Below are 230,686 nucleotides of genomic sequence, written 5' to 3'. Positions count from 1 at the left end.
CGATGATCGCTTTTTGGTTTTACATAGAAAGTTTGCAATACTTATCACCAAAAGAGTCGAGCTTAATTGGAAGTGTTGAGCCCCTTGCAGCAGTCGTCACGACTGTTTTCTGGTTAAAAGAGCCATTCGGACTTTTCCAATGGATAGGGACAGCTTGTATTGTCTATATGATTTTATTCTTGGCATTGTATCAGCCGAAAAAATGAGCGGGGTGGGCGATGAACAATAGAAGGAATGATAAGAAGAATTGACTGAATGAAATATAAACAAAGTGAACTATTAGTTCATGATAACTACCTATTTATCAAAATGGGTAGTTTCTCAAATGATATTTTTTTATATATGCAGTCCACCATATGCGCGTATATGTGATGCATACAGGATAAATTATTTTGTATGAATAGAATAAGCGCAATAAAAACAACCATTAAAGTCAGTTTCATTCGTCATTTGTTTGGCTTCATCCATGGCGCTTTCGCCATTCATGTGCAGGCCAATCAACGTACGGCTTGCAGCATCGCCTAAAAATGCACAATCTTCTGTATGTACAACAAACTGTCCCTGTTCATTTTTAGTATGAATAAAATAGTAACTTTTTAGCATTTCTTTCACCTCCAACCTGACTATCCTACTATAAAACGTTTAAAGATGTAAAGGAATTTAATTGTGAAAAACAAGAAAAAATGGATCAATAAAGCAAGCCTTCAAGCAGATTCTCTCAACAGAGGAAATGCATGAAGGACGTTTCATCCATGAAAAAAGGACTTTCCTGAAAAGAAAGTCCTTTTTGCTATTTACTTATTGAACTCCCTGCCCCTTTAGTTCACGCTGCACGTCTAAGTCGTCAGCTTCTCTGCTGAACTTTGGCAGTGTAATGAAGTAAAAAAGGAAGACAAGTAAAATAATAAAGCCCATTCCGTAATAAATATAAGAAACATTTGTGATGAGTTTTGGAAATAATACAGCAATCAGACCTAATGTCATCGATTGAGCAAACATAGTGAGCGGGTCAACCCATCCTGACACACGACCCATCAGTCGAGGATGGACGATTCTAGGCAGCCAGCCTCCAATGACAATGTTGACTGGGCCGATGCATGTACCAATGACAAATGAGGTGACATAAAACAACCATAATGTATGGGTAGAACCAAGGACAAAAATCAAAATACCTGCGACCAAAATTGGAATCGACATGAGATATTGCATCTTTACCTTTTTAGCGAGGACAGAGCCCATTAAGCTTCCAACGAGCAAGCCTGCACCGATCGCAATGGTAAAGAAGGATGTATGCAGTTCAAAATGGTCTGGTGAAAGTCCATATTTCATTGTAAACATCGGCAGAACGGCAAATGCGCCATTGACTAGACCGAAAACAAAAAAGCCAAAAATTAAAGAAGCCAATAATTTATTTTTTAAAATATATAGGATGCCTTCTTTAAAATCTTTCAGAGACGTTTTGATGGTCATGCCTCTCCAGCCAGCTTGTCCATTTGGCTGACGCGCTTCAATTGGAATGTTACATGAACGAATCAGGATGCCTGAAATAATAAAGCTGACCAAATCAATTGTAATGGCACCGTGAAGTCCAATCGTCTTATACATAATGGCACCTAGCCCAACGCCAAATACCATAAATAAACTAAACAGCATTTGATTTAAGCCAGCGGCTTTTGCATATTGATCTTTATTTAAAATCGCCTGAACGAGAGAAGCTTCAGCTGGATAGAAGAACTTCGTAATAGCACTTCGAATAAACAAGATCAAGAAAATAAGTGGCAGTGAATTAAAATAAATAACAATGAATAATACAATCGTCAGCCCAGCTCGTATCCAATCACAGTTCTCTGCGACTTTTTTACGATCAAAACGGTCTGCGACCACACCTACCATAAAAAAGACAAAGATGGTAGGAAGAGAATACATAAGTTCAGCCAATGTGGCGTATGCGGGCTGATGACTAAAATGGTCGAGCAAATAAAAGGCAAACGCCATATTGCCTACTGTTGTCCCCATTTGCGAAGCAAGTGCCGCAAAAAAGAGACGAACAAAATTTCTGTTTTTAAAAATATCCATAAATACGCTCCTTAACCTGAAGATCCCACTTTATATCATATAAAATTTTAACCATTCGTACAATTGATTTCATCTACTGGCTAATGGTCACAGGTGTTCCGTTTGGAACGAGTGAAGCAAGCTCGATGACATTCTGATTATACATGCGAATGCATCCTCTAGAAACAGCTTTACCAATTGAAGACGGGTTATTCGTACCGTGAATGCCGTAATGAATTTTTGAAAGGCTCAGCCAATAAGCGCCAAAGGGACCTCCTGGGTTTGGCTGTCTGTTGACAATATAATAAGAACCTGTCGGTGTCATATTTAAAATTTTCCCTGTTGCAATCGGATACGAACGAATAAGCTGTGATCCAGAAAACAAAACGAGACGTTTCGTTGAAATCGAAACAAAGATGCGGTATGGGATCGTATTAGGATCTGGCAAACCAGGTATGATGATGACCTCATTTTGTTCAGGCTCGCGAGCTTGAAGTGACGGATTTGCAGTCTTTAAGGCATCTGTTGTTGTTCGAAAATCAAGCGCTATAGAAGCAAGAGTTTCTCCTCTTTTCACCGTATATCGCAGCACCAAAGTACACTCCTTTTACTCAAATAAAAGAAGCCATGATGCCGTCACTTGACATACTATATGGACGGAATCAGGCCCAGTAAGGTTTCTCCTAACATTTGTCATGAGAAAGAACTTTGATTATACATATGCAGGAGAGGGCGGTTTGGCTTCTATTTATACACGAGATGTAAAGGTAAAAAAGGTTAACTCCGGCTTGGCTAAAAACCGAAGCGGGAGACGTGTTGTCCCAAGTCCACGGTTGACATAGATGCGTTGCTGATCGCTTTCGTATAAACCTTCTACATATGTACGGCCGTAAGGTGCTGTGAGAATCGGTCCATAGAAAGGCAGCTGCACTTGACCGCCATGCGTATGCCCGGAAAGCTGCAAGTTAATAGGTGTTGTTTTCAGCTCTAATGCTGCATCAGGCTCATGGACGAGCAGCAACGTAAATAAATCAGATGTTACTTCCCGTTTGATCAAATCGTAATCAGGCACGCTCATCATAAGATCATCCAGTGCAGCAATCTGAATATGTGCATGATCTTTTTCTAATAGAAACACATCATTTTTACATAATGTAAATCCACAAGCCTCCATTGTTTTCTCATAAAGCTCCACGCCAAATGGTCCGTAGTCATGATTTCCGTAGATGGCGAGTTTACCGAACGGAGCATGAAGCTTATTCAAATAAGCCTTCGCTTTTTCATGCTCTTGGGTGGATGCTTGAAAATCAACGAGATCACCTGTGAACACAATGAGATCTGGAGATGCAGCATTGATTCTCTGAACGATGGCTTCTAGGTCCTTCGCAGGAAATGTATCACTCAAATGAACGTCACTAAATTGGGCTATTTTAAACTGGTCAAATGAAGCTGGAAGCTGAGCATCTTGAATGATTAGTGACACGGTATCGATCATGCGCGGCTCAATGTACCTGGCATATCCATATCCACAACTTGTAGCCAAAAAACCGAGAATACTCGCACCAGCTGCTCCTTTTAAAAATTGTCTGCGGGAAAGCTGCTTCATATAAGACTCCTTTATAAATAAAATTAAGTATAGCATCAAATTTGGATAATCTCCCATATGGTGCACCGAGGGTCAATCATGATATGATAGACAATAATGAATGAATAGTCATTCAAATCATACAAAGGGGGAGAACAAATGACGAAGCAAACAGTGATTGTCACAGGGGGATCAAGCGGTATGGGGAAGGCAATGGCTGCCCATTTGGCAGCTGAAGGCTGGAATGTTGTGATTACTGGTAGAACGGAAGAGACGCTGGAAAAGACGGCAAAAGAAATGAAGCGGAAGGGCGGAGCAGTCGCTTACTTCCAAATGGATGTGCGAAACCCAGAGGATGCTGACCAAATGGTCAAGTTTGCGGTGGATACATTTGGTGATGTCGATGCCCTCATTAACAACGCAGCAGGAAATTTTTTAGTGCCAGCAGAAAAGCTGTCTCCTAACGGCTGGAAAGCTGTAATTGATATTGTGTTAAATGGTACATTCTTTTGCAGCCATGCAGTGGGCAATTACTGGATTCGGCAAAAGAAAAGGGGAAGTATCCTTAACATGGTGGCCACCTATGCATGGGGTGCTGGTGTAGGCGTGGCGCATTCGGCGGCAGCAAAGGCTGGCGTGTTGTCCCTGACTCGAACGCTTGCTGTTGAATGGGGGAGGCAATATCGAATTCGCGTCAATGCCATCGCACCAGGCCCAATCGAGAGAACAGGCGGAGCAGATAAACTATGGGAATCTGAAGAAGCAGCGCAAAGAACATTAGATAGCGTTCCTCTTGGCAGACTGGGCACACCTGAGGAAATTGCAGCGCTTGCGAGCTTTTTATTATCGGAGCATGCGTCTTATATAAATGGAGATTGTATTACGATGGATGGGGGACAATGGCTCAACCAATCACCATTTTGATTGACGATGTAAGACCTGCTTTTGATGTGGTATAATCACACAAAGAGAGAAGCAGGTGATGAAAATGGTCGATCCATTGGATATTTTAACGAATATTGAAGATGTTTTCCCGCACTATCAAGCAATATTCAGTGCGGAAGAGCAAAAAGTGATAGGCTATGAGATTCTAGGAAGAATGAAGCTTGAGTCAGAAACGGTCAGCCTAGGCTCCTTCTTTACGGATTCATCTATTCCTGACGAATATAAATTGGAAGTAGATCACAAAGTACTGACTCAAGCACTTGATCTCTTCACAACAGCAGATGACGATTTGCTCATTTTTATTAATCATGATGCCAATATCCTCATGCTAGATCATGGGGAAAGCTTTTTAGAACTCTTAAAGGAATATGAAGCAAGGGGCATTCAGCTTAACCGGTTTGTTATTGAGTTTGCAGAGCATACGTTTAGCGGCGACATTGAACAGCTTTACCATACGTTAACGTATTATCGTACATATGGGATTAAAATCGCCGTCTCAAATATAGGAAAAGAAAGCAGTAATCTGGACCGGATTGCCTTGCTTTCACCTGATTTATTAAAAATAGATTTACAGGCATTAAAGGCATCGGCTCCATCTCCTTCCTATGAATATGTCTTGTACAGCATTTCATTGCTTGCAAGAAAAATAGGAGCTGCTCTAATTTATGAAGACATTGAAGCAAATTTCCAGCTTCAGTATGCTTGGAGAAATGGCGGGAGATATTTTCAAGGGTTCTATCTTCATGAGCCTGCAGGAGAATTAATCGATCGAAGCCACCGAAAAGATCAGCTTAGAGAAGAATTCCAGCAATTCATTGCCCATGAGAAAAAGAAGCTGCAAGCTGTCTACGAACATTCTGAAACATTTTATAAACGAATTCATCAAGCTGTTACGACTTTAAAGAAATCGTGCAGCACAAATGATGAGCTCATTCAAAAACTGGCACTTGAACTAACAGATTGCAGCTTTCGGATTTATATGTGTAATGAAGAAGGTTTTCAAATCACTGGAAATGTGTTCAAAAAAGAGGAAGAATGGTTGTTTCAGCCGGAGTATATAGAAAAAAACTGGAGCTGGCGTCCTTATTTCCTAGCAAATATTCTTCAAATGAGAATTAGCGGAAAAGGATTTTTCAGCGATATTTATAGTGATTTAGAAACCGGTGAGAGGATACGTACGTTTTCTTATCCTTTAGAGGGAGATATGTATTTGTTTATAGACCTTCCGTATGCCTATTTATATGAGCAAGATGGATTAATTTGAAGACGCGGCTTGAAGACTAATCCTCGCATTCTTTGTCAGTCCTGCGTGGCAGTGCTCCCGAATGTACAATTCGCTCCGGTACTCGTCCTTTCTAGACTTCAAAGGCTTTCTATCACACTGAAATATAAATAAAAGGAATTTTAGCCTTTTGTCATCAATCTGAGCAGCCTCGTAGGCTGCTTTTTTTGATAGAAAAAAGAAAATTAAAAAATGGTTGACAATGAAACTGATAATCATTATCATTTAGTTATAGAGAGAAGCTACTCTCTGTTCCCCAACCCCTCTATCAGATCAAGATCCAAAAAACTTGGCGCTACCCCCGCCAAGTTTTTTTTGTGCTTCAATCTTTCCCTTCATGCATAGGACAGCCCAAACCCTCCATACATCTTAAGTGATGATAGTTAGACAGTAGGAGGGAAACATCATGATCAAACGTGACACGCGGCTGCTCATTGATTTGCCAAGACCAGATCACCCAGATGCAAATGGTGCCGCTGCTGTGCAAGAATTACTCGGCGGAAAATTCGGTGAAATGTCCACATTAAATAATTACATGTTTCAATCCTTTAACTTTAGAGGGAAACGAAAACTCAAACCGTTTTATGACCTCGTATCCAGTATTACAGCTGAAGAATTCGGTCATGTTGAGCTTGTGACCACAGCCATCAATCTCATGATTACAGGAACCACCCATGGCGGGGACCCAGATACGACGCCGATGAAGGCAGCTGTCGATAAACGAAATACACAGCATTTTATTCAAACAGCCCAAACAGGCTATCCGTTTGATTCAATGGCAAAACCTTGGACAGGAGAGAATGTGTTCTCAAGCGGCAACCTGATTCTTGACCTCCTTCATAATTTCTTCCTTGAATGCGGAGCACGTACGCACAAAATGCGTGTATATGAAATGACGGACCACCCTACAGCAAGAGAGATGATCGGTTATTTACTTGTCAGGGGCGGCGTGCATATTGTGGCATATGCAAAGGCACTAGAAGTCGCTACAGGAGTAGATGTAGGGAAGATGCTGCCAATCCCAAATCTTGATAACAAATACTTTGATTCAGCGAGAAAATTTGAAGATCAGAATGTTCATACAAAGCTGTATACATTTAGTGATACGGACTACAAGGATATCAATAAAATTTGGAAAGGCAGCCACCCGATTGATGGAAAACCGCTCACAGTCATTGAAGGCACCCCGCAAGGTGCACCTGTGCCAGATTATAGAGAATTACCGGAAGAGTTTGCTCCAGGCATATCAAAAGAGGATTTTGATGAAATTGCGAAACGACTGATGAGATCTGCTGGTTTATAAAAATCATGGTGCATGAGATTAGAAAAAAGACTCAAACTAAAAAAACAGATTCTTTTTCTTTTTTTGAATTCAAGAGGAAAAATATCATCTGAGAACACTTTATGGTATGATGCTTTGTAGGACTTGTGTATAATCAATACGGGTTCATCTTGAGTTGTTTTTTTGAAAGGAGTCTTTTTTTAGAATGTCACAATTAATGGGTATCATTACAAGGCTGCAAAGTCTTCAAGAGACAGCAGAAGCTGCAAACGAGCCGGCACAGCGTTATTTCGAAGTGAACGGTGAGAAAATCTGTAGTGTTAAGTATTTCGAAAAGAATCAAACGTTTGAATTGACTGTTTTTCAACAAGGGGATAAGCCAAACACTTTCCCATTTGACAACATTGATATGATTTCGATTGAGATTTTTGAGCTTCTACAATCCTAAGCTGAATCGTATGAAATGTTTTTTCTGAGGATTCCTTCGTTTATTGCGGCAGCATACATGGATCATCATAGATGATATGTACAAATGGAAGATGATCAATCAGCGCATTTTTCGGATAAGAGACCATTAAAAAGGAGTTCCTTTCTGTGAGTGATTCTTTTTTCTACAATCTTTCTGAAGATCGTTTAGCGTTTTCTGATGTCGTCATGAGAATGAAAGACTTTATTCGAAAAGACCCTAGATCCGCCTATGTGTTATCAATTGGTACGGACTCTCAGGTCAATCAAAATGTCACAACATTTATGACTGCAATTCATCTCCACCGGATTGGCAAAGGAGCTTGGGGCTGCCTCACACAACAAGTGATTGAAAGACCCGTGCAAAGTCTTAGAGAAAAAATTTCATTAGAGACAGCGTTTAGCCAAAAGGTATGTGCAGACATCCTTGAGGGGCCTTTAACAGAACTGATGGATTTGCTTCTTCCGTTTGCTGAGGAAGGGGCAGACCTTCGTTTTGAAGCCCATCTGGATATTGGCAAAAAAGGAAGTACAAAAGAGCTGATCCAGGAAATGACCGGAATGATCACAGCTATGGGAATTGAAGCAAAAATAAAACCCGACTCATATGCAGCATTTTGCTATGCCAATCGATACACAAAATAAATTCCGTCATTTTTCTCCAAACCTTGTCGAAACGTGCGGTTGACGATTCGATTCTAGTTCCTTATTCTAGCTGTATAGAGAGGAAGCAGACATTCAAAAGCCTGCTAATCAATATAAAAGCATATATGAAACAGGGGGCCTGATGTTGAATGAGCGTCATCGAAAATCGTTTTAATGAAGAAGAGAAAAAGCTATTATTAAACGTATTGCTGAATCAGGAATATGCTGTCGAATTACTAAGCAGTGAGATCAATGATATAGAATGTGGAACAAAAAATGTCGACGACAATACGTATAAGCAATTGATCACATTGTATGACAGAGTAAGGTTTGAGAATTAATATTGGTTTAACATTCTATTAGATACTCGGGGGCTGAGTATCTTTTTTATGCAGAAAAAATCTTTCGACAAAATTCGTTTTAGTTTATGCTTAATCGTAATGGGGAATGTATGATTGATGATTGAGAGAAAAGGGGTCGAAGAAACATGATAGAGATAGAGCCGACTCAATTGCTTGAGTCCACAGTAGCCGAGCATATGATTGATGCAGATAAAGTCGCACATGTTCAAATTGGCAATAACCTTGAGCATGCCCTATTGGTTCTAACCAAAACAGGATATACAGCTATTCCGGTATTAGACGCTTCTTATCATTTACACGGGTTAATTGGAACGAATATGATTATGGATAAAATCTTCGGTTTAGAACGAATCGAATTCGAGAAGCTCGACCAGTTGAAGGTCGAAGAGGTTATGCTGAAGGATATTCCGAGACTCAAAACGACAGATCCTGTACTAAAAGGCGTTCACGCTGTGACAAATAATGGATTTGTTTGTGTAGTAAATGAGGAGCAAGTCTTTGAAGGTATTTTTACTCGACGAGTTGTATTAAAGCGCTTAAATGAGGTCATTCATTCCGCGAAAAAATGAGCTGCAGCCCAGCTTATTTTTTTTTGCCTTCATAAGTTAAAATTTATATAATGAGCATATGAAATAAGAAAAACTTATAGAGAGAAAGGGGACGCCCATGCAGCTTCAGGAGTTACATATGCTTGTTGTGCTAAGTGAAGAATTGAATATGAGAAAGGCTTCGGAACGGCTCTTTGTCTCTCAGCCTGCATTATCGCAAAGATTGCAGACGATCGAAAAGGAATGGGGAACGAAAATCTTTTTTCGTTCACAAAAGGGGCTGACCGTGACTTCAGCAGGTGAACAGATTATCCAATTTGCAAAAGAAGTAACGGTTGAACAGGATCGAGTGAGAGAACGAATTGATGAACTTGAGGGTGACATTCACGGTACACTCAAGCTTGCGGTGGCGTCGATTATTGGACAGCACTGGCTGCCAAAGGTGTTAAAACGGTATGTCGAAAAATATCCAAATGCCAAGGTGTCACTCGTTACCGGCTGGAGCAGTGAAATGCTCAAAAGCTTGTATGAAGACCATGTGCACATAGGAATCATTCGCGGAAACCCTGATTGGAAGGGGACAAAGGAATACTTGATGACAGATCATTTATACTTAGTCGATTCCGTGATCAAGGACGTAGATGAATTAATCAAGACTGAGCGGCCATTTATCCAATTTAAAAGCGACAGCACGTATTATCAGGAAATCCAGCACTGGTGGCATCAAAAATTTAAAGTATCTCCAAAGCAGACGATTTTAGTAGACCAAATTGAAACATGTAAACAAATGGCCTACCACGGCATCGGCTACGCCATTTTGCCTTCTGTTACTCTATATGACCACGAAAAAAGTGTTTATAAAACACCGCTTGTTGATGTAAACGGAGAGCAAATCGGCCGTGACACATGGCTGCTAGGCTATGAAGCGTCTTTTCAGTTAAAACAGGTGCAAGCATTTGTTGGTGTGGTTAAAGAAATGCTTGAAAATGATGCCGTGTAAGTACCTTCTTGGAATAGGGAGGTACTTTTTTTTATGAAATCATTTGACAATGAAAATCATTATCATTTAAAGTGTACATATAATAATTGAAAATGATTATCATTTAGATGAGGTGACCGATAGATGAAAGCACTAATTGCATTTGCGAGTATGTCTGGAAATACGGAAGATATGGCAGCGATCTTAAAGCAAACTCTTGAAGGAAAAGGCATAGATACAGAGATGATGGAATTTGATGATACGAACGCAGAGGACCTTTCCTCATACGATTACGTATTCATTGGTTCTTATACTTGGGGTGATGGAGATTTGCCATATGAAGCAGAGGATTTTTATGAAGAGGTCTCTACTCTTGAACTTAGTCACATAAAAGCAGCTGTCTTTGGATCGGGTGATTACAGCTATCCAAAGTTTTGCGAGGCTGTCCATACATTCCATGACATGCTGAAATCAACGGGTGCATCTGTTTTTCCTGAAACATTAAAAATGGAGCTTGCACCGGATACAGATGAAGATGTGGCGTGCTGTCAGGAATTTGCTGTGAGCTTTTTAACGTGGGCCGCTTTGTCTGAGAAACGAGTTGAAAATCATGTTTCATAAAGGAGCAACAGCCGTTGCAGCATCTAAAAGTGGTGGATACTTTGTTGCTGTAAAACGTGAAGGTATTTTTCACTATAGTGTGGAGAGCGGATGGCAGCAGCTATTTAAGCTCAAGCATAAAATTCATGCGATCAGCTATATTGGCCCTTATTTATTCGGTGTTGGTGAAAATGGCACAGTGATTAGATCAGGAGATGAAGGCAATACATGGGCGTTATCTTCATTTCCAACAAACGCAGTCGTCTGGTCTATTACAGGACGTAAAGATGGGTTTGTATGTGCGCATGGAAAACATAGTATCTATGTGTCAAATGATTTCGGAATTTCCTGGGAAATTATGAAGCCATTTGCTCATGTGAATCATCCGCCGGTCATTCGTTCTTTATGTGCTGCAGGTGACCACCTTTATATTGGAACACAGATTCATGAGGTTCACGGAGGAATATGGGTGTATGACTTGCAGAGTGAACAGATTTTTCTTTTAAACAGAGAGGAGCACCGAATGACAGCTTCTATGCTGCTCTGTCATGAACATCTTCTTGTTTGTGCATTAGGTTCAAAAAAAGGCAAAAAAGGATCTGTTCAAATTTTAGATTTACATACAAATATTCTGCATGATATTCAATCACAGGCCTTTGCTAGAGAAGAATCATTTTTGGATGTATCAGAGGATAATGGCATTGTGTATGTGACCACCTCACAAGACGAACACGGATTTTCTAAAGTGTATCAGCTTGATATTGAGCAAAAAGAGCTCAAATGGTTTGATACGATCAAAGGACACGGTTTTCGTGTAGCCAATCAAAACGAAAACTTTTTCTGTGCGGGTTTATATGAAAGTAAGTTTGTCAGGCCGTATGAGGAGCCTGCATTGATTCATTGATAAGGAGGAAGAAAAAGTGACAGAAAAGGTTTTATTGGTGTATGCCACGATGTCTGGAAATACAGAAGCGATGGCAGATTTAATTGAAAAAGGTATTACGGAAGCAGGAGCCAGCGTGGACCGGCATGAAGCGATGGATATTGATGCGGAGCTGCTTAATGATTACTCGCACATTATGTTAGGTGCGTATACATGGGGAGATGGCGATCTTCCGGATGATTTTATTGATTTATATGAAGAAATGGAAGAGCTTGATTTAACGGGAAAAGCATTTGCAGTATTCGGTTCTGGCGATACATCTTACGAACATTTTTGCGGAGCTGTTGACCTAATCGAAGAAAAAGTGAAGGAGCTTGGCGGTGACATTGTCCTCCCATCAGTTAAAATTGAGCTGAATCCAGAAGGAGAGGAAGAAGACGAATTAATTTCTTTTGGTAAACAATTTGTTCAGCTTCACCAGCAAGAAGCGGGATAATCGGTCCCGCTTGTTTTATTTTCCATTGCGGAGATGACTCTTTCACTTGTCATTAAAACACTCCTTTGGTACAGTAATGAAGTATAAATTAAGAGGAGGACATACATACATGAAACAAATGGACGCTAATGAAATTATTTCATTTATTCAAAATAGTACAAAATCAACACCTGTCAAAGTCTATATTAAAGGTGACTTAGAAGGTATTGAGTTTGGTAAACATGCAAAAACATTCATCACAGGAAACACTGGAGTTGTTTTCGGTGAGTGGAGCGAAATTCAAGAAGTGCTAGCATCAAACAAAGACAAAATTGAAGATGTTGTCGTGGAAAATGACCGCCGCAACTCTGCAATTCCGATGTTAGATTTGAAAAACATTAAAGCCCGTATCGAGCCAGGGGCAATCATTCGTGACCAAGTTGAAATCGGTGATAATGCAGTCATTATGATGGGTGCTTCTATTAATATCGGTTCTGTAATCGGCGAAGGTACGATGATTGATATGAACGTGGTGCTTGGCGGCCGTGCGACAGTAGGTAAGAACTGTCATATCGGTGCTGGATCTGTTCTTGCAGGTGTTATTGAGCCACCGTCTGCTAAACCAGTTGTGGTAGAAGATGACGTTGTCATCGGTGCGAACGCTGTTGTTCTAGAAGGCGTGACAATTGGTAAAGGTGCAGTAGTAGCTGCTGGTGCGATCGTTGTGAACGATGTAGAGCCTTACACAGTTGTAGCAGGTACACCTGCTAAGAAAATCAAAGACATCGATGAAAAAACAAAAGGTAAGACTGAAATCAAACAAGAACTGCGTCAGCTTTAATTCATATAATTCGCAGCTGAAGACAAAGACGTGGATGAGATATCCACGTCTTATTCGTATAGAAGAAAGGAAGCGAGTTCACTTGTTAAATCGTGAGCAATTAATATCCATTCGAAGAGATTTACACCAAATCCCTGAGCTTGGTTTCCAAGAATTTAAAACACAAGCGTATCTCATTCAGCATTTGGACACCTATTCAAAAGATCGAGTTGAGATTGAAACGTGGCGAACTGGGCTTTTTGTAAAAGTGAAAGGGACAAATCCAACGCGCGTATTTGCTTATCGTGCAGATATGGACGGCCTGTCTATACCCGAGGAAACAGGGTATTCATTTGAATCTGTGCATGAAGGGAAGATGCATGCATGTGGACATGACCTTCATATGACCATTGCGCTTGGTATCATCGATCATTTCGTTCATGAACCGATCAAAGAAGACGTATTATTTATCTTCCAGCCGGCAGAAGAAGGTCCAGGCGGTGCCGAACCAATGCTTACAAGTGATGTTCTCAAAAAATGGACGCCAGACTTTATTACAGCGCTGCATATCGCACCTGAATATCCTGTTGGGACAATTGCTACAAAGCCGGGTTTGTTATTTGCCAATACGAGTGAGCTTGTGATTGAGCTTGAAGGAAAAGGCGGACATGCTGCATATCCTCATTTAGCAAATGATATGGTTGTTGCTGCAAGTGCTCTTGTAGGTCAGCTGCAATCGGTTATTTCACGTAATGTTGATCCCCTTGATAGTGCGGTCATTACAGTGGGCACGATTACCGGCGGAACGGCTCAAAATATTATTGCGCAGCATGCAAAGCTTGACGGTACCATTCGCACACTTTCGCCAGAGTCTATGGACAAGGTGAGAAAGCGAATTGAAGCATTGGCAAAAGGAATTGAAATTGGCTACGAATGCAAAGCAACCGTTCGTTATCCTTCGTCTTATTACGAAGTGGACAATTCAAAGGATTTGACAGAGGAATTTATGTCATATGTAGCCCAAGAAGGACTTGCGAATGTGATTGAATGCAGAGAAGCCATGACAGGAGAAGATTTTGGCTACATGCTGAAAAAATATCCCGGCTTCATGTTTTGGTTAGGTGTCGATTCAGAATACGGCCTGCATCATGCAAAGCTCCAGCCGGATGAAAACGCGATTGAAACAGCTGTGAATGTCATGACGGCTTATTTTAAAAAGCAAGCTGGTGAATGAATAATCGAGCTGCCTCCTGTACACCTTATGAACAGGAGGTGTTCTTGATTATGACAAGAATTGGTGTAGAACAATCTTTATCCGATGTAGAAGAACTATTGAAGCAAAAAGGGTATGATGTCGTACGTATTCAAAATGAACAGCAAATGGATCAGTGTGACTGTTATGTCGTCACAGGATTAGATTCAAATGTTCTTGGCATTTCAGACACAACAACAAAGGCATCTGTTATTACAGCATCAGGTATGACGGCTGATGAAATTTGCCAAGAAGTAGAACAGCGTGTTCAATAAAACAAGAAAAAGAACCGGTAGATTATGATCCCGGTTCTTTTTGCTCTTTTTCTATATCGAGTACTTCTTTCATTTTTTTGCGCAAGATTCGTTCTACCCGCCATTGCTCCATTGTTTCAGTTTTCGCTATGATGCGCAGCACAAGAGAGGAAGAACCGAACGCCTCCACGCCGACAACTTGAGGACCTTCGATAATTTGAGGAGTTTCCTCCCGCACCTCATCACAGGCAGCTTGAAGGGCTGTGATCATCTGATCCACATTTTCATCCGGAGACAGCTCAATATCAACGAGTGCCTGCATCGTTCCTCTTGAATGATTGCTTACATTCAGTATGCTGCGATTTGGGATGAAATGAAGGGTGCCGTCAAAGCTTCGAAGCTGCGTGGTTCTTAGTCCAATTTGTTCGACAATCCCATCAAATCCAGCGACCGTTATATATTCTCCTACATCAAATTGTTTTTCCAATAGTATAAAGAATCCGGTCACAATATCACTCACTAACCCTTGAGCGCCAAAACCGATCGCAAGTCCTACAACGCCTGCACCTGCCAGCAAAGCAGTCGGGTTATAATGAAATAAGTCGAGGATCATCACAACTAGAATAAAAATCAATAAGTAGGCGAAAATATTTAACGTTAGACTTTGCAGCGTCTGAGCTCTTGATAAAGAGACTTCATGCTTTTCAGCGAATGTGGAATAGGCTCGCTTAATCATCTTGTTTCCTATGGCTCTGATGATAAAGTAAATGGCAAAAATGGCGACTAGTTTTAGCAAAATCATACTGCTATTGAGGATAATGGAAACCCAATCTACTTGTTGAAATGCTTTCATGATCTTCAAAACCTTTCTATGTATGCTCTAAAAGAGAAGCTAATCATTTGTTCCCTTATGCAAGTCATGTTAAACTTTTGATAGGTGAAGCAGGAATTGTGACAAATCGTTAATTAAATTTATTATTAATTAATATTGACTAAAAATCGCATAAGTATTATAATTGTAATTGTGAAGTTATTAACTAAATGAGAATTTTAAGTTTCGATTCTCATTTTATATACAGCTAAGAAGACTGTATAAAGATATTATTTTTTGGAGGGATTTACATATGGCAGAGCGTTTCGTAGGAAAACAAGCTCCACGTTTTGAAATGGAAGCAGTACTTGCTAACAAGGAATTTGGTAAAGTAAGTTTAGAGGAAAACATGAAGAATGACAAATGGACAGTTCTTTTCTTCTATCCAATGGATTTCACATTTGTTTGCCCAACTGAAATTACAGCAATGAGCGATCGTTATGACGAGTTCGAAGATTTAGATGCAGAAATCATCGGTGTATCTACTGATACAATCCACACGCATCTTGCTTGGATCAATACAGACCGTAAAGACAATGGTCTAGGTGAATTAAAATACCCGTTAGCTGCTGATACTAACCACACAGTGTCTAGAGAATACGGCGTTTTAATTGAAGAAGAAGGAATTGCTCTTCGCGGTTTATTCATCATTAACCCAGAAGGCGAACTTCAATACCAAACAGTATTCCACAACAATATCGGTCGTGATGTAGATGAGACATTACGTGTTCTTCAAGCATTACAAACTGGTGGACTTTGCCCAGCGAACTGGAAACCTGGTCAAAAAACACTTTAATTGATAACTGAAGAAACAGGAGGGTCTAACTGATGTTAGACCTTTTTGTTTCGACACATACAATGGATGGAGGCGCTTCATAATGAAATTACGTCAACCAATGCCAGAACTAACTGGTGCAAAAGAGTGGTTAAATGGAGAAGTAAAAAAAGAAGATTTGATTGGTGACAAACCAACATTGATTCATTTCTGGTCAGTCAGCTGTCATCTTTGTAAAGAGGCAATGCCTCAAGTCAATCAATTCCGTGATGAGTACAAGGATCAACTAAACGTTGTAGCAGTTCATATGCCTCGTTCAGAAGATGACCTAGATCTAGAAAAAATCAAAGAAGTTGCGAAAGAGCATGAAATCACGCAGCCAATCTTTGTGGACAGTGATCATCACCTAACAGAAGCCTTTGAAAACGAATATGTACCTGCATATTATGTATTTGATAAAACAGGTGCTTTGCGTCACTTTCAAGCCGGTGGAAGCGGAATGAAAATGCTTGAAAAACGTGTCAATCGAGTGCTTTCTGAGTCTGAAAAGGCTGCAGAATAGGCTTTCCCCCATAAATGGGGGTTTTTTCATGGGCAAAAACAGGCGGCGTATTGCACTGGACGAGTTTATTATTCCTAAGAAAAGAGAAAATGAGGGAGTTTATTAAAAAATATCCCTGAAACAAAAAGGTATAACGACCTATTTACATTTTTATTTTGAAATGAAATTGTAAAGATTTTAACTTTTTACTATTCAGAACGTTTTTGCACAAAAGAAATTTCAGTTAGGTAAATAACTATATAAATCAAGTAGTATAAGCGTTTATTCAATTTTTTTACAATATTTTAAGGTTTGTCAAAAGCCTATGGTGTCAATGAAATGGGTGCCGATTTTTCCTCCTTGGCAAAATTTTAGTTGAAAATACCTATCTGTTAGCAAACTGTAAAATGATAAAAAAATAGTTGATAAAATTAGTTTTCTAATCTAATATTTACTATAGAATATTTTTTATATGATGAGGGGGAAATCCATTGTTTAATGAGAGGGAAGCGTTACGTTTACGATTGGAACAATTAAACGAGGCAGAAGTAAAGGTCATCCGTGAATATCAAATTGAGCGCGATGCGATTTATGCAAAATTAAGAGAATTAGACCGTCAAGGAACAGGTCTAGTGTCAGATACAAAAAAAGAAGTACGTACAGAAAGAAAGACAGATTCACTGCCTGTATTAGCTGAGCTTGCTGCGCAAGAAATGAGAAGCTACCAGCAGCCGGCACAACCACAATCATCATCTTTAGGAACAGGACAGCTAAACGGTGCACCTGTAGGTATTCCTGAAGGATCGACAAGACGCAGAAGAGGCACAGCTCGTCCTGGCTCAAAGGCAGCGAAGCTTCGTGAAGCTGCGATTAAAACGTTAAAACGTCATAATGCAGCGATTAAAAGCTCAGAGCTTCAAAAAGAGATTGAAAAAGAGAGCGGTCTTGAAATCCCAAATATGACAACGTTTATGCAAAGCTTAATTAAAATGTATCCTGAAGTGAAGAAGCCTTATCGCGGACAGTATATTTTAGAAGGCGACATTCAAACAGAAGACGAATAAATAAAAAAACTGCTGGGCGTCAAGCCAGCAGTTTTTTTATTCGAGAATTACTTCTTTTGATCAACTGTATAGACAATTTTGCGTTCCTTAGGCAGGTGATCACGCTGTTTTTTAAAGCCGTCAATTTTGACTGTCATGACTTCTCCATTACGCTGCACAGCATCGACTTGTTCCTGAAGTGTTTGAACTTGTTCGTTGAGTTTCTTCAAAATCGGTTCGATTTCTTCTGTCGTTTGCAGGATGCGGTCTTGTGAGAATGGCTGTGAATTTGTTTGGGCTGACTGGTCAATATCTGCAAAATGAGATGCGATCCATTCTTCGCTTTCTGCTAACTGCTTTTGATAGCTTGTGAGCGTTTCATAAAAAATCGCTTCTTTTGCTTTTTCAATTTGCAGTAATTTCTCCTGCGTTTCATAAAAACGCTCTTGAAGGTGTCTGACGCCTTCCTGTAATACATGGAGCTCTGCGTTTTTATCGCCTAATGTTTGCTGTAGCTTTTCAATCACTGCGGATAAAGTATTTCCTTTTTTCTCCTCTTTTGCAAGTCGTTTATCTTGATCTTCTATCCGTTCATTTAATTGTTGCGAGATTTCCTTATATTTGACAACTTTCAAATGCAGCCTGTGTTTTTCTTCGGTTTCTTTTCTTCTATGATAGGTTTCCTTTTGCAGCATCTCATGGAGAAGGACCATTTTATGTAACAATTCTGATTTGCTGTAGGAGAGATCCTGTATTTTTGAGGCAGCATCATGTTGATCATTGGTTATTTCATCCAGTTGTTGTTTTAATTGCGTGTAATCCTTTTTCATCTCATGATATTCTTGAGTTAGCTTCTTATTTTTAGAATACGTATATGAGGACTGTAAATCAGAGATCACTTGTTGATATTTGGCAGTTTCAGCTTTTAAGTATAAATTTTCTTGAGATAGATCATGGAATAGGGGAGAAGCATGGCGCCTGTTCATCGATAGACCCTCCTTATTCATGTTACCAATAAAGTATGCGAAAGGAGTGCGATTAGAACAACCATATCAAAGGAGGATGAGAGGATGCACGTAGTGAATGTGATTTTAGCTGGAGGAGCTTCCAGACGTTTTGGAGAGCCAAAGGCAAGCCATATGTTTCAGGGGAAACCATTATATGAGCATGTGAAAGAGCAGCTTTTAGACGGGCAGACTGTCATCATCAGTCATCCATCGCTTCTTCCTTTTTTCAAAGCAAGAGGTGAACAAAGTGTGTGTTTAGATGATGAAGAGGTGCGCGGATGCGGACCGCTTGCTGGCATATATACAGCGATGCAAAAGCAAGAAGCAGAATGGTATTTAGTGACGGCGTGTGACATGCCTTTCATACGGAAGAAAACGGCGGAAGTATTATCGTCCTATTGCAATGAGCGCGCAGATGCCATTATCCCGCTTGTTCAGGGCAGATTACAGCCTTTATTTGCACTTTATCACCGCCGCTCTCTGCCGTTTATTCGCGCGTGCTTAAAAGAGAATCAATTAACCATTAAAGATTTGCTTCAAAAGCTTCAGGTGCGCATCGTTTCAGAGGAAGAACTGAACGTGACATCAAATGAATTTCGTAATATCAATAAAAGAAGCGATTTACCTGAAAACGGTATGATATGATACATAAAAAAACGGTGAGGAGAGAACAGCATTGAATGACCGATATTCAAGACAAATCTTGTTCCCTCCGGTTGGGGAAAAAGGGCAGCATGCGCTGGCTGAAAGTCATGTTCTGATCGTTGGAGCCGGTGCACTTGGTACCGCTTCTGCGGAAGGGCTTGTCCGGTCTGGCATCGGTACGCTGACGATTGTCGATCGTGATTATGTGGAATTTTCAAATTTACAGCGGCAGCAGCTCTACACGGAACATGATGCAAAGGCACATGTACCAAAAGCAGCTGCGGCAAAAAAACGTCTCGAGCAGATCAATCATGAAGTGACCATACACGCTCTGATTGAAGATGCAGGGGCGGAGCTGTTAAGGCCGTTATTCCAGAGAGCAGATATCGTCATTGATGCAACAGATAATTTTGAGACAAGAATGGTGATGAATGACTTATCACTAGAAACGAAGACGCCGTGGATATATGGCGCTTGTGTGAGCAGTCAGGGGATGTATATGACCATATTGCCGGATAAAACGCCATGTTTATCATGTGTGTTCACGGCAATGCCTGTTGGCGGCTTGACGTGTGATACAGCGGGGATTATTTCACCTGCTGTTCAAATGGTTTCTGCTTATCAGCAAACAGAGGCACTAAAATATTTAACAGGGCATGAAGATCAAATCGAGCGGAAATTTGTCACGTTTGATCTTTGGCAGTCCACATCATTTAAAATGGATTTATCTCTAACTAAAGAGAAGAACTGTCCAACTTGCGGCATCGCAAGAACCTATCCTTATTTACATGATCAGCGTAAAAAATCGACGGTCCTTTGCGGACGTGACACCGTTCAAATTGTTTCAAAGGATTTAGCAGAACTCTCATTTCAGCATATGAAAGAGCGGCTCTCATCTATTTGTGAGGTGGAAGTAAACGACTTCTTAATCCATGTACGCTACGAAAATTACCGGATGGTCTGTTTCAAAGGAGGACGTGCATTAATCCATGGAACAAATGATGAAAAAGAAGCCAATTCATTACTAGCAAGACTGCTAGGGATATAGGAGTGAAGTGTGATGGAAAGACGGCAGCCAATACCAGTAGAAGAGGCCATAAAGAAAGTTCACCAATACGAAAAACATGGAGAAATAGAATGGGTCCCTTTAAAGGATAGCCTTGGAAGGTTTATTGCAGAAGATATTTTAGCAGACCATGATGTTCCGGCATTTGATCGTTCTCCGTATGATGGATTTGCGCTTCGGGCAGAAGATACAAAAGAAGCGTCAAGTGCGCATCCAGTTGAATTCGAGGTCATTGATCATATTGGTGCAGGAATGGTCTCAGCAAAAACCATCGGTCCCTTTCAGGCCATCCGTATTATGACAGGGGCAAAAATTCCAAATGGAGCAAATGTCGTCATCATGATCGAGCTGACGAAGACTTTCGAAAAAGACGGCAAATCATTCATGTCACTGAAAAGACCGCTGAAAAAGGGAGACAATATTTCTAGTCAAGGAGAAGAGGTTCTCAAAGGAAACGTGATGGTCAAAAAAGGAACAGCTGTCACTTCTGGCGTCACGGCTCTTTTGGCGACATTTGGATATGCGGTAGTGCCAGTTGTCAAAAAACCGGTGATTGGCATTATTTCAACGGGCACAGAGCTTCTTCAAGTAAGTGATGCCATGGTAGACGGCAAGATTAGAAATAGTAATCTGAGTATGGTCTATGCGCAGGTACTTGAGGCCGGAGCTGATCCGCTAGATTTAGGCGGAGTCTCCGATGATTTTGACAAAAGTTATCATGCAGTAAAAGCAGCCATGAGCAAGGTAGACATTCTGATCACAACAGGCGGCGTGTCAGTGGGTGATTTTGACTTTCTGCCTGCCATTTATGAAAAGCTGGGAGCCAAGGTACTGTTTAATAAAGTAGCCATGAGACCTGGAAGTGTGACGACTGTGGCTGCAATGCCGAATGGTCAATTGCTGTTTGGGCTGTCTGGAAACCCTGCTGCCTGTTTTGTGGGCTTTGAATTATTTGTGAAACCGATCATTTATAAATGGTATATGAAAGAAAATCCGTTTCCCGCTTTTGCTGAGGCGAAACTCACACATGATTTTCCAAAAGCCAATCCGTTTACTCGTTTTGTCAGGGCGGCTCTTCAATTCACTGGGAGTCAGATCAGTGTGACTCCGACAGGTCTTGATAAATCAAGTGCAGTGACCTCTATTGCAGAGGCTGACTGTTTCATCATGCTGCCTGGGGGAACAAGAGGTTTTCAAGCAGGTGATCAAGTTGATGTTCTGCTGTTTCAGCACAAAGGCGGTGGGTCTCCATGCTGGATGACAAATTAAGCATATTACAGGTGGTCGGTTTTCAAAATAGCGGCAAGACCACATTGATTGAAAAGCTCTGTCAGCTGGCCGAACGTGAAGGACTGAAGCTGGGTTGCTTTAAACACCATGGACATGGCGGGACACCAGATCGTCTTTTCAAAGAAAAAGATACTGATCGATATATTCAGGCAGGTGCCTATGCCGCAGGTGTGGAAGGAGAAGGTGAGTTTCACTTTTCGATGCAGGACTTCACGTTAGAACAGCTGCTCAACATGTGTCAGCATCTTCCGTTAGACGCTGTTCTCATAGAGGGGTACAAACAGGCGCCTTATCGCAAAATCGTTTGTGTAAAGAATGAAGAGGAGCTTATTGACCTTTCCGCTCTTTCCAATATACAAGCAGCTATTTATTTTTCTCAAGAAGATCAATTAACCGAAAATTACCCGTTTCCTGTGTTTTCAGCTTTTGATAAGCGCGGGATGACATTTGCTTTTCACTTATTGAAGGGAGGCGGCACGTTTTGAGCGAACTTTTTAAAATAACAAAAACGCCGATTGAGGTAAACGAATTGATTCAGCATGTGACAAGACGAAAGGCAGGGGCGATTACGACGTTTATTGGGACGGTCAGAGAATGGACAAACGGCAAGAAAACATTGCGTTTAACCTACGAAGCATACATACCAATGGCGGAAAGCATGCTAATGCAGATTGGACAAGAAATCAAGAATCGATGGCCTGACACTGAAGCAGCGATTGTGCACCGGATTGGAACACTTGAGATAACGGATATTGCTGTTGCGATCGCCGTTTCGTCTCCTCATAGGAAGGCTGCCTATGAAGCCAATGAATATGCCATTGAACGAATTAAGGAAATCGTTCCCATTTGGAAAAAAGAATATTGGGAAGACGGAGAGGCCTGGATAGGTGATCAGCTTGAAACGGTTTCATATCCAGAAGGTAAACCTAGCAATCTTCAACTTGCAGAGAAAGAAGGTGATCAGCATGATTAATGTATTATTGTTCGCCGGCCTTGCTGAGAAGGCCGGTAAACAACAAATCATCATTCAAAAAGATCAAACAACGGTTGATGAGATTAAAATAGAATTACAGGAGGTATATGGTGTTGATGCTGCAGAAAACGTAATGGTTGCAGTCAACGAAATATATACGAGGGAAAATGCTGAAGTGCGTAGCGGGGACACTGTTGCACTCATTCCTCCTGTAAGTGGTGGATAATAGATATTAGAGGATTTGGTTATGGCCACCCGGCTGTAACCAATTTTTTATGTGTGAAAAGTTTGTAGAGGTACTTGGGTGTGATCTTCGTAAATAAAACATCCCCTTCTTGCTTTAGAAATGTGAGGATCGAGCTGCTGAATGAGATCATACAATTCGCTGATTCGTCTCACATTGAAATCTGTTTGGGCTTGAAGCTGTTCTTTTAATTCTTTTGTGCTCACAATGCTTCCCTTTTTCTCTTTGATAATATCTACACATCTTGCAGCGTAGTATATTTTGTCATTAGAAGGTCTGCTTTCTTTCATATCAAGTAATTTGAGCTCATGATAAATCGATTCTCTTTCCTTTCGAAAGTATTGCCATGCTTCTTGTTCCTTTTCATACAGTAAAATCAATTGCATTTTCAATTTTTCTCTTAACATTCACTTGACTCCATTTCCACTATCATTTAACCTACCTCTATTTTACATTATATGAAAAAATAACTTTTGATCAAGTAAAATCCCTTTATTTTTAATTTTTTAATATGAAAGTATTGATACTAAAGACTTATTTGTTCTGTAAAAGAAACCAATCATAGTCCTATAAAGCCGGGATTTGTCGAAATTACTAGGATTATTTTAACAAAAAATTGTTGTGTCTATCTAAGACCATGCGAATCCAAAAGAAAAGGATATTTATTCCGAAAGACATATTGTTTACTTAATAAAATGTTTTTAGGTCAGTAAAAGCACGATTCTTGGTATGAATATGGTCGGATCATGAGGTCATTTGAAGGGTTTCTTTCGTGAAAATAGAATAATAGATAAAATTTTTTCTCAATGAAAATAAGAAAATCAAATGTTCGATCACTTATTGGCAATCTTTTGATAAAATAGAAAGAAAAAGAGCGTTATTGTGCGTCTGCATACTTGCTTGACATAGAGAGGATGACATTTGATGAAAGAAAACATGGAAAAACCTACGATCATTGGAGTGAGTACAAGACCATCAGAGCACCTGAAAAGAGTATGGGAAAATCCAGTTGTTTGGTGGCCTTTATCTTGTGCGCTTATTTTAACAGTCGTTGTGACTTATTTGTCTGAGCTCGTAAATAAGGGAATGTGGGCAGATTTAAGTTTGCCGATACCTATTGTTTATGTGGTGACACTCATTGGTCTCGTATTTGGGATTGTCATCAATGCGGCTATATATAAGCTCATCGTATTTTTAGCGAAAGGTGATGCATCATTTCGGCAGCTTTTTTCAGCGGTCCTGTTCATTACACCCGTTACGATCATTGGGACAATTATTTCTCATTTGGCAGTCATCCTTTTTCATGTTCCAAAAGACATCACGGTTACCTCGTTAAACGCGCTCATTCGAATTTCTGGTCCATGGCAGGCGGTGTTAGCCAATATCGATCTATTTGTGATCTGGAATCTTGTTTTAACTGGCTTTTTATTCATCCAAGTTGGGCGTATATCACCGAGAATTTCTTGGGTGATTATAGGCGTTTTTTATATCTTATCGTTAATTTTTCAATATGTAGGAACAGCAATTAACATATCAGTAAGCTGGGGGTAGAAGGTTTTTATGAGAAAGAAAATCATCATTGGATCTATTTTAATTATTGTGATTGGACTATTTATTGGATTTAATATTGCGAAAAACCAAGCAAAGCCTGCTTCTACAGCAGCGATTAAAACAGTCAAACTCACGCCAAAAGAAATCACCTCTACCGTGATGACACCGGGGACACTTTCATTCTTTGAAGAGCAGTTCATCTATGAAGAAGAGGAAAAGGGGAAATTGAAGGAAATTGCTGTGAAAGAAGGGGAAAAGGTAAAGGCTGGAACGCCGCTTCTTACATATGAAAATAAGGAACTGGAGCTTGAAGAGCAGCAGCAAGCACTAGCCGTTGAATCAAGTACATTAAAACTGGAACAATTGCAAAATCGGCTGAGTGAATTAGAGGAGAAAAAAGCAGGCGCTAATATCAAAAGCGAGCGAGATCAGCTTCAATTAGAACTGAAAGCGGCTGAATTAGAACAAAAGCAAGCAGAGATCAGCCAAGAAAAAGTAAAGGCTCAAATAGAAGATTTAACCGTACATAGTAAAATTGATGGAACAGTGATTTCCATTGAGCAAGAGGCAGGGGCAGGGGGGGCGGAAGAAAGGCAGCCGATCATTCATATTGGTCATGATAAAAAAATGATCGTGCGGGGTTTGATCTCAGAGTATGATGCCATAAAAATCAAAAAGAAACAAAAAGTGAAGGTAACGTCTGATGTCATTCGCGGGAAGAGCTGGCAAGGAGTCGTGAAAAAAGTAGGCACTGTTCCTGTCCAGACAGCAGTCGAAACAACTTCGAGCGACCAAACGGTTCAATATCCTGTTGAGGTAGAAATAAAGGGAAAGAAACCTGAGGCGAAGCCTGGTTTTAAAATGATCATGGAAATTCAAACAGATAAGCGCCAAGCGCAAACAATTCCTGAAACAGCGGTAAAAAAAGAGACTGATGGACAATACGTTTATGTTGTTGAAAAAAATGAATTGAAAAAAGTAAAAGTGGTCATAGGGGAAACGTCAGGTCATGATCTTGAAGTAACAAAAGGTGTCAAGGCAGAGGATCAAATCATTGCTCATCCAACAGATGACATGTATGACGGAATGGAAGTGAATGCTGAATGATTCAGCTTTCCAACGTGACAAAAAGCTATGAGGTCGCACACGAAACATTTGATGTATTAAGTGATATGAATCTTGTCATTGAAAAAGGCGAGTATATGTCCATTATGGGCCCGTCCGGCTCTGGAAAATCAACATTAATGAATATTATTGGCTGTTTAGACCGCCCAACGACAGGACAATATCATTTTCAAGGTACAGAGCTGTCAGCAGCAAAGGACCAGGAGCTTGCGGTCATTCGAAATCAATCCATTGGATTTGTTTTTCAGCAATTTCATCTGCTGCCAAGGTTAAATGCGAGGCGCAATGTGGAACTGCCGATGATTTACGCTGGGATCAGTCAAAAGGAAAGAAAAGAACGTGCGGAATTGGCACTGGAAAAGGTTGGTTTGGCAGATCGAATGAAACATATGCCAAGTGAGTTGTCAGGAGGACAAAAGCAAAGGGTGGCAATTGCACGTGCGATTGTCAATAAGCCTCAGCTGATTTTAGCAGATGAACCGACTGGTGCTCTCGACTCAAAAACAAGCATCTCAATTATGGAACAGTTTACACAGCTGAATGAGGAAGGGACAACGATTGTGCTTGTCACCCATGAAGAAGAAATAGCTGCGTATACAAATCGGACTGTCGTTGTGAGAGATGGACGGCTTGTTGAAGATAGATGGATACAAGGGGACGCTATGAATGAAACTCTTTGAAAATATCAAAATAGCGCTGAATTCGGTTTTAGCTCATAAATTACGTTCTATTTTAACGATGCTTGGGATTATTATTGGTGTTGGATCAGTCATTGCAGTCGTGGCGATCGGTCAAGGCGGTGAGCAAATGTTAAAAGGATCGATTTCAGGTCCAAACAATACCATTGATATGACATATACGCCTTCTGACGAAGAATTAAATGCAAATCCAAATGCCTTATTCGAAGCATCATTTACTGAGGAAGACATAAAAAGCATTAGGACAATCAACGGGGTGGAGCAGGTCGCCTCCTCGACTGCACAAGGAATGCAGCTGAGGTTTCAAGATACGACAGTTGATGCGACAGTTAACGGTATAAATGAAGGGTATACAAATGTACATTCATTACAAATCGCAGAAGGACAGGATTTAAGAGATATTGATTTTAGAAGCGGCAGAAGAGCTGCTCTTATCTCAGATGGCTTACAAAAAGAACTATTCAACGGACAAAAGGCATTAGGCGAACTGATTTGGATGAACGGACAGCCAGTTGAAGTCATCGGTGTGTTAGCAAAACAGAAAGGGATGTTTTCATTTGATATGAATGAAATCTATGTCCCATTTGCGATGCTCACCTCCACACTTGGTATGAGTGAATATGATAAGTTGTCTATTCAAGTCGCACATGCTGATCAAATGAAGGAAGTAGGAAAGAGCGCGGCTGCCATATTAAATGAAAATCATCATACAGAAGATGCTTACGAAATGATCAATATGGAAGAAATCGCAGAAGGGATTGGTCAAATAACATCCGTTATGACAACGATCATTGGCTCAATAGCCGGGATCTCTTTACTTGTTGGCGGAATCGGTGTGATGAATATTATGCTCGTTTCTGTGACAGAGAGGACAAGAGAAATCGGTATTCGAAAGGCGATGGGCGCAACAAGGGCTCAAATTCTCGTTCAGTTTTTAATTGAGTCTGTCGTTTTAACACTCATCGGCGGGTTGATGGGGATTGCACTTGGCTTAGGTGGTGCTTCGTTAGTATCACTATTTGCCGGCTGGCCGTCTCTTGTATCTTGGCAAGTAGTATGTGGAGGCGTACTGTTTAGTATGCTCATTGGTATTGTTTTTGGGTTAATTCCTGCGAATAAAGCAGCGAGACTAGACCCTATTGAATCGCTCAGGTATGAATAATTCGGAGAGGAAAGAAGCATACAATCGGTTTACATTCGCCTTCATTACCCATCAAAAGCTTTTATGCAAATTGCATAAAAGCTTTTTTTAGTTCCATTGAATGAAATAAAAAATGATAGAAATGCTAATATCATGACTTTCATCTTATTGTCACATATTTTTCAGTTTACAAATGGTACATATAAAGGTAAGATGACCATGGTGAAAGATTTTGATAGTTATTGAATGTATTTGATTGTTTTGTATTGATAATGTTGAAAAAAGCGATTACAATAAAGGTGCGCGCAAAATGAATACGTTTTCAAAAGGGGTGTTCGCATGTTAACACCGGAAAGACATCAGCTCATTATCGACAGCTTGGAAGAAAATGATGTCATTAAAATACAGGACTTAACGATGATGACGGATGCGTCTGAATCTACAATTAGAAGAGATTTATCAGCCCTTGAAGAAAAAGGATTTCTTAAAAGGGTTCATGGAGGAGCAGCCAAGATTTCGAGTATTCGCCTTGAACCAGATGTATTTGAGAAATCTGCCAAAAACCTTCAAGAAAAGTCATTGGTAGCAGAGGCAGCGGCATCTCTTTTAAAACAGGGCGACTGTATTTATTTAGATGCTGGTACAACCACACAGCAAATGATTGAATATATCGATCCAGATCAAGATATTGTCGTGGTGACAAACGGTGTGATGCACATTGAAGCCCTCATGAGAAAAGGTATTACCTTTTACTTGATAGGCGGATCAGTGAAACATCGAACAGGAGCCATGGTTGGAGCCGCAGCTTTGACAGCGATGGAGAATTATCGTTTTGACAAAAGCTTTGTTGGGACAAATGGCATTCATCCCGAGGCGGGTTTTACAACACCTGATCCAGAGGAAGCACTCATGAAAAAAAGAGCTATGAAACAGGCGAAAAAAACCTATATCTTATCAGATGCCTCAAAGTTTGGCGAAATATCGTTTTCAACCTTTGCTAGTTTACAGGAAGCCACCATTATCACAAACGACGCAAAAGAAGATTCATTCGATAATTACCATGAAAAAACGGTTATAAAGGTAGTGAAAACATGATTTATACAGTTACTTTAAACCCATCAGTTGATTACATCGTACACGTGGAGGATTTTGCAGTCGGCGGTTTAAATCGTTCAACCTATGATCAAAAATATCCAGGTGGTAAAGGAATCAATGTCTCAAGGCTATTAAAACGTCATGGTGTTGAATCGAAAGCACTTGGATTCATTGGTGGATTTACAGGCAAATATATTCAAGATTTTTTACAGAACGAACAATTACAAACAGCCTTTCACGAGGTGTCAGAAGATACAAGGATCAATGTGAAACTAAAAACAGGTGAAGAGACAGAAATCAACGGACTCGGCCCATCTATTACTGAAGCGCAATTTGAGTCGTTTCTATCTCAATTTTCTTCATTGACTGAAGGAGATGTCGTTGTTTTAGCTGGCAGCATTCCTTCATCATTACCTCATAACACATATGAGCGTATTGCTGAAGTTTGCCGAGAGCAAGGTGTAAGAGTTGTTCTTGATATTTCTGGCGAAGCGTTAAAAAAAGCAGCAGACATGAAACCGTTCTTAATGAAGCCAAATCATCATGAACTGGGTGAAATGTTTGAGACGAGTATTTCATCAGCAGCAGAAGCCATTCCTTATGGGAAAAAGCTGTTAGAACAAGGTGCTGAGCATGTCATCGTCTCCATGGCTGGTGATGGCGCCCTCTTATTCTGTAAAGAAGGAATCTATCAGTCCAATGTTCCAAAAGGAACGCTCGTTAATTCAGTTGGAGCAGGGGATTCAGTCGTTGCAGGGTTTTTAGCCGGCGTTTCAAAAGGCCTTTCAATTGAAGAGTCATTTAAGCTTGGTGTCACTTCAGGAAGCGCTACAGCCTTTTCTGAGGAGCTTGGCACAAAAGAGCTTGTCGACACACTATTACCACAAGTAAAAGTCACACGCATTTAAAGGAGGAGTCATCATGAAAATTACAGAACTACTCACGAAGCATACCATTAAGCTTCAATTAGACAGCCAGCAGAAAGAAGCAGTCATTGAAGAGCTAGTCACTGTTTTAGATACAGCAGGCAAGTTAAATGATAAAGAGGGCTATAAAGAAGCTGTGATCAATCGTGAAAAACAGAGCTCTACTGGTATTGGTGAAGGAATTGCCATCCCGCACGCTAAAACAGCAAGTGTAAAAGAGCCTGCCATTGCATTTGGCCGCTCAACTGCTGGTGTAGATTATGAATCACTAGACGCTCAGCCGAGTCATCTTGTCTTTATGATTGCCGCAACTGAAGGTGCAAACAACACGCACTTAGAGGCACTTTCTCGTTTATCCACACTTCTTATGCGTGAAGAAATTCGAAAGCAGCTCCTTGAAGCGGCGACTGAAGATGAAATCATTGAGATCATCAATACACATGATCAAGATGATGAAGAAGAAGAGGAAGTGCAAGAAGAGCCGGCTGCAGAAGGAAAACCTGCTAAAATTTTAGCGGTAACAGCTTGCCCGACCGGCATTGCACATACATTTATGGCAGCAGATGCTTTGAAAGAAAAAGCAAAAGAAATGGGCGTTGACATTAAAGTTGAAACAAACGGCTCTGGCGGTATTAAACATGCCCTTACAGCAAAAGAAATTGAAGAAGCACCAGCCATCATTGTGGCAGCGGACAAGCAAGTTGAAATGGAACGCTTTAAAGGCAAACATGTCATTGAAGTCCCTGTAACAGCTGGTATTCGCCGTCCGCAGGAGTTAATTGAAAAAGCCATCAATCAAGATGCGCCGATTTATAAAGGTTCAGGCGGCAGTTCTTCTAAAGACGAAAATGAATCATCTGGCAAAGGAAGAAGCGGATTTTACAAGCACTTAATGAGTGGTGTAAGTAACATGCTTCCATTTGTTGTCGGAGGCGGTATCTTAGTTGCGATTTCATTCTTCTGGGGTATTAACTCAGCAGATCCTAAGGATCCTTCATTTAATTCATTTGCAGCTGTCTTAAAAGGAATTGGCGGCGATAATGCGCTTGCCTTGATCGTTGCGGTATTAGCTGGATTTATTGCCATGAGTATTGCAGATCGTCCAGGTTTTGCGCCAGGTATGGTCGGTGGATTTATGGCGTCAGCAGCAGGTGCAGGGTTCTTAGGTGGACTGATTGCTGGTTTCCTAGCAGGTTACATTGTTGTACTGCTCAAAAAAGTATTCACATTCGTACCGCAGACACTCGACGGGATTAAACCGGTTCTGCTGTATCCATTGTTCGGTATTTTCTTTACAGGCATTATCATGCATTATATTGTCAACACACCAGTGAAAATGGTGATGGACGGATTAACACATTGGCTTGAATCATTAGGTACTGGAAACCTTGTTTTAATGGGTATTATTTTAGCTGGTATGATGGCAATTGATATGGGTGGCCCAATTAACAAAGCGGCTTACACATTTGGTCTTGCAATGATTGCTGCTGGCAACTATGCACCGCATGCTGCAATTATGGCAGGCGGAATGGTTCCACCACTAGGTATTGCACTTGCAACAACGATCTTTAGAAATAAGTTCTCAAAACGTGACCGTGAAGCAGGGATTACATGCTACTTCATGGGAGCAGCCTTCATCACTGAAGGGGCGATCCCATTTGCGGCGGCAGATCCTCTTCGTGTGATTCCTTCAGCTGTTATTGGTGCAGCAGTTGCTGGTGGATTAACGGAATTCTTTAGAGTGACGCTTCCTGCACCGCATGGCGGACTATTTGTTTTCTGGGTAACAAATCATCCAGTTCTTTACATCATCAGCATCTTAATCGGTGCTGTTGTGACAGCGATTTTACTGGGTATTTTGAAAAAACCGGTTCAACAAGAAGCGTAATGCAGAAGAGAAGCATCGTGAAAAACGGTGCTTCTTTTTGTTTAATCATCAGTGAATTAGGAAAAAATATCTAATTAGATGGTTGTCTTGTGAATTTTTAAATGACATATGATAAAGTAAAGTTATTCAATTCACGTTTCAAGTCTTTTAGCAGAAAGTCTTAGGAGGAAGCAGTATTTTGAACGAAGAAAACAAACAAAACGAAAATGAAATTCAATCTGATGCGAAGCAAGCCAAAACAGAGAAGAAAAGTTCACTGTTTGAATGGATCAAAGCCATTTTAATTGCACTTGCGCTCGTCTTGCTCATCCGTACATTTATATTTGAACCTTATGTGGTGGAAGGAGAGTCAATGGAACCGACACTTCATGACGGGGAAAAGCTGTTTGTTAACAAAACCATTAACTATCTCGGTGGTGTCAAACGCGGTGACATCGTGATTATTAATGGAAAAGATGGTCAGAAGATTCATTATGTCAAACGATTGATCGGCCTTCCAGGTGATACGATTGAAATGAAGGATGATACGCTTTACATTAATGGTAAAAAAGTAGATGAGCCTTATTTAAAAGAGAACAAGGCGCATGCGAAAGAGTATGAAGTGCATTTAACTGGAGATTTTGGTCCAGTGAAAGTACCGAAAAACGATTACTTTGTGATGGGGGACAATAGACTCAATTCCATGGACAGCAGAAATGGACTTGGCCTCATTGAAAAGGATCGGGTTGTCGGGACATCAGAATTTGTTTTCTTCCCGTTTGGCGACATTCGACAGACAAAATAAAAGCACCTTCTCAGAGGCAAGAGAAAGGTGCTTGAACGAGCGACCCTTACAGAAGGGTCGTTTTTAATTTGGCGTGAGCACTGTAACAATGATCACAATGGCTAGTACCGAAGCGAACACAGATCCGGTAATGGCTAATACGGATCGAAACAATCCGATTTTTTGGTTTTCTTTTCCCCGCTTTTGTAAAAAGCGTTTGGAAAAGATGTGGACCAGTGTGTAAATGAGGACAAGCCCAATATAAAGGCCAAAGTCCTTCGCATTAAAGCCTGTTGCAGATAAATAAATGCCCATAAAGAAAATCAATAAACAGTATTCCATCAGTGTGAGTAATCTCAAATCGCCCGAACTCCTTCAATCAATCATTCCCGTTTATTATACCATAATGGACAAAAAGCCTTCGTTCTTAGCGAGAGACGTTTCTATCAAACGTTATTCATGTTATACTTCATAATGATGAATGAGTGATGGAGGATTAATAAATGATTGCAGTAAATAATGTTAGTTTGCGCTTTGCTGATCGTAAACTATTTGAAGAAGTAAATATTAAATTCACTCCTGGCAACTGCTACGGATTAATTGGTGCCAATGGAGCTGGTAAATCAACGTTCCTAAAGATTCTTTCTGGAGAAATTGAGGCTCAAACGGGTGATGTTCATATGAGCCCTGGTGAGCGTTTAGCGATTTTAAAACAGAACCACTTTGAATACGAAGAGTTTGAAGTGCTGAAAGTCGTCATCATGGGTCACAAACGTTTATATGACGTGATGCAGGAGAAAGATGCGATCTATATGAAACCTGATTTCTCAGATGAAGACGGGATTCGTGCAGCCGAGCTTGAAGGTGAGTTTGCTGAATTAAACGGATGGGAAGCTGAAAGTGAAGCAGCGATTCTACTAAAGGGTCTTGGCATTCCAGAAAGCCTTCAATCGAAGAAAATGTCTGAGCTTGGCGGTTCTGAAAAGGTAAAAGTACTTTTAGCTCAAGCTTTATTTGGCAAGCCTGACGTTCTTCTTCTCGATGAGCCAACGAACCACTTGGACTTACAAGCGATCCAGTGGCTCGAAGAGTTCCTCATTAACTTTGAAAATACCGTCATCGTCGTTTCGCATGATCGTCATTTCTTAAACAAAGTATGTACACATATTGCGGACCTTGATTTCGGAAAAATCCAAGTATACGTCGGTAACTATGACTTTTGGTATGAGTCCAGCCAGTTAGCGCTGAAACTAAGCCAAGAAGCAAATAAGAAAAAAGAAGAACAAATTAAGCAGCTTCAAGAATTCGTTGCCCGGTTTAGTGCGAACGCTTCTAAATCGAAGCAAGCGACATCAAGAAAGAAATTGCTTGATAAAATCTCTTTAGACGATATTAAGCCGTCTTCACGTAAATATCCATATGTTCATTTTGCGCCAGAGCGCGAAATCGGAAATGATGTCCTTCAAGTAGAAGGTCTATCAAAAACAATTGACGGTGTGAAAGTACTTGATAATGTCAGCTTTATTATGAACCGTGAAGATAAAATTGCGTTCTTAAGTCGTAATGAGCTTGCTGTGTCCACTTTATTTAAGATCCTTGCTGGTGAAATGGAGCCAGACAGCGGATCATTTAAATGGGGTGTCACAACGTCACAAGCCTTTTTCCCGAAAGACAATAGTGAATATTTTGAAGGAAACGATGTTGATCTCGTTGATTGGCTTCGTCAATTTTCTCCGAACGATCAAAGTGAGAGCTTCCTGCGTGGTTTCTTAGGACGTATGCTTTTCTCTGGGGAAGAAGTGAAGAAAAAAGCAAGTGTCTTATCAGGAGGAGAAAAGGTTCGTTGTATGTTATCAAAAATGATGCTGTCTGGAGCGAATATTTTGCTGCTGGATGAGCCAACGAACCACTTAGACCTAGAATCCATTACAGCGCTGAATAACGGCCTCATGAGCTTTAAAGGAGCAATGCTCTTCTCATCTCATGACCATCAGTTTGTTGAAACAGTCGCAAACCGAATTATCGAAGTGACGCCAAATGGCATCGTCGATAAACAAACAACATATGATGAGTTCTTATCAGATCAAGACATCCAAAAAAGACTTGAAGAGCTTTACGCATAACAAAGAAAAGACATCCATAGGATGTCTTTTTTTGATTAAATCGCCCAGTTTCCATTTCGGAAGATCGGTTCGCGTTTCCCGTCTTTTGTAATCCCGTCAATATTCATTTCCTTTGAACCAATCATGAAATCAACGTGTGTAATACTGCTGTTCACACCCGCTGCATCCAATTCTTCTCGTTTCATTTCTTTTCCGCCTTCGATATTAAACGCATATCCGCTGCCGATCGCAAGGTGATTTGATGCATTTTCATCGTAAAGTGTATTGTAATAAAGAATATTGGAGTTAGAAATTGGTGAATCATCTGGTACGAGGGCAACCTCACCTAGATAATGAGAGCCTTCATCTGTTTCAACGAGAGATTTTAAAATATCTTCGCCTTCTTTTGCTTTCACATCCACAATCCGGCCATTTTCAAAGGTTAATGAAAATTCATCAATGATGTTTCCGGCATAGCTGAGCGGCTTAGTGCTTGAGACGGTCCCATTTACACCGTCTTTTTTCGGTACGGTAAAGACTTCTTCTGTCGGCATGTTGGCCATGAACGAGACGCCGCGTTCACTTACGCTGCCAGCACCTACCCAAATATGCTGCACTGGAAGCTCAATCGTTAAGTCTGTGCCCGGTGCTTCATAATGAAGCTTATGGTAGTGACGTTCATTGAGTATTTTGACCTTTTCATTTAATGACGCATCATGCTTTTTCCAAGCCTCAACAGGATCTGCTTGATCAGCGCGTGCGACTTTAAAGATTTGATCCCACAATAAAGTGACAGCTTCTTCATCTGTATGATCAGGGAAAATCTTTTTCGCCCATTCTTTTGATGCAGCACCTACGACCGTCCAAGCGACTTTGTCAGATTGAACGTATTGACGATATGTATGTAGTGCTGAACCAGCAGCTTTTTGCTGTGCAGCGATTTTTTTCGAATCAATGCCTCGCAGAAGGTCAGGGCTTTCTGACAGGATGGTAATAAAAGCACCGCCGCGTTTTGCGATGGTTTCCATCATCTGTGCTTCCCATTCTGGGAATTGCTCAAAGACATCCTGTGGCGCATGTTCAAATTTTAAACGGGTGAGAACACCATCACTCCAGCGGATATGTACGTTTTTCGCCCCGCGCTCATACGCGTGTTTCGCGACAAGACGAACAAGGTGTGCAGATTCAGTAAATGCGGATACAACCACTTCCTGCCCCTTTTGTACATTCACACCGACTTCAACGATGGTCTTGGCATATTGATCAAGTTGTTTTTCAAATGAACTCATAAAAAACCCTCCTTTAGTCATGTTCATCATATCAGATTTATGACCGAAAAGGAAAATGGGGAGCACGCTTAAAGCCAAAATAAAAAAGCCGCTTTCGTGCGGCTTTTTTAGCGGTTCAGTTGTTTCACAGGCTGTGCATTAGAAGGCGGCATATGTGAAAACGACAGGCTCATTCCTCCTAAAATAATACCCGTTAAAATGACTGTGACAACGACCCGTTTACCTAAATCAAGCAACATGTTCTTCCTCCTTCACGTTTATCCATTTCTCACGATATGATCGAAATGACGAAAAAAGAAGTAGAACATGAAGATTATTTTAATGTTTTTTGCAATTTGTCGATGACTTCTAATGAACGACCTGTTCCAATGGCAACAGACTCAAGTGGATTAGCTGCAATATGAACTGGAACAACAATCTCTTGAGAGAGCCATTCTTGAATTCCATTTAACAGAGCGCCTCCGCCAGTTAAAATGACGCCGCGGTCTACAATATCTCCGCTTAGCTCTGGAGGGCTGTCCTCTAATGTGGCACGAATCGCTTCTAAAATATGAAGAAGTGATTCTCGCATAGCGCCTTGAATTTCATGAGAGACAAGTGTGATGGTTTTTGGCAGACCTGTCACAAGGTCGCGCCCGCGCACTTCTAATGATTCAGGCTCATGCTCAATAAGACCATACCCAATTTCCATTTTCACCTGCTCGGCAGTCCGTTCGCCGATTAATAGGTTATATTTCTTTCTGACAAACGTAATGATATCTTCATCCAGCTGATCGCCGCCAATTCGGATCGAATGACAAGAGACAACACCGCCAAATGAAATAATCGCAACTTCTGTTGTTCCGCCGCCAATATCGACTACGACGTTCGCAACAGGCTCGTCTACCGGAAGATCAGCACCGATTGCAGCTGCAACAGGTTCTTCAATTAAATGCACATGTTTTGCTCCACAGTTTTTCACAGCATCGCTGATGGCGCGGCGCTCAACAGCTGTTGATCCAGAAGGTGTACATACAACGACAGTTGGTTTTCTAAAGGTAAACCCGATATTTTTTCCTGCTTTTTTCATGATCTGTTTAAGTAAATCTGTTGTCATATCATAATCAGCGATAACACCGTCTTTCATCGGACGGATCGCAACAATTTTCCCAGGTGTTTTCCCGATCATTTCTTTTGCTTCTGATCCGACGGCAAGTACAGTCTTTGTTTCTGTATCGACTGCCACGACGGACGGTTCATTTAAAATAATTCCCTTATTTTTACTATAAACCAATATGTTAGCTGTTCCTAAATCAATTCCAATTTCGGCATTTTGAAACATGTTTTCACCCAATCTCTATTTTTGCTGTTTTAAACAATTTTACATTTAAAAGTTCAGAGGGTTGATGTCATTTGTGGGGGTTTGTGATCACCTTGAAATGAATCTGTAAAATTCAAGTATCATTTTGACAATCACAATAAATTTTCCCTTTGTTTTTTCTTTTATGAAAAAAATTTTTATAGAGGAGAAACCTTTTAAGAATCTCTTACGTCTACGATATATCAATTGGTGAAAAACAGATTGATCTTGAGCTAATGAAAGAAAGAGGGAACGAAATTGAAATCTATCGGAGTCGTAAGAAAAGTAGACGAACTAGGGCGTATTGTCATGCCAATCGAATTGAGAAGAGCACTTGATATCGCTATTAAAGACAGTATGGAATTTTTTATAGATGGAGATAAAATCGTCTTGAAAAAATATCAACCAGAGGGCGTTTGTCTCATGACTGGTGAGATTACATCAGAGAACCATGAATACGGAAATGGTCAAATTACATTAAGCGCTGAAGGCGCAGAACTGCTGTTAAAAGAGCTGCAAGAAGCTCTTCAGCAGTAATCGAAATAGCCTGATCTCTTCCTTTGTGCTGAGAACAGGCTATTTTTCTTTAAAAAAAAGTTCCTTAAAAATGCCCCATCTCCCTCAAAAAATAAGTGGAAAATGGTACAATTGACAAAGAATCTCAGGGCGGCAGGTGGAATCATTTGAACAAAACATATCAAGTGCGGATCGTGTTATCTGTTCTTGCATTTATCTTAATCATAAGCTGGGATTTCTTTTATTATCTAGGCGGCTATCAAATTAATTGGCCGCTCGATTTAGCCTTTACAGTCGTTGTGTTAGCAGGGATCTGGGTTGTCTCAGGGTATGTAGACCGCTTGAATTTATTTGTGTCAGATCTAAATAAGAGAGAAAAAGAAGCACACGAACTAACAGAGCGGCTGAATCGAATTACAGATAACTTGCAGGAAATCGTCTTTGAAACAGATGAAAAAGGGAAAATCATTTTCTTAAATCAAGCATGGAAACAAATGACCGGCTATGACATAGATGAATGTCTAGGTACGATGTACAATCAGTACTTTGATCAAGAAGAAAGAGTTATTCAGCATTTGTCATCTGTCATCAAAGAGCATAAAGATTCAGGACGGATCGAGCTCCAGCTTCTTCATAAAGAGGGGAAGAAAGTATGGGGAGACGTACATTATAAGCTCTACTTTGATGAAGAGCATCAGTTTACTGGAGGTATTGGAACAGTTGCAGATATTACAAAACAAAAGCTGGCAAAGCTTGAGCTTGAAAGGTCAAATCAACAATTGCAAATGCAGGCGCAAAAGCTGGCCGTTGCAGGACAAATCGCCGCTGGAATCGCCCATGAAGTCAGAAATCCGCTGACCTCAGTAAACGGCTTTTTGCAGCTGATGAAAACTCAATATCCTGAAAGAACCGATTATTTTGACATTATCTTTTCCGAAATTAAACGGATTGATTTTGTTTTAAGTGAACTGCTTGTGCTGGCAAAGCCGCAGTCGGTCCATTTTCAAGAAGTTCAGCTTCATGGACTGTTAGAGCAGGTCATTACATTGCTAAAAACCAATGCAGTCCTTTCGAATATTGATCTCAAACAGCCATTTAAAAAGCAGGATGCCGGCGCTATTTTAGCAGACGCTAATCAAATGAAGCAGCTGTTCATTAATTTAATCAAAAATGCCATTGAGGCAATGCCTGAAGGCGGCAGCATATACATATCAACAGAAAAAGTGATGAACGAATGGAAAATTACCATTCAAGATGAAGGAAAAGGGATGTCTGAAGAGGATATTCAGAAAATATATGATCCTTTCTTCTCCACGAAAACAGAAGGGACGGGTCTTGGCCTCACCATCTGTGCAACGATTTTAAAAGATCATCACGGTAGGATGGATGTGGTCAGTGAGCTGGGAAAAGGTACAACTTTTCATATCTATTTACCTGTGTGTCAAAAAAGCAGACAGCAGCAAGGCGAGAGGACGTGATTTCATGAAGGCGAAAGCTTTATTTGTATATGGGACGCTTCTGCAGCATGAAGAACACCACGAGACTTATATGAAAGAAAGCAGACCATTAGCTAAATCAGCTTGGATCAGCGGCAAAATCTATGATACAGGTCAAGGATACCCTGCGTGCGTTCCAGAAGAAAAAAGCAAAGTATATGGAGAATTGTACGAGGTAACCGCAAGCACGCTGAATAAGATAGATTTACTTGAGGAAGGGTATGACAAGCAGGTGGTCGATGTCATGACAGACCGGGGGCTGGTGGCGGCTATTACATACACTTTACCAAAACAGAAGGCATCAGCGCTGAAGGAAATCGAGAGTGGCTGCTGGAAGGAATATAAACTATGGCAGCAGAAGCCGGCATCCTTCTATTATTTTGCCTATGGCTCTTGTATGGATGATGCAAGATTTAAACTGGCAGAAGTCGATCATTATTTTAAACAAATCATCGGCGGCGGTGCTCTGAACGGCTTTACAACTAGATTTACATTGGTGAGGCCTGATGGGTCAAGAGCCGATATGGTAGAAGACGGCGGAGAAACAGAGGGCGTTTTATATGAGGTTCCTTTTGAGGCCATTCGATATTTGTACAAACGAGAAGGCGTATATGAGGGCACATATCGTCCAGCTTTTGTCGATGTCAAAATAGGTGATCAAATATATGAGGACTGTTTAACCTTTCTTGTTCTTCAAAAGAGCGAAGAAATTGCTCCACCAGGTCATTACCGCAGTGAAATTGAAAAAGGAGCAGACCTCTACTTAAGTGAAGCGTTCCGTAAAAAAATTCGCTCGCATATGGATTCATTAATCAAACCGTAGTAAAATGCATGGTAAGTGAGATAAAAGGAGTCTGAACATGAAAAAGGAATATGCAGTCATTGGTCTTGGACGCTTTGGCGGAAGTATTTGCAAAGCGCTGAGCGAAGAAGGACTTGAAGTCATGGCCATGGATATGAATGAAGATCGAGTGAACGAATACGCGAAAATTGCTTCACATGCGGTCATTGGCGATTCGACAGACGAATCGGTTTTAAAAAATCTCGGTATTCGTAATTTTGATCATGTCATCGTTGCGATTGGTGAAAACATTCAGGCCAGTATTTTGACGACGATTATGCTGAAAGAGCTTGGCGTCAAAATGGTCACAGTAAAGGCGCAAAACGACTATCACGAAAAGGTACTAAATAAAATTGGGGCTGATCGCATCGTTCATCCAGAGCGAGACATGGGCAGACGAATTGCACATAAAATCATCTCCAACAACGTATTAGATTATCTTGAGCTGTCAGATGAGTACAGCCTCATTGAAATCGTTGCCAACAGCAGGCTTGCAGGGCATTCTCTTTTAGATCTCGATATTAGAGCGAGATATGGCATTAATATTGTGGCGATAAAGCGTGGGAAAGAAGTGATTGTTTCACCACTCGCAGATGAAATGATTCAAAAAGAAGATATTCTCATTGTCATCGGGGCAGTAGCCGATATTGGACGCTTTGAAAAACGAGAAATGCAGAACGATTATTAAACACTCCGGAGCGGGGTGTTTTTTTATATTGTTGTGTACACACAGGACGGACAGTGAGGAGAGAAGAAGACACTAAAAAAGGGCTATTTTGTTCTGCATTAACAGCAAAAGCCAATCATCATATTTTTCGTGCAATTATCACTATTCAGAAATAAAAATCAGCCTTTTTATCTGGATGATTTTCTCTAAATGTCATTGACTGGGCAAACAGATTCGTTTACGATAAGAAACATTATATTGTTTACTTGGAGGAGGCAGTGTCGTTGGATAAGGAGCTTTTCAGACATCAAATTGAAGTAGCTGCAAAGAGAAAAAAAGCAGCCCTAGTGATTAAACATGCGAAGGTTATGGACGTGTTTAACCAGGAATGGATAGACGCTGATGTCGCTGTTGAAAATGGACAAATAGTAGGGATTGGAGAGTACGAGGGAGAACAGGAGCTGGATGCAGCAGGTCAAATGCTTGTACCCGGTTTTATTGATGGCCACGTTCATATCGAGTCCTCTATGGTGACCCCTGCTGAATTCTCCAAAGCTGTCGTCCCGCACGGTGTGACAACTGTCGTAACAGACCCGCATGAAATTGCCAATGTGTCAGGGATCTCAGGCATCCGTTTTATGCTGGAAGAAGCGAGAAAAGCTGCCTTAAATATTTATTTCATGCTGCCATCCTGCGTACCGGCAGTCAGTTTTGAACGATCAGGTGCTGTCTTAAAAGCGAAAGATTTAAAGCCTTTGTATCAAGAGAAAGATGTTCTTGGTCTTGCTGAGGTGATGGATTACGTCGGTGTAGAGCAGGCAGAAGAAGATATGCTTCAAAAGCTGCTTGATGCACAAAACGAACATAAACTGATTGATGGCCATCTAGCAGGCTTAACAGACCGATTAATAAACGTTTACCGCACAGCGAGTGTCCAAACAGATCATGAGGTAACAACAGCCAGCGAAGCCCTTGAACGTGTAAAACGAGGCATGTATGTCATGCTAAGAGAAGGCTCTGTTGCCAAAAACGTGAAAAACGTTTTACCAGCTGTGAATGAAAAGAATGCGAGACGCTTTTTCTTTTGTACCGATGATAAACATTTAGATGATTTAATGTCGGAGGGAAGTATTGACGAACAAGTACGTATGTCTATAAAAGAAGGGTTAGACCCATTTTTAGCGTATCAAATGGGAAGTTTAAACGCAGCAGAGTGTTTTGGCCTCAAAACAAAGGGAGCCATTGCGCCAGGCTTTGATGCTGATTTTATGCTCGTCTCTGATCTTCATCAAGTCGACATCACCAGCGTATTTATTGCAGGACAATTGGTGGCGCAGCATGGAGAGTACAAGCCAAGTGTCGAAAAAATTGCACCGAGTCCAGCATTATTACAATCTGTTCATACTATAGACGTTCAAGAGCAAGATCTGGCACTGCCTATCACAGCTCATCAAAAAATGAATGTGATCCGCATTATTCCGAATCAGCTAGAAACAAAATTAGAACAAGTCTCTCCTTCAGAAACGAACGGACAATTCACTAGTGATACAGAAAGAGATGTATTAAAAATGGTGCTTGTCGAACGCCATCAAGGCTTATCTGAAATGGGGATAGGGGTTGTCAGCGGCTTTGGATTAGAAAAGGGCGCAATTGCAACAACGGTTGCGCATGATTCTCACAATTTAATTGCGGTCGGCACAAATGATGCTGATATCGTAAAAGCCATTGACGTGTTAAAAGAAGCAGGCGGCGGTTTGACTGTTGTCAAAAATGGCGAGTCTCTTCATACGCTGCCATTACCGATATCTGGTTTACTTTCAGATCAGCCGGCACATCTTGTAAATGAAAGCCTTCATGCGCTCCATGAAGCGTTAAAAGAAACAGGCTTTAATTTAGACTTTAATCCATTTTTGACGCTGTCCTTCTTGGCACTCCCAGTCATTCCTGATGTGAAAATGACGACAAAGGGTTTGTTTGATGTCAGAAACTTTCAGCATCTCCCAATTCAATCATAAAAAAGAGAAACCGCATATGTATATATGCGGTTTTTTTAATGAATGGTGAAAAAAAGAGACACAGCCAAGCGGCTTGTGTCTCTTTTTTGTGATTACACTTCCATAATAATCGGTAAGATCATTGGGCGGCGTCTTGTTTTTTCATAAAGGAAAGGTGCAAGAGTGTCAGTAATTTCGTTCTTGATTTCAGACCACTGAGTTGTCTTACGTTCCATTACTTTTTCAAGATGCTTTGAAATTAAATCCTGTGCATCGTTGATAAGGTCTCCAGATTCTCTCATGTAGACAAAACCTCTTGAGATCAAATCAGGTCCAGCAGAGATTTTGAATTCTTTCATGTCCATGCTGACGACTACAATGACAAGACCCTCTTCAGAAAGAATGCGGCGGTCTCTTAAAACGATGTTTCCGATATCGCCAATACCGCTTCCATCGATATACACGTTGCCTGATGGAATTTTGCCAGCGACACTTGCTTCGTCACCTTTCAGTGCAAGAACTTCACCGTTATCCATGATAAAGCAGTTTTCCTCAGGGATGCCGCAGTCATTCGCAAGCTTGATATGCGTTTTTTGCATGCGGTATTCACCGTGAATCGGCATAAAGAATTTTGGTTTAATTAAACGGAGCATCAGTTTTTGTTCTTCTTGTCCGCCGTGACCAGATGTATGAATATTATTAAGCGAGCCATGAATGACCTCAGCGCCTGCACGATAAAGCTGGTTAATGGTGCGGCTTACGCTAATATTGTTACCTGGGATTGGTGAAGATGAGAAGACAACAGTGTCTCCAGGGTTAATCGAAATCTGGCGGTGAGTACCGTTCGCAATACGAGAAAGAGCTGCCATCGGTTCACCCTGGCTACCAGTACAAAGAATGGTTACTTTGTTTGCTGGAAGGCGGTTGATTTCATTATGTTCGATAAACGTGTTTTTTGGACATTTAATATAGCCAAGATCTTGTCCAATATCAATAGCAGACTCCATACTGCGTCCAAATACAGCGACTTTTCTGCCGTTGGCAACAGCAGACTCAATCACTTGCTGAAGTCTGTGAATGTTTGAAGCAAACGTGGCAAAGATGATTCGTCCGTCGACTTTTCTAAAGATGTCATCAATGCTTTCACCTACGCGTCTTTCAGACATCGTAAATTCTGGGATTTCACTGTTTGTACTATCAGATAAAAGACAAAGTACGCCTTCTTTTCCGATCTCAGCCATTTTGGTTAAATTGGCAGGCTCACCAACAGGAGTAAAGTCAAACTTGAAATCACCTGTATGTACGATGTTACCAGGAGGTGTCTTGACGACAATTCCATAAGAATCTGGAATGCTGTGTGTCGTTCTAAAGAAAGACACAGCTGTTTTTCTAAATTTAATGGTATCTTCTTCTTCAAAAATGTGAAGTTTTGTTTGTCTCAAGAGACCATGCTCTTCCAATTTATTACGAAGTAGGCCGATTGCGAGTTTGCCGCCGTAAACTGGAATATTCACTTGCTTGAGAAGGTAAGGGATACCGCCGATGTGGTCTTCATGTCCGTGAGTGATGAAAAGACCTTTGATTTTATCTTCGTTTTTAACTAAGTACGTATAGTCAGGGATGACGTAGTCAATTCCAAGAAGCTCATCTTCAGGAAACTTAATACCAGCATCAATTAAAATGATTTCATCTTGAAATTGAACGCCATACGTGTTTTTACCGATCTCGCCTAAACCGCCGAGTGCAAAAACTGCCGCCTGATCGTTTTTAACAAATTTCATTCCTCTCATAGCTCCAATACTTTAAAATTTTCACTTTCTCGTTCATAGTCTAAAAAAGCACCGTCTACAGGCTGAATGAATTCAATGTTGTAGTTATGTTTTTTCAACTTATCGCGTACGTCTCTTTCAGAAACCGCTTCAACGTATAGTGAATCTGTGTGTTCTCTTACAGGTACCTCAGTAGTACTTGCCTGAAAAAATACCTTATATATCATCCAAATCTCTCCTTAAATACCGTATGTTACACTCGCTTATTCTATTATATTAAAAAAACGCGCATAAGAAAAGTCTCTGAGAAAAAAGGACCTTCGGCAAATGTGCGAAAGATCCCTTTAAGCAATCGATTTTTTACGAAGCATGTCCTTCCATTGTCTTCGAATTTTCTTGCGCAGACGACGAAGCATCACAGGCCGCCTCCTTTCGGTTTAAAGTAAGCTTAAACAGCGTATTCCGCTCTCTCTATATACTTGTATTATATGATGTTTCCAATGAATGTTACATGGATATATGTGGGAAAATAGGCGTTTTCAAAAGGATTTGGTTTCGAAAGCGGAAATCTTTCTGTATGATGAAAGGGAGTGTGTATACATAACAAAGGACAGGAGGGCGAGATATGAATAAAAAAGTCATCTTCTTTGATATCGACGGTACTTTATATGACCATGATAAAAATATACCTGAGTCAACGAAGCGAGCGGTTCATTTATTAAAAGAAAAAGGTCATCATCTCTTTATTGCATCTGGGCGTTCTCCTTTTCTGATTCAGCCCATTTTAGAAGAATTAGGGCTTGACTCATTCATTGCTTATAACGGTCAGTATGTCATGTATGAGGGAGATGTTATTTACGGTAATCCGCTGAATCAGGAGCTGATGGAGCGGATTTATGAGACAGCGGATCGTCATGATCATCCGCTTGTTTTTATGGGAGAAGAAACGATGAAGGCGTCTGTGCCGAACCATCCGTTTATCCATGAAGGAATCGGTACTTTAAAAACAGAGCATCCTGAGCACGATTTGTCTTTCTTTAAAGAAAACGACATTTTTCAAATGCTGTTATTTTGTAAGGCAGAAGAGGAAGAGCAATATAAGGCATTCTACAATGAGATTGACCTTGTCAGATGGCATGAGCTGTCAACAGATGTTCTGCCAAAAGGCGGATCAAAAGCTGAAGGAATCAAACGAGTCATCGAAAGACTTCCTTACGATCAAAAGGATACCATTGCCTTTGGAGACGGACTGAACGATAGAGAAATGATTTCGTTTGCTGGAACAGGCGTTGCGATGGGAAATGCTGTGAGTGAACTGAAAGCATTGGCTGATTTTGTGACAAAGCCAGTAGATGAGGACGGCATATTCCATGCAGTGACCCATCTTGGCCTTATGGAAGAATAAAAAAGAAGACCCTTAGATGTGGGGTCTTCTTTTTATGTTATGATCTGCCGATCGCAACAGAGTTTTCTGGCTCAGCGAATGGCTGATCCTTTTGAATATGATCATAAAACATAATGCCATTTAAATGGTCAATTTCATGCTGAAAGACAATAGCAGGGAATCCTTTTAGACGAATATCAATGTCCTCTCCTTCAAGCGTTGTGGCCTTGACCCTGATTTTTTGATATCGAGGAACAAATCCAGGGATGGCTTCATCAACTGATAAGCAGCCTTCACCAGTAGCTAAATAAGCTCTTTTAACTGAATGACTGACAATGCGCGGGTTGAACAGAGCATAGCTGTATTCTTCTCCGTCTTCATCCTCACAGTGAACTGCGATCATCCGTTTACTAATATTGATCTGCGGAGCAGCTAATCCAACGCCGGGTCTTAGTCCGTATTTTTCAGCAATATCAGCATCCTGACTGTTTTTGACGAATTCGATCATGTCAGCTAATTGCTGTTTTTCCTCCTCTGTCGGCGGGAGCTCGACCGCTTCAGCTGTTTGTCTTAAGACGGGATGTCCGTCCCTTACGATATCATCCATGGTAATCACAAAACTTCACTCCTATTTCCTTTGTATGTAAAGTATATAAAATGATACACAACATATGCAATGAAATAAAGAAGACCGGTCCTTTGAGACCGGTCAGAGGCTTAAACAGCCTTAGCAGCAGCCACCGCCGCCTAAGAATGCTGCGCCAACGATGATTAATAGGATGAAAAGCACAACGATTAAAGCGAATGTACGTCCGCCGCCGTATCCGCATCCGTATCCACCGCCATAACTTGGGTAACAACAGCCGCCGCCGTATCCATACCCGTAACCGCCGTATCCACCATACATACTTCCATGACTATAATTAGACATACTTTTGACCTCCTTTGGAAATACACTCGGCCTTTCATAAGTGAAGGCGAAGCGTGTAATATAAACTATGTATGAATGCACTATTTGTATAGTCATGAGCCTATTGCTTGAAAAAATCTTCTCCGTCTCATCAGATTTATCTCTTTCCTTGTCACAAACGCCTATAAAAATTATAGTGGTATGTGGAGATGTAAAGGGGGACCTTGTGATGAGACAGATGAAAAGAAGCATGAAAGCAGGTGCTGCTTTAGCGGGGATATGTACCCTTTTGCTGACAGGATGCGGAGGTCAAAATCCATTCAATGACATGCAGGATGCGATGACGAAAATGAGTGAAAAAGAAGCTTCCTTCGAAAAAGAGCAAGGTACACTGCAAAGCTATGAGAAAAAAGAGCAGAAGCTGTATACAAAAATGATTCAAACAACAAAGGACCATACAAAAACAGTGTCAAGCCTTTCTGATCAGGCATTAGCATCGGCAGCGAAACGAGAAGAACATTTAAAAACAGAAAAAGACAGCATGGATGAATCGAAAAAAGAATTGAATACGGTAAAGGAATCTGCCGCACGATTGCAAGATGCCGAGTTAAAAGAGAAAGCAGATCAAACAGTCAAATCGATCGAGAAACGATATGCATCATATGATCAGCTATACAAGGAGTATCAAAAGGCGCTGAAACAAGATCAGCATTTGTATCAATCTTTAAAGAAAAAGGATCTAGGATATGAAGAGCTGAAGTCTAAGCTGAAGACCGTCAATCGTTCATATAGCAAAGTCAGAAAAGAAAGTAAGAAGTTCAATCGATATACAGATCAATTGAATGATCATAAAAAGGCTTTGTATAAAGCAGCAGAACAAGAGTCAAAAAAGAGCTGAAAAACAGCTCTTTTTTTATTTTTCGACAAAAACAAACATTTTCTATTGTAGTACAGTAGTACACTCTATACTAGTACAGATTAGGTTGTTTGTTAAACAGATTGATACAGTTCACCATAAAAAGTAAAGCGAATACATTTATTTAAATAAAGCCGTTAAATCAATTGACGGACTATTTTTCTTGTTGTAAACTATTCCTTGTTAACAGAAGTTGTATTAGTTTTTTGTGAACTATCGTTAATACAGTTAGAAGGACTCAAAAAAGAGTGGTCAACCTATGTTTCGACAACGATCTTAGTGGCTATTATATACAGGAGTCATATGAGTATTTTGGGTTATCCTATATCTGTATGTATAAATGGATTCACGACAAATGGACTGTTAAAAGAAAGGAAGAGGTGACTTTAGAATGGCTGCAAAAACAAAAAAAGCAATTGTTGATAGCAAAAAGCAATTTGATGCCATCAAAAAGCAGTTTGAAACGTTTCAAATTTTAAACGAAAAAGGCGAAGTCGTAAACGAAGCGGCAATGCCGGATCTTTCAGATGACCAATTAAAAGAATTAATGCGCCGTATGGTGTTTACACGTGTATTAGATCAACGTTCAATTTCATTGAACCGTCAAGGACGTCTTGGCTTCTATGCGCCAACAGCTGGACAAGAGGCTTCTCAGCTTGCAACTCACTTTGCACTTGAGAAAGAAGATTTCATTCTTCCAGGATATCGTGATGTACCACAATTAATCTGGCATGGTCTTCCGCTAACAAAAGCATTCTTGTTCTCTCGCGGACACTTTGTTGGTAACCAAATGCCTGATGATGTGAATGCACTTTCACCGCAAATCATTATCGGTGCACAAATCATTCAAGCTGCTGGTGTAGCTCTTGGTTTGAAAAAGCGCGGTAAAAAAGCTGTTGCAATCACTTACACTGGTGACGGTGGAGCTTCACAAGGTGATTTCTACGAAGGTATTAACTTTGCAGGGGCTTACAAAGCGCCAGCGATTTTTGTTGTCCAAAACAACAGATATGCGATCTCTACACCTGTTGAAAAGCAGTCTGCTGCACAAACAATTGCACAAAAAGCAGCTGCAGCTGGTATCGTAGGCGTACAAGTTGACGGTATGGATGCATTAGCTGTTTATGCAGCAACTGCTGAAGCTCGTGAGCGCGCTGTAAATGGTGAAGGTCCAACATTAATCGAAACTCTTACATTCCGTTACGGCCCACATACAATGGCTGGTGACGATCCAACAAGATATCGTACAAAAGAAGATGAAAACGAGTGGGAGCAAAAAGATCCATTGGTACGCTACCGCAAATTCTTGGAAAACAAAGGCCTATGGTCTGAAGAAGAAGAGAATAAAGTGATCGAAGATGCAAAAGAACAAATCAAACAAGCGATCAAAGAAGCTGACGAACAGCCTAAGCAAAAAGTCACTGACTTGATTGAAAACATGTACGATGTGAAACCATTCAACTTAGTTGAACAGCTTGAAATTTATAAACAGAAGGAGTCGAAGTAAGCCATGGCGCAAATGACAATGATTCAAGCGATCACTGATGCGTTACGCACAGAACTGAAAAATGACGAAAACGTTCTCGTTTTCGGAGAAGACGTTGGTAAAAACGGCGGCGTATTCCGTGCGACTGAAGGATTGCAAAAAGAGTTTGGTGAGGATCGTGTATTCGATACTCCACTTGCTGAATCTGGTATTGGCGGTCTTGCAATTGGCCTTGGACTACAAGAATTCCGCCCAGTAATGGAAATTCAATTCTTCGGATTCGTTTACGAAGTATTAGATTCTGTTTCTGGACAAATGGCTCGTATGCGTTACCGTTCTGGCGGACGCTGGCATTCTCCAGTGACAATCCGTTCTCCATTCGGTGGAGGAGTTCACACACCTGAGCTTCACGCTGACAGCTTAGAAGGTCTTATCGCACAACAGCCTGGTATCAAGGTTGTCATTCCTTCAACACCTTATGATGCAAAAGGACTTTTAATTTCTGCAATTCGTGACAACGATCCTGTAGTGTTCCTTGAGCATATGAAACTTTATCGTTCTTTCCGTCAGGAAGTTCCTGAAGAAGAGTACACAATTGAAATCGGTAAAGCTGACGTGAAACGTGAAGGTACTGACCTTTCAATCATCACTTACGGTGCAATGGTTCACGAATCACTAAAAGCTGCTGAAGAGCTAGAAAAAGAAGGCGTTTCTGCTGAAGTTATCGACCTTCGCACAGTAAGCCCGCTTGATATTGAAACAATCATCGCTTCTGTTGAAAAAACAGGCCGTGCGATCGTTGTTCAAGAAGCACAAAAACAAGCTGGTATTGCTGCAAACGTAGTAGCTGAAATCAATGACAGAGCGATCCTTAGCCTGGAAGCACCAGTACTTCGTGTAGCTGCACCTGATACTGTATTTGCTTTCTCTCAAGCTGAGAGCGTATGGCTTCCAAACCATAAAGATGTACTTGAAACAGCGAAAAAAGTTCTTGAATTTTAATTAAATGACAGAGGGGAAAAGAATTTATTTCTCTTCCCCTTTATCAATTACATGACCGTGTAAACATACACAACAAGGGTTCAACAAAATCTAGGAGGCGAAAAACAGTGGCATTTGAATTTAAACTTCCGGACATCGGAGAAGGTATCCACGAAGGTGAGATCGTTAAGTGGTTTGTTAAACCAAACGACGAAATCAATGAAGATGACGTTTTAGCAGAGGTACAAAATGATAAAGCAGTTGTAGAAATTCCTTCACCTGTTAAAGGAAAAGTATTAGAATTAAAAGTTGAAGAGGGAACAGTTGCAACTGTAGGACAAACAATCATTACGTTTGATGCACCTGGTTACGAAAATCTTCAATTTAAAGGCAGCGAAGAAGAAGGCGAAGCAAAAACTGAAGCTCAAGTACAAGGTACTGCTGAAGCTGGTAACGAGCCAGAGAAGAAAGAAGTAGCACAAGAAGAAGCGGCAGCAGCAACTGGTGCAGGCGCACAAGAGCAAGTAGATGCTGATCCAAACAAACGCGTGATCGCTATGCCATCTGTACGTAAATATGCTCGTGAAAAAGGCGTTGAAATTTACAAAGTTGCAGGTTCTGGTAAAAACGGACGTGTGTTAAAAGAAGATATCGACAGCTTCGTTAATGGTGGTTCTGCAGCTCCAGCAGCACCTCAAGCAGCTGAAAGTGCGAAAGAAGAAGCAGCTCCTAAAGCGGCAGCAGCTCCAGTTCTTGAAGGAGAATTCCCAGAAACTCGCGAGAAAATGAGCGGAATCCGCAAAGCAATCGCGAAAGCAATGGTGAACTCTAAGCATACAGCTCCTCACGTAACATTAATGGATGAAGTTGATGTAACAAACCTTGTTGCACATCGTAAACAATTCAAACAAGTTGCAGCTGATCAAGGAATCAAGTTAACTTACTTGCCTTACGTTGTAAAAGCTCTAACTTCTGCTTTGAAAAAGTACCCAGTACTTAACACTTCTATCGATGATAAAACGGATGAAGTTGTGCAAAAGCATTACTACAACATCGGAATTGCAGCTGATACTGAAAAAGGCTTGCTCGTTCCAGTTGTGAAAAATGCAGATCGCAAAGCAATTTTCGAAGTGTCTAACGAAATCAACGAGCTTGCAACAAAAGCACGTGATGGTAAATTGGCTCCAGCTGAAATGAAAGGTGCATCTTGCACAATCACAAACATCGGTTCTGCTGGTGGACAATGGTTTACTCCAGTCATCAACCACCCAGAAGTAGCGATCCTTGGTATTGGCCGTATCGCTGAAAAAGCGGTTGTTCGTGATGGCGAAATCGTTGCAGCTCCAGTCTTAGCTCTTTCCCTAAGCTTTGACCACCGTATGATTGACGGAGCTACTGCGCAAAATGCCCTTAACCACATCAAGCGTTTATTGAATGATCCACAATTAATTTTAATGGAGGCGTAATGTCATGGTAGTAGGAGATTTCCCAATCGAAACAGATACTCTTGTCATCGGTGCAGGTCCTGGTGGATATGTAGCTGCTATTCGTGCTGCACAGCTTGGACAAAAAGTAACAATCGTTGAAAAAGGAACACTTGGCGGTGTATGTCTAAACGTTGGTTGTATTCCTTCAAAAGCATTAATCAATGCTGGCCATCGTTTCGAAAATGCTAAGCATTCTGAAGACATGGGTATCAAAGCTGAAAACGTAACAGTTGATTTCACAAAAGTTCAAGAGTGGAAAGCTTCTGTTGTAAACAAATTAACAGGTGGAGTTCAAGGTCTTCTTAAAGGAAATAAAGTAGACATCGTTAAAGGTGAAGCTTATTTCGTAGACAGCAACTCTGTACGTGTAATGGATGAAAATTCAGCACAGACTTACACTTTCAAAAATGCAATTCTTGCTACTGGATCTCGTCCAATCGAATTGCCTACTTTTAAATACACAGACCGCGTGATCAACTCAACTGGTGCTTTAGCGCTTAAAGAAGTACCTAAAAAGTTAGTTGTCATCGGTGGTGGATACATCGGTACTGAGCTTGGTACTGCTTATGCAAACTTTGGAACAGAAGTTGTGATCCTTGAAGGTGGAGACGAAATTCTTCCAGGTTTCGAAAAGCAAATGAGCTCATTGGTTAAACGTAACCTGAAGAAAAAAGGAAACGTTGAAATCCATACAAACGCTCTTGCAAAAGGCGTTGAAGAAAAATCTGATGGTGTCACTGTTACATTCGAAGTAAAAGGTGAAGAAAAAACAGTTGATGCTGATTACGTACTTGTGACTGTTGGTCGTCGTCCAAACACTGATGAGCTTGGTCTTGAGCAAGTTGGTGTTGAATTGACTGACCGCGGAGTTGTCAAAACAGACAAACAATGCCGTACAAGCGTATCTAACATCTATGCAATCGGTGACATCGTTGATGGACCACCACTTGCACACAAAGCTTCTTACGAAGGTAAAATTGCAGCTGAAGCAATCGCTGGAGAGCCAGCTGAAATTGATTACCTTGGTATTCCTGCTGTTGTATTCTCTGAGCCAGAACTTGCAACTGTTGGATACACTGAAGCAGAAGCAAAAGCAGAAGGAATCGAAATCGTTGCAGCGAAATTCCCATTCGCAGCGAACGGACGTGCACTTTCTCTTGATGCAACTGATGGCTTCATGAAAATGATCACTCGTAAAGAGGATGGTCTAGTTATCGGTGCACAAATCGCAGGTGTTGGCGCTTCTGATATGATTTCAGAGCTTAGCCTTGCAATCGAAGCTGGAGTGACTGCTGAAGACATCGCTATGACAATTCACGCTCACCCAACATTAGGTGAAATTACAATGGAAACGGCTGAAGTAGCAATCGGAAGCCCAATCCACATCGTAAAATAATGAACCTATGAAACCCTCTCCTTGATGGAGAGGGTTTTTTTGCGCCCTGAACACCATATGAAAAACCCCTCATGAGGTGAGGGGTTTTTTCATATGGTTATATATAAGTGCAAGGAAAATATCATTAGTTTGTATTGACGCGGTCTAAAGCATGGCATAAGGGCGATAAGATCTCCTGTTTACTGCGAACATTTCCTTCCACCTTCACGATGACTTTTTCATCATTGACAAGTAAAATAGCCGGCAGTTCATCAACTTCATTTTTCCAGCCTTTACGATCTTCTTTCACAATCATTTTTGACATTTCCTTAGGGTATTCATTCTTTAAATCGAGGACTGCATCATAATAAGGGCTTTCTTTATCAAGGTTTTCTGCATCAGTAAAAAAGAGAATTCTCGGTTTTTGAATATGACTGACTTGGTCGGTCTGAGTCGGTATGATATACGCAAATGAGCATGAACTAAGTACAAAGAGCATGGGGAATATAATGAGAAGTGTCCTCATAAAATTCAATCTATTCACCTCAAAATCATTTGGGGTTGTCCCAACATTTTTAGGAGCTTGTTCCCTGTTAGTCACTCTAGTGTATCATGTCCCTTTTGACAATTTTCGATTGTTACTCAATTGTTACAGAATTGATATGAAGCAAAATACAATTGAAACGTTCCCTCAATATGATGAGAAAAAAGCACATATTTATAAAAAATGATTAAATGTGTCATACAATTAACCGTTGACAACTTAAATGTGACATCATATTATAGAGATAAGAAATAGATCAAACGCTTTCAAACTATGAAATGAAGAAAAGGGGAATGTACGTGGGTACAATTATTTGTCAAGATTGCAATGAAACCATTGATCAATTTGAAAATGAAAAAGTGACAACGCTATACGGAACGTGCGGTCACTGTCATTGCTGTGATGAAGCCTCTGAATAAATAAAAAAAAGCATGCAGCTCCATTTGGGGCTGCATGTTTCTTTTTTATAAAATTGGTTTTTGTTCCTTAATCACACGGATCATTTCAAGCGTTGAATCTTCAGGTCCTTGGACAGGGAGGCCAATTTCAATATTTTTAAAGATATACGATATATTTTCTTCTGTGATAATTTCACCTGGTATAAAAATTGGAATTCCTGGCGGATATACCATCACAAACTCTGCGGTGATGCGGCCGACTGCTTCCTTAAAAGGAACGACTTCTGTTGTGGCATAAAAAGCGTCACGCGGCGTCATAGCAAGCGATGGGATCTCAGGCAGCAGTACCTCTGTTACCGCTTGTTTGCCGCCGTCACGAGTAGACGCTGCGGCAATTTCCTGCATCGCCGTCACGAGCGTATCAATTGTCTCATCTGAATCGCCAGGGGTTACGATACATAAAATATTATAAAGGTCAGAGAGTTCTACTTCAATTCGATAGCTTTCTCTCAGCCATTTTTCGACATCATGTCCGTTTAACCCAAGGTCTTTAATGGAAATAATTAATTTCGTTGGGTCATAATCGTAAGTAGAAGCTGATCCAAGTATTTCCTTGCCAATGCAGCTAATGCCGTCAATTTGATTCAAGCGGTCTCTCGCTGATTCAGCCAAACGAATGGCTTCGTCTGCAAGTGCCTTTCCTTCAGTGGCTAATCGTTTTCGAGCGACATCAAGTGACGCTAAGAGCAAATAAGAAGTGGATGTTGTCGTCAGCATACTCAAAATCGATTGCACACGGTCTTTTGAAACAAGCCCTTCCTTCATATTTAAAATAGAGCTTTGCGTAAGAGAGCCGCCGAGTTTATGGACACTTGTTGCTGCCATGTCGGCACCTGCCTGCATCGCAGAGAGGGGAAGCTCATCATGAAAATGGATGTGCACACCGTGTGCTTCATCGACAAGGACAGGCACATCAAATGAATGGGCAATGTCTACGATTGATTTTAAGTCTGCTGAAATACCAAAATACGTTGGATTAATGACAAGTAAACCTTTCGCATCTGGATGCTTAGTGAGCGCCTTTTTGGCTGATTCAGGTGTAATACCGTGAGAGATGCCAAGCTCTTTGTCTATTTCTGGGTGAATAAAAACAGGAATGGCGCCAGAAAATACAATCGCGGACATAATTGATTTATGAACGTTACGAGGAACGATAATTTTATCTCCAGGTCCGCATACCGTCATCACCATTGTCATGATGGCGCCGCTTGTTCCTTGAATAGAGAAAAACGTATGATCAGCACCGAAGGCTTCAGCAGCAAGCTCCTGTGCTTCTTTTATCATCCCTCGAGGTGAATGTAAATCATCGAGAGGTTCTATATTAATGAGGTCAATGCTTAATGCATTGTCGCCAATGAATGCTCTAAATTCAGGATCCATTCCGGCTCCTTTTTTATGGCCTGGAATATGAAATTGGACTGGATTGGTTGCTGCGTGTTTTTTTAGTCCAGTGTATAAGGGTGTATCATGTTGTGACAATTGCTTTCCCACCTTCATCGAAATACCTGCTATTATTGTGCCAATTACAGCAGATTTCATTGCATAAAACAAAAGAATTATATTATGAACTGATCGGAATGTAAAGCATAAAATCAATCGGTTTCTGAACAAACAGATGCTATAATAAAAGTTCAAATCAGAAATGAGTATTAAAGTGAGGGACAAGTAAATGGAATATCAATATCCAATGGATGTCGACTGGACAACAGAGGAAAAGATTGCGGTCATTTCATTTTTTCAGGCTGTTGAAAAAGCCTATGAAAAAGGAATTGCGAAGCAGGAGTTATTAGACGCATATAAACGATTTAAAGAGGTTGTGCCATCAAAAGCAGAGGAAAAAACGCATTGTGCGGCGTTTGAAAAGGGAAGCGGGTATTCCCCTTATCATGCAGTAAAAACCGCAAGAGAGGCAGAAGAGACTGCTATTATACGTATGTAAAAAACGAGCCTAAAAGGGCTCGTTTTTTCATACAGATTCTTTTTGTGTAAAACGGTATAGATACGTCAGCGTGCGGAAGGCATTTTCAATTTTTGATAGGAATTCTTCATTATTCATTTGAACGACTTCCTCTCTAGGCAGCTGAATGCCGCAAAGAAGCTCGGCTTTCTTGACTGTTTGAACACGTTCAAACAGCGTTTTCAGCTGTTCTGAATCTAGTTCGCTGTGAAGCATGACATCTGGTTTCATATGATCTTTAGACCAAACAAAATCTTGCGGTATTTTCTGCTGGATGGTGTCTAGTTCTTTTTCAAATAGCTGGCCATACTCACCTTTTACTGGAGATTCATAAATGAGTGCAAACCAGACAAAGACATGTGTTTTCCAAAGCCCGATTTGAAAATGAGGAAGTTTTTTATATCCGCGCTTACTGTTTGCAAAAGCAACCCACGTATCATTTGGTGGGTTGACAGATCTTCTAGCATGCTTTGCGACGTGTACAAACATTTCGTCTCCTGTAATAGAAGAAAGAAGTGGTGCAAAATGTTCGCCAATTGCCTCAAGCTTTGGACGGACTCTTTCTTTTAATACAGTCATTCGTTCATCTAAACCATCAACTGTGAATGTTTCAAAATCTTCATCTCTAAAACGCATTTCACTCATGTTATGCCTCCTGTATCTTTTCGCTGATCATATTTTATCATAGCTTGGGTCAAGCTCAAAAAAAGATGCACCGTCAGATCAAAGTTTATGAAGGTCGTGGTGCAGCGTTTAAAATCATCAATTTTGTGGTACATAACAAATAGGTAAAGACACAATTTTCAGAATGTCGTTGCGGTTATGCGATCGCTTCATACGATATAAGCAAGAACCATTTCTCTTATCGATTGAATTTTTTATCAATGAAAACTGACAAGGAATGAATCATTCTCTGGAAGGGGCGTTGACCAATGAAGCAAATCGTGAAGCAGGGGTATAGGCAGGAGAAGAAGAATCGCATCGCTGTGTGGAGATTAGAGGTTGATTATGAGCTTTCTACGCTTCATGAAGCCATCGAGCATAAAGATGACATCCAAATCGAACGCAGCAAACGAAAGCTTGAGCGCCTAAGAAAAGAATGGGAGCAGCTTCAAGGGTAAAACAAGGTGAGGTAAAAACGAACCAATTCATCGGTTCGTTTTTGTATGAAGCTGCTTTTTTCTTGCTTTTACGTACATAATATCAGTATGCTATTACAAATAGGTCCTACATAGAAAAGAGGTTTACAATCTGATGACAAACTGGGTGGAAATTGACCGTCTTGCAAAGCTCTGGGTAAAAGAAGCAGGGAGCCGTATTAAAGCGTCCATGCAGGAAGGTCTATCAATTGAAACAAAATCAAATCCAAATGATCTTGTCACGAATATCGATAAAGAAACAGAGCGTTTTTTTATTGAAAAAATACAGTCGACATTTTCAGACCATCACATTTTAGGAGAAGAGGGACAAGGGGAAGAGGTGACCTCACTCGATGGAATTGTGTGGATCATTGATCCGATCGATGGCACAATGAACTTTGTCCATCAAAAACGCAACTTTGCCATTTCAATCGGGATATTTGAAAATGGTGTTGGGAAAATCGGTCTTATTTATGACGTCATTCATAACGAGCTCTACCATGCCATCAAAGGAGAAGGAGCTTATATGAACGATACCCTCCTCCCTCGATTAAAAGATGTGGAGATTGAAAAAGCCATTGTGGGGATTAATCCGACATGGGCGATCGAAAGCCCTTATTTTGACGCCAAACCATTTGCCCGTCTTGTGCGTGATGTGAGAGGGACACGAACGATTGGATCCGCTGCCCTTGAGCTTGCTTATATTGCAAGCGGCAGAAGTGACGCATATGTCACGTTAAGGCTTGCGCCATGGGATTATGCAGCGGGCTGCGTACTGCTTGATGAAGTAGGGGCTGTTTACTCAAATATTCACGGAGAACGTCTTACGTTCCTAGATAAAAACAGCATAGTCGCCGGAAATCGATCCATTTGTGAAAAAATCTTGCATGATTACATAAAAGGAAGCGGAAATAAAAAATAAACAGAATCACTTCATGAGAATGAAGTGATTTTTTGTTTTTCCTGAAACTTTTTGGTAAGGCGAATGTCTATACGAATGAGGCCTTAATTTTATGTAAAGGATTGTGTATCAATGTTTGATTTGTTTAGTGATTTATCGCTCCATTTTGAAAGGTATTTTATTTTAAATGAGTATAGTATCCGCATCATTCAATGGTGTGTACTTGGACTATTTGTTCTTTTCATGACACTTCCGCTATGGAAAGAAAAGAAGAGTGGTTATGTATTTTATGCTGGAATCGTATTAAGAGTTGTTCTGCTTGGCGGAATGACAGTTGAAATGATCCACCAAGTCCTAGCTAGACAGTATACGATCGAAACATTTGAAGTGCTGACAGATTTCATGCAATTTCTCATTTATGGGTATGTTTTGCTTGCATCACTGTACTATGTGATTACTCTTCCTTATTTAAAAAATAAAGGCATGTTTTTTGCTTTTGATTTATCTGTATTACTTCTGCCTTTATGTCAAACCGTGTTTATTGTGTTTGCTGAAAGCAAAAAGTTCTTTCTTAGCGGTGATATGGGGCTAGTATGGAGAGATCTGATCACCATTTTGGTTATGGCTGGCTTTGCCGCTTTAGTACTGCATCTTTTCTTTCGCTTGTTTTGGCACTGGAAGTGGAAGGGATTGCTGTTGTTCTATGGCCTAATTTTTGCAGCCCTGCTTTATATTTTTTATCCTTCTATTTCGAAGTATGAACTTCAATCTACATTTAAATCGATTGTCATTTTAGCGGCAGCAGCAGGAAGCTTTATGACGATTTATTTGTTATCTGCTTTACTGCGGGACAAAGTGAGATTAAGGCAGTGGGGCGCTGGTTGTATAGCTGTCTTTTTTCTGCTATTACTCAATCCGATTATCAATATCCCTCATACCATGTTCCAATTCACCAAAACGGAACTGGTAGATACTTTCTCGGAAGAATATCGCCCTTTATCAGCAGCAAGTGCAAAAGCATTCGCTTCAAAGTTTGTACCGGAGAATCAATCGCTGTATTTAAATGCTAGTCATCAGCCTATCCCTTATCATTACGTGTTTGCAGATGATCAGTATGAAGTGAATATTTCTCCGTTTACAGGTGAATTAAGCGAATATTCTTATCGAGGTCGTGTAGAGGGAAAGGAACTGACCGATAAAGAATATAGGCAAAAGACCATTGAATTTTTCGAAAGAAGCGGAAGGTCAATAGATCTCAATCGCATTCAATTGACTGTACAAAAAGAGGATGGAGAGACGAACGTTCTTCTTCTGCCAAAAATGTCTCAGAATGAAGAGGACAGTTTAGCGTCTGCCACCTGGGAAAAAGGGACGCTTCGACAAGCGCAATACGTAAACGCCATCTTTCAATTAAAGGATATTGACGGAATCCATTTAACAGAAACGGAGATAAAAAACTGGATCAACAGTATTTATAAACATTTAAACCTCAAGCCGCCAGCTTATCAAATCACAGGCATTGATGAATTTTATTTTGATTGGCAGCATGAAGTGAGGGTCACAACAAAAGATCAATCGGAGTTTCTATTTAATGGCTCATCAAATGAAGTCATCAGCTTCAAGCTGTCAAAAGCGTTTCTTCAACAGAAAAAAGGGAACGTTAGCGATGAAGATTTGTTAAAGATCATAGGGAAAACACCAAAAGACGTAAGGAAAGAAATAGGCACTAGTGAAAGTAAACAATATACATTTAAACGCTCCTCTCATGTCGTCAATCTGTTTAAAGGGGATGATGGAATTGAGTTGAGAGTGCAAGTTGCTTCTTCTATCCCGCACGCAGTATCTAATCAAGATCGTGAGGACGTCTATCAGCAAGTACTTAAAAGGTATAAACCATATACGATCTATAAAAAGCAAATAAAACCTGTGAGAATGATCGACAAAGAAGGGAACATCGACATTTCATGGCTTGTCATCATACAAACCTTCGGATCAAATGAGCATAAAATCTATGAAGTGAATGGACGAACAAAAGAGGTGCATCGTTTTGACAGATAAAGAAAAACAAGCCATCTTTCAAGACTTATATGAACTGTATCAAGAAGGGGATCTGGGAGGCGAGGCAGCTAGCTGGATGAAGGCACACGAACAGCAATTTCAGCATGCGGTCACGGGTAAAAAGCCGTCTTCAGCGCCGATGGAAGGTCAGAAGGACTATGACGAGTTAAAACGTATGAAAGGGTTTATTTACTCGTTATATTTCTTTTTTATCGTTTTATCGATTTGGATGACTGTGTGGTTTTATTTTTGATGTCCAGACCAGCAGACCAAATTGAAAAAATCTATCAAGAATATTTTCAGGAAATCACCAAATATTTATATCGCCGGACGGGAAATATGGAAACGGCCAAGGACCTTGCACAGGACGTATTTATGAAGGCACTGCATGGGTTGTCCTCCTTTAAGGGACATTCAAGTATAAAAACATGGCTTTATACCATTGCGTATCACACATTTGTGAATGATTATCGCCGAAAAGTAAAATGGACTTTTACGAACGTAGAGGAAATGGATTTCTTAGAGCAGCAGTCGTTCACGACACCAGAAGATCACATTGAAAAACAAGCTGATATAGAAAGGCTGTGGCATCATATTTATCAGCTGAAGGATTCCTACCGGGAGGTCCTCATTTTAAGAGATATTCAAGAATTGTCATATGAAGAAGTAGCTGAAATTTTGAATTGGACTTTATCTAAAGTCAAAACAACCCTTCATCGAGCCAGATTAGAGCTGAAGCGAATGCTACATTGTGAGGAGTTCAATAAATGAGCTGTTATTTGATTGAAGAATTGTTACCACTTTATATAGAGGGGGACACAAGTGCAGAAACAAATGAAATTGTTGCAGAGCACTTACAATCCTGCGAGAGCTGCCAACACCTTTATCACGAAATGAAAGAGCCGATTTCCCTTATACAGACTCCTGATCTCATGCCATATATAGATGAAAAGGAAGAAAGAAGAAAATTTGAAAAGCGCTACTATGGCAAGCTGTTATATCGAGCAAGTATCGCGTTTGGTATAGGATACGCCATGATGATCATTCTTTATTGGCTGAAATAAAAAACCCCCATCTGGATAAACCAGATGGGGGTTTTTCTGAGCTTAGCTTAATTTTTCTTTCGCAATTTGAACTGCATCATAAAACGTTTTTAATTGCTCTTGAGGAATTTTCTTAAGCATTTGGTTGAAAACAAGTAATTCAGTAGAGCTGAATCCAAGACCTTTTGCGATTTTTGAATCAATCACAACGTTTCCTTTTTTGTCTAGAACAAGCGCATCACCAGCAAGATCAGCAATTCTGATCACTGATTTGAAAAGCTTTTCGAATTTAGCCGCTTCTTCTTTTGTAAGACCAAGTTCAACAGCTTTTGCTGCATCAAAAACCAATTTCCCTTTTTCGTTTTTAGTGATGCTTTCACTGAAAACGATTGTAAGAACAGCTGCGCGATCTAAGAATTTCTCAGCAGTCGCCGCTTCTTCTTCAGTTAGTCCGAGCTCAACAGCTTTTTTCACATCAAATGTGTAGTTGTTGTCTTCCTCAACAAATGAATTGATGAGAATGTTGATGACTCGCTCGTTTTTCTCCAATAATTCTTTAATGATTTGCTGCTGTTCAAAAGGAATGCCTTTGAAAGTTGCAGCGCTTGCTTGCCCAGGAGCTACTGTTGTGAAAGTAAGAATGATAGCTAAAGCGAAAAATACAACAGAGCTGAGCGATTTGCTCAAAAACTTCTTCATGCTTCTTTTCTCTCCCTTTTCTGTTAAATTTTGTTGCAAGAACAGCATACCATGAGAAACTTTATGGAAGAATAGGAAAATTGTAACTTTATGTTTGTTTTTGGAGAACTATAAAAGTTCTTGTCGAAAAATGGAGGGGTTCTGATTGCTTATTTTTGTCAATCCTTCAATATACGTTTCGTCTGATGAATGGAGCTTTCATAGGTGAATTGTCTTGTTTTTACTCAAAATAAAAAGCCTTCTACATGTAGAATGTAAAAGACTTTTACCTAATTTTATGATTGCACGTTTAATTTTCTTTTTAATGTAAATCCTGTACCCATGAAAATCATGGCGAATACAATGCTTAGACATATGCCCAGTATGTTTTTTTCTGCAAGAGTTACCCCAATAAACGCCATACTGACAACTGCAAGTAATGCACATAATAATAGAAGCCATTTGATTTGTTTCATATGTCCCCATCCCTTTTTTTAGAGTTAATATAAGTTTACAGAAAAACGATCGGCATTTAAAGGGGATTGTGATATAATATGAAAGTTATCTAATTATTTTAGGAGATGAAAATGTGAAACTTCGAAAAGACCTTCGCAACATCGCAATTATTGCCCACGTTGACCATGGTAAAACGACGCTTGTTGACCAATTGCTCCATCAAGCTGGTACTTTCCGTGCGAATGAAAATATCGCTGAGAGAGCCATGGATTCAAATGATTTAGAGCGAGAGCGCGGTATTACGATTTTAGCTAAAAATACTGCGATAAATTATAAAGATACACGCATTAATATTTTAGATACACCAGGACACGCCGATTTCGGTGGTGAAGTTGAGCGTATCATGAAAATGGTAGATGGTGTACTCCTTGTTGTGGATGCTTATGAAGGCTGTATGCCTCAAACACGCTTTGTGCTGAAAAAAGCACTTGAGCAAAACTTAACACCAATCGTTGTCGTCAATAAAATTGACCGCGACTTTGCTCGTCCGGCTGAAGTAGTCGATGAAGTGATTGACTTGTTCATTGAATTGGATGCAACAGAAGAACAGCTTGAGTTCCCAGTTGTCTATGCATCAGCAATCAATGGTACAGCAAGTAACGATGCGAGCAAGCAAGATGAAAACATGGAATCTTTGTTTGAAGCTATTGTGAACCATATTCCTTGCCCGGTTGATAACCATGAAGAGCCGCTTCAATTCCAAGTGGCGCTACTTGATTACAATGATTATGTTGGCAGAATTGGAATTGGCCGTGTATTCAGAGGAACAATGCAAGTAGGACAGCAGGTAGCCTTGATGAAAGTCGACGGCACTGTGAAACAATTCCGTGTAACAAAGATCTTTGGTTTCCAAGGGTTAAAACGAGTGGAAATCAACGAAGCGAAAGCGGGAGATCTTGTCGCTGTATCTGGAATGGAAGACATCAACGTAGGTGAAACGGTTTGTCCGGTAGAACACCAAGAGGCACTTCCAATCCTTCGTATTGATGAGCCGACACTTCAAATGACGTTTGTTGTAAACAACAGCCCATTTGCAGGCCGTGAAGGAAAATACGTGACATCACGTAAAATCGAAGAGCGTTTAGAGCAGCAGCTTCAAACAGACGTCAGTCTTCGTGTGGATCCAACTGATTCACCTGATGCTTGGGTTGTTTCTGGACGCGGAGAGCTTCACTTATCCATTCTCATTGAGAATATGAGACGTGAAGGATTTGAATTACAAGTATCGAAGCCAGAAGTTATTGTAAAAGAAGTTGATGGTGTTCGATGTGAGCCTGTTGAGCGCGTTCAAATTGATGTACCGGAAGAGCATACTGGCTCTGTTATGGAATCAATGGGTGCAAGAAAAGGTGAAATGATTGACATGATCAACAATGGTAACGGTCAAGTTCGCCTGATCTTTACAGTGCCATCACGTGGTTTAATTGGATATACAACTGAATTTCTTTCATTAACTCGTGGTTTTGGTATTTTGAACCATACGTTTGACAGCTACCAGCCAATGCAGTCTGGTCAAGTCGGCGGACGCCGTCAAGGTGTACTTGTTTCAATGGAAACAGGTAAAGCGACTGCTTACGGAATCCAAGGTGTTGAAGAGCGCGGTGTGATCTTCGTTGAGCCAGGTACTGAAGTATACCAAGGGATGATTGTTGGGGAGCATAACCGTGAGAACGACCTTGTTGTAAACGTAAGCCGTATGAAACAACAAACAAACGTACGTTCAGCGACGAAAGATCAAACGGTTAGCATGAAAAAACCTCGTATTATGTCACTTGAGGAATCTCTTGAGTACTTGAATGAAGACGAATACTGTGAGGTTACACCTGAATCCATTCGTCTTAGAAAGAAAATTTTAGACAAAAACGAACGTGAGAAAGCAGCGAAGAAGAAAAAGCTAGCAGGATTATCTTAATTCCATGAAGAATTAAAAAGATAGAACCCTGAAAGATAAGGGGAGGGAATCTTTTTGAATGATCAGGAAGTAAGTGAAAATCTATCCTTTTTCGCGATGCTGTTTCGTGTCGATGAAAATCCGCAAACAGGGATGTGGCTCCTATATGGCACCATCCTTGTTTTAGCGATTATTGTTTTTAAGCTCGGCTTTGCAAGACGTTTACCGATTTTAAAAGCGCTCGTGATTTATTTGTTTTTGATTTTTGGCTGCACGTTTCTCACATTTCTAGGAATCTTCCTGCCAGTAGCGGAAGGCCTTGTTGTGGCAGCTGCCATTTTGATTATTTATAAAATACGGCTGCATCGTGCGAAAAAAGAAGGAACAGTCAATACGTAAAAAAAGACCTGAACATGTGTCAGGTCTTTTTTTATGTCTTTTGTTCTTTCTTTCCTTTTTTCTTCTTTTTCTCTTTTGTAGCAGGATCCTGATAAAGAGAGAATCTGCCGGTTTTGATGCGAGCTTCTGTCTTTATTTTAATGCGTTCTTGGCAGTCATCGCACATATATGTATGAATTGGCCGGTTTCTTAACCGTTTCGCAACGAGTGTATCATCATCAATGGTTTCAAGCTTTTCACATAATGAGCACTTCACTCTCATCATTTTCACCTCACTTTAATGCATTTATTATAGCATGTTTTCCAGCCACTTAAAATCAGCGTAGAAAAAGGCTTATATCACAGGAGATATAAGCCGTTCTCATTATTTCTTCTGATTCATATGATGGTTTGATTGGTCGTTTTGATTTTTTTCTAACTGTTTTTGATCTTGTTCTTTGAGCTGATTATTCGGATCATTTGTCGGATCCTTTTCGTTACGGTCGATCTCATTTTTCGGCATCTCTGGCATCACGCGGCCGACAATGGCAGCTAGTTCATCCATAATACCGCTTACAGGACGGCCTGCTTGAATTTCTTTGCCCATTTCTTTTAAACGGCTGACTGTATCCGGATCAGCAACCACAACAGCATTTGCACCTTCCGGGTCATTTCTCAGCGCTTTTGCAACTGAATATTTAATGGTTTCTACTTTGCTTCTATCTAAATCATCTTTTACATCAATACCAACAACAGCATAGCGGCCGATGACGATTGCTGTTGCATCATTGACATCTGCTACGTGCTCTGTCACATTGACAAGATGCTGCGCAACATCTGTGGATGGGCGGGCTTGATCTGTCTTTTTCTTCGATGAGTCAGACACCCTTACTAAGTGCTGGCGTCCATCTTGCTTGTCCAGTGCTTCTGGCTTTTCCTGCTGCTGGCAAGCGCCTAACAGAATGATCGTTTGAATCATGAATAATGTTAAAAATAGTCGCATCTAAATTCCCTCCTTCACAAACTGCATGATTTATTTTATTGTTGAATTAACCTTCTAACTTTATTCATGAAAACATATATTTTAACAATCGTTTTGGGAAAGACAAGGATGAATGAAACCCCGATCAGGAGGCGAAGGACCTGAGTAAAATTTATGTATTAGACACAAATGTGTTATTACAGGATCCGAATTCAATCTTTTCATTTGAAGACAACGAGGTCGTCATTCCGGCCGTTGTGTTAGAAGAAGTAGACTCGAAAAAGAGATACATGGACGAGGTTGGGCAAAACGCTCGGCGCGTCTCACGTTTAATCGACGGTTTGAGATCGAAAGGGAAACTGCATGAAAAAATTACGCTAGAGTCAAAAGGAACGCTGCGCATCGAGCTGAATCATCGCTCTTTCCATGAACTTCAAGAAATTTTCATTGAAAAAACGAACGATAATCGGATTTTGGCTGTCGCGAAAAATTTGAGCTTAGAGGAAGAAACAAAGCCTCACGGCCGGCCAGTTATTTTGGTCAGTAAAGATGTTTTAGTCCGGGTAAAGGCAGATGCTATAGGCCTCCAAGCTGAAGACTTCTTAAGTGACCGTGTGCTGCAAAACGAAGACATTGATAACGGCTATCATGAGCTCTATATTCCGACGGAGCAATTGAATACATTTTATAAACAAAGCCAATTGCCGATAAAAGAAGTCACGAGTGTACCATTAAACCCTCATCAGTTTGTCATTATGAAGGGGAATGAAGGCGGCTCTGCTTTAGGAATGCTTGATCAAAAAGCAGAGAATGTGAAACGGCTCATTTATGATCAAGAGCATGTTTGGGGAATTCGTCCGAAAAATGTTCAGCAGACGATGGCACTAGAACTGCTATTGCGCCGTGATATTCCCCTCGTGACATTGATCGGAAAAGCGGGAACTGGTAAAACACTCCTTGCACTGGCTGCCGGATTAATGCAGACAGAGGATCTCGGCATGTTTAAAAAACTGATCGTCGCCCGTTCAATTGTTCCTGTCGGCAAGGACTTAGGCTACTTGCCAGGTGAAAAGGAAGAGAAACTCAGACCATGGATGCAGCCGATCTATGACAATCTAGAATTTTTATTTAATACAAAAAAACCTGGTGAACTTGATGCGATTTTGGCGGGAATTGGTTCGATTCAAGTGGAAGCTTTAACGTATATACGCGGAAGAAGTATCCCTGATCAATTTATTATCATTGATGAGGCGCAGAATTTAACGAAACACGAGGTGAAAACATTATTAACGCGAGTCGGAGAGGGAAGTAAAATTGTGCTGATGGGTGACCCAGAGCAGATCGATCATCCTTATTTAGACAGCTTAAATAATGGGCTTACGTATGTCATTGAGCGGTTCAAAGGACAGCAAATATCTGGACATGTCAAGCTTGTCAAAGGAGAACGGTCTGGACTTGCACAGCTTGCAGCTGATTTGCTGTAGTCCAGACCCTCTGTCTTATGTAATGATGAGCTCTTTGACACCTTTTATCGGCTGAGTGAGGTTGGACTGATCCGCGAAATAAACGTGGATTGGTCCTTCTTCAGTCATCGGCTTCCCATTTTGGCTGAAGTGTGCAATGCTTTCCATTGCCTGAGAAAGCGGAACAGCAATTGTCCCTGTTTCTGTGACAAATTCGCATGTATCTGCATGTTCAAGTGGTTCTGCATTTTTCAGCATATCACCTAGCTTCATTCCGAAGCTGCCTGTGACGAGTCTTTCCTTTTCGTACTTCTTCTCTGTTTTTAAAGTGGGTGGAAGTGTTTGTCCTTCTCTGATCACCCGCTCTTGGTCAAGCTCCTGATCCAGCTGACTTTCTTCATTTGCTGCGCTTTTTTCAAAAAATGAATCCATTAAAAATTTGCGGTCATCAAAAATCCATACACTTGGATCAATGGTGATCTTGTACTTTACGTTCCCCTTAATTTGAATGATGCTCATGTTCAAGACAACCCCTTTCCACCATAAATTATAGAAGTTTTCGCCTGCTTTGTCACTTTCATAAACATGCATCTCCTTGTACACACTAATCTTACATGAAAGATAGGGAGGATATTGGGCATGGCATGTCGCGACAATGAAGAGCTTCAGCGATTTGTAGAAGAAGCAAAAAAAGTGGCCAAAGATGGCAAAGTAGCATCCTATATTCCCGCTCTCGCCAAAGCGGATCAGACGGATTTATCTGTGGCTGTGTATCATGTGAGTAATACTTGCCACTCGGCAGGAGATGTAGATAAACGCTTTACTCTGCAAAGTATTTCAAAAGTATTAGCCCTTGCGCTCGTACTCTCAGAAGAAGGGCCAAAAAAAGTTTTTCAATTTGTTGGACAAGAGCCTACAGGTGACCCGTTTAATTCAATGATTAAGCTGGAAACAGCAAGTCCGAATAAGCCGCTGAATCCAATGATTAATGCAGGAGCGCTTGCAGTCACAAGCTTAATAAGAGGCGCGACGCCGCAAGATCAGCTAAACCGCCTGCTTGGCTTTATTAGAGAGCTTGCAAATGATAAAAGCATTACATATTGCAAAGAAACAGCCGCATCCGAATTTGAGACATCAATGATTAATCGGGCTATGTGCTATTATATGAAGCAATATCATATTATTAGAGGGAACGTAGAAGAGGTTATGGACGTGTATACGAAACAATGTGCCATCATGATGAACAGCTTAGATTTGGCGAAAATTGCTTGTGTTTTTTCATTAGATGGCAGACATCCAGAGACGGGGCAGCAAATTCTTTCAAAAGATGTCGCTAGAATTTGTAAAACCTTTATGGTGACGTGCGGCATGTACAATGCAAGCGGGGAATTCGCCATTAATATCGGCATACCCGCTAAAAGCGGTGTTTCAGGCGGGATTATGGGAGCGGCTCCATATGATTTTGGGATCGGAATTTTTGGTCCTGCACTGGATGAAAAAGGGAATAGCATTGCTGGCATTAAGCTGCTTGAGCTCATGAGTGAAAAATATGAGATGAGTATCTTTTAATGATGAATGTCTTCTTTTTATTTTTACAAAGCGAACTGTACAAATCTGCTTGCAATTTTGGGCGTTTCGCTTTATGATAAATAGAAGAATTAGGTACTCGCCTGGGGAACGGAGGGATACTTTTGGCGTCAGAAATTTTAGTCGATCATCGGCAAAAAGCACTGGCTTTATTAAAATTGGATGCAGATAAAATTTTAAAATTGATCCAAGTGCAAATGGACAACTTAACGATGCCGCAATGTCCTCTTTATGAAGAGGTTTTAGATACTCAAATGTTCGGATTATCGAGAGAAATTGATTTCGCTGTCCGGCTTGGATTAGTTGATCAACATGAAGGTAAGAAACTACTCGATAAACTTGAGAGAGAGCTTTCCGCACTTCATGATGCGTTCACAAAAAAATAACGATTGAAAACTCAAACTTCCACAACTAAGTTTGAGTTTTTTTGTCCTCTATTTTCTTTTGATGGATTAACGGCAAACGGACTTGATTCTTTCATGAATGACGAACAATATAAAAGAGGTAAAACGGGATCAAACGGAGAAAATGTAGTAGAATAAGAACAGCTAAGAAGATATCAAGCAGTAGAAACAGACGTTAGGAAGAGGATTATATGTTAAAGAGAATGCTAAAATCGTATGACTACTCATTATTGTTCGCCATTATCTTAATCAGCGCATTCGGTTTGGTTATGGTGTATAGCTCAAGTATGATTACATCTGTTATCAGATACGATGCCGCGCCAGATAATTTCTTTAAGAAACAGCTTTTATTTATGATTGTTGGAGCCGTCATTTTGATCTTTGCAGCACTAGTTCCATATCAGGTGTTTTCAAATAAGAAATTCCAGATTGGCATGCTGGTGCTTGCAGTTTTTTCCCTGATCTATGTGTACTTTTTCGGTCATATTGCAGGGAATGCAAGAAGCTGGATCAAATTAGGCCCGCTTCGTCTTCAGCCAGCCGAATTTGTGAAAATTGTTGTCATTATTTATCTTGCTGCGGTGTATGCAAAAAAGCAGCATTATATTGATCATATTTTAAGAGGTGTCACACCTCCAATCGTGATTGTCTCTATCCTGTGCGGATTTATCATGTTGCAGCCAGACTATGGGACAGCCTTCATTATTGGCATGATTGCCCTTGCGATGATTTTATGCTCAGGTTTCAGCGGCAAAACGCTTGCGAAGTTGCTGGCGCTATTTAGTGTAGTGATGGTTGTTCTGACCCCGTTTATTATTCTTTTTTGGGATAAAATTTTCACGCAAAATCGTCTCGGACGTTTTGAGAGTTTCCAAGATCCATTTAAAGATGCAGGGGCTACTGGACATCAATTAATCAATTCATATTATGCGATTGGATCAGGTGGCTTTTTTGGACTCGGTCTAGGAGAAAGCGTTCAAAAGTACGGGTATCTGCCAGAACCGCACACAGACTTTATCATGGCAATTATCTCGGAAGAGCTTGGTTTTTTCGGCGTGTTTTTCGTTATCGCTCTTCTTGGTTTCATCGTCGTGAAAGGTTTTTATATTGCGAGAAAGTGTGAAGATCCGTTTGGAAGTTTGCTTGCAATAGGAATTTCCTCCATGATTGCGATCCAAACTTGTATCAATTTAGGCGGTGTTTCAGGTCTTATTCCGATCACTGGGGTGACACTTCCGTTTATCAGCTACGGAGGATCGTCCATCATTTTACTTAGCATCTGTATGGGCATGCTGCTGAATATCAGCATGTTTACTGAATATAAAGAGCGTTATAAAAAGAAAAAATCAATGAGCAAACCATCGGTTGAAAAAAATGGATTGCAGAAAACTTTGAATCTTTAGAAAACAAAAGTGTACAGTTTTCATTTCTTCCTTTATTATAGAGTACATATAAAATTTTAAGGGATATGGAGGAGTGAGAATGTCACAGAGAACAATTCAAAAGGTTCTAGTTGCAAACAGAGGGGAAATCGCTATCAGAGTCTTCAGGGCCTGTACGGAGCTCAACTTACGTACAGTGGCCATTTATTCCAAAGAAGACTCTGGCTCTTATCATCGCTATAAAGCAGATGAAGCATATCTAGTTGGAGAAGGAAAGAAACCAATTGATGCCTACCTTGATATCGAGGGGATCATTGAAATTGCAAAACGAAATGACGTGGATGCGATTCATCCAGGCTACGGATTTTTATCCGAAAACATTCATTTTGCAAGACGATGCGAAGAGGAAGGCATTCAATTTATCGGTCCAACTTCTCAGCATTTAGATATGTTTGGAGATAAAGTAAAAGCGAGAGAAGAAGCGAAAAAAGCTGGTATTCCAGTCATTCCAGGAAGTGACGGACCAGTTGATTCGGTCGAAGAAGTCGAAAAATTCGGTGAAGAATACGGTTACCCGTTTATTATTAAAGCTTCACTAGGCGGCGGCGGCCGTGGTATGCGGATTGTCAGATCAAAAGAAGAGCTGAAGGAAGCCTATGACCGTGCGAAGTCAGAGGCAAAAGCTGCTTTTGGAAATGACGAAGTATACGTTGAAAAGCTGATTGAGAATCCAAAACATATTGAAGTGCAGGTGATTGGTGACAATCACGGCAATATCATTCATTTATATGAGCGTGACTGCTCTGTTCAAAGGCGGCATCAAAAGGTCATTGAAGTGGCGCCAAGTGTATCTCTAACAAATCAATTGCGTGAAGATATTTGCGAAGCAGCTGTTCAGCTGGCCCAGAATGTATCGTACATTAATGCTGGGACTGTAGAATTCCTTGTTGCAAATGGAGAGTTTTACTTTATTGAAGTTAATCCAAGGGTGCAGGTAGAACACACGATCACAGAAATGATCACAGGTGTCGATATCGTCCAAACCCAAATTCTTGTTGCAAAGGGGCATAACCTTCACAGCAAAGAAGTTGGTATTCCAAAGCAGGAAGATATCTTTACACACGGCTTTGCCATTCAATCAAGGGTCACAACAGAAGATCCGCTCAATGACTTTATGCCAGACACAGGAAAAATTATGGCCTACCGTTCAGGTGGGGGATTTGGTGTACGTCTTGATACAGGGAACAGTTTCCAAGGTGCGGTCATTACACCTTATTACGATTCACTATTGGTCAAGCTGTCCACATGGGCGCTCACATTTGATCAAGCGGCTGCTAAAATGGTCCGAAATTTACAAGAATTCAGGATTCGCGGGATTAAAACAAACATCCCATTTCTTGAAAACGTAGCTAAGCATGAGAAATTCTTAAAAGGAGAATACGATACATCGTTTATCGACTCGACGCCAGAGCTATTTAATTTCCCTAAGCAAAAAGACCGCGGAACGAAAATGTTAACTTATATTGGTAACGTTACCATTAATGGGTTCCCTGGTATTGCGGAGAAAAAGAAGCCTCATTTTGACAAGCCAGACGTACCGAAGCTTCCTCTCAATCAAGAGATCCCGTCTGGGACAAAACAATTGTTAGATACGCATGGACCTGAAGGACTTGCCAACTGGGTGAAAGAACAAAATAACGTCCTTTTAACTGATACAACCTTTAGAGATGCGCATCAGTCTCTGCTTGCGACACGCTTCAGAACTCATGATTTAAAGAAAGTTGCCCAGCCAACAGCAGGTTTATGGCCAGAGCTGTTTAGTATGGAAATGTGGGGCGGGGCTACATTTGATGTCGCGTACCGTTTCTTAAAAGAAGATCCGTGGGAACGATTGAAAGAGCTTCGTCAAGAAGTGCCAAACACACTGTTCCAAATGCTATTAAGATCATCAAACGCTGTCGGATATACAAACTATCCGGATAATGTGATCAAAGCATTTGTAAAAGAATCTGCCGAGGCAGGCATTGACGTGTTCCGTATTTTCGATAGCTTAAACTGGGTCAAAGGCATGACGCTTGCCATTGATTCTGTTCGGGAATCAGGCAAAGTGGCAGAGGCGGCTATTTGTTATACGGGGGATATCCTTGATCCATCTCGTCCAAAATATGATCTTGGGTACTATGTATCTCTTGCGAAGGAGCTTGAATCTGCCGGCGCACATATTTTAGGTATTAAAGATATGGCGGGATTATTAAAACCGCAGGCAGCCTATGAGCTAGTCTCTGCTTTAAAAGATGAGCTTACAATCCCTATCCATCTTCATACGCATGACACGAGTGGAAATGGACTGTTCACCTATGCAAGAGCGATTGATGCGGGTGTTGATATTGTAGATGTTGCCGTCAGCTCTATGGCAGGACTCACATCGCAGCCAAGTGCAAGCTCACTTTATTATGCTTTAGAAGGACATGAAAGAAAGCCAGACATGAATGTTCAATCTGTCGAACGCCTTTCTCAATACTGGGATTCCGTCAGAAAATACTATCATGAATTCGAAAGCGGCATGAATTCGCCTCATACAGAAATTTATGAGCATGAAATGCCTGGCGGTCAATATAGTAACTTGCAGCAGCAGGCGAAAGGTGTCGGTCTTGGCGAACGCTGGAATGAAGTAAAGGAAATGTACAGACGTGTGAATGACATGTTTGGTGATATTGTAAAGGTAACACCATCCTCTAAAGTAGTTGGAGATATGGCACTTTATATGGTGCAAAATGATCTAACAGAAGAAGATGTCTATGAAAAAGGAGCAACATTAGACTTCCCGGATTCTGTTGTTGAATTATTTAAAGGCTATTTAGGCCAGCCGCATGGCGGATTCCCAGAAAAACTGCAAAAGCTGATTTTAAAAGGGGAAGAGCCTCTTACTGTTAGACCTGGTGAGAAGCTGAAGCCAGTGGACTTTGAAGACATTAAGAAGCAGTTCAAAGAATCTCATGATCTGACGTTAACAGAGCAAGACGCAATTGCGTATGCCCTATATCCAAAAGTCTTTTCTGAATTTGTCCAAACAGCAGAAAGCTATGGTGACATCTCTGTTCTTGATACACCAACGTTCTTCTACGGGATGAGACTTGGAGAAGAGATTGAGGTAGAAATCGAAAAAGGAAAAACCCTTATTGTCAAACTCGTATCAATTGGCGAACCGAATCCAGATGCCACAAGAGTTCTTTACTTTGAGTTAAATGGCCAGCCGCGTGAAGTGGTGATTAAGGATGAAAGCATCAAATCCTCCGTTCAAGAAAAAATGAAGGCGGACCGCTCGAATCCAAATCACATCGCCGCGTCGATGCCAGGCACTGTCATTAAAGTACTCGTGGAAAAAGGACAAAAAATTTCACAAGGCGAGCATTTGATGATCAACGAAGCCATGAAAATGGAAACGACTGTACAAGCCCCATTTTCTGCGGTCGTAGATGAAATACATGTGACAAATGGAGAACCGATTCAAACCGGTGATCTGCTCATTGTATTAAAGCCTGAATAAGAAGTGAGACACATCCACCGTGATGTGTCTTTTTTTTGAGCGCATTAAAATGTGCAGCAGCAAGTGAGAGTGATTACACTATAGAGTGAGGTGAAGAAGGTTGGACAAAACTGTTATGATATGGTTTCGCCGGGATATGCGATTAGATGATCATATCGCCTTATCAAAAGCGATCACATATGCAAAAAAACACGAGTACAAATTATTTGCTCTTTATCATCTAGATCCATTCTTTACTGAAATGGACCTCGATTTAAACAACGAACATTTTTTCCAAAACGTGGCGCATTTCGTCAAGGAAGCAAGAGAATCTCAAATGTATGTTCACCTTCTCTATGGAGATGTCTTGCGTGCCTTTCAGCAAGTTATCGATCTGTATGACATCAAAGCTGTTTTTTTTAATGAAGATCAAGTGGGAATCGGACAAAGGCGTGACCATCACGTAACCGATTTTTTAGAAAAGAAGGGCATTCATGTGTCAAAATGGCAAGATACACACCTTCACGGGGCGCAAGATATTTTAAAAGCGGATGGCACTCATTATCAAGTGTTTACTCCATACTATCAATCATGGCGAAAGCAAGAGAAGCAGCCTGTGATAAAAGTTGACAAATCATTTCTCAGCAGCGCTCATACGATTTGTGATGAGTCACTTTCGCATGAAGGGAATGACAAACTACGCAGCATGATCATGAGATGCTCAAGGAAATTTGATCAAATCGGCTCACACAAAGCGATGAACACGCTGCATGACTTTATCCAAAAAAGATTAACACGTTACCATGAAAAACGAGATATTCCATCTGTTTTTGGAACGAGCAAGCTGTCACGTTTCTTGAAAACAGGGACAATCTCAATCCGAACGATCTTTCATGCGGTTCATGAGGAAGCGCTGTTTGAAGACGAGGGCAGAGAAACCTTTATCAAAGAGCTGGCGTGGCGAGATTTTTACCATATGATTTATGCTCATTATCCAGAGATGAAAGAAAAAGAAATTAATTCGGCGTTTCAAGGGATGAAATGGAATGAAGATGAGACGCTGTTTAACGCATGGTGTAAAGGTGAAACAGGCTTTCCCCTCGTCGATGCAGGGATGCGGCAGTTAAATGAGGAAGGCTGGATGCATAACCGTTTAAGAATGGTCACCGCCTCATTTTTAACAAAGGACTATTTGATTGATTGGAGAAAGGGAGAAGCGTATTTTGCAAAAAAGCTTGTGGATTATGATGAGGCTTCGAATATCGGAGGATTTCAGTGGGCAGCTTCTGTTGGGACAGATGCCGTTCCATACTTCCGTATTTTTAACCCAACGACTCAGTCAAAGCGATTTGATCCGAGCGGGGAATATATTAGAAGATATGTACCAGAGCTTAAGCATGTCGATGAAAAATGGATTCATGAACCAAGTAAAATGCCGATCGATGAACAACTGAAATCGAGCTGTGTACTAGGGGATACATACCCGCTGCCAACAGTTGATCACGGGGAAAGACGCAAAAAAGCCATCTCGCTATTCGAAGAAGCAAAACAACAATAAAAAAATCCCCCTTTCGGCATGATAGGGGGATGTAAATCTTATTTAAATGGCTCTTTGCTTTCATATTTAAACCGGGCAATAAGTAAGCAGAAGTAGCATAGTACCCCAAACAAACAAGAAATAAAGAATGAATGAGCCAACGCGTAACCAAGTGCAAGCTGAGAATAAACAGACATCACACCTGAAATGGCTTGAAGTGTAATCAGAATGGCTGAGATGATCCATCCATAATACAGCTGCTTCTGTTCTTTATAATGTTTCATGGCATGGAACATAGCGACAAATATCCAGACGAATAAAAGAAGTGCTGCTGCTCGGTGAGACATTTGAACCCACTGATTAAAATAAGTTGGAAGCGCACCGTCTTTTGAACAAAACGGGAAGACAGAGCAAGCAAGGCTTGACTTTGTATGTCTCACATAAGCACCCGTATAGACAACGATATACGTATACGTGATCAACCCATAAATATGGAACTGCATCTTTTTGCCGATATGAAGCGGCTTCACAAGTTTTGTTTCAGATCTGGTTGCTTCAAAGACAAGAAGGGCAAGCAGTAATACTGAAGCAAATGAAATGAGTGAAATACCGAAATGCAGTGCCATCACAAGTGCGTTAGAACCAAATACGACGGCAAGAGCTCCTAAAAGCGCTTGAAGCACTAAGAATATAATGGACATGATGACCAAAAATTTGGTTTCACGGAATACTGGACTAATTTTTTTCCAGCATAAGACCGCTAGTGCCAGAACAAGAATGGTGGAAACCCCTGTTGACATGCGGTGACTCCATTCGATGATGGAAGCGGGATTCATTTCAGGAAAGAAACGACCGTGGCAAAGGGGCCAATGTCTACCGCAGCCAAGACCCGAACCGGTTTTCGTAACAAGCGCACCGCCAATCAGTACGATCAGCATCACAAATGTTGTGATCACGCTCAATAGCCTTAAAGCAAATTTCATCAAATTATTTCACCTTCTCTAAAAAACTTCTGATGTAAATGAAAACCTCACATGCTCTCAAGTTTAAGCCAAATGCGTGTTCTGTTGCAATTCATAATGACCAAAGTTCACAAAAAAATGATATGTTAGTTCACAAAGTTTACAGATTTAGAGTGCTTGATCTTTCTTTGACAGTCTGATAGAAATAGAGGAGAGAATATTTCATTTTGCACCGCCTTCTGAAACACACATATATCCTAATAAATTCACGAAAAGTTCACAAATAACTTCAAGTTTGTCGTTTATTATTTAATAGGATGTTTTTTTACAGCTGTTTATCTTGTATGATAGAGTTGTAATGATTTTACGTGTCATTCGTTCGTTTGAAGGTTTGGGCAAGGGAGGTTATACACATTGGCAAATTCCAAAACAGCCGCGGAAGCAGCTATTCATGGACAAATAGAAGAAACAACAGCGTGGAAAGATTTTCTTGCTCTGATTAAAATGGGCATCGTCAATTCCAATTTCATTACGACATTTACTGGAATGTGGCTTGCTTTTTATTTTACAGGTATGAGTTTTCTTGGAAATCTTGATATTGTGCTGTTAACAATGATTGGTTCTTCTCTTATTATTGCCGGTTCATGCGCGATTAATAATGCGTTTGACCGTGATATTGATATATTAATGGAAAGAACAAAAACAAGACCGACGGTTACAGGTAAAATTCAGCCGGGGCAAGCGTATGCATTTGGCATTCTGCTTGTTGTATTAGGACTCATTATGCTTCTGATGACAACCATTACATCAGCAGTGATTGGATTTATTGGAGTCTTTACTTATGCGGTTCTTTACACCATGTGGTCTAAACGCCATTACACCATCAATACAGTTATCGGAAGTGTATCTGGCGCGGTTCCGCCATTAATTGGCTGGACAGCTGTAACAGGTACAATCGACACAACGGCTTGGGTTTTGTTTATGATTCTGTTCATTTGGCAAATCCCGCACTTCCTATCACTTGCGATTAAGAAAACAGAAGATTACCGTAAGGCGGGCATTCCAATGCTGCCAGTTGTTTACGGCTTTGAAGTCACAAAACGCCAAATCATCATTTGGACAGCATGTCTTCTTCCACTTCCATTTTTCTTAGGTGGATTAGGATGGCCGATTGTCGCACTTGGTACACTGCTTAATATTGGATGGCTTGTTATTGGCCTTATGGGCTTTAAAATGAAAGACGTCATGAAGTGGTCAACGCTCATGTTCGTTTATTCATTAAACTACTTAACCATCTTTTTCGTAGCGATGATTATTATTACACTATTCTAGAGTGAAATACACTTTGATCACATCAAAACAATGGCTATATCTTATAACACAACATTTTCTAACAACTATGAAAGCCGCCTGATATTCAGTTCTATTTAGGCGGCTTTCTGTTTATACATAGATGGTATTTTGAGTAAAAACATCATTTTTTTATGAAAAGAGGAAATGTAAGTGCTTTTATAAGAGGCGGGGGTTATAGATGGGTGAGAAGTGATTTTATAAATAAGAGGTAAAAAGCGAAAGGCAAAGGAGATCAAGCAAAAGGGGTTGGGACAAATTATGATAAGAAAATGGCGTGTTTATTCACTGTTTCTCTTACTGACGCTCGTTTTGGCGGGCTGTGGTGAACCATACTTATCAACACTCAAGCCAGTTGGGGAAGTAGCAGATAAACAGTTTTTCCTAACGGTACTGAGTACACTTATTATGGTTCTTGTCGTCATTGTTGTATCGATCATTTTCTTTTACGTCATCATTAAATTCAAACGTTCTAAAGTGGGAGAAGATACGATTCCAAAGCAGGTGGAAGGGAACCGCAACTTGGAAATCACATGGACAGCGATTCCGATTCTTCTACTTATTATTCTCGTTGTACCTGTTGTGGCATACACGCTTGAACTAGGGGATACAAGCGCTATGGATAAGAAAAAACGAGATCCTGAAAAGACACTTGTTGTGAATGTAAGGGCCAGCTTATATTGGTGGGAATTTGAATACCCTGATTATGGGATTGTCACAAGTCAGGAATTGATCGTACCAACAGATCAAAAGGTGTACTTTAAGCTAAAAGCATCCGATGTCAAACACTCATTCTGGGTTCCATCGGCTGGCGGTAAAATTGATACAAACACAGATAATGAGAACAAATTTTATTTAATCTTTGACTCGAAACGAACGAAAGATGCAGGGGAATATTTCTACGGGAAATGTGCGGAGCTTTGCGGACCGTCACATGCTTTAATGGACTTTAAAGTTAAAACGCTTTCTCAAGATGAGTTCTTAGGATGGACGAAAAAAATGGCTGATTACAAGAAGCCTGAATCCACAAAAGATCTCGCTTTAGAGGGTGAAAAGCTATTTAAAGAGAAAAACTGTTTAAGCTGTCACGCAGTAGAGCCTGGTGACGAACGGCCGGAAGCAGCAAGGACAGCACCAAACCTTGCGACCTTCGGAGAACGGACGAAAGTAGCTGGAATCAAAGACATGAACAAAGAAAATGTGAAAGCATGGCTGAAAGATCCAGAAAGCTTTAAACCAGGTAATAAGATGACAGGAACGTACCCTAAATTAAATGACTCAGAAGCAGATGCACTTTACGAGTATTTAAAAGGTCTTAAAGTCGAGTAACAACTAGAGCAAATATGTAAGAGGGTATGTGATCGATGTGAAGTTTTTGTTAAGAGCTCCCGAATATGTCTCTACAACCGAGAAGTCGTCATCTGTCAGACATAGTCTGTTTAAAGGATCGTGAAGAAAGACATCTATATGAAAAGGGGCAAATGGGAGATAAGAGGGGGATTTCATGGTGAGTACAATAGCTAAAAAGCGGGGGTTTGGCGCTGTCTTATGGGATTACTTGACAACGGTTGACCACAAAAAAATTGCCATATTATATTTAGTGGCAGGGGGATTTTTCTTTTTGGTTGGCGGAATCGAAGCGATGTTTATCCGTATTCAGCTAGCCATCCCTGAAAGTGATTTTGTCAGTGCAGGGGTTTACAATGAAATCATGACGATGCATGGAACGACAATGATTTTCCTTGCAGCTATGCCGCTTTTATTTGCATTAATGAATGCGGTTGTACCAATTCAAATTGGTGCGCGTGACGTAGCATTTCCGTTTGTGAATTCACTTGGTTTTTGGTTATTCTTTTTCGGAGGAATTTTCTTAAACCTTGGATGGTTTATGGGCGGAGCACCTGATGCAGGCTGGACTGCATACGCTTCGCTCACGCTGAATTCAGAAGGGCATGGAATGGATTTCTATATTTTAGGTTTGCAGATAGCGGGTATTGGTACGCTGATTGCCGGGATTAACTTTCTTGCAACGATTATTAATATGAGAGCGCCTGGTATGACGTATATGAGAATGCCGCTCTTTACTTGGACGACATTTGTCGCCTCCGCACTTATTTTATTCGCATTCCCGCCGCTGACAGCAGGGCTTGCGATGCTGATGCTTGATAGAATGTTTGACACGAGCTTTTTCAATCCAGAGCTTGGAGGGAATACAATCATCTGGGAGCATTTGTTCTGGATTTTCGGACACCCGGAAGTATATATCTTGATCCTGCCGGCATTTGGAATCTTCTCTGAGATCATTCCTGTGTTTGCAAGAAAAAGACTGTTTGGCTACTCGTCCATGGTGTTCGCTACTGTATTGATTGGTTTCCTTGGATTCATGGTGTGGGCGCATCACATGTTCACAACAGGGCTTGGACCTATCGCCAATGCGATCTTTGCCGTAGCGACCATGGCAATTGCGGTGCCAACAGGAATTAAAGTGTTCAACTGGCTGCTCACGATATGGGGCGGTAATGTGAAGTTTACAACGCCGATGCTTTATTCTGTTGCCTTTATTCCGTCGTTCTTACTTGGCGGGGTAACCGGGGTCATGCTTGCGGCAGCTGCAGCGGATTATCAGTTCCATGATACGTATTTTGTTGTGGCGCATTTCCATTACGTCATTATCGGCGGGGTTGTATTCGGTATTTTAGCAGGTGTGCATTACTGGTGGCCGAAGATGTTTGGAAAGATACTGAATGAGAAACTTGGAAAAATTGGCTTTGTGCTGTTTTTCATCGGTTTCCATTTAACTTTCTTTATCCAGCATTTTCTCGGTCTATGGGGTATGCCGCGCCGGGTCTTTACATTCCTGCCAGGTCAGGGTCTCGAGCTTGGGAACTTGATCAGTACGATTGGGGCACTGTTTATGTTTGTAGCTGTTGTGATCATGCTGATTAACATCATCTGGACAACAGCAAAAGGGGAGCGTGTATCGAGCGATCCTTGGGGAGATGGAAGAACACTTGAATGGGCAGTGTCTTCGCCTCCACCAGAATACAACTTCAAACAGCTTCCGCTTGTGAGAGGACTAGATCCATTATGGATTGAAAAAATGGATGGTAAAAAAGGAATGACAGCATCTGAACCGCTCGATGATATTCACATGCCGAATAACTCCATTTTGCCTGTCATTATCTCATTCGGTCTATTTGTGTCAGCGTTTGGTTTCATGTATCGCCAAGAGCACGACTGGGGGCTTCCAGTGATCTTCATTGGTCTTGGTATTACGTTTGCGACCATGCTCGTTAGGTCTCTGAAAGATGATCATGGATACCATATTCACAAAGAAGATTTGACCGACGACGATGATAAAGGGGTGAAAGCATAATGGAACCACAAAAAATGACGGCGGAAACCTTTCCGGCTTCTCCTGAGAAAGCCACGTTAGAAGGGAAGAATAAGTTTGTCGGGTTCTGGCTGTTTCTTGGAGGAGAAACCGTTCTGTTTGCATCGCTTTTCGCCACGTATTTGGCGCTGAAAAACTCAAATGCAGGCGGAGCAAAAACAACTGATATGTTTGACCTCACACTTGTCTTTATTGCCACAATGCTTCTATTAACGAGCAGTTTAACGAGTGTGTATGCCATGTATCATATGAAAAACTTTGCCTTTAAAAAGATGCAGCTTTGGCTTGGTATCACGGTCCTTTTAGGTGCTGGATTTTTAGGGGTTGAGATTTATGAGTTTTATCACTACGTGCATGCGTATGAATTTACGATTACCAGCTCAGCTCTTGGTTCTTCCTTCTATACACTTGTAGGAACTCACGGAGCTCACGTCGCCTTCGGACTTTGCTGGATTACCGCTCTCATGATTCGAAATATGAGACGCGGACTCGATTTATACAATGCACCGAAATATTATGTGGCAAGTCTCTATTGGCACTTCATTGATGTTGTGTGGGTCTTCATCTTTACCGTTGTATATTTAATGGGAATGGTGGGATAAGAATGGGAAATAAAAACACAAATCAGTCCAAAGTCGACCTTGTATATCGTAAAAAGAAAAATGCCGAAGAAATGAAGCATCAGCTCATTTCTTTCGGCTTGATGATTGGATTAACATTTGTTGCGTTTTTAACGATCGCCTCAGAAGACGTTGGAAATTGGTTCGCAGTACCATTTATTTTACTGCTTGCAGGCATTCAGGTGGCTTTTCAGCTTTATTATTTTATGCACATGAACCAAAAAGGGCATGAAACACCCGCCTTGTTTCTATACTCAGGTGTGTTTGTTGCGTTTATTACCGTATTAGCCTTTTTGACCATTATATGGTGGTAAACCCGCTTTGCCCTTGAAGGAGGCGCAGCAATGGAGAACTTAGAAATATTCGGATTTCGGGCATTATGGAGCCCTTATTATTTGACTTGTATTGTGATAGCAGCTGCTCTTTATCTGCTTCTTGTGACAAAGGGGAAGCACCGTGCGACCGTGAAAGAGAAAACGTTATTTCTGACGGGGCTTGTTCTGTTATATGCTGTGAAAGGGAGCCCAATTGATTTAATGGGGCATATTATGTTTAGTGCACATATGGCGCAAATGGCGGTGCTCTATTTAGTCATCCCGCCTCTCCTTATTACAGGATTGCCTGCAGCCATCTGGGAGCGGATCATTCAAATACCAGGTATTCAAGCCTTTTTCCGTTTGTTTTCCAAGCCTTTAATTGCACTGCTTGGGTTTAACGGCTTGTTTTCGCTGTATCACATTCCACTTGTGTTTGATTTTGTGAAAACAGATCCGTTTTACCATGCATTGATGACGGTTGTTATTTTTATCGCTGCCTTTTTCATGTGGTGGCCGCTTGTCCATAAAGTCCAAAGTCTGCCGCAGATCACAGGCATTTTGAAGCTTGGATATATCATGGCAGACGGGATATTGATGACTCCGGCCTGTGCACTCATCATGTTTAGTGAGGCACCGATCTATGCAACCTATTCTGATGCAGGTGCATGGATACAAGCACTGCATTTATGTGTGCCAAGTGATATGCTTGCAGGCCTTGCTCTCACTGGTCCTGATATGTTCCACACCTTGCCGCTGCTAGAGGATCAGCAGCTAGGTGCCATTTTGATGAAAATTATTCAGGAGATTGTGTACGGCTCTATTCTTGCTGTTGTCTTCTTTGACTGGGCAAGAAAAGAAAGAGCAAAAGATGCCGTACCAGATGCGCTTATTCCGAAATATGAATAAAAAAGCACAGCCGACTGGCTGTGCTTTCATCTTAGAAAAAGGGCTAAAAGATCATTTTAGCCTTGTTTTATGCTTCAGCCGTCATGGCTTCTAGTTTTTCCTTCAGCTGTGCGAGTGTTTTTTTGCTTGATTGGATGAGAGACTTAGGGAATTCTTCGCCTTCGCCATATTCAACGCCATGTGGATAATAATGTTTTCCAAGTAATGGTGTTAGAAGCTGGATGTGTGCCTTTTTGGAACCGACATCTCCTTCAGTGGCGTAGCCGGAAATTCGTAAATAAAAGGTTCCCTCTACCATGCTGTACTTTCTGTCGTACGTCACACGCTCATAATCCCATTGATCGGCTCGTACAAATCCTTCACTTTCCATAATGAAATCTAATTTATTTAAGTCAGCTGATACCTCTTCAATCCCCGTACCTTCAAACTTCACCCAAAACCCCTCCTTATAAAATTTCCCTTTACTGACAATCATAGTATGAAAGCGTTAAACTTTCAACTGTGAAAGGTATGTTCTTTTATAAGCTGGTTACAGTAATAAAGAAAATAACGGATGGAGGAATTAACGTGAAAACGAAAAAAATCAAAGATATTATGACAAAAAAAGTAGTGACATGTCAGCAGGATGACAATACGTATGAAGCAGCAGTCAAAATGAGAGATGCTGACATCGGTGCCATTCCAGTAGTTGACGGAGATCAGCTCGTTGGAATAGTGACAGACCGTGACCTTGTGCTTAGAGGCATTGCAGAAAAAAAGCCAAATTCACAGGAAGTGGGCTCGCTGATGACAAAGGAAGTACTAACAGCTGAAGAAGATGCAACGCTTGAAGAAATTGTCCGACTCATGTCAGAGCATCAGCTCCGCCGCATTCCCGTTGTGAAAAACGGCGCATTAACAGGAATTGTCGCTCTTGGAGATTTATCTGTCGAAGATTTATCAAATGATCGCGCGGGAGATGCACTGACAGAAATCTCTCAACAGGATCAAGATCATGGACAAGGATTTCTTCATTAAGAGGGGCATATTTTAAATTCGTGTTAAATAGGCTGTATTGTCGTTGATAAATGGAGCAAGTTTTGTTTAAATGACAGTAGAAGGTACTTTTTGTACCTTGCCAATTTAACGGAGGTGTTTATTTGAAAACTGTGCTCAAAACACTCCTCATCCTCCTGATTATATCTGGAACGTACGTTCTGTTTATTCAATATGGATCTTCACCAGAAAAAGAAAACAGCAATGAACCGAAGGTGTCTAATGAAGAAACATCTAGCGATAAGCCGATCAATATCCCAAAGAAGGGGCTCATGTCCTTTATGGGGAAATCTTCAAACGAAGTGCTTAAACAGCTGGGAGAACCAGATCGCATTGATCCTTCCGCATATGATTATGACTGGTGGATTTACAACCAATCGAAGAAGCACTATATTCAAGTAGGGGTAAAGGATAGTAAAGTGGTGACCTTGTTTGCAACAGGAGACGGACTGAATGTAGAACCATTTAAAATCGGTCAAGCCACGAGTGAAGTATTTAAGAAAACACAAATTGCACCTTACATTCATGTAGAGGATGAACAAAATTCATACCGCTTTGAATTCTCAGAAGATGATATGAATACAAGACCCACTGTGAAAGTGGGAGATGATGTGTATGTTCAGCTTTACATGGATAAGTTTGAAAGCACCCTTTCAAGTATCAGGGCCTTCAACGCAGATACATTTGTGAAACAAAAGCCGTATGAGGTCGTCTACCGAGGTCAATTGGTAGAACCTGAGCCGATATCGGGCGAAAAGTGGAAAGATATCGAAACATCCAGTCAAAAACAAATTTTTGATATGACCAATATTATCCGCCATAAGTACAACCTGCCGATCTTAAAGTGGGATGATGAAACCTCTGAAGTGGCCTTTATGCATAGTGAGGACATGAAAGAGAATCATTATTTCTCCCATGAATCTAAAAAATACGGTACGCTGAAAGACCGGTTAGAAAGAGGCGAGGTGGGCTTTCAGCTCGCAGGTGAAAACATTGCCTATAACTATGTCGATGGACCTGCAGCGGTAGAGGGCTGGCTCAATAGTGAAGGTCACAGGAAGGCGTTATTAAATAAAGATTACACGCATCTTGGCGTAGGGGTGAAAGAAAAATATTACACCCAGAATTTCATCAAGAAATCATCTTAAACGAAAGCAGCTGCATAAGTCGCAGCTGTTTTTTTGATGTTTAAAAAGAGGCTCACCAAAATAGATGCTGGTGTATATAGTATAGTAGGCATTTGTATGGGGGGTGAGGATATGACAAACAAGCAAAAACAAACATCCATTGATGAATTTAAACAATTCGTCAGACGCCATCCGAAGTTAATTCAAGAAGTGCAAACGCAAGAAAAAAGCTGGCAAAGTGTCTACGAGAATTGGGTCATGTTTGGTGAGGAAGATGAGATGTGGTCACCTTACCGGCAATCGAAATCTGAAGACACTAAAGAAGAAAAAGCCTCTAAGCCAAGTGAAGCAGGAAAAGCAGATTTTATGTCTAAAATGGTTTCTGCTGTGAAAAAAATGGACGCTGATCAAATGAATGAACAGATTAACAAAATGAGCCAGTCTATTTCCTCTTTACAAAGCTTACTCGGCCAATTTTCATCCAATGGTTCAAAGAAAGGTTCATCTGGAGGCAGTCAGCACCCATTCTCCTTCAGGAAAGATTAAGTGAAAGGGGATGCTTCTGGTGCGAAAAGAAGTACAGGAATTTGTCATGGCCGAAGAGGATCGAATCAAATTCATAAGGCAGCGTCCTCTCTGGTACAGACAGCTGACGCGACATCCTGAAAATCTATCGTCCTTTGAATTAGATAAAATGAACTTTTACGAAAAAACCATTCCTCATCGTGTAAGTCAGTTGAGCAATAGCGTCCAAATGGCTGAAATGATGATTCAAATGTTCCAAGCAATGCGCAATCAAAATGGAGCCGGTTGAGGCTTTTTTGAGTTGATTAAGATGTCTATTTCCTGAGCATCCTATAAAAGTAGATGAAAGGAGAATCAGATGATGAAATGGATGCTGTCAATAGGCGCATTGCTTTTTCTTGTTACCGGGTGTCAAAGTCAACATGGAGAAGAGCAAGTGATCAAGCAAGACCCAGCATTACCAGTCATGCAGCAAGCCAAAAGCGAAATGAAGCAGCAAGGCTTTTTGAAATACAAAGTGCAGGGATCGTCGGTCTATATAGAAAGTACACTTCAAGATTTTCATCTTCAGCCAGAGCGTCTAAAAAAGAACGAGAAGGCGGGATATTTCACAGTGTATGTAGACGGGAAACGTGCAGGGAATGAGTATACTGCGGCATTTGTGGTCAAGCACCTTTCAAAAGGAAAGCATAAAATGACCGTTGTGCTGAATTCTCGTCATCCAGAATATAAACAGAAAAGAGAAACATGGGATGTATTTGTCACGTAAAAGCATTTTCTGATCCATAGGTTTCGTGGTAAACTATGAATTGGAGGTGCAACATTTATGTATGCGACAATCGAATCTGTGGAGCTCCAAGAGGAAGCAAATCAATTGGCTGCCATGATTCTTCAGTCGGAGGAGGCTGAACATTACCGCAACTGCTTTAAGCGTCTCCAGCAAGACGAAGAAGCCCAACAAATTATTGCCCATTTTACAAAAGTAAAAGAGCAATATGAGGATGTGCAGCGGTTCGGCAAATACCATCCGGACTATAGAACGATCTCAAAGGAAATGCGTGAGGTCAAAAGAAAGCTAGATCTTCACGATACAGTGGTTGATTTCAAAAAAGCAGAAACAGCGATTCAATCCATCTTAGATGAGATTAGTATTGAAATCGGTCAAGCTGTATCAGCATATATTAAAGTTCCAACAGGGAACCCATATTTTGATGGTCTATCATCATGCGGCGGTGGCTGTGGATCAGGTGGCAGCTGCGGCTGTAAAGTATCTTGACGAGACTTGAATGTCTCGTCTTTTACATAATGAATGAAAAGAATTGAAAAGCGGCAGGTGAAAAGATGGAAACCAAACGTCAAGGGATGGTCGTCTGGCTGCATTCGTTAAAGCAGTCTAAAGCGCTAAGAAAATTCGGGAATGTTCACTATATTTCAAGGAAAATGAAATATGCGGTGATCTATTGTGATATGAATGATCTTGAGCGCCATATGGCTAAGCTCAGCTCGTTACCATTTGTGAAACGTGTTGAGCCTTCATATAAACCTTTTATTAAATTAGAGTACGAATCCAAATTGGACAAAGCAAAAGAGTATGATTATAAGGTGGGCTTTTAAAGACACAAAAAAATCCCCGCGGCATCACCCGCGGGGTCCTTCTATTCTTAATGATTCATTAAGGAGAAGGCAAAGGGAGAGGAGAAACCGGAGGAAGAACTTATGGGGAAACGTAAGTCTTCTCCGCGGTTGGCAACAGCACCACATCAGATGCTGTTATAAGTAGTATGACCCCGGATTTCTTGATCTATACATAGAAAATGAATGAAAATCCGCGCATTGTTCCTTGAGGAGTGATGTGGTAAGATAATGTTGAATTTTTTGTCATCAACAATGACCAATAGAAGCAAGCAGAAAAAGTGGTGGAAAAATGAGAGTCATCTCTGGAACGAGAAAAGGCCGCACACTTAAAGCGGTACCAGGTCAATCAACAAGACCGACGACAGATAAAGTAAAAGAATCGATATTTAATATGATCGGCCCGTATTTCGATGGCGGATGGGCTCTTGATTTATTTGCAGGAAGCGGTGGTTTAGGGATTGAAGCGCTTTCTAGAGGATTCGATCATTGCATATTTGTTGATCGCGATATGAAGGCGATTCAGACGATTAAAGGCAACCTGAATCAATTGTCGCTAATGGATCAAAGTGAAGTGTTTCGAAATGAAGCAAAGCGTGCACTCGCAGCTGTTGTGAAACGAGATGAATCCTTTCAAGCCATCTTCCTTGATCCGCCCTATAAAGATCAACAGCTAAAAGCACTTCTTGAAATGATTGACGAGCACGCCTTGTTAACAGATGACGGCGTGATCGTGTGTGAGCACGACAAAGATGTGAAGCTGCCAGAAGAAGCAGGACAACTTCACATCACAAGACAGGAACTGTACGGATTGACTGGTATTACGATCTATAGAAAGCGGGGAAATTAATATGGGGAACATAGCCGTTTGTCCGGGCAGCTTCGATCCAGTCACATTGGGGCATTTGGATATCATCAAAAGAGGTGCAAAGATTTTTGATGAAGTGTATGTATGTGTATTAAATAATTCATCTAAAAAACCGTTATTTACTGTTGAAGAACGGTGTGAGCTTATTCGCCAAGCGACGAAGGAGCTGCCAAATATCAAAGTTGAATCCTTTCACGGCCTTCTCGTTGATTATGCGAAGCAAAAAGAAGCCAAAGTCATTTTACGCGGACTAAGAGCTGTGACGGACTTTGAGTATGAAATGCAAGGCACCTCAATGAACAAAGTGTTAGACGATGAAATTGAAACGTTTTTTATGATGACCAACAATCAATATTCCTTCTTAAGCTCCAGCATTGTCAAAGAAGTAGCGAAATATCATGGGGCAGTCAAAGATCTTGTACCAAAAGAGGTAGAAGCAGCGCTAAAGGAAAAATTTAATGGATGAGTGCACCTGGCACTCATCCATTTTTTAATTTCCGATAGTAGAGCGCGATATACACAATCAAGCTGCAAAGTGTGATCAAAGGACCAGCTGTCACAAGTTGATTCCAAAGCACGCTGCTGAACATGACGACCTGCTGGCCTGCATTAAAGGCACCCGCTGGGAGAGCGATGTCTGATCGAGAGACATAAAGAGGCTTGAATAATAAAAAGGCAAAAACAGCTGCATAAATCCCGTGAAGCAAACGGGCGAAGAAAAATGGTTTAAAGCGGATATCGGTTGCCGCTAGAATGCCGGCGACTTGAGCTTGAACAGAAAACCCGCTGAATCCTAAAATAAAGCTGACGACAATGGTTTTAGCGAGAAGGGTGACTTCCTGTGACCCCGTCATCTGGCTTCCTAATGTGATTTCAAATAAACCAGCAATCATGGCAAGGTCTAATTCTGGCGGAAGGTGCATCGTTTGCAGCATATATCCGAGCCCTATGGATAAAAGGTCTGTCACATGGACAACTGACAGCATTTTGCTAAACACAGAAAATAAGATAATAAAGCCGCCAATCATAAAGAGTGTTTGGACTGATGACATGACTGCATCACTTAAAATTTGGCCGAGCGGTCTTTTCTCTGCGAGTCTTGCTGTATGAAGAGCATTGAATGCCTCTTTAAACGGCGGGAATAAAAATTTCTTGCGGCTTCTTAAATGCGCATCATGCCTCGCTTTATATCCCCGCATCGTCACACCAACAGCAAGGTTCCCTAAATAATGTGCGCTTGCCAATACAATGCCTAGAGCTGGGTGATGAAAAAAACCAACAGCCACCGCACCGAAAATAAACAATGGATTCGATGAATTTGTAAAGGAAACGAGACGCTCTGCTTCGATCCGCGTCAGCTGCCTTTCCTGCCTCAATCTTGTCGTTAATTTCGCACCGGAAGGAAACCCTGAAGCCATTCCCATTGCTAGGACAAATCCGCCTACACCTGGCACCCGGAAGATGGGGCGCATAAATGGCTCTAATAATACTCCGACAAATCTGACAATCCCGAAACTAATTAATAGCTCGGACAAAATAAAAAAAGGAAGCAATGATGGAAACACAACCTCCCACCACATTGCAAGTCCATTTTTCGACGCTTGCAAAGAGGCTTGTGGGTGTGTAATCACAGTGGCTGTTAAAAAAATAAAAAAAGCAGCGATGAACAGAGTGTTCCATTTTTTCATGGAGATTTCGCCCCTTGCCGTTATGATCTATTGGCGTGCTCGTGATAAGAAATTTGCCGAGCCTGTCTTCTATTACTATACGAGCAGTAGGGGCATGTTTAGACCTATAGATTCGTATATATGCATAGAAAGAGGAGGGTGGATTTTCATGAAGCGACCGATCATCGGGCTTGCATTAGGCTCCGGGGGTGCGAGGGGAATGGCGCATATCGGGGTTTTGTCTAGTCTTGAGAAGCAAGGGATACAGGTAGATATGATCGCAGGAAGCAGTATTGGCGCACTTGTTGGGAGCTTTTATGCGGCAGGACAAGACGTAGAAAAAATGAAAAAACTTGCACTTGTCTTCAGAAGAAAGTATTATGCTGACTATACACTGCCAAAAATCGGTCTTTTAAAAGGAAATCGAATTTTGCAGCTGATTCACACGTTTACATATGGGAAAACATTCGAAGAATTAAGAATGCCCCTTGCGGTGGTCGCCTGTGACCTCGAAACAGGGGAGAAGGTTGTGTTTAAAGAAGGGTCTGTCTCACAAGCAGTCAGAGCAAGCATCAGCATTCCAGGCGTGTTTGTTCCTCACGAAATGGGCGGCAGACAGCTAGTGGATGGAGCGGTTGTTGACCGCATTCCTGTGTCTGTGTTAAAAGAAATGGGCGCAGACCTTATCATCGCCTCTGATGTATCAAGGGTGAAAAAAACAGAAAAGGCGACGAGATTATCGGATGTGATTATGCAAAGTTTGGACATCCTTCAAAATGAATTGGTCCGTCATCAAACCATTCATGCAGATCTCATGATTCGGCCGAGGCTTGAAACATTTAGCTCTAGTTCGTTCACGCAGGTTCAGGAGATGATTGAAGCTGGTGAGCTCGCCGCAGACCAATTAACAGGTAAACTGAAAGATGTCATTGATAAATGGGAGTGTTAATCGAATGAAAAAATTGAATATTCGCTGGCTCAGCTTTTTTATCGTTGTTCTTGTCTTATTTGGCTTAACTTTTGTCAAACTGCCGTATTACGTGACAAAGCCGGGTGATGCAACAGAAATTGCCCCTCACATTCAAGTGGACGGTGGATACGGTGAGAAGGGCAGCTTCTCTCTTATGACAATTAAAGTAGGTCCAGCAAATCCGTATACGTATTTGCTTGCGAAAATGAATAAATATGACGAAATCGTCCCAGAAGAAAATATTAAAGCGGACGGAGAGTCGGATGAAGATTATATGAAAAGACAGCTTCAGCTAATGAAAAGCTCTCAAGAAAATGCCATGATTGCAGCGTATACAAAAGCAGGTAAAAAAGTAGATTATACGTTTAATGGAGTATATGCGAGCTACGTCATGAAAGGCATGCCTGCTTACGGCAAAATTGAAGTGGGTGACCGGATTAAAAGCGTTGATGGCAAGACGTATGACTCTGCTGATAAAATGGTGTCGTATATCAGTCGTCAAAAAGCAGGTACATCTGTCCGTTTTGTCCTTGAACGAAACGGCAAGGATATCACGCAGCAAGTGAAGTTAAAACCTTTTAAAGAAGAGCCGAATCGAGTCGGGATTGGCGTATCATTATTTACAGATCGAAATGTGAAAGTCTCGCCTTCCATTAAGGTCGATATTGAAAATATCGGCGGCCCGTCGGCAGGTTTAATGATGTCACTTGAAATTTATAACCAGCTAACAAAGGAAGACGAAACTCATGGCTATGCGATTGCAGGGACCGGAACGATTGACGCAGATGGCACGGTCGGGCCAATTGGCGGCATTGATCAAAAGGTCGTTGCAGCAGATAAAGCAGGAAAAGATATCTTCTTTGCACCAAACGATAAAGGTGATCCAAACTCAGACTACAAAAATGCAGTGAAAACAGCGAAAGATATTAAAAGTGATATGAAAATCGTTCCTGTGGACACAATGCAGGACGCACTGAACTATTTAAACAAGTTAAAAGAGAAAGCATCTTAACTAAAAAAAGAGCAGCCTTCATCAAAGGCTGCTCTTTTTATCAAGATTGGAAGAGACCAGTCTCTTCATCATAGCGGATCGGTGAGGTTTTAAATTCTGCTTCTGTTAACTTTGTTTGCATTGGTTCGCTGATGGGAAGGCTGAAGACGCGGGAAGCACGAATGTCAAGATCAAGGGCAGGGTGTGAAAAGGAAGACAGCTTGCTGATGAGCGGTACGTCCAATTCTTTTTTGACAAGTGATAAGTATTGCTGTCCTTTCTTTGACATACCAAGTAAACGAATGTATGGCGTGTGTTTCTCGTTTAGCAGCTCATGCATCACAGTTTTCTTTACCCTCATTAAAAGGTGCGTATTCATCCGCTGCAGCCTTGTCCACGTATATCGTTTTGTTTTCAAAAGTGATAGATATTCCTCGTAGGAGGACGCATGTGTGATCGCCTTTTGCATGCGGTGTTCGATGCCTTCTTCAATTTCATAGATGCCTTCTAGTTCTGCTGTATCCATTGTATGAAACACATGTTTTAAGAAGCTGAAATAGTCTTCTTGTGTATGTAAAAGATCATAAGAAGAATAATAGTCATGTAATTGCTTAAGCGAAGCTTCCGGAAGATAAGAGGCGACAGTTTCAAATGACCCATTCTCTTTTAACGCTTTTCGGATGCTTGTTGCGCTTGCGATTTTCTGATGTTTAGGAAGCTCTTGATCATGATAACCTGATGCAATTCTTTGAGAGGTAAAGGGCTCTATGTGAGGAGATCTCTCTAAGATCGCTTTGACATAATGGAAGCCTAAAATGTTATTGGGCTTAGACAGATCCAGTAAGTGTTTAGGATCAATGATCTCTTGAAACGCAGCGGCAGAGGCAGCTGGATAACTAAGCCCTTCTTTGACCTTTGCTTTTGTGAAAAGATCAATTTCTTCTTTTTTCTCATGCCAAGCGTGAGCTGTTCGTTCAAATGCTTTGATATCTCCATCCTCGCTTCCGAAAAAAAGGGAGCGGCATTTTAAAGCGTCTAAAATGGACACAGCGCCGTTTGCAAAGGTTTCTGCCTTTTGCACTGCATATATGTATGGAAGCTCACATACGATGTCTACACCGTTTTGTAATGCCATTTTAGTACGTGCCCATTTAGAGACGATGGCAGGCTCTCCGCGCTGGAGGAAGGAACCGCTCATGACGGCAATGGCTACATCTGAGGAGGTATGTGTTTTCGCCTGACGAACATGATAGGCATGTCCATAATGAAATGGATTGTACTCGACAACAACTCCTGTTGCTTTCAATAGATGTTCCGCCTTTCTTGCTATGGTTAAATGGTCTATGCTACAGTAGCATAAGGGAAAAATGAAGCCCATTTTTTTCAGTGTAGGCATTCCGTGAACTGATGTCAAACAACGCTCTGACATCACAAAGGACTGTAAAGAAAAAATATTGACAAATAGCATGATGAAAGCTATAATCATGTTTGTTGCTCTTAGAGGTGATACAATTGAAATGGACAGTTTATCAGTTACATCAAAAAGCTAAAAACAGCTTCGATTTTCATGAGACGGTTGACTTAAATGAACTTACTAGCCTTCATTCAGATATACGTCGCATTTCACCAGTAGAGGTGAAAGGGACTGGAGTGATCGAATCAAAGCAAGTCGCATTTGATTTAACCATCACAGGTGAAATGACATTGCCTTGTTCAAGAACGCTTGTTGATGTAAATTATCCATTTGCGATTTCAACGAAAGAACTATTTGTACTTCATAAGACAGACGATATAGAAGATGAAGACGTATCTGTTGTAGAAGACGATATCATCGACTTAACGCCTATAGTCAAGGAAGAAATTCTTCTTGAAGTGCCGATGCAAATCTTTTGCGACCAAACAGACGTAAAAGGTGCTGCACCACAGGAAGGGAATGACTGGGCGGTCATTTCGGAAGATGCACATCAAAACCGAATTGATCCGCGTCTGGAAGGCTTGAAGAAGCTCTTAGAAGAAAATAATGAATCTTAACTCTTTAAGGAGGTGGGAATAATGGCTGTACCTTTTAGAAGAACTTCTAAAATGAAAAAAAGATTGCGTCGTACGCATTTCAAACTACAAGTACCTGGTATGGTAGCTTGCCCAGAATGCGGTGAAATGAAAATTTCTCATCGTGTCTGCAAATCTTGCGGAACATACAAAGGCAAAGACGTAAAAAGCAACTAATGCTTGATAAAAAAGCGTAAGGGAATCTTCCCTTGCGTTTTTTTATTTGTCTATTTTTTAGGTTTCTCTCCTGCAAATAGTCTATCTACTCTAGTAAGCGCATATGATGTGGTATTCAGATTCAGGGGGGATGATCAATTGACGATTACAAGGCAGGATGCATGGACACAAGATGAAGATTTACTTTTAGCAGAAGTCGTCTTAAGACACATTCGAGATGGAGGAACGCAGCTTTCCGCATTTGAGGAAGTCGGGAAAGCATTGTCAAGAACAGCTGCAGCATGTGGATTCAGATGGAACTCATACGTTAGAAAACAATATCAGGCAGGCATTGAGCTGGCGAAAAAACAGCGAAAAGAACTGCGTAAAAAGATTGGAATTCATTCCTCAGGTTTACCGCAAAATACGTTAACGATAGAAGAGAAGACATCTTCAGATCAGACTGAATTAACCTTGCGAGAAGTGATTCAGTTTTTAGAGCAGCTTGAAAAAGAACCTGCTGGCTCTGCTTATTTACGCGAAGAACTAGCGGATGCACAGCATCAACTGAAGTCGCTCACGGAAGAAAATGAACATTTGAAGCGGCAATTAAAAATGACAGAAGAAGATTACCGGGCACTCATTGGGATTGTTGAAAGAGTCAAACAGAATATCAACTTAAAAGAATATGCTAAATAAGAAAACGCCCCTCACAGAGAAAGGAGGGGCGTTTTGCCATCAGTATTAAGCAGATTCACCTGTATTCTTTTGAATATGGGCGGGCTCCCAGATGAGTGGATTTTCACCTTTGTCGCGTTCCATATCATATTTCACCGCTTCAAAGCCCATTTTATCCCAAAAACCGGCAGATTTGACGCGTGGATTGGTTCGGATAGGCAACCCGAAAGATTTGGCGAAATCAACAAGTGCCTCGCCGTACCCTTTACGCTGATACCCAGGAAGCACTTCCAGCTTCCACAGCTCTAAATAATCATGATTGTGGTCAAAATACGTTGTCGTCGAGCCGTCCACTTGATAAAGGCTCATACGTGCAACCAGCTTATCTCCAAAATAAATCCCGTAAAATGGAGAGTTGCTGTCATTTTCTATCATATTACTTTCAAGGTCTTCAAGCATGGATAGTTCTTGTATGCCATATTCCTTAAATTGTTTAAATTCCTCTAAAGTTTTGTAATTGATTAGAAGTCGCTTTACTTGTGTCATATGATCTTCCCCCTTACACACATAATGTTGACAGTGATGTCGTTGAAGGCGTTTTCATCCCATCCGCCTCAAAAAGTTTTTACACTTATTATTATAGTTTTTAAATTAAAAAAATTCAATCACGGCGCGCCATCTGCTTTTTGCATCGCGGCATGAAACTGTTAAAATGGTTGATATGATGAAGTAAACAGAAAAAGGGAAGTGCGGCAGTTGAACATTGGAATCATTGGCGGCGGTGCGATTGGTCTGCTTTGTGCTAGTTATTTATCACAGCATCATGACATCACTGTTTTGACAAGAAGAAAAGAACAGGCAGAGGAGATTCAAACATCAGGAATTAAGCGAACGGTAAAAGGAGAGACATTTCGGTCGTCTGCCGAGGCACGGGCAGAGATTACAGGAGGATTTGATCTGCTGATTGTGACGGTGAAATATCATCATTTGCAAGAGGTGCTTGATGACCTATCGACATTACCTCGTCAGCGAATCTTATTTTTACAAAATGGCATGGCCCACTTATTAGATTTAGAAAACTGGAAAACGGCGCATACAATATATATAGGTGTCGTAGAGCACGGGGCGATGAAGGTATCAGATCATGCGGTAAACCATACAGGGATTGGTGTCATCAAGTGGGGTGCTTTTCATCCTGAGGATGCAGCTGATGTGAGAAATGCTTTAAACGAAACGCCGGCTCATTTTCAGATGATTTATACGGATGAATGGAAAAAAGTGCTGGAGGAAAAACTGCTAGTCAATGTATGCATTAACCCGCTCACGGCTTTATTGCATGTGAAAAATGGGGAATTGATTGCAAATCCTTCATATAAATACATGATGAAATGTGCATTTGAAGAAGCATTGTCCATTTTAGGTCTGGCTGAAAAAGAGCAGCTCTGGTCACACGTCGTTTCAATTTGTAAGAAAACGGCCGCCAATCAATCGTCGATGCTTCAAGATATCGTCAAAGGCCGTGAAACCGAAAGAAAAGCCATCGTTGGCTATCTTTTAAAAAAGGCTCAAGCTCAAGAGATTCTGGCGCCACATCTTACTTTCTTCAATCGAAGCTTGGAAGTATTGGAAAAAAAGCAAACAAAATCTTTTGAGTGAGCTCATTTACATGCTATACTTTTTTCGGGAAACTAACTATTTATTGAAGAAAGGAAGTTCTAAACATGCAATTGACTGAACTTTCCATCCGAAGTCAGAATTTATTCATACGTGATTATATAGAAGAAAAAAAAGAGATGACTGCTTTTTTTGATTATGATATACATTCTGAGCACACATGGAAAAAGAGATACGACGATCTCATGGAAATGAGCTTCCCGCGCGAGGCTTTAGCAGATTATATGAGCGCATACCACGCAAAGTTTGAATCGGCAGCGATGCGTCAGAACATTGAAAAGATCCGTGACAAGCGGAGTGTCATGGTGGTTGGAGGGCAGCAGGCAGGCCTACTTTCAGGACCGCTTTATACCATACATAAAATCATATCCATTATTCAGTTCGCAAAAGAAAAAGAATCAGCGCTTGGCGTTCCTGTGATTCCAGTCTTTTGGGTAGCAGGTGAGGATCATGACGTAGATGAAATTAATTTTGTCTACACATCTGGCGACAAAGGTCCAGTCAAGCAAAAGCTGCCATTACATAACGTTAAAAAAACTGCTGCAAAAAGAACACCGCTGCATCAAGAAAAAACAGAGAAATGGCTACGTGACGTGTTTTCAACGTATGAGGAATCTGCATATACAAATGACTTGCTTGATCAGCTTCTTCGATGTTTACGCAAATCACAAACGTTTACTGATTTCTTTGAATGGATTGTATGCGACCTTTTTGAAGAAGATGGACTTCTTCTATTTAATTCAGGAGACTTAGGCGTTAAACCACTTGAGCGTACGTTGTTCAAGCACATTGTCGAGACAAATGATGCGGTCACAGCTCGTTTGAATGAAACGCAGGCTGCCATGAAACGAGCGGGATATCAGCCGATCATTGAAGCTGGTGACAATCAGGCGAACCTGTTTTACGAATATGATGAGGAGCGTTTCCTTATTGAAAAAGAAAACGGCCAGTTTTCTATATCAGAAGTGGGGCTTACATGGACGAAAGAAGAGATTTTGCAGGAAATTGAGGAGCACCCAGAACGGTTCAGCAACAATGTGGTGACGCGCCCCTTAATGCAGGAAACCCTTCTTCCGACACTTGCTTTTATGGCAGGACACGGTGAAGTCAACTATTGGGGGGAGCTGAAAGGAATCTTTGAGCATTTTAAATTGAAGATGGCACCTGTTCTTCCAAGACTGCACGTGACCATTCTTGAAAGGCACATCGATAAGAAGCTGCCGGCTAGAGAACTTTCTGTAGAAGAAGTGCTCACAAGCGGAGTAAAAGAAAAGAAAGAGGCTCACTTTGAGCAAAGCCTTCCAGACAGCTTTGTTCAAGCCGTTGATCATGCGAAACGTGAATTAGCGAAAGTTCACGGTGTATTGAGGCAAGAAGCACTGGAGGTTGAACCAAACTTCGAGCAGCTGCTAGATAAAAATGCCAAATTTATCGAAGACCAGCTTCAATTTGTTTATCAAAAGGTGGCGAAGCGTGTGGAAGAGAAGGAAGGATATATCCTTCGGGATTTTGAACGGATTGAAAACAGCTTAAAACCACTAGATGCCCCGCAAGAAAGAATTTGGAATATCATGTACTTTTTAAACAAATATGGTCCAGAATTCTTCAAAACGTTCAAAAATCTGCCATTTTCATTTCAAAACAAGCAGCAAATTGTCAAACTTTGAAATAAAGTTTTAATGAACCCTGACTAGTTCAGGGTTTTTTTTTATGTAGAAACAGTGTAAAATAAGTTTTGTGGAGAGAAGTGGTGGATAGTGGAGAGTAAGGGTGAGAAAGTGGGGCTCTGATTATCATGTTCATGGGTGAATACCAACATACGATTGATACAAAAGGGCGCATGATCATCCCTGCTAAATTTAGAGACGGTCTCGGAGAACAGTTTGTGCTGACGAGAGGGCTTGATCAATGTTTATTTGGCTACCCTATGAGTGAGTGGAAACTAATTGAAGAGAAACTCAAAGCACTGCCGCTAACGAAAAAAGATGCACGTGCGTTTACCCGGTTCTTCTTCTCCGGCGCAGTTGAATGCGATCTGGACAAGCAGGGGCGCATTAACATCGCATCAAACCTACTCCAATATGCAAAACTCGAAAAAGAATGTGTGGTCATCGGCGTTTCAAATCGAATTGAGTTGTGGAGTAAGTCGATCTGGGAACAATATACAGAAGAGCAAGAAGATTCTTTTGCTGAAATTGCTGAAAACATGATTGGGTTTGATATATAATAATCCCTTGTGCAGCAAGCTTTCTACACATTCATTTCTATTTGAAAAAGGTGGGACCATAACATCATGTTCCAACATGAGACAGTATTATTAAAAGAAACAGTTGACGGTTTAAACGTCAAAGAAGACGGTACATATGTAGACTGCACGCTGGGCGGAGCAGGTCATAGCTCATATTTACTATCTCAACTATCAGAAAAAGGTACATTGATTGGATTTGACCAAGACGATGCTGCACTGGATCACGCACGAGAGAAGCTCGCGGATTCTAAAGCGAACATTCTTTTCATAAAAAGCAACTTCCGATATTTAAAAGAACGTCTGAATGAACAAGGCATTACAAGCGTAGACGGTGTGATTTTTGACCTTGGGGTTTCATCGCCTCAGCTCGACACACCAGAGAGAGGCTTTAGTTATCACCATGATGCACCTCTTGACATGCGAATGGATCAAACAGCCGCATTGTCGGCAAAACAAGTGGTGAATGAATGGCCATTTGAAGATCTAGTTCGGATTTTCTACAAATATGGGGAAGAAAAATTCAGCAAGCAAATCGCACGCAAAATTGAAGAAGCTAGAAAAAAAGCGCCAATTGAAACAACAGGTGAGCTTGTCGACATTATCAAAGAAGGAATTCCCGCACCTGCAAGACGAACAGGCGGACATCCAGCAAAAAGAGTGTTTCAAGCGATCCGAATTGCTGTAAATGATGAATTGAAAGTTTTTGAAGAAGCACTAGAACAAGCAATAGAGTTACTCAATCCGAAGGGGAGAATTTCTGTCATTACATTCCATTCACTTGAAGACCGGATTTGTAAGAGTACATTTAAAGAAATGTCTTCACTTCCAGAACTTCCGCACGGACTACCAGTGATTCCAGAAGGACTTGAACCAAAGCTGAAGCTGATCACGAGAAAACCAATCGTTGCATCAGAACAAGAGCTGGAACATAACAACCGTGCCCGTTCAGCGAAGCTCCGAATTGCAGAAAAAAAGTAAAACGACACCATAGATGATGATAAAAAGGAGGTTTCTTATGAGTAATTTGGCTTACCAAAGAGAAGTAAAGCAATATCAAACAGAGCAGCAAGGCCAATCGGTGGTTATCAAAAGACGAGGTTCTATCACACTTGGTGAAAAAATCTTACTTGTCATGTTTGTCATGGCTCTTATGTGCAGCTCCATTCTCATCATTTCTAAAGCCTTTGCTGTCTATCACGCCAATATTGAGGTGCAGAAATTAGAACAGCAAGTATCTTTAGAATCGAAGAAGATCACTGAGCTTCAAAAGGAAAAAGACTTGCTGAGTGAACCAGAGAGAATCATCGAAGCTGCGAAAAAAGCAGGCTTAAGCATATCGAAAGATGTTAAGAAGGTCGATTAAGATGGCGATGCCTAAAAAGAATAAAATGATGAACAGAGGCGCGGCAATTGCGAGTATTTGCTTCGCCCTGTTTTTCTTTATCATCCTTGCACGTTTTATCTATATTCAGATTACAGGAACAGTCGATGGTCAAGTATTAGCCGCAAAGGCAAATGAACAATATCAATCGAAGAAAACACTTGAAGCGAAAAGAGGGTCTATTTTAGACCGAAATGGGAATGTGATTGCAGAGGATACTTCTGTCTATAAGCTCATTGCAGTCATGAGCAAGAAAATGACGGTCGATCCCAAGCACCCAATGCATGTCGTCGACAAAGAAAAAACAGCAAAAGAGCTGTCAAAAGTAATTGATATGAGCGAAAGCGAAATATTAAAGCGTCTGAATACAAAAGATGCGTTCCAAGTTGAGTTTGGTAAAGCTGGGAAAGATATCAGTTTTTCAACAAAGGAAAAAATTGAAAAGCTAAAGCTTCCAGGAATCGCATTTGAAAAAGACACGAAGCGATATTATCCAAACGGCATGTTTGCTTCGAATCTGATCGGTTATGCAAGATTAGATGAGGCGACGAAGGACATGTCAGGCGCGATGGGACTTGAGAAGGCGCTGAACAAATATTTAAAAGAAAAAGACGGCTATGTCACATATAACAGTGACAGAAGCGGATGGGCTCTTCCAAATAGTAAAGAAGACATTGTCGCTCCGAAAGATGGAAAAAATGTCACGCTGACTATCGATCAAAAAATTCAAGCGTTCCTTGAAGAGAGTATGACGCAGGTTGCCAAAAAATATAAACCGAAGAAAATCATTGCCACAGTCGTTGACCCAAAAACGGGCAAGGTGCTCGCAATGGGACAGCGGCCAAGCTTTAATTTAAATGAATTAGACATTACGAATTATAACAATGATGTCATTTCATATGCGTTTGAACCAGGTTCAACGATGAAAATCTTTACACTTGCTGCGGCAATTCAAGAAGGGGTCTACCAAGGCAATGATAAATATCAATCCGGTACTTATAAAGTAGGCGGCGGCCTTGTAAGAGATCACAACAACGGAAATGGCTGGGGAAAAATTGACTTTCATCAAGGGGTTCTCCGTTCGTCAAACGTAGCTTTTGCAAAGCTGGCAAAAGAAAAACTAGGCTTCACGCGATACGAACAATATTTACAAAAATTCCATTTCTACGACAAAACAGGCATTGACTTGCCGAACGAAGCGTCTAGTAAAATCAATTACAGATACGAATATGACAAAGCATCGACGGCTTATGGCCAAGCGTCTGCTATTACACCGATTCAACAAATTGAAGCAGCGACAGCGATAGCAAACGGTGGAACGATGATGAAGCCATATGTCATTGATCATATTACAGACCCGAACACAAACAAAACGATTTTACAGCACGAACCAACAGTAGCTGGAAAGCCAATTTCCTCAGATACAGCAAAGCAAGTACGTGACATTTTAGGGGAGGTTGTTTCTTCGAAGATTGGAACAGGTCAGCCTTACCAAATCAAAGGCTTTGACGTTGCTGGAAAAACAGGTACAGGACAAATTGGCGGTGCCGGCGGTTACCTTCAGGGAAGAAACGATTACGTCTTTTCATTTATGGGAATGGCGCCAAAAGATGATCCGAAGCTGCTCGTTTATGTCGCTGTACAGCAGCCGCAGCTGTCTGACACAGAAACTGGCTCTGCCCCAGTTGCACAAATCTTTAACCCAGTCATGAAAAATAGTCTGCTATATTTAAATATTGCACCAACAAAAACAGACGATAAAAAATCAGGCGAACAAAAAGTGAAACAAGAAACAATGCCTTCATTCCTAGATTTAGAAGTGAAGCAGGCGGAAACAGAAGCCAAAAATAAAAACTTAACGCCTATTGTCATCGGCGACGGCCTCTCCATTAAACGACAGTGGCCAAGTGCAGGCTCTGAATTCTCTGAAAGCCAGAAAGTCTTCTTGAAAACAGCAGGAAAAACCATGAAGATGCCTGATATGACAGGCTGGTCGAGAAGGGAAGTCCTTCAATATGCCTCCATTTCCGGTGTGCATATCGAAACAAAGGGACAAGGATATGCTGTCAAACAAAGTGTGAAAAGTGGAGCAGAGATTTCAGATAAAGTCATCACTGTGACATTTAAAAGCCCGAATTAATTGCAAAACCTAGCAAACGACTTGCTAGGTTTTTTCTTTTGCTGAGCGGGATAGACGAGACGTTCTACATAAGGACGGGCCTGCATATGATGGAAACAAGCCATATGTATGTAAGGAGTGAACCGGGCGTGCGAGTATCAAGTGTAACAGTGAGAAAACGATTGCTTTTCGTGCTGCTGATTGGGGTGATCATTTTTTTCATCATAGATACTAGATTAGGATATGTACAGTTTATTATGGGCGAGAAGCTCACAAGCTTAGCAAAAGATTCATGGAGCCGGAACCTCCCGTTCGAACCAGAAAGGGGAGATATTTTGGACCGAAATGGGGTAGAACTTGCAACGAATAAAAGTGCCCCATCTATATTGGTCGTCCCCCGGCAAATTAAAGATCCCGCAGAAACAAGCAAGAAACTGGCGGCAGTCCTGAATATGTCTGAGGAGAAAGCGTACAAGCACGTCACAAAGAAAACTTCAATCGAACGAATTTCTCCAGAAGGGAGAAAAGTATCTCATGAAAAAGCAAAAGAAGTCAGAGAGCTTGATTTAGATGGCGTTTATGTTGCGGAAGACAGCATCAGACACTATCCGTTTGGCAGTTTTCTTTCTCATGTGCTTGGTTTCGCCGGAATTGATAATCAAGGGTTACTTGGACTGGAAGCCTATTATGACGATGACCTAAAAGGTGAAAAAGGCTCTGTCAAGTTCTATTCCGATGCAAAAGGGCAAAAAATGCCAGATGAAGCAGATGATTATACACCGCCTAAAGATGGCCTAGATATGAAATTAACTGTTGATGCGAAAGTACAAACCATTATAGAACGTGAATTAGACAATGCGCAGGCAAAATATAACCCAGAAGGCATGATTGCGATTGCGATGAATCCGAAGAACGGTGAAGTACTTGGGATGTCGAGCAGGCCGGATTTTGATCCAGCGGACTATCAATCAGTTGACTCAAAAGTGTTTAACCGAAATCTACCGGTGTGGAGCACATATGAGCCAGGTTCGACATTTAAAATTATTACACTTGCAGCAGCACTAGAAGAGAAAAAAGTCAATTTGAAACGCGATCATTTCTTTGACAGCGGATCTGTGACAGTTGATGGTGCAAGACTTAGGTGCTGGAAAAAAGGCGGACACGGGTCACAGTCATTTTTAGAAGTGGTTCAAAACTCCTGTAACCCTGGCTTTGTTGAGCTAGGCGACCGTCTTGGAAAGGATAAATTATTTTCCTATATTAAAAATTTCGGATTTGGCCAAAAAACAGGAATCGATCTTCAAGGGGAAGGACGAGGCATTTTGTTCCCGCTGGACCGGGTTGGTCCTGTAGAGCAGGCGACAACTGCCTTTGGTCAAGGTGTATCTGTTACGCCGATACAGCAAGTGGCTGCCGTAGCCGCAGCGGTAAATGGCGGAACACTTTACACGCCGTACATTGCAAAAGAATGGATAGACCCAATCACAAAAGAGGTTGTGAAAAAGCAATCACCGATTGCCAAAAAGAAAGTGATTTCAGCAGAAACATCAAAAGAAATTAGATATGCGCTTGAGAGTGTAGTCGCTCAAGGGACTGGCCGAAATGCATTTGTTGAAGGATATCGAGTTGGCGGAAAAACAGGGACAGCACAGAAGGTGAAAGATGGCAAGTACATGGAAAATAACCACATTGTGTCGTTTATCGGGTTTGCGCCTGCTGATGATCCAAGTATCGTTGTATATGTGGCTGTAGATAACCCGAAAGGCACCATTCAATTTGGTGGGACAGTTGCTGCGCCAATTGTGGGTCATATTATGCGGGACAGCCTGCCTGAAATGGGTGTGAAAAAAAGAAAAGGACAAATTGAAAAGAAGTACCAGTGGCTGGACACAAAAACGATTGAAGTACCGAATCTTGTAGGGGGATCTGTTTCAGACCTTGAATCCCTCCTGATTAATCTTAAGATCGATGCTTCTGGAACTGGCAGTAAAGTGGTGAAGCAATCACCTGCTGCTGGGACGAAGGTCAAAGAAGGCTCCACCATCAGATTATACTTAAACGATGAATAATAAAGAATGAACAGAGGGTAGCCGCACTCATTCGGCTGCCTCTTTTTGTTGAAAGAGAAGGTCTGTTTGAAAAAAAGAACCTAAAGTGTGTTTTTTCCAAGAGAAACTTAAGGAATACGCTGGATGTATCCTTTTTTTTACGATAAAATATAGACTGTGTGTTTTTTTCGCAAGACATGCACGTGAACGAATTTGAGAGGTTTGATATGAAATGAAATTACAAGAACTCCTTACATACTTTAAAAGTGAAAACAACGAATTAATAAACGAAAATCCTGATATCACTTCCATCGAAATGGATTCTAGAGAGGTGAAAAAAGGAAGCCTTTTTGTCTGTATAAAAGGCTATACAGTAGATGGACACGATTATGCTGAAAAAGCGGTGAAAAGCGGGGCTGCAGCGATTGTAGCAGAACACCCTCTTAACATAACAGATATACCAGTCATTATTGTGAAACACTCTCAAAGAGCTCTTGCAAGAATAGCTGATGCGTTTTACGAACAGCCAACTCATAAGCTGAATCTCATCGGGATCACTGGAACAAACGGAAAAACTTCCACAACACACATGATTGAACAAATGATGAGAAAAGCCGAAAAGAAAACAGGCTTAATCGGTACGATGTATATGAAGGTGAATGATGACATTCTCGATGTGAAAAACACGACACCTGAAAGTGTCACACTTCAGAAGACCTTTAAACAGATGCTTGATCAAGATGTAGACACAGCCATTATGGAAGTATCATCACACGCACTGCATCTTGGCAGGGTACATGGATGTGATTATGATATTGCCGTTTTCACAAACCTTTCGCAGGACCATCTTGACTACCACAACACAATGGAAGAATATAAACATGCGAAAAGCTTGTTGTTTTCACAGCTAGGCAGTGCCTTTCATCACGATAAGCCAAAGCATGCGATTTTAAATGCGGATGATGATGCTTCGAGTTACTATGAAAAAGTGACAGCTGCTGAAGTTATGACATATGGCTTAGAGCAAAAAGCAGATGTCATGGCAAAGAATATACAAATTAAGCCAAAGGGAACTCAATTTGATTTAATCACTCCAATTGGCACCAAAAATGTGACAGTTGCCCTCATCGGTAAGTTTAATGTGTACAACATCCTAGCAGCTGTATCAGTAGGGATTGTATCTGGCTTAACATTTGAAACGATTGTAAGTGCTATTGAAGAGCTGGAGGGAGTCAAAGGCCGATTTGAACTTGTGAACTGTGATCAAGATTTCCCTGTGATCGTCGATTACGCCCATACACCTGACAGCTTAGAAAATGTCCTGACAACGTGTAGAGAATTAACAGACGGCAAAATTTTCTGTGTGATAGGCTGCGGCGGCGATCGTGATAAAACAAAGCGTCCTCAAATGGCCCAAATCGCTGTGATGTATGCAGATGAGCCTGTATTTACATCAGACAACCCAAGAAGCGAAGATCCTTCAGCTATCTTAAAGGATATGGAAAATGGTGTGCCAGACGCATATTATCATAGCTTTGTGAATCGCAAACAAGCCATCTTTTTTGCAATTGCCAATGCGAAAAAAGGCGATACAGTCTTAATAGCGGGTAAAGGCCATGAGACATATCAAATCGTTGGCGATCAAGTGTACGATTTTGATGATGCAAAGGTTGCAATGGACGCTATTTTAGATCTAAACAAATCTTAAAATGATGAAAAGAGTGTAATGAAATGAAGCATTTTGTACAAAAACAACATACGAAGAACGCGAATGAATACCTTAATAATGAATGCAATTTTCTGATGGAAAACGGCTTTGGAAATTCGGAAGGAGTAAAGAACGATGCTTGAACAGGTGATATTGTTTACAATCATAATGGGATTTTTAATCAGTGTTCTTTTATCCCCGATTTTTATTCCGTTTTTAAGAAGACTTAAATTTGGTCAAAGTATTAGAGAAGAAGGACCACAGTCTCACCAAAAGAAATCAGGTACTCCGACAATGGGCGGAATTATGATTATCTTTTCTATCACAATTACGACGATTGTGATGATCAACAAATTTTCTGAGATTAGTCCAGAAATGTTTTTATTGTTATTTGTCACGCTTGGGTACGGTCTATTAGGATTTTTAGATGATTATATTAAAGTAGCGATGAAACGAAACCTAGGTTTAACATCAAAACAGAAATTAATCGGTCAAATTGTGATCGCAGTGATTTTTTATGCAGTCTTCCATTATTATCAGTTTGCAACGACGATTCGCATTCCAGGAACAGATGTCAGCTTCGATTTAGGATGGGCTTACTTTATCCTTGTCGTTTTCATGCTTGTCGGGGGTTCAAATGCTGTGAACTTAACGGATGGACTGGATGGTCTATTATCTGGTACCGCTGCTATTGCCTTTGGAGCCTTTGCTATACTGGCTTGGAATCAATCACAGTACGATGTAGCGATCTTTTCAGTAGCTGTTGCTGGAGCCGTTCTTGGGTTTCTTGTGTTTAACGCGCATCCTGCAAAAGTATTTATGGGTGATACAGGGTCGCTTGCTTTAGGCGGAGCGATTGTAGCGATTGCCATTTTAACAAAGCTTGAAATTTTACTTGTCATTATTGGAGGAGTATTTGTTGTCGAAACGTTATCCGTTATTCTTCAAGTGATCTCCTTTAAAACAACTGGAAAAAGAATCTTTAAGATGAGTCCGCTTCACCACCACTATGAGTTAGTTGGCTGGTCTGAGTGGAGAGTAGTTGTCACCTTCTGGACAGCTGGTTTATTACTTGCTGTTTTAGGAATTTACATCGAGGTGTGGTTATAATTGAATAAGATGCAAATGTTAAAAAACGAACATGTACTAGTATTAGGTCTTGCAAAAAGCGGATATGCGGCAGCTTCAATTCTTCATGAGCATGGAGTAAATGTCATAGTAAATGACCAAAAGCCGTTTGAAGAAAATGAACCAGCTCAGCTTCTTTCTGAAAAGGGGATTGATGTCATTTGTGGCAGCCATCCTCTTCGTATGTTCGATGATAATGAAATCACGATTTTAATTAAAAATCCAGGAATTCCATATGAAAATGTGATGGTTCAAGAGGCGATTCGCCGCCAAATTCCAGTTTGGACGGAAATTGAATTAGCTTATCATTTAACCTCAGCTCCTTTTATTGGGATTACTGGATCAAATGGAAAAACCACTACCACGACTTTGATTTATGAAATGCTGAAACACGATAGTCAAAAAACTTTAGTGGCAGGTAATATTGGCACAGTTGCCAGCGAAGTCGCTGCAAAGGCAGCTGGCGATGAGTGGATTGTAACTGAGTTGTCTTCTTTCCAGTTAATGGGAACAGTTGATTTTAAACCTAAAATCAGCTTAATATTAAATATTTTTGATGCACATTTAGACTATCACCACACTCGTGATGAATATGAAAAAGCAAAGCAGAAAGTATACGCACATCAACTTGAAGATGACATAGCTGTCATTAACCTTGATGATCCATCAGTCGTAAAACTGGCTGAAGCTTCAAAAGCAAAAAAAGTGTTTTTCTCGGTGAAAGAGCAAGTAGAAAATGGTGCGTATATTAAAAATGGTGCGATTTACTACATGAATGAACATATCATCGATTTAAAGGATGTTGTTCTTCCTGGTGAGCATAACCAAGAAAATATTTTAGCAGCTATTTGTGTTGTGAAAAATACTGGCTGCTCAAATGAAGCAATCGCACACGTTCTCACGACTTTTAGTGGAGTGAAGCATCGTCTCCAGTTTGTAGATACAATTCAAAGAAGAAAATTCTATAACGATAGTAAAGCCACCAATATACTGGCAACAAGTAAAGCATTGTCAGCTTTTAAGCAGCCGACCATTTTACTAGCCGGCGGGCTTGATCGCGGTAATGAATTTGATGAATTGAAGCCTTTTATGAAAAATGTAAAAGGAATCATCACATTTGGTGAGACGGCACCTAAGTTTGTGAAGCTTGGTGAAGAACTGGGAATACATCATGTAAAACATGTCGATAATGTTGAACAAGCAGTACCTGCGGCGTTTAACATTTCTGAAGAAGAAGACGTGATTTTATTATCCCCGGCTTGTGCAAGCTGGGATCAACATAAAACATTTGAAGAACGTGGAGACATGTTTGTAAACGCCGTGCATATGCTTAAATAAGGGCTTGTCTCTCATAATGACTGACAGCCCAAATGAATTATGCTTGGGGTGTCGGTCTCTTGACGAATAAGAAAACTTCTCCGGACTTTTTGCTTGTTGTCATTACGTTACTTTTATTGACGATTGGTTTAATTATGGTGTACAGCGCTAGTGCTGTGTGGGCATCGTATAAATTTGATGATTCGTTTTATTTTGCAAAAAGACAGCTTTTGTTTGCCGGAATCGGAGTTATCGCGATGTTTTTCATTATGCGAGTCGATTATTGGACGTGGCGGACTTGGTCAAAGATATTGATTGCTGTTTGTTTTCTCCTTTTACTGCTTGTACTTATTCCAGGTATCGGTATGGAGAGAAATGGATCAAGAAGCTGGATCGGTGTCGGTGCGTTTAGTATTCAGCCCTCTGAATTTATGAAGCTTGCGATGATTGCGTTTCTTGCAAAATTCTTATCTGAAAAACAAAAAAATATCACATCCTTTCGTAAAGGTTTCGCACCAGCATTAGGCATTGTGTTTTCTGCATTTGCCATCATAATGCTGCAGCCAGATTTGGGAACAGGGACGGTAATGGTTGGAACCTGTATTATTATGATATTTGTTTCAGGTGCGAGAATTGCTCACTTTATATTTCTCGGTCTTTTAGGGCTCAGCGGATTTGCAGCACTCGTCTTATCAGCGCCCTACCGCATAAAACGAATTACATCGTACTTAAATCCTTGGGAAGATCCACTAGGCAGTGGGTTTCAAATTATTCAATCCTTATACGCTGTTGGTCCAGGCGGTCTGTTCGGAATGGGTCTCGGTCAAAGTAGACAGAAATTCTTTTATTTACCTGAGCCTCAAACAGACTTCATCTTTGCGATATTGTCTGAAGAGCTTGGCTTTATAGGAGGATCACTCATTCTGCTGCTCTTTAGTGTTCTATTATGGAGAGGCATACGAATAGCACTTGGAGCCCCAGACTTATACGGAAGTTTCCTAGCAGTTGGCATTATTTCAATGGTTGCCATTCAAGTGATGATAAATATCGCAGTTGTTACTGGACTCATCCCTGTGACAGGTATCACGCTCCCATTCCTAAGTTATGGAGGCTCATCACTGACATTAATGCTGATGGCAATTGGCGTACTTTTGAATGTAAGCAGATACGCTAGATATTAATGTGCTGCTAGTTCATGAAACCATGATGATATTTATTTTGCAAAAGTACAAAAAAATGATTTGAAGAGTGAAAAAGACAGCTTTAGTATTGAAAGCATGTTTTTTGACTCTTCTTTACAGGTTTTAACGGAGCCCTGTTGTTTAAAACAGGGTTTATACTTTGTTCAGAGCAGAAAAAAATTGAGGGGAAATGGTATAATGCGTATAGTAATCAGTGGAGGCGGAACAGGCGGACATATTTATCCGGCCTTAGCTTTTATTAAAGAAGTGAAAAGACTGCATCCTAATGTAGAATTTTTATATATTGGTACTGAAAATGGACTTGAAAAGAAAATTGTAGAAAGAGAAAATATCCCTTTCAAGTCCATAGAAATTTCAGGTTTTAAAAGAAAGCTTTCCTTTGATAACGTAAAAACGGTGATGAGATTTCTAAAGGGAGTTCAAAAAAGTAAATCTTACTTAAAAGAATTCAAGCCAGATGCGGTCATTGGAACAGGTGGTTATGTGTGCGGCCCTGTTGTTTATGCAGCTTCTAAGCTGAAAATCCCGACTATTATTCACGAACAGAACAGTCTGCCTGGAATCACAAATAAGTTTCTGGCGAGATATGTTGATAAGGTAGCCATCTGCTTTGAAGAAGCAAAGGCACATTTTCCTTCTGAAAAGGTTGTATTTACGGGAAACCCTAGAGCCTCTGAAGTCGTCTCTATAAAAGAGGGGAAATCTCTGAAAGAGTTTGGGCTGGATGAAAAGAAAAAAACAGTTCTTATTTTTGGCGGGAGCCGGGGGGCTGCACCGATTAATAGAGCAGTCATTGACATGCAAAATGAATTAAAGGCTAAGAACTATCAGCTTTTATATATCACAGGTGAGGTTCATTATGAAAAAGTGCTGAACGAACTAAAGGAAAAAGATGCAGCGCCTAATATGATCACAAAGCCTTTCTTGCATCAAATGCCGGAGTACTTGAAATCAATTGATGTGATTGTTGCAAGAGCAGGTGCCACAACGATCGCTGAAGTGACGGCCCTTGGAATCCCAACTATTTTTATTCCAAGCCCATACGTCACAGCAAATCACCAGGAAATTAATGCAAGATCATTAGAAAAGCATGACGCTGCAATCGTTTTAAGAGAATCAGAGCTTTCTGGAGAGAGCCTCCTTCATGCCATTGATGAAATTGCTGGTAATGAAGAAAAATTAAACGAAATGAGCCGCTTAACAAAAGAACTGGGAGTACCAGATGCGGCTGGACGTTTATATAATGTATTAAAAGAAATTACGACTACATGATGGAATGATATTAGGTAAGGCGGAGGGTAATATGGAGAACTTGAAGAATGAATTATTAGAAGCGCAAGTCGGTAAAGTGCTTGAAAATGAGCCGCTTGCAAATCATACGACAATGAAAATAGGCGGGCCGGCAGATCTATTGATTGTTCCTAAAGATATCGATGCAGTTAAAACGATCATGGATCAGATAAAAAAACACCACGCGGACTGGACGGTTATTGGGAGAGGATCGAATTTACTCGTACTTGATAAAGGAATACGTGGCGTTGTCCTGAAGTTAGGCGCTGGACTTGATCATTTAACTATAAATGATGAAGAAATTACAGTTGGCGGGGGCTATTCTGTTGTAAGGCTTGCAACGTCTCTTAGTAAGCAGGGTCTTTCAGGGCTGGAGTTTGCAGCTGGTATCCCGGGATCTATTGGCGGCGCTGTTTATATGAACGCAGGTGCGCACGGATCTGATATCAGTAAGATCCTTGTGAAAGCGAGAATCTTATTTGAAGATGGAAGTATCGAGTGGCTAACAAATGAGCAGATGAACTTTAGCTATAGAACATCTGTCCTTCAAAAGGAACGACCAGGCATTGTTCTCGAGGCCGTGTTTAAGCTCAAACAGGATGATCGCGAGAAAATCACAAAGAAAATGCAGCAAAATAAAGACTATCGTAAGGAAACACAGCCTTACAATCGACCATGTGCCGGAAGTATTTTTCGAAATCCGCTGCCTGAATATGCAGGACAGCTTGTAGAAAAAGCGAATTTAAAAGGGTACCAAATTGGCGGAGCAAGAATCTCTGATATGCATGGCAACTTTATTGTGAACGCTGGTGGCGCAACTGCTCAAGACGTGCTGGACTTAATTCAATACATCCAAAAGAAAATTAAAGATGACTACAATGTAGATATGCATACAGAAGTAGAAATTATCGGTGAAGCAAATTAAAAACTAGTTTTTATGAATGATGGCATCACAGGAAAACAAACGGCATGAAAGAATGCCGTTTGTTTTCTCATCAAAATGATGACCCAAAGGTGTGGACAAGCAGCTTTGAATGGGGTGAAGAATATACATGCGGCCTGATCATGAAAATGAAAAGATCGTCAATATAGAAGAACGAATTCCTAAAATTAAAGAACAGAGGAAGCAGAAAGCGAACCGGAGACTAATCTCTTTTATTCTACTGTTTTTTATCATGGTTTTAATCATTATTTATTTGCAGACACCAATCAGTAAAATTTCTTCTTTAACTATTACGGGTAACGAGCATGTCCCTACAAAACAGCTTGTGAAACTTTCCCAAATTAAAGAAGGCGAAACAGAGTTTTGGAATTTAAATAAAGATTTAACAGCAGATCATATAAAACAAAACAAACTGATTAAAAGTGCCAGTATCAAAAAACATTTTCCAAATAAGGTCAGTATTGCTGTCAAAGAATATGCCAATATTGCTTATCTTCAAAAGGGAAATCTATACTATGAGCTTCTTGAAAATGGGACAGCATTACCAGAAGAAGTCACACCAAGTCATGCAGGACCTATTTTTGTGGATTGGGACAATAAAGAGAAGCTGAAGCTAACTGTAAGATCTTTGAATCAGCTGCCAGCCTCAATTCAGGAACTCATCTCTGAAATATATTATGTGCCGACAAGCTCAAACCAATGGCTCGTTAAATTTTATATGAATGACGGAAACACTGTGATTGCATCAATTAAAACATTCGCTGATAAAATGGAAACCTATCCTGCCATTGTAAAAGAACTTTCACCTTCTGAAAAAGGCACAATCCATATGGAAGTCGCGACGTATTTTGAAGCGTTTAAATCTAAGAAAAAGGAAGATGAACGTTGAGAGGCAAAACAGTTATATTCTCAATTGTAATGCTTGTTCTTGGTTTTCTGATTTCTTTTTCATACCAATATACTAAGCAGCATCAGGCAGAGGTCATTCGCACAGAGCAATGGAAAAAAGAATACTCCTTGAAAAGTCAGCTGACAAAGCAAGAAAAGGCGAATCAGAAACTTGAAAAAGAATTATACAGCCTTCAATCACAGGTTCAAGCCACTGAGTCCAATTTGAAAAATGAAAAAGAGCAGTATTTTAATGTATTGGAAGATGTTGAGAAATACAGGATGTTTACAGGAGAGATCGGCGTAAAAGGAAAAGGGGTAAAAGTATCCCTTGAAGATGCATCTTATATCCCGAGTGGACAAAATGTCAATAATTACATTGTTCATGAGAGCCACATTTTTCATGTGATAAACGAACTATTTATATCAGGGGCCTCTGCCGTATCTATTAATGGACAGAGAATTACACACCAATCATACATACATTGTAACGGCCCAGTTGTCACAGTTGACGGTGTACAGCATCCAGCGCCGTTTGTCATTTCTGCTATCGGTGATCCGGCTGTGTTAATACCTGCATTAAATATTGCAGGAGGAGTGGTCGATCAGCTGACAAGTGATCATATTTCGATGACGATTGAAAAAAAGGATATTCGTATGAATCCTCTTTTAAAACACAAAGATTAAAAGTGAAAAGGTGAGTGGTGTTGAGGAAAAAGAAGCCTTTACTTAGTTTGACAGTCTTAATGGTGATATTCGGCATCATGGTCTCCATCCAATTTAACTCATTGCAAAAGCCCAAAGTTCGTGATACTCGCGATGTGTGGGAGCTAAGAGAGGATTTATCTGCATCTAAAAGTAAAGAATTGGATTTACTGAAAGAAATTGATAAATACGATGAAATGCTGAAAAAGTATGGTCATCAAGGTGATCAATCAAAAGAAGCTCAACTAACGAAAACATTAAAAGATTTAAAAGAAAAGGCTGGTTTTACAGAAGTGACAGGAGAGGGAATTGAAGTTGATATCTCTCAGCTCTTCTCAAAGGATCTGACTGGAGAAGAAGTGAAAAATATCCCGCCTGATCTTCTGAAAAAGCTAATCAACGAAGCCAATATGTATGGGGCAAAGCATATTTCCATTAATGACCACCGTGTGATTAATACTAGTGTGATTCGAGATATTAATGGCACGACAAAAATGGATGGCTACAGCTTAGATGGTGATGAAGTGACCATCAAGATGATCAGCGACCAGGCCGACAAATTATACAGCCGTTTAAATGTATCAGATATTGCTGATTTGTTTGCTCAGGAAAATTTCGGCTTGAGTATTAGCCAGCCAAAGCAACAAATTCAACTAAAAGCATATGACGGTGCAATTCAGGTAAACGAGTTGAAGCCTCTTGACGATGTAAAGGAGGGAAAATCTTAATGTGGCTTCCTGTACTTGGCTTAATCATAGGAGTTGCGATCGGTTTCTTAACAAATTTTACGATACCGAATGAGTATTCTAATTATCTTTCCCTCGCTGTACTTGCTGCACTTGATACATTGATTGGTGGAATCAGGGCACATCTGCAAGGGGCATACGATGAACTAGTGTTTGTATCAGGCTTCTTTTTTAATATTATACTTGCAATAAGTTTAGCTTTTCTGGGCGTCCATCTTGGTGTAGACTTGTATTTAGTCGGAATGTTTGCTTTCGGCGTTAGATTGTTTCAAAATATAGCAGTTATTCGAAGAATTCTACTAACTAAATGGACAATTTCTAGAGAAAAAAAGAAAAAAAGTGAGTCATAAAAAAGGATATACATATGATGTAACGAATATTTTCAGTAATCCTAATAAAAAATGTTGATTTTTTAAGTTTTGTTACACACTTGTAAAAACACATTCATTGTATTGTTGTTCAGCAAATAATAGAATAGAAAGTATTGATATGTGAGGAGGTGCCATAGAATGAACAACAATGAAATTTACGTCAGCCTTGACATCGGTACATCCAATATTAAAGTCATCGTCGGAGAAATGGCGGATGATTCGCTTAACATTATAGGTGTTGGAAATGTCCCTTCAGAAGGGTTAAAAAAAGGATCGATTGTTGATATAGATGAGACAGTTCATTCTATTAGACAAGCATTTGAACAGGCTGAAAGAATGGTAGGTTTTCCTTTACAAAAGGCGATTGTCGGAATTAACGGAAACCACATTCATATTCAGAATACGAGCGGCGTGGTCGCAGTATCTAGTGAAAACAAAGAAATACATGCTGAAGATGTGAGACGTGTCTTAGATGCTGCACAGGTAGTATCTATTCCTCAAGAACATCTCGTCGTAGACGTCATCCCGAGGCAATTTATCGTCGACGGAAGAGATGAGATCACTGATCCGAAAAAAATGCTTGGTGTTCGGCTAGAGGTGGATGGATCGTTAATTACAGGTTCTAAAACGATTCTACATAACTGGCTCCGATGTGTAGAGAGAGCTGGAATTGAAATTATGGATATTTGCTTGCAGCCGCTCGCATCGGGCTCAGCAGCATTATCGAAAGATGAAAAAAATCTAGGGGTAGCTCTCGTCGATATTGGCGGCGGATCTACAACGATTTCCGTATTTGAAAACGGGCATCTCTATTCTACTCACAGTATCCCTTTGGGCGGAGAGAACATTACAAAAGATTTGTCTATAGGACTTAGAACTTCTACTGAAGAAGCTGAACGAATCAAAAAACAATTTGGACATGCGTTTTATGATGAGGCATCGTCTGAGGAAACATTTGAAGTTTCTGTCATCGGTACCGATCAGAAACAGACGTATACACAGCTTGAAGCGGCCAATATCATCGAAGCTCGGCTGGAAGAAATCTTGCTCTTTGTGGCAGAGGAATTAAGAAATATGGGTGTCCATGATTTGCCTGGCGGATTCGTTCTAACAGGTGGACAGGCAGCTATACCAGGTATCCTTTCTCTTGCACAAACGGTCTTGCAAAACAATGTTAGAATTGCAAGTCCGAATTATATTGGGGTGAGAGAACCTCAGTATATGACAGGAGTGGGTCTGATCCACTTTGCTTATCGCAATGCAAAGATTCAGGGCAGACAGGTTGGATTCCAAATGCCGGATGAGGCGTTTCATGAGGTAGGCGCATCCATGGAGCCGGTTTCTTCTGCACCACAAGTAAAAGAAGCGCAGCCAAGACCGAAAGTAAAACAAAAAGCACAAGAAGAGACAAATAAAAAACCGGGCAAAATGAAAAAACTATTTAATATGTTCTGGGAATAGAATTAGATTTTCGACGGATTAGGAGGATTCAGCATGTTGGAGTTTGAAACAAATATAGACGGCCTAGCATCAATTAAAGTAATCGGAGTAGGTGGAGGCGGAAATAACGCTGTCAACCGAATGATCGAAAATGACGTACAAGGTGTCGATTTCATTGCAGTCAATACAGATGCACAGGCGTTAAATCTATCAAAAGCAGAAACGAAAATGCAAATCGGTGCTAAGCTGACAAGAGGGCTTGGAGCAGGTGCGAATCCTGAAGTCGGTAAAAAAGCTGCTGAAGAAAGCAAAGAACAGATTGAAGAAGTATTAAAAGGTGCTGATATGGTCTTTGTAACTGCTGGTATGGGCGGTGGAACTGGTACGGGTGCTGCACCTGTCATTGCAAAAATCGCAAAAGATTCTGGTGCATTGACAGTTGGAGTCGTGACTCGTCCTTTCACATTTGAAGGAAGAAAACGTCAGCTTCAAGCAGTAGAAGGAATTGCTTCTATGAAAGAAGCAGTTGACACATTAATTGTGATTCCAAACGATCGCTTGCTTGAAATTGTTGATAAAAACACGCCAATGCTTGAAGCATTCCGTGCAGCAGATAACGTACTACGACAAGGTGTTCAAGGGATCTCAGATCTTATTGCTACACCAGGTTTAATCAACCTTGACTTTGCTGACGTGAAAACGATCATGTCTAATAAAGGTTCTGCTCTTATGGGTATTGGTGTTGCAACAGGTGAAAATCGTGCTGCTGAAGCTGCGAAGAAAGCTATTTCTTCACCGCTTCTAGAAACGGCGATTGACGGTGCACAAGGTGTCATCATGAATATTACTGGTGGTACGAACCTAAGTCTTTATGAGGTACAAGAAGCAGCGGACATTGTGGCTTCTGCATCTGATGAAGATGTAAACATGATTTTCGGTTCTGTCATTAATGATAACTTGAAGGATGAAATTGTGGTAACGGTTATCGCAACTGGCTTTATTGAGCAAGAGCCAGAGGTGTCAAAGCCACAAAGAAATCCATTAGGGCAAGGATTAAAACAAAATCAATCCATTCCTCAAAAGCGTGAAGTGAAACGTGAGGAGCATCAGCAGTCATCATCTCAGCCGAGACAAAATACACAATCAAGCGATGATACGCTGGATATCCCAACGTTCTTGCGCAATCGTAATAAACGCTAGTCAAGTATTACTCATCCCCTTCCACCCGGAAGGGGATTTTTTCATGTCTCATATATAAAGAAACCTGTATCTCTTCTGAATAAAAAGTCTTGAATGTGTCTGGATCACTTCATTCAACATATGTATTTTGACTTAGAGTGATTAAGTAAAAAGAATCATTTTTAAATCCTATTACAAAAAGCGACAAAATGATGAACTTTATTTGACTACATTAAATAGAACACCATGAATCTTGTCATGAACAAAGGAAAGGGAGGAGTGAGACCCGCACTCTGTTTGACCATTTGAGGAGGAGGGATTTGATTGAAAGTGAAGTTTCGCAAAACCGCCGGCTATCGTTTGATGAGTCTTTTGGTGATTGGTACTTTAACGATGACAAGCTTTGGGATGGTTCAAGCAAAATCGACTTCTACCTCATATCAAGAGGAAGCTGTTTCCTCCAAGAAAACAAAAGCAAAGATCTCATCTAGATTAATGAAACAGTTTCAACAAGAAGACAAGTTGACCTTTTTAGTCAAAATGAAGGAACAAACAAATGTCAAAAAAGTGGCGAAGGATGCTGTGTCAAAAGCAAAAAAACAGAAGTTAACAGCTGCTAAAACGCAGTACACAAAAAGATCAGCTGTTGTATCAGAACTAAGAGCAACATCTGAAGAGACGCAGGAAGCGCTACTTGCTTATTTACAAAAGGCACAAAAGAAAAAGCAAGTGAAGGATATTCATTCGTACTATATTGTGAATGGTCTCGCTGTGACGGGAACGAAAGAAGTCATGGAAAAGGTGGCTTCCTTCCCAGAAGTAGATCAAGTGCTGCCAAATGAAATCCGTCAAATTCATCGTCCTGTTGATTTGAAGACTTCAAAGCCGAACAAACAAATCAAAGCAGCAGATGGAATCGAGTGGAATATTTCTCAAGTTCATGCCCCAGAAGCATGGGCTTTAGGCTATGACGGTACTGGTGCCGTTGTGGCAAGTATTGATACAGGTGTGGAATGGGATCATCCTGCATTAAAAGAAAAGTACCGCGGATTTGATCCTGCACGTCCGAATGAACCTTCACATGAATTCAATTGGTACGATGCAACGACAGGCTCTGAAACGCCATACGATGATTTAGAGCATGGTACACATGTGACGGGAACGATGGTTGGCTCTGAGCCAAATGGAGAGAATCAAATTGGCGTCGCACCAGGTGCAAAATGGATTGCGGTGAAAGCTTTCTCAGAAGATGGTGGATCAGATGCTGATCTGCTTGACGCAGGTGAATGGATTTTAGCCCCAAAAGATGAAAACGGAAACCCTCATCCAGAAAAGGCACCAGATGTAGTGAATAATTCTTGGGGCGGCGGGCCTGGTCTTGATGATTGGTATAAAGATGTGGTCAATGCTTGGAGAGCAGCAGACATCTTCCCAGAGTTTTCAGCTGGTAATACGGATTTATTTAACCCTGGCGGTGAGGGATCTATTGCAAATCCTGCGAACTATCCCGAAGCCTTTGCGACGGGTGCAACAGATCAAAACAACAAATTGGGTTCTTTCTCTTTGCAAGGTCCCTCTCCATATGGCGTCATGAAACCAGATATTGCGGCCCCAGGGGTAAACATTCGTTCTTCTATACCTGGAAAAGGGTATGAGGATGGCTGGAATGGAACCTCGATGGCAGGTCCGCATGTTTCAGCTGTTGTGGCTCTTCTTCGCCAAGTACAGTCAGATCTGTCTGTGGAAGAGATCGAAGAAATTCTCATTGATACTGCAAAGCCGCTGACAGATCAGCAATTCCCGGAATCCCCTAACAATGGCTATGGGGCAGGATTAGTTGATGCAAGAGAGGCGATCACAGCATTAACAGATGGAATTGGCAAGATTGAAGGACAGGTAACAAAAGAAGGAGAAGATACAGAACCACCTGTTTTTTCTCATAAAGGACCGAATGAAATTTTTGCCTCTACGCCAACTCCTCTAAGCATCACAGCCGAAGATGAAGTAGCTGTGACAAATGTCTCCTTGAGCTATCAAGTGGATCAAGGGAAAAGGGAGACGCTGCAAGCAAAACGTACGGATGGAAATCATTTAAAGGGGACATATGTTGTCCAGCTGCCAGAACTTGAGGGAGAAAACGTCACGTACCGATGGATTGTGAAAGATTTTGGAGAAAATGAAGCCGCATCAGAACCGTATACGCTTCCGATTAGAACATCCATTACGACTGGCTACTCGCAAGATTTTGAGGCATGGCCTAGTGGATGGTTCAGTGGCGGAACAAAAGATCCTTGGCAGTGGGGAAAGCCGACCACAGGTCCGAAACAAGCCTTTACTGGAGATCATGTCTACGCCACAAACCTAGACAGTCCTTATGAAAATCAAACAGATGCTCATTTATCCATGCCGATGATTGCTGTACCTGAGTCAGGCTCCTCCTTTTTACAATACCAATACTGGCATGACCTTGAAGCAAATTATGACTATGTGCATATTCATGTGCAGCCTGAGGGGGAAGATGCTGTCCAGGTGGCAGCCTATACAGGCAAAACAAGTGCATGGACAAAAGGAGAAGTTGATTTATCTGCCTACAAAGGTCAAAATGTGAGAGTTATTTTTCAGCTCAGAACAGATGGCAGTGTGACAAAAGACGGTTTTTATTTAGATGATGTGAAAATAACAGATGAAGCCTTGCCTCAAAAGGCAAAGAAACAACTTGGCATCATCAAAAAAGAAAAGCCTGCACAGCAGCATAAGAAACCCGTCGATCCGAAAAGGGCAAAGCCTGCTAAAATAAAAGAAAAACATGTCCAGATGAAAAAGGAAAAAAGCTTAGATGCTCCGTCTATCAAAGCTCTTCCGATGAAGGCAGAAATCAGTGTTCTTGAAAGCGGCAAGTCCACGTACACAGATGAAGCGACAGGGAGATATCAGCTTTCTCATGGTGCAGGGGAGTTTACAGTGAAAGCTGAAGCATATGGATTTGAATCACGCACCCGTAAAGTCAATATTCCCTCAAATGACACGGCAGAAGCGAATTTCTCTTTGCAGCCACTTGAGAAACGAACGATCTCCGGGACAATTGTAAACGAAACAACGGGTGAAAAAGTCAAGGATGCCACGGTTTATCTTGTAGAAGATGCGAAAATTGAGCCGGTCAAAACAGATGAATCTGGCGAGTTTTCTCTAGAGGCATTGAGCGGTGTGTATACAGTCAAAGTATTTGCGAAAGGGTTTAAAGGATATTCGTTTACAGCGGATGTGACAGAAAAGCCGCTTGAAAAAGCAATTAAGCTTGAACCATTCATCGGTTTTGCTGGCGAAATTGGCTACGATGACGGAACAGCTGAAAATGCGCGGGCGTTCTATGATCCTGGCAATGGTTGGGCGGTGAAATTTTCATTAGAAAAGGGGAAGAAACAAGCGCAAGTCACAGGTGGGCTTTTCCGTTTCTGGACAACAGAGTGGCCAGCCCCTGGCGGGAATGAATTTGCGGTTGAAGTGTATGATGCATCCGGGAAGGACGGCGCTCCAGGTGAGAAAGTCGCTGGACCTTTCAAAGCGAATGCGCTGCGCAATGGTGAATGGACAAAAGTAGATTTAGAAGATCAAGCCATTACGGTGGAGGGAGATTTCTACCTTGTCTATATTCAAACGAAAAAGAATACGGAATCTCCAGGCCTTGCAACAGATGAAGATGGACCAAATGCTGAAAGAAGCTGGCAGCTGACAAGCGGTGCCTTTTCTCCTTCTCCAAAAGAAGAGGGAAATTATATGATTCGTGCGCTTGTCCAATATGAAGCAGATGTACCAGAAATAACGTCTCCAAAAGCAGGAACGATCACGAACAAAGATGAACTGGAGATTGAAGGAAAGGCCTCTCCAGGGCTTGATGTAGCGATCTATCAAAATGATGAAGAGATTGCCAAAGTAAAAGCAGACCAGTCAGGTGTTTTCAAAGAGAAGGTCACAGTGTCAAGCGGAGAGCATGTATTCACGGCCGCTACTGTTACGGATAAAGGCGCGACGAAAAAATCCAAATCAGTAAAGGTGATCATTGATCAAACAGCCCCAGCGTTAACGATAGATACACCGAAAAAAGGGGAAAAGTCTAACAAAGAATCTCTCACTGTAGAAGGAAAGGTAACGGATGATCATCTTGATCAAGTCACTGTGAATGGAAAAAAGGCAGGAATAAAAGATGGGAAATATTCTGCAAGAATACTGCTTGAAAACGGGAAAAATACGATCAAAGTAACAGCGAAAGATGCAGCAGGAAACAAAACGACTAAAAAAATCGATATCGATGTTCAATACGAAGCACCTGAGATTTCAAAGCTGACACCCGCAGAGAATGTCAATCTATCATCAGGTGAGTCAGTTAAAATTTCATTTCACAGCAGAGAAAAGCTAGACGCAACGTTTGTCATTCATATGCCGCTGACAAACGCTAGATCAAAGCTGCAAAATACAACAGAGCTGCCGCTTCGCGAGGTAGCTAACGGAACATATGAAGGCTACTGGACAGCTACCTCTACTGCCAAAGCAAAAGGTGCAGTCATTGAAGTGATTGTGCGGGATGATTATGGAAATGTCACACGACAAAAGGCTCCAGGCACATTAAATATCAATGAAAAATAATCCTTAAAAAAGGCACGACTCCTAGGAGCGTGTCTTTTTCGTTTCGAACAATTGTTTGAAGGCTTGTCCGGGAGAACACTCTCTTGCTTTGCGCTCTCATTCCTCGACAAAAACAATAACAATCCACCAAAAGTTCTCTATCATCCCCAACAAGAATTGACAGACTTCCATCTCATGGCTGTTTTATACTGGTACAAACAAGTGCAAGTACTGCTTTTGATTCTTTGTTTCAGATGAAAGGAGCAGAAGGTGGTCATTTATTTAGATGTGATTTGGCTGTTAAACTTTTGTTTTGATCTATTGCTTCTCTTACTCACTGCATTTATTCTCAAACGACAAGTAAAAAAAAGGCGATATATGTTAGGAGCTCTGATTGGATCGAGCATTGTTCTCTTGCTCTTTACACCATTTGCAATGTTTGTGTCACACCCTCTAGGCAAACTGCTTTTTTCTGTCTTGATCGTGCTTGCAACTTTTGGATTTCAAAGATTTCGTTCCTTTTTTCAAAACCTGTTTGCATTTTACTTTGTCACATTTTTGATGGGAGGAGGCATGATCGGGGTTCATTCGTTTTTACAAACCAATACTGTTATTCAAAACGGGCTGCTGATTTCACAAAATGATGGATTTGGTGATCCCATTAGCTGGCTTTTCGTTTTAACTGGCTTTCCTGCGATTTGGCTCTTTTCAAAGAAAAGATTAGGAGAGGTCGGTGCGAAAAAAAGACAGTTTGATGAACAAGTACTTGTGGAGATACACATTCACGGAGAGACCATCCGGCTAAAGGGACTCGTCGATTCTGGCAATCAACTGTATGATCCTATGACGAAAACACCTGTGATGATTGTTCAGGCCGATCAGCTCATGTCCATTTGCGGAGAGCCTTTTATAGAGCTTATGAAGCAGTCTCATCCTGTTGAAGTGATGCAAAAGCTCGATGATCGATTTCCGCTTCTTGATCGTTTAAGACTTGTTCCATATCGAGCGGTCGGTCATGATCACGGGTTTCTTCTATGCTTAAAACCAGATACGGTCATCATTTATTCAAAAACACATATGATCCAGCCAGCCAAGTGTTTTGTAGGCATGAGTCTAAGCGGTTTATCAGCAGATCAGGAATTTCAATCCATCATTCATCCAGATATGTTAGACGGAAAAATCATCCAAGGGGTGTCTTAAGTTTTGGTGATGTCTTTTATCTTACGAGGTCAACTTGACATTTAGAAGGGAGAAGAAGATGAAAAAATTAAAATTTAAACTCACTTACTACTGGTATAAACTCCTCATGAAGCTAGGTCTAAAGAGTGATGAGATTTATTATATTGGTGGTAGTGAGGCGCTGCCGCCGCCATTATCAAAGGATGAAGAGCAGGAACTGCTTGTCAAATTACCAAAAGGTGATCAAACAGCAAGGGCCATCCTGATCGAAAGAAATTTGCGGTTGGTGGTCTACATCGCAAGAAAATTTGAAAACACAGGGATTAATATTGAGGATTTAATTAGTATTGGAACCATTGGCCTGATTAAGGCAGTCAATACATTTAACCCAGAAAAAAAGATCAAGCTCGCGACATATGCTTCGAGATGTATTGAAAATGAGATTTTGATGTATTTGCGCCGGAATAATAAAATTCGTTCAGAAGTGTCGTTTGATGAGCCGCTCAACATTGATTGGGACGGAAATGAACTGCTTTTATCAGACGTCCTTGGAACAGATGATGATATTATCACGCGGGATATCGAAGCAAATGTAGATAAAAAACTTTTGAAAAAAGCGCTGGAGCAATTAAATGACCGCGAAAAGCAGATCATGGAGCTCAGGTTCGGTTTGGTCGGCGGTGAAGAAAAAACCCAAAAAGATGTCGCTGACATGCTAGGAATTTCTCAGTCGTATATTTCAAGGCTTGAAAAAAGAATTATTAAACGATTACAAAAAGAATTTAACAAAATGGTCTAAAAAAATTTTTTTGAAAGCTCTGTTCCTTTGCTGCCAAAGGAATCAACTTCTTTTCTCATGATTCTCATCATCACTCGTGCATATTTTTCCATCCCAAGGAGATACTGAACTTTGTACAACAGCTCCTGTAGGGAGGGAAAAAAGTGTCCAGAAATAAAGTGGAAATCTGCGGAGTCGACACCTCCAAACTGCCTGTTCTGAAAAACGAAGAGATGAGAAAATTGTTCAGACAGCTGCAAGATGAAGGTGACGATACAGCAAGAGAAAAGCTAGTCAATGGCAATTTGCGGTTGGTTTTAAGTGTGATTCAGCGTTTTAACAACAGAGGCGAGTATGTGGATGATCTCTTCCAAGTAGGCTGTATCGGATTAATGAAATCAATTGATAATTTTGATTTAAGCCACAATGTCAGATTTTCAACTTATGCGGTCCCTATGATCATAGGAGAAATCCGTCGATACTTGCGTGATAATAACCCGATTCGGGTGTCTCGTTCACTAAGAGATATTGCCTATAAAGCGCTTCAGGTCCGTGAGAGGCTGATTAGTGAGACAAGCAAGGAGCCAACGGCAGAAGACATTGCCAAAGTGCTGGAAGTGCCTCATGAGGAAATTGTCTTTGCCCTAGATGCGATTCAAGATCCTGTTTCTTTGTTTGAACCGATTTATAATGACGGAGGAGATCCGATTTATGTGATGGATCAAATTAGTGATGATCGGAACAAAGACACACAATGGGTAGAGGAATTAGCCTTAAAAGAGGGAATGCGCCGATTGAATGATCGGGAAAAAATGATTCTCCGCAAACGTTTCTTCCAGGGAAAAACGCAAATGGAAGTCGCTGAAGAGATCGGGATTTCTCAAGCACAAGTCTCAAGACTTGAAAAAGCAGCCATCAAACAAATGAATAAAAATATCTTTTAAAGCCGCCGCTTCATGTGCGGCTTTTTTCATTCTTGTGAGAGAGCACGTCTCTAGTATTGACTCTGTTATTTTTTTCATTTAATCTGTTTTTAACAAATGTTATTTTAGATATCATTTGTTAGGGAACACTTAAGCGGAAAGAAGGGTTATTATGACATTCCATGATGAAAGAAGGCTGCTCATAAAGGTTGCGCATATGTATTATGAAGAAGGCGCCACTCAATCTAAAATAGCAGAAGCTGTTGGGGTTAGCCGTTCGCTCATATCGAAATATTTGGCAAAAGCACGTGAAGCAGGAATCGTGGAAATCATTATTCATGATGAAGTGAATCAACAATATGGATCATTAGAAAGAAAAATAGAGCGGAAATATGGGCTGCGAGAAGTCGTCTGTGTGGAAACGCTCAGCCAAGAAACAACCAAAAGCCGAATCGGCGCTGCAGCGGCAGGCTTTTTGTTAAAAGTAATAAAGGATGGACAAGTTATCGGTTTTTCCTCAGGAACCACTTTGCATGAAATGGCGAAAGCGCTTACGTCAGTTCAGCACTTTCCATCCGTGACATTTGTTCCGCTTGTCGGGGGTGTGGGAAACGAAGATGTTGATATCCACGCCAACTATATTATTGCAAGGTGCACAGAAGCACTCAAATCTAAATGTGAGTTTTTACATGTGCCTGTTATGCTTGATACGAAAGAAGCGAAGGACGTACTAATCCGGCAGCCATCAATCAAAAAAGTGATTAAACTAGGAGAATCATCAAATATTGCGGTTGTCGGAATTGGCGGGGTTCCGCAGCATTCAACGATGGTGAAATCTTATATGACAAGCGGTGAGGAGGATATTCTTCAAGCGAAGGATGTGGCGGGTGACATTTGCTATAACTTTATTGATCATCAAGGGGAAGTGTATCCCCACCCGTGGAACGACCGGGTAATGGGCATAAGCCCGCAAAAGCTGAAGGAAATCCCGCTAGTCATTGGTGTCGCTGGAGGCGAAGAGAAAATTGAAGCGATCAGGGCAGCATTAGAAGGTGGATTAATTCATGTATTAATTACGGATGAACGAACAGGAGATGCCTTGTTAAAGTAACTACCTAATCATATTAGGTAGTTTTTTTGAGTCTTTAGACTCAAAAAGATTGAAAATTTTATCGATTTTAGCTTGACACAAAGTTGACACATCATATAAACTAAGTTCATAACAAATGATAAATAAAATAACAAATGTTACAAGAAACAGATTTTTGTTAATTTTTATAACATTTGTTAAAAGTTTCAGATTATTTTTCTAGCAATCTACCCGAGAAGCAAGAAAACCTGAAAGGATGATTTTTATGTCAATCTATCAACAATTGTTAGCTCGAGAACGCAGTGGAGATCCAATCAAAGTAGGAATTATTGGGGCAGGCCAAATGGGCTTTGGACTCATTTCACAAATTTCTAAAATTCCAGGCATGATTGTAGCAGGTGTTTGTGATATTCACCTTAGTGCAGCAGAGAAGGCAGCGAATTTTTACAAGCAGCATGCGAAGCCGCATCAAATGGTCGTCACAAATGATTATAGAGAAGTGATTCAATCAGATTTTGTGGAAGTAGTCGTAGATGCAACAGGTGTTCCAGAGGTCGGAGCAAACATTTCTTTGGAAGCGCTTAATTCAAAAAAACATCTCGTTCTTTTAAATGTAGAAGTTGATATTACCATCGGTTTGGTGATGCATAAATTATTCACAAATGCAGGACTTGTTTACTCTGGATCAGCTGGTGACGAACCGGCAGCAACACTAGAATTATATGAATTTGCGAAAACAATGGGACTTGAGGTGCTCGTTGCTGGGAAAGGCAAGAACAACCCATTCTTCCCAGAAGCAAATCCAGATACGTGTAAAGCAGAAGCAGATAGTAAACATATGAGTGCACATATGCTCGCTGCCTTCCAAGACGGAACAAAAACAATGGCAGAAATGAACTTATTAAGTAACGCGACAGGGCTTTTGCCAGATAAAGTCGGTATGCATGGAGTCGAAGCAAATTTAGAGAATGTAGCAGATAAATTGAATCAAAAACAACAAGGCGGCGTGCTCGATAACTTCGGAGTCGTTGAATATGTAAATGGGCTAGCACCAGGCGTATTCGTTATCGTCAAGAGTGATCTTGAGCCAGTAGATGAAGAGCTTCGTTACTTAAAAGTTGGAAAAGGTCCTCACTACACGCTTTACCGTCCTTTCCACTTAGCGAGTCTTGAAACACCTGTTACCATCGCCAAAGCGGTCTTACAGCATGACTCATCGATCCACCCGATTGGTGTACCAGTGTCAGAAACAGTTGCTGTAGCGAAAAGAGATATTCAAGCAGGAGAATCACTTGACGGAATTGGCGGATACTCCGTAAGAGGTGTACTTGAAACGCATCAAGACATGAAATCGAACGGTCATATTCCAATTGGCTTAATCAGCGGAAAAGTCGTAGCAAAAAAAGACATCAAATTAGGACAGTTCCTCACTCATGATGATGTAGAGCTTGATTCAAACACAACCGTTTGGAAGCTGCGTTCATTACAAGATCACTTATTTCAATCATAAGGACGTGAAGCTATGGAAAAATTAGCAATCGTACTTTGTATCATTCTCATTGTGCAGTATGGATTATCTTTTATTCAGATCAAGTATTACCGCAAAAGCATGGACTCACTAATTGATGACTACAGAGGGAAACAGGGCTATCACTTATTTTCAGGAATGGAACGGCGCAAAGTTGGCCCTGGGGCCATTGCGCTCATCATTGTGGATGAATCGTATATCATTCAAAAATGTCATGTGCTTGGCGGAGTGTCGATCTTATCTAAATTTAAAGAAGTTCCTTCATATGAAGGCAAGCATGTAGGGGCTGTGCTAGACGAGCATCACATGATGAAGAAAACATTGAAAAAACGTAAAAAGGCGCCAGCTGTCATGCAAGCACTATCCATGGCGGCTGAGCAGGCACTTGTCTCGATTTCGAAAAAAAATATAACAAATGTGAACTAAAGAAAGGGGAGATGAAACATGGAATGGATTCAATGGTTTGGAGAGCACTTTATCGGAATGTTTGAAGCCGGCGGAAAGCAATTCATGGGTCTTGTTACAGGTATCGTTCCAACGCTTGTTGTGTTACTTACTTTCACTTATGCTGTCATGAAATTTATTGGAGAAGAGCGAGTGAATAGAGCCATTCAGTTTGCAGCGAAGTATACCATTTTGCGCTACACGTTAATGCCGATCTTATCCGTTCTTATTTTGACAAACCCAATGGCTTATACGTTTGGCCGCTTCTTACCTGAAAAACAAAAACCAGCATTCTATGATTCAGCTGTTTCATTTGTTCATCCGGTGACATCACTTTTCCCGTATGCCAACGCAGGAGAACTATTTGTCTACTTAGGAATTGCGAACGGGATTAAAGAAGCTGGATATTCAATGTCAGAGCTTGCTGTTCGTTACTTCTTAGTCGGGATCGTCGTCATTTTACTACGCGGAATTATTACTGAATGGATTACAAAATATTTAGCAGGAAAAATGAAAGCGAATTCACAATAGGGGAGGGTTAGACATGACAAACCACAAAGTATTTGTTGCAAAAGGTGCTGGCGGATGGGGAGAAGGCTTAGAGCTTGAACCAACTGGTAAAAGAAGAAAGGTTGTTTCCATTACAGGTGGAGGCATTCACCCAGTTGCACGTAAAATTGCAGAAATGACAGGGACAGAAGCATGTGACGGCTTTAAAAACTCCATACCAGAAGATGAAATGATGTGTGTTGTCATTGACTGCGGAGGAACAGCGCGAATCGGACTTTATCCAATGAAACGCATTCCTACTGTAGACGTTTTGGCATCCTCTCCTTCTGGACCGCTTGCTAAACATATTACAGAAGATATCTTCGTATCAGGCGTAACAGAAAAAGATATTTCCTATGCAGAAGCATCTGATGGTGAGGCAAAAGCAGAAGGTCAGGAAAACAGTGAGTCGATTGACAAAGAGAATTTCAAAGAGACGTATGCAAAGCTGAAAGAGGAAAATATCGAGCGGCAGGAAAAAGGCAATTTTCTGATGAGATTCTCGCGTGGAATTGGGAAAGTCACCGGTACGTTCTACCAGGCTGGCCGTGATTCGGTTGATATGCTTTTGAAAAACATTATTCCATTCATGGCATTTGTCAGTATGTTAATTGGAATTATCAATTATACAAAAATTGGTGACCTGATTGCCCATTTTCTATCACCTTTGGCAGGATCTCTTTGGGGGCTCTTACTGCTCGTAGTGGTCTGTACATTGCCGTTCCTATCACCAGTCTTAGGACCTGGAGCAGTCATTGCCCAAGTTATCGGCGTTCTGATTGGTAGTCAAATCGCACTAGGAAACATTCCGCCTCAATTTGCACTTCCTGCACTATTTGCCATCAACGGTCAAGTAGGGTGTGATTTTATTCCAGTGGGGCTGTCACTTGGTGAAGCGAAGCCGGAAACGGTACAATATGGGGTACCAGCTGTTTTGTATAGCCGTCTCATTACAGGGGTTCTATCTGTTGTGATCGCATACGTTGCTAGCTTCGGTATGTATTAAACGTATTAAAGGAGGAATCGAGATACATGGTAACACAATCTGTCGTAAAAGAAATTGGGATCTTAGTCCCGCAATTTAAAGAAGATAAGCTGATTGTATTATTTGGACCCGCAGCGCCGCAGGAATTAAGAGATATGTCTGTCATTCATGAGTTCGAACATCTAGAAGAAGAGCCGCTGAAGCTGGGCGGAACCATTCAAGTGGGCGATCAAACGTACACGATCACAGCCCTCGGCAATAAAGCAAATGACAACTTTAAAGAGCTCGGCCATATTTCGATCTACTTCCAAGAGCCGTTTGATGATGTATTACCAGGAGCTGTATTTGCATCCCCGCACACGTTTCCTGATATAAAAGAAGGCGTACGAATTGAAATTTCGTAACCATAAAAAAAGCTGTTCCTAAAAAGGAGCAGCTTTTTTACATGAGGTTTACCAGAAAGAGCATTTGCGATATGCTGTAAACATTCATTATTTGTATATTCAGAATTTTTACTCAGGAGGAAGTTATCGTGTCACTTGAATTGAAGAATGTTTCATTAAAACGAAATGGGAAATGGCTGCTTGAGTCTATTGACTGGCAGGTGAACAAGCAGGAACACTGGGTACTTTACGGTTTAAATGGTGCGGGGAAAACCGCATTATTAAATATGCTCTGCTCTTATTATTTCCCCACGTCAGGCGAGATGACAGTGCTGGGACATGTCTTTGGCAAGGAGGCTCTTGGTGAAAAGCTCAGGAGGAAAATTGGACTCATCTCAGCAGGACTTGAAAAGAAATTGCACAGAGACGACAATGCTTTTGAAATTGTGCTGAGCGGCGCATTTGCTTCTATCGGGCTTTATGAAACCCCGACAGATGAAATGAGAGAGAAAGCCATTGATCTATTAAAAGCATTTGGTTCATTCAAATATGCCAACAGAACTTATGAAACACTCTCACAGGGAGAGAAGCAAAAAGTCTTGATTGCGAGAGCTTTAATGAATGATCCGCATCTCTTGATTTTAGATGAACCTGTGACTGGTCTTGATTTTCTAGCAAGAGAGCAAGTGCTGGAGACCATCTCATTGATTGCAGCAAAGCCTGATGCGCCTACTTTGCTCTATACGACCCATCATGCAGAGGAGATTCTGCCTGTTTTTCAGCATACCTTATTATTAAAAAATGGATCTGTTTTTGATCAAGGAGAAACAAAAGAGATGATGACAAGCGGCCTGCTTTCTTCTTTTTTTGAATGTCCGGTAGATGTCATGTGGAGAAATGGCCGTCCGCATTTAAGTAAATTGTAGATAAAAGAAACTATTGGTCTGCGTCCCTGCTTTTCCATCATACATATTATAGTAGAAAACGAAAGGCGGGGAAGGACAGATGATCAGCATTTCTGAATTCCAAATCAAGGATGTCGTCGATGTATCCAGCGGGAAAAAACTAGGTACCATTGGGGACATTGATATTAATGTCACAAGCGGCAAAATCCAAGCGATTATTATTGGCGGCACAGGTAAAATGATGGGATTTTTCGGAAAAGAAGAGGAAATGATTGTCCCATGGCGAAATATAGTAAAAATTGGCGAAGATGTGATACTTGTCCGCTTGTCTTCTTAATTCGTATAACTCCTCAATGAATCATTCAATTTTTCCTTAAAATAAACTCTTCATTCTTAGCAAACAATGTCTTTTTCGGGTAAAAAGATTACGTTTTCATATCAATTTGAAAAAAAACCTGCAGAAAGGGCACATTTGAGTGTAATATTTAATGAATCCCACTAACTGTCTATGTATGTCTTGTGGTAAAATAGGAGCGAAATAAAGAGAGATGAATGAAAGGTGGGAGGCAGCTTTGACACACAAATATGACCCCTTTCAGCAGAAATCACCATATGCAATGACCATTCATGATTGGACGAACATGACATGTTCTGGTAAAGAGGTATTGTCCGGGTTTACAACAAAAAATGGCGGCTTCAGCCTTACTCCATATCAATCATTGAACACTGGACTCCATGTAGGAGATGATGCTTCTAGTGTTCAAATGAATCGTCAAGTCATAGCAGATGCTGCTGCTGTGCCGCTCTCTGATTGGGTGTTTGCAGACCAAACACACGAGGATCGCATCCTGAAAGTCACCAAGGAGCAAAGAGGAAGAGGAAGTCTTCATTATGATGAGGCACTGCCAGGTACAGACGGTTTATATACGTCTGAGACGAACATGATGCTCGCTCTTTGTTTCGCTGATTGTGTTCCGCTTTATTTTCTAGCTCCGCAAAACGGATTAATTGGAACGGCTCATGCCGGCTGGAAAGGAACCGTCAAGCAAATTGGTGCAAAGATGGTTGATGTATGGGTCAGCCAAGAAGGTGCCAAGGTCGATCAGATTCAAGTCGTCATTGGACCATCCATTGGCAGCTGCTGCTACATAGTCGATGACGTCGTCATGGATCAAGTGAAACAGCTTCCTTTTTCAACAGAGGATGTGTATTCCGAGATTTCACAAGGACAATATAAAATTGATTTGAAAACACTAAACAAAAACGTATTGCTTCATGCAGGAATAAAAGAAGAAAACATACATGTCAGTTCGATGTGCACAAGCTGCAATGATCAGCTTTTCTTCTCACACCGGCGTGATCAAGGGAAAACAGGACGTATGATGTCTTTTGTCGGGTTTAAGGAGGCATAAGTGCAATTGAATGTACGAGAGAATCTCAGACAAATAAATGAACAAATAAACGAAGCATGTAAAAGAGCCGGTAGACAACCAGCAGATGTATCAGTCGTCGCTGTGACAAAGTATGTCTCGATTGAACGAGCACTAGAAGCCAAGGAAGCAGGGATTGTGCACTTTGGTGAAAATCGAGACCAAGGGTTACTTGAAAAGCAGGCGGCCATAACCGATGAAAACATTAACTGGCACTTTATCGGCAGTTTACAAACACGAAAAGTGAAATCTGTCATTCAGACAATTGACTACTTACATTCGCTCGACAGAATGTCTCTTGCGAATGAAATTGAAAAAAGAGCGGATCACACAGTTCGCTGTTTTGTACAAGTGAACACATCACTTGAGGAGTCAAAACACGGCTTGAAAAGTGAAGACGTCATTCCATTTGTGAAGCAGCTCGCTGATTTCAAACAGATTGAAATTGCAGGACTGATGACGATGGCTCCATTTACAGAGGATCACACTGTGATTCGCAACTGTTTTAAAGCATTAAAAAACCTTCAAGAAGAAGTAAAACATCTTAACCAAGTAAATGCACCTTGTCAGCATTTATCGATGGGCATGTCAAATGATTTTGAAATCGCAATTGAAGAAGGTGCGACATTCGTTCGGATTGGCTCTTCACTTGTTGGAAATGAAACAGGAGGTGCGTGACATGAGCATAAAAAATAAGTTTAAAAGCTTTTTCACTCTCGACGATGAAGAGTATGAGTACGAATATATTGATGAAGAAAGAGAACCCGTTCAAGAAGAAAAAGGAACGAAGGACAAAGCAGCATTTCAAGAGCGCCCGCAGACAGGAAAACAAAATGTTGTCAGCTTGCAAAGCGTGCAGAAATCCTCTAAAGTGGTGTTAAGTGAGCCGCGTGTTTATGCAGAAGCGCAGGAGATTGCAGACCATATTAAAAACAGACGTGCAGTCGTCGTGAATTTGCAGCGCATTCAGCATGATCAAGCAAAGCGAATCATTGACTTCTTAAGCGGAACCGTTTATGCAATCGGTGGAGATATCCAGCGTATTGGCTCGAATATATTCCTCTGCACACCTGATAATGTAGATGTATCTGGCACAATATCAGAGCTATTGACAGAGGAAGAACCTCAGAGGTGGTAAATCATAGTGATTCTAAATTTCATTTTTAATATTTTAGGAACGGTATTAACGATTTACTCATTCGCGATTATTATTTACATCTTTATGTCATGGGTGCCATCTGCAAGAGAAACTGTGTTTGGCCGTTTTCTGACAAATATTTGCGAACCGTATTTAGAACCATTTCGTAAAATTATTCCGCCAATCGGTATGATTGACATCTCGCCGATTGTGGCATTGCTTGTGATTCGTTTTGCATCATCATATGGACTAACTGGTCTTTACAATATGATTGTGCGCTTCATGTAAACAGGCTGCCGGGCTTGGCACTGCCAGGCTCTTTTACATAAGAGGGGAACAAAATGAGCGATATCTATCAGCATTTTAGAAAAGACGAACAGCCATTTGTCGACCAAGTGTTAGGCTGGAAAAAAATCGCACTCGACCAATATCGAATGAAATTAACAGACTTCCTTGATCCGCGTGAGCAATTTATTACCGAGTCCGTCATCCAGCATGCTGAAGAACTTGGGATCATGTTTTTTGGCGGGTATGAGGGAGCGGAGCGCAAAAGAGCTCTCATTTATCCTGATTATTTAGAACCTTCTATTGAAGATGTTGAGCTGTCATATTTTCAGGTGAACTATGCGAAAAAGTTTATTTCCTTAGAACACCCGAAGCTTCTCGGCTCATTGATTGGGACAGGCTTGAAGCGTCAAAAATTCGGAGATCTATTATTTTCAGAGGAAGATGTGCAGTTTATTTGTACAAGTGATGTCGCTGATTTTGTGCGGGCGCAGCTGACACATGTCGGCAGAGCATCCGTTTCATTAGAGGAAATCACGCAGGCAGAAATAAAGCCAGTGATGACGAAGACTGATATCAAAGAAGATACCATTTCTTCACTTCGGCTTGATGCTGTATGTGCTGCTGTCAGCCGTCAGTCTCGGCAAAAAGCACAGCTTTTAGTCAAAAATGGACTTGTCAAAGTCAATTGGAAAGTCACTGAGGACCCTTCCTTTACAATCGGTGAAGGCGATCAGCTCTCTGTAAGGGGATTTGGCCGCTTTAGCCTCAAAACGATTGATGGGAAGACCAAAAAAGATAAATTCAAAGTAACATTTGAGCTTATGACATAACGAACTTGAATCTGGAGGTGGCGAGGTTGCCATTAACACCTAATGATATTCATAATAAAACGTTCACAAAAAGCTTTCGCGGCTATGACGAAGACGAAGTAAACGAGTTTTTAAGCCAAGTACGTAAAGACTACGAGATCGTACTCCGTAAAAAGAACGAGCTTGAAGACAAAGTAAACGAGCTTGACGAAAGACTAGGTCATTTTGCCACAATTGAAGAAACATTAAACAAATCGATTCTTGTGGCGCAGGAAGCAGCAGAAGACGTTAAGCGTCATTCTGATAAAGAAGCAAAATTGATTATTCGTGAAGCAGAGAAAAATGCAGACCGTATTATCAACGAAGCGCTGTCAAAATCAAGAAAGATTGCAATGGAAATCGAAGAACTGAAGAAACAATCGAAGGTCTTTAGAACTCGTTTCCAAATGCTCATCGAAGCGCAGCTTGATCTTCTGAAAAATGACGATTGGGATCATTTACTGGAATATGAAGTGGACGCTGTCTTTGACGAAAAAGAATAAGCGCATCATCTTGACATGACGTGCTCATGTTGCATATAATACCATCATAAATTAACAAGAGATAAACGTTTGAAAGGGACACTCGCAGCTGTCACATGCGTAATTAAGCGAATCAGGGATGGTGGAAGCCTGACATTACGAGACGCTGCAATGAGATCACCCCTTTAGTTCCTTTTCTGAAAAAAACAGTAAGAAAAGGCGTCTGATCACGTTACGATTTTAGAGTGGATAAGCGGCTGCTTAAATAGCGCTTGTCTAAAAGGGTGGTACCGCGAGACAAGCCTTCTCGTCCCTTATGGGATGAGAGGGCTTTTTTTATTGTTTTTTAATCAGAATTTGCATGTGGAGGAATGGGTATGAACTACAAAGACACCTTATTAATGCCGAAAACAGAATTCCCAATGAGAGGGAACTTGCCGAACAAAGAGCCTGAAATCCAAGAGGAGTGGGCAGAGAAAGACATCTATCAAATGGTTTTAGAGCGGACAAAAGGACGCCCAACGTTTATTTTGCATGATGGGCCTCCATATGCGAATGGTGACATTCATATGGGGCATGCACTCAATAAAATCCTAAAAGATTTTATCGTCCGTTTTAAATCAATGAACGGGTACCATGCTCCGTACGTACCAGGCTGGGATACACACGGGCTGCCAATTGAAACAGCTCTTACTAAAAATAAAAAAGTAAAACGCAAAGAAATGTCTACAGCAGAATTCCGCAAACTATGCGAGGAGTATGCTTGGAAGCAAATTGAAGGTCAGCGCAGCCAGTTTAAACGCTTAGGCGTCAGAGCAGACTGGGACAATCCATATGTCACATTAAAGCCTGAATATGAAGCGCAGCAAATTCTTGTCTTTGGTGAAATGGCGAAGAGAGGCTATATCTATAAAGGATTAAAGCCAGTTAACTGGTCTCCTTCAAGTGAATCAGCTCTTGCTGAAGCGGAAATTGAATATAAAGACAAACGTTCACCATCGATTTACGTTTCGTTTAAAGTAAAAGATGGCAAAGGCGTTCTTGAAAACGGCGAACAATTCATTATCTGGACAACAACACCTTGGACGCTTCCGGCAAACCTTGGCATTTGTGTTCATCCAAACTTAGAGTACAGTGTTCTTCAAGTCGGTGCTGAGCGATATGTCGTAGCATCTGAACTGGTTGAACAAGTGGCAAAAACACTCGGCTTTGAAGAGTATGAAGTCGTGAAAACGCTAAAAGGAAAAGAATTAGACAACATCGTTGCAGAGCATCCAATCTATGGTAGAGATTCTCTTGTGATGCTTGGTGATCACGTGACAACGGATGCGGGAACAGGCTGTGTTCACACGGCACCAGGCCACGGGGAAGATGACTTTATTGTCGGTACGAAATACGGTCTTGATGTGCTCTGTCCAGTAGATGAAAAAGGTGTGATGACAGATGAGGCACCTGGTTTTGAAGGACTATTCTACGAGGATGCCAATAAAGCCATCACAGAACAGCTTGAAGCAAAAGGCGCGCTGAAGAAGCTCGACTTTATCACGCACTCCTATCCGCATGACTGGAGAACGAAAAAACCAACGATTTATCGTGCGACAGCTCAGTGGTTTGCATCCATTAAAGATTTTAGAGAAGCGTTATTAGACAATATTAAAGAAACGAAATGGGTTCCAGCATGGGGTGAAACACGCCTGTTCAATATGGTGCGTGACAGAGGTGACTGGTGCATTTCAAGACAGCGTGTATGGGGCGTTCCAATTCCGGTGTTTTATGCAGAAAATGGTGAGCCGATCATCACAGACGAAACCATCCAGCATGTATCTCAATTATTTAGAGAGCATGGCTCGAATATTTGGTTTGAAAAAGAAGCGAAAGAGCTATTGCCAGAAGGCTTTACACATCCAGGCAGCCCGAATGGTGAATTCACTAAAGAGCAGGACATCATGGATGTATGGTTTGATTCCGGTTCTTCTCACCAAGCCGTTTTAGAAGAAAGAGATGACCTAGTCCGTCCGGCAGATCTTTACCTTGAAGGCTCTGACCAATATCGCGGCTGGTTTAACTCCTCTTTATCAACAGCTGTTGCTGTCACTGGAAAAGCACCGTATAAAGGTGTCCTAAGCCACGGCTTTACGCTTGATAAAGAAGGACGTAAGATGAGTAAATCATTAGGCAACACGATTGACCCAACGAAGGTTGCGAAGCAGCTCGGTGCAGAAATTCTTAGACTTTGGGTATCTTCTGTCAACTATCAAGCCGATCATCCAGTGTCTGATGATATTTTGAAACAAGTAGCAGAAGTCTATCGTAAAATCCGTAACACCTTCCGCTTCCTGCATGGAAACCTATTTGACTTTGATCCAGCAGTAAATGCCGTGCCAGTAGAAGAGCTTCGCGAAGTGGATCAATACATCTTGATCAAATTAAACAAATTGATTGATAAAGTGAAAAAAGCTTATGATGATTACGAATTTGCGGTCGTCTATCATGCGATTCACAATTTCTGTACAATTGAGCTCAGCTCTTTCTATCTCGATTTTGCAAAGGATGTCGTCTACATTGAGCATGCAGATCATCCAGACCGCCGCAGCATGCAGACTGTCTTCTACGAAACATTAATGGCATTAGTGAAGCTGACTGCACCAATTCTTCCGCATACAGCAGATGAATTATGGAGCCACTTAAGCTTTGTTGAAGAGCCAAGTGTTCAGTTAACAGATATGCCAGAAGGTGTGGCAGTTCCTCAAGCTGAAGCGACAGAAGCGAAGTTTGACCGCTTTATGGAGGTACGTGACGATGTGCTAAAAGCGCTGGAGATTGCGCGTAATGAGAAAGTCATCGGTCGTTCACTTGAAGCAAGTGTGACGCTTTATGCGACAGACGAAGTGAAAAACCTTCTTGCATCCATTAAAGAAGATGTGAAGCAGCTCTTTATCATCTCTGAATTAACGGTCGAGGATAAGCAGCATGCAGATACATCGGCGCCTGAATATACATCAGGAAGAATTGTGGTTCAAAAAGCAGAAGGAGAACTGTGCGAACGTTCCCGCATTATTTCAAAAGATGTTGGTGCAAATCCGAAATACCCAACATTGTCGCTGAAAAATGCTGAAATCGTGGAGAAATATTACCAAAATTAACAGTGCGATATCACAAGCTGGCGCCCCGTCATATGCGGGGCGTTTTCTTTTTTGAGAAAATGACAGCGTTTAGAACGAAAGGAAAAATCTTATGGCTTTAAAGTAACCAGGCAGGGCAACAATATGATTATCACGACAGGGCAGGAGTTGAAATAGCGACATGAATGGCGATCTAGAGACGATTTACACGGAACTCCTTCAAATCAAAGAAGAGCTGCAATCTAAACTGTTTGAATACGCATCATTTCGTTCACCCGCTGAGCATGTCTCGTTGAATGACGTTAAAACGACCACACTTCTTTATCACATCAAAGAAGAGCTGCAAGATGTGTCTCTCGCTATTGCAAAGATCGAACAAGGGACCTATGGCATATGTGAGGCGACAGGTAATATGATTCCGCTTGAACAAATGAGCATTCTTCCTACCGCCCGCACGGCTGACGACTTTTTATATCATAAGCAATACGAGAAAAAAGCATTCACTCCTTATCCTTCCGAATCAAATGATTCTCATTTTGAAGCCTTCCACATGTAGGGAGGTTTTTGTCTGTCAACTAAAGTTTCTTTACTCCTTCCTGTTTTCTTGATAAAATGCTTAAAGATCAAAGTATGAAGATGGAGGAACGTGTGTGTTCTATTACATAATCGCATTCGTTATCATTTGTTTAGACCAATTAACAAAATGGCTCATTGTCAAAAATATGATGCTCGGAGATTCTGTTCCAGTTATTGATGGATTCTTTTATATCACGTCTCACCGAAATTCAGGAGCCGCATGGGGAATTCTCCAAGGGCAAATGTGGTTTTTCTATGTGATCACACTCGTTGTTATTGCGGGAATTGTTTATTACTTACAAAAACATGGACAAAAGGACAAGCTGCTTGGAGTAGCGCTGGCCTTAATGCTTGGCGGAGCGATCGGAAACTTTATCGACCGTATTTTCCGTCAGGAAGTGGTTGATTTTGCTCATTTCGTATTTGGGGATTATCACTACCCAATCTTTAATATTGCAGATTCTTCTCTCTGTGTAGGGGTTATTCTGCTCTTCATTCAAATGCTGTTAGATGGAAAGAAAAATAAGGAGTCAACTACATGAATCAAGTAAATATTGCCGTTTCAGAAGAACAAACGAGTGAACGGCTAGATAAATTTCTAAGCACAACAGAACCAGAATGGTCAAGAACCCAAGTCCAGCAATGGGTTAAAGATGGGCTGATCGAAGTAAACGGGAAACAAGTAAAGGCCAATTACAAAGTACAAGCTGGGGATCAAATCAAAGTGGAGATTCCAGATCCGGAAGCGCTAGATGTAGAAGCAGAACCAATGGATCTTGATATTTATTATGAGGATGCAGATGTGTTAGTCGTAAATAAGCCTCGAGGAATGGTCGTTCATCCAGCCCCAGGTCATGTGTCAGGTACACTTGTAAATGGTCTGATGGCACATTGTACCGATTTATCAGGGATTAACGGTGTGATGCGTCCTGGAATTGTCCACCGAATTGATAAAGATACGTCTGGGCTGTTAATGGTTGCAAAAAACGATATCGCACATGAGTCACTCGTCAATCAGCTGGTGGCTAAAACTGTCACAAGAAAGTATACGGCTGTTGTCCACGGTATTATCCAGCATGATACAGGCACAATTGATGCACCAATTGGCAGAGACAAAAAAGACCGCCAAAGCATGACGGTCACAAAAGAAAATGCAAAACAGGCCGTCACTCACTTTGATGTGATTGAACGCTTTAAAGACTTCACGGTTGTCGAGTGCCGTCTGGAAACAGGAAGAACACACCAAATTCGTGTTCATATGAAATATATCGGCTACCCTCTTGCAGGAGATCCGAAATATGGGCCGAGAAAAACAGTCGATTTTAATGGACAGCTTCTGCATGCTGGTGTTTTAGGATTTGATCATCCTAGAACAGGAGAATATATCGAATTCACAGCACCAATTCCAGCTGATATGAGGGGCTTTATCGATTCATTAAGAAATAACGATTGACAGGCCGTTCTTTTTTTGAAATAATAAACGAAGAAATTGAGATTCTTTAAAACAGTCCAGAGAGGCTGAGAAGGATAACGGATCAATTTGTGCACGAGTATGCACAAATGAACGCCCCTCTCTGCCCTTTGCAGAAGGGGCTTTTTATTTGTCAAAAAGAGGTGTAAAAGATGGAACAAAAAGCAGTCATTCTTGATGAACAAGCGATCAGACGAGCGCTTACCCGAATTGCACATGAAATGATTGAGCGCAACAAAGGGATGAAGGATGTCATCCTTGCCGGGATCAAGACAAGAGGCATACATCTTGCAAAGCGCCTTGCAGAGCGCATCGAGCAAATTGAAGGAAATCCAGTCACTGTGGGTGAACTTGATATTACGCTATACCGTGATGACCTGACAAAGAAGACAGACAATCAAGACCCGCTTGTAAAGGGAGCAGACATCCCAGCTGACATTAATGACAAAACACTCATTGTCGTTGACGATGTCCTGTTTACAGGCAGAACCGTCAGAGCAGCTATGGATGCCCTTGTGGATGTAGGAAGACCATCTTCCATTCAGCTGGCTGTGCTCGTCGACCGGGGACACCGGGAGCTGCCAATTCGAGCGGATTATATCGGGAAAAACATTCCGACATCAAAAGCAGAGACCGTTATGGTTCAACTGAATGAAGTAGATCAAAACGACCTTGTCGCTATATACGAAAAATAACCTTTTTAAATGCATTCCAGAGAGTTTGCAAAGAGGGCAATAACAGAGACACCGAGCACACGGCTAACATGACGTGTCTGGTTTTTCTAGGCCTCTTTGCGCATACTCGCAAAGAGGCTTTTTTAATGAAAAAGGACACATCTAGGAGGAAAATCATGAGTCAGCAAAAAGCCAATTTAGGCATTCGAGATATCCCAAAACCATTCACATGGCTATCACTTAGCCTGCAGCATTTGTTTGCGATGTTTGGTGCAACCATTCTTGTACCAAAAATCATTGATATGAGTCCAGCCGTCGCGCTCATCTCAAGCGGTGTGGGAACGATTGTTTACTTAATCATCACAAGAGGACAAATTCCGGCGTATCTTGGATCGTCCTTTGCCTTCATCGCCCCCATACTGAATGTGAAAGCAACGGGCGGCCCCGGAGCCGCAATGGTTGGTGCCTTCATGGCGGGTGTCGCTTATGCGCTCATTGCCCTGTTCATTAAATGGCTCGGAACAGGCTGGCTGATGAAGCTTCTGCCGCCGGTCGTCGTAGGACCAGTCATTATGGTCATCGGACTCGGACTCGCTGGAACAGCAGTCAACATGGCGATGTATGTTGATCCGAATGCAACCGAGCTTGTTTACAGCCTCAAGCACTTAATGGTCGCTGGCTTCACACTGGCTGTCACGATTATCAGTATGATTTTCCTAAGAGGATTCCTTAGCTTAATCCCAGTTTTAATCGGCATTATCAGCGGCTATCTCTTTGCCTTAACACAAGGCATTGTGAACTTCCAGCCGGTCATTGACGCAAAATGGTTTGCTGTCCCAGACTTCGTCGTGCCATTTGTCGACTATACACCTGCTGTGACTTTAAGCATTCTCACAGTGATGGTGCCGGTTGCCTTTGTCACAATGTCTGAGCATATTGGCCACCAGGTGGTGTTAAGTAAGGTCGTAGGACAAGATTTTATTAAAAAACCTGGTCTTCACCGCTCCATTTTAGGAGACAGTGCGGCGACCATCTTCGCTTCACTTATTGGTGGACCACCAACAACAACTTATGGAGAGAACATTGGCGTACTTGCCATCACAAGAGTGTTCAGTATCTTCGTCATCGGCGGAGCAGCCGTGTTTGCGATCTGCTTCGGTTTTGTAGGGAAAATTTCAGCATTAATCAGTACAGTGCCGTCCGCGGTGATGGGAGGCGTTTCGTTCCTGCTCTTTGGAATCATTGCCTCAAGCGGCCTGAGAATCCTGATTGATCATAAAGTGAATTTTGAAGAAAAGCGTAATCTCATTATCGCATCAGTCATCCTAGTCATCGGAATTGGAGGGGCATTCATTGAGGTGAAACAAATCAATCTCACTCTATCTGGAATGGCACTTGCTGCGATTACGGGTGTCCTGTTAAACCTGATCCTGCCGCATCAAAAAGCGGAAGATGACGAGTCAAATGAATCAAATACAGAAAACCTTTTAAAAGAAGTCCAGTGAGGCTGACAAGGGTTCTAAATGGAGCAGAATGCACGAAAGTGCCGCTGCTTCTTTTGGAGAACCCTAAGCTGCCGAGGCTTAGGGTTTTTTTGAACCTGAAAGTGATGAAAAACTAGAGGGGGAAGAAAAAATGAATGATTTATCGACAATGAGCAGCTTATCAAAAGAAGAGATTTTACAGCTGATTGAAGAAGCAGCTGCACTCAAAAAGGGGAAACAAGAACATGGATTAGCCGGAGAATTTGTGGCAAACCTCTTCTTTGAACCAAGCACAAGAACACGTTTTAGCTTCGAAGTAGCAGAGAAGAAATTAGGGATGAATGTCCTGAGCTTAGATGCAGCAAGCACCTCCGTTCAAAAGGGCGAAACACTTTACGATACGGTAAAAACACTGGAATCGATCGGAGTAAAGGCATGTGTGATCAGAGACAGCACCGATGAATATTATAACGAGCTGATCGGGAAGGTTGGAATTCCCATCATCAATGCAGGTGATGGCTGCGGACAGCATCCAACCCAATCACTGCTTGACCTCATGACCATTTTTGAAGAGTTTGGCGGCTTTGAAGGCTTAACGATTTCGATTCATGGAGACATCAAACATAGCAGGGTAGCAAGGTCAAATGCTGAGGTTCTCTCAAGGCTGGGAGCGACAGTCCTCTTTTCAGGACCTGCTTCCTTCCAGGATGAACAAAACCCTCACGGAACGTACGTCCAAGTAGATGAAGCCATCGCACTATCTGATGTGGTGATGCTGCTCAGAATCCAGCATGAACGGCACGCTGAAAAAATGGGCAGTGAAGATTACTTATCAACTTATGGATTAACAGTAGACAGAGCAAACAAAATGAAAGAACGCGCGATTATTATGCATCCAGCACCAGTAAACAGAGGTGTTGAAATAGATGATTCTTTAGTAGAGTCCAAGCAGTCAAGGATTTTCAAGCAAATGGAAAATGGTGTTTATATCCGAATGGCCGTATTAAAAAGAGCTTTTCAAAATAGCACACTACATCAAAAAGGGAGAGATTCTGTCTATGTCATATCTCATTAAAAACGGTTTTATCTTAACAAGCACAGGTGAAAGAGTGCAGCAGGATATTAGGGTAAAAGGAAAAGTGATTCAAGCGATTGGTCACCTAGAAAGAGAAGACGGAGAAGAGGTTATTGATGCAGCAGGGCTATTTGTGTCACCAGGCTTGATCGATCTGCATGTGCATTTAAGAGAGCCAGGCGGAGAGAAAAAGGAAACGATTGAAACAGGCTCTAAAGCAGCCGCAAGAGGCGGATATACGACGATTGCAGCGATGCCAAATACAAGACCGGTTCCAGATACAAAAGAGCAAATGGAATGGCTCATGAATCGAATCGAAGAAACTTCATCTGTGAGAGTACTGCCATACGCCTCCATCACAACGAGACAAATTGGGGAAGAGATGACGGATTTTGCAGCACTAAAAGAAGCAGGCGCCTTTGCTTTTACAGATGACGGTGTCGGCATCCAAACAGCAGGCATGATGTACGAAGCGATGAAACAGGCAGCAAGTCTTGATCAAGCGATTGTGGCGCACTGTGAAGATAACTCGCTCATTTACGGCGGGTGCGTTCATGAAGGAGAATTTTCAAAAGCAAATGGGTTAAACGGTATACCGTCCATTTGTGAATCGGTGCATATTGCAAGAGATGTTCTTTTAGCAGAAGCAGCGAACTGTCATTATCATGTATGTCATATCAGTACGAAAGAATCTGTACGGGTCGTACGCGATGCAAAAAAAGCAGGCATCCGTGTGACGGCTGAGGTGTCACCGCATCACCTGCTGTTGTGTGATACGGACATTCCAGGTCTTGATACAAACTATAAAATGAACCCGCCGCTCAGAGGGAAAGAGGATCGCGAGGCATTGATCGAGGGACTGTTAGATGGAACGATTGATTTCATCGCCACAGACCATGCGCCGCATACAGAAGAAGAAAAGAACGAAACCATGCAGCGTGCCCCGTTTGGAATTGTGGGACTTGAAACAGCGTTCCCGCTTCTGTATACACGATTTGTCAAAACAGGCGAATGGACATTAAAAGAACTCGTTGATTATATGACAATCAAACCAGCAGAAGCCTTTTCCCTTCCATACGGAAAGCTTGAAGAAGGACACATAGCTGATATTACACTCATTGATTTAAACAAAGAAATGGCAATCGATAAAACAAGCTTCTTATCAAAAGGACAAAATACACCGTTTGACAAATTGACTGTATCAGGATGGCCGGTCATGACACTTGCATCTGGGAAAGTCGTTTATGAAGAGGGGAGACTAGTAAAATGAAGAGACGCTTAGTGCTAGAAAACGGAACAGTATTCGAAGGAACAGGCTTTGGCAGCTTAGAACCATCAGTCGGAGAAGTCGTCTTTAATACAGGGATGACGGGCTATCAAGAAATTTTATCTGATCCATCATACTGCGGACAAATTGTCACACTCACTTACCCGCTTATCGGCAACTACGGCATTAACCGTGATGATTTTGAATCGATCACACCGTTTGTGAAAGGGCTGATTGTGAAAGAGCTTTGTGAAAAGCCCTCAAACTGGCGCTCTTCATACTCACTCGATGAATATTTAAAAATGAAAAACATTCCGGGGCTGAGCGGAATCGATACACGGAAGCTGACTAGAATGATTCGAAGTGCAGGGACTTTAAGAGGGGCGTTTGCAGGACCTGAAGAACAAGTGGAAGACGTTGTCCGCCGCCTTCAAACATTGCAGCTGCCAACTGATCAGGTGAGCCAAGTATCTGTGAAAAATGCGTACCCAAGCCCAGGCAGAGGGAAAAGAATTGTTCTTGTCGATTTCGGCATGAAGCACGGCATTTTGCGCGAGCTCAATAAACGTGATTGCGACGTTATTGTGGTGCCATACAACATCACTGCAGATGAAGTGCTGCAGCTAAAGCCTGATGGCATCATGCTTTCAAACGGACCTGGAGATCCTGTGGATGTACCAGAAGCCGTTGAGATGATTCAACAATTGATTGGAAAGGTGCCGCTCTTTGGCATTTGCCTCGGACATCAGTTATTTGCTCTAGCGTGCGGTGCAAGCACAGAAAAAATGAAATTTGGTCACAGAGGGTCTAACCATCCAGTAAAAGAACTAGCAACTGGCAAGGTGACACTCACGTCTCAAAACCATGGCTACACGGTTAGCAAGATTAACGAAGACGTGCTCGAAGTCACACATATTGCCTTAAACGACAATACGATTGAAGGATTAAAACATAAAGAAGCACCAGCATTCACTGTTCAGTACCACCCAGAAGCATCACCGGGTCCAGAAGATGCAAACTACTTATTTGACCAGTTCATGGAAATGATTCATACGACTGAGAAAGAAGGGGAAGAAGTATGCCAAAACGCGTAGACATCAAAAAGATTTTAGTAATCGGATCAGGTCCTATCATCATCGGTCAGGCAGCGGAGTTTGACTATGCAGGCACACAGGCTTGCTTAGCACTAAAAGAAGAGGGCTATGAAGTCGTTCTTGTGAACTCTAACCCTGCTACCATCATGACAGATACAGAAATGGCCGACAAGGTATACATCGAACCACTGACACCAGAATTTTTAACACGAATCATTCGAAAAGAACGCCCTGATGCGATCTTGCCAACACTTGGCGGGCAAACTGGATTAAACCTTGCTGTTGAATTGTCAGACCTTGGTGTATTAGCTGAATGCGGCGTTGAAGTACTCGGTACAAAGCTGTCAGCCATCCAAAAAGCAGAGGATAGAGATTTATTCCGTAATTTGATGAATGAACTAAATGAGCCTGTACCAGAAAGTGAAATCATTCATAACCTGGAAGAAGCAATGGCGTTTACGGATCAAATCGGTTTCCCTGTCATCGTCAGACCAGCCTATACATTAGGTGGAACGGGCGGCGGAATTTGTACAAACGAGCAAGAACTGAAGGAAATCGTTGAAAACGGCCTGAAGCTAAGCCCAGTTACACAATGCTTACTTGAAAAAAGCATTGCAGGCTTTAAAGAAATTGAATATGAAGTCATGCGAGACAGCGGTGACCATGCAATCGTTGTTTGTAACATGGAAAACTTTGACCCTGTCGGTATCCATACAGGTGACAGTATTGTTGTAGCGCCAAGCCAAACGTTAAGTGATCGTGAATATCAGCTGCTTCGCAATGTGTCGCTTAAGCTGATCCGCGCACTTGGCATAGAAGGCGGCTGTAACGTTCAGCTGGCACTTGATCCAAACAGTTTTCAATACTATATCATCGAAGTAAACCCGCGTGTGAGCCGTTCCTCTGCACTTGCGTCAAAAGCGACAGGCTATCCAATTGCCAAATTGGCAGCGAAAATTGCAGTCGGCTTAACGCTTGATGAAATGATGAACCCAGTCACAGGTAAAACCTATGCAGCCTTCGAGCCTGCACTTGACTATATCGTTTCAAAAATACCGCGCTGGCCGTTCGATAAATTTGAATCTGCCAACAGACGTCTTGGTACGCAAATGAAGGCAACTGGTGAAGTCATGGCGATCGGCCGCACATTAGAAGAGTCTCTTCTAAAGGCTGTACGTTCACTTGAAGCCGATGTGCATCACATTGAATTAAAAGATGAAGCAGACATCACAAATGAAGTGCTTGAAAAACGGATTATTAAAGCGGGAGACGAACGATTATTTTATATCGCTGAGGCGCTTAGAAGAGGCTATACAGTCGAACAAATACACGAATTCTCAAAAATTGATTACTTCTTCCTTCATAAACTGGAAGGCATCATCGCCTTTGAGAAGACATTAAAAGAAAACAAAGGCAATACAGACGTATTAAAAGAAGCGAAAGAAAAAGGCTTCTCAGATATCTACATTAGCCGCGAGTGGAATATGAACGAAGCGGATGTCTACAAGCTAAGACAAGAAGCAGGCATTGTACCTGTATACAAAATGGTGGATACATGTGCGGCAGAATTTGAATCAGAGACACCTTATTTCTACAGCACGTATGAAGATGAAAATGAATCAGAACGTACAGACAAGAAAAGCGTTATCGTATTAGGTTCAGGTCCCATCCGAATTGGACAAGGGGTTGAATTTGATTATGCGACCGTTCACTCTGTGTGGGCAATTAAACAAGCAGGCTATGAAGCGATCATTATTAACAACAACCCTGAAACGGTCTCAACAGACTTTAGTATTTCAGATAAGCTCTACTTTGAACCACTCACTGTAGAAGACGTGATGCATATCATCGACCTTGAACAGCCTGAAGGAGTTGTCGTTCAGTTCGGCGGGCAAACAGCGATCAACTTAGCAGATGAATTATCAAATAGAGGGGTTAAAATTCTTGGAACTTCTCTAGAAGACCTAGACCGCGCAGAAAACCGGGACAAGTTTGAACAAACGTTAGAAACACTCGGCGTGCCCCAGCCTAAAGGGAAAACAGCAACGTCTGTGCCTGAAGCAGTAGCGATTGCCAATCAAATTGGCTACCCAGTCCTTGTCCGTCCTTCCTATGTATTAGGCGGCCGCGCGATGGAAATTGTGTATCAAGAAGCCGAGCTTCTTCACTACATGGAGAATGCGGTGAAGGTCAATCCGCAACATCCAGTGTTAATTGACAAGTATTTGACAGGAAAAGAAATTGAAGTAGATGCCGTGTCTGATGGCGAAACGGTCGTGATACCAGGCATTATGGAACACATTGAAAGAGCCGGAGTTCACTCTGGTGACTCGATTGCAGTCTATCCGCCGCAAACATTGTCTGAGGACATCAAAGCGAAGATCGCAGAATACACGATCAAGCTTGCAAAAGGACTTAACATTATTGGGCTTTTGAACATCCAATTTGTCCTATCAAAAGGCGAAGTGTATGTACTTGAAGTGAACCCGCGATCAAGCCGGACGGTTCCTTTCTTAAGTAAAATCACAGGCATCCCGATGGCCAACCTTGCGACAAAAGTCATCTTAGGCGACAAGCTCAAAAATTATGGCTACGAAGAAGGGCTTCACACAGAGCAAGAAGGAGTGTACGTTAAAGTCCCAGTCTTCTCTTTTGCTAAATTAAGAAGAGTCGATATTACACTCGGACCTGAAATGAAATCAACAGGTGAAGTCATGGGGAAAGATGTCACGATCGAAAAAGCCCTATATAAAGGATTGATTGCGTCAGGTATTCAAATTCCTAATGACGGAACAGTACTTCTGACAGTGGCTGATAAGGATAAAGAAGAAGGACTTGAGATCGCAAGAAGATTCCATTCAATCGGCTATCATATTTTAGCGACAGAAGGAACGGCGAATTATTTAAAACAAGCCTCCATTCCATCAAGTGTGGTCGGCAAAATTGGAGAGGAAGGCAAAAACCTTCTCGATGTCATTCGAAACGGGGAAGCGCAATTTGTCATCAACACCTTAACAAAAGGAAAACAGCCGGCAAGAGACGGCTTTAGAATTAGACGTGAATCTGTTGAAAACGGAGTGGCCTGCTTAACGTCCTTAGATACAGCAGAAGCCATTTTAAGAGTGCTTGAGAGCATGACATTTAGAGCAGATGAAATGCCAGAAGTGAAAACGAATGCTGAGGTGACAGTAACGATATGAAAAAAGCATACTTGACGGTCGTCTCGAACCGAGAGATCGCTGATCATATTTACGAAATGACATTAAAAGGAGACCTTGTGGACTCCTTTCAAACGGCTGGACAATTCCTTCATCTAAAGGTCAGTGAATCCATGACACCGCTGCTGAGAAGACCGATCAGTATTGCCAACATTCATGCCGAGCAAAAAGAAGCAACCATCATTTACCGCGCAGAGGGAGAGGGCACAAAGCTCCTCTCCCAAAAGCGGGAGGGAGAATCAGTCGATGTATTAGGGCCGCTTGGAAACGGGTATGATCCTTCAGTCGTCCAGCCCGGAGAGACGGCATTACTAGTCGGCGGCGGAATTGGCGTACCGCCTCTATATGAACTGTCCAAGCGTTTAACGAAAAAAGGCGTCATCGTGAAGCATGTGCTCGGCTTTCAATCGAAAAAGGATGTATTTTACGAGGAGAAATTTCAAGCACTAGGCGATACGTTTATTGCAACGGTTGATGACACATACGGTGCTAAAGGCTTTGTAACAGATGTGATAAAAGAGCAAAACCTGAGCTTTGATGTGCTGCTTTCATGCGGTCCAACACCTATGCTAAAAGCGCTGAAAGACACGTATCCTGATAAGCCCGTCTATATTTCGATGGAAGAACGAATGGGCTGCGGAATTGGTGCGTGCTTTGCATGTGTCTGTCATACCGATCAGCTCGACAAACCTTACGTCAAAGTCTGTCTTGATGGACCTGTTTTTAAAGCAGAGGAGGTGGCGTTGTCATGCTAAACATTGAGTTACCGGGATTATCTTTAAAAAATCCAATCATCCCTGCATCAGGCTGCTTCGGGTTCGGGAGAGAATTTGCATCCTTATATGACCTATCATTGCTAGGCGGTATCATGATCAAAGCCACAACCCTTGAACCGAGATTTGGCAATCCCACGCCAAGGGTAGCCGAGACAGGAGCTGGTATGCTTAATGCAATCGGCCTTCAAAATCCGGGTCTAAAAGGCGTGCTTGAAAATGAGCTGCCTTGGCTTGAACAATTTGATACACCTATTATTGCGAATGTTGCTGGCTCACAGGTTGATGATTATGTGGAAGTAGCCAAGCAAATCAGCCAAGCAAAAAATGTTCATGCCCTTGAACTGAATATTTCTTGCCCAAATGTGAAAACAGGCGGGATTGCCTTCGGTACAGATCCAAATATGGCGGCGTCATTGACAAAAGCGGTCAAGGAAGTCTCTTCTGTACCTGTCTATGTCAAGCTGTCACCTAACGTAGCCAATATTGTGGAGATTGCTCAAGCGATTGAAGCTGCTGGAGCGGATGGACTCACCATGATTAACACATTAATCGGTATGCGTTTAGATTTAAAAACGGGGAAACCCATCCTTGCCAATAAAACAGGCGGATTATCAGGACCAGCTGTCAAACCGGTCGCTGTGCGCATGGTACACGAGGTGAGTCAAGCGGTTTCTATTCCGATTATCGGGATGGGCGGAGTGCAAAGTGCTGAAGATGTACTTGAATTTTTACTAGCAGGTGCAAGTGCAGTAGCTGTCGGCACAGCCAATTTTGTGAATCCATTTATTTGCCCGGAAATCATTGAAGAGCTGCCAAATGTGTTAGCAGCATATGGTTATTCATCTGTAGAGGAATGTATCGGAAGGAGCTGGAAACATGAAGCACTTGCCCATCATCGCGCTTGATTTTCCATCAGGGAAGGACGCGCTTGCCTTTTTAGACCCTTTTGAAGGGACACCATTATTTGTGAAGGTAGGCATGGAGCTGTTTTACCAAGAAGGTCCTGCCATCATTGACGCACTAAAAGAAAAAAATTGCCGTATTTTCCTTGATCTGAAGCTTCATGATATTCCAACAACCGTGCAAAAAGCGATGAACCGGCTTGCTGCACTTGGTGTTGATTTGGTCAATGTGCATGCTGCTGGCGGGAAACGAATGATGCAGGCTGCGTTAGAGGGACTTGAAAGCGGGACTCCTGCTGGACAAAACCGCCCGGGCATTATTGCAGTGACCCAGCTGACTAGTACGTCAGAAGACATGATGAGAAATGAATTACTCATTGACCGTCCGCTGCAAGAGACTGTGATCCGGTACGGACAATTAGCATATGAAAGTGGGCTGGACGGGGTTGTTTGTTCTGTTCATGAATCTAAAGCACTTCATGAACATATTTCACCATCCTTTCTCACTGTAACGCCAGGAATTCGCTTACCGAATGATCAAACTGATGACCAACAGCGCGTGGCGACACCGGCCTATGCAAAAGAGCAAGGTGTTTCACAAATCGTTGTTGGAAGATCAATCACAAAAGCTGATAAACCAATAGAAGCCTATCATCAAATTTTGAAAGAGTGGGAGTGACTGCCAGATGAAATCAAAAATCGCGAAACATCTATTACAAATCAAAGCGGTCTCATTAAAACCAGACGAACCGTTTACATGGGCGAGCGGTATAAAATCACCGATCTATTGTGATAACCGCCTGACATTGTCATTTCCAGAAGTGAGACACGACATTGCTGAAGGTCTAAAAGATTTGATTCTCACTCATTTCAAGGGAGCAGAGGTTGTCGCGGGTACTGCAACAGCAGGCATTCCTCATGCGGCATTAGCAGCAGACCGCTTGAACATCCCGATGTGTTATGTCAGAAGTAAGCCGAAAGCACATGGAAAAGGAAATCAAATTGAAGGGGCCGTATCAAAAGGCCAAAAGGTTGTCGTCGTAGAAGACCTTATTTCCACAGGAGGCAGTGTGCTTGAAGTGGTCGCTGCTCTTCAAGATGAGGGCTGCGAGGTACTAGGAGTTGCCGCGATCTTCACATACGGACTGCCAAAAGCAGCGGCAGCCTTTCAAGAAAAAAATATTCCATATGTCACCCTAACAGACTATGACACATTGACAGACGTGGCACTTGAACTGAAAGCGATTGAGCCTGCTGCGATGAACAAACTAAAACGCTGGAGACAAGATCCTTCCTCAGAATCTTGGATGGAAGAAACGGTCTGAAAAGTCAAAGCCCATCGTTAACAAAAACTGTGCCTGCCCGCACAGTTTTTTATTTAGGTAAAAATAGTAAAAAAGACTCAAATTTTAATAAAAACTAATCCTATCAATAAAGTCGGGTTGACTTTTGTTTGAATTGTGTTAATATTTAAGACAAATTGAAACTCTTATCCAGAGAGGTGGAGGGACTGGCCCGATGAAACCCGGCAACCTGCGATTCGCAAGGTGCTACTTCCTGCAAAATGATTCTATTTTGAAAGATAAGGAAATCGTGAGCTTCCTCATCTTTCTTTCGGACTGAAAGAAAGTTTTTTTATTTTAACGGTGAGGAGGAAGAGGAGATGGAAGTGAAACAAAATCAGGATGAGGACTTAGTAAAGCATATGCAAGAACTGATTGGGGATATGAAATTCGGTTCAATTACGTTAATTGTTCAGGACGGTCAAGTGATTCAAGTGGAAAAGAACGAAAAAATTAGATTGAAGTAGTGCGGATAAAAGCAATATGAGCTGTACTCCGGAAGGGGAGAAATCATGTTAACTTATGAAAATTGGCAAGAGCCGTCCATTACATTTCAAGAAGATGATTTGTATAAAGGAGCCCTGTCTGTACTGAAATGGGCGTACGGTCATTATGGTGACCAGCTCGTATATGCGTGCAGCTTTGGGATTGAGGGCATCGTTCTGATTGATCTGATTGCAAAAGTAAAAAAAGATGCGAAAATTGTCTTTTTAGATACAGGTCTGCATTTTAAAGAAACATACGACACAATTGATGCAGTAAAGGAAAGATACCCGGGTTTAGACATTGAACTGAAAACGCCTGAGCTGACGGTTGAACAGCAAAATGAGCAGCACGGTGATCAATTATGGAAAACAAATCCTCAAAGCTGCTGCCATATGCGTAAGGTCATTCCTTTGCAAGAAGCCCTATCTGGTTATCCAGCTTGGCTTTCCGGTTTAAGAAGAGAGCAGTCACCAAAACGAGCAGGGACGAATTTCTTAAATAAGGATGAAAAATTCAAATCAGTGAAAGTATGTCCGCTTATCCATTGGACGTGGAAGGACATATGGAGATATGCATCTAGAGAAGAACTTACTTATAATCCGCTGCATGACCAGGGATATCCAAGTATCGGCTGTGCACCGTGTACACAACCAGCATTTACTGCAGATGATCTGCGTTCTGGCAGATGGTCAGGCACAGCAAAGACAGAGTGCGGATTACATGAGTAAGGGAGCATAATGTATGGAAATCGCCGCAATTTTATTTAGTCTATTCTTTGCTTTAAACATAGGCGCAAGCGGAGCAGCTGCTTCTATGGGCATTGCGTACGGGTCAGGCGCGATTCAAAAGCCCATTTATGCGCTCAGCGTTTGTGCAGTTGGGATTTTAGCAGGTTCAGTGATTGGCGGCGGTGAGGTCGTCAAAACGATCAGCTCTGGTATTATGCCAGAATCAGTCATTACACTTGAAATCGTTTGTATTATCATTGGTTCTGCTGCACTATCACTTTTCATAGCGAATCTGATGGCGATCCCTTTATCAACAAGTGAGGTCACAGTAGGGGCTGTGGTTGGTGTGGCCGTCGCGTATAAAGTATTGTTTGTGAAATCCATTTTAGTGATTGTGGCATTTTGGGTGATCATCCCGATTTTCGCCTTTCTTTTTACCTTTGCTGTCGTCAAAATCATCAGAATGTTCCCTAAACGGAAGCTGTCTAAAAAAGGCACAGCTATTTTATCTGTCGTGTTAATCCTCAGCGGATTTCTAGAGGCGTTTTCAGCTGGTATGAACAATGTCGCAAATGCGGTCGGTCCGCTTGTCGCGTCAGGCGTTTTGTCAGTCGGGCAAGGAACTCTTTACGGCGGGATCTTTGTTGCACTTGGTGCGCTTTTGCTTGGGAGAAGGGTACTAGAAACAAACGGAAAGAAAATCACCCGCTATCAAACGGGCGAAGGGATTTTACTTTCGAGTACCGGTGCCGGGCTTGTCATCGTCAGCTCTATTTTTGGGCTGCCTGTTCCGCTTACACAAATCACCTCCTCGTCTATTATCGGGCTTGGAATGGCAAAAGGCGGGCCAAACATTTTTCACAAACATGTTGTGAAAAAAATGCTGAAAGTGTGGGTGGTGTCACCCTTCTTATCACTCAGCCTATCGTATTTGCTGGTGAGCCTTTTCTTAAAAGGAGACTATTACTCTATCTTTATCATGATGAGTGTACTGCTTGCCTCACTTGGTGCGCTGAGTCTGATGAAGGCAGTCAAAAATGAGAGCAGCTCTATTCATGAACAGGGCGGCGGGATTTAATCACAAATCCGACTATTAACATCTAATAAATATGAACATTGAGAGGAAGATGAACAAATGAGTTTAACACCACATGGTGGCGTATTAATTAATCGAGTAAATGAAGAATATGATCTCAGCACAGTTGCAAAGGAAATTGAACTAGATGCGATCTCCTTTGCAGACCTTGAACTCATTGCAATTGGCGGATATAGTCCAATTGAAGGGTTTTTAACAAAAGCTGATTATGAAGCAGTTGTGAGCAGTATGCGGCTAGCAAGTGGTGTCGTTTGGTCTCTTCCTATTACACTGCCAGTGACAAAAGAAAAGGCGGCGGAAATCCATCAAGGCGATATCGTGCGCTTATCTTATAATGGAACTGTATATGGGGTCATTGAAGTAGAGGATCAATACACACCAGATAAGGAAAAAGAAGCGGTAAATATCTATAAAACTGATGACCGCAATCATCCAGGCGTGAAAAAATTATTTGAACGCGGTGATACTTACATTGGCGGGAAAATTACACTGACGAAACGCAGTGAAAAACCATTCCCTCAATTTACGTATGAGCCAGAAGAAACAAGACGTCATTTTAAAGAAAATGGCTGGAAAACCATTGTTGGTTTCCAAACGAGAAACCCGGTTCATCGTGCGCATGAATATATTCAAAAAACAGCATTAGAAACGGTCGATGGTTTATTCTTAAATCCTCTTGTCGGTGAAACAAAATCTGACGATATCCCGGCAGATGTGAGAATGAAAAGCTATCAAGTGTTATTGAATGGTTATTATCCAAAAGACCGCGTCTTTTTAGGTGTTTTTCCTGCTGCAATGCGTTATGCTGGACCAAAGGAAGCGATATTTCACGCGCTTGTTCGTAAAAATTATGGCTGCACCCATTTTATTGTCGGAAGAGATCATGCAGGTGTTGGTGACTATTACGGCACATACGAGGCGCAGGAACTATTTGATCAATTTACAAGCGAAGAAATCGGTATTACGCCATTAAAATTTGAACACAGCTTCTACTGTAATACATGTGAAGCGATGGCCACACCAAAAACGTGTCCTCACGACAAAAGCGAGCATGTCATTCTTTCAGGTACAAAAGTTCGAACGATGCTGAGAAACGGTGAATTACCACCAAGCACGTTCAGCCGAAAAGAAGTCATTGAAACATTAATCGAAGGATTAAAAACGACGGTATCTTAAAGGGAGGGTATGACATGAGCAACGAACATATCGTGTGGCATGATGCATCTATTACAAAAAAAGAATATCAACAGAAAAACAATCATACGAGCGGCATTATCTGGCTTACAGGTTTAAGCGGATCAGGTAAATCAACGATTGCAAATGCAGCTGCAAGAGAGCTGTTTGAACAAGGCTATCAAGTCACCGTTCTTGACGGCGATAACGTGCGGCACGGACTCAATAAAGATCTAGGGTTTTCAGATGACGACAGAAAAGAAAACATCCGCCGAATCGGAGAAGTGGCAAAATTATTTGTGGAACAAGGTACGATTGTCATCACTGCTTTTATTTCTCCATTTCAAGAAGACCGCCACATTGTCAGACAGTTAGTCGAAGATGGGGAATTTCACGAAGTGTTTGTCAAATGTGATCTGAACGTGTGTGAAGAGCGTGATCCAAAAGGGTTATATAAAAAAGCGAGAAACGGCGAAATTCCATTTTTCACTGGAATCGATTCACCATATGAAGAGCCAGCTGAGCCTGAGCTCGTCTTAGATACAGGGGAATTATCCCGTGAGGAATCCAAACAGAGTCTTGTTGATTATGTAAAAGCAACAACGAAATAATCGCCTGATGGCAGGGGGAGAAAAGCAAGATGGGGAAAGTATACATTGTGGGTGCTGGACCCGGAGACCCAGATTTAATAACATTAAAGGCCCATAAGGCGATACAGCAGGCAGATGTCATCTTATATGATCGTCTTGTCAATCAAGACATTCTCGCCCACGCCAAACCAGAGGCGGAATTGATTTATTGCGGAAAGCTGCCAAATCATCATACAATGAGACAGGAAGCCATCAATGAAGCGCTTGTGGCTCATGCAAAGGAAGGGAACGTTGTCGTTCGGCTGAAAGGCGGCGACCCCTTTGTCTTTGGCCGCGGCGGTGAAGAAATCGAATGCTTAGCTGAACACGGAATTCCGTATGAGGTTGTCCCAGGAATTACTTCTGGTATTGCGGCAGCTGCTTATGCGGGAATCCCTGTGACACACCGTGAATTCAGCTCAAATGTTGCTTTTGTCACGGGTCACTATCAAAAGGATGAACATTTTGAAGAAAAGTGGGAGGCGCTGGCTACAGGGATTGATACTCTTGTGATTTACATGGGTGTCAAAAACGTGGAAAGAGTGCAGCGCCTGCTTTTAAAAAATGGACGGGATCCAGAAACACCCGCTGCATTTATACACTGGGGAACCACGACGAGGCAAAAGACAACTTGCTGCACTGTGGCGACACTGTCTGAAACCGTTGAAAAAGAAGGGATCGAGCATCCAAGTTTAATTGTTGTTGGAGATGTCGTTCATTTTCATCAAAAACTGAACTGGTTTGAACCCGCATTAATCGAGAAATGAGAATGATAGAGAAAAGACACGTACGTACATACATCGTGTCTTTTCGTCTGATGAAATAAGTGAGAGGGAGGAGCCGCATGAAACAAGCTGTCCTTTATGTTGGGCATGGAAGCCGAGTAAAAGAGGCGCAAGATAAGGCCATTTCTTTTATGAAAAGCTGTATGCCGTTAGTGAAAGCAGATATACAAGAAATTTGTTTTTTAGAGCTGACGGACCCTTCTATAGAAGAAGGATTTGAGGCCTGTGTGAAAAAAGGAGCGACACACATTGCCATCGTCCCGCTCCTCCTTTTAACTGCCATGCATGCTAAATCGGATATACCGGTCGAAATTGAGAAAGTGCGCGCGCGATTCCCGCAAGTGAAGGTCACATATGGAAAGCCAATCGGGGTGAATCAAGAAGTAACAAAAGCGGTTGCCGCAAGAATTGAAGAAGCAGGATATCAAGGCGAGCGGGCGCGGATTCTTTTAATTGGCCGCGGGAGCTCTGATCCGGATGTGAAGCGAGATGTGTTTGGCATTGCAGACGATGTCCGAAGTCTGCTTCCGTATGCAGAGGTTCTTCCGTGTTTTATTACAGCATGTGAGCCCAATTATCGAGATGTTCTCGCGCAGTTATCAGCAGATGACGATGGACCTGTCTATATCGTTCCTTACTTGCTGTTTACCGGAATTTTAATGAAAGAAATTGAAAGTGAAGCCGCTCAGGCGAGAAAGCGGCTGAAAGATGTCCGGGTATGCCGGTATATTGGCTTTCATCCGCATGTCAAAGCGGCTTATATTGAACGTGTGCAAGAAACCATGTTAAACAAAGACGATGCGTTTCGTTTCCGAGGAGAAAGCCATGCTTCCAGTCCATCTTGATTTAACCAATAAACAAGTGGTCATTGCCGGCGGCGGATCGGTGGCGTTAAGAAGAGCAAAGGCACTGTGCACGGAGCCTTGCCATATAACCATTGTGAGTCCTAATCTTTCTGAAGAGATGGCACACTTCATTGATACATACCAATTGAATTGGAAGGAAAAGAAGGTAGACGCTGAAGATTTGAAGGATGCATTTTTCATTGTAGCTGCGACAAATGACCCTTCGGTAAATGAATGGATTGCACAAACAGCACAGCCTCACCAGCTTGTGAATTGTGTGAGCCACTCAGAGCTAGGCAATGTGATTGTGCCGAAGGTTGTCAAAGCAGGAAAAGTGACGATTTCAGTCTCTACAAGCGGTGCAAGCCCCGCCCGGACAAAACAGCTGGCGGCGGCAATTGAATCCTTGCTTGAACAAGAGGATATTGACGCACTTGATGCCCTTTACATCGAAAGAAAAAAGCGACAAAGAAAAAGCCGATAAATCCTCATGTCAGGATTTTATCGGCTTTTCTTATTTATTTTCTCAGCTTGAGCACAAGATCTTCGTCAGGCGTGACAAATAATGTTTGCTGCTGATCATACGTAACAAAGCCAGGCTTTGCTCCGTTCGGTTTTTTCACATGCCGGATTTTTGTATAGTCGACAGGAACGGAGCTGGACTCTTTTGCTTTCGAAAAGTAGGCGGCAATTTGAGCCGCTTCAAGCAGCGTTTGTTCATCAGGTGCTTGGTGACGAATGACGACGTGTGATCCAGGAATATCCTTTGTATGCAGCCAAATATCATCACGAGCAGCTGCCTTTGTAGTCAAATGCTCGTTTTGTTTGTTATTTTTTCCAACTAAAATCGGAATACCTTGGGACGATTCATACGTTTCGAGCTGAATGGCCGCCGGTTTTTTCTTTTTGGCGTGACGCTTTTGTTTGGCGCGCAAATATTTTCCTTCAACAAGCTCTTCTCTCATTTCCTCTAAATCCTTCGGAGAAGCAGAGGACAGCTGCTGAATCAGCTCTTCAAAATAAGCAATTTCTTCATGAGTTCGCTCAATTTGTTCATTTACAGCTTCTACAGCATTTTTTGCCTTTTGATATTTTGTAAAATATGCTTGTGCATTTTCAGAAGGGGTTTTGTTTGTTTTAAGCGGGATTGTAATTTCTCCGCCGTCTTCATCGTAATAATTGATGACAGTCGCTTCTTTATCCCCTTTTTTGATCGCATATAAATTGGCTGTTAACAATTCGCCATAGAGCTGATACTTGTGTGCATCCTGAGATTCTTCAAGGGTTCTTTTTAGCTTTTTTAGCTTGTTTTCATTTTTCTTTTTTTCATTGACGACAAACCGTTCAAGGTCAGCCGCCTGCTGTTTGACTCTGTCTCTCTCAGCTTTTCCAAAATAAAAGCGGTCAAGCAGCTGGCTGAGTGAGTTGAATGTCTTCATCTCGCCTTGGACATGCTGAAGCTCTAATAAATAGAAATACTCTTTCCCGTCTTTTCTTGTAAGCTGCGGCGTAAAAGAATGCATGCGAATGAGCTGGAACATGTCGAGCAGTGTATTTGGGATCGTTTCTTGATTGGCAAGACCGGCCCGGTGTACTGCTTCCTTTGCAAAAAGCGGGGAAACCCCAGAGAAGGTATCGACAATTTGATTGGCGATCTTTCCTTCTTGAAAGCGTAAATGCTTCAAAATATCATCCTTTGTCACGTCAAAAGGATTCAATTTTTGCTGCGCAGGTGGCAGTAGGTATTCATAACCAGGGAGCACCGTTCGATAGCTGTTTACAGATGGAGAAAGGTGTTTCAGACCATCAATGATCTGCTGCGTTCCATCCTCTACAAGAATGAAGTTGCTATGACGTCCCATGATTTCAATGTAAAGCTTACGCGTCTGCTCATCGCCGATTTCGTTTCGGCTTCGCACGTGAAGCACAATGACCCTGTCAAATCCAATCTGTTCAAAACGTTCAATGAAGCCGCCCTCAAGATGCTTTCTGAGTAGCATACAAAACATTGGCGGCTCACTTGGATTGTCGTATTGATGCTCGGTGAGCTGCACTCTTGCATAGCTCGGATGAGCCGATAAAAGGAGCTTATGATTTTTCCCGTTTGCTCGAATATGAAAAATCAGCTCGTGCTTATATGGCTGATGGATTTTTGAAATCCTTCCGCCAGTTAATGCCTTTTGCAATTCATTAGTCATACCATATGTAAAAATGCCGTCAAATGACATGTTGGATACACCCTCTTCTTTCACACAAATCTACTGAAAGAACCTTCCGTTTTCTCGTTCTTTAGGCAGTCTTATTATTATAGCATGATTTAGGACGAGTCTGAATAAACTGGCTTATAGAACACTGCATATGAGAGAGAACAAAAGAGGAGTGGACGAGGTCAAATGAATTGGCATGAACTGAACCAAACCGATTTATTAAAAACAATGAATACATCGATAGGTGACGGACTGTCAGAAAAAGATGTACAAAAGCGGCTTGAAAAACACGGGCCAAATGAATTGCAGGAAGGAAAAAAGGCGTCGGCTCTGATCATTTTTTTAGCACAGTTTAAAGATTTCATGGTGTTAATCTTGCTTGCTGCAACAATCATTTCTGCCTTTTTAGGAGAATACATTGATGCTGTTGCGATTGTGGCCATTGTTTTGATTAATGGTGTACTCGGCTTTTATCAAGAACGCCGGGCGGAAAAATCCCTTCAAGCGTTAAAGGAATTATCAACTCCGCACGTGTATGCAAGGAGAAATAATGAATGGGTCAAGATCCCGTCTAAACATCTCGTGCCAGGGGATATTGTGAAATTTTCAAGCGGAGACCGGATTGGGGCAGATATTAGATTACTAGAAACAAAGAGCTTAGAAATTGAGGAGTCCGCCCTCACTGGTGAGTCTATCCCAGCGGTCAAACACGCAAGTCCGCTTTCAAGCGACCATGTTTCGCTTGGGGATTTGACGAATATGGCCTTTATGGGGACGCTTGTTACTAGAGGCAGCGGCGTAGGGGTTGTCATTGGTACAGGAATGAATACAGCGATGGGACAAATTGCCGGCATGCTGGATGCAGCAGGTAATATGGAAACGCCGCTGCAAAGGCGTCTCGAGCAGCTTGGAAAAATTCTGATTGTGGCTGCTTTATTTTTAACGGTGCTCGTTGTTGTTCTTGGTGTAGTGCAAGGACATGAATTGTATCATATGTTCCTAGCGGGTGTATCTCTTGCTGTGGCGGCGATTCCAGAAGGACTGCCGGCGATCGTCACTGTCGCCCTTTCCCTAGGGGTACAGCGGATGATCAAACAAAAATCGATTGTCAGAAAGCTCCCGGCAGTGGAAACACTCGGCTGCGCGTCAATCATTTGCTCTGATAAAACAGGAACCATGACGCAAAATAAAATGACTGTGACCCATGTGTGGGCAGAGGGAAAAACGTGGAATATTTCTGGCACAGGCTACGAGCCATCCGGTGACTTTACCTTAAACGGGGAAATCGTCCATGCCGACAAGCATCCAAGCCTGCAAAAGGTGTTATTATACGGGGCGCTTTGTAATACATCGACCATCGTTGAAAAAGACGGGGAGATGAGGCTTGATGGGGATCCAACAGAGGGAGCGCTCCTTACCGCAGCACGTAAAGCGGGTTTTACAGAGCAATTCATCGAAGCTGGATTTCATGTCATTGAGGAGTTTCCTTTTGACTCAGAAAGAAAGATGATGTCAGTCGTCGTTGAAACAAATCAAAAAGAGCGGTATGTCATTGCAAAAGGTGCGCCGGATGTACTAATGAACCGTTCAAGTCATATCATGCACGGCGGACGCACAGCTTCTTTTTCAGCCACTCACAGGCAAGAAACAGAAGCTGCGATTCAAGGTTTAGCAAGACAGGCGCTTAGAACCATTGCCATTGCGTATAAAAAAGTCGGTCTGACAGAAAAAATCACCTCTGTACAGCAGGCTGAAGCTGATTTAACATTTATCGGATTAGAGGGCATGATCGATCCGCCGCGTCCTGAAGTCAGACGAGCGATTAAAGAGTGCCGGGATGCTGGCATTAAAACGGTCATGATTACAGGGGATCACGTGGAAACGGCCAAAGCGATCGCAAAAGACTTAAGCCTTTTACCGAAGCAAGGACAGGTGCTCGACGGAAAAGCACTTGATCAAATGAGCGACAAAGAGCTTGAGCAAACGGCTGAAAATGTATATGTCTTTGCCCGGGTTTCTCCTGAGCATAAGCTGAGAATTGTCAAAGCCTATCAAAAAAATGGTCATGTTGTAGCGATGACAGGCGACGGGGTCAATGATGCGCCTGCCATTAAACAAGCAGATATCGGTATCTCCATGGGCATCACTGGTACAGACGTAGCCAAGGAAGCGTCTTCTCTTATTTTACTTGACGACAACTTTGCGACCATTAAATCCGCCATTAAAGAAGGCCGAAATATTTATGAAAACATTCGTAAGTTTGTCCGCTATTTGCTGGCATCAAATGTCGGAGAAATTTTGGTCATGCTGTTTGCGATGCTCCTCGCGCTGCCGCTGCCGCTCGTTCCTATACAAATCTTATGGGTAAACCTTGTTACAGATGGTCTACCTGCTATGGCACTTGGCATGGATAAGCCAGAAGGCGATGTCATGAAGAGAAAGCCGCGGAATATGAAAGAGGGTATTTTTGCTAGAGGGCTTGGCTGGAAGGTCATCTCAAGAGGATTCCTCATCGGGCTTGCGACCCTTTTGGCATTTATATTTGTGTATCACCGCGATCCAAACAACCTGCAATATGCGCAGACTGTCGCATTTAGTACGCTTGTTTTGGCGCAGCTCATTCATGTATTTGACTGCCGCAGTGAACGGTCCATTTTTGAACGTAATCCATTTGGGAACCTCTATTTGATCGGTGCGGTTTTGTCATCACTTTTACTCATGCTTGTGGTCATTTATTACCCGCCGCTTCAGCCAATTTTCAAAACGGTCGCGATTGCACCAATTGATTGGCTGCTGATCATCGGGATGTCTGCACTGCCAACTTTTTTACTGGCAGGATCACTTTTGACAAGAAAAAAATAATTCATTATGGTATAATTTTGAGGTAATAGTGTCTGCTATTACCTTTTTCATTTTATTAATATGAAAGAATTGGGTGTTTTAACATGATACGCAGTATGACGGGATTCGGCCAAGCGAGTAAAACGGATGGAGAACTGACAGTGTCAGTTGAGCTAAAATCGGTCAATCACCGTTTTAAAGAGGTTCATGCCCGTTTGCCGAGGCCGCTTTTATATTTCGAAGATACATTAAAAAAGATCATTCTTCGTCACGTGCAGCGCGGTAGAATTGAGCTGTTTGTCACGATTGAAGGCGGTAAACTAGCAAGCCGGTCCTTACAGATCGACTGGCCGCTGCTTGATGAATACATGAAAGCCGCAAAAGACCTCGAGGAACGCTATCACATTTCAGGCATTCAGCATGCACATGACTTATTGGGGCTTGAGCTTGCCGTTCAGGTGGAAGAGTCAGCCAGCCGAAATGAACAGCTAGAGCAGCTGCTGATGGAAGCTTGCGAGGATGCTGTCAAGGAGCTTTGCTTCATGAGAGAGCAAGAGGGAGCATCACTTCAAAAAGACTGTGAACTAAGGCTTTCTGAACTAGAGGCCTATACAGAAGAAATCAAAGTCTTTGCACCAGAGGTTGTGAGTCAGTACAAAGAACGATTGAATCAGCGATTGCAAGAATGGATCGGAGAGGCGCTTGACGAGAGCAGACTGACAACAGAGGCTGCCATCTTTGCTGACCGCTGCGACATTACAGAAGAGATTACGAGATTAAAAAGTCACTTTCAGCAATTTCAGCAAATCTTGCTGCAAGGCGGTGCTGCCGGCCGAAAACTTGACTTCCTTGTACAGGAGCTCAACCGTGAAGTGAACACCATTGGATCGAAAGCGAACCATCACCATTTAACAAAGCTGGTGGTTGAAATGAAAAGTGCTATTGAAAAAATAAAAGAACAAGTGCAAAATATAGAATAGTCATTGTGTATGCTGTTTACAGTGCGTCTCTTTCGGCGAGACTAGAGACGTTTATATTACAGGGGGACGAAAGAAGATGACCATAAAGTTGATCAATATCGGATTTGGAAACATCATTTCAGCGAATCGGATGATTTCGATCGTCAGTCCGGAATCAGCACCGATTAAACGAATGATACAAGACGCAAGAGATCGAGGCATGCTCATAGATGCTACATACGGAAGAAGAACCCGTGCTGTTGTCATTATGGACAGTGACCATGTCATCTTATCTGCCGTTCAGCCTGAGACTGTCGCGCAAAGACTTTCTGTAAAAGAAGAAATCATAGATGAAGGGCAGGGGTAATACGCCATTATGAAAGAAAGAGGACTTTTAATCGTTCTCTCTGGACCTTCGGGAGTTGGAAAAGGAACGGTCAGACAAGCCATTTTCTCCCAGGAAGATACGAAATTTGAATACTCTATTTCTGTGACGACACGCAAACCGCGTGAAGGTGAAAGAAATGGTGTCGATTATTTCTTTAAAACCAGGGAAGAATTTGAACATATGATTGAAAACAAAAAGCTGTTAGAATGGGCAGAGTACGTCGGGAATTACTACGGCACGCCTGTTGACTATGTTGAACAGACATTAAGCGAAGGAAAAGATGTTTTCCTTGAAATTGAAGTGCAAGGTGCACTTCAAGTAAGAGAAGCATTCCCGGAAGGTCTATTTATTTTCCTTGCACCGCCTAGTCTTTCAGAACTTCAAAACCGCATCATTACACGCGGTACAGAATCTGAAGAGCTCATTCGAAACCGAATGGCCGCTGCGAAAGAAGAAATTGAAATGATGGATGCTTACGACTATGTCGTTGAAAACGATGATGTCGAGCTTGCTTGTGAAAGAATCAAAGCGATCGTCCTTGCAGAACACCTGCGCAGAGACAGAGTCGCACCGAGATATAAAAAAATGCTGGGGGTAGAATAAACCATGTTAGATCCTTCAATTGACTCATTGATGAACAAACTTGATTCAAAATATACACTTGTAACAGTGTCTGCACGCCGTGCACGTGAAATGCAGATCCACCAAGATCAGCAGATTGAAAACACAAAGTCTTACAAATTTGTAGGCAAAGCACTAGAAGAAATCGACGCTGGTCTTTTGACATTTGAAAAAGAGGATCAAGAATAACACATCGCTTCTGCTATGCAGATACGATACGTTCAAAAAAGTCAAAACTATGATTGGTTTTGACTTTTTTGAATTGTAGACGAATTTGTGAAAAAGGCCGTTAAGGGGGACAAACAAATGTTACAGTCAAAAAATATTTTGCTCGGTGTCAGCGGAGGAATCGCCGTATATAAAGCAGCAGCACTTACTAGTAAACTTGTACAAGCAGGCGCAAATGTCAGAGTGATTATGACGGAATCTGCTCGTGAGTTTGTGTCTCCGCTAACCTTCCAAGCTCTGTCTAGGCATGAGGTATATGTGGATACATTCAAAGAAAACAATCCAAGAGTCATTGCGCATATTGACGTAGCTGACTGGGCCGATCTCATTCTTGTTGCCCCTGCAACAGCACATACAATCGGTAAAATGGCCGCTGGACTTGCAGATGATATGCTGACGACGACTTTGCTTGCTTCAACAGCGCCTGTATGGATCGCTCCAGCGATGAATGTGCATATGTACGATCACCCGGCTGTGAAACGGAACATTCGCACATTATATGAAGACGGCTACCGCTTTATTGAGCCAAGTGAAGGTTATTTAGCCTGCGGGTACATTGGAAAAGGGCGATTAGAAGAGCCTGAAAAAATTGTGGAACACATCCGTGCTTTTTTTGATGAGCCAAAAAGCTTACCGCTCTCAGGAAAAAAAGTCGTGGTGACAGCAGGTCCTACACGTGAAGTCATCGACCCTGTCCGATTCTTTACAAATCGTTCTAGTGGAAAAATGGGCTATGCGATTGCAGAGGCTGCTCAGCAAATGGGGGCAGATGTTACGCTGATTTCTGGACCTGTTTCTTTAATTGAACCTGACCATGTACATGTAGTGCACGTTGAATCAGCTGAAGAGATGTATCAAGCTGTGCTAGAGGTATATGGGGAAGCTGATCTTGTTATTAAATCAGCAGCTGTCGCCGATTACACCCCTGTCACGACATATGCTCATAAAATGAAAAAACAGGACGGCGCTCTGGACATTGAATTCACCCGGACAAAAGATATTTTAAAAGAGCTGGGGAAAAGAAAAGAGCATCAAGTGCTGGTCGGTTTTGCAGCTGAAACGCAGGATGTAGAATATTATGCGAAAAAGAAAATTGAATCCAAGCATCTAGATATGATTGTCGCCAATAACGTTACAAAAGAGGGTGCAGGCTTTGGCACAGATACCAATGTGGCAGCGATGATCAAAGCAGATGGAACGAAAAAAGAGCTGCCGATGATGAGCAAAAAAGACCTTGCCTTTGAAATTTTAAAGGAGGCAATACAGCTGCTTCCAGAAGAGCGTGATCGAGCATGATTGCTGAAGTCATCGTAGATGTCACAACGAAAGCGATTGACCGGCCATTTGATTACCGTGTACCAGATCGATTCAAAGATCTCGTCAAAGCGGGAATGAGGGTGGTCGTTCCCTTTGGCCCGAGGAAGATTCAAGGGTTTGTGACAAAAGTCAAAGATGAAACAGACATCAAGACAGGAAACATCAAAGAGATTGTCGATTTATTTGATTTATCACCTGTTCTGACAGATGAGCTATTGGAGCTTTCCCACTGGCTGACGGAAAAAACATTGTCTTATCATATCACGGCACTTCAATCGATGCTGCCCGCAGCCATGAAGGCAAAGTATGAAAAAGAAATTCAGGTGCTTTCAGAGGAAGAACTTCCGCAGTCATTGAAAGAGCTTTTCGGTCAGCGAGAAAGCATTCTTTATGCTGACATCCCGGCTGAACAATTAAAACAAATTCAAAAGCATGTTCAAAAAGGTCATCTAGAGGTGAGATACCATGTCTCGCAAAAATCTGGAAAGAAAAAGGTCCGCATGCTCCAGATGGCTGTATCGAAAGAAAAACTTGCAGAAAAACAGCAGCAGCTAAAGAAAAATGCGGTGAAACAAAAAGCACTGATCTCCTATCTGCTTGAAGCGGGAGAGACAACCTTTTTAGTGAAAGACTTGCAGCAGCAAACAGGCGCAAGTTCTCAAACGCTTAAAACCTTTATTCAAGAAGGGCTGTTAACAGAAAGCTATGAAGAGGTCTATCGAGATCCTTATCGTGACCGTGAGTTTACACCATCTGCTCCACTTGATCTCACGCCAGAGCAAAGAGAGGCGGCCGATCATATTCATCAAGCAGTGAGTGAGGATCAGCACGAAACCTTTCTTTTGCACGGAGTGACAGGAAGCGGCAAAACGGAGATTTACTTGCAGACAATCGATCATGTTCTTCAAAAAGGAAAAGAAGCGATCGTTTTAGTTCCTGAAATCTCGTTAACCCCTCAAATGGTGCAGCGATTTAAAGAACGATTTGGCTCAAATGTGGCCGTTCTTCACAGCGGCTTATCGACAGGAGAAAAATATGATGAATGGCGGAAAATCCATCGCAAGGAAGTCAAGCTTGTCGTTGGCGCAAGATCTGCTGTTTTCGCTCCATTTGAAAATCTAGGCATGATTATTATAGATGAAGAGCACGAATCCTCTTATAAACAAGAAGAAATGCCTCGTTACCATGCCAAGGATGTCGCCATTGAACGAGCAGGGCGGCATCAATGTCCAGTCGTATTAGGCAGTGCAACACCTTCACTTGAAACCTATGCACGTGCGAAAAAAGGCGTCTATACATTGCTGTCGCTCAAACACCGCGTCAACCAGCAGCAGCTGCCTCACGTTTCGTTAATTGATATGAGAGAAGAACTAAGAAATGGCAACCGCTCCATGTTTTCAGAGGAATTGATGCTTAGGTTAAAGGAAGTGCTTGAAAGAAAAGAACAAGCCGTTTTATTTCTGAACAAAAGAGGCTATTCATCCTTTGTCATGTGCCGTGATTGCGGATATGTAGAGCAATGTCCTCATTGCGAAATTTCTCTCACCTATCACCGCTATCAAAAACGGCTGAAGTGCCATTATTGTGGTCACGAAGCACCAGTACCTGCTGAATGTCCAGAATGCCACAGTGAGCATATCCGCTATTTTGGTACGGGGACGCAGCGTGTAGAAGAAGAGCTGACAAAAGTACTGCCAGAGGCAAGAGTCATCCGAATGGATGTGGATACAACGTCTAGAAAAGGTGCTCATGAAAAGCTTCTTACCTCTTTTGGCAATAAAGAAGCGGACATTTTGCTCGGGACGCAAATGATTGCAAAGGGACTGGATTTCCCAGATGTCACACTTGTTGGTGTTCTCAGTGCGGATACATCCCTTCACATCCCTGATTTCCGTTCAAGTGAAAAAACATTTCAGCTTCTCACACAGGTCAGCGGCAGGGCAGGGCGGCATGAAAAAGCGGGCTCGGTCATTATTCAATCGTATACGCCTTCTCACTATAGTATTGAATTAACGAAGCAGCATGACTACGAATCCTTTTATGAACAGGAGATGCTGCATCGCCGCCACCAGTCCTATCCGCCGTATTACTTTTTGGCGATGGTGACAGTGTCACATGAGGAAGTGACGAAGGCAGCACATGTGACTGATCAAATTGTCCAGTTCCTAAAAATGAATTGTGCACCGAATACGCGAATCCTTGGTCCGGCTGCATCACCAATCGCTAAGATCAAAGATAGATATCGCTATCAATGCGTGATAAAATACAAAAGGGAAAATGAACTGGCAAGTTTACTACGGAAAATACAAGACCATTATCAAAAGGAAATGGAACAAAAACAATTGATGATTTCAATAGATATGAATCCATATATGATGATGTAAAACGGAGGGCTATAAGTGGCAGTAAAACCAATAGTCATACATCCGGCAGAAGTGCTTGAACAAAAGACAGAGCGTGTCGATACGTTCGATAAAAAGCTGAAAAAACTGCTAGATGATATGTATGATACAATGCTTGAGCTTGATGGAGTTGGACTAGCAGCACCACAAATCGGTGTTTCAAAAAGAATCGCTGTTGTAGATATTGGAGAAGAATCTGGCAGAATTGATTTAGTGAACCCCGAGGTGCTTGAAGTAGAAGGAAGCCAAACAGATATTGAAGGCTGCCTGAGCTTTCCATCCCTATACGGTACTGTAGAGAGACCGAACTATGTGAAGGTAAAAGCCTTTGATAAGAAAGGCAAACCATTTACAATAGAAGCAGACGGATTTTTAGCAAGAGCTTTATTGCACGAAATTGATCATTTAGACGGCATTTTATTTACGTCAAAAATCATTGAAACCTATACAGAAAAAGAACTTGCGGAAATGGAAGGGTGAAGAAAATGGCACGTATCGTATTTATGGGAACCCCTGATTTCTCAGTACCTGTGCTGCAAACACTGATAACAGAAGGATACGAAGTGGTAGGGGTCGTCACGCAGCCAGACCGCCCGAAAGGAAGAAAGCGAGTGCTCACACCGCCTCCTGTGAAAGTGGAAGCCTTAAAGCACGGCATTCCTGTGTTGCAGCCTGAAAAGGTACGCCTAGATGAAGAAATTGATAAAGTGCTTTCATTACAGCCGGATTTAATCGTCACAGCTGCATTTGGGCAAATTCTACCTAAACGGTTACTCGATGAACCTAAGTTTGGCTGTATCAATGTTCATGCCTCGCTCCTGCCAGAACTAAGAGGCGGCGCGCCGATTCATTATGCGATCCTTCAAGGCAAAAAGAAAACAGGCGTTACGATCATGTACATGGTGGAAAGGCTCGATGCAGGTGACATGATCAGTAAAGTAGAAGTGGAAATCGATGAATTAGACAATGTTGGAACACTGCATGACAAATTAAGTACAGCTGGTGCCGCACTGCTAAAAGATACGGTGCCAAATGTTCTGAGCGGGTCTATTTCTCCGATTCCGCAAAATGAAGAAGCGGCCACATACGCGCCAAATATTAAGCGGGAGCAAGAAAGATTAGACTGGACAAAAACCGGTGAAGAGCTTTACAACCAAGTTCGCGGGCTAAATCCATGGCCAGTTGCCTATACTGAATGGAACGGCGCTCATTTAAAAGTATGGGAAGCGAAAAAGGTTCCGCTGCAAGCGCAAGAAGAACCTGGGAAAGTGATTGAGCTTCAAAAAGAAGGTCCGGTCATTGGAACGGGGAATAAGCAAGGCCTCATATTAACAGGTGTGCAGCCGGCTGGTAAGAAAAAAATGAGCGGCGAAGACTTCTTAAGAGGCGCAAATATCGAAATTGGGCAGAAATTAGGGTTAATGAATGAAGAAAAGTAATGTGAGAGAAGTAGCGCTGGACGCTTTAATCAAACTCGAACAAAACCAAGCTTACAGTAATTTGCTTTTGCAGTCAGTCATGAAAGATAAAGACTTAGCTGACCAGGACAAACCGCTGTTAACAGAGCTTGTGTATGGTACACTGCAAAATAAGCTGGCATTAGATTATATGCTTGCGCCCTTTGTGAAAAAACCGCAAAAGGTGGCTCCGTGGGTGATGCAGCTTTTACGGATGTCACTTTATCAAATGGTGTACCTTGAAAAAATCCCAGATCGTGCAGCCATTCATGAAGCTGTCGAGCTAACGAAAAAGCGCGGGCACAAAGGCATTTCTTCACTTGTGAACGGTGTTCTTCGTTCCGTACAAAGAGAAGGCGTTCCGTCATTTGATGCGATTAAAGATCCAGTAAAGCGGCTGTCCATTGAGACAAGCCACCCATTATGGCTTGTGCAGGAATGGGTTCAGGCGTACGGATTTGAAGCGGCAGAAAACATGTGCCGCATTCATTTAGTCCCGCCAAAGCAGACGCTTCGCGTCAATCGAATGAAAACTGACCGCACGGCACTGCAGCAAAAACTAATGGATGCAGGCATTGAAACGGAGCTTGGCGATTTATCTGAAGATGCACTTAAGCTCATGAAAGGGTCTATCGTCTCAACCCCTTCTTTTCAAGAAGGCTATGTTACGATACAAGACGAAAGCTCTATGCTTGTTGCAAGAGCGCTTGACCCTCAGCCGGGAGAAACGGTGCTTGACGCCTGTGCGGCTCCTGGCGGAAAATCAACACATATTGCAGAACGTATGAATGATGAGGGGAAAATTGTTTCACTCGACTTACATGAACATAAAGTGAAACTCATCAAACAAGCAGCAAAACGTCTGAACCTTACTCACATTGAGGCAAAAGCACTTGATGCAAGGAAAGCAGCAGACTATTACAGCGAAGCTTCGTTTGACCGTATTCTCATTGATGCGCCGTGTTCCGGTTTTGGCGTCATTAGACGAAAACCAGATATGAAATATACAAAGTCACAAGAAGACTCAGCAAGGCTTGCAGCTATCCAGCAGGCCATTTTAAAGGAAGCGGCCCCGCTTTTAAAACCGGGCGGAACCCTTGTATACAGTACGTGTACAATGGATCCAACAGAAAATCAACAAGTGATTCATGCGTTTTTACAAGAACACCAAGACTTCGAACCCGATCTATCTCTTAATGAACGGCTGCCTGAGCAGGTTGCTCCGTTTGTTCAAAACGGAAGTGTGCAAATTCTTCCTCATTATTTCGGAACAGATGGTTTCTTTATTTGCAGCATGAGAAAGAAGGGATAAAAAATGACAGAACAAAAAGTAAGAAAAGAACTGAAGACAGAAATGCCGTCGATCTACTCATTTGAGCTTCACGAAATGAAAGAATGGTTAAAAGAACAAGGCGAAAAGCCTTTCCGCGCAGCTCAAATTTTCGAGTGGCTTTATGAGAAACGTGTGACATCCTTTGACGATATGTCTAACCTTTCAAAGGATTTAAGAGAAAAATTAAAAAATCAATTTGCGATCACCACATTAAAAACCGTGATCAAACAAACGTCTCAAGACGGAACGATCAAGTTTTTATTTGAATTACATGATGGATATACGATTGAAACAGTGCTGATGCGCCACGAATACGGAAACTCTGTCTGTGTTACAACTCAGGTTGGCTGCCGAATTGGCTGTACATTCTGTGCATCTACACTTGGCGGGTTAAAACGAAACCTTGAAGCAGGAGAAATCGTTGCTCAAGTATTGAAAGTGCAGCAGGCACTTGACGAAACAGATGAGAGAGTCAGCTCGGTTGTCATCATGGGAATTGGTGAACCGTTTGATAACTTTGACGAAATGCTTGCCTTCCTTAAAATCATCAACCATGACAACGGCTTAAATATTGGCGCGCGTCATATTACAGTGTCAACAAGCGGAATCATTCCAAAGATCTATCAATTCGCTGATGAGCAAATGCAAATCAATTTTGCTGTCTCCCTGCATGCACCAAACACAGAGATCAGAAGCCGTCTTATGCCGATCAATAAGGCATATAAGCTGCCGAAATTAATGGAAGCCATTGAATACTACATTCAAAAAACAGGAAGACGTGTCAGCTTTGAATACGGCCTGTTTGGCGGAGTAAATGATCAAGTTCATCATGCAGAAGAGCTTGCAGACTTATTAAAAGGAATCAAGTGCCACGTGAACCTCATTCCGGTGAACTATGTACCGGAAAGGGATTATGTAAGAACACCGAGAGAACAAATCTTCCTATTTGAAAAAACGCTGAAAGAACGCGGCGTAAACGTAACGATTAGACGAGAGCAAGGCCATGACATTGATGCTGCTTGCGGTCAGCTAAGAGCGAAGGAGCGTCAGGAAGAGACGAGGTGACGAATGTTGATAAGGGCAGCCTTTCAAACCGATACAGGAAAAGTCCGTCAGCATAATGAAGATGATGCAGGTATTTTTGAAGCAAAAGAAGACACCCTTCTAGCTGTTGTAGCTGATGGAATGGGAGGTCATCTTGCTGGTGATGTCGCCAGCAGGATGGCCGTCTCTTCTTTAAAAGAATACTGGGAAGAAACATCTTCAATCCCAGCAAAACCAGCAGAGCAAGAAAGCTGGTTAATCTCAAAAATTAGTGACATTAATGATCAAGTGTATGAACATGCGAAAAATAATGAGGAGTGCCAAGGAATGGGGACAACCATTGTTTGTGCGCTCGTTCATTTGCAAACGGTCACAATTGCCCATATTGGAGACAGCCGCTGCTACTTGCTAAGAGAAGGAGCACTGACCCAGCTAACAGATGACCATTCACTTGTAAATGAGCTTGTGAAAACAGGTGAAATTTCTAAAGAGGATGCAGAATATCATCCAAGAAAAAATGTGCTGACAAAAGCATTGGGAACAGATAAACACGTTCAAATCGATGCACATACTTTTGAAGTGGACCCAGGAGATCAAATCCTGCTTTGCTCAGATGGATTATCAAATAAAGTAGAAGAAGAGAATTTGATTCATATTTTAAACCAAACGACCGCACCAGATGAAAAAGTAACAGCATTAATCCAAACAGCGAATGACAACGGCGGTGAAGATAACATTACAGCAGTATTGTTAGAAATCTCCTCCCAGCCAGAGGAGGGTGACAGCAAGTGTTGATCGGAAAACGGATCAGCGGCCGTTATCAGATTCTTCGCGTCATAGGCGGAGGCGGAATGGCAAACGTTTATTTGGCGGAGGATATGATTTTAGATCGCGAAGTCGCGATTAAAATTTTGCGCTTTGACTTTGCAAGCGATGATGATTTTATTAGACGTTTCCGGCGTGAGGCGCAATCAGCCGCAAGCTTAGATCATTCAAATATTGTCAGCATCTACGATGTAGGGGAAGAAGATGACATTTATTATATTGTCATGGAATATGTCGAGGGGATGACGCTAAAAGAATACATACACGCCAATGGCCCGCTTCATCCGAAAGAAGCCGTTCGCATTATGGAGCAAGTCGTTGCCGCAATGGAAGAAGCCCATGCGAAACAGCTCGTCCACCGGGACATTAAGCCTCACAATATATTAATAGACAACATGGGGAATATTAAAGTCACTGATTTCGGGATTGCTATAGCACTCAGCTCAGCGACCATCACCCACACAAATTCGGTCCTAGGATCCGTGCACTATTTGTCTCCAGAACAAGCACGCGGAGGTCTTGCGACGAAAAAATCAGACATCTATTCACTTGGCATTGTGCTCTATGAACTCATTTCTGGACGCATGCCATTTGAAGGGGAATCAGCTGTCAGTGTTGCGCTGAAGCATTTGCAATCAGAGCCGCCATCTGTGAGAAGGTGGAATCCTTCTGTTCCACAAAGCGTGGAAAACATCATTTTAAAGGCGATGGCCAAAGATCCTTTTTATCGATATGAAGATGCATCTGAAATGCAAAAAGATTTACAAACTGCTTTCGACCCTTCAAGACTAAAAGAAAAACGCTTTGTGATTGAAGAAGATCATGAAGCAACGAAAGCGATCCCAATCATTCAAGATCATCAAGTCGATCAAGACAATGAAAAAACAGCTGTCCATCCAGTGCAAAAACCGAAGAAAAAAGAGAAACAAAAGCCGAAAAAGAAACGGAAAAAATGGCCTTGGATTGTGGCATCCATCCTATTTATTCTGACTGCTGCGACCATTTTAGCCATCACTGTGTTTCCGGGACTGCTTTTTCCAAAAGATGTGGAGGTCACTGATGTATCTGGGATGACGATTGACAAAGCCGAGGATACCTTGAAAAACGCTGGCTTTACCGTCGCCTCTGATCCAATTGAGATCGCTGATGAAAAAATTGAAAAAGGGCTTATCGTCAAAACAGACCCGAAAATCGGCACAAAGGTAAAAGAGGGAACCGAGATTCAGCTTTACCAAAGTACGGGCAAGGAAAAGACCGAATTACCTGATGTAACAGGTGAAAAGGTGGATAAAGCAAAAGAATTATTAGAGAAAAAAGGGTTTAAGCAAGTTGTTGTGGAGGAAGTAAATGATAATGACACCGAATCTGGGATTGTCATGGAACAGAAACCTTCAGCAAGTACTGAGCTTGTGGCAGCAGATGAAGAAGTGACGTTGACGGTCAGCATAGGTCCTGCCGATATTACTTTGCGGGATTTAACGACATATAGTAAACAGGCTGCATCGAATTATTTAGAGGATAACGGATTAAAGCTTGATGAAAAAGAAGCGTATTCTGATGATGTGCCAAAAGGTGAAGTGATGAAACAGGAGCCAGTAGCAGGTACTGCTGTGAAACCAGGTGATACGGTTAAGATCACATTCTCACTCGGGCCGAAGAAAAAACCGGCTAAAACAGTGACTGAGAAGATTGCCATCCCGTATGAACCAGTAACAGAAGGGCAAGAGATGACCGTTCAGATTTCCATTGACGATGCTGAGCATAGCATTTCTGATTCATATGAAACCTTTAACATCACTGCACCAACCGAACGGACCATTAAATTTAAGATTGAACCAGGTCAAAAAGGATACTATCAAGTGACGGTTGATGATAAAGTCGTAAGCTCTAAAACGATCGAATACCCTGAAGATGAATAAAGGAGGGACTTTATGCCTGAGGGCAAAATTATTAAAGCATTAAGCGGATTTTATTATGTGCTCGATGAGTCTTTAGAAAGTGGAAAAGTGATTCAGTGCAGAGCAAGAGGTATTTTTCGAAAAAACAAAATCACACCTCTTGTTGGAGATTATGTTGTGTATCAAGCAGACAACGATAAAGAAGGCTACTTATTAGAAGTAAAAGAGCGGACAAACGAACTTGTTCGTCCGCCTATTAGTAACGTCGATCAAGCGGTGCTCGTTTTCTCTGCGACAGAACCAACCTTTAGCACATCGCTTTTAGACAGATTTCTAGTGCTTGTAGAAGCAAATGATATTGAGCCGATTATCTGTATCACAAAAGTGGACTTATTGAAAACAGATGAAGAGCGTGAAAGTATTCAAGGCTATGCAGAGGACTATCGGCAAATTGGATATGATGTTCATTTAACATCCACGATCGAGGGAGACGGAATTGAAAAGCTGACCCCGCATTTTCACAATAAGATCACTGTATTTGCTGGTCAGTCTGGTGTAGGCAAGTCCTCCCTTTTAAATGCGATGAGTCCTGATCTGGCGCTGAAAACCAATGATATTTCCTCCCATCTTGGAAGAGGAAAACATACGACAAGACATGTCGAACTCATTCGTACAGCAGAAGGGCTTATTGCAGATACACCAGGCTTTAGCTCACTCGAATTTACCGGCATCGAAGCGGAAGATTTAGGTCTTTACTTTTTAGAAATCAAAGAGCGGAGTGCAGATTGTAAGTTTAGAGGCTGCCTGCACGTGAAAGAGCCAGGCTGTGCGGTAAAAGATGCGGTCGAACAAGAGCGAATCAGAGAGTATCGCTATCAGCATTATTTAGAGTTTTTAACTGAAATCAAAGACAGAAAGCCGAGGTACTAAATCATGGTTTATATTGCCCCTTCCATTTTATCAGCAGATTTCGCCAATTTGGAGAAAGATATCCGTGATGTGGAACAAGGCGGAGCGGATTACATCCATATCGATGTGATGGACGGCCATTTTGTACCGAATATCACATTTGGGCCGAATGTTGTGCAAGCAATCAGACCGCATACAAAGCTGCCGCTTGATGTTCACTTAATGATTGAGCAGCCAGACCGGTATATTCCTGCATTCGCCAAAGCAGGTGCTGACATTATTTCTGTCCATGTTGAGGCTTGTCCGCACTTGCACCGAACGATACAGCACATAAAAGAACAAGGTGTAAAAGCAGGTGTCGTCTTGAACCCGCACACACCTGTTTCTCAGATTGAGCATGTATTAGAGGATGTAGACCTTGTCTTATTCATGACGGTGAATCCTGGTTTTGGCGGACAGGCGTTTATTCCTTCTGTCCTCACGAAGGTAAAAGAAGTGAAGACCCTTAGCGAACAAAAGGGCTTATCAGACTTACTCATAGAAATAGACGGCGGTGTCAATGTAGAGACTGCAAAAAGCTGTAAAGAGGCGGGCGCTAATTTACTTGTGGCCGGCTCAGCTGTATACGGTAAAGACAACCGTGCAGCTGCTATTCAGGCTATTCGAGAAGCGTAAAAAAAGGAACCAAAGTCACTCTGATCTTTGGTTCTTTTTACATGGAGAGGAGCGTATATCATGCACATACATATCGTAGCCGGCGGTCCTTTTGAATACATTCCGCCCCTTGAACATGAAGCATCGCAGGATGATATTCTCTGGGTTGGTGTAGACCGGGGAACGCTTTTTTTACTAGAGCGCGGCATCATGCCTGCCAAGGCTTTTGGTGATTTTGACAGTGTGACAGAAGAAGAGCTTTGTGAGCTGAAAAAGAAATTGCCTGCCCTGAATGTATTTCAGGCTGAAAAGGATGAAACCGATTTAGAGCTTGCACTGAACTGGGCCATGCGCCAGCACCCAGCGCATATTTACATCTACGGCATTACAGGAGGAAGGGCTGATCATTTTCTAGGAAATATTCACCTTCTATATCAAGGCATTCAGCACAAGCAGAACATGACTCTTGTAGATAAACAAAATATCATTCAAATGTTTGGGCCTGGTACATACGAAATCAAAGAAGACCCGGATAAAAAATATGTGTCGTTTCTGCCCTTTGGTACATCGGTTGAAAAGCTGACATTAAAAGGTTTCAAATATCCTCTGAAAAATTGTCATATTGAGCCCGGTTCCACACTATGTATTAGTAACGAACTCATCCACTCAAATGGTACTTTTTCTTTTCATGAAGGCATATTAATAATGGTAAGAAGCAAAGATTGACCAACCTATCAATGTGGATGGCTGATTAAGCTCAATTGTGCTGCAAGCGGTACTTTTAGGAGGGGGACAAAATGAAATTTTATACAATCAAACTGCCTAGATTTCTTGGCGGCATTGTCCGTGCGATGCTTGGTTCATTTAAAAAAGATTAATGAGTAATCTCCTTTATTTCCACATAAAAACGCCTGCTACAGTTTATTGTAGCAGGCGTTTACTCTTGCTTATACACGCTCAACTTTACCAGATTTCAAAGCTCGAGCTGATACATATACTCTTTTAGGCTTACCGTCCACTAGAATACGAACTTTTTGAAGGTTCGCGCCCCATGTACGTTTTGTAGAGTTCATTGCGTGAGAACGGTTGTTCCCAGCTTTTGTTTTTCTGCCTGTAATAACGCATTTACGTGCCATTTGTTTCCCTCCTAACTGCGAAAACATCATCATATTCTTCATATACGTACTTAGAGATGCCTCAAGATACTTTAATAATTTACCACAGCTTCAAGGGGTTTGCAAGGATTGTTTACTCCTCTTTCAAGAAAAATACCTTGACATCTTGATAAAAAATCAAGGCTATAGTATAAGTAGGATTGGGTCGGATTGAATGATTTCTTTTAAAAAGAAGGGTCTTATAGTAAAATAGTGATAACTCAGGGCAATTTCTCAAAAAGGGGGAACCAATGTGTCCATTGAACTTAGAACGAAATACGGACAAATTGATATATCAAATGAAGTCATTGCAATGGTGGCAGGAGGCGCTGCGATCGATTGCTATGGTATTGTTGGCATGGCGTCCAAAAATCAAATCAAGGACGGTTTGACGGATATTCTCCGCAAAGAGAACTTCAGCCGGGGTGTTCTTGTGCGTCAAAAAGAAGACCGCATTCATATTGATATGTACATCATCGTCAGCTACGGTACAAAAATATCAGAAGTCGCACATAATGTTCAAACGAAAGTCAAATACACGATTCATCACACAATTGGACTTTCTGTTGACTCGGTCAACATTTATGTACAAGGAGTAAAAGTTACGAACCCGTAGTAAGGAGGAAATATATTGTCTATTAGAAATCTTGATGGCCGCTCATTTGCAAAAATGATTCTTGCAGGTGCTCACCATCTTTCTCAAAACGCACAAATTGTGGATGCGTTAAATGTTTTTCCAGTGCCAGACGGAGACACGGGGACAAATATGAATTTGTCGATGACTTCAGGGGCAAAAGCAGTTGAAGAAACAAATACCGATCATATTGGGAAGGTCGGCGTGGCTCTCTCGAAAGGGTTATTGATGGGCGCAAGAGGAAACTCAGGCGTGATCCTGTCACAGCTCTTTAGAGGTTTCAGTAAACATATTGAACAAAAAGAAACGATTGATGCAAAAGAATTTGCTCTTGCCTTACAGGCGGGTGTTGATACAGCATATAAAGCCGTGATGAAACCGATTGAAGGAACCATCTTAACGGTTGCAAAGGATGCAGCAAAGAAAGCGGTTGCTGTTTCAGCGGCAGAAGATCAAATTGACCGCGTTCTAGAGTTGACGATTGAGGAAGCAAGAGCATCACTTGATCGAACGCCAGATCTGCTTCCTGTCTTAAAAGAAGTGGGTGTTGTCGATAGTGGAGGTAAAGGACTTCTATGCGTATATGAAGGTTTCCTTGCTTCATTAAGAGGAGAAGAGCTTCCTCCTAAAGCGGCTTCTTTACCGACGCTAAAAGAACTTGTCAGTGCAGAGCATCATAAAAGTGCGCAAAGCCATATGAACACAGAAGATATCGAATTTGGCTACTGTACTGAATTTATGGTGAAATTTGAAGAAGACAAACAGTCCTTTGATGAGAATGCCTTCAGAGAAGATTTAAGTGAATTCGGAGATTCACTTCTTGTGGTGTCTGACGATACACTTGCGAAAGTTCATATTCATGCAGAGCAGCCGGGAGATGTTTTATCATATGCACAGCGTTACGGCAGCTTGATTAATATGAAAATTGAAAACATGAGAGAGCAGCATAGCTCAATTGTGAACGAAGAAAGAGAACATGCACCTGCTGCACCAAAAGCACCTGCTGCTGAAAAACAGCGCTTTGGCGTCGTCAGTGTCGCAATGGGAGAAGGAATTGCTGACTTGTTCAAAAGCATCGGAGCTTCTGTCGTCATTGAAGGCGGGCAGACGATGAATCCGAGCACAGAAGACATTGTCACAGCAATAGAGAGCGTACATGCCGAAACCGTCTTTATCTTACCTAATAATTCTAATATTGTCATGGCAGCTAAACAGGCGGCAACTGTCTCAAACCGTGAGGTCGTTGTCATTCCGACGAAGACCGTTCCTCAAGGAATGTCGGCACTTCTTTCTCTCAATGAAGCAGCTTCAAACGAAGATAACGAAAGAGCGATGCTAGAAGCGATTGACCATGTGAAAAGCGGGCAAATTACCTTTGCAGTGAGAGATACTCAAATTGATGGAATCGACATTGCGAAAGGTGACTATATGGGTCTGTTCAACGGGAAAATCACCTTAACATCGAAAAATCAATTAGATGCTGCAAAAGAACTTCTCGCCAAAATGGTGACAGAAGATGATGAGATTGTCACCATCATTAAAGGGGAAGATGCATCATCCGATGAGATGGATGCGTTACAAGCCTTTATTGAAGAAACATTTGAAGATGTAGAAGTTGAAGTCCACGATGGAAAACAGCCGCTTTATTCATATATTTTGGCGGTTGAATAACGAAAGAAGGGCAAATAAAGCCCTTCTTCTTCTTTTGCAATTTTTTACTAGCCATTCCACGGTGAAATGAGTTGCGGGAAACGAATGAATCCATTAGTCTAAAGAAAGAACCAAACCATACGTGAGTGGTGATGAGAGGGGAAGACCTATGAAATTTAGAAGTGTGTTTGATATTATTGGACCTGTCATGATTGGGCCATCAAGTTCGCACACAGCGGGTGCGGCTCGTATCGGGAGAGTAGCTCGCAGCTTATTTGGAAGAGAGCCGAAACGAATTGTCGTTTCATTTTATGGTTCCTTTAAAGATACGTATAAAGGGCATGGTACAGATGTCGCCATTATCGGCGGTGTTCTTGACTTTGATACATTTGATGAACGAATCAAAACAGCGATCGATATTGCTAAAAGCAAAGAGATCGATATTGAATTTAAAGAAGAAGAGGCAGTGCCGGCGCATCCAAATACAGCAAAAGTAGAGATTTCAGATGCGAACGGAAGCCTTGAATTAATTGGGATTTCCATCGGCGGAGGTAAAATTGAAATCACAGAATTAAATGGCTTTGAGCTCAGGCTTTCAGGGAATCATCCTGCCATTCTTGTGGTTCATAACGATCGCTACGGGACGATTGCGGCAGTTGCCAATGTCTTAGCGAAATTCGCCATTAACATCGGTCATATGGAAGTGGCGCGTAAAGATGTCGGGCAAGAGGCACTGATGACAATTGAAGTGGATCAAAATATTGACCCAGCTGTCCTATCAGAGCTTGAAACGCTGCCAAACATTATTCAAGTCACACAAATTGCAGAGTAACAACAAGGAGGTTATGAATGATGTTTAAAAACGTCAAAGAACTCGTGCAGCTAACAGAAGAACGGAATACCTCCATTTCAGAAATTATGATTGTGCAAGAAATGGAAGTGACAGGGAAGTCACGTGAAGAAATTTTCTCCCAGATGTACCGCAACCTAGAAGTGATGGAGCAGGCTGTGGAAAACGGGCTGAAGGGTGTGAAATCATTATCAGGGTTAACAGGCGGAGATGCAGTCAAACTTCAAGCCTATATCGCATCAGGCAAAACGCTGTCTGGTCATACGATATTAGATGCTGTTAGTAAGGCTGTTGCAACAAATGAAGTCAATGCCGCAATGGGAACCATTTGTGCAACGCCTACAGCAGGCTCAGCAGGTGTTGTACCAGGTACGTTATTTGCAGTGAAAGAAACATTAAAGCCAACAAAGGAACAAATGGTCAGATTCCTGTTTACTTCTGGCGCATTTGGTTTTGTTGTGGCGAATAACGCCAGCATTTCTGGTGCAGCAGGCGGCTGTCAGGCAGAGGTAGGTTCTGCATCAGGTATGGCAGCAGCAGCTATTGTCGAAATGGCAGGCGGTACACCGCAGCAATCTGCAGAAGCGATGGCGATTACACTCAAAAATATGCTTGGACTTGTTTGCGATCCAGTAGCAGGACTTGTCGAAGTGCCGTGCGTGAAACGAAATGCAATGGGTGCATCTAACGCTATGATCGCAGCAGACATGGCACTTGCCGGCATCACTAGCCGCATTCCTTGTGATGAAGTCATTGATGCGATGTACAAAATCGGTCAAACGATGCCAACAGCTCTACGTGAAACAGCACAAGGCGGACTCGCTGCGACACCGACAGCAAGAGAGCTTGAAAAGAAGATTTTCGGAGGTGTGACCTCATCTCGTGATACAGAAACTGCAAGATAATGTCTCTGTCCTGAAGGGGATTGGAGAGGAAACCGAAAAAACACTCAATGAACTTGGAATCTACACAGTAGCCGATTTACTCGGCTACTTTCCTTATCGATATGACGACTATGAGCTTCGTAACTTAGAAGAAGTAAGGCATGACGAACGAGTCACAGTTGAAGGGAAAGTACATAGTGAGCCCGTTCTCACCTATTATGGAAAAAAACGAAGCAGGCTGACATTCAGGCTGCTTGTCGGGCGTTTTCTCATTACAGCGATTTGTTTCAATCGGCCATATTTAAAACGAAGCCTTGTGTTAGGTGATACAGTTTCCGTCACAGGCAAATGGGATAAAAACCGCCAATCTATCATGGTACAGGAATTTAAAAAAGGAACGCACGAGCAAGATGGCAGTATAGAACCCGTTTATTCAGTAAAAGAAAATGTGACCGTGAAAATGATGAGACGCTTTGTGAAACAAGCTTTGTCACTTTATGCAGACAAAGCTGAAGATCCATTGCCAAAGCAGCTTGTCTCTGCTTATAAGCTCATGTCCTATCAGGAAGCGTTAAAAACCATTCATCTCCCAGAGACAAGAGACTCGCTCAAGCAAGCAAGACGACGTTTTGTGTACGAGGAATTTCTCATCTTTCAGCTGAAGATGCAGGCGATTAGAAAGAAAGAACGAGAGAGAACATCAGGCATCCAGCATCCGTTTTCCAAAGAAGCTGTTTTTGAGTTTGTTCACAGTCTGCCATTTCCACTGACAAAGGCACAATCAAGAGTGCTTGATGAAATCATGTCAGACATGGCGTCTCCATATCGAATGAACCGGCTGCTCCAAGGAGATGTAGGTTCAGGGAAAACAGCTGTTGCAGCCATTGCGCTTTATGCCGCTCATTTATCAGGTTTTCAAGGTGCATTAATGGTCCCAACAGAAATTTTGGCAGAACAGCATGCGGATTCGCTTTACCAGCTGTTTGAAAAATGGGGACTGAATATCGCCCTTTTGACAAGCTCTGTGAAAGGAAAGCGCCGCAGAGAATTGCTGGAACGTCTAAAAGAAGGTGAGATTGACATTTTAGTCGGCACGCACGCACTCATTCAAGACGAAGTCGAATTTCAGCAGCTCGGTCTAGTCATCACAGATGAGCAGCACCGGTTTGGCGTAGAGCAGCGGAAAAAACTGCGAAGTAAAGGGCAGGATCCGGATGTCTTGTTTATGACTGCTACACCTATTCCGCGAACACTTGCGATCACTGTCTTTGGAGAAATGGACGTATCCGTCATTGATGAATTGCCAGCTGGCAGAAAACAAATCGAAACGTATTGGGTGAAGCATGACATGCTTGAGAGAATTCTTGCTTTTGTGGATAAAGAGCTGAGAAAAGGCAGACAGGCATATATTATTTGTCCGCTCATTGAAGAATCAGACAAGCTGGATGTCCAAAATGCGCTTGATGTCCATAGCATGCTGACTGAAGCATACCGCGGTAAGTGGTCGATTGGCTTAATGCATGGGAAGCTGGCAAGTGATGAAAAAGATCAGGTCATGAGAGCCTTTACCGCAAATGAAGTGCAAATTCTCGTTTCGACCACAGTCGTTGAAGTCGGGGTCAACGTGCCGAATGCAACCATCATGGTTATTTATGATGCAGACCGCTTCGGATTGTCTCAGCTTCATCAGCTAAGAGGGCGGGTCGGCCGAGGAGAGCATCAATCATTTTGTATTTTAATGGCTGATCCAAAGTCAGAAACGGGAAAAGAGCGGATGCGGATCATGTCCGAAACAACCGATGGCTTTGAGCTGTCTGAAAAGGACTTAGAACTAAGAGGACCCGGCGACTTCTTCGGTAAAAAACAAAGCGGGATGCCCGAATTTAAGGTAGCAGATATGGTTCACGACTATAGAGCGCTGGAAACGGCTAGAAAAGATGCGGCAGACCTTGTCCAATCGGACGCCTTTTGGACGGATCCCGAATACAAAGAACTCCGGCAAACGCTGATAGACAGCGGTGTGCTGGGCGGAGATAAATTAAGCTGATCAAACGCTGGAGGAATTTTCTTGTCTTTTTGAAACAAGGATTGATTTATCATCTATGAGATTATATACTACTATTAGTACCTAGTCATAAATGTACGGATGGTGTCTGCATATGAAACTAAATAAAAAAGAACGTCAAAAGCTCCTCCAGCAAACGATCAGCTCGACTCCATTCATTACTGATGAAGAATTGGCAAGTAAATTCGGTGTCAGCATACAAACGGTTCGTCTTGATCGTTTAGAGCTGTCGATCCCTGAATTACGCGAAAGAATTAAGCATGTGGCCGAAAAGACATTAGAGGATGAAGTAAAATCACTTCCACTGGATGAAGTGATTGGAGAAATGATTGATGTAGAACTTGATGACCAAGCCATTTCCATTTTAGAAGTGAGAAAAGAGCATGTATTCAGCCGAAACCAAATTGCCAGGGGACATCATCTCTTCGCCCAGGCAAATTCGCTGGCAGTTGCCGTCATCGACGATGAACTGGCTTTGACAGCAAAAGCAAATATCAGGTTTACAAGGCAGGTGAAACAAGGCGAAAGAGTCGTCTCTAAAGCCAAAGTAGCCTCACATGATAAAGAAAAAGGAAGAACCGTAGTTGAAGTAAACAGCTATGTTGGTGAGGAAGTTGTCTTCTCAGGTGACTTCGTCATGTATCGCTCAAAACAAAAGTAAAAGGTGGCACGTAATATGAGAATTGCAGTCGATGCAATGGGGGGAGATCATGCCCCTAAAGCCATTATTGACGGTGTGCAAAAAAGCTTAACAGCATTTTCAGATATCGAGATTACACTTGTCGGCGATGAAAACAAAATCAAACCATACATAACAAACAACGATCGCATCACGATTTTAGATGCAAAAGAAGTCATTGAACCGACGGATGAACCAGTGCGTGCAGTCAGACGTAAAAAGGATTCATCTATGGTGAAAATGGCGCAGGAAGTTTCCGAGGGACGAGCAGATGCCTGCATCTCAGCAGGAAATACCGGCGCCCTCATGACAGCTGGGCTGTTTATCGTAGGCAGAATTGACGGTATTGACAGACCGGCCCTTGCCCCCACTTTGCCAACACTGGATGGCAGCGGCTTCTTATTACTAGATGTTGGTGCCAACGTTGATGCAAAACCAGAACATCTCGTGCAATATGCCATGATGGGATCCATCTACGCAGAGCGTGTCTTCCCAAAGAGCAATCCGCGTGTTGGACTGTTAAATGTAGGAACAGAAGATAAAAAAGGCAACGATTTAACGAAAAAAACCTTTGAATTATTAAAAGCATCAGACTTGAATTTCGTAGGAAATGTAGAGTCCCGTGACTTATTAGAAGGTGTTGCTGACGTTGTTGTCACAGATGGTTTCACAGGAAATATTGCGCTTAAAACAATTGAAGGCACAGCCCTTTCTGTCTTTAAAATGCTGAAAGAAACATTAACATCCAGTTTCACAGCAAAAATAGCAGCAGGCATGATGAAGCCGAAATTGATGCAGATGAAATCTAAAATGGATTACTCCGAATATGGCGGTGCCGCTTTATTTGGTTTAAAGGCACCTGTTATTAAAGCGCACGGCTCCTCTGATGAAAATGCCATTTTCCATGCAATTCGTCAGGCGCGTGATATCGTAGAAAAAGACGTTTCAGCTATCATTCATCAAGAAGTCCAAAAAGAAACGACGAAAGAGTCTTAATGGAGGTAAAGCAGCATGACTAAAATTGCATTTTTATTCCCTGGCCAAGGCTCTCAAAAAATTGGCATGGGAAAAGATTTATTTGACCAAGAAACAGTATCTAAAGCTGTATTTGAAGAAGCAGACAATACCCTCGGGTTTGATTTATCTTCTATGATTTTTGAAGGGGATGCAGAAGAACTGACGCTCACTTATAACGCGCAGCCAGCTCTTTTAACGACAAGTATCGCCATCTTAAAGAAATTTGAAGAGAGCGGAATCAAAGCCGATTATGCAGCAGGACACAGTCTTGGCGAATACACTGCCCTCGTTGCAGCAGGCGCACTTTCGTTTAAAGATGCTGTTTATGCAGTCAGAAAGCGCGGAGAATTAATGAATGAAGCTGTTCCAGCAGGAGAAGGCGCCATGGCAGCGATTCTCGGCTTAGACAAAGCGGCACTTGTCGAAGTGACAAAAGAAGTGACAGAGAGCGGTCACCTTGTAGAGCTCGCTAACTTAAACTGTCCTGGTCAAATCGTCATCTCTGGTACAGCAAAAGGGGTAGAACTTGCTTCAGAGAAAGCGAAAGAAAAAGGCGCTAAACGTGCAATTGCTCTTGAAGTGAGCGGACCTTTCCATTCTGCATTAATGAAACCAGCTGCTGAAAAATTTACAGATGTTTTGTCAAAGCTGGATATTGCGGATGCCGAAACTCCGGTCATCTCAAATGTAACAGCAGACATCGTGACATCTCGTGATGACATTGAGACAAAGCTCATTGAACAACTGTATTCTCCAGTTCGTTTTGAAGAAAGTGTGGAACGCCTCATTGATCTAGGCGTCACAACATTTATTGAAATTGGTCCTGGCAAAGTGCTTTCAGGTCTTGTGAAAAAAGTGAATCGCCGCCTGACGACGATTTCCGTTTCAGATCAAGAAACAATTGAAGCAGCCATTCAAACACTCAAGGGGGATTCTTGATGCTTACAAATAAAACAGCCGTTGTAACAGGAGCATCACGCGGGATTGGCCGTTCCATCGCGATCGATCTAGCGAAAAGTGGTGCAAATGTTGTCGTGAACTATTCTGGAAACGAAGCAAAAGCAAATGAAGTCGTAGATGAAATCAAAGCACTCGGCCAGCAGGCATTTGCTGTGAAAGCTGATGTCTCAAATGCTGAAGAAGTACAAGCTATGATGAAACAAGCGATTGATACCTTTGGTTCAATTGACATTCTTGTGAATAATGCAGGCATCACAAAGGACAACCTGCTCATGAGAATGAAAGAGAATGAATGGGATGATGTTATTAACATAAACTTAAAAGGTGTCTTTAACTGTACAAAAGCCGTGACACGTCAAATGATGAAGCAAAGAAGCGGAAGAATCATCAATTTGGCTTCAGTCGTTGGTGTGTGTGGAAACCCTGGACAAGCAAACTATGTTGCAGCAAAAGCTGGCGTCATCGGATTAACGAAAACAACAGCTAAAGAGCTGGCAACCCGCCATATTACAGTGAATGCAGTAGCACCAGGTTTTATTTCAACAGATATGACTGACAAGCTTGATGACAATGTACAGACGGAAATGCTCAAACAAATCCCGCTCGCACGCTTTGGTGCACCTGAAGATATTAGCAACGTTGTTGTCTTTTTAGCTTCAGAAGGAGCAGGTTATATTACAGGCCAAACCATCCAAGTAGATGGCGGAATGGTCATGTCCTAAGAAATATCAAAATTTCATTAGGTTTTCTCTAGTTTTTTAAAAACGAATCAACTATAATACTTTGAGGGGAGGTGAAAGGCAATGGCAGACGTATTAGAGCGTGTATCAAAAATTATTGTAGACCGCCTTGGCGTTGATGAGGCTGACGTGAAAATGGAAGCTTCATTTAAAGAAGATTTAGGCGCTGATTCCCTTGATGTAGTTGAGCTAGTTATGGAACTTGAAGATGAGTTCGATATGGAAATTTCTGACGAAGATGCTGAAAAAATTGCAACAGTCGGTGACGCTGTGAACTACATAAATAACCAGCAATAAGCGTAACAAAGTCCCGTCTACTTTCGACGGGACTTTGAAAATTTATGTTAGTTTCAACACATTCAGCTGATCAATTGTCAGCCTTTTTCAGATGCTGGGAGCAATGTTTCCCTGCATGTAGAAAGAGAGACTCCATATAATCAGTATCCTTAAAGGCGATTACGCCTACCTGGAGGTTGCTATGCCAAAACAATATAAAGACAAACAGAAACAGAGCAAAAAACTAGAGCAATTTAGAGAATTCCAGCAGCGCATTTCTGTACACTTTAAAAATGAAAAGCTTCTATATCAAGCTTTTACCCATTCCTCTTATGTGAATGAACACCGGAAAAAGCCATACGAGGACAATGAAAGACTTGAATTTTTAGGAGATGCTGTTTTAGAATTGACCATCTCTCAATTCTTATTTGCAAAATATCCAGCGATGAGCGAGGGAGATTTAACGAAACTAAGAGCGGCGATCGTATGTGAACCGTCACTTGTATCACTAGCACATGAGCTGTCCTTCGGTGATCTTGTTCTTTTAGGAAAAGGCGAAGAAATGACAGGCGGCAGAAAACGCCCAGCACTCTTAGCGGACGTATTCGAGGCGTTTATCGGTGCACTTTATTTAGATCAGGGACTGGAGCCAGTTGAACGGTTCCTAGAAGCGTACGTTTATCCGAAAATTAATGATGGAGCGTTCTCGCATGTCATGGACTTTAAAAGCCAGCTGCAAGAATTTGTGCAGCGCGATGGAAAAGGTGTGCTTGAATACCGTATCCTGCATGAAAAAGGCCCTGCACATAACCGGGAATTTGAAGCAAATGTATCCCTTCGAGGTGAAGTGCTCGGAATCGGAAATGGACGCTCTAAAAAAGAAGCAGAACAGCACGCTGCACAGGAAGCACTTGCTAAATTGCAGAAACATCATATGAACCAATAAAATCCCCCTCGTTATTTCAGGGGGATTTCACTCTGTTTTCCATCATCTTTTTACACTTCATATGGTAAGATGATAGTACTTTAAATACATAAGGAGGATCACTCTCATGTTCCTCAAACGTTTAGACGTGATAGGATTCAAATCATTTGCACAGCGAGTGACCGTGGACTTTGTCAAAGGGGTCACAGCTGTTGTTGGACCAAACGGAAGCGGCAAAAGCAATATTACCGACGCCATCCGCTGGGTACTTGGAGAACAATCAGCGAAAAGTCTCCGCGGAGGAAAAATGGAAGATATCATTTTTGCAGGAAGTGACTCAAGGAAAAGAGTCAATCTAGCAGAGGTGACTTTAACATTAGATAACGAAGACCACTTTTTACCGATCGATTTTCACGAAGTCAGTGTGACAAGAAGGGTTTATCGTTCAGGAGAAAGTGAATTTCTCATCAACAATCAATCTGTCCGCTTAAAGGATATTATTGATCTTTTCATGGATTCAGGTCTTGGAAAAGAAGCTTTTTCAATCATCAGTCAAGGAAAGGTAGAAGAAATTCTATCAAGCAAGGCAGAAGAGAGAAGAAGTATTTTTGAAGAAGCGGCTGGTGTTTTGAAATATAAAACAAGAAAGAAAAAAGCCGAGAATAAACTGTTTGAAACGCAGGACAACTTAAACCGAGTGGAAGATATTCTGCATGAACTAGAAGATCAAGTAGAACCATTAAGAATGCAAGCCTCTATTGCAAAAGACTATTTGCAAAAAAAAGAAGAGCTTGAAAATGTCGAAATCGCCCTCACTGTCCATGACATCGAAGCACTTCATGAAAAATGGACAACACTTGGTGAAGCAGTCGAGCGCTTCAAACAAGATGAAATGAAGCAGTCTACAGATATCCAAGCAAAAGAAGCCAAAATTGAAGAGTCGAGAGACCGCATTCAAGCGCTTGATGAATCAATTAATGACCTGCAAGAAGTTCTTCTTTTCACAAGTGAAGAATTAGAAAAGCTTGAAGGAAAAAAAGAAGTGCTAAAAGAACGAAAAAAAAATGCTGCCGCAAACCAAGGACAGCTAGAAGAAACGCTCGTTCGCTTAACTGAAAAGCAGGCACTGTTAACCGAAAAGATTGAACAGCAGAAAATCACGCGGGACAGCCTGCAAAAAGAAGTGCAGCAGCTAAAAGATGAAGTGAACACAAAGCAGCATCAACTGTCGCTTCATAGTGAAGATGTGGAAGGTCAAATTGAACAGCTGAAAAGCGATTATTTTGATCTGCTCAATGAACAGGCTTCCATCCGTAATGAACGTAAATTATTAGAAGAACAGCAGCGACAAGCGGCGATGCAGCTAGAGCGGCTGACGCAAAATAACCAAAAACATATCGAAGAACGAGTGTCTGTCAAAGAAAAGAAAACAGAGGCTGAGCAGCAGCTTTCAGCACTGGAAGAAGACATTCTGGCACAAGTCAAACGTTTTAGAGAAGCAGAACAAAAGCTTGAGCAAATGAAACGTCAATACGAGAAAAAAGAAATGGCTCTTTATCAAGCCTATCAATACGTACAGCAGGCAAAATCCAAAAAAGAGATGCTTGAATCCATGCAGGAAGACTTCTCAGGCTTTTTCCAAGGAGTGAAAGAGGTCTTAAAGGCAAAAGAACGGTTAGGCGGTATTCACGGTGCTATTGCAGAGCTGATTCAAACGGATCAGCAGCATGAGACAGCGATTGAAATTGCGCTAGGTGCAGCCACGCAGCACGTCGTCACAGAAAATGAAGCTGCTGCGAGACAAGCGATTGGATACTTAAAGCAGCATTCCTTTGGACGTGCAACCTTCCTGCCAATGAACGTCATCAAAGAAAGAACCATTCAGCTCAGAGATGTCCAAACAGCAGAGCAGCACGCTGCATTTATCGGTGTAGCGAGTCACCTCGTTTCCTTTGACGAAAAGTATCAAAAGGTGATTCAGAATTTACTTGGAACTGTGCTGATCGTTAGAGACTTAAAAGGCGCCAATGAATTGGCAAAAATGCTTGGACATCGTTACCGTATCGTGACCCTTGATGGAGATGTCGTAAACCCCGGCGGTTCAATGACTGGTGGCGGCGTAAAGAAAAAGAACAACTCTCTTCTTTCAAGAAACCGGGAGATCGAAACGTTAACAAAGCAGCTCGTTGAAATGGAAGAGAAAACAACGATCCTTGAAAAAGAAACAAAAGAAACGAAGCAATTGATCGGAGCAAACGAAAGCCAATTAAACGAACTGCGCCAGCGCGGCGAAACGCTTCGTGAAAAGCAGCAAGAACTGAAAGGGAAGCTATACGAACTGCAAGTTGCAGAAAAAAATATCAATGCTCATCTTGAACTCTATGATCAAGAAAAAGAAGAATTGCAGCAGCGTTCTACTGAACTTGCGGATAAGGACAAAAAGCAGGTCGCTCTTGAAGCCTCTATAGGTGAAAAATTGACGACTCTTGATCAAGAGATCAATACATTAACAAAGCGTAAGCAGACGCAAAGCTCAACGAAAGAAACCATTTCTGCCGAATTAACAGAGCTGAAAATCTCGCTTGCCAAAAAAGATCAGTCCTTAGCCAATGAACAAGAAAAGCTTTCGAGTTTAATGGCTGAATTAGAAGAGGCTGAACAGACGCTGATGGAAACAAAAGAAGATCTGTCACTCTTAACAAGTGAAATGTCATCTAGTTCAAGCGGAGCCGAACAACTGGAAGAAGCGGCGAAAGAGAAGCTGGAAAACAAAAACAAAACAACCGCACTCATTTCAGAGCGGCGTAAGCAGCGTCTTGCTCTTTCTGAAACATTAGAATTCGCTGAACGTGAACTTAAAGAACAAAAGCGTTTATACAAGCAGCTCACTACAAGCTTAAAAGATGAAGAGATTAAGCTAGGCCGTATGGAAGTCGAGCTCGATAACCTGATTGCTTATTTGAACGATGAATATGCTCTTTCGTTTGAAGGAGCAAAAGAGATGTATCAGTTGACGTTATCGCCAGATGAAGCGAGAAAACGAGTGAAGCTGATCAAACTAGCGATTGAAGAGCTTGGAACAGTAAACTTAGGCAGCATTGACGAGTATGAACGTGTCAATGAACGCTATCTCTTCTTAACAGAGCAGCGAAATGATCTGACAGAAGCGAAAAATACATTATTCCAAGTCATCGAAGAAATGGATCAAGAGATGACAAAGCGCTTCTCTGAGACATTCTCTCAAATTCGCGGGCACTTTGAATCTGTATTCCAAGCATTATTTGGCGGCGGAAGAGCTGATCTTAAGCTGACAGATCCAAATGATTTGCTCAACTCTGGCGTTGATATTGTCGCGCAGCCGCCAGGGAAAAAACTGCAAAACTTAAGCCTGCTTTCAGGCGGGGAGAGAGCCTTAACAGCGATCGCTTTACTATTCTCTATTTTAAAAGTGAGACCTGTTCCATTCTGCGTGTTAGATGAGGTAGAAGCGGCGCTTGATGAAGCAAATGTTTTCCGTTTTGCGCAATATTTAAAGAAATACAGCGAGGAAACACAGTTCATTGTCATTACGCACCGCAAGGGAACAATGGAAGAAGCAGATGTGCTCTACGGCGTAACCATGCAGGAATCAGGTGTTTCTAAGCTTGTATCTGTCAAACTAGAAGAAACGAAAGAGCTTGTCCAGTAATTAAAGGAGGTTTTTGAACCAATGAGCTTTTTTAAGAAATTAAAAGAAAAATTTACACAGCAAACCGATTCAGTATCAGAAAAGTTTAAAGATGGACTCGAAAAAACGAGAAACTCCTTCCAAGGAAAAGTAAATGAACTGATTTCTCGCTACCGCAAAGTCGATGAAGACTTTTTTGAAGAGCTGGAAGAGGTTCTAATCGGTGCTGATGTCGGTTTCACAACTGTGATGGAACTGATTGATGAGCTGAAAAAAGAAGTGAAATTAAGAAACATTCAAGACCCAAGTGAAGTACAAGCGGTGATTTCTGAAAAACTGGTTGACATCTACAATAGCGGAGAGGAACAAATTTCTGCGCTGAACATTGAAGACGGGCGTTTGAATATCATTTTGTTTGTAGGCGTCAACGGTGTTGGGAAAACAACGACGATCGGCAAGCTTGCAAACAAGCTGAAAAATGAAGGGAAATCCGTCATTTTAGCAGCAGGTGATACGTTCCGTGCTGGTGCGATCGAGCAGCTTGAAGTTTGGGGAGAGCGTTCAGGTGTTCCTGTCGTCAAACAAACAGCAGGCTCTGATCCAGCAGCGGTGATCTATGATGCCGTTCAATCAGCAAAAGCGAAAAATGCAGATGTCCTCATCTGCGATACAGCAGGAAGACTTCAAAACAAAGTCAATTTGATGAAAGAGCTGGAGAAAGTCAAGAGAGTCATTGAGCGCGAGGTTCCAGATGCACCTCATGAAGTATTGCTCGCCCTTGATGCGACAACAGGTCAAAACGCCATGGCACAAGCCAAGGAATTTTCTAAAGCGACAAATGTGACAGGGATTGCTTTAACAAAGCTTGACGGTACTGCAAAAGGCGGAATTGTTCTTGCGATTCGAAATGAGCTGAACATCCCAGTAAAGCTTGTCGGTTTAGGTGAAAAGGTGGACGATCTGCAAGAGTTTGATGCAGAATCGTATGTGTATGGATTATTCTCAGACGTAATTGATCAACAAGACTAACAAAAAAATGCCGGCAAAACTGCTGGCATTTTTATTTATACGTAGCTTCATGAAGTGACAAGATAAAAACTTGACACACAGCAGAGAACCGTGTAAACTTAGTTGATGTAAAGGGAATGAACTTAACAAAGGGGAGAGAGCCCATGACGCTTGAAAAAACAACGAGAATGAATTACTTGTTTGACTTCTATCAATCGTTGTTGACCGCAAAGCAAAAGAGCTACATGTCGCTTTACTACCTAGACGATTTTTCCCTCGGTGAAATTGCGGATGAATATGAAGTATCAAGGCAGGCTGTTTATGATAATATTAAACGGACTGAAGCGATGCTTGAACAATATGAAGAAAAGCTGCTCTTGTTTAAGAAATTTAAAGAGCGTAAAGAACTTCTCAAAAAAATGAGAGAGCTTGTAGCTGATTCTGCGCAAACGGAAGAAGCAGAAGCTTTAATTGAATCGCTTGAGAAATTAGATTAGGAGGCGGCACAGTATGGCATTTGAAGGATTAGCCGACCGACTGCAGCAGACGATTTCAAAAATCCGCGGCAAAGGAAAAGTGTCAGAGCAAGATGTAAAAGAAATGATGCGCGAGGTACGCCTTGCCCTTCTTGAAGCTGACGTCAATTTTAAAGTAGTCAAAGACTTTGTGAAAAAAGTAAGTGAGCGGGCAGTTGGACAAGAGGTCATGAAAAGCCTTACCCCTGGACAACAGGTCATTAAAGTTGTAAAAGAAGAACTCACTGAATTAATGGGCGGAGAAGAGAGTAAGATCGCTGTAGCGAAAAAATCTCCAACAGTCATTATGATGGTTGGTCTTCAAGGGGCAGGTAAAACAACCACAACTGGGAAGCTTGCCAATTTACTTCGCAAAAAACATAATCGCAAGCCGATGATGGTGGCTGCTGATATTTATAGACCAGCAGCGATCCAGCAGCTTCAAACGCTTGGGAAACAGCTTGATATGCCGGTGTTTTCATTAGGTGATCAAGTCAGCCCTGTCGAAATTGCCAAACAGGCAATTGAAAAAGCGAAAGAAGAACACCATGATTATGTCATTTTAGATACAGCAGGACGTCTTCATATCGATGAAGAATTAATGGATGAACTTCAGAAAGTAAAAGAAGTAGCCAATCCAGAAGAAATTTTCCTAGTTGTTGACTCTATGACAGGTCAAGATGCTGTCAATGTCGCAAAAAGCTTTAATGAACAGCTTGGTTTAACAGGTGTTGTTCTCACAAAACTAGACGGTGATACAAGAGGCGGTGCAGCCCTTTCTATTCGAGCTGTCACCAATACGCCGATTAAATTCGCTGCACTAGGAGAAAAGCTTGATGCAATTGAACCATTCCATCCAGAGCGGATGGCATCAAGAATTCTTGGCATGGGAGATGTGCTCACGCTGATTGAAAAAGCACAGGCAAACGTCGACCAAGATAAAGCGAAAGAGCTTGAGCAAAAAATGCGGACAATGAGCTTCACGCTCGATGATTTCCTCGAGCAGCTTGGCCAAGTTCGAAATATGGGTCCTCTTGATGAACTGATCCAAATGATGCCGGGAGCCGGTAAAATGAAAGGGCTCAAAAACGTCCAAGTGGACGAAAAGCAGCTCAATCACATCGAAGCGATCATTAAATCAATGACGACTCAGGAAAAAGAACAGCCAGAGGTCATCAATGCAAGCCGAAGAAAACGGATTGCAAAAGGAAGCGGAACATCTGTACAGGAAGTCAATCGCCTTTTAAAGCAATTTGATGAAATGAAAAAGATGATGAAGCAAATGACCAACATGTCCAAAGGAAAGAAAAAGGGCTTTAAATTACCATTTATGTAATTGGTTATACATGATAAAACCGTTGTTAAGAAAAAACACTTTACAAACCCTTTTATCATTGTTAATATACTATCTTGTTGAAATATTTTCGGAGGTGCTAGTAAAATGGCAGTAAAAATTCGTTTAAAACGTATGGGAGCAAAAAAATCTCCTTTCTATCGTATTGTTGTAGCAGATTCTCGTTCACCACGTGACGGTCGTTTCATCGAAACAGTTGGAACTTACAACCCAGTGGTATCACCAGCTGAGGTGAAAATCAACGAAGAATTAGCGCTTAAATGGCTTCAAAATGGTGCGAAACCATCTGATACAGTTCGCAACCTTTTCTCAAGCCAAGGAATTCTTGAAAAATTTCATAATGCGAAAAACAGCAAATAATGAATGAGCTGTCCTTGGAAGAATTGATTGTGTCCATCGTCGAGCCACTTGTTGATTTCCCTGAAGATATTCACGTATCTTCATTAGAAAAAGATGAGCAGGTGATTTACACACTGTCTGTCAATGCTGAAGATACCGGAAAAGTGATCGGAAAGCAGGGACGTACAGCAAAAGCGATACGAACAGTCATTTTTGCAGCAAGTGCAGAGTCTTCTAAGAAAGTTCAACTTGAGATTGCTGACTAAAAAGGGAGAGGGCTTAGGACCTCCCCTTTTTTTACACGTTTAAATCTATTTTTCGTTATACTGTAGAGGACAAATGCCTTCGGATAGGGGGACAAAAAGGAAGATGCAGATCATTCAACATGTCACCGTGATGCAAGTATTAACTGAAAGCAGTAAGGACAAACTGTTAACGACTTTTTTGGAGAAAAAAGAAAGACTAGAACGTGAATGCAATCAATTATATTTTCAACTAAAAAAACATGAAAAAGAACCACATCAGCAAGAAGCCATCCCTCAATTTCAAAAAGCGATCGATAAAAGGCAAGAGAAGATCAGGCAGATTGATTTTCAAGTAGAGCAGCTTCATATTTTGCCGCTTGGAAGTGAAATGAAAGAAACAGAAGTGGATGCACTGGTTGAAGTAAAAATAGGTGATAAATGGGATGACAAAATGCAAGATAATGTCATCGTCGTGAAAGACGGCACCATTGTGGAAATACGTCAGGGGTGATTGAGAACATGGAGCTAGAATGGTTGAATGTTGGAAAGATCGTCAATACACACGGAGTGCGCGGAGAAGTACGCGTCGTGTCAAAGACGGATTTCCCAGAAGAGCGTTACAAAAAGGGAAGCGTGCTCTATATTTTTAAACAAGGTCAAAAAGAGCCGCTGAAAGTGACTGTCGCATCACACCGCCAGCACAAACAGTTTGATTTACTCACATTTGAAGAAATCAACTCATTAAATGAAGCAGAGCTTCTGAAAGAGTCAATCTTAAAGGTAGAAAAAGAACATCTTGGGTCATTAGACGAAGGAGAATTTTATTTTCACCAAATCATTGGCTGTGAAGTATACGATGAAGAGGACAAGCTGATCGGCCAAATCAAAGAAATCCTTACGCCAGGGGCAAATGATGTGTGGGTGGTTGGAAGAAAAGGCAAAAAAGATGCCCTCATTCCATATATTCCATCTGTCGTCAAAAACATTGATATCTCATCCAAAACTGTTCGCATTGAAATGATGGAAGGACTCATTGACGAATGAAAATCGACTTTTTAACCCTTTTTCCTGAAATGTTCGAAGGTGTGCTTCACTCATCGATCTTAAAAAAAGCACAGGAGAAAGAAGCTGTTTCATTTCATGTTGTCAATTTTAGAGAGTATTCGGATCATAAGCATAAAACAGTGGATGACTATCCGTATGGCGGCGGTGCTGGTATGGTACTGAAAGCACAGCCCGTATTTGATGCGGTAGAAGATTTAACGAAGAAAGCAAGCACGAAGCCCCGAGTTATTCTTGTCTGTCCTCAAGGGGAAAGATATACACAAAAAAAGGCAGAAGAACTTGCAAAAGAAGAGCATCTTATGTTCATTTGCGGCCACTATGAAGGCTACGATGAGCGCATCAGGGAGCATCTTGTCACAGATGAGATCTCAATCGGAGATTTCGTCCTCACAGGCGGAGAGCTGCCAGCGATGATGATTGCAGACAGTGTGGTCAGGCTTTTGCCTCATGTGCTTGGAAAAGAAGCATCTCACATCGAAGATTCATTCAGTACAGGTCTGCTTGAGCACCCGCACTATACAAGGCCAGCGGATTATAAAGGACTAAAAGTGCCGGATGTGCTCCTCTCTGGAAATCATGCCAAAATAGAAGAGTGGCGGCGCAAAGAATCATTGAAGCGAACTTATACAAGACGGCCAGATTTGATCGATTCTTGCAAAACATTAACGGATGATGAAAAAAGATGGCTTTGGCAGCTTCATAATGACTAGATTGTATTGCACACGGCATAGAGGTATGGTATGATACTACTTGTGACTTGGACGGCTTGCTGATCCAAGTTTGAAAACGATGTTCCGCTGCAATGAAGAAAGAGGACATGAGCATCTGTTGGAAGGAGTTGAAAACGATGCAACATTTGATTGAAGAAATCACAAAAGAACAATTACGCACTGATCTTCCTGCGTTCCGTCCTGGTGACACTTTACGTGTACACGTTAAAGTTGTCGAGGGTACTCGTGAGCGTATCCAGATCTTTGAAGGTGTTGTAATTAAGCGTCGTGGTGGTGGAATCAGCGAAACTTTCACAGTTCGTAAGATCTCTTACGGTGTAGGCGTTGAGCGTACATTCCCTGTACACACACCAAAAATCGCTAAGATCGAAGTTGTACGTCACGGTAAGGTACGTCGTGCGAAACTTTACTACCTACGTGAACTTCGCGGTAAAGCGGCTCGTATCAAAGAAATCAGACGATAATGATATCAAAGGAAAGAGCTTGTTACCTGTAACAGGCTCTTTTTTTGTACAATGTATAAAGATAACAGGTAGAAGAGAGAAGGTGCACATATGACGATTCAATGGTTTCCAGGCCATATGGCAAAAGCAAGACGTGAAGTCACAGAAAAATTAAAGCTCATCGACATCGTATTTGAATTAACCGATGCAAGAATTCCGATGTCCTCTAGAAACCCAATGATCGAAGAAATCCTTCAAAATAAACCCAAAATCATGCTATTAAACAAAGCTGATAAAGCAGATCCTCGTATGACAAAGGAGTGGCAGGCGCATTTTGAGCAGCAAGGCGTTCGGTCACTAGCTATTAACTCTGTCGATGGACAAGGGTTAAATCAGATCATCACAACTTCAAAAGAAATTTTAAAAGAAAAGTTCGACCGCATGAAAGCGAAAGGCGTCAAACCACGTGCCATTCGAGCACTGATTATCGGGATTCCCAACGTCGGAAAATCGACCTTAATCAATCGTTTAGCGAAAAAGAACATTGCCAAAACAGGAGACCGTCCTGGTATTACGACATCACAGCAATGGGTAAAGGTAGGGAAAGAACTAGAGCTGCTCGATACCCCTGGAATCCTCTGGCCGAAGTTTGAAGATGAGCAAGTAGGACTCAGACTTGCGGTGACTGGAGCGATCAAAGATTCGATCATCAACTTACAGGATGTCGCTGTGTATGCACTTCGTTTTCTAGAAGAGAACTACCCAGAGCGATTAAAAAAACGCTATGACCTAGCGGAGATACCTGAAGATACGGTTGAGCTGTTTGATGCAATTGGGACTAAGCGCGGCTGTCTAATGAGCGGGGGATTCATAAACTATGACAAAACCACCGAAATCATTATTCGGGATATTCGAACAGAAAAATTTGGTCCCCTCACTTTTGAGAAGCCTGAAAGCTAAAAGACACGCAGCTCATGCGGGTCTTTATTTTTTGTGAAAAACTGCCGATATAAAGAAGGAGGCTGCGAAAAAGCCTATGTACACGGTGAAACAAATAAAAGAACTAATAGAAAAGCATGCAGGCGATGAGTCATACATTCGTGAGCTTGTGAAAGATGATACGAGAAAAAGTGTCCAAAAACTCATAGAAAAGTGGCACAAAGAGAGAGAAAAGCAGCAAGCACTTCGCGTGGCATGGGATGACATGCTGCAATTTGAAAACAAAGCAAAGGCGCAGGGATACACATGTATTGCTGGAATAGATGAAGCAGGAAGAGGACCGCTCGCCGGCCCAGTTGTGGCAGCAGCCGTCATATTAAAGGAAGATACAGTCCTGCTCGGTTTAAACGACTCAAAGCAATTATCTGAGAAAAAAAGATTGGCTTATTTTGATTTAATTCAAAAAGAAGCACTTGATATCGGAATCGGCATTGTTGATGCGGCTACGATTGATGAAATCAATATTTATGAAGCATCAAGACTGGCGATGGTGAGAGCTGTGGAGCAGTTAACTCATACACCTGATTATCTACTCATAGATGCCATGACACTTCCACTTTCTACTCACCAAGAGAATATCATCAAAGGAGATGCAAAAAGTGCATCCATTGCAGCAGGTGCATGTATTGCGAAGGTGACAAGGGATCAGATGATGGAAGAGTACGGGCGTAAGTATCCTGAGTATCAATTTGAAAAACATAAAGGGTACGGAACGAAAGAGCACCTGGCTGCGATTCAAACACATGGTGCTGCCCCAATCCACCGATTATCGTTTGCGCCGGTGAAATCTGTTATATCATAAATTTTAGTCTAAGGAGGCTGCCTGTGATGACAAGAGTTGAGGACATACATACAGCACTGAATAGCCGGCTGAATACAGCCGAATCGGTTCCATTAAACACCGAAGGGAAGGATAATGTTCATCGGCTGATTCTCGGCAAAGTACTAAAAATGCTTGGAGATGATACAGCCCTTGTTCAAATAGGCTCAACGAAAATAAAAGCGCAGCTGGCGGCTCAGCTTAAAGCAGATGCGTTTTATTGGTTCCAATTTGAACAAGAGGGTGGAGGCAGCCTCAATAAACTAAGACCCGTTCAGCAATTTGATCAAGATCCTAAGACATTAAAGGATGCAGCAGTCAAACTATTAGAAGGTCTCTCACTGAAAAATGGGCTTGAAAACATGCTGACAGCTACAGCTTTTTTAAAGGAAAAGTCCGTCATCAACGAAGGAGAGTTAAAAACGGCAGTGAAGTGGATCGAACAGCTTCAAGGAGCTGATGTGAAGAAAGGGCTCCAGTCACTTCTTTTTGCTTTAAAGAAAGATTTACCGATCCGGCAAGGGGTGCTTCAATCTATTTTAGCCGTAAAATCATCCTCTGCCCTTCATCAGGATATAACAGCGCTATTAAATCAATTAACACAGCTGCCGAAGCACACAGACGCCACACAGACCCTTACACAAGCCGTTCGGTCAGTTATAGATGCAGAGACAGCCGTCCATGCAGAAAAGCTCTTATCAGTCCTTCTAGCAGCGAGAGAAGGCGAGGCGAAGCAAGGCGGTAGTTTACCAGTAACGACTCAGCTCAATCCGTCTCAGCAAAAAGAAAATAGCCATGCCCCAATCGTTCAAGAGCGGCAGCCGTCCCAAGTTCTTCAGACAAACGCGCAGCAGCAGTCAACAAGTCCAAAAGAGCTGCAAATCCCGCTTCAGCAAATTGAGCGGATACTGGCCAGCTTGATGAAACAAGGTGCAGATGGGCAACTAGAACCCAACTTAAAACAGCTCACAACATTGCTGCACGGACTCCAGCAGGCAGGCTCTCAGCCTGACGCAAAAGCAGCTGTGCTTCAAAAAGAGTTTCCATTTCTTTCGAAACCGGAGGCGAAAGCATTAGCTCAGGCGGTGCAGCAGACTGAACCAACATTAAGCAATAAAACTGATGTGCTCGATTTACTAATGACGATGAAAAAGGCAATCGGTGTGCGTGATGAAATTGGTATGCTGAAACTGCTTGAAAAAGGCAGCCAGGATGTCAAAAGTCAGGAGCTGCACCAATTAAAGCTTACCTTAAATGATGTGAGACAGGCTGATTTACCAGAGCACGTTAAAAAAGAAGTGGATCAATTATTTCATAGATTGAATGGACAGTTATTTGTGCAGCAGGAGAACCAAACCGTCAGTCAAATGATGGTTTCCTATCCTCTTTTCTCAAAACATAGTGTTCAAGATTTAACCTTTATACTAAAGGGACATAAGAAAAAAGATGGCTCTATTGATATTTCTCAGTGCCGCCTGATGTTTTATTTAAACATGGAAAACCTTGAAGAAACCTTAATAGACTGTACGATTCAGCAAAAGGTCATGTCCATTACTGTCGAGACAGCTCATGAACTGCAAGGAACCATTAATCCGATGATTCCGGCTGTTCGGGAGAATTTAAATGCTCTAGGATACAGTTTAACGGGAATTACAGCAAAAAAGAGACAAGAGCCAGTAGATCCGTCTCAATTTCTAGATGAACACTTTCATAAAATCAGCGAGAAAGGGCTGGACTTACGAGTATGAAGGATTCAAAACCGCTTAGAAGAGCGGTCGCTCTGCATTACGATGAAGAAAAACAAAAGGCGCCAAAAGTCGTTGCAACAGGCAGCGGCTATGTGGCAGATCATATTATTGAAGAAGCAAAAAAGTCGGGAGTCCCTATCCAGGAAGACCGTAATTTAGTCGAACTCATGCGCCACTTAACGTTAGATGAGGAAATCCCTGAAGCGTTATACGATACTGTAGCAGAAATTTTTTCGTTTATCTACAGGTTAGATCAAAAAATGAAAAAATAAGGTAAAATAAGTGATTTGACTGAAAAATTTATATTTTTAATAAAATAAAAGTTTGAATGTTTAGAAGGATTTTACGATTTTACATAGAACCCTAGACATTCTCTTTTTTATTCTTTAAAATGAAAGCGCAGTCTATTTTATAATTTTTGTTTCTACATATGTTGGGAGGATGGGAAATGAATATCCATGAGTACCAAGGAAAAGAAATCCTAAGAAAATATGGGGTTTCAGTTCCAAATGGTAAAGTAGCATTTACACCTGATGAAGCAGTGAAAGCATCAGAAGAGCTAGGGAGCTCTGTATATGTCGTAAAAGCACAGATTCATGCAGGCGGCCGTGGTAAAGCAGGCGGGGTAAAAATTGCAAAAACGAAAGATGAAGTGAAAGGGTTTGCAGAGGAATTGCTCGGCAAGACACTTGTCACACATCAAACAGGGCCTGAAGGGCGCGAAATAAAACGCTTACTTATTGAAGAAGGCTGCGATATTCAAAAGGAATACTATGTTGGACTAGTTTTGGACAGAGCGACATCAAGAATTGTATTGATGGCATCTGAAGAAGGCGGTACTGAAATTGAAGAAGTAGCAGAAAAAACGCCAGAAAAAATCGTGAAAGTTGTTATCGATCCAGCGATTGGCCTGCAAGGCTATCAGGCGAGAGAAGTAGCATTTAAAATTAATATTCCAACAAAATTAGTTGGCCAAGCTGTTAAGTTTATGACAAGCCTTTACAATGCGTTTATTGAAAAAGATTGTTCAATTGCTGAGATTAATCCACTGGTTGTAACAGGCGATGGAAAAGTCATGGCACTTGATGCAAAATTAAACTTTGATAGCAATGCCTTATATAGACAAAAAGATATATTAGAATACCGTGACCTTGATGAAGAGGATCCAAAAGAAATTGAAGCATCTAAATATGACTTAAGCTACATTTCTCTAGATGGAAATATTGGCTGTATGGTCAATGGAGCAGGTCTTGCGATGTCTACAATGGATATCATCAAGCATTACGGCGGGGACCCTGCAAACTTCCTAGATGTTGGCGGCGGTGCAACAGCTGAAAAAGTAACGGAAGCATTTAAAATCATCTTATCTGATCAAAATGTAAAAGGGATTTTCGTGAACATTTTTGGCGGCATCATGAAATGTGATGTCATTGCAGAAGGTGTTGTTGAAGCGACGAAACAAGTCGGCTTAACATTACCACTTGTTGTACGTCTGGAAGGAACAAACGTTGAATTAGGGAAGAAAATCCTGAGTGATTCAGGCTTAAATATCACTTCTGCTGAGTCTATGGCTGACGGGGCAGAAAAGATTGTATCTTTAGTCAAGTAGAGCAGAAAGGCAGGGAACCTAAATGAGTGTATTTATTAATAAAAATACGAGAGTAATTGTTCAGGGGATTACCGGTTCAACCGCATTGTTCCATACAAAACAAATGATTGAGTACGGAACAAATATTGTTGGCGGTGTCACACCTGGAAAAGGTGGAACTGAAGTAGAAGGAGTTCCTGTATTTAATACTGTATCTGAAGCAGTTCAGACAACTGGAGCGAACGCTTCTGTTATCTATGTACCAGCACCATTTGCGGCAGATGCCATTTTAGAGGCTGTTGACGCAGAAGTCGATCTCGTCATTTGTATCACAGAACATATTCCAGTTCTGGACATGGTCAAAGTGAAGCGTTACATGGAAGGTAAGAAAACAAGACTTGTTGGACCAAACTGCCCAGGTGTCATCACACCTGAAGAATGTAAAATTGGTATCATGCCTGGCTACATTCATAAAAAAGGTCATGTGGGTGTTGTTTCTCGTTCTGGAACGCTTACATATGAAGCGGTACATCAGCTTTCAGAAGCTGGCGTTGGTCAATCGACAGCTGTAGGCATCGGGGGGGACCCGGTAAATGGGACAAACTTTATTGATGTGTTAAAAGCATTCAATGAAGATCCTGAAACGCATGCTGTGATTATGATCGGTGAAATCGGTGGTACGGCTGAAGAAGAAGCAGCTGAATGGGTAAAAGCAAATATGACTAAACCAGTCGTAGGCTTTATTGGCGGTAAAACGGCGCCTCCAGGAAAACGTATGGGACATGCTGGTGCCATTATTTCTGGTGGTAAAGGAACAGCTGATGAAAAGGTAAAAACAATGCGTGAATGTGGAATTGAAGTGGCAGAAACACCATCTGTCATGGGAGAAACGTTGATTAAAGTATTAAAAGAGAAGAATCTCTTCGAAGCTTGTAAAACGCATTAATGACACAAGAAGACTTGTTCTTTGACAAGTCTTCTTCTTTCTATCTTAAACTGGAGGAATGGTATGTACAACGTGTCCGAAAGAATGATTTTTCACCGCTTAAAAGGCCTCATCTCACCCTCATTACTTACAAAATGGTGGAAAGTCGATCCTGAGCTATATATAAATGAAGAAACACATCATTTTAAACAGGATCGAGCATTACAAACGATCGACTTTACCCGCTTAAAACAAGCTGAAGAAAATGAATTCCCCATTTTTCAACACATCGTTCAAGCCTATTTAAAGCAAAACATTCACATGATTCCCATCACATCACCCTTATATCCAAGCACTCTAAAAAATATTTATGATCCTCCCCCTGTGTTATTCCTAAAAGGAAACGTATCATATTTAAATGAAGAAAAAAGTTTAGGTGTAGTCGGCACGCGACTTCCATCATCTTATGGAGAAGCATGTGTGAAAAAAATTGTTGGTGAGCTTGTCAAAGAAGAGTGGATGATTGTTAGTGGGCTAGCTAAAGGAATCGATGGACTGGCACATAAAGAGTGCATCAGGAAAAAAGGGAAAACGATTGGCATTATAGCCGGTGGCTTTCAGCATTTATACCCAAAAGAGCATGCGCAAATGGCTCAATACATGGGCGAGCATCATTTGCTTTTGTCAGAGCATCCGCCTTATGTCAAACCAGAAAAGTGGCATTTTCCAATGAGAAATCGTTTAATTAGTGCGTTGACGAGAGGAACCATTGTCATTCAGTGCAAAGAAAAGAGCGGTTCTCTTATTACAGCCTATCAAGCACTTGAGCAAGGAAAAGAAGTATTTGCGGTTGCCGGTTCCATCTTTGATCCTAATTCCACAGGACCGGCAAGACTCATTCAGCAGGGAGCAAAGCTTGTTCATTCTACAAAGGATATTTTAGAGGAATTCTCCTTCCGCAGCGTTCAATATACTGAACTCTCATAAAAATATCGTTTGACAAAAGACATCGGAATATTTAATAATAGTGAGGATTTAAGTTTACACTTTGTTTTTCGTGTTTATAATGATGTTCATCATAAAGAATTTTTAACGATTGCCTGTTAGATAGGTGCAATTAACATAAATATGAATTGTGAAATGTATAAAGAGAGAACACCTCTTAAGGGGGATTTTGAGTATGGCTGATTATTTAGTCATCGTTGAGTCGCCAGCAAAGGCGAAAACGATTGAGCGTTATTTAGGAAAAAAGTATAAAGTAAAGGCTTCAATGGGACACGTCAGGGATTTACCGAAAAGTCAGCTCGGTGTTGACACTGAGCATGACTTCGAACCGAGATATATTACGATTCGCGGGAAAGGCCCAGTTTTAAAGGAATTAAAAACAGCGGCGAAAAAAGCAAAGAAAGTCTTTCTCGCGGCTGACCCCGATAGAGAGGGAGAAGCGATTGCTTGGCATTTAGCACATAGCCTTGACCTTGACCTCTCTTCTGACTGCCGTGTTGTTTTTAACGAGATTACAAAAGATGCGATTAAAGATTCCTTTAAGCATCCTCGTATGATCGATATGGACTTAGTTGATGCACAGCAGGCAAGACGAATTTTAGATCGTCTCGTTGGGTATAAAATCAGTCCGATTTTATGGAAGAAAGTGAAAAAGGGCTTAAGTGCTGGCCGTGTTCAATCAGTTGCACTCCGACTCATTATTGATCGCGAGAATGAAATTAATGAATTTAAACCAGAAGAATACTGGACAATTGACGGTACATTCCTCAAAGGAAAAGAAAGCTTCGAAGCAAGTTTCTTTGGTCTCAATGGCAAAAAACATCCATTGAAAACAAAAGAAGATGTAAAAGAAATCCTTTCGAAATTAAAAGGAAACAAATTCTCTGTAGAGAAAGTAACGAAAAAAGAACGTAAACGTAATCCAGCTGTTCCGTTTACGACTTCTACTTTACAGCAAGAGGCTGCAAGAAAATTAAACTTCCGTGCAAAAAAGACGATGATGATTGCACAGCAATTATATGAAGGAATTGATCTTGGTAAAGAAGGTACAGTCGGTCTCATCACTTATATGAGAACGGACTCAACACGTATTTCAAATACGGCGATTGAAGAAGTATCTGCTTTCATTGATCAGACGTACGGCAAGAATTTCTTAAATACAACAAAACGAACGGCTAAAAAGAATGAAAACGCACAAGATGCTCACGAAGCCATCCGTCCGACTTCTACGTTAAGAAAACCGGCAGATGTCAAGCATGTGCTAAGCCGTGATCAGCTTCGCCTGTACAAATTGATTTGGGAACGATTCGTGGCAAGCCAAATGGCGCCGGCTGTTCTTGATACAATGAGTGTGGATCTTGATCATAATGGTCTTACTTTCCGTGCGAATGGAAGTAAAGTGAAATTCCCTGGGTTTATGAAGGTTTATGTAGAAGGGAAGGACGACCAGCTCGAGGAAAAGGACAAAATGCTTCCTGATCTGAAAGAAGGGGATACAGTCCTTTCAAAAGATATCGAACCTGAACAGCATTTCACACAGCCGCCTCCACGCTACACAGAGGCAAGATTGGTCAAAACACTTGAAGAGCTCGGTATAGGCCGTCCATCTACGTATGCACCAACATTAGATACGATTCAAAAGCGCGGTTATGTCGCGCTTGATAATAAACGATTTACTCCGACAGAGCTTGGAGAGATTGTACTCAACTTAATCATCGAATTCTTTCCTGAAATCATTAACGTTGAATTTACAGCGAAAATGGAAAAGGAACTTGATAGTGTTGAAGAAGGTACGATCGAATGGGTTCGTATTATCGACAGCTTCTATCAAGACTTTGCAAAACGGGTAGAAAAAGCTGAAGCAGAAATGCAAGAAGTTGAGATTGAGCCGGAATACGCAGGTGTTGATTGTGAAGAGTGCGGACATCCGATGGTTTACAAAATGGGTAGATACGGCAAGTTCATGGCGTGCTCTAACTTTCCTGACTGCCGTAACACAAAACCAATTGTCAAAGATATCGGTGTCAAATGCCCGTCATGTCATGAAGGAAACATTGTTGAACGAAAATCGAAGAAACGCCGCATTTTTTACGGCTGTGATCGTTTTCCAGAGTGTGAATTCGTTTCTTGGGACAAACCAATTGAAAGAAAGTGTCCAAAATGCGAAAATATGCTTGTAGAGAAAAAGCTGAAAAAAGGCGTTCAAGTTCAATGTGTGAACTGTGATTATAAAGAGGAACAACAAAAATAGCGGTGAGCAACCTTGTTCACCTGCTTTTTTATGTCATCAAACAGAACTTACGAAATAGGAGAGTTGTCCAATGAGTCAATTTGTAAATGTGATCGGAGCCGGTTTAGCTGGAAGTGAAGCTGCATGGCAAATCGCTAAACGAGGAATTAAAGTCAATTTATATGAAATGAGACCTGTTAAACAAACGCCGGCTCACCACACAGATAAATTTGCGGAGCTTGTATGCAGCAACTCACTGCGTGCGAACGCTTTGACGAATGCAGTAGGTGTATTAAAGGAAGAAATGCGTCATTTAGATTCAGCCATTATCGCAGCAGCAGATGAAAGCTCAGTTCCTGCGGGCGGCGCGCTTGCAGTAGACCGTCATGAATTTGCAGCAAACGTGACAGATCGCGTGAAAAATCATCCGAATGTTACGGTCTTTCAAGAAGAAGTGCAAAGCATTCCAGAAGGCCCGACAATTATCGCGACTGGCCCGCTGACATCAGAAGCACTTTCAAAAGAATTAAAATCGTTAACAGGAGAAGAATATCTCTATTTCTACGATGCAGCGGCACCTATTCTAGAGAAAGATAGCATTGATATGGATAAGGTGTATTTGAAATCACGCTATGACAAAGGAGAAGCCGCATATTTAAACTGTCCAATGACAGAAGAAGAATTCGATCGTTTTTATGAGGCGCTCATTTCTGCTGAAACTGTGCCATTAAAAGAATTTGAAAAAGAAATCTTCTTTGAAGGCTGCATGCCAATTGAAGTCATGGCGAAAAGAGGAAAGAAAACGATGCTGTTTGGCCCGATGAAGCCAGTAGGACTTGAAGATCCGAAAACAGGAAAAAGACCTTACGCTGTTGTTCAATTAAGACAGGATGATGCAGCAGGTACCTTATATAACATCGTTGGCTTCCAGACACATCTAAAGTGGGGCGATCAAAAGGAAGTATTCCGTTTGATTCCAGGCCTTGAAGAAGCAGAGATTGTTCGTTACGGGGTGATGCACCGTAATACATTTATTAACTCGCCAAGCCTTTTAAGACCGACTTATCAGTTTAAAAATAGAGATGATCTATTCTTTGCCGGACAAATGACAGGCGTTGAAGGGTATGTCGAGTCTGCAGCTTCCGGACTTGTGGCTGGCATTAACGCCGCTCGTTTTGTCAAAGGAGAAGAGCTTGTGACACTTCCTGAGGAAACGGCGATTGGCAGTATGGCTTATTACATCACATCGACAAACAAGAAAAGCTTCCAGCCGATGAATGCGAATTTTGGTTTGCTGAAAGATCTAGGTGTTCGAATTAAAAACAAACAAGAACGTTATGCAGAGTACGCTAAGCGCGCAATCGAAACTATTCAAACTATTTCGAAATCTCTGTAGTAAAACATTGCACGGAAAGCAAGATATGTGATACCATTTAAAAGCCTTAAAGAGGTGTAAAAATGACGAATAAACAGCGTCTTGTCCACTTATTCATTGAATATCTGCAAATTGAAAAAAACTATTCAGCTTTAACGATCTCAGGATATACAGAAGCCATTGAAGAGTTTGTCAGATTTATGAACATTCAAGGAATAGACGGTTTTGAAGAGGTATCCTATCAAGATACGAGAATTTATTTAACAGAAGCTTATGAAAAAGGCCTGACAAGAAGAACGATTAGTAAGAAAGTCTCTGCGCTTCGCAGCTTTTATAAATTTTTATTAAGAGAACAGCTTGTGAAAGAAAATCCTTTTTTACTCGTTAGCTTACCAAAACAGGATAAGCGGATTCCTTCATTTTTGTATGAGGAGGAACTAAAAGAGCTTTTTACAGTTTCTGATGTCAGCACACCGCTTGGGCAAAGAAATCAAGCCATTTTAGAACTTCTTTATGCAACAGGTATGAGGGTCAGTGAGTTATGTTCATTAAAAGAATCTGATCTTGATTTATCGATGGATACAGTGCTTGTTCATGGGAAAGGCAGCAAGCAGCGGTATGTTCCTTTCGGGTCATATGCTCATGAAGCGCTCATTACTTATTTAGAGGATGGAAGGCAGAAGCTGAAATCTAAGGGGAAAGACCGCGCTGATGCACATGTGTTTTTGAATCAGCGCGGGACGCCTCTTACAGACCGAGGTGTTCGATTCATTCTCACTGAATTAATGAAAAAGGCGTCAGGTACATTACATATCCATCCTCACATGTTAAGGCACACCTTTGCCACGCATCTCTTAAACGAGGGGGCGGATTTGAGAAGTGTTCAAGAGCTTCTCGGTCATTCAAATTTATCATCTACACAGGTGTACACGCATGTATCAAAAGATTCTTTAAGAAACACGTACATGTCTCATCACCCAAGGGCTTTTAAACGATCCTAAAAGGAGGTTTTTTCATGTCATCATTTCATGCAACAACCATCTTTGCCGTTCAACATAAAGGAAAAAGTGCAATGGCTGGCGACGGTCAAGTCACTTTCGGGCAGGCTGTCGTGATGAAACACACAGCAAAAAAAGTGCGCCGTCTTTTCGGAGGCAAGGTGCTTGCAGGTTTTGCAGGTTCAGTAGCAGATGCGTTTACACTCTTTGAAAAGTTTGAAACAAAGCTTGAAGAATATGGTGGCAACTTAAAGCGGGCAGCCGTAGAACTAGCGAAGGAATGGCGAAGTGACAAGATGCTAAGGCAGCTTGAGGCCATGCTCATCGTCATGAACAAAGAGAGCATCCTGCTCGTCTCTGGAACTGGAGAGGTCATTGAACCAGATGATGGGATTTTGGCCATTGGCTCAGGCGGCAACTATGCGCTTAGCGCCGGGAGAGCACTCAAAACCCATGCAGGTGATCATCTCTCAGCGAGAGAAATTGCAAAGGCCGCTCTTGAAACGGCCGGAGAAATCTGTGTCTACACGAACGATCAAATCACTTTAGAAGAGCTTGAATAGAAAGGACATGAGACGTATGGAGAAAAAGCCGTTCACCCCAAGAGAGATAGTTGAAAAGCTTGATCAATACATCATTGGTCAGCTTGATGCGAAAAAAGCAGTGGCGGTGGCTTTAAGAAACCGTTACAGAAGAAGTCTTTTACATGATAAGCTAAAGGATGAAGTCGTTCCTAAAAATATTTTAATGATTGGCCCTACAGGTGTGGGGAAAACAGAAATTGCCCGCAGAATTGCTCGAATTTCTGGTGCCCCTTTTATTAAAGTGGAAGCGACGAAATTTACTGAAGTGGGTTATGTTGGCCGTGACGTAGAGTCCATGGTGAGAGATTTAGTTGAAACAGCGATAAGACTCGTCAAAGAAGAAAAAATGAAAGATGTTCAAGAAGAAGCAGAAAAACAAGCAAATAAACGCCTTGTTCATTTACTTGTTCCTGGTAAGAAAAAAAGCCAGTCTGTGAAAAATCCTTTTGAGATGCTGTTTGGCGGTTCTGATGAAGATGACCGTGATCGAGATCATTCAAATGAAGAAGTGGAACTCGAATCGACAAGAAAGCGAATTGCTCATCAGCTGGCGATGGGAGAACTTGAAGATCATTACGTCACGATCGAAGTAGAAGAACAGCAGCCTTCCATGTTTGATATGCTTCAAGGCTCGGGTATGGAGCAAATGGGTATGAACATGCAGGATGCGCTTGGCAATCTCATGCCTAAAAAGAAAAAACGCAGAAAGCTGACTGTTAGAGAAGCAAGAAAGGCGTTAACGGCTGAGGAAGCTTCAAAACTGATTGATATGGATGAAGTCAGTCAGGAAGCGGTCTACAAAGCAGAGCAGCAAGGAATTATTTTTATCGATGAAATCGACAAAATCGCCAAAAGCGGCGGTGCATCATCTGCAGATGTTTCTCGTGAAGGGGTTCAGCGTGATATTTTACCGATTGTAGAAGGTTCAACTGTGATGACGAAATATGGTGCCGTTAAAACTGATCATGTGCTTTTTGTTGCAGCAGGTGCATTTCATATGGCAAAGCCGTCAGATTTGATTCCCGAGCTTCAGGGGCGCTTCCCAATTCGTGTAGAATTAGATAAATTAAGTATAGAAGACTTTGTGAAAATCTTAACGGAACCAGATAATGCATTATTAAAGCAATATAAAGCTTTACTTGAAACAGAAGGTATATCTCTTGAATTTTCTGACGATGCTATTCATAAGATTGCCGAAGTGGCTTATCATGTCAATCAGGAGACAGATAACATCGGTGCAAGAAGGCTTCATACCATACTTGAGAAGCTGCTTGAAGAGCTTTCATTTGAGGCGCCTGATATAACGATGGAGACAGTGACCATTACCCCTCAGTATGTCGAAGAGAAGCTAGGAAAGATTGCAAATAACAAAGATTTAAGTCAATTTATACTTTAACAAATGAATAAAGTAATCTAGGAGGATCATTATTATGGCGTTACTACAAAAAACAAGGATTATTAACTCAATGCTGCAAGATGCAGCGGGGAAACCAGTTAATTTCAAAGAGATGGCAGAAACACTGAGAGATGTCATTGATTCAAACATTTTCGTATTAAGCAGAAGGGGAAAGCTTCTTGGTTACTCCATTAATCAACAGATCGAAAATGCACGTATGAAAAAAATGCTTGAAGATCGTCAGTTCCCTGAAGAATATACAAAGAGTCTATTCAATGTCCCAGAAACGTCTTCAAACCTTGATATTAACAGTGAATATACAGCTTTCCCGATTGAGAACCGTGACTTATTCCAATCAGGTTTAACAACAATTGTTCCAATTATCGGCGGAGGAGATCGTTTAGGTACGTTAATCCTGTCCCGCTTACAAGATACATTCACAGATGATGATTTAATTCTTGCTGAATACGGGGCAACAGTTGTTGGAATGGAGATTCTTCGCGAGAAAGCAGAGGAAATCGAAGAAGAAGCAAGAAGTAAAGCGGTTGTCCAAATGGCGATTAGCTCTCTATCATACAGTGAGCTTGAAGCGATTGAGCACATTTTTGAAGAGCTTGATGGAAACGAAGGTCTTCTTGTCGCAAGTAAAATTGCAGACCGTGTAGGGATCACTCGTTCAGTGATCGTAAACGCATTACGTAAGTTAGAAAGTGCAGGCGTAATCGAATCTCGTTCTCTTGGAATGAAGGGAACGTACATCAAAGTGTTGAACAACAAATTTTTAATTGAACTCGAAAATTTAAAATCTCATTAATCAAAAACCCTTTTTGGCCGAAATAAATGCTGAAAAGGGTTTTTTATGTGAAAAAATGAGGATTTGTCCGAAAAATGTCACTCTTTTTTCCAAGAAACCCCTTACAAATCTGTAGTGCTTTGAATCTAGGCCTTTATACCTATTCGTAAAATAGATATATATTACGAGTTTTTTTTACATATACATCATAGACTTTAATCCTATTATTTCTTACAATGAACATATGGTTTTACAAATCTCGACATGATTAAATGGAATGAAATACATATGATTGGAGGTATATGGTTTTGGATATATTTTCTGGAACGATAAGCAACCTTGAGAATGCCTTGGGCAGAGCGAATGTTAAGCAAAAAGTCATAAGCGATAATATCGCGAATATAGACACACCGAACTACAAGTCGAAAAACGTCACATTCCATGACATGCTAAATGATGCATCGAACAAATTAGATGCTAAAAAAACATACCAAGGTCACATTGATTTTTCAAAAACAGGGTCTAATTATTCAGTTGTTTCTAGCAACCGTACTTCATATCAAGAAAACGGAAATAATGTCGATATTGATCAAGAGATGAGTGAACTCGCTAAAAACCAAATTCAGTATAATGCTTTGGTGGAAAGAATGAGCGGGAAATTTAATTCTCTTAAAACAGTTTTGACAGGAGGTAAGTGATGTCGATTTTTTCAGGAGTGAACGCTTCGGCCTCAGCATTAACGGCACAGAGGCTCAGAATGGACGTTGTATCCTCAAACCTTGCAAATATGGATACAACAAGAGCTAAACAGGTTGATGGCAACTGGGAGCCTTATAGACGTAAGCTTGTCACATTACAGCCGTCAGGTGAATCATTTTCATCTATATTGAACTCAAGTATGAATTCGAGCGGCAAATTAGGAAACGGCGTCAAAGTAACAAAGATTACAGAAGACGAAACTCCATTCAACCTTCAATATGATCCTACAAATCCCGATGCCAATGAAAATGGATATGTTCAAACACCAAATGTCGATCCATTAAAAGAAATGGTCGACCTCATCAGCAGCTCAAGATCATATGAAGCAAACGTGACTGCTCTAAATGCGAACAAAAGCATGCTGATGAAAGCTTTAGAAATAGGAAAGTAAGGTGAAAAGAATTGGTTAATGCAATATCTCCTTTCCAGCTTCAAACCGCTCAGCAAGCAAGTGAATTGACGAATGCATCGTCCTTGCAGGCGGCTGCACCTAAAAGTCAAACGAATTTCTCTGATGTGCTGAAAAATTCCATTGAGGCTTTAAATCAATCACAGCTGAAATCAGACCAGTATACAAATGCGCTTGCACAAGGAAAAGATGTCAATCTCGATGAAGTCATGATTGCCTCGCAGAAAGCGAGTGTCACACTCACAGCTGCGACAGAGTTTCGAAATAAAGCAGTCGAAGCGTACCAAGAGATTATGAGAATGCAGATGTAGGAGGTGCTGGTGGACAAAAAAAGACTGAATGGAATGACCGGGGGTTAAGATGAATCGTACTTTAATGCAATTAAGAACAAAAACAGTTGAGTTTTGGCGAAATCGATCAAAATTACAAAAAATACTCATGATTGGCGGCGTTGCTGCCCTAGCAATCATTATTACGGTTGTTAGCATCTTTGCTTCTTCTGAAAAAATGGTTCCGCTCTTTAGAGACTTGTCTGAGGCAGAAGCTGGACAAATCAAACAGGAACTAGATGGCAAAAACGTTAAATCGGAACTTGCAAACAATGGAACAACGATTCTCGTTCCAGAAAAGCAAGCAGACTCTTTAAAAGTAACACTCGCATCTGAAGGGCTTCCTAAGACAGGCAACATTGATTATTCCTTCTTTGCAAACAATTCAGGCTTCGGTTTAACAGATAATGAATTTGATGTTCTGAAAGTAGACGCAACTCAGACAGAACTATCCAATCTGATCAACACAATTGATGGGATTAAAGATTCAAAAGTGATGATTAACCTGCCAAAAGATTCCGTTTTTGTTGGAGAAGAGCAAAGTAATGCATCAGCATCCATTGTGCTGCAAGTTGAGCCTGGCTACACGCTTACGCCGCAGCAAGTAAAAGGCCTTTATCATCTTATTTCAAAAAGTGTGCCGAATTTAAAAACAGAAAACATTGTCATTATGGACCAAGATTCCAACTACTACGACTTAAACACCAGTTCCGATTCTTATGCAAGTGGAATGGATGCACAGCAGCAGAAAAAAGAGGAAATCGAAAAGAATCTTCAAAGAAAAATTCAGCAGCTGCTCGGAACAATGATGGGTCAAGATAAAGTGGCTGTATCGGTCACAACAGACATTGATTTTACTGAAGAAAAAAGAAAAGAAGACCTTGTAGAACCTGTTGATAAAGAAAACATGCAGGGGATTGCTGTCAGCGCTGAAAAGATTGCTGAAACATATTCAGGCAATGGAGCAGCAGCTGGAGGCACCGCTGGAACAGGTGACGATGATGTCACAAATTATCAAGGTGCCGATGGAGCGAATGGAAGCGGAGATTACGAAAAGAGTGAAGATCGTATCAATTATGAAGTCAACCGCATTCATAAAGATATCAAAGAAAGCCCTTATAAAATTAGAGATGTTGGCATTCAAGCGTTGGTCGAACCACCAACTGCAAACGATGCAAACTCTTTAACAGCTGAAAGACAAGATGATATCAAAAAGATTCTTTCAACGATCATTAGCACATCGATTGATAAAGAATACACAAATGGTCAAGCGCTCACTCAAGCAGACTTAGATAACAAAATCGTTTTATCAGTATCAAAATTAGACGGTAAACAGCAAACTGCGGCAGATAACCCTTCAAACAATATTCCAATCTGGGTTTATATTGTAGGCGGTGTGCTCCTACTTGCAATTATAGCTCTTATCATTCTTCTTGTACGTAAGCGTAGAAGAGATGAGGAAGAAGAGTTTGAGTTTGATGAACGTACACCAATCGATGTTCCTGATATCGACACTGAACCAGAAACAGAAGAAATGGTGAGAAAAAATCAGCTTGAAAAAATGGCAAAAGAAAAACCAGAAGACTTTGCTAAATTGCTACGCAGCTGGCTGTCCGAGGATTAGGAGGAATACACATGTCGAGAAAAGATCCAAATCGACTAACAGGCAGACAAAAAGCAGCAATCCTAATGATTTCCTTAGGGCTAGACGTGTCAGCATCTGTATACAAACATCTGTCTGAAGACGAAATAGAAAAATTAACATTAGAAATTTCCAATGTACGAAGTGTAGATACTGCTAAAAAAGATGAAATCATCGAAGAGTTTCACAGCATTGCCATCGCGCAGGACTACATATCGCAGGGCGGTCTTTTGTACGCAAGACAAGTGCTTGAAAAAGCGCTTGGTGAGGACAAAGCGGACAGCATCTTAAACCGGTTAACATCCTCTCTTCAAGTAAAACCATTTGATTTTGCTCGAAAGGCTGAACCAGAACAAATTTTAAACTTTATCCAGCATGAGCATCCACAAACGATTGCGCTCATCCTTTCCTACCTGGATCCAGTGCAGGCTGGGCAAATTTTATCTGAGTTAGGCGAGGAAGTACAAACTGAGGTTGCAAGACGTATAGCCTTAATGGACCGCACATCTCCAGAGATCATCAATGAGGTGGAACGCATTCTTGAACAAAAGCTGTCTTCAACATTTACGCAGGACTACACGCAAACAGGCGGAGTCGAAGCGGTTGTGGAAGTGCTAAATGGTGTAGACCGTGCTACGGAGAAGACCATTTTAGACACACTTGAAATTCAAGATCCTGAACTTGCTGATGAAATTAAGAAACGGATGTTTGTCTTTGAAGATATTGTCACTCTTGACAGCAGAGCGATTCAGCGCGTCATCAGAGATGTTGAAAATGATGACTTATTGCTCGCACTCAAAGTGGCAAGCGAAGAGGTCAAAGAAATTGTCTTCCGCAACATGTCACAGCGGATGGTCGAAACATTCAAAGAAGAAATGGAGTTTATGGGGCCTGTCCGGCTTAGAGATGTCGAGGAAGCACAAACTCGTATTGTCAGCATCGTAAGACGACTTGAGGAAGCTGGAGAAATCGTCATAGCTCGAGGCGGAGGAGACGATATCATTGTCTAGGATTATCAAACATGAAACATCTGTTATTCCTGAACAAGGACGGCAAACGATTCCTTTACAGCAAGTGGAGTTTAAAAGAGAACATCACGAAGAAGAGCTTGTCAATGAAACCGAAGCATCACAGCTTGTACTTAGTGATGCAGAAGATCAAGCGAGCCGCATATTAGAACAAGCAAACAGTGAGCTGGAAAAAACAATGGCTGAAATCAATCAGCGCAGAACTGATTTTGAAGAAGAAAGAATACAGCTCATTGAAGAAGCGAAACAAGCAGGTTATCAAGACGGCTTTCAAAAGGGCGAAGCAGATGCGAATATGCAGTACCAAGCTATTCTTGATCAAGCAAATGACATCGCCGGTCTTGCAAGGCAGGACTACGAAGAAAAAATTGAAAGCTCTGCTGAGCAAATTGTGGAACTTGCTTTTGAACTCGCTAAACGCGTTTGGAATGCAGCTGAGGAGACGAAAGATCAATTTTTGGCTCTTGTGAAGCAGGTCATTTCAGAAGTGAAAGAATATGACGATATTTCGATCTATGTTGACCCTGAACATTACGAGCATGTGATGGAATATAAAGACGAATTGATTAGAATCCTTCAAAAGGATACACATCTTGCCATTTACTCGGATGAAAAAGCGCCAAAAGGAACTTGTTACGTAGAAACAAGTTTTGGAAAAGTGGAAGCGAGTGTTGATACCCAATTGAATCAGCTGAAAGAAAAATTATTAGAAGTCATTGATTCAGGTGATCACAAATGAAAATGGATGTGTTAAAAGAAACGATTGAAACCGCTGATCCTTATAAACGATTTGGTAAAGTCAACCGAGTGGTTGGGCTCATGATTGAATCTAAGGGGCCTGAGAGTTCGATCGGTGACGTGTGTCTCATTCATAAAAAAGGGAGCAAGCACCATCCGATCAAAGCAGAGGTCGTAGGGTTTAGAGATGAAAACATTCTGCTCATGCCTTATGTAGAAGCATCCAATATTTCACCAGGAAGTCTTGTGGAAGCGACGGGTGAGTCGCTGAAGGTCAAAGTAGGGACTGGATTAATTGGTGAAGTCGTTGATGCCTTCGGTGATCCGCTTGATGGCAGTATGCTTCCGAAAGGACTTGCACCTGTTTCGACAGATCAATCACCCCCAAATCCGATGGACAGACCGCCTATTCGAGAAAAGATGGGTGTCGGCGTTAGAGTCATTGATAGTCTGCTCACAGTTGGCACTGGTCAAAGGATCGGGATTTTTGCCGGAAGTGGTGTTGGAAAAAGTACCTTAATGGGGATGATTGCAAAGCAGACAGAAGCAGACCTCAATGTCATTGCCCTTGTTGGAGAACGTGGCCGTGAAGTTCGTGAGTTTATTGAAAAGGATTTAGGTGCTGAAGGACTGAAGCGATCAATTGTTGTCGTCGCAACTTCTGACCAGCCTGCACTGACGAGACTGAAAGCTGCCTATACTGCAACAGCCATTGCGGAATATTTCAGAGACAGAGGCAAAAATGTCATGTTCATGATGGATTCTGTTACGAGGGTTGCCATGGCGCAAAGGGAAATAGGTCTTGCAACTGGCGAGCCGCCAACAACAAAAGGATATACACCTTCAGTGTTCGCTATACTGCCAAAATTGCTCGAACGAACTGGGACAAATCAGCTTGGTTCCATCACAGCGTTTTACACAGTTCTTGTTGATGGGGACGATATGAATGAACCGATCGCTGATACAGTGAGGGGGATCCTGGATGGCCACATTGTACTTGATCGTGCTTTAGCCAACAAAGGACAATTTCCCGCTGTTAATATTTTGAAAAGTATCAGCCGTGTCATGAGCAATATCGCAAGTCATGATCACAAGGAAGCGGCTAACCGGTTCCGCCAGCTTTTATCCACTTATCAAAACGCTGAAGACCTCATTAATATTGGAGCATATAAAAAAGGCTCCTCCAAAGATATTGATGAGGCCATGCAGGCTTACCCTCATCTGATTTCATTTTTGAAGCAGGATGTAGAAGAGGCTGTATCTATTGAAGACAGTGTGAGTTTATTGCTCAGTTTGATGAATAGAGAGGATTGACAAAAACAGTGAGATATCAATACAAATTTCAAAAGCTCTTAGAACTGAAAGAAAGTGAAAAAGACAAGTCACTTGCAGCGTACCAACAATCCGTTTCGGCATTTGAGCAAGTCGCTGAAAAACTCTATGAAAATATGAGTAAAAAAGAGCTAATGGAAAAAAGCAAAGAAGAAAAGCTGAGAAGTGGAATGAGTGTTCAAGAAATGCGTCATTACCAGCAATTTGTGACCAACTTAGATAACACCATTCAGCATTATCAGCAGCTTGTGATCATGAAACGTCATCAAATGAATGAAAAACAATCTGATTTAACTGAAAAAAACATTGAGTTTAAAAAGTTTGAAAAAATGAAAGAAAAGCAATTTGAAAAGTTTTCCCTTGAACATAAGGCAATTGAAATGAAAGAAATGGATGATATCTCTATCAGCCAATTCATGTTTCAAGGACATTAGGAGTCGAGATGAATGCCTAAGAAGGAAAAAACAAAGGAATCAGGCGGCGGGAAATTTCAATGGATCTTGTTTATTGTCATCATCCCATTGATTGTGCTTGTGATTGTCACTGGCACGATCCTTTATATGGCAGGTTTTGATCTAAAGAAACCGCTCCAAAACATTCCGGTGATCAGCAGTTTAGTTGGTTCAGATGACACCTCAAAAACGTCATCTTCACCTAATGATCAAAGCGATGCAGAGTTGAAAGAACTGAAAAAGACCATTAAAGAGCAAAAAAATGAGCTCGAAATTGCACAAAAAGATTTGAAAACAAGTGATGAAGAGATTAAAAGACTGAATCAAAAAATCAACTCACTTGAAAAAACATCTGAAAATGATGCAAAGAATACGTCAGCCAATGACAGTTCATCGAATAACAGCTCATCAAATAATACGTCAGGTAATAACTCGGCAGCGGAGTCCTCTGATGCAGCGGCATCCTCTAATCAGCAGACAAAAGGAAAGATCGCCAGCATTTATGAAAGCATGGACCCAGGGAAATCCGCCAAAATTTTATCAGAACTAAGTGATAAAGAGGCATTAAAAATCCTTGAAGAGCTGAGCAAAAATAAACTGACAGACATATTAGCAAAACTGACACCTCAGAAGGCAGCAACGTTTACAAAAGAGCTTGCCAAAAAAGAAGAACGTGAAAATGGGGGTGGACAATAAGTGAAGCTATTGGATATTGCAGCCTTACAGCAATCTTCTCAAGGTCTCTCGGGACTAAAGGGAGGCGGCGCGGCAACTGCCAGCGGTTTGTTTAAACAATTACTTAGCGGAGCAGGCGCCCAAAGCGGTCCTGTTGATGCTGAGACAGCCGCTTCTACCTCACTTTCTATCAATGATGCGATGCAGATCATTGAAAAATGGATGCAATCACCTGAAGAAGGAATGAGCGCAGATCTACTAAGTGCGCTTCAAACACTACAAGGTCAAACACTTGAAGCAACTGATCTCAAGTCACTTGAAGAATTATTTCAAAAAATGGAATCTTCCATTTACGGTGATCAAGCTGAAAAGCCAGGTTCTGAACATAGTGAACAGCTCATACAAGTCCACTTTTTCATCTATCAATTGCTTAATCAACAGCCGCTCAGCTTTGATGCGAAACTTGTGCAGGATATTGAAGGAAAAGGTCAAGACTTCATCGACTTTCTTTCGAAAAACGGGGTAGATGAGAAACTCGTTCAGCAAGTAAAAGAGCAGTTCTTTTCGCAGGGTTCAGCACCAAAGCTGAATTCGATGACTCAAAGTGAGCTAAAGCACTTTAATCAGTTAATCGATCATATGATGGCGAGTGCGAAAGGATCTGACAAAGAGTGGAAAATTTCACTAGGAGAGTTGAAGGAACTGGTCTCTCCAAAACAAGAATCTACTCTCGCTTCTCCGGCAAAAGGGAATGCATCTCTTGAGTGGCTCATCAAAAAAGAAGTCGTTAAAGGACAAAGCACTGCTGCGCCAGCTTCTGAAAAAATAATGACCCACTCGCTTCTGCCAGGTCATAAGCAGTTTTTCCACCTGCAGTCAGCGGCTCCTGTTCAGCAGACACAAACGACGGATGAAAAGCCAGGAACAGTTGATCAGCAAATTCTAAACACGTGGAAGCAAATGAAATTCACGCCGTTTGGCAATTCAAGCGGACGGTTTACCGTTCGATTAAATCCTGAAAATCTTGGATTTATTACCATTCAGCTAACGAAACAAAACGGTATGTATGCGAGTAAAATTACTGCCTCGACGCAAGCAGCAAAAGAGCTGTTAGAGCATCACCTTCCGCAGCTCAAGCAGGCGCTTCCGAATATGTCGGTTCAAGTGGACCGTTTCCATATACCGCTTCAATCAAATGAGCAGCCGTTATTTGGACAGTTTAGTGAAGAAAACAAGCAGCAGCAGCCAAAAGGACAGAATTTCCAGCAGACTGATGAACAGGAAGCAGAATTCCAAGATGTCCTAGATGCTCTTGTTGGGTCAGATGAAGAAGAGGAGGAGATCTAATGGCAACAGTTGATGCTACGAATAGAACAGCCGCACAAACAGACACTTCTTCAAAAGCAGAAAAGAAAACAGATACGCTCGGCAAAGATCAATTCTTGAAAATTTTGCTCACACAGCTTCAAAACCAAGATCCGACAAACCCACTTGATGACCGTGAGTTTGTCACGCAGCTTGCCACTTTTTCATCTTTAGAACAGCAAACCAATATGAACGATTCGATCACCAAGCTGAATCAGCTCATGTCTACATTTGTTGCACACCAAGATCCGTTTACGACGTATGTAGGCTGGATTGGTAAAGAAGTATCGGGCAAGCTGGATGATAAAGAGATATCGGGCACTGTGAAGTCTGTTAAAAACATAGACAATGAATACTTGCTTATTTTGGAAGATGGAACGAAAATCAGCCCTTGGGATGTTACAGCAGTTGGAGAAAAAACGAAGTAATTCGAGGAGGAAAATAAATGTTACGCTCACTTTACTCAGGAATTAGCGGAATGAAAAACTTCCAATCAAAATTAGATGTGGTAGCCAACAACGTAGCCAACGTCAATACACACGGATACAAAAAAAGCCGTATCACGTTTAAAGATATGGTCAGCCAAACCATTGGAAGTTCAGGTGGACCAACGAACAACTCTGGTTCAATCAACTCAAAACAAATTGGTTTAGGATCATCTTTATCTTCTATTGATAAAATCATGTCAGCGGGATCTTCTCAAAATACAAATGAACCTTACGACTTCTATATCAATGGAGATGGGTTTTTCCGTATTGAAAGTCAAGGAGAAATTCTTTATACAAGAACAGGGAATTTCGACACTGATTCAGAGGGAAGCTTAGTCACCCCTGATGGAAATTATCTGCTTGGAATGAATGGACAAAAGATAACGATTCCAGATGGCGTTTCAAGTGTAAGTGTTGGTCCAGATGGAACGGTTTCGGTTGTTGAAAACAACGTATCTAGAACTGTTGGACAGATTTCACTCGTATCTTTCCGTAACGCAGGAGGATTAGACAAAGTTGGTGACAACCTTTACCGCCAAACGTTAAGCTCAGGTGCACCAAGTAATCCTATCGTACCTGGTGAAGAAGGAACTGGCGTGATCCAAACAGGTAAACTTGAAATGTCAAACGTTGATTTAACAGATGAGTTTACTGAAATGATTATCGCGCAGCGCGGATTCCAATCGAATGCAAAGACGATCACAACTTCTGATGAAATTCTGCAAGAGCTTGTGAATCTGAAACGATAGGAGGTAGGGGGAGCGGATGATCGCTTCTCTGCTTAATATGATTGAAGTGACAAGATTAAATGGCAAAGGATTTATGCTGAACGCTCTCCATATCGAGCAAATCGAAAGTTTTCCAGACACGACCATTACTTTGGCCAATGGAAAGAAATTCGTTGTGAAAGAAGATGAAGAGCAGCTTCAAGAGAAAATCATTTCTTTCTACAGAAAAATCCAAGTCATTTCATTGAATCAAGGAATAGAGGAGTTTGAATGAAGAAGAAATTAGTCGTAGTAATGCTAATCATGATTATTGCCATCGTCGGAATTGGAGCAGGCATCTTTTTTCTGCTGAATGGGTCAGACGAAGCAAAAGCTGAAAAAGAGCCAACAGCAGATGAAGTCGTAAAAGCTTCTGTTGAAATTCCTGAGATTATCACCAATTTAAAATCTGAAGGAAATGCTGTCAAACTTGTCCTGAATATTGAAACGGACTCTGAAAAAGCAAAATCAGAGCTTGAGAAAAGAAGTTTCCAAGTAAAAGATGCTGTAATCGACATTTTATCAGACACGAATGCAGATGAACTTGATGGCAAAAAAGGCAGAGAACATTTTAAAACACAAGTCAAAAACAAAGTGAATAACTATTTGCAAGATGGCAAGGTGAAAGAAGTATATATAACCTCCTTTAATCTGCAATAGAGGCGATTAATTAACGCGACGGAGGTGAAGAAATGTCAGGAGAAGTGCTTTCCCAGAATGAGATCGACGCATTATTATCCGCCATCTCAACAGGCGAAATGGATGCAGAAGAGCTGAAAAAAGAAGAAACGACGAAAAAAGTGAAAGTGTATGACTTTAAACGTGCACTGCGCTTTTCAAAAGACCAGATTCGAAGTTTAACAAGGATTCATGATAACTTCGCTAGACTGCTCACCACTCACTTTTCAGCGCAGCTAAGATCATATATTCAAATTACTGTCAGCTCGGTTGACCAAGTACCATACGAAGAATTTATTCGTTCGATTCCTAATATGACATTATTAAACTTATTTTATGTCAGCCCGCTTGAAGGAAGAATCATGCTTGAAGTAAACCCAACAATCGGCTATGCGATGATGGACAGGCTGATGGGCGGGATTGGCATTAGTCATAATAAGACAGAATCACTTACAGAAATTGAAACAAAGATTATCTCAAACATGTTTGAGGGAGCTTTGGAAAATTACAGAGAAGCGTGGCAGTCCATAACCGACATCGAGCCTGAAATGGCAGATTTCGAGGTAAATCCCCAGTTTGTTCAAATGGTGTCACCAAACGAAACAGTTGTCGTCATTTCTCTTAATACACAGATTGGCGAGGTAAGCGGGGTTATTAACCTATGTATTCCTCACGTTGTATTAGAGCCTATTATTCCGAAGCTGTCTGTACACTACTGGATGCAGTCTGAACGAAATGAACCAAAACAGCAAGAGACAAAGGCCATTGAAAAACGGATTATGAAGGCAAAAATACCGGTAGTCGCAGAGCTGGGACAATCGGAAATGACGGTGGAAGAGTTTTTGAATTTGGAAATTGGTGATTGTATTGCCTTGGACAAACCAGTAAATGCGCCTCTTACTGTTATGGTCGGAAATAAACCGAAATTCTTGGGACAGGCCGGCCGCGTGAATCGGAAACAGGCGATTCAAATTCTAGATCACGACATAAGAGGTGAAGAAGATGGAGAATAACGGAAGTAAATTATCACAAGACGAAATCGATGCGCTCCTTAAAGGAGGCAGCAATGACGATATAGAGCCTGATACAATCCTTTCTGCAATGGAGCAAGATGCCATTGGAGAAATCGGTAATATTTCATTTGGCAGCTCTGCAACAGCACTTTCAACCCTATTAAATCAAAAAGTGGAGATTACAACTCCAACGGTTACAGTAATTCAAAAAAGTAAGCTGAATGAGGAATTTCCTCATCCGTATGTCGCTATTGAAGTGAATTATACAGAGGGCTTCAGCGCAAGTAACCTGCTTGTTATCCAGCAAACAGATGCAGCAGTCATTGCGGACTTAATGATGGGCGGAGACGGCACAAATGCTGACCCTTCTTTAAGCGAAATTCATTTAAGTGCAGTGCAAGAAGCGATGAACCAAATGATGGGTTCTGCTGCGACGTCTATGTCGACAGTCTTTAATAAAAAGATTGATATTTCTCCGCCGCGCGTCGAATTACTTGATGTGAAAGAAGGAGAAGGGACAGACCGCATTCCAGCTGAAGAAATGCTTGTCAAAGTATCCTTCAGATTAACAATAGGTGAACTGATCGATTCAAATATTATGCAGCTTTATCCTATTACATTTGCGAAGGATTTAATCGCAGAATTAACAGTCCCTGCGCAAGAAGAAGAGCCTGTTCAAGAAGCTCAAGTGAGCACACCTGAACCTCAGCCGGCAGCAACGCAAACGCAGTCTGCCCCAGCGCAGCAAGCAGCACCGCCGAAAAGACAGGCGAAGCCGGCAGCACCTGTAAATGTGGCGCCAGTCGAATTTGAAGCGTTCAGTGAGCCTCAGCATACAACAAGCCAGCTTGGAAATCTTGATATGCTGATGGACATTCCGCTTTCCATTACGGTGGAACTTGGAAGAACTCAGCGCAGTGTGAAAGAAGTTCTTGAGCTTTCAGCTGGAAGTATCATTGAACTGGACAAACTTGCTGGTGAGCCAGTAGACATTCTAGTTAACAAACGAATCGTCGCCAAAGGGGAAGTCGTTGTCATTGATGAGAACTTTGGTGTTCGTGTGACTGACATTTTAAGCCAGTCAGAAAGACTTTCTAATTTAAAATAAACAAACATACAGGGAGAGAATAAGTAAATGGCTACTAAGGTATTAATCGTAGATGATGCAGCATTCATGAGAATGATGATCAAGGATATTCTTGTAAAAAACGGATTTGATGTAGTAGGAGAAGCAGAAAACGGCGCACAAGCAGTTGAAAAATACAAAGAAACATCTCCTGATCTTGTCACAATGGATATCACAATGCCAGAAATGGACGGAATCACTGCACTAAAAGAAATTAAACAAATCGATGCTTCTGCAAAAATCATCATGTGTTCTGCAATGGGACAGCAGTCAATGGTTATTGACGCGATCCAAGCAGGCGCAAAAGACTTTATCGTGAAGCCATTCCAGGCAGACCGTGTACTTGAAGCAATTAATAAAACGTTAGGCTAAAAAAGGGTGTAAGATTTGTTGAAAAAACGTTTGATATGTATAGCAATGATCAGTTTTATGCTTTTCTTGACGATGCAGCCTGCCTCACTGTTTGCTGAAACGAAAGATCCTGAGAATGGCACAGTGAATGACTGGCTTAAAGATGAGAAAGAAAGCAAAAAGGATACAGAGAAGAAAACCACTGACAATCAAACGAATCCGGCAGAAGAAGTTCCCTCTTCTTCTGTCTCCATTATGGATTTTGTCAAAATGATTGGTGCCTTACTATTTGTCATCCTGCTTATTTATGGATTGGTGAGATTTGTTGGTAAGCAAAACCGCTTACTCAAACCATTTCGCTATGTTGAAAATATTGGCGGAACGACAGTCGGACAAAATCGTTCAGTCCAGTTGATCAAGGTGGGCAAACGAGTATTAGTTGTCGGCGTAGCAGATTCAATCCAGCTGCTAAAAGAAATTGATGATGAACAAGAATGTGAAGCAATCGTAAAACAATATGAAGAAGCGATGGAGAGTAAGACCGATTTACCAAAAATGGTTCAAAAATTCACATCGCAGGTAAAGAAACATGATCAGCCGACCACTTCTTCTTTTTCAGCCAATTTAAAGGCGCAGCTAGCCGAATTGAAAAAGACCCAATCAGAAGTCAGAAAGAAAGGCCCGAAACAAAATGAATGAGTTTATCGATTTATTTAATTCCAGCGGTGCAGGAAATATCAGCACATCTGTCCGTCTTCTATTACTTTTAACTGTATTTTCGGTTGCACCGGGCATTCTCATTTTAATGACGTGTTTTACACGGATTGTCATTGTTCTTTCATTTGTCAGAACATCTCTTGCAACCAACTCAATGCCGCCAAACCAAGTGCTTGTTGGACTTGCTTTGTTTCTCACATTTTTTATCATGGCACCCACGTTCTCACAGATTAATAAAGAGGCGCTTACGCCGCTTTTAAATGATGACATTACGTTAAATCAGGCATATGAAAAAGCCGAAGTGCCTATTAAAGAGTTTATGAGTAAACATACAAGACAGAAAGATTTGGCTTTATTTCTTAGCTACGCAAAAATGGATACACCTGAATCGATTAAAGATATTCCATTAACGGCGATGGTTCCCGCTTTTGCCATCTCAGAATTAAAGACGGCATTTCAAATTGGTTTTATGATCTTTATTCCATTTTTAATTATTGACATGGTGGTCGCAAGTGTTCTGATGTCAATGGGGATGATGATGCTTCCGCCGGTTATGATATCACTCCCTTTCAAAATATTGTTATTTGTTTTAGTCGATGGATGGTATTTGATAGTTAAATCTTTGCTGCAAAGCTTTTAGAGTAGGTGCTTAAAACATGAGTTCAGAATTTGTCATTACGATGGCTGAAAGATCAGTGTATGTAGTATTGCTTGTGAGTGGGCCGCTTCTAGCGCTCGCACTCATTGTGGGACTGATTGTCAGTGTGTTTCAGGCGACAACCCAAATTCAAGAACAGACGCTTGCGTTTATTCCTAAGATTGTTGCAGTACTCATTGGACTCGTTGTGTTTGGTCCATGGATGCTTTCAACAATTGTGTCTTTTACGACAGAACTGTTCTCGAATTTAGATCGATTTGCAGGTTAAGCAGAGATGTCAATCATAGAATTATTCCCTGCTTTTCTTTTAGTTTTTATTCGGATCACCGCTTTTTTTGTGACAGTACCGCTTTTAGCGCATAGAACGATCCCAGCTGTACACAGAGTTGGATTCTCACTGTTTTTAGCTGTCATTAGTTTTAGCACCATAAAAGAACCGCCAGCACTTGACATCGACGGTCTTTATATGATGCTTGCGGTGAAAGAAGCAATGGTCGGTCTGCTGCTTGGGCTGATTGCATACATCATGGTGTCCGCTGTTCAAATTGCCGGCTCATTCATTGATTTTCAAATGGGTTTTGCGATTGCCAATATTATCGATCCGCAAACAGGGGCGCAGACGCCGCTGATGGGACAGTTTTTTTATACGGTCACACTGCTGTTGATGCTGGCAACAAACGCACATCACCTGCTGCTTGATGGAATCTATTACAGCTTTCAATACATTGCAGTTGATCAATACGCGCTGAATTTCGGCAGTGAATCCTTTGCTTACTTTATCGCAAAGAGCTTCAACCAAATGTTTATCATTGCCTTTCAAATCTCGGCACCTGTAGTGGCAAGTCTGTTTTTAGTCGATTTGGCACTGGGGATTGTGGCACGTACAGTTCCGCAAATGAACGTTTTTGTGGTCGGACTTCCTATTAAAATGGGTGTGAGTTTTATTATGATCATCATCTGTATGGGCGTCATCTTCGGTGTTGTCCAAAATACATTTGAAACGATTGTACTCACCATGAGGAATTTCTTAGCATTGGTCGGTGGTTCGTCATGATGACAAGGCTTAGACTAGACTTGCAATTTTTCGCAGGTGAAAAAACAGAAAAAGCAACGCCGAAAAAAAGACGGGATTCACGTAAAAAAGGACAGGTTGCCAAAAGTACCGACGTCAATACAGCCATCTCATTTCTATTAATCTTTTTATCATTCTTTTTTATTGGGCCTTTTATGAAAGAGCGGATTATCGCGCTCATTGAACGTTTTTATTCAACAACTATGCTAATGAAGGTTAGCACATCTAATATTCATCAATTATTCTTGGAATTGCTTCAGGAAACAGGGATCCTCCTTATGCCAATCCTTGGTGTTGGTATGCTGGCAGGCGTTCTCAGTAACTATTTACAAGTCGGCTTTCTCTTTTCGACAGAAGTGATTCAACCGAAATTAGAAAAGCTTGACCCAATCAAAGGATTTAAACGAATATACAGTATTCGAGCCCTCGTAGAGCTATTAAAATCCATTTTGAAAATTGGCTTTGTTGGCTTTGCGACATTTATTGCTCTTTGGATGCACTTTGATGAAATTCTGCGGCTTCCTTTATTAACAGCAGAGGAAACCCTTCATTTCGTCGCAAATATGACCTTGATTATGGGGCTGTATGCTGCTGGTGCTCTTCTGATCTTGGCAGGGCTTGATTATATGTATCAGAAATTTGATTATGAAAAAAACTTGCGGATGTCCAAACAAGACATCAAAGATGAGTATAAAAAATCAGAGGGTGACCCGCTCATCAAATCAAAGATTAAACAGCGTCAGCGGGAAATGGCCATGAGACGGATGATGCAGGAAGTCCCAAAAGCGGACGTCATCATTACAAACCCAACCCACTATGCCATTGCTTTAAAGTATGACGAAGAAAAAATGGACGCGCCCTATGTTGTAGCAAAGGGAACGGATATTTTGGCTTTGAAAATTAGAACGATTGCGAAAGAACATGATGTCATGACTGTAGAGAACAGGCCGCTTGCCCGCGCGCTCTATGATCAGGTCGACATCGACCAAGCGGTGCCAGAAGAATACTTTAAGGCTATCGCAGAAATTTTAGCTTACGTCTATAAAACGAAACAAAAGATTTTATGAATTTTTGGTTTTAAAAGGAGAGAACAGGCATGTCAGCAAGAGATTTATCTGTTTTATTCAGTGTTATTTTAATTGTGGCGATGCTGGTCATACCGTTTCCGCCCGTTTTATTAAGTATTTTAATCATTATTAATATTTCTCTTGCGCTTATCGTGCTTCTCACCACAATGAACATGCAAGAACCACTGCAATTTTCAATTTTTCCATCATTGCTTTTGCTCTTAACGCTGTTTCGTTTAGGGCTTAACATCTCTACAACACGTTCTATTCTTTCAACAGGAGATGCTGGGAAAGTTGTCGAAACGTTCGGTTCATTTGTTGTTGGAGGAAATATCCTCGTTGGTCTTGTTGTTTTCCTTATCCTGATCATCATTCAGTTTATTGTTATCACAAAAGGGGCAGAGCGTGTATCAGAGGTTGCGGCAAGATTTACACTCGATGCGATGCCAGGTAAACAAATGAGTATTGACGCAGATTTAAATGCAGGAATGCTGACAGAAAGTGAAGCAAGAAATCGCCGTGAAAAAGTAGCGAGAGAAGCAGACTTTTATGGAGCGATGGATGGTGCCAGTAAGTTCGTAAAAGGGGACGCCATCGCAGGTATTATCATCGTCATCATCAATATTATATTTGGAATCATTATCGGGATGCTTCAGCAAGGCATGTCGATTCAAGAATCAGCTTCACACTTTACCCTATTAACGGTAGGAGACGGAATCGTTTCGCAAATTCCGGCACTCCTCATTTCAACGGCGACAGGGATTGTTGTGACTAGAGCAGCTTCTAATGGAAACCTTGGGTCAGACATTACAGGTCAGCTCTTCGCATTCCCAGCCATGCTTTATGTGACAGCGGGCACGATCTTCCTTCTTGGGCTGTTTACGCCAATCGGCATACTTTTGACAGGGCCGATCGCAGGTTTACTTGCACTTGGCGCATACATGATGTCGAAAAACAAACAAGACCAAGAAGAAATTGAAGAGGTACTGGAGGAACAGGCAGAGGTAGAAGAGATGAAAAGTCCAGAAAGCGTTATTCATCTCCTGCAAATGGATGCCATTGAATTTGAATTTGGCTACGGCCTCATCCCGCTCGCTGATGCAAACCAGGGCGGTGACCTGTTAGACCGAATTGTGATGATCCGAAGGCAGCTTGCCCTCGAACTGGGTCTTGTCATTCCAGTCGTCCGGATCCGGGACAATATTGCACTGAACCCAAATGAATACCGATTGAAAATTAAAGGGAACGAAGTAGCAAAAGGGGAGCTGCTGCTTGATCACTACTTAGCGATGTCCCCAACGCCTGATGATGATCCAATTGAAGGGATTGAAACAATCGAACCATCCTTTGGACTGCCGGCTAAATGGATATCCGAAGCAGAAAAAGATCAGGCTGAGATGCTAGGCTATACGGTTGTGGACCCAGCATCTGTCGTGTCTACTCACATCACAGAGAAGATTAGACAAAACACACACGAACTGCTCGGACGCCAAGAAACGAAGCAATTAATCGATCATCTGAAAGAAAGTTATCCTGTCTTAGTGGATGAGGTAACGCCAAATCCGCTGGCAGTCGGTGATATTCAAAAAGTACTGGCGAAGCTGCTGAAAGAAAAGGTCTCTATCCGAAACCTTGTCACCATTTTTGAGACGCTTGCAGACTACGGAAAATTAACGACTGATACAGATTTATTAACAGAGTATGTCAGACAGGCCCTGGCAAGACAGATTACCGCACAGTATGCAAGAGAAGATGAATCACTCAAAGTCGTGACATGCTCAGGCCGAGTAGAAAAGGTGATTGCAGACAGCGTTCAGCAAACAGAGCATGGCAACTACTTATCGTTAGATCCAGAATCCTCTGAAAGTGTGATTCAATCAGTGGCGAGAGAAATTGAACAGCTTTCGCTTCGTCAGGAAACGCCGGTTCTATTATGCTCTCCTCCTATAAGAATGTACGTGAAGCAGTTGTTAGAAAGATATTTCCCAGATTTACCGGTACTATCTTATAACGAACTAGAAGCGAATGTGGAAGTACAGAGCATCGGAGTGGTGGATATCTAATGAAAATGAAAAAAATCACAGCAAATTCTATGCAGGAGGCAACGATTCAAATCAGGCAGCAGCTTGGGAAAGATGCCGTTATTTTAAATTCCAAAACCGTTGTCAAACGCAAACTGTTTGGTTTAAAGAAACAGCAAATGGTCGAAGTGATTGCAGTGCTGGATCAAGATTTCGAAGAAAGAGCTGGTAAAGGG

At 41.6% G+C, this 230,686-nt stretch carries 244 protein-coding genes, 1 riboswitch and 1 other annotated feature (2 of these 246 running past the window's edge); of the genes, 214 read left to right on the top strand and 30 right to left on the bottom strand.

All coding sequences use genetic code 11. The annotated features are described in order from the left end of the window. Positions 1–206: the final stretch of a DMT family transporter gene (locus AC3WTB_RS02640; protein ID WP_492333265.1), read on the top strand. The gene continues 691 nt to the left of window position 1, outside the view; 206 of the gene's 897 nt are visible here — the last part of the coding sequence; its start codon lies off the left edge, out of view; its stop codon occupies positions 204–206. 181 nt (positions 207–387) lie between these two features. On the opposite strand, the gene AC3WTB_RS02635 is transcribed toward AC3WTB_RS02640, so the two are convergent. The 4 genes from AC3WTB_RS02635 to AC3WTB_RS02620 all read right to left on the bottom strand — a co-directional run bounded on the left by AC3WTB_RS02635 (position 388) and on the right by AC3WTB_RS02620 (position 3,661). Beyond that, on the bottom strand, positions 388–603 hold the full coding sequence (locus AC3WTB_RS02635) for a hypothetical protein (RefSeq protein WP_039178134.1): 216 nt from the start codon (positions 601–603) through the stop codon (positions 388–390). Between the two features lie 195 nt (positions 604–798). Beyond that, on the bottom strand, positions 799–2,076 hold the full coding sequence (locus AC3WTB_RS02630) for an MFS transporter (RefSeq protein WP_369879558.1): 1,278 nt from the start codon (positions 2,074–2,076) through the stop codon (positions 799–801). Positions 2,077–2,149: 73 nt separating this feature from the next. Further along, positions 2,150–2,647, bottom strand: a complete 498-nt coding sequence (locus AC3WTB_RS02625) for a L,D-transpeptidase family protein (RefSeq protein WP_268474441.1) — start codon at positions 2,645–2,647, stop codon at positions 2,150–2,152. A 156-nt stretch (positions 2,648–2,803) separates the two neighbouring features. Next, positions 2,804–3,661, bottom strand: coding sequence for a metallophosphoesterase (locus AC3WTB_RS02620; protein ID WP_492333264.1), 858 nt, complete (start codon positions 3,659–3,661; stop codon positions 2,804–2,806). A gap of 138 nt (positions 3,662–3,799) precedes the next feature. On the opposite strand from AC3WTB_RS02620, the gene fadH reads away from it, so the two are divergent. From fadH to AC3WTB_RS02550, 14 genes are all read left to right on the top strand, one after another. Then, positions 3,800–4,564 (top strand): 2,4-dienoyl-CoA reductase, encoded by a 765-nt coding sequence (gene fadH / locus AC3WTB_RS02615; protein ID WP_492030858.1) that lies wholly within the window; start codon positions 3,800–3,802, stop codon positions 4,562–4,564. Positions 4,565–4,628: 64 nt separating this feature from the next. Next, positions 4,629–5,849, top strand: a complete 1,221-nt coding sequence (locus AC3WTB_RS02610) for an EAL domain-containing protein (protein ID WP_024426863.1) — start codon at positions 4,629–4,631, stop codon at positions 5,847–5,849. Positions 5,850–6,273: 424 nt separating this feature from the next. Beyond that, complete coding sequence (locus tag AC3WTB_RS02605; RefSeq protein WP_024424718.1) at positions 6,274–7,170, top strand: manganese catalase family protein; 897 nt, start codon at positions 6,274–6,276, stop codon at positions 7,168–7,170. Positions 7,171–7,354: 184 nt separating this feature from the next. Beyond that, complete coding sequence (locus tag AC3WTB_RS02600) at positions 7,355–7,597, top strand: YkuJ family protein (protein WP_003212254.1); 243 nt, start codon at positions 7,355–7,357, stop codon at positions 7,595–7,597. Positions 7,598–7,743: 146 nt separating this feature from the next. Then, on the top strand, positions 7,744–8,259 hold the full coding sequence (locus tag AC3WTB_RS02595) for a ribonuclease H-like YkuK family protein (RefSeq protein ID WP_039178147.1): 516 nt from the start codon (positions 7,744–7,746) through the stop codon (positions 8,257–8,259). Between the two features lie 149 nt (positions 8,260–8,408). Further along, positions 8,409–8,600 carry an antirepressor AbbA gene (abbA, locus tag AC3WTB_RS02590; RefSeq protein ID WP_003210802.1) on the top strand — a complete coding sequence of 64 codons (192 nt, stop codon included), beginning with the start codon at positions 8,409–8,411 and terminating at the stop codon, positions 8,598–8,600. A gap of 146 nt (positions 8,601–8,746) precedes the next feature. Continuing rightward, positions 8,747–9,190 (top strand): cyclic-di-AMP-binding protein CbpB, encoded by a 444-nt coding sequence (gene cbpB, locus AC3WTB_RS02585; protein WP_047203681.1) that lies wholly within the window; start codon positions 8,747–8,749, stop codon positions 9,188–9,190. A gap of 97 nt (positions 9,191–9,287) precedes the next feature. After that, entirely contained in the window at positions 9,288–10,169 is an 882-nt protein-coding gene (gene ccpC / locus AC3WTB_RS02580; protein ID WP_024424721.1) for a transcriptional regulator CcpC, read from the top strand. A gap of 123 nt (positions 10,170–10,292) precedes the next feature. After that, on the top strand, positions 10,293–10,769 hold the full coding sequence (locus tag AC3WTB_RS02575) for a flavodoxin (protein WP_039178153.1): 477 nt from the start codon (positions 10,293–10,295) through the stop codon (positions 10,767–10,769). Beyond that, positions 10,759–11,652 carry a WD40/YVTN/BNR-like repeat-containing protein gene (locus AC3WTB_RS02570; protein WP_034281596.1) on the top strand — a complete coding sequence of 298 codons (894 nt, stop codon included), beginning with the start codon at positions 10,759–10,761 and terminating at the stop codon, positions 11,650–11,652. Before AC3WTB_RS02575 ends, AC3WTB_RS02570 begins: the two co-directional genes overlap by 11 nt. Before the next feature lie 16 nt (positions 11,653–11,668). Then, the gene (locus AC3WTB_RS02565; RefSeq protein WP_039178158.1) at positions 11,669–12,127 is read left to right on the top strand and encodes a flavodoxin; all 459 of its coding nucleotides are present in this window, start codon (positions 11,669–11,671) and stop codon (positions 12,125–12,127) included. 109 nt (positions 12,128–12,236) lie between these two features. Then, entirely contained in the window at positions 12,237–12,947 is a 711-nt protein-coding gene (gene dapD / locus AC3WTB_RS02560; protein WP_366204697.1) for a 2,3,4,5-tetrahydropyridine-2,6-dicarboxylate N-acetyltransferase, read from the top strand. Between the two features lie 34 nt (positions 12,948–12,981). Continuing rightward, positions 12,982–14,160 (top strand): N-acetyldiaminopimelate deacetylase, encoded by a 1,179-nt coding sequence (locus tag AC3WTB_RS02555; RefSeq protein ID WP_268464720.1) that lies wholly within the window; start codon positions 12,982–12,984, stop codon positions 14,158–14,160. Between the two features lie 50 nt (positions 14,161–14,210). Further along, entirely contained in the window at positions 14,211–14,453 is a 243-nt protein-coding gene (locus tag AC3WTB_RS02550) for a YkuS family protein (protein WP_024424725.1), read from the top strand. A 22-nt stretch (positions 14,454–14,475) separates the two neighbouring features. On the opposite strand, the gene AC3WTB_RS02545 is transcribed toward AC3WTB_RS02550, so the two are convergent. Then, positions 14,476–15,285 carry a mechanosensitive ion channel family protein gene (locus AC3WTB_RS02545; RefSeq protein ID WP_492333263.1) on the bottom strand — a complete coding sequence of 270 codons (810 nt, stop codon included), beginning with the start codon at positions 15,283–15,285 and terminating at the stop codon, positions 14,476–14,478. Positions 15,286–15,556: 271 nt separating this feature from the next. On the opposite strand from AC3WTB_RS02545, the gene ahpA reads away from it, so the two are divergent. The 3 genes from ahpA to rok all read left to right on the top strand — a co-directional run bounded on the left by ahpA (position 15,557) and on the right by rok (position 17,683). Beyond that, positions 15,557–16,099 carry a biofilm-specific peroxidase AhpA gene (ahpA, locus tag AC3WTB_RS02540; protein ID WP_003211758.1) on the top strand — a complete coding sequence of 181 codons (543 nt, stop codon included), beginning with the start codon at positions 15,557–15,559 and terminating at the stop codon, positions 16,097–16,099. 82 nt (positions 16,100–16,181) lie between these two features. Continuing rightward, the gene (locus tag AC3WTB_RS02535; protein WP_492333262.1) at positions 16,182–16,640 is read left to right on the top strand and encodes a TlpA family protein disulfide reductase; all 459 of its coding nucleotides are present in this window, start codon (positions 16,182–16,184) and stop codon (positions 16,638–16,640) included. 470 nt (positions 16,641–17,110) lie between these two features. Further along, complete coding sequence (rok, locus tag AC3WTB_RS02530) at positions 17,111–17,683, top strand: transcriptional regulator Rok (RefSeq protein WP_024426871.1); 573 nt, start codon at positions 17,111–17,113, stop codon at positions 17,681–17,683. Between the two features lie 47 nt (positions 17,684–17,730). Here the strand turns inward: rok and AC3WTB_RS02525 are convergent, their stop codons facing one another. Beyond that, complete coding sequence (locus AC3WTB_RS02525; protein ID WP_126681758.1) at positions 17,731–18,648, bottom strand: coiled-coil domain-containing protein; 918 nt, start codon at positions 18,646–18,648, stop codon at positions 17,731–17,733. A gap of 84 nt (positions 18,649–18,732) precedes the next feature. On the opposite strand from AC3WTB_RS02525, the gene AC3WTB_RS02520 reads away from it, so the two are divergent. From AC3WTB_RS02520 to moaD, 6 genes are read left to right on the top strand one after another with little or no spacing between them, the layout of a single operon-like run. Further along, complete coding sequence (locus AC3WTB_RS02520) at positions 18,733–19,314, top strand: molybdenum cofactor guanylyltransferase (protein ID WP_492333261.1); 582 nt, start codon at positions 18,733–18,735, stop codon at positions 19,312–19,314. Positions 19,315–19,345: 31 nt separating this feature from the next. Further along, the gene (locus tag AC3WTB_RS02515) at positions 19,346–20,362 is read left to right on the top strand and encodes a thiazole biosynthesis adenylyltransferase ThiF (protein ID WP_366206614.1); all 1,017 of its coding nucleotides are present in this window, start codon (positions 19,346–19,348) and stop codon (positions 20,360–20,362) included. Between the two features lie 9 nt (positions 20,363–20,371). Continuing rightward, a complete protein-coding gene (locus tag AC3WTB_RS02510) occupies positions 20,372–21,649 on the top strand; it encodes a molybdopterin molybdotransferase MoeA (RefSeq protein ID WP_058837774.1) in 1,278 nt (425 codons plus the stop codon). After that, positions 21,631–22,155: a molybdopterin-guanine dinucleotide biosynthesis protein B gene (mobB, locus tag AC3WTB_RS02505; protein ID WP_058837773.1), complete on the top strand. Its 525-nt coding sequence runs from the start codon at positions 21,631–21,633 to the stop codon at positions 22,153–22,155. The genes AC3WTB_RS02510 and mobB overlap by 19 nt, the downstream gene beginning before the upstream one ends. Then, complete coding sequence (locus AC3WTB_RS02500) at positions 22,152–22,643, top strand: molybdenum cofactor biosynthesis protein MoaE (protein WP_151284253.1); 492 nt, start codon at positions 22,152–22,154, stop codon at positions 22,641–22,643. Before mobB ends, AC3WTB_RS02500 begins: the two co-directional genes overlap by 4 nt. After that, on the top strand, positions 22,636–22,869 hold the full coding sequence (gene moaD, locus AC3WTB_RS02495) for a molybdopterin converting factor subunit 1 (protein WP_492333260.1): 234 nt from the start codon (positions 22,636–22,638) through the stop codon (positions 22,867–22,869). The genes AC3WTB_RS02500 and moaD overlap by 8 nt, the downstream gene beginning before the upstream one ends. Positions 22,870–22,916: 47 nt before the next feature. On the opposite strand, the gene AC3WTB_RS02490 is transcribed toward moaD, so the two are convergent. Beyond that, positions 22,917–23,294, bottom strand: a complete 378-nt coding sequence (locus tag AC3WTB_RS02490; protein ID WP_034281609.1) for a Rok-like winged helix domain-containing protein — start codon at positions 23,292–23,294, stop codon at positions 22,917–22,919. 517 nt (positions 23,295–23,811) lie between these two features. Here AC3WTB_RS02490 and yknW point away from each other — a divergent pair. The 8 genes from yknW (at position 23,812) to lepB (ending at position 32,095) form a co-directional block, all read left to right on the top strand. Continuing rightward, positions 23,812–24,438, top strand: coding sequence for a YknW family membrane protein (gene yknW / locus AC3WTB_RS02485; protein WP_260775896.1), 627 nt, complete (start codon positions 23,812–23,814; stop codon positions 24,436–24,438). 9 nt (positions 24,439–24,447) lie between these two features. Then, the gene (locus AC3WTB_RS02480; protein ID WP_327841966.1) at positions 24,448–25,545 is read left to right on the top strand and encodes an efflux RND transporter periplasmic adaptor subunit; all 1,098 of its coding nucleotides are present in this window, start codon (positions 24,448–24,450) and stop codon (positions 25,543–25,545) included. Then, positions 25,542–26,243, top strand: a complete 702-nt coding sequence (locus AC3WTB_RS02475) for an ABC transporter ATP-binding protein (protein ID WP_058837769.1) — start codon at positions 25,542–25,544, stop codon at positions 26,241–26,243. The genes AC3WTB_RS02480 and AC3WTB_RS02475 overlap by 4 nt, the downstream gene beginning before the upstream one ends. Further along, a complete protein-coding gene (locus tag AC3WTB_RS02470) occupies positions 26,230–27,423 on the top strand; it encodes an ABC transporter permease (protein ID WP_058837768.1) in 1,194 nt (397 codons plus the stop codon). The genes AC3WTB_RS02475 and AC3WTB_RS02470 overlap by 14 nt, the downstream gene beginning before the upstream one ends. A gap of 318 nt (positions 27,424–27,741) precedes the next feature. Next, positions 27,742–28,497 (top strand): DeoR/GlpR family DNA-binding transcription regulator, encoded by a 756-nt coding sequence (locus AC3WTB_RS02465; RefSeq protein WP_039178192.1) that lies wholly within the window; start codon positions 27,742–27,744, stop codon positions 28,495–28,497. Beyond that, positions 28,494–29,405, top strand: coding sequence for a 1-phosphofructokinase (gene pfkB / locus AC3WTB_RS02460; protein ID WP_144464739.1), 912 nt, complete (start codon positions 28,494–28,496; stop codon positions 29,403–29,405). The genes AC3WTB_RS02465 and pfkB overlap by 4 nt, the downstream gene beginning before the upstream one ends. Positions 29,406–29,418: 13 nt before the next feature. Then, positions 29,419–31,311, top strand: a complete 1,893-nt coding sequence (locus AC3WTB_RS02455; RefSeq protein WP_039178197.1) for a PTS fructose transporter subunit IIABC — start codon at positions 29,419–29,421, stop codon at positions 31,309–31,311. 211 nt (positions 31,312–31,522) lie between these two features. Further along, positions 31,523–32,095, top strand: a complete 573-nt coding sequence (lepB, locus tag AC3WTB_RS02450) for a signal peptidase I (RefSeq protein WP_029706712.1) — start codon at positions 31,523–31,525, stop codon at positions 32,093–32,095. Positions 32,096–32,158: 63 nt separating this feature from the next. Here lepB and AC3WTB_RS02445 read toward each other — a convergent pair whose 3' ends face one another. Then, positions 32,159–32,434 carry a hypothetical protein gene (locus AC3WTB_RS02445; RefSeq protein WP_041084975.1) on the bottom strand — a complete coding sequence of 92 codons (276 nt, stop codon included), beginning with the start codon at positions 32,432–32,434 and terminating at the stop codon, positions 32,159–32,161. A 143-nt stretch (positions 32,435–32,577) separates the two neighbouring features. On the opposite strand from AC3WTB_RS02445, the gene AC3WTB_RS02440 reads away from it, so the two are divergent. Beyond that, positions 32,578–34,197: an ABC-F family ATP-binding cassette domain-containing protein gene (locus AC3WTB_RS02440; RefSeq protein ID WP_492333259.1), complete on the top strand. Its 1,620-nt coding sequence runs from the start codon at positions 32,578–32,580 to the stop codon at positions 34,195–34,197. Between the two features lie 35 nt (positions 34,198–34,232). Here the strand turns inward: AC3WTB_RS02440 and AC3WTB_RS02435 are convergent, their stop codons facing one another. The 3 genes from AC3WTB_RS02435 to mreBH all read right to left on the bottom strand — a co-directional run bounded on the left by AC3WTB_RS02435 (position 34,233) and on the right by mreBH (position 36,786). Further along, complete coding sequence (locus AC3WTB_RS02435; protein WP_058837765.1) at positions 34,233–35,465, bottom strand: aminopeptidase; 1,233 nt, start codon at positions 35,463–35,465, stop codon at positions 34,233–34,235. Between the two features lie 107 nt (positions 35,466–35,572). Further along, on the bottom strand, positions 35,573–35,704 hold the full coding sequence (locus tag AC3WTB_RS02430; RefSeq protein WP_003210922.1) for a protein YkpC: 132 nt from the start codon (positions 35,702–35,704) through the stop codon (positions 35,573–35,575). A 74-nt stretch (positions 35,705–35,778) separates the two neighbouring features. Then, the gene (gene mreBH, locus AC3WTB_RS02425; RefSeq protein WP_024424745.1) at positions 35,779–36,786 is read right to left on the bottom strand and encodes a rod-share determining protein MreBH; all 1,008 of its coding nucleotides are present in this window, start codon (positions 36,784–36,786) and stop codon (positions 35,779–35,781) included. 276 nt (positions 36,787–37,062) lie between these two features. Between mreBH and abhA the strand changes: the two genes are divergently transcribed. The 5 genes from abhA to ade all read left to right on the top strand — a co-directional run bounded on the left by abhA (position 37,063) and on the right by ade (position 42,339). Continuing rightward, entirely contained in the window at positions 37,063–37,341 is a 279-nt protein-coding gene (gene abhA, locus AC3WTB_RS02420) for a transcriptional regulator AbhA (RefSeq protein WP_017359400.1), read from the top strand. 146 nt (positions 37,342–37,487) lie between these two features. Next, positions 37,488–38,798 (top strand): ATP-binding protein, encoded by a 1,311-nt coding sequence (locus tag AC3WTB_RS02415; protein ID WP_106025219.1) that lies wholly within the window; start codon positions 37,488–37,490, stop codon positions 38,796–38,798. Positions 38,799–38,802: 4 nt separating this feature from the next. Beyond that, positions 38,803–39,639 carry a gamma-glutamylcyclotransferase family protein gene (locus tag AC3WTB_RS02410; protein ID WP_492333258.1) on the top strand — a complete coding sequence of 279 codons (837 nt, stop codon included), beginning with the start codon at positions 38,803–38,805 and terminating at the stop codon, positions 39,637–39,639. A 37-nt stretch (positions 39,640–39,676) separates the two neighbouring features. Next, the gene (locus AC3WTB_RS02405; RefSeq protein ID WP_008345123.1) at positions 39,677–40,345 is read left to right on the top strand and encodes a potassium channel family protein; all 669 of its coding nucleotides are present in this window, start codon (positions 39,677–39,679) and stop codon (positions 40,343–40,345) included. Positions 40,346–40,608: 263 nt separating this feature from the next. After that, on the top strand, positions 40,609–42,339 hold the full coding sequence (ade, locus tag AC3WTB_RS02400) for an adenine deaminase (protein ID WP_144464733.1): 1,731 nt from the start codon (positions 40,609–40,611) through the stop codon (positions 42,337–42,339). A 92-nt stretch (positions 42,340–42,431) separates the two neighbouring features. Here the strand turns inward: ade and rnjA are convergent, their stop codons facing one another. Further along, positions 42,432–44,099: a ribonuclease J1 gene (gene rnjA / locus AC3WTB_RS02395; RefSeq protein WP_012009818.1), complete on the bottom strand. Its 1,668-nt coding sequence runs from the start codon at positions 44,097–44,099 to the stop codon at positions 42,432–42,434. A gap of 5 nt (positions 44,100–44,104) precedes the next feature. After that, positions 44,105–44,314, bottom strand: coding sequence for a DNA-dependent RNA polymerase subunit epsilon (locus AC3WTB_RS02390; RefSeq protein ID WP_008345114.1), 210 nt, complete (start codon positions 44,312–44,314; stop codon positions 44,105–44,107). A 398-nt stretch (positions 44,315–44,712) separates the two neighbouring features. Between AC3WTB_RS02390 and AC3WTB_RS02385 the strand changes: the two genes are divergently transcribed. Next, positions 44,713–45,492 carry a Cof-type HAD-IIB family hydrolase gene (locus AC3WTB_RS02385; protein ID WP_492333257.1) on the top strand — a complete coding sequence of 260 codons (780 nt, stop codon included), beginning with the start codon at positions 44,713–44,715 and terminating at the stop codon, positions 45,490–45,492. Positions 45,493–45,529: 37 nt separating this feature from the next. On the opposite strand, the gene def (AC3WTB_RS02380) is transcribed toward AC3WTB_RS02385, so the two are convergent. Beyond that, positions 45,530–46,087, bottom strand: coding sequence for a peptide deformylase (def, locus tag AC3WTB_RS02380; RefSeq protein ID WP_024424751.1), 558 nt, complete (start codon positions 46,085–46,087; stop codon positions 45,530–45,532). Between the two features lie 111 nt (positions 46,088–46,198). Further along, the gene (locus tag AC3WTB_RS02375; RefSeq protein ID WP_026050085.1) at positions 46,199–46,378 is read right to left on the bottom strand and encodes a YjcZ family sporulation protein; all 180 of its coding nucleotides are present in this window, start codon (positions 46,376–46,378) and stop codon (positions 46,199–46,201) included. 232 nt (positions 46,379–46,610) lie between these two features. Here AC3WTB_RS02375 and AC3WTB_RS02370 point away from each other — a divergent pair, with 232 nt between their 5' ends. The 5 genes from AC3WTB_RS02370 to lpdA all read left to right on the top strand — a co-directional run bounded on the left by AC3WTB_RS02370 (position 46,611) and on the right by lpdA (position 52,647). Then, a complete protein-coding gene (locus tag AC3WTB_RS02370) occupies positions 46,611–47,279 on the top strand; it encodes a YkyA family protein (RefSeq protein WP_059377015.1) in 669 nt (222 codons plus the stop codon). A gap of 409 nt (positions 47,280–47,688) precedes the next feature. Then, positions 47,689–48,804 carry a pyruvate dehydrogenase (acetyl-transferring) E1 component subunit alpha gene (gene pdhA / locus AC3WTB_RS02365; protein WP_039178223.1) on the top strand — a complete coding sequence of 372 codons (1,116 nt, stop codon included), beginning with the start codon at positions 47,689–47,691 and terminating at the stop codon, positions 48,802–48,804. Between the two features lie 3 nt (positions 48,805–48,807). Then, positions 48,808–49,785 (top strand): pyruvate dehydrogenase complex E1 component subunit beta, encoded by a 978-nt coding sequence (pdhB, locus tag AC3WTB_RS02360; RefSeq protein WP_039178226.1) that lies wholly within the window; start codon positions 48,808–48,810, stop codon positions 49,783–49,785. Between the two features lie 107 nt (positions 49,786–49,892). Continuing rightward, complete coding sequence (locus tag AC3WTB_RS02355) at positions 49,893–51,230, top strand: dihydrolipoamide acetyltransferase family protein (RefSeq protein ID WP_492333256.1); 1,338 nt, start codon at positions 49,893–49,895, stop codon at positions 51,228–51,230. Positions 51,231–51,234: 4 nt separating this feature from the next. Further along, positions 51,235–52,647, top strand: coding sequence for a dihydrolipoyl dehydrogenase (gene lpdA, locus AC3WTB_RS02350; RefSeq protein WP_039178233.1), 1,413 nt, complete (start codon positions 51,235–51,237; stop codon positions 52,645–52,647). Between the two features lie 124 nt (positions 52,648–52,771). Here lpdA and AC3WTB_RS02345 read toward each other — a convergent pair whose 3' ends face one another. After that, positions 52,772–53,152, bottom strand: a complete 381-nt coding sequence (locus AC3WTB_RS02345; protein ID WP_224929246.1) for a hypothetical protein — start codon at positions 53,150–53,152, stop codon at positions 52,772–52,774. A gap of 317 nt (positions 53,153–53,469) precedes the next feature. Between AC3WTB_RS02345 and AC3WTB_RS02340 the strand changes: the two genes are divergently transcribed. Next, positions 53,470–53,589, top strand: a complete 120-nt coding sequence (locus AC3WTB_RS02340; RefSeq protein WP_003212464.1) for a GapA-binding peptide SR1P — start codon at positions 53,470–53,472, stop codon at positions 53,587–53,589. A 45-nt stretch (positions 53,590–53,634) separates the two neighbouring features. On the opposite strand, the gene AC3WTB_RS02335 is transcribed toward AC3WTB_RS02340, so the two are convergent. Then, entirely contained in the window at positions 53,635–55,107 is a 1,473-nt protein-coding gene (locus AC3WTB_RS02335) for an aminotransferase class I/II-fold pyridoxal phosphate-dependent enzyme (RefSeq protein ID WP_144495004.1), read from the bottom strand. Between the two features lie 190 nt (positions 55,108–55,297). Here AC3WTB_RS02335 and AC3WTB_RS02330 point away from each other — a divergent pair, with 190 nt between their 5' ends. After that, positions 55,298–55,567, top strand: coding sequence for a UPF0223 family protein (locus AC3WTB_RS02330; RefSeq protein ID WP_039178240.1), 270 nt, complete (start codon positions 55,298–55,300; stop codon positions 55,565–55,567). A 27-nt stretch (positions 55,568–55,594) separates the two neighbouring features. On the opposite strand, the gene AC3WTB_RS02325 is transcribed toward AC3WTB_RS02330, so the two are convergent. Further along, positions 55,595–56,230, bottom strand: a complete 636-nt coding sequence (locus AC3WTB_RS02325) for a DUF1054 domain-containing protein (protein WP_492333255.1) — start codon at positions 56,228–56,230, stop codon at positions 55,595–55,597. 287 nt (positions 56,231–56,517) lie between these two features. Here AC3WTB_RS02325 and AC3WTB_RS02320 point away from each other — a divergent pair, with 287 nt between their 5' ends. The 6 genes from AC3WTB_RS02320 (at position 56,518) to AC3WTB_RS02295 (ending at position 60,747) form a co-directional block, all read left to right on the top strand. Next, positions 56,518–56,706: a YkzI domain-containing protein gene (locus tag AC3WTB_RS02320; RefSeq protein WP_039178243.1), complete on the top strand. Its 189-nt coding sequence runs from the start codon at positions 56,518–56,520 to the stop codon at positions 56,704–56,706. 133 nt (positions 56,707–56,839) lie between these two features. Then, entirely contained in the window at positions 56,840–57,646 is an 807-nt protein-coding gene (locus AC3WTB_RS02315; RefSeq protein WP_099663224.1) for an inositol monophosphatase family protein, read from the top strand. A 111-nt stretch (positions 57,647–57,757) separates the two neighbouring features. After that, positions 57,758–59,683, top strand: a complete 1,926-nt coding sequence (locus AC3WTB_RS02310) for a hypothetical protein (protein WP_492333254.1) — start codon at positions 57,758–57,760, stop codon at positions 59,681–59,683. Beyond that, on the top strand, positions 59,673–59,936 hold the full coding sequence (locus AC3WTB_RS02305; RefSeq protein ID WP_492333253.1) for a hypothetical protein: 264 nt from the start codon (positions 59,673–59,675) through the stop codon (positions 59,934–59,936). Before AC3WTB_RS02310 ends, AC3WTB_RS02305 begins: the two co-directional genes overlap by 11 nt. Next, positions 59,936–60,454: a sigma-70 family RNA polymerase sigma factor gene (locus tag AC3WTB_RS02300; RefSeq protein ID WP_335373736.1), complete on the top strand. Its 519-nt coding sequence runs from the start codon at positions 59,936–59,938 to the stop codon at positions 60,452–60,454. Before AC3WTB_RS02305 ends, AC3WTB_RS02300 begins: the two co-directional genes overlap by 1 nt. Next, positions 60,451–60,747 (top strand): anti-sigma factor family protein, encoded by a 297-nt coding sequence (locus AC3WTB_RS02295; protein WP_339209428.1) that lies wholly within the window; start codon positions 60,451–60,453, stop codon positions 60,745–60,747. The genes AC3WTB_RS02300 and AC3WTB_RS02295 overlap by 4 nt, the downstream gene beginning before the upstream one ends. Before the next feature lie 42 nt (positions 60,748–60,789). On the opposite strand, the gene AC3WTB_RS02290 is transcribed toward AC3WTB_RS02295, so the two are convergent. Further along, the gene (locus tag AC3WTB_RS02290) at positions 60,790–61,425 is read right to left on the bottom strand and encodes a hypothetical protein (RefSeq protein WP_024424766.1); all 636 of its coding nucleotides are present in this window, start codon (positions 61,423–61,425) and stop codon (positions 60,790–60,792) included. 275 nt (positions 61,426–61,700) lie between these two features. Continuing rightward, complete coding sequence (locus AC3WTB_RS02285) at positions 61,701–61,880, bottom strand: DUF5325 family protein (protein WP_024426900.1); 180 nt, start codon at positions 61,878–61,880, stop codon at positions 61,701–61,703. A gap of 113 nt (positions 61,881–61,993) precedes the next feature. Here AC3WTB_RS02285 and typA point away from each other — a divergent pair, with 113 nt between their 5' ends. Next, entirely contained in the window at positions 61,994–63,832 is a 1,839-nt protein-coding gene (typA, locus tag AC3WTB_RS02280; RefSeq protein ID WP_024424768.1) for a translational GTPase TypA, read from the top strand. A gap of 96 nt (positions 63,833–63,928) precedes the next feature. Then, positions 63,929–64,210 carry a YlaH-like family protein gene (locus AC3WTB_RS02275; RefSeq protein WP_044334035.1) on the top strand — a complete coding sequence of 94 codons (282 nt, stop codon included), beginning with the start codon at positions 63,929–63,931 and terminating at the stop codon, positions 64,208–64,210. A 31-nt stretch (positions 64,211–64,241) separates the two neighbouring features. Here AC3WTB_RS02275 and AC3WTB_RS02270 read toward each other — a convergent pair whose 3' ends face one another. Together AC3WTB_RS02270 and AC3WTB_RS02265 are read right to left on the bottom strand one after the other, a co-directional pair. Next, positions 64,242–64,472, bottom strand: coding sequence for a YlaI family protein (locus AC3WTB_RS02270; protein WP_024424769.1), 231 nt, complete (start codon positions 64,470–64,472; stop codon positions 64,242–64,244). A gap of 102 nt (positions 64,473–64,574) precedes the next feature. Next, a complete protein-coding gene (locus tag AC3WTB_RS02265; RefSeq protein ID WP_039178268.1) occupies positions 64,575–65,192 on the bottom strand; it encodes a YhcN/YlaJ family sporulation lipoprotein in 618 nt (205 codons plus the stop codon). A gap of 140 nt (positions 65,193–65,332) precedes the next feature. Between AC3WTB_RS02265 and AC3WTB_RS02260 the strand changes: the two genes are divergently transcribed. Then, positions 65,333–66,655, top strand: coding sequence for a PhoH family protein (locus AC3WTB_RS02260; protein ID WP_039178271.1), 1,323 nt, complete (start codon positions 65,333–65,335; stop codon positions 66,653–66,655). A gap of 15 nt (positions 66,656–66,670) precedes the next feature. On the opposite strand, the gene AC3WTB_RS02255 is transcribed toward AC3WTB_RS02260, so the two are convergent. Beyond that, entirely contained in the window at positions 66,671–67,153 is a 483-nt protein-coding gene (locus tag AC3WTB_RS02255) for a peptidyl-prolyl cis-trans isomerase (protein ID WP_144494999.1), read from the bottom strand. A 120-nt stretch (positions 67,154–67,273) separates the two neighbouring features. On the opposite strand from AC3WTB_RS02255, the gene glsA reads away from it, so the two are divergent. The 5 genes from glsA (at position 67,274) to AC3WTB_RS02230 (ending at position 75,091) form a co-directional block, all read left to right on the top strand. Beyond that, positions 67,274–68,203 carry a glutaminase A gene (gene glsA / locus AC3WTB_RS02250; RefSeq protein WP_034281651.1) on the top strand — a complete coding sequence of 310 codons (930 nt, stop codon included), beginning with the start codon at positions 67,274–67,276 and terminating at the stop codon, positions 68,201–68,203. Between the two features lie 122 nt (positions 68,204–68,325). Further along, on the top strand, positions 68,326–68,607 hold the full coding sequence (locus AC3WTB_RS02245; RefSeq protein ID WP_003212509.1) for an Fpa/YlaN family protein: 282 nt from the start codon (positions 68,326–68,328) through the stop codon (positions 68,605–68,607). Between the two features lie 209 nt (positions 68,608–68,816). After that, a complete protein-coding gene (gene ftsW / locus AC3WTB_RS02240) occupies positions 68,817–70,028 on the top strand; it encodes a putative lipid II flippase FtsW (protein ID WP_492333252.1) in 1,212 nt (403 codons plus the stop codon). 79 nt (positions 70,029–70,107) lie between these two features. Continuing rightward, a complete protein-coding gene (pyc, locus tag AC3WTB_RS02235; protein WP_492333251.1) occupies positions 70,108–73,554 on the top strand; it encodes a pyruvate carboxylase in 3,447 nt (1,148 codons plus the stop codon). A 115-nt stretch (positions 73,555–73,669) separates the two neighbouring features. Then, positions 73,670–75,091 carry a cryptochrome/photolyase family protein gene (locus AC3WTB_RS02230; protein ID WP_492333434.1) on the top strand — a complete coding sequence of 474 codons (1,422 nt, stop codon included), beginning with the start codon at positions 73,670–73,672 and terminating at the stop codon, positions 75,089–75,091. A gap of 38 nt (positions 75,092–75,129) precedes the next feature. Here the strand turns inward: AC3WTB_RS02230 and AC3WTB_RS02225 are convergent, their stop codons facing one another. Further along, on the bottom strand, positions 75,130–76,053 hold the full coding sequence (locus AC3WTB_RS02225) for a COX15/CtaA family protein (RefSeq protein ID WP_492333250.1): 924 nt from the start codon (positions 76,051–76,053) through the stop codon (positions 75,130–75,132). Positions 76,054–76,446: 393 nt separating this feature from the next. Here AC3WTB_RS02225 and cyoE point away from each other — a divergent pair, with 393 nt between their 5' ends. The 6 genes from cyoE to ctaG all read left to right on the top strand — a co-directional run bounded on the left by cyoE (position 76,447) and on the right by ctaG (position 82,619). Further along, positions 76,447–77,364 carry a heme o synthase gene (gene cyoE / locus AC3WTB_RS02220; RefSeq protein ID WP_059377041.1) on the top strand — a complete coding sequence of 306 codons (918 nt, stop codon included), beginning with the start codon at positions 76,447–76,449 and terminating at the stop codon, positions 77,362–77,364. A 279-nt stretch (positions 77,365–77,643) separates the two neighbouring features. Next, positions 77,644–78,711 (top strand): cytochrome c oxidase subunit II, encoded by a 1,068-nt coding sequence (gene coxB / locus AC3WTB_RS02215; protein ID WP_039178282.1) that lies wholly within the window; start codon positions 77,644–77,646, stop codon positions 78,709–78,711. A 175-nt stretch (positions 78,712–78,886) separates the two neighbouring features. Further along, positions 78,887–80,758: a cytochrome c oxidase subunit I gene (ctaD, locus tag AC3WTB_RS02210; protein ID WP_039178285.1), complete on the top strand. Its 1,872-nt coding sequence runs from the start codon at positions 78,887–78,889 to the stop codon at positions 80,756–80,758. Next, positions 80,758–81,378, top strand: coding sequence for a cytochrome c oxidase subunit III (gene ctaE, locus AC3WTB_RS02205; RefSeq protein ID WP_024424780.1), 621 nt, complete (start codon positions 80,758–80,760; stop codon positions 81,376–81,378). The genes ctaD and ctaE overlap by 1 nt, the downstream gene beginning before the upstream one ends. 2 nt (positions 81,379–81,380) lie before the next feature. Next, complete coding sequence (gene ctaF, locus AC3WTB_RS02200) at positions 81,381–81,710, top strand: cytochrome c oxidase subunit IVB (RefSeq protein WP_024426910.1); 330 nt, start codon at positions 81,381–81,383, stop codon at positions 81,708–81,710. 30 nt (positions 81,711–81,740) lie between these two features. Next, on the top strand, positions 81,741–82,619 hold the full coding sequence (ctaG, locus tag AC3WTB_RS02195) for a cytochrome c oxidase assembly factor CtaG (RefSeq protein WP_492333249.1): 879 nt from the start codon (positions 81,741–81,743) through the stop codon (positions 82,617–82,619). A 67-nt stretch (positions 82,620–82,686) separates the two neighbouring features. Here ctaG and AC3WTB_RS02190 read toward each other — a convergent pair whose 3' ends face one another. Continuing rightward, positions 82,687–83,052, bottom strand: a complete 366-nt coding sequence (locus AC3WTB_RS02190) for a YugN family protein (RefSeq protein ID WP_039178290.1) — start codon at positions 83,050–83,052, stop codon at positions 82,687–82,689. A gap of 161 nt (positions 83,053–83,213) precedes the next feature. Here AC3WTB_RS02190 and AC3WTB_RS02185 point away from each other — a divergent pair, with 161 nt between their 5' ends. The 9 genes from AC3WTB_RS02185 to coaD all read left to right on the top strand — a co-directional run bounded on the left by AC3WTB_RS02185 (position 83,214) and on the right by coaD (position 88,272). After that, positions 83,214–83,636: a CBS domain-containing protein gene (locus AC3WTB_RS02185; protein WP_034663862.1), complete on the top strand. Its 423-nt coding sequence runs from the start codon at positions 83,214–83,216 to the stop codon at positions 83,634–83,636. A gap of 122 nt (positions 83,637–83,758) precedes the next feature. Continuing rightward, on the top strand, positions 83,759–84,802 hold the full coding sequence (locus AC3WTB_RS02180; protein WP_058837749.1) for a CAP domain-containing protein: 1,044 nt from the start codon (positions 83,759–83,761) through the stop codon (positions 84,800–84,802). Positions 84,803–84,913: 111 nt separating this feature from the next. Beyond that, entirely contained in the window at positions 84,914–85,327 is a 414-nt protein-coding gene (locus AC3WTB_RS02175) for a YlbD family protein (RefSeq protein WP_064498407.1), read from the top strand. A gap of 19 nt (positions 85,328–85,346) precedes the next feature. Next, entirely contained in the window at positions 85,347–85,595 is a 249-nt protein-coding gene (locus AC3WTB_RS02170; protein WP_039178297.1) for a YlbE-like family protein, read from the top strand. A 72-nt stretch (positions 85,596–85,667) separates the two neighbouring features. Then, a complete protein-coding gene (locus tag AC3WTB_RS02165; RefSeq protein WP_059377049.1) occupies positions 85,668–86,075 on the top strand; it encodes a hypothetical protein in 408 nt (135 codons plus the stop codon). A gap of 57 nt (positions 86,076–86,132) precedes the next feature. Further along, a complete protein-coding gene (ricF, locus tag AC3WTB_RS02160) occupies positions 86,133–86,582 on the top strand; it encodes a regulatory iron-sulfur-containing complex subunit RicF (RefSeq protein ID WP_007499807.1) in 450 nt (149 codons plus the stop codon). Positions 86,583–86,647: 65 nt separating this feature from the next. Further along, positions 86,648–86,920 carry a YlbG family protein gene (locus AC3WTB_RS02155; RefSeq protein WP_003212137.1) on the top strand — a complete coding sequence of 91 codons (273 nt, stop codon included), beginning with the start codon at positions 86,648–86,650 and terminating at the stop codon, positions 86,918–86,920. A 310-nt stretch (positions 86,921–87,230) separates the two neighbouring features. Continuing rightward, positions 87,231–87,788 carry a 16S rRNA (guanine(966)-N(2))-methyltransferase RsmD gene (gene rsmD, locus AC3WTB_RS02150; protein ID WP_216100332.1) on the top strand — a complete coding sequence of 186 codons (558 nt, stop codon included), beginning with the start codon at positions 87,231–87,233 and terminating at the stop codon, positions 87,786–87,788. A gap of 1 nt (position 87,789) precedes the next feature. Continuing rightward, on the top strand, positions 87,790–88,272 hold the full coding sequence (gene coaD / locus AC3WTB_RS02145; RefSeq protein ID WP_024426917.1) for a pantetheine-phosphate adenylyltransferase: 483 nt from the start codon (positions 87,790–87,792) through the stop codon (positions 88,270–88,272). 13 nt (positions 88,273–88,285) lie between these two features. Here coaD and ylbJ read toward each other — a convergent pair whose 3' ends face one another. Further along, positions 88,286–89,494 carry a sporulation integral membrane protein YlbJ gene (gene ylbJ, locus AC3WTB_RS02140; protein ID WP_492333248.1) on the bottom strand — a complete coding sequence of 403 codons (1,209 nt, stop codon included), beginning with the start codon at positions 89,492–89,494 and terminating at the stop codon, positions 88,286–88,288. A gap of 148 nt (positions 89,495–89,642) precedes the next feature. Between ylbJ and AC3WTB_RS02135 the strand changes: the two genes are divergently transcribed. Continuing rightward, positions 89,643–90,422 carry a patatin-like phospholipase family protein gene (locus AC3WTB_RS02135; protein ID WP_041084940.1) on the top strand — a complete coding sequence of 260 codons (780 nt, stop codon included), beginning with the start codon at positions 89,643–89,645 and terminating at the stop codon, positions 90,420–90,422. Positions 90,423–90,426: 4 nt separating this feature from the next. Next, the gene (locus AC3WTB_RS02130; protein ID WP_047201772.1) at positions 90,427–91,455 is read left to right on the top strand and encodes a SepM family pheromone-processing serine protease; all 1,029 of its coding nucleotides are present in this window, start codon (positions 90,427–90,429) and stop codon (positions 91,453–91,455) included. 40 nt (positions 91,456–91,495) lie between these two features. Here the strand turns inward: AC3WTB_RS02130 and AC3WTB_RS02125 are convergent, their stop codons facing one another. Continuing rightward, the gene (locus AC3WTB_RS02125) at positions 91,496–92,740 is read right to left on the bottom strand and encodes a nucleotidyltransferase (protein WP_247544225.1); all 1,245 of its coding nucleotides are present in this window, start codon (positions 92,738–92,740) and stop codon (positions 91,496–91,498) included. Positions 92,741–92,946: 206 nt separating this feature from the next. Between AC3WTB_RS02125 and AC3WTB_RS02120 the strand changes: the two genes are divergently transcribed. From AC3WTB_RS02120 to gerR, 3 genes are all read left to right on the top strand, one after another. After that, the gene (locus AC3WTB_RS02120; protein ID WP_019743276.1) at positions 92,947–93,465 is read left to right on the top strand and encodes a YceD family protein; all 519 of its coding nucleotides are present in this window, start codon (positions 92,947–92,949) and stop codon (positions 93,463–93,465) included. A gap of 21 nt (positions 93,466–93,486) precedes the next feature. Then, positions 93,487–93,660, top strand: a complete 174-nt coding sequence (gene rpmF / locus AC3WTB_RS02115) for a 50S ribosomal protein L32 (RefSeq protein WP_008354700.1) — start codon at positions 93,487–93,489, stop codon at positions 93,658–93,660. Between the two features lie 138 nt (positions 93,661–93,798). Beyond that, entirely contained in the window at positions 93,799–94,338 is a 540-nt protein-coding gene (gene gerR, locus AC3WTB_RS02110) for a sporulation-specific transcriptional regulator GerR (RefSeq protein WP_039178316.1), read from the top strand. 45 nt (positions 94,339–94,383) lie between these two features. On the opposite strand, the gene AC3WTB_RS02105 is transcribed toward gerR, so the two are convergent. Continuing rightward, positions 94,384–94,863 carry an N-acetyltransferase gene (locus AC3WTB_RS02105; protein WP_007499784.1) on the bottom strand — a complete coding sequence of 160 codons (480 nt, stop codon included), beginning with the start codon at positions 94,861–94,863 and terminating at the stop codon, positions 94,384–94,386. A 210-nt stretch (positions 94,864–95,073) separates the two neighbouring features. On the opposite strand from AC3WTB_RS02105, the gene AC3WTB_RS02100 reads away from it, so the two are divergent. The 59 genes from AC3WTB_RS02100 to AC3WTB_RS01810 all read left to right on the top strand — a co-directional run bounded on the left by AC3WTB_RS02100 (position 95,074) and on the right by AC3WTB_RS01810 (position 157,502). After that, entirely contained in the window at positions 95,074–95,973 is a 900-nt protein-coding gene (locus AC3WTB_RS02100) for a 2-dehydropantoate 2-reductase (protein ID WP_126681774.1), read from the top strand. A 65-nt stretch (positions 95,974–96,038) separates the two neighbouring features. Next, the gene (bshC, locus tag AC3WTB_RS02095; RefSeq protein ID WP_492333247.1) at positions 96,039–97,658 is read left to right on the top strand and encodes a bacillithiol biosynthesis cysteine-adding enzyme BshC; all 1,620 of its coding nucleotides are present in this window, start codon (positions 96,039–96,041) and stop codon (positions 97,656–97,658) included. 128 nt (positions 97,659–97,786) lie between these two features. Then, entirely contained in the window at positions 97,787–98,218 is a 432-nt protein-coding gene (gene mraZ / locus AC3WTB_RS02090; protein ID WP_003211163.1) for a division/cell wall cluster transcriptional repressor MraZ, read from the top strand. A gap of 66 nt (positions 98,219–98,284) precedes the next feature. Continuing rightward, positions 98,285–99,217: a 16S rRNA (cytosine(1402)-N(4))-methyltransferase RsmH gene (gene rsmH / locus AC3WTB_RS02085; protein WP_024426925.1), complete on the top strand. Its 933-nt coding sequence runs from the start codon at positions 98,285–98,287 to the stop codon at positions 99,215–99,217. 37 nt (positions 99,218–99,254) lie between these two features. Next, positions 99,255–99,602 carry a cell division protein FtsL gene (ftsL, locus tag AC3WTB_RS02080; protein WP_039178324.1) on the top strand — a complete coding sequence of 116 codons (348 nt, stop codon included), beginning with the start codon at positions 99,255–99,257 and terminating at the stop codon, positions 99,600–99,602. Between the two features lie 7 nt (positions 99,603–99,609). Further along, positions 99,610–101,760, top strand: coding sequence for a penicillin-binding protein (locus AC3WTB_RS02075; protein ID WP_492333433.1), 2,151 nt, complete (start codon positions 99,610–99,612; stop codon positions 101,758–101,760). A 128-nt stretch (positions 101,761–101,888) separates the two neighbouring features. Next, on the top strand, positions 101,889–103,808 hold the full coding sequence (locus AC3WTB_RS02070; protein ID WP_492333246.1) for a stage V sporulation protein D: 1,920 nt from the start codon (positions 101,889–101,891) through the stop codon (positions 103,806–103,808). Between the two features lie 211 nt (positions 103,809–104,019). After that, positions 104,020–105,495, top strand: coding sequence for a UDP-N-acetylmuramoyl-L-alanyl-D-glutamate--2,6-diaminopimelate ligase (locus AC3WTB_RS02065; protein ID WP_492333245.1), 1,476 nt, complete (start codon positions 104,020–104,022; stop codon positions 105,493–105,495). A 135-nt stretch (positions 105,496–105,630) separates the two neighbouring features. Further along, the gene (mraY, locus tag AC3WTB_RS02060; RefSeq protein ID WP_003211854.1) at positions 105,631–106,605 is read left to right on the top strand and encodes a phospho-N-acetylmuramoyl-pentapeptide-transferase; all 975 of its coding nucleotides are present in this window, start codon (positions 105,631–105,633) and stop codon (positions 106,603–106,605) included. Between the two features lie 9 nt (positions 106,606–106,614). Then, positions 106,615–107,961, top strand: coding sequence for a UDP-N-acetylmuramoyl-L-alanine--D-glutamate ligase (gene murD / locus AC3WTB_RS02055; protein ID WP_492333432.1), 1,347 nt, complete (start codon positions 106,615–106,617; stop codon positions 107,959–107,961). Positions 107,962–108,020: 59 nt separating this feature from the next. After that, positions 108,021–109,121, top strand: coding sequence for a stage V sporulation protein E (gene spoVE / locus AC3WTB_RS02050; RefSeq protein WP_024424259.1), 1,101 nt, complete (start codon positions 108,021–108,023; stop codon positions 109,119–109,121). Between the two features lie 198 nt (positions 109,122–109,319). After that, the gene (murG, locus tag AC3WTB_RS02045) at positions 109,320–110,414 is read left to right on the top strand and encodes an undecaprenyldiphospho-muramoylpentapeptide beta-N-acetylglucosaminyltransferase (RefSeq protein WP_039178340.1); all 1,095 of its coding nucleotides are present in this window, start codon (positions 109,320–109,322) and stop codon (positions 110,412–110,414) included. A gap of 31 nt (positions 110,415–110,445) precedes the next feature. Further along, positions 110,446–111,357, top strand: a complete 912-nt coding sequence (murB, locus tag AC3WTB_RS02040) for a UDP-N-acetylmuramate dehydrogenase (protein WP_047202109.1) — start codon at positions 110,446–110,448, stop codon at positions 111,355–111,357. Between the two features lie 127 nt (positions 111,358–111,484). Further along, complete coding sequence (locus tag AC3WTB_RS02035) at positions 111,485–112,264, top strand: cell division protein FtsQ/DivIB (RefSeq protein WP_410559207.1); 780 nt, start codon at positions 111,485–111,487, stop codon at positions 112,262–112,264. Then, positions 112,261–112,950: a DUF881 domain-containing protein gene (locus tag AC3WTB_RS02030; RefSeq protein ID WP_039178348.1), complete on the top strand. Its 690-nt coding sequence runs from the start codon at positions 112,261–112,263 to the stop codon at positions 112,948–112,950. Before AC3WTB_RS02035 ends, AC3WTB_RS02030 begins: the two co-directional genes overlap by 4 nt. Positions 112,951–112,970: 20 nt before the next feature. Continuing rightward, positions 112,971–113,696: a DUF881 domain-containing protein gene (locus AC3WTB_RS02025; protein WP_058837740.1), complete on the top strand. Its 726-nt coding sequence runs from the start codon at positions 112,971–112,973 to the stop codon at positions 113,694–113,696. Continuing rightward, on the top strand, positions 113,696–114,064 hold the full coding sequence (locus AC3WTB_RS02020; protein ID WP_003210988.1) for a small basic family protein: 369 nt from the start codon (positions 113,696–113,698) through the stop codon (positions 114,062–114,064). Before AC3WTB_RS02025 ends, AC3WTB_RS02020 begins: the two co-directional genes overlap by 1 nt. Before the next feature lie 159 nt (positions 114,065–114,223). After that, positions 114,224–115,546 carry a cell division protein FtsA gene (gene ftsA / locus AC3WTB_RS02015; RefSeq protein ID WP_024424253.1) on the top strand — a complete coding sequence of 441 codons (1,323 nt, stop codon included), beginning with the start codon at positions 114,224–114,226 and terminating at the stop codon, positions 115,544–115,546. 33 nt (positions 115,547–115,579) lie between these two features. Then, positions 115,580–116,725 carry a cell division protein FtsZ gene (ftsZ, locus tag AC3WTB_RS02010; RefSeq protein ID WP_024426931.1) on the top strand — a complete coding sequence of 382 codons (1,146 nt, stop codon included), beginning with the start codon at positions 115,580–115,582 and terminating at the stop codon, positions 116,723–116,725. Between the two features lie 303 nt (positions 116,726–117,028). Beyond that, positions 117,029–121,345 (top strand): S8 family serine peptidase, encoded by a 4,317-nt coding sequence (locus AC3WTB_RS02005; protein WP_492333244.1) that lies wholly within the window; start codon positions 117,029–117,031, stop codon positions 121,343–121,345. Positions 121,346–121,594: 249 nt separating this feature from the next. Beyond that, positions 121,595–122,524: a sigma-E processing peptidase SpoIIGA gene (gene spoIIGA, locus AC3WTB_RS02000; protein ID WP_039178359.1), complete on the top strand. Its 930-nt coding sequence runs from the start codon at positions 121,595–121,597 to the stop codon at positions 122,522–122,524. A 58-nt stretch (positions 122,525–122,582) separates the two neighbouring features. Further along, entirely contained in the window at positions 122,583–123,302 is a 720-nt protein-coding gene (gene sigE / locus AC3WTB_RS01995) for an RNA polymerase sporulation sigma factor SigE (RefSeq protein ID WP_007499746.1), read from the top strand. Positions 123,303–123,445: 143 nt separating this feature from the next. Beyond that, a complete protein-coding gene (gene sigG / locus AC3WTB_RS01990) occupies positions 123,446–124,225 on the top strand; it encodes an RNA polymerase sporulation sigma factor SigG (RefSeq protein WP_024424250.1) in 780 nt (259 codons plus the stop codon). Positions 124,226–124,376: 151 nt separating this feature from the next. Beyond that, positions 124,377–125,315, top strand: coding sequence for a sugar-binding transcriptional regulator (locus tag AC3WTB_RS01985; protein ID WP_039178363.1), 939 nt, complete (start codon positions 124,377–124,379; stop codon positions 125,313–125,315). A 244-nt stretch (positions 125,316–125,559) separates the two neighbouring features. Then, complete coding sequence (locus AC3WTB_RS01980) at positions 125,560–126,804, top strand: NAD(P)H-dependent oxidoreductase (RefSeq protein ID WP_039178366.1); 1,245 nt, start codon at positions 125,560–125,562, stop codon at positions 126,802–126,804. 12 nt (positions 126,805–126,816) lie between these two features. Next, on the top strand, positions 126,817–127,248 hold the full coding sequence (locus AC3WTB_RS01975; RefSeq protein WP_041084924.1) for a transcriptional regulator GutM: 432 nt from the start codon (positions 126,817–126,819) through the stop codon (positions 127,246–127,248). A gap of 18 nt (positions 127,249–127,266) precedes the next feature. After that, positions 127,267–127,797: a PTS glucitol/sorbitol transporter subunit IIC gene (gene srlA / locus AC3WTB_RS01970; RefSeq protein ID WP_003210918.1), complete on the top strand. Its 531-nt coding sequence runs from the start codon at positions 127,267–127,269 to the stop codon at positions 127,795–127,797. Between the two features lie 13 nt (positions 127,798–127,810). After that, on the top strand, positions 127,811–128,821 hold the full coding sequence (gene srlE, locus AC3WTB_RS01965; protein WP_024426936.1) for a PTS glucitol/sorbitol transporter subunit IIB: 1,011 nt from the start codon (positions 127,811–127,813) through the stop codon (positions 128,819–128,821). Positions 128,822–128,847: 26 nt separating this feature from the next. Then, complete coding sequence (locus AC3WTB_RS01960; protein WP_007499733.1) at positions 128,848–129,204, top strand: PTS glucitol/sorbitol transporter subunit IIA; 357 nt, start codon at positions 128,848–128,850, stop codon at positions 129,202–129,204. 128 nt (positions 129,205–129,332) lie between these two features. After that, positions 129,333–130,109, top strand: a complete 777-nt coding sequence (locus AC3WTB_RS01955) for an ABC transporter ATP-binding protein (RefSeq protein WP_492333243.1) — start codon at positions 129,333–129,335, stop codon at positions 130,107–130,109. A 79-nt stretch (positions 130,110–130,188) separates the two neighbouring features. Then, positions 130,189–130,425, top strand: a complete 237-nt coding sequence (locus tag AC3WTB_RS01950; protein WP_008344958.1) for a YlmC/YmxH family sporulation protein — start codon at positions 130,189–130,191, stop codon at positions 130,423–130,425. A 211-nt stretch (positions 130,426–130,636) separates the two neighbouring features. Next, positions 130,637–131,500: a peptidoglycan editing factor PgeF gene (gene pgeF, locus AC3WTB_RS01945; protein ID WP_372555907.1), complete on the top strand. Its 864-nt coding sequence runs from the start codon at positions 130,637–130,639 to the stop codon at positions 131,498–131,500. Between the two features lie 6 nt (positions 131,501–131,506). Further along, complete coding sequence (locus AC3WTB_RS01940) at positions 131,507–132,196, top strand: YggS family pyridoxal phosphate-dependent enzyme (RefSeq protein ID WP_039183105.1); 690 nt, start codon at positions 131,507–131,509, stop codon at positions 132,194–132,196. 1 nt (position 132,197) lies between these two features. Continuing rightward, on the top strand, positions 132,198–132,656 hold the full coding sequence (gene sepF, locus AC3WTB_RS01935; RefSeq protein WP_003212271.1) for a cell division protein SepF: 459 nt from the start codon (positions 132,198–132,200) through the stop codon (positions 132,654–132,656). A 6-nt stretch (positions 132,657–132,662) separates the two neighbouring features. Continuing rightward, the gene (locus AC3WTB_RS01930; RefSeq protein ID WP_024424240.1) at positions 132,663–132,944 is read left to right on the top strand and encodes a YggT family protein; all 282 of its coding nucleotides are present in this window, start codon (positions 132,663–132,665) and stop codon (positions 132,942–132,944) included. 53 nt (positions 132,945–132,997) lie between these two features. After that, positions 132,998–133,774, top strand: a complete 777-nt coding sequence (locus AC3WTB_RS01925; RefSeq protein ID WP_039178378.1) for a YlmH family RNA-binding protein — start codon at positions 132,998–133,000, stop codon at positions 133,772–133,774. A gap of 26 nt (positions 133,775–133,800) precedes the next feature. Beyond that, positions 133,801–134,295, top strand: coding sequence for a DivIVA domain-containing protein (locus AC3WTB_RS01920; protein WP_008344947.1), 495 nt, complete (start codon positions 133,801–133,803; stop codon positions 134,293–134,295). A 59-nt stretch (positions 134,296–134,354) separates the two neighbouring features. Continuing rightward, positions 134,355–134,592 (top strand) — a binding site (T-box leader). Between the two features lie 59 nt (positions 134,593–134,651). Beyond that, positions 134,652–137,417 (top strand): isoleucine--tRNA ligase, encoded by a 2,766-nt coding sequence (gene ileS / locus AC3WTB_RS01915; RefSeq protein WP_126681784.1) that lies wholly within the window; start codon positions 134,652–134,654, stop codon positions 137,415–137,417. Positions 137,418–137,577: 160 nt separating this feature from the next. Next, entirely contained in the window at positions 137,578–137,952 is a 375-nt protein-coding gene (locus tag AC3WTB_RS01910; protein WP_039178384.1) for a TraR/DksA family transcriptional regulator, read from the top strand. Between the two features lie 94 nt (positions 137,953–138,046). Then, positions 138,047–138,514: a signal peptidase II gene (gene lspA / locus AC3WTB_RS01905; RefSeq protein ID WP_024424236.1), complete on the top strand. Its 468-nt coding sequence runs from the start codon at positions 138,047–138,049 to the stop codon at positions 138,512–138,514. Next, positions 138,511–139,425 (top strand): RluA family pseudouridine synthase, encoded by a 915-nt coding sequence (locus AC3WTB_RS01900; protein ID WP_039178386.1) that lies wholly within the window; start codon positions 138,511–138,513, stop codon positions 139,423–139,425. Before lspA ends, AC3WTB_RS01900 begins: the two co-directional genes overlap by 4 nt. Before the next feature lie 170 nt (positions 139,426–139,595). Further along, complete coding sequence (pyrR, locus tag AC3WTB_RS01895) at positions 139,596–140,138, top strand: bifunctional pyr operon transcriptional regulator/uracil phosphoribosyltransferase PyrR (protein WP_024424234.1); 543 nt, start codon at positions 139,596–139,598, stop codon at positions 140,136–140,138. Between the two features lie 155 nt (positions 140,139–140,293). Beyond that, the gene (locus AC3WTB_RS01890) at positions 140,294–141,622 is read left to right on the top strand and encodes a solute carrier family 23 protein (RefSeq protein WP_039178389.1); all 1,329 of its coding nucleotides are present in this window, start codon (positions 140,294–140,296) and stop codon (positions 141,620–141,622) included. 130 nt (positions 141,623–141,752) lie between these two features. Further along, positions 141,753–142,676 carry an aspartate carbamoyltransferase catalytic subunit gene (locus AC3WTB_RS01885; RefSeq protein ID WP_039178391.1) on the top strand — a complete coding sequence of 308 codons (924 nt, stop codon included), beginning with the start codon at positions 141,753–141,755 and terminating at the stop codon, positions 142,674–142,676. Then, a complete protein-coding gene (gene pyrC / locus AC3WTB_RS01880; protein ID WP_024424231.1) occupies positions 142,660–143,946 on the top strand; it encodes a dihydroorotase in 1,287 nt (428 codons plus the stop codon). Before AC3WTB_RS01885 ends, pyrC begins: the two co-directional genes overlap by 17 nt. After that, on the top strand, positions 143,943–145,037 hold the full coding sequence (locus AC3WTB_RS01875) for a carbamoyl phosphate synthase small subunit (protein ID WP_058837736.1): 1,095 nt from the start codon (positions 143,943–143,945) through the stop codon (positions 145,035–145,037). The genes pyrC and AC3WTB_RS01875 overlap by 4 nt, the downstream gene beginning before the upstream one ends. Continuing rightward, complete coding sequence (gene carB, locus AC3WTB_RS01870; protein WP_126681787.1) at positions 145,022–148,237, top strand: carbamoyl-phosphate synthase (glutamine-hydrolyzing) large subunit; 3,216 nt, start codon at positions 145,022–145,024, stop codon at positions 148,235–148,237. Before AC3WTB_RS01875 ends, carB begins: the two co-directional genes overlap by 16 nt. Next, positions 148,234–149,010: a dihydroorotate dehydrogenase electron transfer subunit gene (locus AC3WTB_RS01865; protein ID WP_268464660.1), complete on the top strand. Its 777-nt coding sequence runs from the start codon at positions 148,234–148,236 to the stop codon at positions 149,008–149,010. Before carB ends, AC3WTB_RS01865 begins: the two co-directional genes overlap by 4 nt. Then, the gene (locus tag AC3WTB_RS01860) at positions 149,004–149,936 is read left to right on the top strand and encodes a dihydroorotate dehydrogenase (protein ID WP_492333242.1); all 933 of its coding nucleotides are present in this window, start codon (positions 149,004–149,006) and stop codon (positions 149,934–149,936) included. The genes AC3WTB_RS01865 and AC3WTB_RS01860 overlap by 7 nt, the downstream gene beginning before the upstream one ends. After that, positions 149,908–150,612 carry an orotidine-5'-phosphate decarboxylase gene (pyrF, locus tag AC3WTB_RS01855; RefSeq protein ID WP_144494969.1) on the top strand — a complete coding sequence of 235 codons (705 nt, stop codon included), beginning with the start codon at positions 149,908–149,910 and terminating at the stop codon, positions 150,610–150,612. Before AC3WTB_RS01860 ends, pyrF begins: the two co-directional genes overlap by 29 nt. Positions 150,613–150,619: 7 nt before the next feature. Next, positions 150,620–151,258, top strand: coding sequence for an orotate phosphoribosyltransferase (pyrE, locus tag AC3WTB_RS01850; RefSeq protein ID WP_058837731.1), 639 nt, complete (start codon positions 150,620–150,622; stop codon positions 151,256–151,258). Between the two features lie 161 nt (positions 151,259–151,419). Beyond that, a riboswitch (SAM riboswitch) is annotated at positions 151,420–151,522 on the top strand. A gap of 116 nt (positions 151,523–151,638) precedes the next feature. Continuing rightward, positions 151,639–151,743, top strand: coding sequence for a DUF2292 domain-containing protein (locus AC3WTB_RS01845; RefSeq protein WP_369810469.1), 105 nt, complete (start codon positions 151,639–151,641; stop codon positions 151,741–151,743). Between the two features lie 45 nt (positions 151,744–151,788). Next, positions 151,789–152,490 carry a phosphoadenylyl-sulfate reductase gene (locus AC3WTB_RS01840; RefSeq protein ID WP_039178411.1) on the top strand — a complete coding sequence of 234 codons (702 nt, stop codon included), beginning with the start codon at positions 151,789–151,791 and terminating at the stop codon, positions 152,488–152,490. A gap of 13 nt (positions 152,491–152,503) precedes the next feature. Then, on the top strand, positions 152,504–153,568 hold the full coding sequence (cysP, locus tag AC3WTB_RS01835) for a sulfate permease (protein WP_047202130.1): 1,065 nt from the start codon (positions 152,504–152,506) through the stop codon (positions 153,566–153,568). A 57-nt stretch (positions 153,569–153,625) separates the two neighbouring features. Continuing rightward, positions 153,626–154,762 (top strand): sulfate adenylyltransferase, encoded by a 1,137-nt coding sequence (gene sat, locus AC3WTB_RS01830; RefSeq protein ID WP_404527038.1) that lies wholly within the window; start codon positions 153,626–153,628, stop codon positions 154,760–154,762. 14 nt (positions 154,763–154,776) lie between these two features. Beyond that, complete coding sequence (gene cysC / locus AC3WTB_RS01825; RefSeq protein WP_492333241.1) at positions 154,777–155,370, top strand: adenylyl-sulfate kinase; 594 nt, start codon at positions 154,777–154,779, stop codon at positions 155,368–155,370. Between the two features lie 29 nt (positions 155,371–155,399). Next, entirely contained in the window at positions 155,400–156,155 is a 756-nt protein-coding gene (gene cobA / locus AC3WTB_RS01820; protein WP_047202132.1) for a uroporphyrinogen-III C-methyltransferase, read from the top strand. Between the two features lie 77 nt (positions 156,156–156,232). Beyond that, entirely contained in the window at positions 156,233–157,018 is a 786-nt protein-coding gene (locus AC3WTB_RS01815; protein WP_372555904.1) for a sirohydrochlorin chelatase, read from the top strand. Then, positions 156,999–157,502 (top strand): NAD(P)-dependent oxidoreductase, encoded by a 504-nt coding sequence (locus AC3WTB_RS01810; RefSeq protein ID WP_492333240.1) that lies wholly within the window; start codon positions 156,999–157,001, stop codon positions 157,500–157,502. The genes AC3WTB_RS01815 and AC3WTB_RS01810 overlap by 20 nt, the downstream gene beginning before the upstream one ends. A 34-nt stretch (positions 157,503–157,536) precedes the next feature. Here the strand turns inward: AC3WTB_RS01810 and AC3WTB_RS01805 are convergent, their stop codons facing one another. Then, positions 157,537–159,246: an Rqc2 family fibronectin-binding protein gene (locus AC3WTB_RS01805; RefSeq protein WP_039178431.1), complete on the bottom strand. Its 1,710-nt coding sequence runs from the start codon at positions 159,244–159,246 to the stop codon at positions 157,537–157,539. Between the two features lie 165 nt (positions 159,247–159,411). On the opposite strand from AC3WTB_RS01805, the gene AC3WTB_RS01800 reads away from it, so the two are divergent. From AC3WTB_RS01800 to spoVM, 17 genes are all read left to right on the top strand, one after another. Beyond that, a complete protein-coding gene (locus AC3WTB_RS01800; protein ID WP_492333239.1) occupies positions 159,412–162,087 on the top strand; it encodes a calcium-translocating P-type ATPase, SERCA-type in 2,676 nt (891 codons plus the stop codon). Between the two features lie 83 nt (positions 162,088–162,170). Next, positions 162,171–163,046, top strand: coding sequence for a YicC/YloC family endoribonuclease (locus AC3WTB_RS01795; protein ID WP_058837724.1), 876 nt, complete (start codon positions 162,171–162,173; stop codon positions 163,044–163,046). A 76-nt stretch (positions 163,047–163,122) separates the two neighbouring features. After that, a complete protein-coding gene (remA, locus tag AC3WTB_RS01790; protein WP_008344898.1) occupies positions 163,123–163,392 on the top strand; it encodes an extracellular matrix/biofilm regulator RemA in 270 nt (89 codons plus the stop codon). A 9-nt stretch (positions 163,393–163,401) separates the two neighbouring features. Then, positions 163,402–164,016 (top strand): guanylate kinase, encoded by a 615-nt coding sequence (gene gmk / locus AC3WTB_RS01785; protein ID WP_024424214.1) that lies wholly within the window; start codon positions 163,402–163,404, stop codon positions 164,014–164,016. Positions 164,017–164,019: 3 nt separating this feature from the next. After that, positions 164,020–164,223 carry a DNA-directed RNA polymerase subunit omega gene (rpoZ, locus tag AC3WTB_RS01780; protein WP_003211647.1) on the top strand — a complete coding sequence of 68 codons (204 nt, stop codon included), beginning with the start codon at positions 164,020–164,022 and terminating at the stop codon, positions 164,221–164,223. 117 nt (positions 164,224–164,340) lie between these two features. Continuing rightward, positions 164,341–165,558: a bifunctional phosphopantothenoylcysteine decarboxylase/phosphopantothenate--cysteine ligase CoaBC gene (gene coaBC, locus AC3WTB_RS01775; RefSeq protein ID WP_492333238.1), complete on the top strand. Its 1,218-nt coding sequence runs from the start codon at positions 164,341–164,343 to the stop codon at positions 165,556–165,558. Then, the gene (gene priA, locus AC3WTB_RS01770; protein WP_492333237.1) at positions 165,555–167,963 is read left to right on the top strand and encodes a primosomal protein N'; all 2,409 of its coding nucleotides are present in this window, start codon (positions 165,555–165,557) and stop codon (positions 167,961–167,963) included. The genes coaBC and priA overlap by 4 nt, the downstream gene beginning before the upstream one ends. 15 nt (positions 167,964–167,978) lie before the next feature. Beyond that, positions 167,979–168,461, top strand: a complete 483-nt coding sequence (gene def / locus AC3WTB_RS01765; protein ID WP_039178446.1) for a peptide deformylase — start codon at positions 167,979–167,981, stop codon at positions 168,459–168,461. Between the two features lie 5 nt (positions 168,462–168,466). Next, positions 168,467–169,420, top strand: coding sequence for a methionyl-tRNA formyltransferase (fmt, locus tag AC3WTB_RS01760; RefSeq protein ID WP_492333236.1), 954 nt, complete (start codon positions 168,467–168,469; stop codon positions 169,418–169,420). Beyond that, positions 169,407–170,750 (top strand): 16S rRNA (cytosine(967)-C(5))-methyltransferase RsmB, encoded by a 1,344-nt coding sequence (gene rsmB / locus AC3WTB_RS01755; RefSeq protein ID WP_039178451.1) that lies wholly within the window; start codon positions 169,407–169,409, stop codon positions 170,748–170,750. Before fmt ends, rsmB begins: the two co-directional genes overlap by 14 nt. Positions 170,751–170,753: 3 nt before the next feature. Next, on the top strand, positions 170,754–171,836 hold the full coding sequence (gene rlmN, locus AC3WTB_RS01750; RefSeq protein ID WP_024424208.1) for a dual-specificity RNA methyltransferase RlmN: 1,083 nt from the start codon (positions 170,754–170,756) through the stop codon (positions 171,834–171,836). A gap of 3 nt (positions 171,837–171,839) precedes the next feature. Next, positions 171,840–172,610: a Stp1/IreP family PP2C-type Ser/Thr phosphatase gene (locus AC3WTB_RS01745; protein ID WP_029706534.1), complete on the top strand. Its 771-nt coding sequence runs from the start codon at positions 171,840–171,842 to the stop codon at positions 172,608–172,610. Continuing rightward, positions 172,604–174,559 carry a Stk1 family PASTA domain-containing Ser/Thr kinase gene (gene pknB / locus AC3WTB_RS01740; RefSeq protein ID WP_492333235.1) on the top strand — a complete coding sequence of 652 codons (1,956 nt, stop codon included), beginning with the start codon at positions 172,604–172,606 and terminating at the stop codon, positions 174,557–174,559. The genes AC3WTB_RS01745 and pknB overlap by 7 nt, the downstream gene beginning before the upstream one ends. A gap of 12 nt (positions 174,560–174,571) precedes the next feature. Then, positions 174,572–175,468, top strand: a complete 897-nt coding sequence (gene rsgA / locus AC3WTB_RS01735; RefSeq protein ID WP_327841984.1) for a ribosome small subunit-dependent GTPase A — start codon at positions 174,572–174,574, stop codon at positions 175,466–175,468. A 3-nt stretch (positions 175,469–175,471) separates the two neighbouring features. Beyond that, on the top strand, positions 175,472–176,122 hold the full coding sequence (rpe, locus tag AC3WTB_RS01730; RefSeq protein ID WP_144491193.1) for a ribulose-phosphate 3-epimerase: 651 nt from the start codon (positions 175,472–175,474) through the stop codon (positions 176,120–176,122). Positions 176,123–176,182: 60 nt separating this feature from the next. Further along, positions 176,183–176,827: a thiamine diphosphokinase gene (locus AC3WTB_RS01725; protein ID WP_039178468.1), complete on the top strand. Its 645-nt coding sequence runs from the start codon at positions 176,183–176,185 to the stop codon at positions 176,825–176,827. Between the two features lie 71 nt (positions 176,828–176,898). Beyond that, a complete protein-coding gene (gene spoVM / locus AC3WTB_RS01720) occupies positions 176,899–176,979 on the top strand; it encodes a stage V sporulation protein SpoVM (RefSeq protein WP_008354550.1) in 81 nt (26 codons plus the stop codon). Positions 176,980–177,048: 69 nt separating this feature from the next. Here the strand turns inward: spoVM and rpmB are convergent, their stop codons facing one another. Further along, positions 177,049–177,237: a 50S ribosomal protein L28 gene (gene rpmB, locus AC3WTB_RS01715; RefSeq protein ID WP_003212514.1), complete on the bottom strand. Its 189-nt coding sequence runs from the start codon at positions 177,235–177,237 to the stop codon at positions 177,049–177,051. Positions 177,238–177,508: 271 nt separating this feature from the next. On the opposite strand from rpmB, the gene AC3WTB_RS01710 reads away from it, so the two are divergent. From AC3WTB_RS01710 to flhF, 58 genes are all read left to right on the top strand, one after another. Then, positions 177,509–177,871, top strand: coding sequence for an Asp23/Gls24 family envelope stress response protein (locus tag AC3WTB_RS01710; RefSeq protein ID WP_008344871.1), 363 nt, complete (start codon positions 177,509–177,511; stop codon positions 177,869–177,871). Positions 177,872–177,886: 15 nt separating this feature from the next. Continuing rightward, positions 177,887–179,560 (top strand): DAK2 domain-containing protein, encoded by a 1,674-nt coding sequence (locus tag AC3WTB_RS01705; RefSeq protein ID WP_327841986.1) that lies wholly within the window; start codon positions 177,887–177,889, stop codon positions 179,558–179,560. 148 nt (positions 179,561–179,708) lie between these two features. After that, the gene (gene sdaAB / locus AC3WTB_RS01700) at positions 179,709–180,371 is read left to right on the top strand and encodes an L-serine ammonia-lyase, iron-sulfur-dependent subunit beta (RefSeq protein ID WP_024424201.1); all 663 of its coding nucleotides are present in this window, start codon (positions 179,709–179,711) and stop codon (positions 180,369–180,371) included. 20 nt (positions 180,372–180,391) lie between these two features. Beyond that, positions 180,392–181,294, top strand: coding sequence for an L-serine ammonia-lyase, iron-sulfur-dependent, subunit alpha (sdaAA, locus tag AC3WTB_RS01695; protein WP_024424200.1), 903 nt, complete (start codon positions 180,392–180,394; stop codon positions 181,292–181,294). Next, positions 181,272–183,320 (top strand): ATP-dependent DNA helicase RecG, encoded by a 2,049-nt coding sequence (recG, locus tag AC3WTB_RS01690; RefSeq protein WP_039178477.1) that lies wholly within the window; start codon positions 181,272–181,274, stop codon positions 183,318–183,320. Before sdaAA ends, recG begins: the two co-directional genes overlap by 23 nt. A gap of 112 nt (positions 183,321–183,432) precedes the next feature. Next, on the top strand, positions 183,433–183,999 hold the full coding sequence (gene fapR, locus AC3WTB_RS01685; RefSeq protein WP_024424199.1) for a transcription factor FapR: 567 nt from the start codon (positions 183,433–183,435) through the stop codon (positions 183,997–183,999). A gap of 15 nt (positions 184,000–184,014) precedes the next feature. After that, positions 184,015–185,013: a phosphate acyltransferase PlsX gene (gene plsX / locus AC3WTB_RS01680; protein WP_024426965.1), complete on the top strand. Its 999-nt coding sequence runs from the start codon at positions 184,015–184,017 to the stop codon at positions 185,011–185,013. A 15-nt stretch (positions 185,014–185,028) separates the two neighbouring features. Further along, on the top strand, positions 185,029–185,973 hold the full coding sequence (gene fabD, locus AC3WTB_RS01675; RefSeq protein ID WP_492333234.1) for an ACP S-malonyltransferase: 945 nt from the start codon (positions 185,029–185,031) through the stop codon (positions 185,971–185,973). Further along, entirely contained in the window at positions 185,973–186,716 is a 744-nt protein-coding gene (gene fabG / locus AC3WTB_RS01670; RefSeq protein WP_039178486.1) for a 3-oxoacyl-[acyl-carrier-protein] reductase, read from the top strand. The genes fabD and fabG overlap by 1 nt, the downstream gene beginning before the upstream one ends. A gap of 81 nt (positions 186,717–186,797) precedes the next feature. Continuing rightward, positions 186,798–187,031 (top strand): acyl carrier protein, encoded by a 234-nt coding sequence (acpP, locus tag AC3WTB_RS01665; protein ID WP_008344853.1) that lies wholly within the window; start codon positions 186,798–186,800, stop codon positions 187,029–187,031. Positions 187,032–187,212: 181 nt separating this feature from the next. Continuing rightward, positions 187,213–187,956, top strand: a complete 744-nt coding sequence (gene rnc / locus AC3WTB_RS01660) for a ribonuclease III (protein ID WP_008344850.1) — start codon at positions 187,213–187,215, stop codon at positions 187,954–187,956. A gap of 106 nt (positions 187,957–188,062) precedes the next feature. After that, the gene (smc, locus tag AC3WTB_RS01655) at positions 188,063–191,623 is read left to right on the top strand and encodes a chromosome segregation protein SMC (protein ID WP_492333233.1); all 3,561 of its coding nucleotides are present in this window, start codon (positions 188,063–188,065) and stop codon (positions 191,621–191,623) included. Between the two features lie 21 nt (positions 191,624–191,644). Then, complete coding sequence (ftsY, locus tag AC3WTB_RS01650; protein WP_024424194.1) at positions 191,645–192,631, top strand: signal recognition particle-docking protein FtsY; 987 nt, start codon at positions 191,645–191,647, stop codon at positions 192,629–192,631. Positions 192,632–192,774: 143 nt separating this feature from the next. Further along, positions 192,775–193,107: a putative DNA-binding protein gene (locus AC3WTB_RS01645; RefSeq protein WP_012009935.1), complete on the top strand. Its 333-nt coding sequence runs from the start codon at positions 192,775–192,777 to the stop codon at positions 193,105–193,107. A 13-nt stretch (positions 193,108–193,120) separates the two neighbouring features. Further along, positions 193,121–194,461, top strand: a complete 1,341-nt coding sequence (gene ffh, locus AC3WTB_RS01640; protein WP_024426967.1) for a signal recognition particle protein — start codon at positions 193,121–193,123, stop codon at positions 194,459–194,461. Positions 194,462–194,566: 105 nt separating this feature from the next. After that, the gene (gene rpsP, locus AC3WTB_RS01635; RefSeq protein WP_008344841.1) at positions 194,567–194,839 is read left to right on the top strand and encodes a 30S ribosomal protein S16; all 273 of its coding nucleotides are present in this window, start codon (positions 194,567–194,569) and stop codon (positions 194,837–194,839) included. After that, on the top strand, positions 194,839–195,084 hold the full coding sequence (locus AC3WTB_RS01630) for a KH domain-containing protein (protein WP_024424192.1): 246 nt from the start codon (positions 194,839–194,841) through the stop codon (positions 195,082–195,084). The genes rpsP and AC3WTB_RS01630 overlap by 1 nt, the downstream gene beginning before the upstream one ends. Positions 195,085–195,187: 103 nt before the next feature. Next, entirely contained in the window at positions 195,188–195,574 is a 387-nt protein-coding gene (locus AC3WTB_RS01625) for a YlqD family protein (RefSeq protein ID WP_024424191.1), read from the top strand. Between the two features lie 8 nt (positions 195,575–195,582). Beyond that, complete coding sequence (gene rimM, locus AC3WTB_RS01620; protein WP_058837711.1) at positions 195,583–196,107, top strand: ribosome maturation factor RimM; 525 nt, start codon at positions 195,583–195,585, stop codon at positions 196,105–196,107. Next, entirely contained in the window at positions 196,104–196,838 is a 735-nt protein-coding gene (trmD, locus tag AC3WTB_RS01615; protein WP_058837710.1) for a tRNA (guanosine(37)-N1)-methyltransferase TrmD, read from the top strand. Before rimM ends, trmD begins: the two co-directional genes overlap by 4 nt. A gap of 137 nt (positions 196,839–196,975) precedes the next feature. Further along, entirely contained in the window at positions 196,976–197,323 is a 348-nt protein-coding gene (gene rplS / locus AC3WTB_RS01610; RefSeq protein WP_008354510.1) for a 50S ribosomal protein L19, read from the top strand. A 90-nt stretch (positions 197,324–197,413) separates the two neighbouring features. Further along, positions 197,414–198,262, top strand: coding sequence for a ribosome biogenesis GTPase YlqF (gene ylqF, locus AC3WTB_RS01605; protein WP_024424188.1), 849 nt, complete (start codon positions 197,414–197,416; stop codon positions 198,260–198,262). 76 nt (positions 198,263–198,338) lie between these two features. Then, a complete protein-coding gene (gene rnhB, locus AC3WTB_RS01600; RefSeq protein ID WP_492333232.1) occupies positions 198,339–199,103 on the top strand; it encodes a ribonuclease HII in 765 nt (254 codons plus the stop codon). Between the two features lie 26 nt (positions 199,104–199,129). Beyond that, a complete protein-coding gene (locus AC3WTB_RS01595; RefSeq protein WP_492333231.1) occupies positions 199,130–200,869 on the top strand; it encodes a glycosyltransferase in 1,740 nt (579 codons plus the stop codon). Next, on the top strand, positions 200,866–201,141 hold the full coding sequence (locus AC3WTB_RS01590) for a FlhB-like flagellar biosynthesis protein (RefSeq protein WP_003211418.1): 276 nt from the start codon (positions 200,866–200,868) through the stop codon (positions 201,139–201,141). The genes AC3WTB_RS01595 and AC3WTB_RS01590 overlap by 4 nt, the downstream gene beginning before the upstream one ends. A gap of 176 nt (positions 201,142–201,317) precedes the next feature. Then, on the top strand, positions 201,318–202,478 hold the full coding sequence (sucC, locus tag AC3WTB_RS01585) for an ADP-forming succinate--CoA ligase subunit beta (protein ID WP_024426972.1): 1,161 nt from the start codon (positions 201,318–201,320) through the stop codon (positions 202,476–202,478). Between the two features lie 22 nt (positions 202,479–202,500). Beyond that, complete coding sequence (sucD, locus tag AC3WTB_RS01580; RefSeq protein ID WP_007499624.1) at positions 202,501–203,403, top strand: succinate--CoA ligase subunit alpha; 903 nt, start codon at positions 202,501–202,503, stop codon at positions 203,401–203,403. Positions 203,404–203,466: 63 nt separating this feature from the next. After that, entirely contained in the window at positions 203,467–204,369 is a 903-nt protein-coding gene (gene dprA / locus AC3WTB_RS01575) for a DNA-processing protein DprA (protein ID WP_039178503.1), read from the top strand. Between the two features lie 193 nt (positions 204,370–204,562). Beyond that, positions 204,563–206,638, top strand: coding sequence for a type I DNA topoisomerase (gene topA / locus AC3WTB_RS01570; protein ID WP_058837708.1), 2,076 nt, complete (start codon positions 204,563–204,565; stop codon positions 206,636–206,638). A 70-nt stretch (positions 206,639–206,708) separates the two neighbouring features. Continuing rightward, entirely contained in the window at positions 206,709–208,013 is a 1,305-nt protein-coding gene (trmFO, locus tag AC3WTB_RS01565; protein ID WP_034317774.1) for an FADH(2)-oxidizing methylenetetrahydrofolate--tRNA-(uracil(54)-C(5))-methyltransferase TrmFO, read from the top strand. Between the two features lie 62 nt (positions 208,014–208,075). After that, a complete protein-coding gene (gene xerC / locus AC3WTB_RS01560; protein WP_212042671.1) occupies positions 208,076–208,993 on the top strand; it encodes a tyrosine recombinase XerC in 918 nt (305 codons plus the stop codon). 14 nt (positions 208,994–209,007) lie between these two features. Next, complete coding sequence (hslV, locus tag AC3WTB_RS01555) at positions 209,008–209,553, top strand: ATP-dependent protease subunit HslV (RefSeq protein ID WP_024424181.1); 546 nt, start codon at positions 209,008–209,010, stop codon at positions 209,551–209,553. Positions 209,554–209,569: 16 nt separating this feature from the next. Beyond that, positions 209,570–210,970 (top strand): ATP-dependent protease ATPase subunit HslU, encoded by a 1,401-nt coding sequence (gene hslU, locus AC3WTB_RS01550; protein WP_024424180.1) that lies wholly within the window; start codon positions 209,570–209,572, stop codon positions 210,968–210,970. A gap of 34 nt (positions 210,971–211,004) precedes the next feature. Next, complete coding sequence (gene codY / locus AC3WTB_RS01545) at positions 211,005–211,784, top strand: GTP-sensing pleiotropic transcriptional regulator CodY (protein ID WP_007499612.1); 780 nt, start codon at positions 211,005–211,007, stop codon at positions 211,782–211,784. A 287-nt stretch (positions 211,785–212,071) separates the two neighbouring features. Then, on the top strand, positions 212,072–212,461 hold the full coding sequence (flgB, locus tag AC3WTB_RS01540) for a flagellar basal body rod protein FlgB (protein WP_492333230.1): 390 nt from the start codon (positions 212,072–212,074) through the stop codon (positions 212,459–212,461). Next, complete coding sequence (gene flgC, locus AC3WTB_RS01535; RefSeq protein ID WP_024424179.1) at positions 212,461–212,913, top strand: flagellar basal body rod protein FlgC; 453 nt, start codon at positions 212,461–212,463, stop codon at positions 212,911–212,913. Before flgB ends, flgC begins: the two co-directional genes overlap by 1 nt. 11 nt (positions 212,914–212,924) lie before the next feature. Further along, complete coding sequence (fliE, locus tag AC3WTB_RS01530) at positions 212,925–213,242, top strand: flagellar hook-basal body complex protein FliE (RefSeq protein WP_039178515.1); 318 nt, start codon at positions 212,925–212,927, stop codon at positions 213,240–213,242. Between the two features lie 49 nt (positions 213,243–213,291). Beyond that, positions 213,292–214,884 carry a flagellar basal-body MS-ring/collar protein FliF gene (fliF, locus tag AC3WTB_RS01525; protein WP_039178517.1) on the top strand — a complete coding sequence of 531 codons (1,593 nt, stop codon included), beginning with the start codon at positions 213,292–213,294 and terminating at the stop codon, positions 214,882–214,884. Positions 214,885–214,895: 11 nt separating this feature from the next. After that, complete coding sequence (gene fliG, locus AC3WTB_RS01520; protein ID WP_058837706.1) at positions 214,896–215,912, top strand: flagellar motor switch protein FliG; 1,017 nt, start codon at positions 214,896–214,898, stop codon at positions 215,910–215,912. Then, positions 215,905–216,669, top strand: coding sequence for a flagellar assembly protein FliH (fliH, locus tag AC3WTB_RS01515; protein WP_212042669.1), 765 nt, complete (start codon positions 215,905–215,907; stop codon positions 216,667–216,669). Before fliG ends, fliH begins: the two co-directional genes overlap by 8 nt. Continuing rightward, entirely contained in the window at positions 216,666–217,982 is a 1,317-nt protein-coding gene (fliI, locus tag AC3WTB_RS01510) for a flagellar protein export ATPase FliI (protein ID WP_024424174.1), read from the top strand. Before fliH ends, fliI begins: the two co-directional genes overlap by 4 nt. Positions 217,983–217,990: 8 nt before the next feature. Continuing rightward, positions 217,991–218,434, top strand: coding sequence for a flagellar export protein FliJ (fliJ, locus tag AC3WTB_RS01505; RefSeq protein ID WP_024424173.1), 444 nt, complete (start codon positions 217,991–217,993; stop codon positions 218,432–218,434). 12 nt (positions 218,435–218,446) lie between these two features. Next, positions 218,447–219,148, top strand: a complete 702-nt coding sequence (locus AC3WTB_RS01500; RefSeq protein WP_126681804.1) for a MotE family protein — start codon at positions 218,447–218,449, stop codon at positions 219,146–219,148. Next, complete coding sequence (locus AC3WTB_RS01495; protein ID WP_126681805.1) at positions 219,149–220,474, top strand: flagellar hook-length control protein FliK; 1,326 nt, start codon at positions 219,149–219,151, stop codon at positions 220,472–220,474. It begins immediately after the preceding gene. After that, positions 220,474–220,920 carry a flagellar hook assembly protein FlgD gene (gene flgD, locus AC3WTB_RS01490; RefSeq protein WP_039178531.1) on the top strand — a complete coding sequence of 149 codons (447 nt, stop codon included), beginning with the start codon at positions 220,474–220,476 and terminating at the stop codon, positions 220,918–220,920. The genes AC3WTB_RS01495 and flgD overlap by 1 nt, the downstream gene beginning before the upstream one ends. 17 nt (positions 220,921–220,937) lie before the next feature. Continuing rightward, a complete protein-coding gene (gene flgG / locus AC3WTB_RS01485; RefSeq protein WP_047202163.1) occupies positions 220,938–221,729 on the top strand; it encodes a flagellar basal body rod protein FlgG in 792 nt (263 codons plus the stop codon). 37 nt (positions 221,730–221,766) lie between these two features. After that, entirely contained in the window at positions 221,767–221,982 is a 216-nt protein-coding gene (gene swrD, locus AC3WTB_RS01480) for a swarming motility protein SwrD (RefSeq protein ID WP_008344794.1), read from the top strand. Then, positions 221,979–222,407 (top strand): flagellar basal body-associated protein FliL, encoded by a 429-nt coding sequence (gene fliL / locus AC3WTB_RS01475; RefSeq protein WP_024424168.1) that lies wholly within the window; start codon positions 221,979–221,981, stop codon positions 222,405–222,407. Before swrD ends, fliL begins: the two co-directional genes overlap by 4 nt. A gap of 32 nt (positions 222,408–222,439) precedes the next feature. Then, positions 222,440–223,438: a flagellar motor switch protein FliM gene (gene fliM, locus AC3WTB_RS01470; RefSeq protein ID WP_024424167.1), complete on the top strand. Its 999-nt coding sequence runs from the start codon at positions 222,440–222,442 to the stop codon at positions 223,436–223,438. Continuing rightward, positions 223,428–224,546 (top strand): flagellar motor switch phosphatase FliY, encoded by a 1,119-nt coding sequence (gene fliY, locus AC3WTB_RS01465; RefSeq protein WP_039178540.1) that lies wholly within the window; start codon positions 223,428–223,430, stop codon positions 224,544–224,546. Before fliM ends, fliY begins: the two co-directional genes overlap by 11 nt. 27 nt (positions 224,547–224,573) lie before the next feature. Then, positions 224,574–224,936 (top strand): chemotaxis protein CheY, encoded by a 363-nt coding sequence (cheY, locus tag AC3WTB_RS01460; protein WP_007499584.1) that lies wholly within the window; start codon positions 224,574–224,576, stop codon positions 224,934–224,936. An 18-nt stretch (positions 224,937–224,954) separates the two neighbouring features. Beyond that, a complete protein-coding gene (fliZ, locus tag AC3WTB_RS01455; RefSeq protein ID WP_039178546.1) occupies positions 224,955–225,614 on the top strand; it encodes a flagella biosynthesis regulatory protein FliZ in 660 nt (219 codons plus the stop codon). Then, positions 225,607–226,272 (top strand): flagellar type III secretion system pore protein FliP, encoded by a 666-nt coding sequence (gene fliP / locus AC3WTB_RS01450; RefSeq protein ID WP_008354479.1) that lies wholly within the window; start codon positions 225,607–225,609, stop codon positions 226,270–226,272. Before fliZ ends, fliP begins: the two co-directional genes overlap by 8 nt. A 16-nt stretch (positions 226,273–226,288) precedes the next feature. Next, complete coding sequence (fliQ, locus tag AC3WTB_RS01445; RefSeq protein ID WP_003211206.1) at positions 226,289–226,558, top strand: flagellar biosynthesis protein FliQ; 270 nt, start codon at positions 226,289–226,291, stop codon at positions 226,556–226,558. Between the two features lie 6 nt (positions 226,559–226,564). Continuing rightward, the gene (fliR, locus tag AC3WTB_RS01440; RefSeq protein ID WP_024426982.1) at positions 226,565–227,344 is read left to right on the top strand and encodes a flagellar biosynthetic protein FliR; all 780 of its coding nucleotides are present in this window, start codon (positions 226,565–226,567) and stop codon (positions 227,342–227,344) included. Further along, the gene (gene flhB / locus AC3WTB_RS01435; RefSeq protein ID WP_039178554.1) at positions 227,341–228,429 is read left to right on the top strand and encodes a flagellar biosynthesis protein FlhB; all 1,089 of its coding nucleotides are present in this window, start codon (positions 227,341–227,343) and stop codon (positions 228,427–228,429) included. Before fliR ends, flhB begins: the two co-directional genes overlap by 4 nt. Before the next feature lie 29 nt (positions 228,430–228,458). Further along, positions 228,459–230,492, top strand: coding sequence for a flagellar biosynthesis protein FlhA (flhA, locus tag AC3WTB_RS01430; protein ID WP_039178556.1), 2,034 nt, complete (start codon positions 228,459–228,461; stop codon positions 230,490–230,492). Further along, positions 230,492–230,686, top strand: the start of a protein-coding gene (flhF, locus tag AC3WTB_RS01425; protein ID WP_144490548.1) for a flagellar biosynthesis GTPase FlhF. 924 nt of this gene lie beyond the right edge of the window; only the first 195 of its 1,119 coding nucleotides appear in the window; its start codon is at positions 230,492–230,494; the stop codon falls past the right edge of the window. Before flhA ends, flhF begins: the two co-directional genes overlap by 1 nt.

This window comes from Bacillus sp. EB106-04-04-XG123 (assembly GCF_058791855.1).
Note: the sequence above shows the minus strand (reverse complement) of the source record. Positions and strands in the feature narration are given on the sequence as shown.

Bases quoted from the DNA above. Each gene is read 5' to 3' on its own strand.
- trmD (WP_058837710.1), top strand. From the start codon at position 196,104: ATGAAAATCGACTTTTTAACCCTTTTTCCTGAAATGTTCGAAGGTGTG.
- coaBC (WP_492333238.1), top strand. From the start codon at position 164,341: ATGTTACAGTCAAAAAATATTTTGCTCGGTGTCAGCGGAGGAATCGCC.
- cysP (WP_047202130.1), top strand. From the start codon at position 152,504: ATGGAAATCGCCGCAATTTTATTTAGTCTATTCTTTGCTTTAAACATA.
- sepF (WP_003212271.1), top strand. From the start codon at position 132,198: ATGAGCATAAAAAATAAGTTTAAAAGCTTTTTCACTCTCGACGATGAA.
- AC3WTB_RS01800 (WP_492333239.1), top strand. From the start codon at position 159,412: ATGAATTGGCATGAACTGAACCAAACCGATTTATTAAAAACAATGAAT.
- AC3WTB_RS02635 (WP_039178134.1), bottom strand. From the start codon at position 603: ATGCTAAAAAGTTACTATTTTATTCATACTAAAAATGAACAGGGACAG.
- AC3WTB_RS01810 (WP_492333240.1), top strand. From the start codon at position 156,999: ATGCTTCCAGTCCATCTTGATTTAACCAATAAACAAGTGGTCATTGCC.
- AC3WTB_RS02410 (WP_492333258.1), top strand. From the start codon at position 38,803: ATGAAGGCGAAAGCTTTATTTGTATATGGGACGCTTCTGCAGCATGAA.
- AC3WTB_RS01960 (WP_007499733.1), top strand. From the start codon at position 128,848: ATGGTAACACAATCTGTCGTAAAAGAAATTGGGATCTTAGTCCCGCAA.
- AC3WTB_RS02225 (WP_492333250.1), bottom strand. From the start codon at position 76,053: ATGAAATTTGCTTTAAGGCTATTGAGCGTGATCACAACATTTGTGATG.
- AC3WTB_RS01625 (WP_024424191.1), top strand. From the start codon at position 195,188: ATGCAGATCATTCAACATGTCACCGTGATGCAAGTATTAACTGAAAGC.
- pyrF (WP_144494969.1), top strand. From the start codon at position 149,908: ATGAAGCACTTGCCCATCATCGCGCTTGATTTTCCATCAGGGAAGGAC.
- AC3WTB_RS01925 (WP_039178378.1), top strand. From the start codon at position 132,998: ATGAGCGATATCTATCAGCATTTTAGAAAAGACGAACAGCCATTTGTC.
- AC3WTB_RS02475 (WP_058837769.1), top strand. From the start codon at position 25,542: ATGATTCAGCTTTCCAACGTGACAAAAAGCTATGAGGTCGCACACGAA.
- rimM (WP_058837711.1), top strand. From the start codon at position 195,583: ATGGAGCTAGAATGGTTGAATGTTGGAAAGATCGTCAATACACACGGA.
- AC3WTB_RS02285 (WP_024426900.1), bottom strand. From the start codon at position 61,880: ATGAAACAAATCAAATGGCTTCTATTATTATGTGCATTACTTGCAGTT.
- ylqF (WP_024424188.1), top strand. From the start codon at position 197,414: ATGACGATTCAATGGTTTCCAGGCCATATGGCAAAAGCAAGACGTGAA.
- rnc (WP_008344850.1), top strand. From the start codon at position 187,213: ATGCCAAAACAATATAAAGACAAACAGAAACAGAGCAAAAAACTAGAG.
- fliQ (WP_003211206.1), top strand. From the start codon at position 226,289: ATGAGTTCAGAATTTGTCATTACGATGGCTGAAAGATCAGTGTATGTA.
- AC3WTB_RS02470 (WP_058837768.1), top strand. From the start codon at position 26,230: ATGAAACTCTTTGAAAATATCAAAATAGCGCTGAATTCGGTTTTAGCT.
- sdaAB (WP_024424201.1), top strand. From the start codon at position 179,709: ATGAAATTTAGAAGTGTGTTTGATATTATTGGACCTGTCATGATTGGG.
- rnjA (WP_012009818.1), bottom strand. From the start codon at position 44,099: ATGAAATTTGTTAAAAACGATCAGGCGGCAGTTTTTGCACTCGGCGGT.
- AC3WTB_RS01980 (WP_039178366.1), top strand. From the start codon at position 125,560: ATGTCAATCTATCAACAATTGTTAGCTCGAGAACGCAGTGGAGATCCA.
- AC3WTB_RS01975 (WP_041084924.1), top strand. From the start codon at position 126,817: ATGGAAAAATTAGCAATCGTACTTTGTATCATTCTCATTGTGCAGTAT.
- abbA (WP_003210802.1), top strand. From the start codon at position 8,409: ATGAGCGTCATCGAAAATCGTTTTAATGAAGAAGAGAAAAAGCTATTA.
- AC3WTB_RS02345 (WP_224929246.1), bottom strand. From the start codon at position 53,152: ATGAGGACACTTCTCATTATATTCCCCATGCTCTTTGTACTTAGTTCA.
- AC3WTB_RS01815 (WP_372555904.1), top strand. From the start codon at position 156,233: ATGAAACAAGCTGTCCTTTATGTTGGGCATGGAAGCCGAGTAAAAGAG.
- fliY (WP_039178540.1), top strand. From the start codon at position 223,428: ATGGAGAATAACGGAAGTAAATTATCACAAGACGAAATCGATGCGCTC.
- moaD (WP_492333260.1), top strand. From the start codon at position 22,636: ATGATTAATGTATTATTGTTCGCCGGCCTTGCTGAGAAGGCCGGTAAA.
- AC3WTB_RS01950 (WP_008344958.1), top strand. From the start codon at position 130,189: ATGATCAGCATTTCTGAATTCCAAATCAAGGATGTCGTCGATGTATCC.
- AC3WTB_RS02535 (WP_492333262.1), top strand. From the start codon at position 16,182: ATGAAATTACGTCAACCAATGCCAGAACTAACTGGTGCAAAAGAGTGG.
- coxB (WP_039178282.1), top strand. From the start codon at position 77,644: ATGATAAGAAAATGGCGTGTTTATTCACTGTTTCTCTTACTGACGCTC.
- AC3WTB_RS02370 (WP_059377015.1), top strand. From the start codon at position 46,611: ATGAGACAGATGAAAAGAAGCATGAAAGCAGGTGCTGCTTTAGCGGGG.
- AC3WTB_RS01860 (WP_492333242.1), top strand. From the start codon at position 149,004: ATGCTAAACATTGAGTTACCGGGATTATCTTTAAAAAATCCAATCATC.
- AC3WTB_RS02620 (WP_492333264.1), bottom strand. From the start codon at position 3,661: ATGAAGCAGCTTTCCCGCAGACAATTTTTAAAAGGAGCAGCTGGTGCG.
- pgeF (WP_372555907.1), top strand. From the start codon at position 130,637: ATGAATGAAAGGTGGGAGGCAGCTTTGACACACAAATATGACCCCTTT.
- mreBH (WP_024424745.1), bottom strand. From the start codon at position 36,786: ATGTTTCAAAATGCCGAAATTGGAATTGATTTAGGAACAGCTAACATA.
- ftsL (WP_039178324.1), top strand. From the start codon at position 99,255: ATGAGTAATTTGGCTTACCAAAGAGAAGTAAAGCAATATCAAACAGAG.
- srlE (WP_024426936.1), top strand. From the start codon at position 127,811: ATGACAAACCACAAAGTATTTGTTGCAAAAGGTGCTGGCGGATGGGGA.
- AC3WTB_RS02490 (WP_034281609.1), bottom strand. From the start codon at position 23,294: ATGTTAAGAGAAAAATTGAAAATGCAATTGATTTTACTGTATGAAAAG.
- fliI (WP_024424174.1), top strand. From the start codon at position 216,666: ATGAAAATGGATGTGTTAAAAGAAACGATTGAAACCGCTGATCCTTAT.
- AC3WTB_RS02605 (WP_024424718.1), top strand. From the start codon at position 6,274: ATGATCAAACGTGACACGCGGCTGCTCATTGATTTGCCAAGACCAGAT.
- AC3WTB_RS02155 (WP_003212137.1), top strand. From the start codon at position 86,648: ATGGAAACCAAACGTCAAGGGATGGTCGTCTGGCTGCATTCGTTAAAG.
- sucD (WP_007499624.1), top strand. From the start codon at position 202,501: ATGAGTGTATTTATTAATAAAAATACGAGAGTAATTGTTCAGGGGATT.
- remA (WP_008344898.1), top strand. From the start codon at position 163,123: ATGACCATAAAGTTGATCAATATCGGATTTGGAAACATCATTTCAGCG.
- swrD (WP_008344794.1), top strand. From the start codon at position 221,767: ATGATTGAAGTGACAAGATTAAATGGCAAAGGATTTATGCTGAACGCT.
- rsmB (WP_039178451.1), top strand. From the start codon at position 169,407: ATGAAGAAAAGTAATGTGAGAGAAGTAGCGCTGGACGCTTTAATCAAA.
- glsA (WP_034281651.1), top strand. From the start codon at position 67,274: ATGGCATGTCGCGACAATGAAGAGCTTCAGCGATTTGTAGAAGAAGCA.
- flgC (WP_024424179.1), top strand. From the start codon at position 212,461: ATGTCGATTTTTTCAGGAGTGAACGCTTCGGCCTCAGCATTAACGGCA.
- pyrE (WP_058837731.1), top strand. From the start codon at position 150,620: ATGAAATCAAAAATCGCGAAACATCTATTACAAATCAAAGCGGTCTCA.
- smc (WP_492333233.1), top strand. From the start codon at position 188,063: ATGTTCCTCAAACGTTTAGACGTGATAGGATTCAAATCATTTGCACAG.
- fapR (WP_024424199.1), top strand. From the start codon at position 183,433: ATGAAACTAAATAAAAAAGAACGTCAAAAGCTCCTCCAGCAAACGATC.
- ylbJ (WP_492333248.1), bottom strand. From the start codon at position 89,494: ATGAAAAAATGGAACACTCTGTTCATCGCTGCTTTTTTTATTTTTTTA.
- AC3WTB_RS02480 (WP_327841966.1), top strand. From the start codon at position 24,448: ATGAGAAAGAAAATCATCATTGGATCTATTTTAATTATTGTGATTGGA.
- AC3WTB_RS02320 (WP_039178243.1), top strand. From the start codon at position 56,518: ATGAAGCAAATCGTGAAGCAGGGGTATAGGCAGGAGAAGAAGAATCGC.
- spoVM (WP_008354550.1), top strand. From the start codon at position 176,899: ATGAAATTTTATACAATCAAACTGCCTAGATTTCTTGGCGGCATTGTC.
- AC3WTB_RS01795 (WP_058837724.1), top strand. From the start codon at position 162,171: ATGATACGCAGTATGACGGGATTCGGCCAAGCGAGTAAAACGGATGGA.
- mobB (WP_058837773.1), top strand. From the start codon at position 21,631: ATGCTGGATGACAAATTAAGCATATTACAGGTGGTCGGTTTTCAAAAT.
- AC3WTB_RS02255 (WP_144494999.1), bottom strand. From the start codon at position 67,153: ATGAGCATCATTCAAATTAAGGGGAACGTAAAGTACAAGATCACCATT.
- ctaE (WP_024424780.1), top strand. From the start codon at position 80,758: ATGGAACCACAAAAAATGACGGCGGAAACCTTTCCGGCTTCTCCTGAG.
- AC3WTB_RS02430 (WP_003210922.1), bottom strand. From the start codon at position 35,704: ATGTTGCTTGATTTAGGTAAACGGGTCGTTGTCACAGTCATTTTAACG.
- AC3WTB_RS02575 (WP_039178153.1), top strand. From the start codon at position 10,293: ATGAAAGCACTAATTGCATTTGCGAGTATGTCTGGAAATACGGAAGAT.
- xerC (WP_212042671.1), top strand. From the start codon at position 208,076: ATGACGAATAAACAGCGTCTTGTCCACTTATTCATTGAATATCTGCAA.
- ctaG (WP_492333249.1), top strand. From the start codon at position 81,741: ATGGAGAACTTAGAAATATTCGGATTTCGGGCATTATGGAGCCCTTAT.
- pyrR (WP_024424234.1), top strand. From the start codon at position 139,596: ATGGAACAAAAAGCAGTCATTCTTGATGAACAAGCGATCAGACGAGCG.
- topA (WP_058837708.1), top strand. From the start codon at position 204,563: ATGGCTGATTATTTAGTCATCGTTGAGTCGCCAGCAAAGGCGAAAACG.
- AC3WTB_RS01630 (WP_024424192.1), top strand. From the start codon at position 194,839: ATGAATGAGCTGTCCTTGGAAGAATTGATTGTGTCCATCGTCGAGCCA.
- AC3WTB_RS02550 (WP_024424725.1), top strand. From the start codon at position 14,211: ATGACAAGAATTGGTGTAGAACAATCTTTATCCGATGTAGAAGAACTA.
- pdhB (WP_039178226.1), top strand. From the start codon at position 48,808: ATGGCGCAAATGACAATGATTCAAGCGATCACTGATGCGTTACGCACA.
- ftsY (WP_024424194.1), top strand. From the start codon at position 191,645: ATGAGCTTTTTTAAGAAATTAAAAGAAAAATTTACACAGCAAACCGAT.
- gmk (WP_024424214.1), top strand. From the start codon at position 163,402: ATGAAAGAAAGAGGACTTTTAATCGTTCTCTCTGGACCTTCGGGAGTT.
- plsX (WP_024426965.1), top strand. From the start codon at position 184,015: ATGAGAATTGCAGTCGATGCAATGGGGGGAGATCATGCCCCTAAAGCC.
- ffh (WP_024426967.1), top strand. From the start codon at position 193,121: ATGGCATTTGAAGGATTAGCCGACCGACTGCAGCAGACGATTTCAAAA.
- AC3WTB_RS02405 (WP_008345123.1), top strand. From the start codon at position 39,677: ATGAAAAAGGAATATGCAGTCATTGGTCTTGGACGCTTTGGCGGAAGT.
- AC3WTB_RS02330 (WP_039178240.1), top strand. From the start codon at position 55,298: ATGGAATATCAATATCCAATGGATGTCGACTGGACAACAGAGGAAAAG.
- rpsP (WP_008344841.1), top strand. From the start codon at position 194,567: ATGGCAGTAAAAATTCGTTTAAAACGTATGGGAGCAAAAAAATCTCCT.
- dapD (WP_366204697.1), top strand. From the start codon at position 12,237: ATGAAACAAATGGACGCTAATGAAATTATTTCATTTATTCAAAATAGT.
- rpmB (WP_003212514.1), bottom strand. From the start codon at position 177,237: ATGGCACGTAAATGCGTTATTACAGGCAGAAAAACAAAAGCTGGGAAC.
- ahpA (WP_003211758.1), top strand. From the start codon at position 15,557: ATGGCAGAGCGTTTCGTAGGAAAACAAGCTCCACGTTTTGAAATGGAA.
- AC3WTB_RS02325 (WP_492333255.1), bottom strand. From the start codon at position 56,230: ATGAGTGAAATGCGTTTTAGAGATGAAGATTTTGAAACATTCACAGTT.
- AC3WTB_RS01890 (WP_039178389.1), top strand. From the start codon at position 140,294: ATGAGTCAGCAAAAAGCCAATTTAGGCATTCGAGATATCCCAAAACCA.
- pyrC (WP_024424231.1), top strand. From the start codon at position 142,660: ATGTCATATCTCATTAAAAACGGTTTTATCTTAACAAGCACAGGTGAA.
- AC3WTB_RS01845 (WP_369810469.1), top strand. From the start codon at position 151,639: ATGCAAGAACTGATTGGGGATATGAAATTCGGTTCAATTACGTTAATT.
- lpdA (WP_039178233.1), top strand. From the start codon at position 51,235: ATGGTAGTAGGAGATTTCCCAATCGAAACAGATACTCTTGTCATCGGT.
- AC3WTB_RS02065 (WP_492333245.1), top strand. From the start codon at position 104,020: ATGAAATTACAAGAACTCCTTACATACTTTAAAAGTGAAAACAACGAA.
- AC3WTB_RS02440 (WP_492333259.1), top strand. From the start codon at position 32,578: ATGATTGCAGTAAATAATGTTAGTTTGCGCTTTGCTGATCGTAAACTA.
- bshC (WP_492333247.1), top strand. From the start codon at position 96,039: ATGCAATTGACTGAACTTTCCATCCGAAGTCAGAATTTATTCATACGT.
- ftsW (WP_492333252.1), top strand. From the start codon at position 68,817: ATGTTAAAGAGAATGCTAAAATCGTATGACTACTCATTATTGTTCGCC.
- AC3WTB_RS02600 (WP_003212254.1), top strand. From the start codon at position 7,355: ATGTCACAATTAATGGGTATCATTACAAGGCTGCAAAGTCTTCAAGAG.
- AC3WTB_RS02130 (WP_047201772.1), top strand. From the start codon at position 90,427: ATGAAAAAATTGAATATTCGCTGGCTCAGCTTTTTTATCGTTGTTCTT.
- AC3WTB_RS01840 (WP_039178411.1), top strand. From the start codon at position 151,789: ATGTTAACTTATGAAAATTGGCAAGAGCCGTCCATTACATTTCAAGAA.
- AC3WTB_RS02390 (WP_008345114.1), bottom strand. From the start codon at position 44,314: ATGATATATAAGGTATTTTTTCAGGCAAGTACTACTGAGGTACCTGTA.
- AC3WTB_RS02310 (WP_492333254.1), top strand. From the start codon at position 57,758: ATGTTTGATTTGTTTAGTGATTTATCGCTCCATTTTGAAAGGTATTTT.
- rsgA (WP_327841984.1), top strand. From the start codon at position 174,572: ATGCCTGAGGGCAAAATTATTAAAGCATTAAGCGGATTTTATTATGTG.
- acpP (WP_008344853.1), top strand. From the start codon at position 186,798: ATGGCAGACGTATTAGAGCGTGTATCAAAAATTATTGTAGACCGCCTT.
- AC3WTB_RS01910 (WP_039178384.1), top strand. From the start codon at position 137,578: ATGAATGGCGATCTAGAGACGATTTACACGGAACTCCTTCAAATCAAA.
- AC3WTB_RS02075 (WP_492333433.1), top strand. From the start codon at position 99,610: ATGCCTAAAAAGAATAAAATGATGAACAGAGGCGCGGCAATTGCGAGT.
- murG (WP_039178340.1), top strand. From the start codon at position 109,320: ATGCGTATAGTAATCAGTGGAGGCGGAACAGGCGGACATATTTATCCG.
- trmFO (WP_034317774.1), top strand. From the start codon at position 206,709: ATGAGTCAATTTGTAAATGTGATCGGAGCCGGTTTAGCTGGAAGTGAA.
- fabG (WP_039178486.1), top strand. From the start codon at position 185,973: ATGCTTACAAATAAAACAGCCGTTGTAACAGGAGCATCACGCGGGATT.
- AC3WTB_RS01595 (WP_492333231.1), top strand. From the start codon at position 199,130: ATGACAAGAGTTGAGGACATACATACAGCACTGAATAGCCGGCTGAAT.
- AC3WTB_RS01900 (WP_039178386.1), top strand. From the start codon at position 138,511: ATGAATCAAGTAAATATTGCCGTTTCAGAAGAACAAACGAGTGAACGG.
- AC3WTB_RS01725 (WP_039178468.1), top strand. From the start codon at position 176,183: ATGCACATACATATCGTAGCCGGCGGTCCTTTTGAATACATTCCGCCC.
- AC3WTB_RS02165 (WP_059377049.1), top strand. From the start codon at position 85,668: ATGAAATGGATGCTGTCAATAGGCGCATTGCTTTTTCTTGTTACCGGG.
- AC3WTB_RS02435 (WP_058837765.1), bottom strand. From the start codon at position 35,465: ATGAGTTCATTTGAAAAACAACTTGATCAATATGCCAAGACCATCGTT.
- AC3WTB_RS01805 (WP_039178431.1), bottom strand. From the start codon at position 159,246: ATGTCATTTGACGGCATTTTTACATATGGTATGACTAATGAATTGCAA.
- rpmF (WP_008354700.1), top strand. From the start codon at position 93,487: ATGGCTGTACCTTTTAGAAGAACTTCTAAAATGAAAAAAAGATTGCGT.
- AC3WTB_RS02135 (WP_041084940.1), top strand. From the start codon at position 89,643: ATGAAGCGACCGATCATCGGGCTTGCATTAGGCTCCGGGGGTGCGAGG.
- yknW (WP_260775896.1), top strand. From the start codon at position 23,812: ATGAAAGAAAACATGGAAAAACCTACGATCATTGGAGTGAGTACAAGA.
- ileS (WP_126681784.1), top strand. From the start codon at position 134,652: ATGAACTACAAAGACACCTTATTAATGCCGAAAACAGAATTCCCAATG.
- pdhA (WP_039178223.1), top strand. From the start codon at position 47,689: ATGGCTGCAAAAACAAAAAAAGCAATTGTTGATAGCAAAAAGCAATTT.
- ctaF (WP_024426910.1), top strand. From the start codon at position 81,381: ATGGGAAATAAAAACACAAATCAGTCCAAAGTCGACCTTGTATATCGT.
- codY (WP_007499612.1), top strand. From the start codon at position 211,005: ATGGCGTTACTACAAAAAACAAGGATTATTAACTCAATGCTGCAAGAT.
- rlmN (WP_024424208.1), top strand. From the start codon at position 170,754: ATGACAGAACAAAAAGTAAGAAAAGAACTGAAGACAGAAATGCCGTCG.
- fliL (WP_024424168.1), top strand. From the start codon at position 221,979: ATGAAGAAGAAATTAGTCGTAGTAATGCTAATCATGATTATTGCCATC.
- AC3WTB_RS02175 (WP_064498407.1), top strand. From the start codon at position 84,914: ATGACAAACAAGCAAAAACAAACATCCATTGATGAATTTAAACAATTC.
- AC3WTB_RS02610 (WP_024426863.1), top strand. From the start codon at position 4,629: ATGGTCGATCCATTGGATATTTTAACGAATATTGAAGATGTTTTCCCG.
- AC3WTB_RS02275 (WP_044334035.1), top strand. From the start codon at position 63,929: ATGCTGTTTCGTGTCGATGAAAATCCGCAAACAGGGATGTGGCTCCTA.
- AC3WTB_RS02020 (WP_003210988.1), top strand. From the start codon at position 113,696: ATGTGGCTTCCTGTACTTGGCTTAATCATAGGAGTTGCGATCGGTTTC.
- coaD (WP_024426917.1), top strand. From the start codon at position 87,790: ATGGGGAACATAGCCGTTTGTCCGGGCAGCTTCGATCCAGTCACATTG.
- AC3WTB_RS02185 (WP_034663862.1), top strand. From the start codon at position 83,214: ATGACAAAAAAAGTAGTGACATGTCAGCAGGATGACAATACGTATGAA.
- AC3WTB_RS01865 (WP_268464660.1), top strand. From the start codon at position 148,234: ATGAAAAAAGCATACTTGACGGTCGTCTCGAACCGAGAGATCGCTGAT.
- rsmH (WP_024426925.1), top strand. From the start codon at position 98,285: ATGTTCCAACATGAGACAGTATTATTAAAAGAAACAGTTGACGGTTTA.
- pfkB (WP_144464739.1), top strand. From the start codon at position 28,494: ATGATTTATACAGTTACTTTAAACCCATCAGTTGATTACATCGTACAC.
- mraY (WP_003211854.1), top strand. From the start codon at position 105,631: ATGCTTGAACAGGTGATATTGTTTACAATCATAATGGGATTTTTAATC.
- dprA (WP_039178503.1), top strand. From the start codon at position 203,467: ATGTACAACGTGTCCGAAAGAATGATTTTTCACCGCTTAAAAGGCCTC.
- flhB (WP_039178554.1), top strand. From the start codon at position 227,341: ATGATGACAAGGCTTAGACTAGACTTGCAATTTTTCGCAGGTGAAAAA.
- cysC (WP_492333241.1), top strand. From the start codon at position 154,777: ATGAGCAACGAACATATCGTGTGGCATGATGCATCTATTACAAAAAAA.
- AC3WTB_RS02630 (WP_369879558.1), bottom strand. From the start codon at position 2,076: ATGGATATTTTTAAAAACAGAAATTTTGTTCGTCTCTTTTTTGCGGCA.
- AC3WTB_RS02230 (WP_492333434.1), top strand. From the start codon at position 73,670: ATGATATGGTTTCGCCGGGATATGCGATTAGATGATCATATCGCCTTA.
- hslV (WP_024424181.1), top strand. From the start codon at position 209,008: ATGTCATCATTTCATGCAACAACCATCTTTGCCGTTCAACATAAAGGA.
- AC3WTB_RS02570 (WP_034281596.1), top strand. From the start codon at position 10,759: ATGTTTCATAAAGGAGCAACAGCCGTTGCAGCATCTAAAAGTGGTGGA.
- sigE (WP_007499746.1), top strand. From the start codon at position 122,583: ATGAAAAAATTAAAATTTAAACTCACTTACTACTGGTATAAACTCCTC.
- sdaAA (WP_024424200.1), top strand. From the start codon at position 180,392: ATGTTTAAAAACGTCAAAGAACTCGTGCAGCTAACAGAAGAACGGAAT.
- AC3WTB_RS01875 (WP_058837736.1), top strand. From the start codon at position 143,943: ATGAAGAGACGCTTAGTGCTAGAAAACGGAACAGTATTCGAAGGAACA.
- ftsA (WP_024424253.1), top strand. From the start codon at position 114,224: ATGAACAACAATGAAATTTACGTCAGCCTTGACATCGGTACATCCAAT.
- AC3WTB_RS01885 (WP_039178391.1), top strand. From the start codon at position 141,753: ATGAATGATTTATCGACAATGAGCAGCTTATCAAAAGAAGAGATTTTA.
- ctaD (WP_039178285.1), top strand. From the start codon at position 78,887: ATGGTGAGTACAATAGCTAAAAAGCGGGGGTTTGGCGCTGTCTTATGG.
- AC3WTB_RS02520 (WP_492333261.1), top strand. From the start codon at position 18,733: ATGCACGTAGTGAATGTGATTTTAGCTGGAGGAGCTTCCAGACGTTTT.
- ftsZ (WP_024426931.1), top strand. From the start codon at position 115,580: ATGTTGGAGTTTGAAACAAATATAGACGGCCTAGCATCAATTAAAGTA.
- flhA (WP_039178556.1), top strand. From the start codon at position 228,459: ATGTCAGCAAGAGATTTATCTGTTTTATTCAGTGTTATTTTAATTGTG.
- AC3WTB_RS01500 (WP_126681804.1), top strand. From the start codon at position 218,447: ATGCCTAAGAAGGAAAAAACAAAGGAATCAGGCGGCGGGAAATTTCAA.
- AC3WTB_RS02105 (WP_007499784.1), bottom strand. From the start codon at position 94,863: ATGACACAAGTAAAGCGACTTCTAATCAATTACAAAACTTTAGAGGAA.
- AC3WTB_RS01590 (WP_003211418.1), top strand. From the start codon at position 200,866: ATGAAGGATTCAAAACCGCTTAGAAGAGCGGTCGCTCTGCATTACGAT.
- AC3WTB_RS02385 (WP_492333257.1), top strand. From the start codon at position 44,713: ATGAATAAAAAAGTCATCTTCTTTGATATCGACGGTACTTTATATGAC.
- fabD (WP_492333234.1), top strand. From the start codon at position 185,029: ATGACTAAAATTGCATTTTTATTCCCTGGCCAAGGCTCTCAAAAAATT.
- rpoZ (WP_003211647.1), top strand. From the start codon at position 164,020: ATGTTAGATCCTTCAATTGACTCATTGATGAACAAACTTGATTCAAAA.
- hslU (WP_024424180.1), top strand. From the start codon at position 209,570: ATGGAGAAAAAGCCGTTCACCCCAAGAGAGATAGTTGAAAAGCTTGAT.
- flgG (WP_047202163.1), top strand. From the start codon at position 220,938: ATGTTACGCTCACTTTACTCAGGAATTAGCGGAATGAAAAACTTCCAA.
- ricF (WP_007499807.1), top strand. From the start codon at position 86,133: ATGTATGCGACAATCGAATCTGTGGAGCTCCAAGAGGAAGCAAATCAA.
- AC3WTB_RS02525 (WP_126681758.1), bottom strand. From the start codon at position 18,648: ATGAACAGGCGCCATGCTTCTCCCCTATTCCATGATCTATCTCAAGAA.
- fliM (WP_024424167.1), top strand. From the start codon at position 222,440: ATGTCAGGAGAAGTGCTTTCCCAGAATGAGATCGACGCATTATTATCC.
- srlA (WP_003210918.1), top strand. From the start codon at position 127,267: ATGGAATGGATTCAATGGTTTGGAGAGCACTTTATCGGAATGTTTGAA.
- AC3WTB_RS02290 (WP_024424766.1), bottom strand. From the start codon at position 61,425: ATGAAGAAGTTTTTGAGCAAATCGCTCAGCTCTGTTGTATTTTTCGCT.
- AC3WTB_RS02270 (WP_024424769.1), bottom strand. From the start codon at position 64,472: ATGAGAGTGAAGTGCTCATTATGTGAAAAGCTTGAAACCATTGATGAT.
- AC3WTB_RS02545 (WP_492333263.1), bottom strand. From the start codon at position 15,285: ATGAAAGCATTTCAACAAGTAGATTGGGTTTCCATTATCCTCAATAGC.
- AC3WTB_RS02455 (WP_039178197.1), top strand. From the start codon at position 29,419: ATGAAAATTACAGAACTACTCACGAAGCATACCATTAAGCTTCAATTA.
- AC3WTB_RS02315 (WP_099663224.1), top strand. From the start codon at position 56,840: ATGACAAACTGGGTGGAAATTGACCGTCTTGCAAAGCTCTGGGTAAAA.
- fliF (WP_039178517.1), top strand. From the start codon at position 213,292: ATGAATCGTACTTTAATGCAATTAAGAACAAAAACAGTTGAGTTTTGG.
- AC3WTB_RS02265 (WP_039178268.1), bottom strand. From the start codon at position 65,192: ATGCGACTATTTTTAACATTATTCATGATTCAAACGATCATTCTGTTA.
- cobA (WP_047202132.1), top strand. From the start codon at position 155,400: ATGGGGAAAGTATACATTGTGGGTGCTGGACCCGGAGACCCAGATTTA.
- fliG (WP_058837706.1), top strand. From the start codon at position 214,896: ATGTCGAGAAAAGATCCAAATCGACTAACAGGCAGACAAAAAGCAGCA.
- rnhB (WP_492333232.1), top strand. From the start codon at position 198,339: ATGTACACGGTGAAACAAATAAAAGAACTAATAGAAAAGCATGCAGGC.
- rpe (WP_144491193.1), top strand. From the start codon at position 175,472: ATGGTTTATATTGCCCCTTCCATTTTATCAGCAGATTTCGCCAATTTG.
- AC3WTB_RS02300 (WP_335373736.1), top strand. From the start codon at position 59,936: ATGTCCAGACCAGCAGACCAAATTGAAAAAATCTATCAAGAATATTTT.
- AC3WTB_RS02035 (WP_410559207.1), top strand. From the start codon at position 111,485: ATGCGGCCTGATCATGAAAATGAAAAGATCGTCAATATAGAAGAACGA.
- fadH (WP_492030858.1), top strand. From the start codon at position 3,800: ATGACGAAGCAAACAGTGATTGTCACAGGGGGATCAAGCGGTATGGGG.
- carB (WP_126681787.1), top strand. From the start codon at position 145,022: ATGCCAAAACGCGTAGACATCAAAAAGATTTTAGTAATCGGATCAGGT.
- sucC (WP_024426972.1), top strand. From the start codon at position 201,318: ATGAATATCCATGAGTACCAAGGAAAAGAAATCCTAAGAAAATATGGG.
- murD (WP_492333432.1), top strand. From the start codon at position 106,615: ATGCAAATGTTAAAAAACGAACATGTACTAGTATTAGGTCTTGCAAAA.
- ccpC (WP_024424721.1), top strand. From the start codon at position 9,288: ATGCAGCTTCAGGAGTTACATATGCTTGTTGTGCTAAGTGAAGAATTG.
- AC3WTB_RS01645 (WP_012009935.1), top strand. From the start codon at position 192,775: ATGACGCTTGAAAAAACAACGAGAATGAATTACTTGTTTGACTTCTAT.
- priA (WP_492333237.1), top strand. From the start codon at position 165,555: ATGATTGCTGAAGTCATCGTAGATGTCACAACGAAAGCGATTGACCGG.
- pyc (WP_492333251.1), top strand. From the start codon at position 70,108: ATGTCACAGAGAACAATTCAAAAGGTTCTAGTTGCAAACAGAGGGGAA.
- sat (WP_404527038.1), top strand. From the start codon at position 153,626: ATGAGTTTAACACCACATGGTGGCGTATTAATTAATCGAGTAAATGAA.
- AC3WTB_RS01985 (WP_039178363.1), top strand. From the start codon at position 124,377: ATGACATTCCATGATGAAAGAAGGCTGCTCATAAAGGTTGCGCATATG.
- AC3WTB_RS02295 (WP_339209428.1), top strand. From the start codon at position 60,451: ATGAGCTGTTATTTGATTGAAGAATTGTTACCACTTTATATAGAGGGG.
- fliR (WP_024426982.1), top strand. From the start codon at position 226,565: ATGTCAATCATAGAATTATTCCCTGCTTTTCTTTTAGTTTTTATTCGG.
- flgD (WP_039178531.1), top strand. From the start codon at position 220,474: ATGGCAACAGTTGATGCTACGAATAGAACAGCCGCACAAACAGACACT.
- rsmD (WP_216100332.1), top strand. From the start codon at position 87,231: ATGAGAGTCATCTCTGGAACGAGAAAAGGCCGCACACTTAAAGCGGTA.
- AC3WTB_RS01745 (WP_029706534.1), top strand. From the start codon at position 171,840: ATGTTGATAAGGGCAGCCTTTCAAACCGATACAGGAAAAGTCCGTCAG.
- fliP (WP_008354479.1), top strand. From the start codon at position 225,607: ATGAATGAGTTTATCGATTTATTTAATTCCAGCGGTGCAGGAAATATC.
- cbpB (WP_047203681.1), top strand. From the start codon at position 8,747: ATGATAGAGATAGAGCCGACTCAATTGCTTGAGTCCACAGTAGCCGAG.
- AC3WTB_RS02375 (WP_026050085.1), bottom strand. From the start codon at position 46,378: ATGTATGGTGGATACGGCGGTTACGGGTATGGATACGGCGGCGGCTGT.
- murB (WP_047202109.1), top strand. From the start codon at position 110,446: ATGGAGAACTTGAAGAATGAATTATTAGAAGCGCAAGTCGGTAAAGTG.
- mraZ (WP_003211163.1), top strand. From the start codon at position 97,787: ATGTTCATGGGTGAATACCAACATACGATTGATACAAAAGGGCGCATG.
- rplS (WP_008354510.1), top strand. From the start codon at position 196,976: ATGCAACATTTGATTGAAGAAATCACAAAAGAACAATTACGCACTGAT.
- AC3WTB_RS02555 (WP_268464720.1), top strand. From the start codon at position 12,982: ATGAGATATCCACGTCTTATTCGTATAGAAGAAAGGAAGCGAGTTCAC.
- fmt (WP_492333236.1), top strand. From the start codon at position 168,467: ATGGCACGTATCGTATTTATGGGAACCCCTGATTTCTCAGTACCTGTG.
- AC3WTB_RS02465 (WP_039178192.1), top strand. From the start codon at position 27,742: ATGTTAACACCGGAAAGACATCAGCTCATTATCGACAGCTTGGAAGAA.
- cheY (WP_007499584.1), top strand. From the start codon at position 224,574: ATGGCTACTAAGGTATTAATCGTAGATGATGCAGCATTCATGAGAATG.